General features: G+C 71.7%; 176 protein-coding genes, 8 pseudogenes and 1 riboswitch. Of the genes and pseudogenes, 79 read left to right on the top strand and 105 right to left on the bottom strand.

Translation table 11 applies throughout. The annotated features are described in order from the left end of the window. Nucleotides 1-370: 370 nt before the first annotated feature. The 3 genes from ACFY3C_RS39905 to ACFY3C_RS39895 all read right to left on the bottom strand — a co-directional run bounded on the left by ACFY3C_RS39905 (nt 371) and on the right by ACFY3C_RS39895 (nt 2,107). Nucleotides 371-844: a hypothetical protein gene (locus ACFY3C_RS39905; RefSeq protein ID WP_390774328.1), complete on the bottom strand. Its 474-nt coding sequence runs from the start codon at nt 842-844 to the stop codon at nt 371-373. Between the two features lie 116 nt (nt 845-960). Then, complete coding sequence (locus ACFY3C_RS39900) at nt 961-1,473, bottom strand: DinB family protein (protein ID WP_390774327.1); 513 nt, start codon at nt 1,471-1,473, stop codon at nt 961-963. 43 nt (nt 1,474-1,516) lie between these two features. After that, the gene (locus tag ACFY3C_RS39895) at nt 1,517-2,107 is read right to left on the bottom strand and encodes a TetR/AcrR family transcriptional regulator (RefSeq protein WP_386579710.1); all 591 of its coding nucleotides are present in this window, start codon (nt 2,105-2,107) and stop codon (nt 1,517-1,519) included. A gap of 74 nt (nt 2,108-2,181) precedes the next feature. Between ACFY3C_RS39895 and ACFY3C_RS39890 the strand changes: the two genes are divergently transcribed. After that, nucleotides 2,182-3,357: an FAD-dependent monooxygenase gene (locus ACFY3C_RS39890; protein WP_390774326.1), complete on the top strand. Its 1,176-nt coding sequence runs from the start codon at nt 2,182-2,184 to the stop codon at nt 3,355-3,357. A gap of 10 nt (nt 3,358-3,367) precedes the next feature. Then, nucleotides 3,368-4,279, top strand: a complete 912-nt coding sequence (locus ACFY3C_RS39885) for a Gfo/Idh/MocA family protein (RefSeq protein ID WP_390774325.1) — start codon at nt 3,368-3,370, stop codon at nt 4,277-4,279. Here the strand turns inward: ACFY3C_RS39885 and lnt are convergent. From lnt to ACFY3C_RS39870, 3 genes are all read right to left on the bottom strand, one after another. Then, nucleotides 4,197-5,762, bottom strand: a complete 1,566-nt coding sequence (gene lnt / locus ACFY3C_RS39880; RefSeq protein WP_390774324.1) for an apolipoprotein N-acyltransferase — start codon at nt 5,760-5,762, stop codon at nt 4,197-4,199. The genes ACFY3C_RS39885 and lnt overlap by 83 nt on opposite strands. An 83-nt stretch (nt 5,763-5,845) precedes the next feature. Further along, a complete protein-coding gene (locus ACFY3C_RS39875) occupies nt 5,846-6,328 on the bottom strand; it encodes a nuclear transport factor 2 family protein (protein WP_390774323.1) in 483 nt (160 codons plus the stop codon). 92 nt (nt 6,329-6,420) lie between these two features. Continuing rightward, nucleotides 6,421-7,815: a hypothetical protein gene (locus ACFY3C_RS39870; RefSeq protein WP_390774322.1), complete on the bottom strand. Its 1,395-nt coding sequence runs from the start codon at nt 7,813-7,815 to the stop codon at nt 6,421-6,423. A 465-nt stretch (nt 7,816-8,280) separates the two neighbouring features. Here ACFY3C_RS39870 and ACFY3C_RS39865 point away from each other — a divergent pair, with 465 nt between their 5' ends. Both ACFY3C_RS39865 and ACFY3C_RS39860 read left to right on the top strand, forming a co-directional pair. Beyond that, entirely contained in the window at nt 8,281-8,865 is a 585-nt protein-coding gene (locus ACFY3C_RS39865) for a hypothetical protein (protein WP_390774334.1), read from the top strand. Between the two features lie 80 nt (nt 8,866-8,945). Continuing rightward, nucleotides 8,946-9,569, top strand: coding sequence for a DUF4291 domain-containing protein (locus tag ACFY3C_RS39860; protein WP_390774321.1), 624 nt, complete (start codon nt 8,946-8,948; stop codon nt 9,567-9,569). Between the two features lie 60 nt (nt 9,570-9,629). On the opposite strand, the gene ACFY3C_RS39855 is transcribed toward ACFY3C_RS39860, so the two are convergent. Next, the gene (locus ACFY3C_RS39855; protein ID WP_386579730.1) at nt 9,630-9,809 is read right to left on the bottom strand and encodes a hypothetical protein; all 180 of its coding nucleotides are present in this window, start codon (nt 9,807-9,809) and stop codon (nt 9,630-9,632) included. Between the two features lie 356 nt (nt 9,810-10,165). Beyond that, nucleotides 10,166-10,300, bottom strand: a pseudogene (locus ACFY3C_RS39850) (undecaprenyl-diphosphatase); the annotation flags it as partial. Between ACFY3C_RS39850 and ACFY3C_RS39845 the strand changes: the two are divergent. After that, nucleotides 10,263-10,505, top strand: coding sequence for a hypothetical protein (locus ACFY3C_RS39845; RefSeq protein WP_390774320.1), 243 nt, complete (start codon nt 10,263-10,265; stop codon nt 10,503-10,505). The pseudogene ACFY3C_RS39850 and the gene ACFY3C_RS39845 overlap by 38 nt on opposite strands. 194 nt (nt 10,506-10,699) lie before the next feature. Here the strand turns inward: ACFY3C_RS39845 and ACFY3C_RS39840 are convergent, their stop codons facing one another. The 10 genes from ACFY3C_RS39840 to ACFY3C_RS39795 form a co-directional block, all read right to left on the bottom strand. Next, a complete protein-coding gene (locus ACFY3C_RS39840) occupies nt 10,700-10,909 on the bottom strand; it encodes a hypothetical protein (protein WP_390774319.1) in 210 nt (69 codons plus the stop codon). Nucleotides 10,910-11,241: 332 nt separating this feature from the next. Then, a complete protein-coding gene (locus tag ACFY3C_RS39835; protein ID WP_390774318.1) occupies nt 11,242-11,802 on the bottom strand; it encodes a hypothetical protein in 561 nt (186 codons plus the stop codon). Nucleotides 11,803-11,953: 151 nt separating this feature from the next. Beyond that, nucleotides 11,954-13,159 (bottom strand): methyltransferase, FxLD system, encoded by a 1,206-nt coding sequence (gene fxlM, locus ACFY3C_RS39830; RefSeq protein WP_390774317.1) that lies wholly within the window; start codon nt 13,157-13,159, stop codon nt 11,954-11,956. A 12-nt stretch (nt 13,160-13,171) separates the two neighbouring features. Continuing rightward, nucleotides 13,172-14,314 carry a lanthionine synthetase C family protein gene (locus ACFY3C_RS39825; protein WP_390774316.1) on the bottom strand — a complete coding sequence of 381 codons (1,143 nt, stop codon included), beginning with the start codon at nt 14,312-14,314 and terminating at the stop codon, nt 13,172-13,174. Continuing rightward, on the bottom strand, nt 14,311-17,277 hold the full coding sequence (locus tag ACFY3C_RS39820) for a lantibiotic dehydratase (protein WP_390774315.1): 2,967 nt from the start codon (nt 17,275-17,277) through the stop codon (nt 14,311-14,313). Before ACFY3C_RS39820 ends, ACFY3C_RS39825 begins: the two co-directional genes overlap by 4 nt. Nucleotides 17,278-17,351: 74 nt before the next feature. Then, entirely contained in the window at nt 17,352-17,522 is a 171-nt protein-coding gene (locus tag ACFY3C_RS39815; protein ID WP_390774314.1) for an FxLD family lantipeptide, read from the bottom strand. A 175-nt stretch (nt 17,523-17,697) separates the two neighbouring features. Next, entirely contained in the window at nt 17,698-18,243 is a 546-nt protein-coding gene (locus ACFY3C_RS39810) for a hypothetical protein (RefSeq protein WP_390774313.1), read from the bottom strand. Between the two features lie 195 nt (nt 18,244-18,438). Further along, nucleotides 18,439-18,978 carry a hypothetical protein gene (locus ACFY3C_RS39805; protein WP_390774312.1) on the bottom strand — a complete coding sequence of 180 codons (540 nt, stop codon included), beginning with the start codon at nt 18,976-18,978 and terminating at the stop codon, nt 18,439-18,441. Further along, nucleotides 18,975-19,913 (bottom strand): ATP-binding protein, encoded by a 939-nt coding sequence (locus ACFY3C_RS39800; RefSeq protein WP_390774311.1) that lies wholly within the window; start codon nt 19,911-19,913, stop codon nt 18,975-18,977. Before ACFY3C_RS39800 ends, ACFY3C_RS39805 begins: the two co-directional genes overlap by 4 nt. 103 nt (nt 19,914-20,016) lie before the next feature. Beyond that, nucleotides 20,017-21,207, bottom strand: coding sequence for a helix-turn-helix domain-containing protein (locus ACFY3C_RS39795; protein WP_390774310.1), 1,191 nt, complete (start codon nt 21,205-21,207; stop codon nt 20,017-20,019). 315 nt (nt 21,208-21,522) lie between these two features. Between ACFY3C_RS39795 and ACFY3C_RS39790 the strand changes: the two genes are divergently transcribed. After that, nucleotides 21,523-21,897, top strand: coding sequence for a hypothetical protein (locus ACFY3C_RS39790; RefSeq protein WP_390774309.1), 375 nt, complete (start codon nt 21,523-21,525; stop codon nt 21,895-21,897). 24 nt (nt 21,898-21,921) lie between these two features. Here the strand turns inward: ACFY3C_RS39790 and ACFY3C_RS39785 are convergent, their stop codons facing one another. Both ACFY3C_RS39785 and ACFY3C_RS39780 read right to left on the bottom strand, forming a co-directional pair. Further along, complete coding sequence (locus tag ACFY3C_RS39785) at nt 21,922-23,874, bottom strand: hypothetical protein (protein WP_390774308.1); 1,953 nt, start codon at nt 23,872-23,874, stop codon at nt 21,922-21,924. Continuing rightward, nucleotides 23,871-24,659 carry a hypothetical protein gene (locus ACFY3C_RS39780; protein WP_390774307.1) on the bottom strand — a complete coding sequence of 263 codons (789 nt, stop codon included), beginning with the start codon at nt 24,657-24,659 and terminating at the stop codon, nt 23,871-23,873. Before ACFY3C_RS39780 ends, ACFY3C_RS39785 begins: the two co-directional genes overlap by 4 nt. 218 nt (nt 24,660-24,877) lie before the next feature. Here ACFY3C_RS39780 and ACFY3C_RS39775 point away from each other — a divergent pair, with 218 nt between their 5' ends. From ACFY3C_RS39775 to ACFY3C_RS39760, 4 genes are all read left to right on the top strand, one after another. Continuing rightward, nucleotides 24,878-26,158, top strand: coding sequence for a CHAT domain-containing protein (locus ACFY3C_RS39775; RefSeq protein WP_390774306.1), 1,281 nt, complete (start codon nt 24,878-24,880; stop codon nt 26,156-26,158). A gap of 10 nt (nt 26,159-26,168) precedes the next feature. Next, a complete protein-coding gene (locus tag ACFY3C_RS39770; RefSeq protein WP_390774305.1) occupies nt 26,169-26,528 on the top strand; it encodes a hypothetical protein in 360 nt (119 codons plus the stop codon). A gap of 8 nt (nt 26,529-26,536) precedes the next feature. Beyond that, on the top strand, nt 26,537-27,610 hold the full coding sequence (locus ACFY3C_RS39765; protein WP_390774304.1) for a hypothetical protein: 1,074 nt from the start codon (nt 26,537-26,539) through the stop codon (nt 27,608-27,610). A gap of 196 nt (nt 27,611-27,806) precedes the next feature. Beyond that, complete coding sequence (locus tag ACFY3C_RS39760) at nt 27,807-28,880, top strand: transposase (protein WP_390774303.1); 1,074 nt, start codon at nt 27,807-27,809, stop codon at nt 28,878-28,880. Nucleotides 28,881-29,207: 327 nt separating this feature from the next. Here the strand turns inward: ACFY3C_RS39760 and ACFY3C_RS39755 are convergent. Next, a pseudogene (locus ACFY3C_RS39755) lies at nt 29,208-29,489 on the bottom strand (transposase); the annotation flags it as partial. On the opposite strand from ACFY3C_RS39755, the pseudogene ACFY3C_RS39750 reads away from it, so the two are divergent. After that, a pseudogene (locus ACFY3C_RS39750) lies at nt 29,486-30,237 on the top strand (DDE-type integrase/transposase/recombinase); the annotation flags it as partial. The pseudogenes ACFY3C_RS39755 and ACFY3C_RS39750 overlap by 4 nt on opposite strands. A gap of 7 nt (nt 30,238-30,244) precedes the next feature. On the opposite strand, the pseudogene ACFY3C_RS39745 reads toward ACFY3C_RS39750, so the two are convergent. Beyond that, a pseudogene (locus tag ACFY3C_RS39745) lies at nt 30,245-31,267 on the bottom strand (IS30 family transposase); the annotation flags it as partial. Then, nucleotides 31,170-33,692: an N-6 DNA methylase gene (locus ACFY3C_RS39740; RefSeq protein ID WP_390774333.1), complete on the bottom strand. Its 2,523-nt coding sequence runs from the start codon at nt 33,690-33,692 to the stop codon at nt 31,170-31,172. The pseudogene ACFY3C_RS39745 and the gene ACFY3C_RS39740, both read right to left, overlap by 98 nt. A gap of 749 nt (nt 33,693-34,441) precedes the next feature. On the opposite strand from ACFY3C_RS39740, the gene ACFY3C_RS39735 reads away from it, so the two are divergent. Beyond that, complete coding sequence (locus ACFY3C_RS39735; RefSeq protein WP_390774302.1) at nt 34,442-35,674, top strand: IS110 family transposase; 1,233 nt, start codon at nt 34,442-34,444, stop codon at nt 35,672-35,674. Nucleotides 35,675-36,007: 333 nt separating this feature from the next. Here the strand turns inward: ACFY3C_RS39735 and ACFY3C_RS39730 are convergent, their stop codons facing one another. Further along, on the bottom strand, nt 36,008-36,883 hold the full coding sequence (locus ACFY3C_RS39730; RefSeq protein WP_390774301.1) for an undecaprenyl-diphosphate phosphatase: 876 nt from the start codon (nt 36,881-36,883) through the stop codon (nt 36,008-36,010). 256 nt (nt 36,884-37,139) lie between these two features. Between ACFY3C_RS39730 and ACFY3C_RS39725 the strand changes: the two genes are divergently transcribed. Genes ACFY3C_RS39725 through ACFY3C_RS39715 form a run of 3 tightly spaced genes read left to right on the top strand, consistent with a single transcriptional unit; the run spans nt 37,140 to nt 39,930 of the window. After that, nucleotides 37,140-38,288, top strand: coding sequence for a Gfo/Idh/MocA family protein (locus ACFY3C_RS39725; protein WP_390774300.1), 1,149 nt, complete (start codon nt 37,140-37,142; stop codon nt 38,286-38,288). Continuing rightward, the gene (locus tag ACFY3C_RS39720; RefSeq protein WP_390774299.1) at nt 38,285-39,214 is read left to right on the top strand and encodes a PmoA family protein; all 930 of its coding nucleotides are present in this window, start codon (nt 38,285-38,287) and stop codon (nt 39,212-39,214) included. Before ACFY3C_RS39725 ends, ACFY3C_RS39720 begins: the two co-directional genes overlap by 4 nt. Further along, nucleotides 39,208-39,930, top strand: coding sequence for a cupin domain-containing protein (locus ACFY3C_RS39715; RefSeq protein WP_386579736.1), 723 nt, complete (start codon nt 39,208-39,210; stop codon nt 39,928-39,930). Before ACFY3C_RS39720 ends, ACFY3C_RS39715 begins: the two co-directional genes overlap by 7 nt. A 37-nt stretch (nt 39,931-39,967) precedes the next feature. On the opposite strand, the gene ACFY3C_RS39710 is transcribed toward ACFY3C_RS39715, so the two are convergent. Both ACFY3C_RS39710 and ACFY3C_RS39705 read right to left on the bottom strand, forming a co-directional pair. Further along, a complete protein-coding gene (locus tag ACFY3C_RS39710; RefSeq protein WP_386579737.1) occupies nt 39,968-40,834 on the bottom strand; it encodes a GyrI-like domain-containing protein in 867 nt (288 codons plus the stop codon). A 92-nt stretch (nt 40,835-40,926) separates the two neighbouring features. Then, nucleotides 40,927-41,397 (bottom strand): winged helix-turn-helix transcriptional regulator, encoded by a 471-nt coding sequence (locus tag ACFY3C_RS39705; RefSeq protein WP_386579738.1) that lies wholly within the window; start codon nt 41,395-41,397, stop codon nt 40,927-40,929. A gap of 116 nt (nt 41,398-41,513) precedes the next feature. Between ACFY3C_RS39705 and ACFY3C_RS39700 the strand changes: the two genes are divergently transcribed. After that, complete coding sequence (locus tag ACFY3C_RS39700; protein WP_386579739.1) at nt 41,514-42,683, top strand: thiolase family protein; 1,170 nt, start codon at nt 41,514-41,516, stop codon at nt 42,681-42,683. Nucleotides 42,684-42,709: 26 nt separating this feature from the next. Here the strand turns inward: ACFY3C_RS39700 and ACFY3C_RS39695 are convergent, their stop codons facing one another. After that, nucleotides 42,710-43,486 (bottom strand): TVP38/TMEM64 family protein, encoded by a 777-nt coding sequence (locus tag ACFY3C_RS39695; protein WP_386579741.1) that lies wholly within the window; start codon nt 43,484-43,486, stop codon nt 42,710-42,712. 78 nt (nt 43,487-43,564) lie between these two features. Continuing rightward, nucleotides 43,565-44,029, bottom strand: a complete 465-nt coding sequence (locus tag ACFY3C_RS39690; protein ID WP_390774298.1) for an NUDIX hydrolase — start codon at nt 44,027-44,029, stop codon at nt 43,565-43,567. A gap of 119 nt (nt 44,030-44,148) precedes the next feature. Between ACFY3C_RS39690 and ACFY3C_RS39685 the strand changes: the two genes are divergently transcribed. The 3 genes from ACFY3C_RS39685 (at nt 44,149) to ACFY3C_RS39675 (ending at nt 47,283) form a co-directional block, all read left to right on the top strand. Then, nucleotides 44,149-44,868: a DNA alkylation repair protein gene (locus ACFY3C_RS39685; RefSeq protein ID WP_390774297.1), complete on the top strand. Its 720-nt coding sequence runs from the start codon at nt 44,149-44,151 to the stop codon at nt 44,866-44,868. Nucleotides 44,869-45,164: 296 nt separating this feature from the next. Further along, nucleotides 45,165-46,337 carry an elongation factor Tu gene (tuf, locus tag ACFY3C_RS39680; RefSeq protein WP_390774296.1) on the top strand — a complete coding sequence of 391 codons (1,173 nt, stop codon included), beginning with the start codon at nt 45,165-45,167 and terminating at the stop codon, nt 46,335-46,337. Nucleotides 46,338-46,437: 100 nt separating this feature from the next. After that, on the top strand, nt 46,438-47,283 hold the full coding sequence (locus ACFY3C_RS39675; RefSeq protein WP_390774295.1) for a spermidine synthase: 846 nt from the start codon (nt 46,438-46,440) through the stop codon (nt 47,281-47,283). Here the strand turns inward: ACFY3C_RS39675 and ACFY3C_RS39670 are convergent. The 3 genes from ACFY3C_RS39670 to ACFY3C_RS39660 form a co-directional block, all read right to left on the bottom strand. Beyond that, nucleotides 47,245-48,546 carry an MFS transporter gene (locus tag ACFY3C_RS39670; RefSeq protein WP_390774294.1) on the bottom strand — a complete coding sequence of 434 codons (1,302 nt, stop codon included), beginning with the start codon at nt 48,544-48,546 and terminating at the stop codon, nt 47,245-47,247. The genes ACFY3C_RS39675 and ACFY3C_RS39670 overlap by 39 nt on opposite strands. Before the next feature lie 76 nt (nt 48,547-48,622). Next, a complete protein-coding gene (locus tag ACFY3C_RS39665) occupies nt 48,623-49,654 on the bottom strand; it encodes a hypothetical protein (protein ID WP_390774293.1) in 1,032 nt (343 codons plus the stop codon). Between the two features lie 66 nt (nt 49,655-49,720). After that, a complete protein-coding gene (locus tag ACFY3C_RS39660) occupies nt 49,721-50,662 on the bottom strand; it encodes a hypothetical protein (RefSeq protein ID WP_390774292.1) in 942 nt (313 codons plus the stop codon). An 85-nt stretch (nt 50,663-50,747) separates the two neighbouring features. Between ACFY3C_RS39660 and ACFY3C_RS39655 the strand changes: the two genes are divergently transcribed. Next, nucleotides 50,748-51,191 (top strand): DUF4442 domain-containing protein, encoded by a 444-nt coding sequence (locus ACFY3C_RS39655; protein ID WP_386579857.1) that lies wholly within the window; start codon nt 50,748-50,750, stop codon nt 51,189-51,191. Nucleotides 51,192-51,265: 74 nt separating this feature from the next. On the opposite strand, the gene ACFY3C_RS39650 is transcribed toward ACFY3C_RS39655, so the two are convergent. Further along, nucleotides 51,266-52,129 (bottom strand): UTP--glucose-1-phosphate uridylyltransferase, encoded by an 864-nt coding sequence (locus ACFY3C_RS39650; RefSeq protein WP_390774332.1) that lies wholly within the window; start codon nt 52,127-52,129, stop codon nt 51,266-51,268. A gap of 485 nt (nt 52,130-52,614) precedes the next feature. Between ACFY3C_RS39650 and ACFY3C_RS39645 the strand changes: the two genes are divergently transcribed. The 7 genes from ACFY3C_RS39645 to ACFY3C_RS39615 all read left to right on the top strand — a co-directional run bounded on the left by ACFY3C_RS39645 (nt 52,615) and on the right by ACFY3C_RS39615 (nt 70,433). Next, nucleotides 52,615-54,513: an RICIN domain-containing protein gene (locus tag ACFY3C_RS39645; protein ID WP_390774291.1), complete on the top strand. Its 1,899-nt coding sequence runs from the start codon at nt 52,615-52,617 to the stop codon at nt 54,511-54,513. A 434-nt stretch (nt 54,514-54,947) separates the two neighbouring features. Beyond that, the gene (locus tag ACFY3C_RS39640) at nt 54,948-62,231 is read left to right on the top strand and encodes an SDR family NAD(P)-dependent oxidoreductase (RefSeq protein WP_390774290.1); all 7,284 of its coding nucleotides are present in this window, start codon (nt 54,948-54,950) and stop codon (nt 62,229-62,231) included. 1 nt (nt 62,232) lies between these two features. Further along, the gene (locus tag ACFY3C_RS39635) at nt 62,233-67,038 is read left to right on the top strand and encodes a beta-ketoacyl synthase N-terminal-like domain-containing protein (RefSeq protein ID WP_390774289.1); all 4,806 of its coding nucleotides are present in this window, start codon (nt 62,233-62,235) and stop codon (nt 67,036-67,038) included. Then, on the top strand, nt 67,035-67,355 hold the full coding sequence (locus tag ACFY3C_RS39630; RefSeq protein ID WP_390774288.1) for an acyl carrier protein: 321 nt from the start codon (nt 67,035-67,037) through the stop codon (nt 67,353-67,355). The genes ACFY3C_RS39635 and ACFY3C_RS39630 overlap by 4 nt, the downstream gene beginning before the upstream one ends. A gap of 2 nt (nt 67,356-67,357) precedes the next feature. Then, on the top strand, nt 67,358-68,170 hold the full coding sequence (locus ACFY3C_RS39625; RefSeq protein WP_390774287.1) for an alpha/beta fold hydrolase: 813 nt from the start codon (nt 67,358-67,360) through the stop codon (nt 68,168-68,170). Beyond that, nucleotides 68,167-69,369, top strand: a complete 1,203-nt coding sequence (locus tag ACFY3C_RS39620) for a glycosyltransferase (protein WP_390774286.1) — start codon at nt 68,167-68,169, stop codon at nt 69,367-69,369. The genes ACFY3C_RS39625 and ACFY3C_RS39620 overlap by 4 nt, the downstream gene beginning before the upstream one ends. After that, nucleotides 69,366-70,433, top strand: coding sequence for a class I SAM-dependent methyltransferase (locus tag ACFY3C_RS39615; RefSeq protein WP_390774285.1), 1,068 nt, complete (start codon nt 69,366-69,368; stop codon nt 70,431-70,433). Before ACFY3C_RS39620 ends, ACFY3C_RS39615 begins: the two co-directional genes overlap by 4 nt. 72 nt (nt 70,434-70,505) lie before the next feature. On the opposite strand, the gene ACFY3C_RS39610 is transcribed toward ACFY3C_RS39615, so the two are convergent. Then, nucleotides 70,506-71,615, bottom strand: coding sequence for a YbhN family protein (locus tag ACFY3C_RS39610; RefSeq protein WP_390774284.1), 1,110 nt, complete (start codon nt 71,613-71,615; stop codon nt 70,506-70,508). Between the two features lie 228 nt (nt 71,616-71,843). On the opposite strand from ACFY3C_RS39610, the gene ACFY3C_RS39605 reads away from it, so the two are divergent. Further along, nucleotides 71,844-72,488, top strand: coding sequence for a DedA family protein (locus ACFY3C_RS39605; protein ID WP_390774283.1), 645 nt, complete (start codon nt 71,844-71,846; stop codon nt 72,486-72,488). A gap of 6 nt (nt 72,489-72,494) precedes the next feature. Here ACFY3C_RS39605 and ACFY3C_RS39600 read toward each other — a convergent pair whose 3' ends face one another. Beyond that, on the bottom strand, nt 72,495-73,022 hold the full coding sequence (locus tag ACFY3C_RS39600) for a gamma carbonic anhydrase family protein (protein WP_390774282.1): 528 nt from the start codon (nt 73,020-73,022) through the stop codon (nt 72,495-72,497). A gap of 107 nt (nt 73,023-73,129) precedes the next feature. On the opposite strand from ACFY3C_RS39600, the gene ACFY3C_RS39595 reads away from it, so the two are divergent. After that, the gene (locus ACFY3C_RS39595; protein ID WP_386579770.1) at nt 73,130-73,894 is read left to right on the top strand and encodes an acyltransferase; all 765 of its coding nucleotides are present in this window, start codon (nt 73,130-73,132) and stop codon (nt 73,892-73,894) included. A gap of 1 nt (nt 73,895) precedes the next feature. Here the strand turns inward: ACFY3C_RS39595 and ACFY3C_RS39590 are convergent, their stop codons facing one another. After that, on the bottom strand, nt 73,896-74,753 hold the full coding sequence (locus ACFY3C_RS39590; RefSeq protein ID WP_390774281.1) for an EamA family transporter: 858 nt from the start codon (nt 74,751-74,753) through the stop codon (nt 73,896-73,898). Nucleotides 74,754-74,864: 111 nt separating this feature from the next. On the opposite strand from ACFY3C_RS39590, the gene ACFY3C_RS39585 reads away from it, so the two are divergent. Together ACFY3C_RS39585 and ACFY3C_RS39580 are read left to right on the top strand one after the other, a co-directional pair. After that, nucleotides 74,865-75,437 carry a helix-turn-helix domain-containing protein gene (locus ACFY3C_RS39585; protein ID WP_390774280.1) on the top strand — a complete coding sequence of 191 codons (573 nt, stop codon included), beginning with the start codon at nt 74,865-74,867 and terminating at the stop codon, nt 75,435-75,437. Between the two features lie 43 nt (nt 75,438-75,480). Beyond that, nucleotides 75,481-76,038 (top strand): YbaK/EbsC family protein, encoded by a 558-nt coding sequence (locus tag ACFY3C_RS39580; protein ID WP_390774279.1) that lies wholly within the window; start codon nt 75,481-75,483, stop codon nt 76,036-76,038. Between the two features lie 2 nt (nt 76,039-76,040). Here the strand turns inward: ACFY3C_RS39580 and ACFY3C_RS39575 are convergent, their stop codons facing one another. Beyond that, entirely contained in the window at nt 76,041-77,159 is a 1,119-nt protein-coding gene (locus ACFY3C_RS39575) for a cation diffusion facilitator family transporter (protein WP_386579776.1), read from the bottom strand. A 79-nt stretch (nt 77,160-77,238) separates the two neighbouring features. Between ACFY3C_RS39575 and ACFY3C_RS39570 the strand changes: the two genes are divergently transcribed. Then, nucleotides 77,239-77,640, top strand: a complete 402-nt coding sequence (locus tag ACFY3C_RS39570; RefSeq protein WP_386579777.1) for an ArsR/SmtB family transcription factor — start codon at nt 77,239-77,241, stop codon at nt 77,638-77,640. A gap of 9 nt (nt 77,641-77,649) precedes the next feature. On the opposite strand, the gene ACFY3C_RS39565 is transcribed toward ACFY3C_RS39570, so the two are convergent. The 3 genes from ACFY3C_RS39565 to ACFY3C_RS39555 form a co-directional block, all read right to left on the bottom strand. Next, on the bottom strand, nt 77,650-78,873 hold the full coding sequence (locus ACFY3C_RS39565) for a 4-hydroxybenzoate 3-monooxygenase (RefSeq protein ID WP_390774278.1): 1,224 nt from the start codon (nt 78,871-78,873) through the stop codon (nt 77,650-77,652). 75 nt (nt 78,874-78,948) lie between these two features. Further along, nucleotides 78,949-80,586, bottom strand: a complete 1,638-nt coding sequence (locus tag ACFY3C_RS39560) for an APC family permease (RefSeq protein ID WP_390774277.1) — start codon at nt 80,584-80,586, stop codon at nt 78,949-78,951. Between the two features lie 203 nt (nt 80,587-80,789). Next, nucleotides 80,790-81,197, bottom strand: a complete 408-nt coding sequence (locus tag ACFY3C_RS39555; RefSeq protein ID WP_390774276.1) for a CoA-binding protein — start codon at nt 81,195-81,197, stop codon at nt 80,790-80,792. A 142-nt stretch (nt 81,198-81,339) separates the two neighbouring features. Here ACFY3C_RS39555 and ACFY3C_RS39550 point away from each other — a divergent pair, with 142 nt between their 5' ends. The 3 genes from ACFY3C_RS39550 to ACFY3C_RS39540 all read left to right on the top strand — a co-directional run bounded on the left by ACFY3C_RS39550 (nt 81,340) and on the right by ACFY3C_RS39540 (nt 83,472). After that, entirely contained in the window at nt 81,340-82,239 is a 900-nt protein-coding gene (locus ACFY3C_RS39550; protein ID WP_390774275.1) for a hypothetical protein, read from the top strand. After that, nucleotides 82,236-82,784, top strand: a complete 549-nt coding sequence (locus tag ACFY3C_RS39545; RefSeq protein WP_386579784.1) for a SixA phosphatase family protein — start codon at nt 82,236-82,238, stop codon at nt 82,782-82,784. The genes ACFY3C_RS39550 and ACFY3C_RS39545 overlap by 4 nt, the downstream gene beginning before the upstream one ends. A gap of 61 nt (nt 82,785-82,845) precedes the next feature. Beyond that, on the top strand, nt 82,846-83,472 hold the full coding sequence (locus tag ACFY3C_RS39540; protein ID WP_390774274.1) for a YigZ family protein: 627 nt from the start codon (nt 82,846-82,848) through the stop codon (nt 83,470-83,472). Nucleotides 83,473-83,520: 48 nt separating this feature from the next. Here the strand turns inward: ACFY3C_RS39540 and ACFY3C_RS39535 are convergent, their stop codons facing one another. Both ACFY3C_RS39535 and ACFY3C_RS39530 read right to left on the bottom strand, forming a co-directional pair. After that, nucleotides 83,521-84,855, bottom strand: coding sequence for an MFS transporter (locus tag ACFY3C_RS39535; protein ID WP_390774331.1), 1,335 nt, complete (start codon nt 84,853-84,855; stop codon nt 83,521-83,523). Between the two features lie 142 nt (nt 84,856-84,997). Beyond that, entirely contained in the window at nt 84,998-85,396 is a 399-nt protein-coding gene (locus tag ACFY3C_RS39530; RefSeq protein ID WP_390774273.1) for a DUF3291 domain-containing protein, read from the bottom strand. A 115-nt stretch (nt 85,397-85,511) separates the two neighbouring features. Between ACFY3C_RS39530 and ACFY3C_RS39525 the strand changes: the two genes are divergently transcribed. Next, nucleotides 85,512-86,132, top strand: a complete 621-nt coding sequence (locus tag ACFY3C_RS39525) for a MerR family transcriptional regulator (RefSeq protein ID WP_386579787.1) — start codon at nt 85,512-85,514, stop codon at nt 86,130-86,132. A gap of 6 nt (nt 86,133-86,138) precedes the next feature. Here the strand turns inward: ACFY3C_RS39525 and ACFY3C_RS39520 are convergent, their stop codons facing one another. Continuing rightward, nucleotides 86,139-86,315: a hypothetical protein gene (locus tag ACFY3C_RS39520; protein WP_390774272.1), complete on the bottom strand. Its 177-nt coding sequence runs from the start codon at nt 86,313-86,315 to the stop codon at nt 86,139-86,141. A 113-nt stretch (nt 86,316-86,428) separates the two neighbouring features. Between ACFY3C_RS39520 and ACFY3C_RS39515 the strand changes: the two genes are divergently transcribed. The 3 genes from ACFY3C_RS39515 to ACFY3C_RS39505 all read left to right on the top strand — a co-directional run bounded on the left by ACFY3C_RS39515 (nt 86,429) and on the right by ACFY3C_RS39505 (nt 90,958). Then, a complete protein-coding gene (locus ACFY3C_RS39515) occupies nt 86,429-86,590 on the top strand; it encodes a hypothetical protein (RefSeq protein ID WP_390774271.1) in 162 nt (53 codons plus the stop codon). Nucleotides 86,591-86,807: 217 nt separating this feature from the next. Continuing rightward, on the top strand, nt 86,808-87,971 hold the full coding sequence (locus tag ACFY3C_RS39510) for an exonuclease SbcCD subunit D (protein WP_390774270.1): 1,164 nt from the start codon (nt 86,808-86,810) through the stop codon (nt 87,969-87,971). Continuing rightward, on the top strand, nt 87,968-90,958 hold the full coding sequence (locus ACFY3C_RS39505) for an AAA family ATPase (RefSeq protein ID WP_390774269.1): 2,991 nt from the start codon (nt 87,968-87,970) through the stop codon (nt 90,956-90,958). Before ACFY3C_RS39510 ends, ACFY3C_RS39505 begins: the two co-directional genes overlap by 4 nt. Nucleotides 90,959-90,961: 3 nt before the next feature. Here ACFY3C_RS39505 and ACFY3C_RS39500 read toward each other — a convergent pair whose 3' ends face one another. Continuing rightward, nucleotides 90,962-91,408: an Lrp/AsnC family transcriptional regulator gene (locus ACFY3C_RS39500; RefSeq protein WP_386579793.1), complete on the bottom strand. Its 447-nt coding sequence runs from the start codon at nt 91,406-91,408 to the stop codon at nt 90,962-90,964. Between the two features lie 94 nt (nt 91,409-91,502). On the opposite strand from ACFY3C_RS39500, the gene ACFY3C_RS39495 reads away from it, so the two are divergent. Together ACFY3C_RS39495 and ACFY3C_RS39490 are read left to right on the top strand one after the other, a co-directional pair. Further along, a complete protein-coding gene (locus ACFY3C_RS39495) occupies nt 91,503-91,976 on the top strand; it encodes a rhodanese-like domain-containing protein (protein WP_386579794.1) in 474 nt (157 codons plus the stop codon). Between the two features lie 23 nt (nt 91,977-91,999). Beyond that, the gene (locus ACFY3C_RS39490) at nt 92,000-92,515 is read left to right on the top strand and encodes an immunity 21 family protein (RefSeq protein WP_386579795.1); all 516 of its coding nucleotides are present in this window, start codon (nt 92,000-92,002) and stop codon (nt 92,513-92,515) included. A gap of 18 nt (nt 92,516-92,533) precedes the next feature. On the opposite strand, the gene ACFY3C_RS39485 is transcribed toward ACFY3C_RS39490, so the two are convergent. The 4 genes from ACFY3C_RS39485 to ACFY3C_RS39470 form a co-directional block, all read right to left on the bottom strand. After that, nucleotides 92,534-93,763, bottom strand: a complete 1,230-nt coding sequence (locus ACFY3C_RS39485) for a cytochrome P450 (protein ID WP_390774268.1) — start codon at nt 93,761-93,763, stop codon at nt 92,534-92,536. A 56-nt stretch (nt 93,764-93,819) separates the two neighbouring features. Continuing rightward, nucleotides 93,820-95,208: an NAD(P)/FAD-dependent oxidoreductase gene (locus ACFY3C_RS39480; RefSeq protein ID WP_390774267.1), complete on the bottom strand. Its 1,389-nt coding sequence runs from the start codon at nt 95,206-95,208 to the stop codon at nt 93,820-93,822. Beyond that, on the bottom strand, nt 95,198-95,440 hold the full coding sequence (locus ACFY3C_RS39475; protein WP_390774266.1) for a ferredoxin: 243 nt from the start codon (nt 95,438-95,440) through the stop codon (nt 95,198-95,200). The genes ACFY3C_RS39480 and ACFY3C_RS39475 overlap by 11 nt, the downstream gene beginning before the upstream one ends. Nucleotides 95,441-95,596: 156 nt before the next feature. Next, on the bottom strand, nt 95,597-96,274 hold the full coding sequence (locus tag ACFY3C_RS39470) for a hypothetical protein (protein ID WP_390774265.1): 678 nt from the start codon (nt 96,272-96,274) through the stop codon (nt 95,597-95,599). Between the two features lie 93 nt (nt 96,275-96,367). On the opposite strand from ACFY3C_RS39470, the pseudogene ACFY3C_RS39465 reads away from it, so the two are divergent. Then, nucleotides 96,368-96,553 (top strand): annotated as a pseudogene (locus tag ACFY3C_RS39465) (hypothetical protein); the annotation flags it as partial. A 50-nt stretch (nt 96,554-96,603) separates the two neighbouring features. Here ACFY3C_RS39465 and ACFY3C_RS39460 read toward each other — a convergent pair. Both ACFY3C_RS39460 and ACFY3C_RS39455 read right to left on the bottom strand, forming a co-directional pair. Beyond that, on the bottom strand, nt 96,604-98,295 hold the full coding sequence (locus ACFY3C_RS39460) for a DUF885 domain-containing protein (RefSeq protein WP_390774264.1): 1,692 nt from the start codon (nt 98,293-98,295) through the stop codon (nt 96,604-96,606). A gap of 33 nt (nt 98,296-98,328) precedes the next feature. Further along, on the bottom strand, nt 98,329-98,832 hold the full coding sequence (locus ACFY3C_RS39455) for an Lrp/AsnC family transcriptional regulator (RefSeq protein WP_386579806.1): 504 nt from the start codon (nt 98,830-98,832) through the stop codon (nt 98,329-98,331). Nucleotides 98,833-98,892: 60 nt separating this feature from the next. Between ACFY3C_RS39455 and ACFY3C_RS39450 the strand changes: the two genes are divergently transcribed. Then, the gene (locus ACFY3C_RS39450) at nt 98,893-100,092 is read left to right on the top strand and encodes a trans-sulfuration enzyme family protein (RefSeq protein WP_390774263.1); all 1,200 of its coding nucleotides are present in this window, start codon (nt 98,893-98,895) and stop codon (nt 100,090-100,092) included. Nucleotides 100,093-100,154: 62 nt separating this feature from the next. Here ACFY3C_RS39450 and ACFY3C_RS39445 read toward each other — a convergent pair whose 3' ends face one another. The 5 genes from ACFY3C_RS39445 to ACFY3C_RS39425 form a co-directional block, all read right to left on the bottom strand. Continuing rightward, the gene (locus ACFY3C_RS39445; RefSeq protein ID WP_390774262.1) at nt 100,155-101,597 is read right to left on the bottom strand and encodes a GNAT family N-acetyltransferase; all 1,443 of its coding nucleotides are present in this window, start codon (nt 101,595-101,597) and stop codon (nt 100,155-100,157) included. Between the two features lie 124 nt (nt 101,598-101,721). Beyond that, nucleotides 101,722-104,394 (bottom strand): DUF6493 family protein, encoded by a 2,673-nt coding sequence (locus ACFY3C_RS39440; RefSeq protein ID WP_390774261.1) that lies wholly within the window; start codon nt 104,392-104,394, stop codon nt 101,722-101,724. Next, nucleotides 104,391-105,797 carry an SWIM zinc finger family protein gene (locus tag ACFY3C_RS39435; RefSeq protein ID WP_390774260.1) on the bottom strand — a complete coding sequence of 469 codons (1,407 nt, stop codon included), beginning with the start codon at nt 105,795-105,797 and terminating at the stop codon, nt 104,391-104,393. Before ACFY3C_RS39435 ends, ACFY3C_RS39440 begins: the two co-directional genes overlap by 4 nt. Nucleotides 105,798-105,957: 160 nt before the next feature. Beyond that, nucleotides 105,958-107,544: an alkaline phosphatase D family protein gene (locus ACFY3C_RS39430; RefSeq protein WP_390774259.1), complete on the bottom strand. Its 1,587-nt coding sequence runs from the start codon at nt 107,542-107,544 to the stop codon at nt 105,958-105,960. Between the two features lie 108 nt (nt 107,545-107,652). Further along, the gene (locus tag ACFY3C_RS39425; protein WP_390774258.1) at nt 107,653-109,083 is read right to left on the bottom strand and encodes a PLP-dependent aminotransferase family protein; all 1,431 of its coding nucleotides are present in this window, start codon (nt 109,081-109,083) and stop codon (nt 107,653-107,655) included. Here ACFY3C_RS39425 and ACFY3C_RS39420 point away from each other — a divergent pair. Beyond that, nucleotides 109,074-109,919, top strand: a pseudogene (locus ACFY3C_RS39420) (EamA family transporter); the annotation flags it as partial. The gene ACFY3C_RS39425 and the pseudogene ACFY3C_RS39420 overlap by 10 nt on opposite strands. Nucleotides 109,920-110,048: 129 nt before the next feature. Here ACFY3C_RS39420 and ACFY3C_RS39415 read toward each other — a convergent pair. Both ACFY3C_RS39415 and ACFY3C_RS39410 read right to left on the bottom strand, forming a co-directional pair. Then, nucleotides 110,049-110,879 (bottom strand): alpha/beta fold hydrolase, encoded by an 831-nt coding sequence (locus ACFY3C_RS39415; protein ID WP_390774257.1) that lies wholly within the window; start codon nt 110,877-110,879, stop codon nt 110,049-110,051. Nucleotides 110,880-110,985: 106 nt separating this feature from the next. Then, entirely contained in the window at nt 110,986-111,639 is a 654-nt protein-coding gene (locus tag ACFY3C_RS39410) for an NADPH-dependent F420 reductase (RefSeq protein WP_390774256.1), read from the bottom strand. Nucleotides 111,640-111,775: 136 nt separating this feature from the next. Here ACFY3C_RS39410 and ACFY3C_RS39405 point away from each other — a divergent pair. After that, a pseudogene (locus tag ACFY3C_RS39405) lies at nt 111,776-111,898 on the top strand (RNA polymerase subunit sigma-24); the annotation flags it as partial. A gap of 239 nt (nt 111,899-112,137) precedes the next feature. After that, nucleotides 112,138-112,899, top strand: coding sequence for a GntR family transcriptional regulator (locus ACFY3C_RS39400; RefSeq protein WP_386579822.1), 762 nt, complete (start codon nt 112,138-112,140; stop codon nt 112,897-112,899). A 147-nt stretch (nt 112,900-113,046) separates the two neighbouring features. On the opposite strand, the gene ACFY3C_RS39395 is transcribed toward ACFY3C_RS39400, so the two are convergent. Next, the gene (locus ACFY3C_RS39395) at nt 113,047-114,204 is read right to left on the bottom strand and encodes an ROK family transcriptional regulator (RefSeq protein ID WP_390774255.1); all 1,158 of its coding nucleotides are present in this window, start codon (nt 114,202-114,204) and stop codon (nt 113,047-113,049) included. 165 nt (nt 114,205-114,369) lie between these two features. Here ACFY3C_RS39395 and ACFY3C_RS39390 point away from each other — a divergent pair, with 165 nt between their 5' ends. Further along, the gene (locus tag ACFY3C_RS39390; RefSeq protein WP_390774254.1) at nt 114,370-114,813 is read left to right on the top strand and encodes a hypothetical protein; all 444 of its coding nucleotides are present in this window, start codon (nt 114,370-114,372) and stop codon (nt 114,811-114,813) included. Here ACFY3C_RS39390 and mug read toward each other — a convergent pair. From mug to ACFY3C_RS39345, 9 genes are all read right to left on the bottom strand, one after another. After that, nucleotides 114,774-115,307, bottom strand: a complete 534-nt coding sequence (gene mug / locus ACFY3C_RS39385) for a G/U mismatch-specific DNA glycosylase (RefSeq protein WP_390774253.1) — start codon at nt 115,305-115,307, stop codon at nt 114,774-114,776. The genes ACFY3C_RS39390 and mug overlap by 40 nt on opposite strands. A gap of 89 nt (nt 115,308-115,396) precedes the next feature. Further along, nucleotides 115,397-116,839, bottom strand: a complete 1,443-nt coding sequence (purB, locus tag ACFY3C_RS39380) for an adenylosuccinate lyase (RefSeq protein WP_386579830.1) — start codon at nt 116,837-116,839, stop codon at nt 115,397-115,399. A 170-nt stretch (nt 116,840-117,009) separates the two neighbouring features. Then, nucleotides 117,010-117,798, bottom strand: coding sequence for an SGNH/GDSL hydrolase family protein (locus ACFY3C_RS39375; protein WP_386579831.1), 789 nt, complete (start codon nt 117,796-117,798; stop codon nt 117,010-117,012). A gap of 72 nt (nt 117,799-117,870) precedes the next feature. Beyond that, the gene (locus ACFY3C_RS39370; protein WP_386579833.1) at nt 117,871-118,884 is read right to left on the bottom strand and encodes a hemolysin family protein; all 1,014 of its coding nucleotides are present in this window, start codon (nt 118,882-118,884) and stop codon (nt 117,871-117,873) included. Next, nucleotides 118,881-120,236 carry a hemolysin family protein gene (locus ACFY3C_RS39365; RefSeq protein ID WP_390774252.1) on the bottom strand — a complete coding sequence of 452 codons (1,356 nt, stop codon included), beginning with the start codon at nt 120,234-120,236 and terminating at the stop codon, nt 118,881-118,883. Before ACFY3C_RS39365 ends, ACFY3C_RS39370 begins: the two co-directional genes overlap by 4 nt. Before the next feature lie 144 nt (nt 120,237-120,380). After that, nucleotides 120,381-120,806, bottom strand: coding sequence for a GNAT family N-acetyltransferase (locus tag ACFY3C_RS39360; RefSeq protein ID WP_390774251.1), 426 nt, complete (start codon nt 120,804-120,806; stop codon nt 120,381-120,383). A 45-nt stretch (nt 120,807-120,851) separates the two neighbouring features. Continuing rightward, nucleotides 120,852-121,745 (bottom strand): LLM class F420-dependent oxidoreductase, encoded by an 894-nt coding sequence (locus tag ACFY3C_RS39355; RefSeq protein ID WP_386579838.1) that lies wholly within the window; start codon nt 121,743-121,745, stop codon nt 120,852-120,854. 64 nt (nt 121,746-121,809) lie between these two features. Then, nucleotides 121,810-124,377 (bottom strand): ABC transporter permease, encoded by a 2,568-nt coding sequence (locus ACFY3C_RS39350; RefSeq protein ID WP_390774250.1) that lies wholly within the window; start codon nt 124,375-124,377, stop codon nt 121,810-121,812. Nucleotides 124,378-124,381: 4 nt separating this feature from the next. After that, nucleotides 124,382-125,194 carry an ABC transporter ATP-binding protein gene (locus ACFY3C_RS39345; RefSeq protein ID WP_386579842.1) on the bottom strand — a complete coding sequence of 271 codons (813 nt, stop codon included), beginning with the start codon at nt 125,192-125,194 and terminating at the stop codon, nt 124,382-124,384. 171 nt (nt 125,195-125,365) lie between these two features. On the opposite strand from ACFY3C_RS39345, the gene ACFY3C_RS39340 reads away from it, so the two are divergent. Further along, nucleotides 125,366-125,608: a toxin-antitoxin system HicB family antitoxin gene (locus tag ACFY3C_RS39340; protein WP_386579844.1), complete on the top strand. Its 243-nt coding sequence runs from the start codon at nt 125,366-125,368 to the stop codon at nt 125,606-125,608. A gap of 4 nt (nt 125,609-125,612) precedes the next feature. Next, a complete protein-coding gene (locus ACFY3C_RS39335; RefSeq protein WP_386579846.1) occupies nt 125,613-125,987 on the top strand; it encodes a fic family toxin-antitoxin system, toxin component in 375 nt (124 codons plus the stop codon). Here ACFY3C_RS39335 and ACFY3C_RS39330 read toward each other — a convergent pair whose 3' ends face one another. Beyond that, a complete protein-coding gene (locus ACFY3C_RS39330; RefSeq protein ID WP_386579848.1) occupies nt 125,988-126,680 on the bottom strand; it encodes a class I SAM-dependent methyltransferase in 693 nt (230 codons plus the stop codon). Between the two features lie 80 nt (nt 126,681-126,760). Further along, nucleotides 126,761-127,447 (bottom strand): esterase/lipase family protein, encoded by a 687-nt coding sequence (locus ACFY3C_RS39325; protein WP_390774249.1) that lies wholly within the window; start codon nt 127,445-127,447, stop codon nt 126,761-126,763. A 118-nt stretch (nt 127,448-127,565) separates the two neighbouring features. Here ACFY3C_RS39325 and ACFY3C_RS39320 point away from each other — a divergent pair, with 118 nt between their 5' ends. After that, nucleotides 127,566-129,731, top strand: coding sequence for a LuxR C-terminal-related transcriptional regulator (locus ACFY3C_RS39320; protein WP_390774330.1), 2,166 nt, complete (start codon nt 127,566-127,568; stop codon nt 129,729-129,731). Between the two features lie 253 nt (nt 129,732-129,984). Here the strand turns inward: ACFY3C_RS39320 and bioD are convergent, their stop codons facing one another. Genes bioD through bioB form a run of 3 tightly spaced genes read right to left on the bottom strand, consistent with a single transcriptional unit; the run spans nt 129,985 to nt 133,193 of the window. Further along, nucleotides 129,985-130,701, bottom strand: coding sequence for a dethiobiotin synthase (gene bioD, locus ACFY3C_RS39315; protein ID WP_390774248.1), 717 nt, complete (start codon nt 130,699-130,701; stop codon nt 129,985-129,987). A 1-nt stretch (nt 130,702) separates the two neighbouring features. Continuing rightward, on the bottom strand, nt 130,703-131,992 hold the full coding sequence (locus ACFY3C_RS39310; RefSeq protein WP_386580532.1) for an adenosylmethionine--8-amino-7-oxononanoate transaminase: 1,290 nt from the start codon (nt 131,990-131,992) through the stop codon (nt 130,703-130,705). Continuing rightward, complete coding sequence (gene bioB / locus ACFY3C_RS39305) at nt 131,985-133,193, bottom strand: biotin synthase BioB (protein WP_390774247.1); 1,209 nt, start codon at nt 133,191-133,193, stop codon at nt 131,985-131,987. Before bioB ends, ACFY3C_RS39310 begins: the two co-directional genes overlap by 8 nt. 147 nt (nt 133,194-133,340) lie before the next feature. On the opposite strand from bioB, the gene ACFY3C_RS39300 reads away from it, so the two are divergent. Continuing rightward, nucleotides 133,341-134,468, top strand: coding sequence for an 8-amino-7-oxononanoate synthase (locus ACFY3C_RS39300; RefSeq protein WP_390774246.1), 1,128 nt, complete (start codon nt 133,341-133,343; stop codon nt 134,466-134,468). Nucleotides 134,469-134,549: 81 nt separating this feature from the next. On the opposite strand, the gene ACFY3C_RS39295 is transcribed toward ACFY3C_RS39300, so the two are convergent. Then, nucleotides 134,550-134,774, bottom strand: a complete 225-nt coding sequence (locus tag ACFY3C_RS39295; RefSeq protein WP_389186069.1) for a DUF397 domain-containing protein — start codon at nt 134,772-134,774, stop codon at nt 134,550-134,552. 9 nt (nt 134,775-134,783) lie between these two features. Then, nucleotides 134,784-135,644 (bottom strand): helix-turn-helix domain-containing protein, encoded by an 861-nt coding sequence (locus tag ACFY3C_RS39290; RefSeq protein ID WP_390774245.1) that lies wholly within the window; start codon nt 135,642-135,644, stop codon nt 134,784-134,786. Nucleotides 135,645-135,856: 212 nt separating this feature from the next. On the opposite strand from ACFY3C_RS39290, the gene ACFY3C_RS39285 reads away from it, so the two are divergent. Further along, on the top strand, nt 135,857-136,312 hold the full coding sequence (locus ACFY3C_RS39285; RefSeq protein WP_390774244.1) for an ATP-binding protein: 456 nt from the start codon (nt 135,857-135,859) through the stop codon (nt 136,310-136,312). An 80-nt stretch (nt 136,313-136,392) separates the two neighbouring features. Here ACFY3C_RS39285 and ACFY3C_RS39280 read toward each other — a convergent pair whose 3' ends face one another. Further along, nucleotides 136,393-137,331 carry a LysR family transcriptional regulator gene (locus ACFY3C_RS39280; protein WP_390774243.1) on the bottom strand — a complete coding sequence of 313 codons (939 nt, stop codon included), beginning with the start codon at nt 137,329-137,331 and terminating at the stop codon, nt 136,393-136,395. 83 nt (nt 137,332-137,414) lie between these two features. Between ACFY3C_RS39280 and ACFY3C_RS39275 the strand changes: the two genes are divergently transcribed. Then, nucleotides 137,415-138,038 (top strand): LysE family translocator, encoded by a 624-nt coding sequence (locus tag ACFY3C_RS39275; RefSeq protein ID WP_390774242.1) that lies wholly within the window; start codon nt 137,415-137,417, stop codon nt 138,036-138,038. Between the two features lie 7 nt (nt 138,039-138,045). Here the strand turns inward: ACFY3C_RS39275 and ACFY3C_RS39270 are convergent, their stop codons facing one another. The 3 genes from ACFY3C_RS39270 to ACFY3C_RS39260 form a co-directional block, all read right to left on the bottom strand. Then, on the bottom strand, nt 138,046-138,519 hold the full coding sequence (locus ACFY3C_RS39270) for a C40 family peptidase (RefSeq protein WP_386580548.1): 474 nt from the start codon (nt 138,517-138,519) through the stop codon (nt 138,046-138,048). A 2-nt stretch (nt 138,520-138,521) separates the two neighbouring features. Continuing rightward, nucleotides 138,522-138,670: riboswitch (cyclic di-AMP (ydaO/yuaA leader) on the bottom strand. A gap of 419 nt (nt 138,671-139,089) precedes the next feature. Beyond that, nucleotides 139,090-139,398 carry a hypothetical protein gene (locus ACFY3C_RS39265; protein WP_386580550.1) on the bottom strand — a complete coding sequence of 103 codons (309 nt, stop codon included), beginning with the start codon at nt 139,396-139,398 and terminating at the stop codon, nt 139,090-139,092. Nucleotides 139,399-139,406: 8 nt separating this feature from the next. Continuing rightward, on the bottom strand, nt 139,407-140,042 hold the full coding sequence (locus ACFY3C_RS39260) for an ATP-dependent Clp protease proteolytic subunit (protein WP_386580552.1): 636 nt from the start codon (nt 140,040-140,042) through the stop codon (nt 139,407-139,409). An 87-nt stretch (nt 140,043-140,129) separates the two neighbouring features. On the opposite strand from ACFY3C_RS39260, the gene ACFY3C_RS39255 reads away from it, so the two are divergent. The 8 genes from ACFY3C_RS39255 to ACFY3C_RS39220 all read left to right on the top strand — a co-directional run bounded on the left by ACFY3C_RS39255 (nt 140,130) and on the right by ACFY3C_RS39220 (nt 146,901). Further along, nucleotides 140,130-140,411, top strand: coding sequence for a type II toxin-antitoxin system Phd/YefM family antitoxin (locus ACFY3C_RS39255; RefSeq protein ID WP_386580554.1), 282 nt, complete (start codon nt 140,130-140,132; stop codon nt 140,409-140,411). A 221-nt stretch (nt 140,412-140,632) separates the two neighbouring features. Beyond that, the gene (locus ACFY3C_RS39250; protein ID WP_386580556.1) at nt 140,633-140,935 is read left to right on the top strand and encodes an urease subunit gamma; all 303 of its coding nucleotides are present in this window, start codon (nt 140,633-140,635) and stop codon (nt 140,933-140,935) included. Between the two features lie 9 nt (nt 140,936-140,944). Further along, nucleotides 140,945-141,256: an urease subunit beta gene (locus ACFY3C_RS39245; protein WP_390774241.1), complete on the top strand. Its 312-nt coding sequence runs from the start codon at nt 140,945-140,947 to the stop codon at nt 141,254-141,256. Beyond that, nucleotides 141,249-142,970, top strand: a complete 1,722-nt coding sequence (locus tag ACFY3C_RS39240) for an urease subunit alpha (protein WP_390774240.1) — start codon at nt 141,249-141,251, stop codon at nt 142,968-142,970. The genes ACFY3C_RS39245 and ACFY3C_RS39240 overlap by 8 nt, the downstream gene beginning before the upstream one ends. Continuing rightward, the gene (locus ACFY3C_RS39235; RefSeq protein ID WP_386580562.1) at nt 142,970-143,644 is read left to right on the top strand and encodes an urease accessory protein UreF; all 675 of its coding nucleotides are present in this window, start codon (nt 142,970-142,972) and stop codon (nt 143,642-143,644) included. Before ACFY3C_RS39240 ends, ACFY3C_RS39235 begins: the two co-directional genes overlap by 1 nt. A gap of 82 nt (nt 143,645-143,726) precedes the next feature. After that, entirely contained in the window at nt 143,727-144,404 is a 678-nt protein-coding gene (gene ureG, locus ACFY3C_RS39230; RefSeq protein WP_390774239.1) for an urease accessory protein UreG, read from the top strand. Continuing rightward, nucleotides 144,401-145,159, top strand: coding sequence for an urease accessory protein UreD (locus tag ACFY3C_RS39225; protein WP_390774238.1), 759 nt, complete (start codon nt 144,401-144,403; stop codon nt 145,157-145,159). The genes ureG and ACFY3C_RS39225 overlap by 4 nt, the downstream gene beginning before the upstream one ends. A 146-nt stretch (nt 145,160-145,305) precedes the next feature. Beyond that, entirely contained in the window at nt 145,306-146,901 is a 1,596-nt protein-coding gene (locus ACFY3C_RS39220; protein WP_390774237.1) for an alpha/beta hydrolase, read from the top strand. Between the two features lie 51 nt (nt 146,902-146,952). Here the strand turns inward: ACFY3C_RS39220 and ACFY3C_RS39215 are convergent, their stop codons facing one another. Both ACFY3C_RS39215 and ACFY3C_RS39210 read right to left on the bottom strand, forming a co-directional pair. Continuing rightward, nucleotides 146,953-147,969 (bottom strand): NAD-dependent epimerase/dehydratase family protein, encoded by a 1,017-nt coding sequence (locus tag ACFY3C_RS39215; RefSeq protein WP_386580700.1) that lies wholly within the window; start codon nt 147,967-147,969, stop codon nt 146,953-146,955. 68 nt (nt 147,970-148,037) lie between these two features. Then, nucleotides 148,038-148,757 carry a lysophospholipid acyltransferase family protein gene (locus tag ACFY3C_RS39210; RefSeq protein ID WP_386580568.1) on the bottom strand — a complete coding sequence of 240 codons (720 nt, stop codon included), beginning with the start codon at nt 148,755-148,757 and terminating at the stop codon, nt 148,038-148,040. A 181-nt stretch (nt 148,758-148,938) separates the two neighbouring features. Between ACFY3C_RS39210 and ACFY3C_RS39205 the strand changes: the two genes are divergently transcribed. Further along, nucleotides 148,939-150,432, top strand: coding sequence for an MFS transporter (locus ACFY3C_RS39205; RefSeq protein WP_390774236.1), 1,494 nt, complete (start codon nt 148,939-148,941; stop codon nt 150,430-150,432). Between the two features lie 10 nt (nt 150,433-150,442). Here ACFY3C_RS39205 and ACFY3C_RS39200 read toward each other — a convergent pair whose 3' ends face one another. Beyond that, on the bottom strand, nt 150,443-150,700 hold the full coding sequence (locus ACFY3C_RS39200) for a hypothetical protein (protein WP_390774235.1): 258 nt from the start codon (nt 150,698-150,700) through the stop codon (nt 150,443-150,445). Nucleotides 150,701-150,880: 180 nt separating this feature from the next. Between ACFY3C_RS39200 and ACFY3C_RS39195 the strand changes: the two genes are divergently transcribed. Further along, nucleotides 150,881-151,975 carry a nitrous oxide reductase family maturation protein NosD gene (locus ACFY3C_RS39195; protein WP_390774234.1) on the top strand — a complete coding sequence of 365 codons (1,095 nt, stop codon included), beginning with the start codon at nt 150,881-150,883 and terminating at the stop codon, nt 151,973-151,975. A gap of 137 nt (nt 151,976-152,112) precedes the next feature. Here the strand turns inward: ACFY3C_RS39195 and ACFY3C_RS39190 are convergent, their stop codons facing one another. Continuing rightward, the gene (locus ACFY3C_RS39190; protein ID WP_390774233.1) at nt 152,113-153,126 is read right to left on the bottom strand and encodes an amidohydrolase family protein; all 1,014 of its coding nucleotides are present in this window, start codon (nt 153,124-153,126) and stop codon (nt 152,113-152,115) included. 48 nt (nt 153,127-153,174) lie between these two features. Next, on the bottom strand, nt 153,175-154,803 hold the full coding sequence (locus tag ACFY3C_RS39185) for an FAD-dependent oxidoreductase (RefSeq protein WP_390774329.1): 1,629 nt from the start codon (nt 154,801-154,803) through the stop codon (nt 153,175-153,177). A 296-nt stretch (nt 154,804-155,099) separates the two neighbouring features. On the opposite strand from ACFY3C_RS39185, the gene ACFY3C_RS39180 reads away from it, so the two are divergent. Then, the gene (locus tag ACFY3C_RS39180; protein ID WP_390774232.1) at nt 155,100-156,404 is read left to right on the top strand and encodes a cytochrome P450; all 1,305 of its coding nucleotides are present in this window, start codon (nt 155,100-155,102) and stop codon (nt 156,402-156,404) included. A 97-nt stretch (nt 156,405-156,501) separates the two neighbouring features. On the opposite strand, the gene ACFY3C_RS39175 is transcribed toward ACFY3C_RS39180, so the two are convergent. Further along, nucleotides 156,502-156,858 (bottom strand): carboxymuconolactone decarboxylase family protein, encoded by a 357-nt coding sequence (locus ACFY3C_RS39175; RefSeq protein ID WP_390774231.1) that lies wholly within the window; start codon nt 156,856-156,858, stop codon nt 156,502-156,504. A 204-nt stretch (nt 156,859-157,062) separates the two neighbouring features. Between ACFY3C_RS39175 and ACFY3C_RS39170 the strand changes: the two genes are divergently transcribed. Both ACFY3C_RS39170 and ACFY3C_RS39165 read left to right on the top strand, forming a co-directional pair. Continuing rightward, complete coding sequence (locus tag ACFY3C_RS39170; protein ID WP_390774230.1) at nt 157,063-158,019, top strand: hypothetical protein; 957 nt, start codon at nt 157,063-157,065, stop codon at nt 158,017-158,019. A 5-nt stretch (nt 158,020-158,024) separates the two neighbouring features. Beyond that, nucleotides 158,025-158,546, top strand: coding sequence for an RDD family protein (locus ACFY3C_RS39165; RefSeq protein WP_386580584.1), 522 nt, complete (start codon nt 158,025-158,027; stop codon nt 158,544-158,546). A gap of 17 nt (nt 158,547-158,563) precedes the next feature. Here the strand turns inward: ACFY3C_RS39165 and ACFY3C_RS39160 are convergent, their stop codons facing one another. Beyond that, a complete protein-coding gene (locus tag ACFY3C_RS39160; RefSeq protein WP_390774229.1) occupies nt 158,564-160,135 on the bottom strand; it encodes a cellulose binding domain-containing protein in 1,572 nt (523 codons plus the stop codon). Between the two features lie 219 nt (nt 160,136-160,354). Here ACFY3C_RS39160 and ACFY3C_RS39155 point away from each other — a divergent pair, with 219 nt between their 5' ends. Beyond that, nucleotides 160,355-160,756 carry a DUF6153 family protein gene (locus tag ACFY3C_RS39155; protein WP_390774228.1) on the top strand — a complete coding sequence of 134 codons (402 nt, stop codon included), beginning with the start codon at nt 160,355-160,357 and terminating at the stop codon, nt 160,754-160,756. A 253-nt stretch (nt 160,757-161,009) separates the two neighbouring features. Next, the gene (locus ACFY3C_RS39150) at nt 161,010-161,633 is read left to right on the top strand and encodes a DUF305 domain-containing protein (protein ID WP_390774227.1); all 624 of its coding nucleotides are present in this window, start codon (nt 161,010-161,012) and stop codon (nt 161,631-161,633) included. 47 nt (nt 161,634-161,680) lie between these two features. Here ACFY3C_RS39150 and rocD read toward each other — a convergent pair whose 3' ends face one another. From rocD to ACFY3C_RS39110, 8 genes are all read right to left on the bottom strand, one after another. Continuing rightward, complete coding sequence (gene rocD / locus ACFY3C_RS39145) at nt 161,681-162,910, bottom strand: ornithine--oxo-acid transaminase (RefSeq protein ID WP_390774226.1); 1,230 nt, start codon at nt 162,908-162,910, stop codon at nt 161,681-161,683. Further along, entirely contained in the window at nt 162,910-163,719 is an 810-nt protein-coding gene (gene ddaH / locus ACFY3C_RS39140) for a dimethylargininase (RefSeq protein WP_390774225.1), read from the bottom strand. The genes rocD and ddaH overlap by 1 nt, the downstream gene beginning before the upstream one ends. A 164-nt stretch (nt 163,720-163,883) precedes the next feature. Continuing rightward, nucleotides 163,884-164,369 (bottom strand): Lrp/AsnC family transcriptional regulator, encoded by a 486-nt coding sequence (locus ACFY3C_RS39135; RefSeq protein ID WP_386580595.1) that lies wholly within the window; start codon nt 164,367-164,369, stop codon nt 163,884-163,886. Nucleotides 164,370-164,406: 37 nt separating this feature from the next. Continuing rightward, nucleotides 164,407-164,574, bottom strand: a complete 168-nt coding sequence (locus tag ACFY3C_RS39130) for a hypothetical protein (protein WP_386580597.1) — start codon at nt 164,572-164,574, stop codon at nt 164,407-164,409. A gap of 92 nt (nt 164,575-164,666) precedes the next feature. After that, the gene (locus ACFY3C_RS39125; protein ID WP_390774224.1) at nt 164,667-165,617 is read right to left on the bottom strand and encodes a cytochrome c oxidase assembly protein; all 951 of its coding nucleotides are present in this window, start codon (nt 165,615-165,617) and stop codon (nt 164,667-164,669) included. A gap of 104 nt (nt 165,618-165,721) precedes the next feature. Then, the gene (locus tag ACFY3C_RS39120; RefSeq protein WP_386580600.1) at nt 165,722-166,747 is read right to left on the bottom strand and encodes a 6-phosphofructokinase; all 1,026 of its coding nucleotides are present in this window, start codon (nt 166,745-166,747) and stop codon (nt 165,722-165,724) included. Nucleotides 166,748-166,985: 238 nt separating this feature from the next. Continuing rightward, nucleotides 166,986-167,714: a type 1 glutamine amidotransferase gene (locus ACFY3C_RS39115; RefSeq protein WP_386580602.1), complete on the bottom strand. Its 729-nt coding sequence runs from the start codon at nt 167,712-167,714 to the stop codon at nt 166,986-166,988. A 21-nt stretch (nt 167,715-167,735) separates the two neighbouring features. Beyond that, entirely contained in the window at nt 167,736-168,974 is a 1,239-nt protein-coding gene (locus tag ACFY3C_RS39110) for a MurT ligase domain-containing protein (RefSeq protein WP_386580604.1), read from the bottom strand. A 150-nt stretch (nt 168,975-169,124) separates the two neighbouring features. Between ACFY3C_RS39110 and def the strand changes: the two genes are divergently transcribed. Beyond that, the gene (gene def, locus ACFY3C_RS39105) at nt 169,125-169,679 is read left to right on the top strand and encodes a peptide deformylase (RefSeq protein WP_386580606.1); all 555 of its coding nucleotides are present in this window, start codon (nt 169,125-169,127) and stop codon (nt 169,677-169,679) included. An 83-nt stretch (nt 169,680-169,762) separates the two neighbouring features. Here the strand turns inward: def and ACFY3C_RS39100 are convergent, their stop codons facing one another. Next, the gene (locus tag ACFY3C_RS39100; RefSeq protein WP_390774223.1) at nt 169,763-170,407 is read right to left on the bottom strand and encodes a TetR family transcriptional regulator; all 645 of its coding nucleotides are present in this window, start codon (nt 170,405-170,407) and stop codon (nt 169,763-169,765) included. A gap of 183 nt (nt 170,408-170,590) precedes the next feature. Between ACFY3C_RS39100 and ACFY3C_RS39095 the strand changes: the two genes are divergently transcribed. Continuing rightward, nucleotides 170,591-171,808, top strand: a complete 1,218-nt coding sequence (locus ACFY3C_RS39095) for an acyl-CoA dehydrogenase family protein (protein ID WP_390774222.1) — start codon at nt 170,591-170,593, stop codon at nt 171,806-171,808. A gap of 11 nt (nt 171,809-171,819) precedes the next feature. Here the strand turns inward: ACFY3C_RS39095 and ACFY3C_RS39090 are convergent, their stop codons facing one another. From ACFY3C_RS39090 to ACFY3C_RS39080, 3 genes are read right to left on the bottom strand one after another with little or no spacing between them, the layout of a single operon-like run. After that, nucleotides 171,820-172,341 (bottom strand): cupin domain-containing protein, encoded by a 522-nt coding sequence (locus tag ACFY3C_RS39090; protein ID WP_386580611.1) that lies wholly within the window; start codon nt 172,339-172,341, stop codon nt 171,820-171,822. A gap of 7 nt (nt 172,342-172,348) precedes the next feature. Beyond that, nucleotides 172,349-173,563 (bottom strand): cytochrome P450, encoded by a 1,215-nt coding sequence (locus ACFY3C_RS39085; protein ID WP_390774221.1) that lies wholly within the window; start codon nt 173,561-173,563, stop codon nt 172,349-172,351. Continuing rightward, the gene (locus tag ACFY3C_RS39080) at nt 173,560-174,624 is read right to left on the bottom strand and encodes a type III polyketide synthase (RefSeq protein WP_386580614.1); all 1,065 of its coding nucleotides are present in this window, start codon (nt 174,622-174,624) and stop codon (nt 173,560-173,562) included. The genes ACFY3C_RS39085 and ACFY3C_RS39080 overlap by 4 nt, the downstream gene beginning before the upstream one ends. 163 nt (nt 174,625-174,787) lie before the next feature. On the opposite strand from ACFY3C_RS39080, the gene ACFY3C_RS39075 reads away from it, so the two are divergent. Then, entirely contained in the window at nt 174,788-175,450 is a 663-nt protein-coding gene (locus tag ACFY3C_RS39075; RefSeq protein WP_390774220.1) for a transcriptional regulator, read from the top strand. On the opposite strand, the gene ACFY3C_RS39070 is transcribed toward ACFY3C_RS39075, so the two are convergent. The 5 genes from ACFY3C_RS39070 to ACFY3C_RS39050 all read right to left on the bottom strand — a co-directional run bounded on the left by ACFY3C_RS39070 (nt 175,451) and on the right by ACFY3C_RS39050 (nt 180,187). After that, nucleotides 175,451-175,684 (bottom strand): DUF6213 family protein, encoded by a 234-nt coding sequence (locus ACFY3C_RS39070; RefSeq protein WP_386580618.1) that lies wholly within the window; start codon nt 175,682-175,684, stop codon nt 175,451-175,453. A gap of 25 nt (nt 175,685-175,709) precedes the next feature. Next, nucleotides 175,710-177,095 (bottom strand): NADP-dependent succinic semialdehyde dehydrogenase, encoded by a 1,386-nt coding sequence (locus ACFY3C_RS39065; RefSeq protein ID WP_386580620.1) that lies wholly within the window; start codon nt 177,093-177,095, stop codon nt 175,710-175,712. A 123-nt stretch (nt 177,096-177,218) separates the two neighbouring features. Beyond that, entirely contained in the window at nt 177,219-177,692 is a 474-nt protein-coding gene (locus tag ACFY3C_RS39060) for an NUDIX domain-containing protein (RefSeq protein WP_390774219.1), read from the bottom strand. Then, on the bottom strand, nt 177,689-179,227 hold the full coding sequence (locus ACFY3C_RS39055; RefSeq protein WP_390774218.1) for an ATP-dependent DNA ligase: 1,539 nt from the start codon (nt 179,225-179,227) through the stop codon (nt 177,689-177,691). The genes ACFY3C_RS39060 and ACFY3C_RS39055 overlap by 4 nt, the downstream gene beginning before the upstream one ends. Before the next feature lie 30 nt (nt 179,228-179,257). Beyond that, nucleotides 179,258-180,187 carry an NAD(P)/FAD-dependent oxidoreductase gene (locus ACFY3C_RS39050; protein ID WP_390774217.1) on the bottom strand — a complete coding sequence of 310 codons (930 nt, stop codon included), beginning with the start codon at nt 180,185-180,187 and terminating at the stop codon, nt 179,258-179,260. A 78-nt stretch (nt 180,188-180,265) separates the two neighbouring features. On the opposite strand from ACFY3C_RS39050, the gene ACFY3C_RS39045 reads away from it, so the two are divergent. The 6 genes from ACFY3C_RS39045 (at nt 180,266) to ACFY3C_RS39020 (ending at nt 185,496) form a co-directional block, all read left to right on the top strand. Then, entirely contained in the window at nt 180,266-180,847 is a 582-nt protein-coding gene (locus ACFY3C_RS39045; protein ID WP_386580627.1) for a helix-turn-helix domain-containing protein, read from the top strand. A gap of 86 nt (nt 180,848-180,933) precedes the next feature. Further along, the gene (locus tag ACFY3C_RS39040; RefSeq protein ID WP_386580629.1) at nt 180,934-181,905 is read left to right on the top strand and encodes an NADPH:quinone oxidoreductase family protein; all 972 of its coding nucleotides are present in this window, start codon (nt 180,934-180,936) and stop codon (nt 181,903-181,905) included. Then, a complete protein-coding gene (locus ACFY3C_RS39035) occupies nt 181,902-183,083 on the top strand; it encodes an acyl-CoA dehydrogenase family protein (RefSeq protein WP_386580631.1) in 1,182 nt (393 codons plus the stop codon). Before ACFY3C_RS39040 ends, ACFY3C_RS39035 begins: the two co-directional genes overlap by 4 nt. Then, complete coding sequence (locus ACFY3C_RS39030) at nt 183,080-184,162, top strand: acyl-CoA dehydrogenase family protein (protein ID WP_390774216.1); 1,083 nt, start codon at nt 183,080-183,082, stop codon at nt 184,160-184,162. The genes ACFY3C_RS39035 and ACFY3C_RS39030 overlap by 4 nt, the downstream gene beginning before the upstream one ends. Before the next feature lie 173 nt (nt 184,163-184,335). Then, entirely contained in the window at nt 184,336-185,199 is an 864-nt protein-coding gene (locus ACFY3C_RS39025; RefSeq protein ID WP_390774215.1) for a phosphatidylinositol-specific phospholipase C/glycerophosphodiester phosphodiesterase family protein, read from the top strand. A gap of 102 nt (nt 185,200-185,301) precedes the next feature. Then, nucleotides 185,302-185,496, top strand: coding sequence for a hypothetical protein (locus ACFY3C_RS39020; RefSeq protein WP_386580637.1), 195 nt, complete (start codon nt 185,302-185,304; stop codon nt 185,494-185,496). A 10-nt stretch (nt 185,497-185,506) separates the two neighbouring features. On the opposite strand, the gene ACFY3C_RS39015 is transcribed toward ACFY3C_RS39020, so the two are convergent. The 3 genes from ACFY3C_RS39015 to ACFY3C_RS39005 all read right to left on the bottom strand — a co-directional run bounded on the left by ACFY3C_RS39015 (nt 185,507) and on the right by ACFY3C_RS39005 (nt 188,055). Then, complete coding sequence (locus tag ACFY3C_RS39015) at nt 185,507-186,742, bottom strand: phosphodiester glycosidase family protein (protein ID WP_390774214.1); 1,236 nt, start codon at nt 186,740-186,742, stop codon at nt 185,507-185,509. A 74-nt stretch (nt 186,743-186,816) separates the two neighbouring features. Then, entirely contained in the window at nt 186,817-187,176 is a 360-nt protein-coding gene (locus ACFY3C_RS39010; RefSeq protein ID WP_094221470.1) for a DUF779 domain-containing protein, read from the bottom strand. 93 nt (nt 187,177-187,269) lie between these two features. Then, a complete protein-coding gene (locus tag ACFY3C_RS39005; RefSeq protein ID WP_390774213.1) occupies nt 187,270-188,055 on the bottom strand; it encodes a maleylpyruvate isomerase family mycothiol-dependent enzyme in 786 nt (261 codons plus the stop codon). Between the two features lie 87 nt (nt 188,056-188,142). Between ACFY3C_RS39005 and ACFY3C_RS39000 the strand changes: the two genes are divergently transcribed. Both ACFY3C_RS39000 and ACFY3C_RS38995 read left to right on the top strand, forming a co-directional pair. Next, entirely contained in the window at nt 188,143-188,640 is a 498-nt protein-coding gene (locus ACFY3C_RS39000; RefSeq protein ID WP_390774212.1) for a hypothetical protein, read from the top strand. A 47-nt stretch (nt 188,641-188,687) separates the two neighbouring features. Then, on the top strand, nt 188,688-189,413 hold the full coding sequence (locus ACFY3C_RS38995) for a DUF2625 domain-containing protein (RefSeq protein ID WP_390774211.1): 726 nt from the start codon (nt 188,688-188,690) through the stop codon (nt 189,411-189,413). Between the two features lie 19 nt (nt 189,414-189,432). Here the strand turns inward: ACFY3C_RS38995 and ACFY3C_RS38990 are convergent. Then, nucleotides 189,433-190,567, bottom strand: a pseudogene (locus tag ACFY3C_RS38990) (purine-cytosine permease family protein); the annotation flags it as partial. Between the last annotated feature and the right edge of the window lie 167 nt (nt 190,568-190,734).

The following is a 190,734-nucleotide window of genomic DNA, read 5'->3' as shown; positions in this document are numbered from 1 at the left end:
CCTCCGTGCGGTGAAGATTCGACACCTCCACCACACACGGAGGCCTTCGCCACGATCAAGACCGGCCCGCGTTAACAACGCTCGTGATCAATACACCTAGGGCCTGTCTGACATTTCCCGCCTGCCCCGCGGCGTCTGGCACGCACTCACCCACGCTCGGTTTCGCTCGCGCTGGGACCCCCATGCCGCGTTGCCGAATCGCCCGCGTGTCTCCGCCATGAGGGCGCTCCGGCGCCTTGCGATCGCACGCTCCCCCACGCTTCAACACGCTCGCGCGGGGGCACCCCCTCGCCGCCGCGGGGCCCGCTCTCCGGGCGGACGACGGGAATGGTCAGACAGGCCCTGGCGGCTGTATGCCGGTACAGCCGGGTCAACGGCCGTATGTCTGATCGCAGATCACCGCCTCGGGGCTGTCCCGACGCCAGCCGCCGTACTGCTTGCCGAGGGCGCACACGTCCGGGGCCTTCGAGGCCGGCTGGGACACGTCCGGGACGTCGGTGCGCGGGTCGCGGGGGTGGTCCGGGCGCGGGTTCGTCCGGGGGTGCGCGGGCGGGGCCGGCGGGCGGTGGGTGCCCGGTGGTGCGGTCGGTGCCCGGTGCGGGGTGGCGGTCGACCGGGCGGGGTGCCGGTGCTTGGACGGGCCGACCATCTCCAGAGCCTCCCGCGCCGGTGCCTGCACCACGCGCGGATCGGCTCTGCCGTCCGGCCGGGGCGCGGACGGCTGCGAGGGCGCGGTGTCGGGCGGGGGCGCCGGTGTCGCCGGGCGCGATACCGTCACACAGCCGGAGAGGGCCGAGACGGCCACGGTGACCAGGAGCGCTGCGGTGGTCGTCGTTCGATGCACCCGGGCAACTCTGGTGGGTCGGAGCCCGGATTGGCACCGTACACCGGAGGTTGAGCCCCCCGCACGGGTGATCTCGTGCCCCGTACGGAGGCTCTCGGAGTGCCGAAGGGTGACGTTCAGTCGCCGGTGGCGCCGTCGATCCGCTCGCGGACGAGGTCGGCGTGGCCGTTGTGCCGGGCGTACTCCTCGATCATGTGCGTGTAGATCCACCGGAGGTTGAACGGTTCCTCGGTGAACCGGCTCCTGCCCCAGGAGAGATCGTCGAGCGCGAAGCCGGCCGCGTTGCGCCGGGCCGTCTCGATCTCCGCCTGCCAGGTGCCGTACGCCTCCTCCCAGGTGTCCGCCGCGGTGAGGTGGAACTCGCCGTCCCGGTCCTCCTCGGTGAAGTAGATCGGCCCGGGGTCGTCGCCCACCAGGACCTTGCGGAACCAGCCCCGCTCCACCTCGGCCATGTGCCGCACCAGGCCCATCAGGGACAGCTCGGACGGCGGCACGGACGCGGTCCGCAGCTGCTCGTCGGTCAGGCCCTCGCACTTCCAGGCCAGCGTCTGGCGGTGATAGTCCAACCAGCCTTCCAGCATGGCGCGTTCACCGGCGTTCTGGGCGGGCTCCTGGCGTTCCGTCGTCATGCCCGCATCCTCGCAACACCACGCGGGGTGCCACCAGGGGGTTTCAGGTGCCCAGCATCCCGGTCAGCAGCTCCCGCAGCCCCGTGCGGACCTCCTCCAGGCTCGGCACCTCGGCGCTGAAGGAACCGGCCGCGCACGAGAACATCAGCCCGTCCGCCCAGGCGATCACCGACAGCACATGCCGGCCCGGGTCGGTCGAGCCGACCGCGGTGAGCAGCACCGCCAGCTGCTCCTTGAAGACGGCGCCGGTCGCGTCGTAGTAGGCGCGCAGCTCGGGGCGGCGGGAGGCTTCCAGGGCCAGTTCGTAGCGGGCGATCAGCAGCTCGCGGCCCCCGGTCAGGGAGCGGTGCACCGCCAGGGCCAGTCCCTCGGCCAGCGCGTCGAGCCCGCCCCGCGGGTCCGGCATCTCCTCCAGTGCGAGCACCCGCGCCTCCCGCTCGGCGTGCCGCCGCACCGCGAGTTCCAGCAGTGCCTGCCGGGTGCGCGCCACGTTCGAGGTCGAGCCCTGCGGCAGCCCGGCCGCCTCGTCCACCGCCCGGTGCGTCAGCCCGCGCATCCCGCGCTCGGCGAGCAGGGCGAGGGCGGTGTCGGCCACGAGATCGGCGCGGGACGCGCTCGGGGTGCGTACGGACATGAGCCGACCCTACCCGCCTCACTACGGCTGTAGTAAAGTCGCGCACACTACAGCTGTAGTTCTCAGGAGGAGTCATGGCACAGTCGGCCCGCGCGATCGTCATCGGCGGCGGAATCGGAGGCCTGACCGCGGCCGCGGCCCTGCACCAGCGGGGCTGGGAGGTCACCGTGCTGGAGCGGGCCCGCTCGCTGGAACCGGTGGGCGCGGCCATCTCGCTCGCCCCGAACGCCCTGCGCGCCCTGGACGTCATCGGCATCGGCGACGAGATCCGCGACCTGGCCGCCTGGCAGGGCGACGGAGGCCTGCGCACCCCGGGCGGGCGGTGGCTGTCCCGCTCCAGCGCCGAGGCCGCCGCCGCCCGCTTCGGCGGCCCCCTGGTCCTGCTGCCCCGGACCACCCTCGTCGACAGCCTCGCCGCACTGCTCCCGCCCGGCACGGTCCGCACGGCGGCCGCCGCCACCCTCGCCGACCCGGGGGACACCGCCCGCCCGGCCCGGGTGGCCGTGGCCGGCGAGGAACTGGAGGCCGACCTGGTGGTCGGCGCGGACGGCATCAACTCCCGTGTCCGAAGCGCGCTGTTCCCCGCCCACCCGGGGCCCGTGTACGCGGGGTTCACCACCTGGCGGGTGCTGATCCCGGTGCCCGGCGTCGAGTTCGCCTCGCACGAGACCTGGGGCCGGGGCCGCATCTGGGGCACCCACCCGCTCAAGGACGGCCGGGTCTACGCCTACGCGGCCGCCATGACCCCGCCCGGGGAGCGGGCCCCCGACGACGAGCAGGCCGAACTGCTGCGCCGGTTCGGGAACTGGCACGACCCGATCCCCGCCGTCATCGCCGCCGCCCGCCCCGAGGACGTCCTGCGCCACGACGTCCATCACATCGCCCAGCCCCTACCCGCCCACCACCTGGGCCGGGTCGCCCTCCTCGGCGACGCGGCCCACGCCATGCCGCCGACCCTCGGCCAGGGCGGCAACCAGGCCGTCGAGGACGCCGTCGTCCTCGCCCACCATGCCGACTACCTCGCCGCGTACACCGCCGCCCGGCTGCCGCGTACGGCCGCGATCGCCCGGCAGGCCGTCAAGGTGGCCCGCCTCAACATGGCCGAGAGCCGCGCCGTCGTCGCCGTACGCGACACCGCGATCGCCGCACTGTCGAAGGCCGGTCCCGCCCTGTTCCTGCGGAGCTTCGACGGCATCGCCGACTGGCGGCCGCCGTATGCTTCCGAGGAGGCACACGCAGGCAAGCGGTAGGGGAGCGCACGTGAAGGTCGGCTGCATCGGTCTCGGGGACATCGCACAGAAGGCCTACCTGCCCGTGCTGAGCACCCAGCCGGACGTCGACCTCCACCTGCAGACCCGCACGCCCGACACCCTCACCCGGGTCGCGGACTCGCTCCACCTGCCCGGGGACCGGCGGCACACGACCCTGGACTCCCTGCTGGCGGTGGGCCTCGACGCGGCCTTCGTGCACGCGCCCACCGTCGCCCACCCGGAGATCGTCGCCCGGCTGCTCGAAGCGGGCGTGCCCACGTACGTGGACAAGCCCCTCGCCTACCGACTCGCGGACTCCGAACGGCTGGTGGCCCTCGCCGAAGAACGCGGCGTCTCGCTCTTCGTCGGCTTCAACCGGCGCTACGCCCCCGCGTACGCGCAGTGCCAGGACCACCCGCGTGAACTGATCCTCATGCAGAAGAACCGGATCGGGCTGCCCGAGGAACCGCGCTCGATGATCCTGGACGACTTCATCCACGTCGTCGACACCCTGCGGTTCCTGGTGCCCGGCCCGGTCGACGACGTCACCGTCCGCGCCCGCACCGAGGCCGGGCTGCTCCACCACGTCGTGCTCCAGCTCGCCGGTGACGGCTTCACCGCGCTCGGAGTGATGAACCGGCTCAGCGGCTCGGCCGAGGAGATCCTGGAGGTCTCCGGGCAGGACACCAAGCGGCAGGTGCTCAACCTCGCCGAGGTCGTCGACCACAAGGGACAGCCGACGGTGCGCCGGCGCGGCGACTGGGTGCCGGTGGCCCGCCAGCGCGGCATCGAGCAGGCGGTCCTCGCCTTCCTGGAGGCGGTGCGCGCGGGCAAGGTGCTCAGCGCACGTGACGCACTGGCGACCCATGAGCTGTGCGAGCGGGTCGTACGAGCGGTTCTCGGCCCGTCCGGCGCTGCCTGAGCGCCCGTACCCCCTCGGTGCCGCACAGCGCGGCCAGCACCAGCAGCGCGGCGTGCACCGGCCAGTCGCCGTAGCGGACGTACGGCGTGACGCCGTGCGCCAGCGGCAGCTCGTACACGCGGGCGGTGCTCGCGCCGGTCCCGAGCCACGGGCCGAGGCGCTGCCCGCTCGGGCCGTAGACGGCGGAGACGCCGGTCAGGGTGGCGTGCACCATCGGGCGGCCGGTCTCGGCGGCGCGCAGCGCGGCCAGCGAGGCATGCTGCTCCGGGGCCCAGCTGTGCTGGAAGGTGGAGGTCGCGGACTGGCCGAGGAGGACGTCGGCACCGTCCTGGGCGAGATGCCGGCTCATGTCGGGGAACGCGGTTTCGAAGCAGATCATCGGGCCGATGCGCAGCCCGTGCCCGACGTCCATCACGACCTGTTCGGTGCCGCGCCGCCGGTCCTCGCCCGCCGCCTTGCCGACGGAGGTGGCCCAGCCGAGCAGCGAGCGGGCCGGGACGTACTCCCCGAAGGGGACGAGGCGCATCTTGTCGTACCGGGCACCGGTCGGGCCGTCCGGGCCGATGAGCACCGAACTCTTGTAGATGCCGGGCCGGTCCGCGCGGCGCGCGTCCACGTTGACCAGGATGTCCGCACCGGTCTGCCGGGACAGCGCCGCGACCCGCCGCGCCAGGTCGGGCCGGCGGCTCAGATCGAAGCCGACGCTGCTCTCGCCCCAGACGATCAGGTCGACGTGCTGCCCGGCCAACTGCTGGGTCAGCTGCTCCTCGTGGTCGAAGCGCCGGTCGCCGCCGTTCATGACACCGGGCTGTACGACGGCGATCCGGACGCGTCCGTCGATGTCCGGGCGGGGTGCCCACACCCAGGCCGCCGAGGTGGCTGCGGCAGTGGCGACGAGCGAGGCGAGGGCGGGTATCCGGAACTCGCGCACGGCCACCAGCATGGCGACCGCGACGTTGACCGCCACCACCAGGAAGCTGAGCAGCCACACCCCGCCCACCGAGGCCAGGCGCAGCGCCGGGCCCACCTGCCACTGACTGGAGCCGAGCATGCCCCAGGGCCCGCCGAGGCCCTGCCAGGAGCGGACCAACTCCACCGCCAGCCACGCCGACGGCAGCACCAGCAGCGCGGCCACGCCCCGCCACGGCGACGGCGTCCCGCCCAGGAACCGGCGGACCAGCCAGCCCCAGGGCACCCACAGCAGACTCAGCAGCCCGGCTATCAGGAACAGGAACACGTGCAGGCTCGGCAGCAGCCAGTGGTGCACGGCCAGCATCAACCCGAAGCCGCCGCACCAGCCGTCGTACGCCGCCCGCCGCCCGGTCGGCGCCGAGCGCACCAGCAGGATCCAGGGGACCAGAGCCACGTACGCGAACCACCACAGCGCGGGCGCCGGGAACGCGAACACGGGCAGAGCACCCGCGAGAGCGGCGACGACGGAGCGCCGCCAGGGGGAGGTCAGCCAGCGGTCGAACGTCCTCATACGGAGTCTCCCTACCAAGGCCTGCCTCCAGTGTGCGCGCCGGAAGCGATCTCCGACAGAGGGCGTCGAGGCGGCTCAGCGGCTCACTCGGGCAGGGCCGCCGGGCTGCGCTCGGGCATCCGGCGCCACTTCTCGTGCACGACGACCTCGCGCAGCCGCCAGCCCTCCCGTGTGCGCAACAACCCGAAGTCGTACCGGCCGCCGCACACCAGGTCCGGCGCGCCGGAGTCGCCGTCGCCGGCGAAGCGCATCGGGTTGACGTAGTCGGCCCGCACCCGGGCGGTGTCTCCGGTGTCGTGATCCAGGATCCCGAACCGCAGCCGCCGGTTGACGATCAGATGCTGCCGCATCGCGAACAGGTCCAGGCTCTCCGCGAGCCACCCGGCCACCCGGCCGGCCTCGCCCTCGATCCCGCCGGCGGAACGGTAGTCGGCCCGCCCGTCCGGCGTGAACAGCCCGCGGTACGCCGCCCAGTCACCGTCGTCCACCGCCGCCGCGTACTCGGTCACCAACTCGTCCACGGCCAGCCGGTCCATCACGGTAGCTAGCTCCACACGCTGCGTCATCGGCCAAGTGTTGGACACCGGGGGCCAGGTGCCAAGAGGCGCGCCGAATATTCGGTGGTGCGGGGGAGGCCGGAAGTCCGAACCTGTCCGCGTCAGCGAGGGACGCCTGCATCGTCCAGGTATCGGTGCATGGCTTCCGTGGGAAGGCTCGGGTTGCTGAGTGCGTGGGAGGAGGTCTCTGGATTCCCGCAGCTTTGGAGGATGAGATCGACTGGCAGCGCGGGGTGCGCGGCTGCCATGGCACGTACACGATCGTCCGGGTCGGCAAGCAACCGGACCACAACGTTGACGGGCACTTCGGAGTCGAGCCCCACCAGCCATCTCTTCGCCGGATCCGGATCGTTGGCGAAGCGTCGTCCGCTTCCCGCGCGCGGGAAGTTCGGATGGCGCAGCAGATCACCCTTGGTGATGACCTCGCAGTCCAGATACGTCTGCAGCACCACCTCGCCGTCGACGGTCGGTTGGTTCTCGCACAGCAGGAGTCGAACGGGGTAGTCGTCGTCCTTCGACAGCAGGTCGATGGCGTCGGCAGGCAGGTGTCGGCTGTAGGCGGCGCTGCGCCGTAGGAGGGTGTTGGCCGACTTGGCGCATTGGCGCAGGACGTCGGGATCGGCGCAGAGGCGAACCCATTCCACGGGATAAAGCCGGTCGGACGGCCTGATGGTGACGTCGATGGCGGTACGTTCAGCTTCCGTCAGCTCGGGTCGTACCGATACCGCCAGCCGGACGCCGTGCGCTTCGTCGTTCGCCAGCGTCCTGACGATGTCGATGGGAACGTTGAGGTTGGCCGCCAGCTCCCGCCGGTCTTCTTCTTCGGTGCTCGCTGCGAGTTGTTCGGCGGTCGCCGTGCTCATGGCGCCGTACCGGATCACATCCTGCCTGTCGAAGCGGCCGATTCCTGCGTTGAGAAGAAGGTCCGTGTAGCCGGCGTCATCGCGGCAGGCTTCCATCGCGGCCGCCTGACGTACTTCGTCATCGGCGTCGCGGAGCAGCCGGCTTCGGGTGTCCTCGGAGAGCAAGGCCCACTGGCGGCAGGCTGCATGCCGAAGGTCCGCATCCTGGTGGTCGGCGAGCCCGGCGACCAGGCTTGGAGCTGTGTGGCGGCAGAAGGCCGTGCTTCGGCGGACCCGCGGTTCCGGATCGGTGAGCAGGCGCTGCTGAGTGGACAGCGGCAGCGGCGGCACGGGAATGCGGAACCAGTCGGGTCCGATGGCCAGAACATGGCGGACACGTGGATCGGGATCGTCCACGAGCCGGGCGCGTTGTTCGGCCGGCACCGCGATGTTCTCGGCGAACGCGCTCCGCAGTCTGCGGCCGGCATGCGTGACGATGGCGTCGACCACTTCGTCCGGCAGAGGGCGCCAGGCGATCGAGCCCCAGGCCGCGATGGCTTCCTCGCACAACAGCCTGGTCAATACCTCGGCCGGCGCCGCAGGATTTCGCGCGATCGCAGCAATGGTCTCGCGGTGACCGCGATCTCCAGGCATGGTGCCCCCCCTGTTCGCCGGCGGACGTCGCGGGCCCGCAGATTGTGTGCATGTCGCGTGTACGAGGTCAACGTCGGCGATCATGCTCTGCTGCACATCCGGAGAATGGTGATCGGTCTCCCGGGGTGGCCCGAGATCCGGAAATTGATGCGGCTTTCAACGGCGCTGCGCTGCAGGCGATTTCAGTCGAACGCCACGACCAGGCGGACGCCGTCTGCACCGAAGCGGCCTGCCAGAGCCTGTCCGCGGTAGGCGTGCCACCCGCGGACTTGCACACGGGATGTCCGTACTCACGATGCGGCACTGTAACGGACTCGGAGTCCGCCTCCAGGGTGCACGGCTGAACGCGGAACTGGGGCAAATTCAATGGCCAACTGGCAGGTTGCGGCCCGAAGCGTGGATCATGGAGTGGTGAGGGAGTGGACCAAGGAGGCGGCTCCGGTGGAGCAACAAAGGCGTGAACCGGTGCTTTCCGCGTACCAACAGGCCATGCGGGATCGGCTCCTCGCCGCCCCTGTGGTGCCCGCGCCCAAGCCCTGGCGGCCCGTCTTCGAGTACGAGTACGGCGTCCCGGTCGGGGGACTTCTCGGAATCGGCTTCGCGTCGCACCCCGACAGCGGCCATGACCTGGTGATGGTTGTTTCCGGCGATGGTCACGGCCTCTTCGACGCCGTCACGGGGGAGAAGATTGCCCGGGACCGCGACCCGGACGAGCACACTCCCGATGCATCCCCCGACCTGTCATGCCCTGGGCTGGGTCCGATCGCCGGTAGCAGGGTGCGTATAGCCGGGCTCTTCGGGGGAGGTTTTCATACCGTTACCGCGGACAGTTGGATCCTGAAGGTCGTCACTCCGGCCTGGCCCAATGAGCGTGTCCTGTTGTCCCGGAACGGGGGGTTGCCTCACTCCGGTCCGCATGGAGAGGGGTGGTGGCACATCTTCCACGCCAACTACTCCGAGTTCCGAGCCGCTGGCTTTTCTCCCTCCGGTCAGACTATTGCCGTTGCGACAAGCAGCGATCTGTCTCTGTGGACACGCAGGACGGTCTGAACCCGGCCGAGCTCCACAAATGGACGGCGCTGCCGAATATTCGGTGGTGCGGGGGAGGCCGGACGACCGAACCTGTCCTCGTGAACGATCAGTCAGTCGAACAAGTAGTTGAACCCGAGCCGAAGTTCCGGATCCGGGCCCGCCAGACGGATTCCACGGTCACCGTCTACCAGGCGTACCGCCCGGAGATCGGCGGCCCCGCGGCCCGCACCGGCCGCTTTCCGGCCTCCTGGAAGCGGGACCGGATGACCTGGATCAAGCCGTCCTTCCTGTGGATGATGTACCGCTGCGGCTGGGGCACGAAGGAGGGCCAGGAGACGGTCCTCGCCGTCGAGATCGCCTGCGACGGCTTCGAGTGGGCCCTGCGGAACTCCTGCCTGTCGCACTACGTCTCCGGCCTGCACGAGAACCAGTCGGCCTGGAAGCGGGAGTTGAGGCAGTCACCGGCCCGCGTCCAGTGGGACCCGGAGCGGGACCTGCACCTCAACCCGCTGCCGCACCGCTCGCTGCAGCTCGGCCTCGCGGGCGAGGCGGCCGTCCGGTACGCGGACGAGTGGATCGTCGGCATCGAGGACGTGACACCGCTGGCGACGGAGATCCACGGGCTGGTGCGGGCCGGCGAGCTGGACCGGGCGGCGGAGCTGTTGCCGGAGGAGCGGCCGTATGCGGTGGATGACGAGGTGCTCGCGCATCTGCGCGCATAGCGTCGTCGGTCCGACACCGACACCGACACCGGATTCGGACTCCGGCTCCGGACTCCGGTCTCAGGCCGCCTCGATGATCTCTTCGCGGATGGCCTCCGCCCACTCGACCACCAACAGCTCGTACTCCGCGCGCTCCTGGGCCGACAGGGTGCCGCCCGCACGCAGCCACAGCGCCCGGATCTGCTCGTTCACCTCGGCAGCAGACCGCACGGAACCAGGGGGCAGGGAATCGGGGGACATGCGGACAAGCGTAGGGGCAAGAACTGACACTGCGCTACCGCATGGCTACTCAGAACGTATGGGGTTGGTCACCGGTCATCACGCCCGCGTTCGCAGTCGCGCCAGCCCAGACGGCATATGCCCCGCCGGGCCGCCGAGCGGAAAGAGCCGCGGGTGGTCGTGAACTGCCCCTCCGGATACGTCCGTTCGTCCCCCGCGTGGCCACTGACTCCGCAGGCCATGGCCACTTCGGCGGAGTGGGCGGGCAGGTGGGAGGGGGCCCGTTCAGGTCCGCCCCGTCCTGCGCGCGGGAGATGTCCGAAACGGTGGTGGATGCCGAGGAGTTGCGGTGGGCCGCCGAACCCGCCCCGGGCCCGTCAGCTCGCCGATTCCGCCGCGTGGGGGCTCAGGGCGCCCGTCGTCACCAGCGCGATGATGACGATGCCGAGGGCGATGCGGTACCAGACGAAGGGCATGAAACTCTTGTTGGAGATCCACTTCATGAACCAGGCACTGCAACTGGCGCGTCAGGTGCACAGCCCACTGGATGAGGCACGCGCACTCGAAGGCGCAGCCCGGTGTCAAGCCCGTACCGGTGAACGCATGGCCGCTTTGGCCAACCTCCGTCAGGCCGTAGGCATCTACCAGCGCATTGGCTCCGCCGAAGCCGAGCAGGCCGCCGCATTCTTGACGGCCTTGGAAGCCGAAGACGACTGAGGCAGTTCGGCTGTTCAGGAATCAAATGAGCAAGATCGGTCAACGGTGGCGTGCGGCCGGATCGGCGCCGGATCATGCTCATATGGGGGCGCTCGACGGCGCCCTCAGCTCCGCGCCGCCCCTCGCGCACGGGCCGCGCCACGCCGCACCGGTGTTTTCTTCCCCCGCTGCTGCCCGAGTCTCCTATTCGTCGCTCACGGCCGCCAGAGCAGGTTGCCCAGGTTCTGCGCGCCCCGGGCATCGCCGCGCTCGTCCGCCCGCCGGTAGGCGGCCAGCGCGCCCGCCTCGTCGCCTCGCCGCCCGAGCAGCACCCCCAGATCGTTGGCGGCGCCCGCGTCGCCCCGCTCATCGTCCTCCCTGAACTTGGCCAGCGCTGTCTCCTCGACCCCCGGGCGCTGGAGCATGTTCTCGACGTCCTGCTGGCTCGGGTGAAGAGGAATCGGTGCCGCCCGCCGCGCGCCGAACAGTCGTCTCCACGCGTCCCTGATCCGCCACTCCATGGCGTCGGATTCTAGAACTCCCCGACAACATCCGGGGGCGGCGTCGCGGAGCAGCCGCCATCCGACAGCAGCTCCTCGAACTACCCGCCCCCGTCGTCGCGGACGCTCTCGGCTACCACGACAAGACCACCACCCGACTCCTCACCGAGACCGGCGGGACATGGAGTCGATACGCCCCCGGCGATCACACACGGTCACCAGCAGGCTGGACTCCACGAGGATCCGGCGACAGTTGATTAGGCGAGCTCACCAGTACGGGACCCCTTGGGGCGGGACACCCCGGACACGTAGGCGCCGATGCCGCGCCGGTTGATCGTGCCGCCGAGGATGATCCGCGCGTTCGGGGGCGGGGTGGGGATCTTCCGCTTCGCGCGCTTGCTCTGGTCTCCGCCGATCAAGTGCCGGTTGTCGATCTTCTCGGCGCAGTCCTGGCCCTTGACCTCGTCGTACGGGCGGCGGCAGCCCTTGCAATACACCTCGAGCGCGTCGACGCGCTGCCCCTCGGTCGTCTTGAAGCTGCCCCGGTAGTCGGCGACGCTCGCGATCTTCGGCGTGACCTCGATCTCGGCGGCCACGACCCAGACGTGGGACAGGTCCGGCTTCTCTTCCGGTGTAGGCGGGGCCGAAGGTTCTGCCGGGGCGGACTCTTCGAGCGTCTTCGTCTCAGCCGCACGCGCGGGCACGCGCTCGGCTGTGCGCGGCTTGGGGGCCGGCTCGGGCTCGAGCCAGGCGAACAGGCTCTCCTGCAGGTGGGAGCGGCCGGTCTCGGGCGAGAGGGGAGCTGTCGCGGTCGTCACACCGTTCCTCCGGGTCACTGCGGGGTTGACGTAAAGGCCAACCCCCTTCACTGCCCGAACGTCAACGGCCGTGATCTGTTACACCTCCGCTCGCACCTCATGCAAAGGGCGCCTCCCTTCCCTTCTGGGGGAGGCGCCCTTTGCAGCGGGGTCAGTAGGTCAGCGTGAGTCGACTCTCCGGCTTGCTGATTACGTGACCCGGGCCGACTGTCATGTCGGACTTCGCGGGGGTGATGGTCAGTCGGGGAACCGCGGTGCGGGCGGCGCCCCAGGCCTCGATGTGCGCAATGAAGTCCTGGGCGAGCTTCTCGGCGTGCGGCCCGTACGCGGCCGCTCCGAGCCGGTGGGGCCGCTGCGGGTCCACCCCTTCGCGGCGCACGATCAGGTAGGCGAGAGAGTCCCCGTCGATCAGGACCGGACTGCGAACGGGGAGTGCCGGCCGTAGGACAAGTTCCTGAGTCATCGCATCGGGCGTGACCTGCAGGCGGCACACCCGGTCGTCTGTGGCGGTTGCTCGCAGCCACACGCCGTCGAAGGACTCTTCGCCACCGATACGCTGCTCGGACATGACCTCGATGCCGGTGGTGTTGCTCAGGCTGTTGCCGAGCGTCCCGGCGTCCACGGCCTGGTCCTCGTCGTGGATGACGCGGATCGTGTCGTCCGTGTTGAGGGTCGTTGTCTTCTCGCCGTCCTGCCCGATGATCGGGACGAAGCCGCACAGCTCCATCCCCTCCGAGACGAGGCTGTCGCCGTGGCGGGTCAGGGCCACGGACCGGGTCTGGCCCCGCCATCGCAGCGGGAGGACGAGGCGGCCGCCCTCGCCGAGTTGCTCCCACCATGCGGCGGGCACGTCCCACAGACCCACGGCCGCGAGCATTCGGTCGTAGGGCGCGTTTTCGGGCGCGCCGAGCAGCCCGTCGCGCTCCATCACGTGAACCTGCTGGTACCCGGCACGGTCGAGCATGGTTCGCGCGTGCAGTGCCACATCGGAGTCGATGTCGATGCTCGTGACGTGTCCGTTGTCGCCGGTGAGCTCAGCGAGCAGCGCGGCGTTGTAGCCGGTTCCGGCGCCGATCTCGAGGATGTCGTCTCCTTGACGGACGTCGAGCTGGCTCAGCATCATCCCGACGACAGACGGCACCGAAGCGCACGACAGGGGAAGAGGTCCACCGAGGGGGTTGTCCTTGATGGACACGGCCTGGTCGGCGTACGCCTCCGGAAGGTCGATGCCGGGCAGGAACGCCTCTCGGTGCACCGTGCGCATGACCCGCTCGACATCAGCGGTCAGGCGTACGTCCTGGAGAATCTCGTCGACAAGGCGGTTACGCAGGTCGTCAGCGGTGGGAGTCTGGCCCACTGGTCATCCCTTTCAGTTCAGAAGAAGGCACGTCTCCCACCCCAGGTCAGCGGGGCGAGGAGTGCTGAGGGTGTGCAGCGTGAGCAGAACGCCGGCGTTGCCGGAGAGCAGGCCAGCGTTCTCGGGTATCTCGTGCCGCACCATGTGCGCGCTGAGGTGCGAGCGCAGTACGGGCAATTCGTTGGTGATGGTGGGGGTCATGGCGTCGGTGGCAATGCGGTCGCAGGTCAGCAGCAGCCCGGCCCAGCCGTGGCAGAGCGTGATGTCCTCGAGCTGGGAGAGGCGCCGGTGATCGGTGATGGAGCTGAGCACGACGTGTTCGGCGAACCGGCGCGCTCGCCCGTTGCGGCGGGCGAGCGCGGCGAGCTGCAGGGCACGGCCGATGCCGGGGGTGCCGTAGCACCAGGAAGGACGTCCCGGTTCACCGCCGCTGACAGGTCCGTTCAGGAAGTCCGGTAGTTTCAGGAGTTCGGGCCATCCGATGGTGCCGTCGCTGGACGGCTGCGCCCACGTGGTGAGGAAGGTGATGCCTTCGTCGAGCGCCTGTTCCTGGCCGTCGACCGTGACGCCGGCGCGGCTGGCCAGGGCGAGGAGAGCGAGCGGGCCGGGCATGCCGTGCGCGATGCCGAAGTTGGAGTGTCCTGTTCTGAACGCGCCGTCCTCTGGGAGGCCTCGCGGTCCGTCGGCCGTCCACCAGCCGGGGACCTGGCTGCCGGCCACGGTAAGTGGTTCGGTGAGCAGTCGTACGAGGTAGCGCAGGATGCGCTCGAGCGCGGCCTGTCGTTCGCGCCGCAGCAGGTAGGCGCCGAGCCCGGTCAGTCCGCTGATCAGGTCGTACTCGGCCATGCGGGGTGGGCGCCCGCTGTCCATACGGCGCTGTGCGGCATCCAGGCGGGTGGCAACGATCGCGATGGTCTCGGCGTCCAGATTGGCGAGCGTGCGTGAGGAAGCCGGAGGCTTGGCGAAGTGCAGCGCGTATGCGACGGCGGGAACTCCTCGGTACAAGCTGGCCTCGTCGGGATGCGCGGCCAGTGGCTGGGCTGTGGCGGCTTGCGCGGCGGCGCGGGCAGCGGGCCAGGTGCCGCGGGTGTGGGCGACCACCATCTCGTACAGGGCGGTCCCGGCGAGGCCGCCACCGAGGTCGTCGTGCCTCACGCTTCCCCCTGTGTCAGAGACCGGCAGGCCTGCCGTGCGGCGTGCCGGGATGCGGCCTCGCTGGTTCGGTCGGGTCCGGCCATCCGGTTGTGATGCATGTGCAGCAGCGAGTCGAGGACCTGTCCTTGGTGCTGGTCGTCGACTCGGGCCCGGTATCTGCCCAGGGCCTCCCGGCGCTGCGCCAGGGCCGCGGCCAGACGGGGGGAGGCGGTCAGCAGCGGGCGGGCGCGCACCTGGCTGACGGTGGGGCGGGTGATCTCGGGGCGCCCCTCGCCGATCGGCGCCGCGGTGGCCATCCACGTCCGTCCCTCGCGGGTGCCGAAGAACCCCTCCACCAGGTCGCTCATGCTGAGGGCGCAGAGCACTTCCCGTTCCAGGCGAGGCAGGTCGGTGAGCGCGTAGCGGGTGACGAGACTGTCCGCGACGAACACGGCTTCGGCCAATTCCATCACGGGGCCTATGCCGTAGCGGCCAACTTCGGGCCGATAGCCGTCGACAACGAGATGGGAAGCGAGCCGGTCGACGGTGAGCTGCTTGGTCCATGCGGCCACGGTTTCCAGGGTGGTTCCGCCAGCGGGCACACGGATGCGCAAGTGGTCCGTCTCGTGCAGCGACCGGTAGCGCACGAACCACGCTTCAGAGGTAGCAAGGTCCTCTAGGAGGCCGGGCAGACGGTGCGTGATGATCTGATCCATCGCGGTGGGATGGGTGAACACCTTCGCCTGCAGCCAGCGGCCCGCATCGCCAGGCCGTGTCAGGTCCTGGTTCGTGAGCAGAGGCGCACGCGTCAGGTCCGGGTGGGGCACCTGTGGGCCGGTGGCGGCGAGCGGCACGGTGATCTCGTGCGCGTGCCCGATCCACCCCAAGTCGTCGCCCGCCACAGCCTCGGCGAGGATGGCCGACTGGTGGTGCTGCAGGTACTGGTGGAGCAGCCGGCCGTGAAGCGGTTCGGCCAAGTCGAGGCCCATGGTTCGGTCGTCGTCGTGGAGGTCGAGACGTACCGGGCAACGCCATGTGGCAGCCCAGTCGTTCAGCGCCGCATGCCAGGCTTCCGTATACGGGCCGTGTGGCAGCACCGCAGCGGGAAGTTTCCAGCGCGCGGGGGCGAGAACCGTACGCCGATAGCGGATCCGTGGGAGAAACGGCAAGGCGGCGGCGGCCGGCCCCCAGTCGAACGCGGTCCAAGCGGTGACCGATCCACGATTGAGCATGGCCAGGAACCGAGCCAGGGGTGGCGCCTGCTTCTCCAGCGCGAGCGGGTGGAGCACGAGCGGCTCGACGACGCGCCGCCGGGAGACGCTGACCAGGTGCAGATGCCTGTCGGTGGAGAACACGGCGAGATCGTCCACGCCGACGATGTGGTCGGCTGGCTCGCGGTGTTCACCGACGCTGAGCACGTGGGGCAGCACAGCGGGGATGCGAGCCACGTTCTCCCCGTGCGGAAACGTGGGCGTGAAGGAGAGCTGTGCGGGCACTGCTCCCTCAACCATGGTGGGCAGTGTGGCGTACAGGTCACACAGTCCGGCCCCGAGCAGTGCGGTGAACCGTCCGGAGAGGGCGCCCGCGGTCCAAGCCGGACGCACCTCGAGCAGAAAGTCGCCGTAGTCCAGGGCGCCGGGGCTGGCAGACCGTATCCGCAGCGCCAACTCAACATGCGGCGCTACCGGTCCGGTCTCAGCCCCATCGGTGAGGTCGTCGATGTCCGCGTCCGAGAGCACGATCTCGCGGGTGCCGGTCATGGCCGCATGCATGGCCTTTGAGGCGAGTTTCTCGTCACGGGCCAGCGTCTTGGGCGGAGTCGCCGGCCATAACGACATGGGGTAATCGGCGGGGTAGCCGATGCCGGTTGCCAAGTCGACGGCGTCGCGTACGGGGACGAGGACGCCGGCGCCGTACCGCTCCCAGAAGTGTGTGGCGTAAGCCGTCCATGCGGGGGATTCGCCGCGGGCACGAGTCAGGCGGACTAGCGCGTCCGCCGCGTACTCGGCTTCGTCCAGGACGTGATGGGGGACGCGTACCTGGGCGTCGAGCCGCAGGTCGAGGGAGATGCGGCTGCGGCTGGCCGCGGGGGCGAACTGCATCAGGTCGTCGGCGGTCGCACGGAGCTTGTGGGCAGCGTCGCCCGTGGCCTGGTTGTGCGCGGCGAGGAGCCGTCCGGCCCTATCGAGCTGAGCGAGGATCTCCCGGGTGCCCTGTTCGAACTCCCCGGTGTGAGAGCGAAGGGCGCCCACAATGTGCCCGGCAGGATCGTCCACGGTCATCGGTGCCGTGAGACTGCTGATCAGGTAGCCGTCGGCGAGAGCCTGCTTGATCAGGCGTCGAGCCTGTTCGGGAGTGCCTCCTGCATCGGTGAGCAGGCGCAACAGCTGCCGTCCGCTGGCGGGTTGCTCGACAGCCTGCAGGAGGACGGCCAGCGGGCGGCTGATCTTGGCACTGGCGATGCGTCCGCCTGAGCGGGGTGTGTTGAGGGTGTCGCCACGCCGGAATGCCAGGCTGTTGATCTGGATGGTCAGGTGCGGCAATACATCGGCGCGGCCTTCCAGGTCCTTGCGCACGTGGTCGACCCACAGGGTGTCGGGGCGGGCGACAGCCTGATGAGCTGTGCCCATGGTGGCGGAAGCTGCACCGGTAGCGGCCAGGGTGACCCCGGCGAACAGGCCGAACGGTGTCGGCCGCCCGGTGGCACGCAGCAAGTACCCGGCGATGGAGCATGTGGCCTTGCGGATCCGCTTCGGTTCGATGTCGTCGCCGGCGAGGATCCGTTCCACGTAGTCCACCAGGCGCGGGGATGCTGCGCGTAGTGGGACGGCGAACGTGTCGTCGGCCCATACCTGCTCGAGCCACTGGCGGCAGGCGTCCGTAGAGCCGATGGCGGGCCAGTCGGTGGGGCGGGCCGTAGCGGGCATGGCAGCGGCGCGCAGGACCAGCACGTCCCCGAACCGCCGGTAGATCGGTCGAGTCACAGGTGTCCCTCCCTCCATCAGTGGTGCGCCGGTGCGGGCGGAGAGGTCGCCCGCACCGGCGCGAGGGTGCTGGGTCAGCTCGAGGTGCAGGATGACGCGCAGGTCTTGGCGCACCCGTCGCTGGTGTCGCACATCTCGATGATCGGCGTCGGCGACGTCGTGATGGTGGTGTTCAGGTCCCACTCGTCCCCGGAGAGCGGAACCTCGACCGTCTTCGAGGCGAGTGGCGCAGCGGCTTGCGGCATAGCTGGTGCTCCTTGATGAGTCGGCCGCCCGTGGGACGGGGCGGAGAGGCCCGCAGGACCCCCGTTGTGACCTGCCGTACTGGTCAATGCAGATCACAACGCGGGCACCGCGAAGAGGGCTTTGCGTCTGCCCGATGGCCGCGGTCCTGGCATCATCCGGGCCACTGGGCAGGATCTAGGGGATGGTCGCAGCGAACCGAACCACGGTGGTAGATCGCAGTTCACGGACGGCCTGTCGAGCTATGACGAACGGCAGATCAGGAGAGTCGTAGAGGACCAGGGCGTTCGGCTCAAGCGGAACCTGCTCGCCGGGCCGGGGGTAGAGCGTCCCGCGCACGCCGATCAGCTCGGCTTCCCGCACGCGAAGTACCAGGTGGCCCTCGCGCAGCCTTGGGCAGAGCCTGGGCGCCTCATCGCTGCAGGGCTCGCACATGGGCGGGATAGCGGACAGCACTCCTTCCCAGCGTCCGGCCGGCATGTCGTCGAGGAGAGGGAGGGTCCACAGCATCCCTCTCTCGTCGTGGGCGGCTGTCTCCTTGCAGCACGCACAGAGGAGGTCTTCCATCGCGGCCCGCTGCCGCTCGGGGTGGAGTTCGGCCGCGTACTCGGGCCTGCCGGTCGTCGTACCGCCGCACACAGCCCACAGCACACCGTCCAGGTCACGCGAGATGGCGTCCTGCACCGGGTCGGCGTACGCAACGCCGGATGCCGTGACCACCACGGGGGCGTGGACTGTGCTCTCGCCCGTCCATGGCGTCACGTACGGCGCTACGGGTCTGTCCACTGCTCTCCCCCGAAGGTCGGCTGAAGGAATGTGAGATGAGGTCCTGCGGCCGGGGCGGATCCGGCCCCGGCCGCAGGGGCTTGGCCGTGCTCGTCGGCCTGCGAGGGGAGCAACGCCGACGAGCACGGAGTCTCAAGAGGTGACGCCAAGTTGGGTCGTGAGCGCGGCATGCGGCGTGGGCTCAGGCCGGAACCGCGCCAGGGCGTCCCGGAGTGGCTTTGTGGGAACGAGCCGATCGCTTGCCGACGGCCGGAACCAATACGGGCCCGGCGGAACCATCCGGTTCAGGGATGGGAGCGTGATCGTGTGAGGCGCGCCCAGACACACCGCGTGGGTGTGCCGCTCCCACTGGGCAGAGGATCCGGGCGGAACCAGCCAGTAGAACCACCCGCTATCGGGGTCCTCGATCACCGGCCCGCATCCACCCTGTACCTGGTCCATCAGCGCGACAACAGAGCGTGCCTGTAGGCCTGAGCTGGAGATGACGACGTCGAAGAGGTTGCCTCCGAGGCGTACACGGGTGTCGCGGCGGGCTTCGACGGCCAGGAGGGTGCGGATCACCTCGGCAAGGTCCGCCATATCGGCGGCCGGCTCCCGGGTCGCACCAGCGGACTCGACCAGGTGCTGCATCACCTCCGCACCGGTGAGCAGGCTTGTGGTCGGGGCGGTCACTGGACCACCTGACCCGGGTTCATGGTGGCGCGCACGGTCTTACCCTCAAAGTCGGAGGCCACGAACCAGGAGAGTCGGGCTCCGAGCTGCCGGGCGTTCCACAAGCCGCGGCCTTCGGTGCCATCGACAGCTTCGGGGAAGTTGGGGAATGTCGGGTTCGGGTCCGTGACGTCGATGAGTAGTTCGTGGGCCTCGGTGACGCGCAGGCGGACGCCGAGGCTCTCCCCGGTGTTCCCCGGGGCGAGGCCGTACGCCACGGCGTTGTCGACGAGGCAGTGCAGTACGTCAATCGCGGCGTGCACGTTGCCGGGCCAGTCCAGCACCGTGAGAAGAGTCCGACCCTCGATTCGCGCGGCACTCACCGCAGTTGGGCCGGCGGGGAGTGAGAGCGGCACCTCGCGTAAGACCGGCGCGGTCAGCGCGGCGGGTTCCATGTCGGAGGGTCCTTCGGTCAGGGGGAGGGTGCACCAGGTTGTCGTGCCATCGGGGCTGACGCCCCACTCCGCGGCCAAGGACTCGACGAGGAAGAGGCCGCGGCCGCCTTCATCGGTGGGGTCGGCGTGGCGAAGCTCGGGCCGGATGGGGGATCCGTCGTTCACCTCGATCACGCAGCGGTCGTCCTTGATGTAGACGCGGACGCTGATGTCGGGGCCGCTGCCATGGCGGAGGGCGTTGGTGGCCAGTTCAGTGAGGAGCAGTTCCGCGGTCTCGATCAGGTCGGGACGGCCCCAGTAGGTGAGGCCGGCGCGGACGATGCGGCGGAGGCGCTGGGGCCAGGCGGCATCTGCTTCGGAGAGGTCGCCGCTGTCCGGGTCGGGGCGGCGCTCGATGGACATCTCGAGGGCTGTCCGGGCGTCTCCGTAGCGTCTCGGCTCAGGGGCGGTTCCGGGCGCGCGTCGACGGGTGCGCTCCTGGTCCGCAAGGTTGGTCGTCATGGTCGGCTCCATGTCGAAATGGCCAGTGACGACATGGTGGTGCCACAACTAGGCGCCAACTAGCCTGAGTTGAGGCTAGTTGGGGCCATAGGTTGACGGTGGGTCACACTTGCGAGGTCAGCCAACTCCCGTACGACAGGAAACTGTCGGGGAGTCGACGATGTGCTGCTTCCAAACTGGCGTACGTCTCCCTCACCATCGGGTGGTACTTCGCCTGTTGCGGAGCGGTCTTACGCGCCTTGAGCAGACTGGCGAACGAGGCCTCGAGCTTCCCCGTCCACATCTGCGCGCGGGCCACCTCAGCCCAGTGGTGGCTTGTCCGGGACTTCGGCCAGTCAGCCGGGATAGCGAGACTGTCCGCCTCCTCGACGGCCTTGTCGTACTTGTCGAGTTCAGCGAGGACCGACACCCGGTGCACGCTGACGTTGGTCCCGCCGAACGCCATCCACAGCACCTTCGGGGACTCGCCGGTGCGGGTCGCGATGCGCTCAGCCTCGGCGAGGTGGCCCATGGCCTGTTCCTCGTTGTGCGCCCGGCCGGCCATCACGGAGCCGCCGAGATGGAGCTGCCCGGTTACGACGTCCCGCTCCCGCGAAGCCTCCGCCTGTCCGATGGTCCGCAGGCCCAGGTCGACGAGCCGCTGCCCGGTACGGAACTTACCCTCCCGCAGGTACGTCAGCGCACGGAAATACTGGTATGCGCCTCCGAACACCGCGCTGCTCGCGCGCTGGGCGGCCCAGTCCAGGCGGGCGAGTGAGAGCTGCGCCAGGTCTGCGTATCCCAGCTTCGTCGCCACGTCGTACGAGGTGCGATAGAGCGAGGCGAGGACGAGCCAGCCGTCGCTACTGCCCTGCTCGTGTGCTGCGGTGGTCGTCTCCTCGATCAGGCCGGCGACTTCGCTTGCCGCGGTTTTGATTTGGCCGGCGCGGACGGCTGCGCACAGGCTTTCGGAGTCCTCCCGCAGATTCCGGAGCGGACGGGCCGAGATGTCGGGGTCGGGCCCCAGGTCGTAGACGTCCAGCGCCTCACGGATGGGCGCTATCAACACGTCCAGTTCGTCGGCGCGGAGGTCGGCCTTGTACGGCTGGCCGACGATGGTGGAGACCTCGACGCGCATGGCGCGAGCGAGGCAGGCGACAGCGTGCGGGGTGGCCGAAAGCCTGCCCTGTTCGATCTTGGTCAGCGTGTTGTACGGGACTCCGGACAGGTCGGCCAGGCCCTGTTGGGTGAGGTGGCGTTCCCGGCGGAGTCGAGCGATTCGCACGCCGGTGTGGTCTTGAGGCAGAGCGTGCATACTTATCTCCTGTTCTGCTTCGACACCAGAACGGTACCCCGCGATCGGCTTCGTGGGGCGCGACAGAACCCCGCTCCATGAGATGGAGCGGGGTTCTGTCGTTCCTCAATTCGTTTTCTGCCGCTCAGGATTGTGCACTGGGACCTTGGCAAACGGGTCGAACTCGGCGTCTACGACGGGACGCACATACACCACTTCGGGGATGGGGGAGTCCTCCCGCCACCGTCCCGCCTTGCGGAGGTCGCGGGCGGACACCTTGGCCTCAACCTGTAAATGGCCGTCTCCCCAGCCTCCGAAGCCAAACTCCGCGCCGCCATGACCCGCCTCCTGGCCGGACAGCCCCAGCACACCGACGGCGCCCTGACCAAGGAAAACCTCGCCCGCGAAGCCGGCGTCAGCCACGCCACCGTCCACCGCGCCGCCGGCGTCCTCACCGAATGGAACGCCCACGTCCTCCATCCCGTCCGCCGCACGCCCAGCGAGCGCGCCCGCGGCGACACCATCACCACACTCCGCACCCAGCTGACCCAAGCCCGCGAGCAAGCACGCGAACTCCAAGGCCAGCTCGACGCCCTGGCCACTGTCACGGCGAACCTGTACGCCGAGAATCTCGCCCTGCGCAGACGCCTTCACGGCCGCAATTCGGCCCCAGCCGCTGGCGACGCCAACGTCCTTGCGCGGCCAGGTTGATGAGCTGGTAACCGCCGCGCAAGTTCAGGCCGATCTTCGGCCCGCCAGGCCCGGGCCTGCCTCCCGCGACTCGGCGGTGAGCGCGGAGGAAGGCCCGACGTGGTTCCGGGCGACAGTTGCAGCGGCGAGACGCTCCAGCCTCTCACTCGCTCGCCGATACCGGTCCGGGAGGTCGTCACCGCACCGTCTCGCCAGCTCGGCGAGGTCCACGTCGCGCTGTCCGAGCGCCTCGCTCAGCAGCACTGCGGAAGAGAGCTCCAGTACCAAGACGGCGTCGGCCTCTTGTCCGGCATGGATCATCGCGTACGCGCCCCGTGCGCCTACGCCCTGCAGATCCCGGATCCAGCTCTCCTTGTCCTGACGGGTCCACTGGGTCAAGGACAATCGGCGGCCGATGTCAGTGGTTGCGTGGTAGGCGGCCGCGGCGACCGCCCAGTTTCCGGTGGACGCGGACCAGTCGGCTCGGGCCCGCCAGATTGAAAGCGCAGCCGGGAGTTCGCCACGCGTGCTCGCTTCAGCAGCCCGCCGGTACAGATCATCGATGCGGTCCTTGAGCTCGGCTGCGGGGGCCACGGTGTACCGCTCCCGAAGAGCGTCGGCCAGCATCGCGGCAGTTGCCGGCCACATGGGTGACTCCGCGTTGGCCTGCGCCAAGGAATCCTCGAGTGCTTCGATGGCCCGCGACAGGTCAGTGCGGCTCGGGAATCGCCTATGGCGGTTGAGTAGGGACACCCCAAGGCTGTGCAGGACCAGGGTTCGCGTGGTGACGCGGTGGCAGGTCCGGACAGCCTCCTCCATGTGATGGACCGCCGCGTCGATCGTCGACCGGCGGTGATCGATGCGAAACAGCTCAAGCAGGCCCAAGCCCAAATGGTGTTGTGCCGCCGTGCTCTGTTTCGGTAACTCAATGGCCCGCCTGCACTGGCGAACCGACTCCACCAGATCCGACCGTTCCCGCCTGCGCAGCCACCTGAGCAGCAGGCCGTAGCCCAACTGACTCCGTGCGTCGGCCTCCGCTGCGGCGGAAGCCGACGCGACGGCGCTTTCCCGGAACAGCGTGAGCGCTTCCTCGAGAACGCTGATGTCCCCCGCTCGTTCGTACTCCCGAATCAGGGCCCACCCGGTGGCTTGCTGCGCCGCCGAGAACTGCGACGAACCGGCCGGAACCAGGGACAGGGCCTGCCGGATCAGTCGACGGGCCGATGCCATCACGCTCTGCCGCCCCATCAGCTCGTACAGTTCGGACAACACGTCTCCCGCCAAAATGAGGAGCTCCGGCAGATCCCAATCAGCGACCCCGCTCAGGTCCCACACATCGGGCAACTCCGCCCTGGCGCGAGCAAGGTATTCCTGCTGGCCCGTCAGCCGGTACTGCTCCATGTGCAGGTGCACTCGCAGAGCCCGCAGGCGTTCGCGGTGGCCGCGCTCCGCCGACAGTCGTTCCGCCTGGTCTAATGCCTCCAGGCAAGACTCGTACGAGCCTCCCTCGCCGACGACGAACAGGCTGCACATGACTTGGCAGAGCAGCAGGTAGTAGTTGGCACGCTCAGCTCTGCTGATCGAGGCTTGGCGTACGGCGCGTTCCGTGAGCTCGCGAGATCGGCTAAGGTCATCGGCTGCGCCCCGCAGGTGATAGCGGGAGTACAGCGCGGAGGCGAGGTTGGACAGGATCGGCCCTCGGTTGGGGGACGTGCGCACGACTGCCGCCGCGAGGTCGCCGAGCATGTCGATCGCCGTTTCCAGGTCGGCTATGCGCCCGAACTCCTGGTACCGCGCGTGGAATGCCATCCCTAGATCGTTGCGGGCGCCCGCGTACCGCTCATCCTCGACGGCAAGGCACGCGAGCCCCCGTTGCCAGGCGGTGATCGCTCCATCGAGTGCCTCCGGATTGCGCTGTGCGCGCCATTGATCGAAGCGTTGGCGGCCTTCGTCCAGGCTTGCCGAGGCTATTGTCGGCTGGATGTCGGGTTCGGTCATTTGCGTTGGCGTCGGGCGACGGCCACGATCGCATGATCGACGCCACGCTCGCGAGCCAGGCGTAAGAGTTCGATGAACTGGTCAGCCACCTGGCGGCCCTGTTCGGACGTCTGGATGCCCCGGATGCCGTCCAGTAGCACGGCGGCTTCGTCTCCCAGCAACGCCGGATTGGCCTCGACGGCGGCTCGCAATTTGCCGGCGGTCAGGTCCCCGGACAGGAGGTCGAATAGATCCGCATAGAGGCGTTCGATGTTGGTGGAATTGGTCTCTGGCCGGAGCGTCGGATGTCCGATGTATTGTTCTCGCCCCTGCCGGTCGACGTAGACGTCCACGCCTCCCTCCTCGCGGACCCACTCCAGCTCCTCGTCCATCTGTTCGGGCGTCCTGAATGTCAGTGTCCTCGCCTGCTCTAGCGTCCAGCCCTGGGGCGTGGCCAGGGCCGTTGGCGAAGCCCCGATGAGGGAGGCAACGGCATAACCCTCGGGCCGTACCTCAAACGAGAGCCAGGGGCAGGGCAGGGTCGGGCCGTCGTGTTGGTCGACCACCGCGATATCCACCGACGTGCCCTGTTCCGAGCGGAAGCTGAGCCGAGACATCCGCTCCGTCTGCAGGACGAAAGCCTCAACGTCCTCGGGCACCATGAAACTGATCGCCGTGAGCAGCCCGTCGCATCGCCACGTCGCGTTGGGGCAGTGCGCCTGGTAGCCAGCGAGTCCTCCCGGGTATCCGGCCCCCACGCGAGCTTGCGGGACGACAACCGTCAATGCCTCGATGACGACACTCATCAGATCCCTTATCGGCGTTGTGAGTCGATATCCAGGAGTTCCATCGAGTGTCGCAGAACGCACCGGGTCATGGAACCTGGCGTGCGGGTCGACAGGGCGCGTGAAGGGATCGCGTCATCACCTGATGCGCGGGTTCCTGAGGGCCGCGTTTCTGGGGCAGGATGGCACGAGGCACCGGCACGCCGGGGCGGCAGGCTGGACGGCATCTCGGAGCATGTATGGCCCACGAGACGGACCTCGACGACATTCAGGCGGCCCGCGACGAACTCGATGCTGTCATCGGCGAGATCCGAAACGTCCCTGGGTACCGCGACTTCCTCGCGCCGGCGACGTTCGACGACATCGCCCGGACGGCTGACACGTGCCCGCTGGTCTACCTCACCGCCGCCGGGCCGGGCGGTCTGGCGTTGATCGTCCGCGGTGTCGATGTCGGGCACGTACCGCTGAACCGCCTGACCGCTGCGACCTTGCGGGAACGGACACAACGACACCTCGCCGTATACGCCGAATACCGAGCCGCGCCCAGTGCCGCCCGCACCCGCTGGAATCGATCTCTGGAAGACGTGACGGCATGGCTCTGGGACGACGTCATGGGCCCCGTCATGGCAGAGCTTGGTGACGCCACCGAGGTGGTTCTGATACCCGGCGGGCTGCTCGGCTTGCTGCCCCTGCACGCCGCGTGGACGCCGGACACCGGACGGGCGACCGGCCGCCGCCACGTGCTGGACTCGATGCCGGTGAGTTACGCGCCCAACTCCCGATCGCTGAACGCGGCACGTCGGCTAGCCGCCGAGGTAACGCCAACCCGGCTGCTTGCGATCGCCGAGCCGTGGCCGGTGCCGGCCACGCGGCTGCCAGCGGCACGATACGAGGCAATGGTCGCCGCTGCGGCCTTCCAGAAAGCGCCGACGAGCCTGTCCGGTGGCGAAGCGACGTTCCTATCGCTTGAATGGGGAGCCCGGCGCGCCGACGTGCTTCACCTGGCCTGCCACGGCTCCGTCCGACTCGACAGCCCGCTCGACAGCGGCCTGCTGTTGGCAGGAGGGTGGGTCACCCTGCGCCGGCTGCTGGAGCTGCCGTTGAGGGTTCGGCTGGCCGTGCTGTCGGCGTGCGAGACTGCGATGCCGGGGACCGATCTGCCCGACGAGGTGGTGGCTTTGCCGACCGGGCTGCTGCAGGCAGGGGTCGCCGGAGTGGTCGCGTCACAGTGGGCGGTGCCCGACCAGGCAACGGCCATGCTGATGACGGAGTTCTACCGCTCCTGGCAGTGGGAAGGGATGGCGCCAGCGCACGCCCTGCGAGCCGCACAACGATGGTTGCGGGACACGACCAACGCCGAGAAGATCGACCACTATCGCGCCGCGCTGGACGAGCGGGCCGGCTGGTTGCCGGAGGCACTGGCTGAGACGTTCCTCGACCGACTCGACCTGTTGGTACCGGACAGGCACAGCCACCAAAGGATCCATAGTTGGGGCGGCTTCGCCCACGTCGGCGCCTGATGGAGCGAACATGACCGAAGAAGAGCTGCGCGGGTTGGCCGAGCAGATCCGCGCCGAACTGCCCGCTCTGATACACGACCTGCACGAGCGGACGCGGGTGGAGCGGGATCTGGCTCAAGCCCTGGGGCGACCCTCGGGTACCGCGGCGGAAGCGCTGAAGGCGACGCTGCGCTCGAACGAGGCCATCCAGGAACGGTTAGAGGATGACCACGACCGGATCGTGGTCCAAGCCGGTGATCCCACCGCGGCTCTGATCGGCGTCCTGTACATCTGCCCCAAGCAGGATTATTCGGTGGTGCGTGAGGTGCCGACCGACGAGGTGCAGCTGTGCCCTCACGACGGGTCGGTCCTCGACCGGTACCAGGGCTAGAAGCCGCCATGCTCACTGCGTTCTGGTCCGGCCTCGGCGGAGAGTTCGCCAGACAGTGGGCCGCACGGGTCCTCACTCCGGCGTTCGCGTTCTGGGCCGGCGGTGCGGCCACGATCTGGTGGCAATCGCACCGCGCTGGGGTACACCGCCACGGCTTGGCAGCCGAGTTCACCACCAGTGCCGACGAGTTGCAGCGACTGTCCGGCCTAGCCCAGGTGCTACTGATCACCGGCGCACTGCTGCTCATGGCGGTGTCCGCGATCGTCGCCGAGCGGTTGACGCTGCCGCTGCTGCGCCTGCTTGAGGGCTATTGGTCGCGCCCGCGTTGGTTGCGTGCGCGGATGGTCAGCCATCGCAGGAGCCGGTACGACCACTGGCGGAAGCTGGTTGACGAGTTAAGTATCCGGCAGCTGTTCGGCACCCTGAGCCCGGCGGAGTTCGTCGAGCTCCGAAGGCTCGAGGTGGCACCGCCGTCGGACACGACCCGCCTGCGCGAGCTGCGGCGTCGGCGCGAGGAAGGTTTCGACGCGCGATCGATGGCCGATCTGGCTCGCGGGCGCCGGTTTCTGCACCATTCGCCCGGGCAGGACGCGCTGGGCATGCCGAGCCGGTTGGGTGAGATCCTGCGCGCGGCGGAGCGGCGCCCGTACGACAAGTATGGCCTCGACGGCGTCATCTGCTGGTATTCGCTCTGGCTGCTTCTGCCCGCGGAAACCAAGACCGCGCTCGTGCAGGCTCGGGTGGCCGTCGACAACTCGGTACGGCTGTGGCTGTGGGGCGCGTTGTTCATCGTGTGGACGCCGTGGACATGGTGGGCGGTCGGGTTGGCCGTGGTGGTTCCGACGCTTGCGTACTACGTAGGCATTCTTGGCGCCGCTCGCCTGTTCGGCGACCTGACCGGCTCGGCCTTCGACCTGTACCGCTTTCGGCTCTATAACGCGTTGCATCTGCCTCGGCCGACTTCGCCAGCGGAGGAGCGGCGCACTGCGGGGCCCCGGGTGACAAGTCTGTTGTGGGGCGGGCTGGACGAGCCCGACCTCAGCTACACCGACCCGCCTGATGGCCCAGACGGTGACCAGTGAACCTGCGCCATCTTGAAGTTACTGGTCATTGTGGTGGCGTGATGGTCTTCCGGAGCGCTCGTGCTGGTCGTGGCGGTACTCCATACGGAAGATTGTCTGGCAGGGGGCGCTTCGTGCCTGTAGGGTTCCAGAAGTGACGTATAGTATCTGACCAGGCACTTTGCGACTCCGGGCGATCACGGCAAGCTCGGACCCCATGGCACTGCGCATGCTCTACCTGGTCTTCCTCCGACTCCTCGGACTGCTCCTGCTGCTCTCCCGCTCGCAGCAGACCAAGGACGCCGAGCTGCTCGCGCTGCGCCACGAGAACGCGGTGCTGCGCCGCCAGCTCGGCGTCCGGCCACACCTCACCTGGCCGGACCGCGCCGTGCTCGCCGCCCTCGCCCGGCACCTACCCTCCCGGCTGCGCCGACACCGCCTGTTCACACCCGGCACCCTGCTCACCTGGCACCGGCGACTACTGCGCTGGAAGTGGAAGCAGAAACCCGCACGGACCGGCCGCCCGCCGATCTCCGAGGAACTCACCGCCCTGATCCTGCGCCTGGCCCGCGAGAACCCGACCTGGGGCTCAACCCGTATCCAGGGCGAGCTGCGGCGCCTGGGCCACCGCGTCGGCGCCTCCACCATCCGACGCATCCTGCGCAGCGCCGGCCTCGGCCCCGCACCCAGACGAAGCCGCGGCGCCCCGACCTGGCGCGAGTTCGTACGCGCCCAGGCCTCCGGCCTGCTCGCCGCCGACTTCTTCCACGTGGACACCGCCGCGCTGACCAGGCTGTACGCCTTCGTGGTCATGGAGGTCGGCACCCGCACCGTGCACATCCTCGGCGTCACCGCCCACCCGACCGCAGCCTGGGCCACCCAGCTCTCGAGGAACCTCCTCGCCAACCTCGCAGACCGCGCCGCCCGCTTCCGCTACCTGCTACGCGACCGCGACAGCCGCTACACCCAGGCGTTCGACGCCGTCTTCACCGCCGACGGCATCGAGATCCTGAAGAGCCCGCCACAGACACCGCGGATGAACGCCCACGTGGAGAGGTTCATCCGCAGCGTGCGGGCCGAGTGCACCGACCGGATGCTGATCTACAACGAGCAACACGCACGGAGTGTCCTCGCCGAATACGCCGAGCACTACAACTCCGGAAGGCCGCACCGGGCCCTGCACCTTCGCGCACCAGCCGACGATCCGGACGTCATCCCCTTCCCCGCCCAACACATCCAGCGCCACGACGTCCTCAGCGGACTCATCCACGAGTACCGCGACACAGCCTGACGAAGATCACGACAGTCTGGCGAACGCCCAGCTCAACGCATGTGCGGGACTTTTGGCACCCAACACCCGGGCCAAGTGGTCGGTGCCGTGCGGCCATACGCCGTCATCCCTGAAGGTCTTCAGGACGCCCTCAAGGCGGATGCTGCTGCGGAGGGCCAGCGCTTCGCCGGGCGCCCAGGCACGTACCTTGTTGTGGAATCAGCGCTGGCCGGTGGCATGGATTCTGTTCAGGCGGAGGCGATCCTCAGCGAGCTCGGCAACAGGTGATACCCAGCGGGGGAGCCCGCCTGCAAGCCTCAACGCTACACCGTTACTGACTTCGGCTCGTCAAGGTGACGTTGGGTTGTCGAGGCTCAGGCCGGTGCCGGCTATGAAGCCGTCGAGGGTGTCGGGCCGGTACTGGAGGCGTTTGAGCCGGTTGCGTACGAGTGCTTCGAGCCGGTCGAGGGCGACCACGGCGAGGTTGGCCAGGCTGCGCTTGACGTGCGCCCACACGCCCTCGACGGGGTTCAGGTCCGGCGAGTACGCGGGCAGCAGGAAGACCGTCAGCCATTCACGTTCGGCCATCAGCTCACGCATGGCCTGGGAGACGTGGGTGTTGAGCTGATCTGGGTGTCAACCCGGAGACGCTGCGGAACTGGGTACGGGCTGCGGGGGCAAGCCGGCCCCGGGGACGCCGGGTGGAGATACCCGCCGAGCCGCCCACTCCACTGGAGGCGGAGAACGCGGCCCTGCGCAAGAAGGTCCGCGAACTGGAGGAGGAGCGCGAGATCCTGCGCAAGGCGGCGAAGTATTTCGCCGGGGAGACGCGCTGGTGAACCGCTTCCAGTTCGTCGCCGACCACCAGCGCCGCTTCGGCGTGAAGCGGCTGTGCACCATCCTCAACGTCGCCCGCTCAAGCTTCTACTACTGGCGCAGGTCCGCGGCTGGCCGGGCGGCCCGGCAGACGGCCGACGCGAAGCTCGCCGCCCGGATACGCACGGTTCACCGGGACTCGGACGGCACTTACGGCGTCCCCAGGATCACCGCTGAACTACGTGAGACAGGCGAGTTGGTCAAGCAACCGCACCACGATTTCGGATCCGGCCGCCGCGAAGGCCGCCGACCTCATCGGCCGCGACTTCACTGCCGCGGCGGTGAACACGAAGTACGTCGGCGACATCACTGTTATCTCCGGCTGGCCGGCGGGAAGTTTCTGTATCTGGCCACGGTCATCGACCTCGCCTCTCGGCGCCTGGCCGGCTGGGCGATCGCCGATCATATGCGTGCCGAACTGGTCACCGAGGCCCTGGCCGCCGCCGAACGGTGCCGCGGCGGCCTCGCCGGCGCCGTCATACACACCGATCACGGCGCCCAGCCCGGGCTCAACCGGTCGTCGCAACACCGGTCTCTTGGATCGAGAGTAGTTGCTCGTTGAGGACTTCGGCGGGTGTCTTCCAGCCGAGGGTTTTTCGGGGCCTGTTGTTGAGTGCGAGGGCAACGGCTTCGAGTTCGCTGGCGTCCCATCGCGACAGGTCCGTGCCTTTCGGGAAGTACTGGCGAAGGAGTCCGTTCGTGTTCTCGTTGGTTCCCCGCTGCCATGGGCTGTGGGGGTCGGCGAAGTAGACCTTCAGGCCGGTGTCGATGCGGAGTTGAGCATGCTGGGCCAGCTCCTTGCCGCGGTCCCAGGTCAGTGACCGACGCAGGTGCTCGGGCAGCGTGGTGATCATGTCGGCGATCGCGTCTTTCACGGCCTCGGCGCCGCGGCCGGCCAGTGCCGGGCCGTTCTTCACCCGTGGTTCGAGGCCGTAGCCGTCCATTCGGGGCAGGTGCAGCAGCATCGTGAACCTGGTTGTGCGTTCGACGAGCGTGCCGATCGCCGAACGGTTCAGGCCGATGATTAGGTCGCCTTCCCAGTGTCCTGGGACCGCTCGGTCCTCGGCCTCAGCCGGTCGTTCGCTGATCATCACCTCGGGCGTGACATGACCACCAGGCCCCCGCCGCGTTCGAGCGCGCGGGACGCGCAACGCACGACCGGTGCGCAGGCAGGCGACCAGTTCGCGCTTCAGCGCGCCGCGGCCCTGGACATAGAGGGCCTGGTAGATCGCCTCGTGCGAGATGCGCATGGACTCATCATCGGGGAAGTCGGCCTTGAGCCGGTTCGAGATCTGCTGCGGACTCCACGACGTGGCCCACCGCCGGTCCTGCCGCCGGGGCTTGTTGCGGCCCTTCCACTGGGGCATTGCGGGCCCCGGCACAGGCTTCCCGTCTGCAGCCCGGATCACCCCGGCGAGCCTGTCCTGCACGTATTCAGACAGCCGCTCGTTGCCGGCCAGCTTCGCTGTCTTCGGCCGCTGTGCTCGGCGCTCGGCATGCCACTGCGCGGTGGTCGCCCGATAACCCGGACGGTAGGCGCGCGGCGCGCACGAGAGGAAAGTCCTGCCAGCCTGCGCCGATCAGGTTGCGCAGGGTGTGGATGTGACCGGTCAGGATGTCGAGCTGCTCCTTGAGGGACTCGGCGGTTGTCGTTCCAGAGTGGCCGCTCCAGGCATTGCGCCGTTGGATCACCTCTCCGAACAGGTTCGTGAGGTCGGCGCTGAGGAGGGTGTCCAGGAAATCTGGTGGTGCGTCGGCAAAGGCTGCTCGTGCTCGTGCCTGCTCGTCGGTGTCGGTTCCGGTCAGTGCGGTGCGATATCTCTTGTTGAGCCGTTGCAGGATGATGTGCCAGACACCGAGGGTGGCCCGCTCGGGGGTGAGTCCCACGGAGCGGATTTGCTCGGCGAGTGCGGGAAGTTCCTGCTCAAGCCGTGAACGGTCTTGGAGCAGGGCTGACACGCTGACGGTGGCGTGGAATTGGATGGTGGCTTCCCAGAAGTGGAACATCTGGTCGCGGCGGGCGTGCAGGTTGCTGTCGCCTTTGGACTCGTATGCCCAGAGGGCACTGGCCATGGGGAAGGGCAGGCTGGCCGCCCATTGAGCGAGATCTGCCGACGGGATGAGACTGCTGGCTTCGCGGTAGATGTCGGATCGCTTTTTGGGGTCGTTCCAGAGTTCCCGGTGTGAGTCGACCAGGTGACGGCGGGCTGCGACCAGCGCCCGTTCCGCGCGGGCCATTTCCCGCTGGATGGGGAGGTCCGGCAGGGCGACGAGGAGATCGTCAGCCATGCGCCAGGCCTGGTTGAGGTTGACGGCGCGGGGGCTGACGTAGCTGTCGCCGCCGGAGCCGACGGCTGTCGAGCGCAGGTGCCGACCGAGAGGGGAATTGAGCCACCCCGCCAGGTATTCGGCGTCCGTGTACGCGTGCCTGGGCCGGATCACGAGCACCCGGTTGTCGGGAGCGACTTCGCCAGGGTCCCCGGTCACCGCGTCCAGGTGCGGTTCGATGGGGACGACGAGAGCCTGCTCCCCGGTGACGGCCGACAGCATGGCGGCGCGCTCAGCGGCCTTGGTCGAGGGGATGTAGCAGAGGTGCTCGGTGAGCTCGGTGAGACGGGCGGTCTTCCAGCCGAGCTGGGTGAGCGCTCGCAGCGCACGCGGGGTTCGGTCGGTGGTGAAGACGCGGTCCACGTCGAACCGTGTGAGCGGTGGTTTGGCCACGTCCGTCACGGTCGGTGGCATGGTGGCGTACCGAGTGTCGCGCCAGGCTTCGGTGGTGGAGGTCGCTGGCAGGAGCATGGTCAGGCGCGGGACATCGCCCGGCTCGCGCCTGCTGGTGACCGCGGTGGCGTGGTGGGTGACGCTGACCTGTCGGAAGGACAGATCCTTTACTGCGGCTGTTCGGCTGTAGGCCGTCGGCTTTGAATGCCTCAGGCTGCGGGACAGTTCGTCGAGAGCCGCCTCGCTGATCGTGCGGCGTTCGAGTCGACGGGCGTCCCCGTCCTGATAGAAGCCGCGGAGGTCGATGAACTGCACCTTGCGTCGACGTGCTGCGGGCTTGCGGTTGGAGAAGACCAGGGCGTACAGCCGCATTCCGGTGCTGGTGCTGAGCCCTTCGGGCAGTACGACCACGGCGTCCAGGAGATCCTGGTCGAGCAGCCATGCACGGATAGCGCTGCCGCCCGCGTCGTACAGCGGTCCGGTGGTGGTGAACATGATGCCCCGCCCGCCGCCATCCGCCGGATCCCGAAGCTTGCTGACCAGGATCTGGGCGAACAGGAGCGAGGCGTTGTCGGGCTGTGGAAGCCCGGCGGGGTAGCGGCCTTCCGGTCGGTCGGCCTCGGCTGCGCATTCCTCGTAGCTGTTCCGCCAGGACAGGTTGTACGGAATCTCGGCCACCGTGTAGTCGAATTGGCAGTCGGGGAAGGTGTCCTGTGTGAGCGAGTCAGCCTGGCTGAACCTGGAGTCGGCGCCCAGGAGGAAGGCGTGGGCACGGGCACGCCGGACAGTCGCCGCGTTGATGTCCTGGCCGTTGACGGTGACAGCCGTTCCGGTCTGCTCGGCCAGCGCCTGCGCCGCGTCCAGCGCCAGGGTGGCGGAACCGCACGCCGGATCGTAGAGATGTGCCGCCTCCGTGCGGCTCTCGTGCGCGTACGCGGTCAGGGCGGTTCTGGCAACCTCGACGAGCGAGGCCGACGTGGTGAACTCGCCACGGTGGTCCGAGGGCAGGTAGGGGCGGAGCAGGAGACGGGCGTAGTGACGCAGTTGGGCCGGCGTGTAGCTGTTCAGTGCCCGTTGCTCACCGTCCAGCAATGAGTCCAACTCAGGGGTTCTGCGCTGTGAGTTCCCCGCGGCACGCTGCAGGTCTTCGAGTTCTGGTGCAGGCAGGCCCGTAGTCCGGGTTCGCCATTCGACGGCGTTCCACAGCAGCACGTCGGCTATCTCGCCGGCATCCATGTGTCCCCGAAGGGAGTCCAGGAGATGCCACAGGCGCTGGTCGACCGTCCGTTGCTCGTTCGTCATGTGGAGCCCCCCCGGGGTGGTCGAGTGCGTACCCGGCTGACCGGGGTCTGTCCTCTGACCGTGAACGTCGGCATTCAGCGTGAGGGGATCAACTTACTAGCCATTGCCTTGCGATCTTGAATGGTGTGTCGAACAGCGCGAGTTGGACACTGTCGCCACTCAACAGCTGCGTACGGGGACGCAGTAGTCCGACCGGACATAGGTATGTTGTCTCGGGACGTTGGTGGCCGCCGCCCGCGCCGGTGTCGGCGGACGCCCCACGATCGCCAGTGAGGAAGCTATCCGCGCCACCCCCAGCCTCCTGCCCGACCCAGGCCGCTCCATCACCTCGCTCGCCAAACTCCTCGGCGTTCTGGGGCGGACCGAAGACCATCACGGACGGGCTAGACCAGCTGCTCGGCCTCTGTATGACCTGGCGCGATACGAAGGCCGCACTGGTGCTCTCCCGCTCGAGCCCCACTCTGGCCGTTCTCATCAAGAGGGTCTGCTGCAAGTTCGGGTGACGCCTTGACCTGACCTGTCGCCCGAACTTGCAGCAGACCCGGGCCCGTGGAGTGCGCTGGTGCCACGAACGGCTAGTGAGGTGGCGGCGCATCCGCCTGGCGGTTGATGCCTGGGATTAGGTCGCTCGCGTGGCCCGCATGCGCTCGTGACCAGCGTAAACAGCAGCACATCGGGAGGGAATGGTCTTGATTTACTGCGGAATCGACTGGGCAGAACGGACCCATGATGTCGCCCTGGTCGACGACACCGGCGCCTTGGTGGCCAAGCGGCACATCACTGACGATGCGGCTGGCTACCAGCTGCTTTTGGAGTTGCTCGCCGAGCACGGCGACACAAAAGAGACGCCGATCCCGGTTGCGATCGAAACCTCCCGCGGTCTACTGGTCGCGGTGCTTCGGACCGGGAAGCGGAAGGTGTTCGCGATCAACCCGATGGCCGCTGCCCGCTACCGCGACCGTCACAGCGTCTCGCGCAAGAAGTCAGACCCGGGCGATGCCCTGGTCCTGGCGAACATCTTGCGCACCGACATGCACGTCCACCGCCCGCTGCCTGACGACAGCGACCTTGGCAGGGCTATCGCCGTACTTGCCCGCGCTCAGCAGGACTCTCTCTGGAATCGGCAGCAGCTCGCCAACCAGCTCCGCTCCCTACTGCGCGAGTACTACCCGTCCGCGCTGGAAGCCTTCGCCACCTGGGCCAACGGCCTGTGCCGTCCAGAGGCCCGAGAACTACTCAAGGCCGCCCCGACCTCCAGCCGGGCCGCCAAGCTGACCCGCCCCCAGCTCCAGGCCGCCCTCAAGCGGGCCGGCCGCAAGCGCGGCATCGCAGCCGAGGCCGACCGTCTCCACGACGTCTTCCGCGCAGAGTGGGCCCACCAGCCTCCGCTCATCGAGGACGCACTCGGTAAGCAGATGCTCGCCCTCCTCATCCAGCTGGAGGCTGCCTGCACCGCCGCCGACGACCTGGCCGAGGCGGTGGAAGAGGCGTTCCCTCAGCATCCGGACGCCGAGATTCTGCTGAGCTTCCCCGGGCTCGGCATTCAGCTCGCCGCCCGGGTCCTGGCTGAGATCGGGGACGACCACACTCGCTTCGCCGATGCCCGCGGACTGAAGGCATACGCCGGCTCCTCACCCGTAACCAGGGCCTCCGGCAAGAAGTCGTCCACCACCCGACGATGGGTGAAGAACGACCGTCTCAATCACGTCGGCTACCTGTGGGCTTTCGCCTCGCTCCGCGCCTCCGCCGGAGCCAACGCCCATTACCGGCGACGACGAGAGCACGGAGACTGGCACGCAGCCGCTCAACGCAACCTCTTCAACCGCATGATCGGCCAGCTCTACCACTGCATCCAGCACCACGAACTCTTCAACGAGAACACCGCATTCCCCACCGAACTCGCTGCCGTCGCTTGACCCGTTGGCATCGTGGGGTGTCTTCTACCAACCGCCAACCCCGATTGCCCCTTGACCAAAGTCATAGGGGCACCCCCCCGTGCCGATCTCGTGGCAACTGTTTAACTCGGGCGGGTGAGGCGGCTTGGGGAGACGACGGGCGAGCTGCCTGGCCGCGGGCCCGCACGGCTTGCCGTGCGGGCCCTGCCGTGTCATCCCTTGCTTCGCGGACGCACGCGCCCTAGGAGGGTGCATCCCGCCTCCCAGGTGGGAGACGAGTGGGAGATGATCATGGCGTGGTGATGCAATCAGGCGCTAGAAAATGCTAGATAGCGCTACCTGTGCGGCCTTGGTTCAGCCCCCGGATTCCGCCGCGTGGGGGCTCAGGGCGCCCGTCGTCACCAGCGCGATGATGACGATGCCGAGGGCGATGCGGTACCAGACGAAAGGCATGAAGCTCTTGTTGGAGATCCACTTCATGAACCAGGCGATCACCGCGTAACCCGACGCGAACGCGATCACGGTCGCGAACAGGGTCGGGCCCCAGTCGACATCGCCGCTGCCCACCGAGTCCTTCACCTCGAACAGCCCGGACGCCAGCACCGCCGGGATGGCCAGCAGGAAGGAGTAGCGGGCCGCCGCCTCGCGCTTGTAGCCCATGAACAGGCCGCCGCTGATGGTCGCTCCGGAGCGGGAGACACCGGGGATGAGGGCGCACGCCTGGCAGAGGCCGAAGATCAGGCCGTCCTTGACGCCGAGGTTCTCCAGCGTCTTGCGCTGCTTGGGCGCGCGGTGCCGCCCCCCGGTCTCGTCACGGGCCGCCAGACGGTCCGCGATGCCGATCACCACGCCGACGACGACGAGCATGGTCGCGGTGATCCGCAGATCACGGAACGGACCCTCGATCTGGTCCTTGAGTGTCACACCGAGCACACCGATCGGGATCGAGCCGACGATCACCAGCCAGCCCATCTGGGCGTCGTGGTTGTGCCGCATCGCCTTGTCGAACAGCGACCGGAACCAGGCCGAGATGATCCGCCCGATGTCCTTGCGGAAGTAGATCAGGACCGCCGCCTCCGTACCGATCTGGGTGATCGCCGTGAAGGCCGCCCCGGGGTCCTTCCAACCCGAGAAGGCCGCGGTCAGCCGCAGATGCGCGCTGGAGGAGACGGGCAGGAACTCGGTCAGCCCCTGGACGAGTCCGAGGACGAGGGATTCAAACCAAGACATGAAGGTACGACGTCCAAGCGCTGATGGGATATGTGGTGATCATGTGACTGGGGCAGCGTATCGGGCTCCCCGGACCGCCCGGGAACAGGGGTTCGCCGTCGGCCGGCGGTGAGCGGCGGGACACGAAGGTTCACAGGTGGCACCGGGTGTTGACCGGCCCCGGCGCCTCCGCTTACGTTGCAGCGCAGGAGAAAGCGCTTGCTGCACCCGCCGCACCGCGCCCGCCGCCGTCCCCGGAGGAGTGCTGAACCCGCCCATGCCTCGCTCGACATCCCCCTGCTCCGGCCGGCGCATCCGGGCCGCCGTCATCGGCACCGGCGCCATCGGGCGCGGATCGCATCTGCCCGCGCTCGCCCGACTCGCCGAGGAGGGCGAGACGGAGGTCGTGGCCGCCGTCGACATCGACAAGGACGCCGTGGAGGCGTTCTGCGCCGAGGCCCGCATCCCGCACGCCTATACGGACCTCGACCTGATGCTCACCGAGCAGCGGCCCGACCTGGTCACCATCGGCACCCCGCCCACGCTGCACCGCGCACAGACGGTGGCCGCGCTGCGCGCCGGGGCCTGGGTGTGGTGCGAGAAGCCCCCGGTGCCCTCGCTCGCCGACTTCGACGCGATCGAGGCGGAGGAGGGCACCGACGGCGGGCCGTACGCGTCGATCGTCTTCCAGCACCGCTTCGGCTCCGGATCCCGGCATGTGCGGCAGCTCCTCGCCGAGCGGGCGATGGGGCGCCCGCTGGTGGCCCACTGCCAGACCACCTGGTACCGGGACACCGCCTACTACGCCGTGCCCTGGCGGGGCCGCTGGCACACCGAGGGCGGCGGCCCGGCCATGGGGCACGGCATCCACCAGATGGATCTGCTGCTCGACCTCCTCGGGCCGTGGAGCGAGGTGCGGGCCATGGCCGGCCGGCTGGTGCACGACGTGGAGACCGAGGACGTCTCCACCGCGCTCGTCCGCTTCGAGAACGGCGCGCTGGCGACCGTCGTCAACAGCGTGCTCAGCCCCGACGAGGTCAGCCGCATCCGCATCGACTGCGAACGCGCCACCGTCGAACTGACCCACCTCTACGGGCACGCCAACGACAACTGGCGCATCACCCCGGCCCCCGACGTGCCGTCCGAACAGGTCGCCGCCTGGCGGGACTTCGGGCCCGACGCGCCCAGCTCGCACCTCGCCCAGCTGCGGGAGCTGGTCGCGAGCATGCGCTCGGGGGAGCGGCCGCGCAGCAGCGGGGCGGACGGGCGCACCAGCCTGGAGCTGATCACCGCGCTGTACAGGTCGGCGTTCACCGACACGACCGTACGACGCGGCGAGATCGGGCCCGGCGACCCGTACTACACGGCCCTGCACGGCGACGCGCCCGGCTGGGCACCCGGGGCGACCGAGGAGGTCCCGGCATGAGCGGCCGACTGCGCCTCGTCCACGCCCACGGCGACCGGATCACGGTGACCGAACCGCTCACCGGCGTCGAGCTGTTCGCCTATGTCTACAGCCCGGAGGCGGCCTGGGAGGCGCCGAAGCCGTACCTCCACCCGGTGCGCACCCTGGCGGGCGACATCGTCACCGATTACCGGCCCAACGACCACCGCTGGCACAAGGGCCTGTCCCTGACGGCCTCGCATCTGTCCGGGGCGAACCTGTGGGGCGGTAACACATACGTCCATGGGGAGGGCTATCTCGAACTCCCGGAGCGGGTCGGCTCGATGGCGCACGCCGGCTTCGACGAGATCGCCGCCGACGAGGACCGGGCCGTCATCTCCGAGCGGCTGACCTGGCACCCGCACGGCGGCCGGCTGTGGGCCGAGGAGGTCCGCCGCGTCGAGGTGCACGACGTCGACCCGGCCTGCGGCTCCTGGGCGCTGACCTGGTCGTCCGCGGTGACCAACCGCCGCGAGGAGCCCCTGCGCTTCGGCAGTCCGACCACCGCCGGACGCGAGATGGCCGGCTACACCGGCCTGTTCTGGCGCGGCCCGCGCGCCTTCCGTGGCGGCCGGATCATCGGCCCCGACGGGGAGGGCCCGGAGCTGATGGGCACGCAGGGCCCCTGGCTGGCCCTGTCCGGCGAGCACGACGGCACCGACGGGCACGCCACCGTCGTCTTCGCGCACGCCCCGGAGAACGATCACTCGGGCGCCGGGGGTACCCACCCCGCCCACTGGTTCGTCCGCAACGACCCCTTCGCGGGCATCGCCCCGTCCTGGGCCTTCCACGAGGAGCTGGAGCTGGCCCCCGGCGACACCCTCACCCGCCGCTACCGAGTCGTCGTCGCCGACGGCGCCTGGGGGCGGGAGGAGATCGCCAAGTACCTGGAGGCGCACCCGTGGTGAGCGGGTACGGCGGGCTGCCCGGCGGGGTCGCCGTCTCGCGCCTGTGCGTCTACGACTGGCCCGCCGCCGACGGCCTGCACGGCGGAACCCCCCATCTGCACCTGGCCTGTTCGGAGGGGTACGTGGTCACGGGCGGGACCGGTGCCGTCCAGACGCTGACGGCGTCCGGGTACCGGGTCACGCCCCTGGAGGCGGGCACGGTCGCCTGGTTCACGCCGGGCACCATCCACCGGCTGGTCAACGAGGGCGACCTGCGCATCACCGTCCTGATGCAGAACAGCGGCCTGCCGGAGGCCGGCGACGCGGTGCTCACCCTGCCCCCGCGGTACCTGACCGACCCGGACACGTACGCCGCCGCGACCGTGATCCCGGCCGACGCACCGGAGGAGGAGCGGGAGCGGCTCGCTCGCGCCCGCCGTGACCTCGCCCTGGAGGGCTACCGCACCCTGTGCGAGGCTTCCGGCCCCGAGCCGCTGGCCGCCTTCCACCGGGCCGCCGCAGCCCTCGTACGGCCCCGGCTGGCGCAGTGGCGCGAGCGCTGGCGGCACGGGGCACGCGCGGCCGCCGAGACCACCGGGGACCACCTGGCTCGCCTCGAAGGCGGCGACGTCTCCCACCTCGCCGACGCCGCCGTACGGGCCGAACAGCCTTCGGAGGAAGGGAAGTTCGGGATGTGCGGGCGGCTGGACGTGTACCGGTCGGAGGCGTGGTCGTAGGGGCGGGACGGCATGCGTCCCGCCCCTTGCTCATGGGTCAGACCGCAGTCCGCTCCACGGGCATCCACAGCTCCGCATCCGCCTGAGTGGCGTCCTGCGACAGCTGGGTCCGCAGAATCTCCGGTCCCGGCCGGCTCCGGTACGGATTGGACGGGAACCACTGCGTGAACACGTCCCGCCAGAGGTACTGGAGCGCCTGCGGGAACGGCCCGGAGCTCTGGAAGACGGCCCAGGTCCCGGCCGGCACGGTGAGCGCATCCATGTCCTGGGGCGCGGCGGCGCGGGTCACCACCCCGTGGTAGTAGTCGAGTTCGGTCCCCTCCGCCCGACTAGGGTCGATGTTCTCACTCACCCCGACGATCCCCTGTGGTTCCTGATCGGACAGACTCCGCATGCGCTGCAGCGTCTCCTGCCCGATGCCCCGGATGAAGTCGGCAATGGCAGGGTTCACCCCCTCGTGCACGAGCGGAACGCGTGCCTTCCTGCCGACCACACGGAACTCGTCCTTCTCCACGACCCGGTATCGCATACTGCTACTCCCTTCGACGGTGAGGCGGAAGGACAGCCGTGGCTGGGACTGCAGACTCGCACCGGACCGTCTGGCCTCGCCGGGACCGACGCCGTGCATGACGCGGAACGCACGCGCGAACGCCTCCCCCGACGTGTAGCCGTACCGCACCGCGATCTCCAGCAGCGTCCGATCCCCGGCCAGCACCTCGGCGCCGGCGATCGTGAGCCGCCTGCGCCGGATGTACTCCGACAGCGGGATCCCCGCCAGCGCGGAGAACAGCCGCCGCAAGTGGTACTCCGAAGTCACCACGATCCGCGCGAGGTCGGCCCCCTCGATCCGCTGATCAAGGTGGCACTCGATGTGCTCCATGGCCTGGTTCAGCCGCTCCAGCACCCCGGCCTCCTTCCCTTTCGATCACTCACGTTAGGAAGGACTCACCCTGCCGGACCCGACATCCTGTGCCCGATCCGGTCGGGTACGACGGCCTAGGCGGCCGTCGGGCCGGTGACCGTCCAGCCCGGGGCCTGCGGGTGGGCCGTCAGGTCGTCGTGGTGGACGGGCTCGCCGCAGGCCCGGCAGGTGACCTGGGGGACCAGTTCGTTGCCGCAGCTGTGCTCGATGACCATGGGGAGGTCGGCGCCCTTGCGCAGGTGGCGGTCGCCCCACTCCTTGAGGGTCATCAGGACCGGCTCCAGCTCCAGCCCGGCCGGTGTGGGCCGGTACTCGAAGCGCTGCGGGCGCTCGCTGTAGGCGCGCTTGGTGAGGATTCCCGCGTCCACGAGCCGGCGCAGCCGGGTGGCCAGGATGTCGCGCGGGGCGCCGATGTTGCGCACGAGCTGGTCGAAGCGGCCGTTGCCCAGACACACCTCGCGCAGGACGAGCAGGGAGTACTTCTCGCCGACCAGGGCGAGGGCGTCGGCGATGGAGCAGGGGCGCGGGTCTTTCGTGGCGGCCATGGTGGCCAGTCTAGAGGAGGGTTTGATTTTCCAACCCATGGAGCTATCGTGAGTTTGGATTTCCTACTCACTGGTAGCTCCCTACGGGTAGCCAGGCGGCCAAGGAGGCCCGCACCATGCGAGACGCAGTCATCGTCGAAGCCGTACGCACGCCCATCGGCAAGGGCAAGCCGAACGGCTCCCTCGCCCACGTCCACCCCGTGCAGCTCCTCGCGCACACCCTGCGCACCCTGGTCGAGCGCTCCGGCGTCGACCCGGCGCTGATCGACGACGTCATCGGCGGCACCGTCGACCAGGTCGGCGAGCAGGCCATGAACACCACCCGGTACGCCGTCCTCGCGGCCGGATTCCCGGAGACGGTCCCGGCGACCACCGTGGACCGGCAGTGCGGCTCCTCCCAGCAGGCCGTGCACTTCGCCGCGCAGGGCGTCATCTCGGGCGCCTACGACCTCGTCGTCGCCTGCGGAGTGGAGTCGATGAGCCGGGTGCCGATGTGGTCCAACGTGCCGGCCGGCAAGGACCCCTTCGGTCCGGGCGTGGCCGAGCGCTACCCGGAGGGCCTGCTCCCGCAGGGGATCAGCGCCGAACTCATCGCCGCCAAGTGGTCCCTCACGCGCGCGCGGATGGACGAGTTCGCGGTCTCCTCGCACCACAAGGCCGCCGCCGCGTGGGAGGCCGGCCTGTTCGACGCCGAGGTGGCGCCGCTGGAGGGCGTCACCCGCGACGAGTGCGTACGGCCCGGCAGCACCCCGGAGATCCTCGGCGGCCTCAAGCCCGCCTACTACGACCCCGGCTTCGCCGAGCGCTTCCCGCAGATCGAGTGGAACGTCACCGCGGGCAACGCGAGCCCCGTCAACGACGGCGCCTCCGCCGTGCTGATCACCTCCAGCGAGACTGCGGCCCGCCTCGGCCTGCGCCCGATCGCCCGCCTGCACAGCTTCGCCGTCACCGGCTCCGACCCGCTGCTGATGCTCACCGGTGTCATCCCGGCGACGGAGAAGGTGCTGCGCCGTGCCTCGCTGAGTCTGGCCGACATCGACCTGTTCGAGATCAACGAGGCCTTCTCCAGCGTGGTCCTGTCCTGGCAGCAGGAGACCGGCGCCGACCTCGCCAAGGTCAATGTGCACGGCGGTGCCATCGCCCTCGGCCACCCGCTGGGCGCCAGCGGCACCCGCCTGACCACCACCCTGGTCCACGCCATGCGCGAACGCGGCGCGCGCTACGCCCTGCAGACCATGTGCGAGGCGGGCGGGCTCGCCAACGCGATGATCCTGGAAGGGGTCTGAAGGATCACCGGCTGATCAACAGCTGATCACCGGTCGCGCAGGTGGTGGCGCTTGCGCCAGGCCACCACCGTGCCCGCGAGCGCCGGTACCGCGATGGAGGCCATCGCGATCAGGAAGGCGGGCGACGTCGGCGCCGAGGCGCGGGCGCCGGCGACCGCGTAGGCGGCCGTGTTCGGGATGGAGCCGAGCGCCGTGGCCAGCAGGAACGGCAGCCAGCCCATCCGGGAGACGGCGGCGCAGTAGTTCGCCGCCCAGAACGGCACACCCGGGAAGAGCCGCGCCGCCAGCATCGAACGGAACCCGTGCCGGCTGAGCTGCCCGTCGGCCGCCTTCAGCCAGCGGCCGCGCAGCAACGGCCGCAGCGCGTCCTGCCCCAGCACCCGGCCGAGCCCGAAGGCGACCCCGGCGCCGAGCACCGTGCCGGACAGCGCCGTCGCCAGCCCGAGCTGGGAGCCGAACAGCGCGCCCGCCCCCAGGTTCAGCAGGGGGCGCGGCACGAACGCCACCGTGCACAGCCCGTACGCCACCGCGAACACGACGGCCGCCGTGGCCCCGCCCAGCTGCGGCGGCCAGCCGTGTGTCAGCAGCCGCTGCGGCTCGAACGCGAGCACGCAGGACGCGGCGCCCGCGAGCAGGGCGAGCAGCAGGGACAGCCGTGCGTACGGCGACAGCACCACGCGCGTGCAACGGGCGGCGAACCCCGAGCGAGGCAGGGGCGGGGCGGGAACGGCCGCGGGGACGGCCTGCTCCATGGCGGCCCGGGGAGAGGCCGTGGCGGTGCCAGAGCGGTTGGCATCGAGCATCCGGCGACACTAACCGACGCATACGTGTGATCGCCGTGTGGTCCGTCTCATCACCGTCCTGCTCCTTCTCGACAGGCTTCAGGTCCGCCAGGGGCCCTCCGGTACCAGCGCTTCGAGCACGGTCAGCAGCTGGGGCGGCTCCAGGCGGTCAGGGAGTGAGGCCAGGTCCGGCGCGGCGATCCAGGCGTGGGTGTCGAGGTTGATCTGTTCGTCGGGGAGCAGGCCGGTCCTCACGAGCGTCGGCTGTTCCTCGGTGAAACGGGCCAGGAAGAACTGCTCCGAGCCTGTGTGGCGCTTGCCGTTCCACCACACGTCTCGTTCGACGGGCACGGACCGGTCGGTGACCGCGGCCGGGTCCAGGCCGGTCTCCTCGGCCAGTTCGCGCCGTGCCGCCTCCAGCGCTGTCTCACCGGGGTCCATGCCGCCACCGGGCGGTTCCCACAGCCATGTTCCGTCGAACGGGTCGCGCCAGCGCAGCAGGAGTACGCGCTGGGCGGCGTCCAGGCAGATGACCCGAGCTGCGGGCCGGTGTGTCGTCTCCACCGGCTCAATCTAGCCATGCGGCCAAGGGGTGTTCGAGATCCCTGCGCCGACAGCTATCGCCCAAGGGGCTGCGCAGGTACAGGACGAGGTGACCGGGTGATCGCCGTATCGTTCGTCCCATGACCGTCACAGGTGCGGCCCCGCCGGACGTGCCGCCCAGCGCCCTCGCCGACACCGTGCTGGAGCGGCTGACCGCCACGTACGCCGCCGCGGCCGATCCCGCAAGGGCCGTGGCGATGCGGGCGTACATGAAGGACGTGGCGCCCTTCCTCGGGATCCCGACCCCGGACCGGCGCACCCTGTCCCGCACCGTCCTGGCCGGCACACCCCGGCCGGACGAGGCCGACTGCACCGCGATCGCCCTGCGCTGCTGGCTGCTGCCCGAGCGCGAGTACCACTACTTCGCCGTGGACTACCTGCGCCGCCACGCGGCCCGCTGTACCTCCGCGTTCCTGCCTGTCGCCCGGTACCTCATCACCACTGTCTCCTGGTGGGACACCGTCGATCTGCTCGCCGCGCACGTCGTCGGCGCCCTGGTCGCGGCCGACCCCGGGCTCACGGCCGACATGGACGCCTGGATCACCGACGACGACCTCTGGGTGGCGCGTACGGCCCTGCTGCACCAGCTCCGCTACAAGGAACACACCGACACCGACCGGCTGTTCGCCTACTGCCTGCTCCAGTCCGGCCACCCCGACTTCTTCGTCCGCAAGGCCATCGGCTGGTGCCTGCGCGAGTACGCCAAGACCGATGCCGAGGCCGTACGCGGCTTCCTGGCGCGCGAGCGGAGCCGGTTCGCACCGCTGACCGTGCGCGAGGCGCTGAAGAACATCTCCTGAGGGCCCTCGCTTCCACTGCCTCGGCTCGCGTACCGAGTGACGAGGGCGGCGAAAAACCATTCGACGCAGGACAAACCGTCGGCGATGATCGTCGACATGTTCCGGTACGCCTTCCTCCTCGCAGCATCCGCAGTCGCGGATGCGCCGAAGGCTGCCGTCCCGATCCTCGCGGCCGCTGTCGACGGCGCCCGAAGCTGACCCTCTCCGGATTGTCCGGCGGACCCCGCAGGGGGAGGGTCGGCCACTCCTCGGGGTCCCCGCTCTTCCGCACGCCTGAGAGGCTTCGAGGTACAGCCATGTCCAAAACGGCATACGTGCGCACCAAGCCGCACCTGAACATCGGCACGATGGGCCACGTCGACCACGGCAAGACCACCCTGACCGCCGCCATCACCAAGGTCCTGGCCGAGCGCGGCACCGGCACCTTCGTCCCGTTCGACCGCATCGACCGGGCCCCGGAGGAGGCCGCCCGCGGCATCACCATCAACATCGCGCACGTCGAGTACGAGACCGACACCCGGCACTACGCGCATGTCGACATGCCGGGCCACGCCGACTACGTCAAGAACATGGTCACCGGCGCCGCGCAGCTCGACGGAGCGATCCTCGTCGTCTCCGCGCTCGACGGGATCATGCCGCAGACCGCCGAGCACGTGCTGCTCGCACGGCAGGTGGGCGTCGACCACATCGTCGTCGCGCTCAACAAGGCCGACGCGGGCGACGAGGAGCTGACCGACCTGGTCGAGCTGGAGGTCCGCGACCTGCTCACCGCGCAGGGGTACCCGGGGGACGCCGTGCCCGTCGTACGGGTCTCCGGGCTGAAGGCGCTGGAGGGCGACCCGCGCTGGACGGCGTCGATCGAGGCGCTGCTCGACGCGGTCGACACCTACGTGCCGATGCCCGAGCGGTATCTGGACGCGCCGTTCCTGCTGCCGGTGGAGAACGTGCTCACGATCACCGGGCGGGGCACGGTCGTCACGGGCTCCGTGGAGCGGGGGACGCTCCGCCTGGGGGACCGGGTGTCGGTGCTCGGCGCCGACGTGGAGACCGTCGTCACCGGGCTGGAGACCTTCGGCAAGCCGATGGAGGAGGCGCAGGCCGGGGACAACGTGGCCGTGCTGTTGCGCGGTGTGCCGCGGGACGCCGTGCGGCGGGGGCACGTGGTGGCTGCGCCGGGGAGTGTGGTGCCCAGTCGGAGGTTCTCGGCGCGGGTGTACGTGCTGTCCGGGCGCGAGGGCGGTCGTACGACTCCGGTGTCCACGGGATACCGACCGCAGTTCTACATCCGTACGGCGGATGTGGTCGGGGACGTCGACCTCGGGGAGGTGGCGGTCGCGCGGCCCGGCGAGACGGTGGAGATGACCGTTGAGCTGGGTCGGGAGGTGCCGGTCGAGCCTGGGCTCGGGTTCGCCATCCGGGAGGGTGGCAGGACCGTCGGGGCTGGGACGGTCATCTCCGTGGCTCCGTAGGGGCTGAGGGGCGTGGGGGCTGCGCGGCACATCGATGCAGCCCCACGCCCCTCAGGCACTCACCGCACCGGTGTTCTCCGGTTCCGGAGACAATGGGTTCGTGAGTGAAGCCATACCTGTGACCCGGGCCGTCGATCACGGCACCGCCAAGCTGATGCCGGACGTCGATCGGGAGCGGGCGTGGCTGCTCACCGTCGACGGCGCCCCGCAGTCCTACGTCGATCTGGACGAGCCGACGTATCTGGAGTTCGAGTACGCGCGGCGGCTCGGGTACGTGCTGGACACCGTGGCCGAGGAAGGGCTCGGGCTGGACGTGGTGCACCTGGGCGGGGGAGCGCTCACGCTTCCCCGGTACCTCGCCGCCACCCGGCCCGGCTCCCGGCAGGACGTGGTCGAGGCCGACCGGGGGCTGTTGGAGCTGGTCGTCGAGCATCTGCCGCTTCCGGAGGGTTCGGGCGTCGCGCTGCACACCGCCGACGCCCGGGCCTGGCTCGAGGCCGCCCCGGACGACTCGGCCGACGTGCTGATCGCCGACGTGTTCGGCGGCTCACGTGTCCCGGCCCACCTCACCTCGCTCGCCTACGCCCGTGAGGCCGAGCGCGTGCTGCGACCGGGCGGGGTATATCTGGCCAACCTCGCCGACGCGGCGCCGTTCGGGTTCCTGCGTTCCCAACTGGCCAATCTCGCGGCCGTGTTCGAGGAGCTGGCGCTGATCGCCGAGCCGGGCGTGCTGCGCGGCCGGCGGTTCGGCAACGCGGTTCTCGTCGCCTCGCACCGGCCCGTCGACACGGCTGCCGTGACCCGTCTCACCGCCGCCGACGTCTTCCCGGCCCGTGTCGAACACGGTCCGGCGCTGCGGGACTTCATCGGTGCCGCGCAGCCGGTCGGCGACAGCGACGCCGTACCCTCACCCGAGCCCCCCGACGGGGCTTTCGGTATCGGCTGAGGGGATCGAGGGGGTTGCCGGCCGTGCGGTACGGCGGGTCAGGGTGCGGACGTCCGGGACCAGCAGGACCAGGGCGGTGACCAGGACGACCAGGCCCGCGCAGCCCCACAGGGCGGCCGTGCGGCCGACGGCGGACTCGGTGGGGCCGGCCAGGGCTGTGGCAAGGGGTATGAGCGAGACCGAGCCGAACCAGTCGTAGGCGGAGACCCGGGAGAGCTTGTCCTCGGGGATCTCCTGGTGCAGCGCGGTCATCCAGGAGACGCCGAACACCTCCACCGTCGTCCCCGCGACGAACATGACCACGTAGAGGACGCCCACCGGCACCGGCACGGCGAGGGCGGCCGAGGGCAGGGCCAGCGGGAAGACGCACAGGGTGCCGGCGAGGAGCAGACGGCGGGGTCGCCAGCGGGTCATCAGCAGGGCGCCGGCCACCGTGCCCGCGCCGAACGCGCCCAGCGCCAGCCCCCACGGGCCCGCCCCGCCCAGGCTGTCGCGGGCGACGAGCGGGCCGTACACCGCGTCGGCCGCGCCGACCACCGCGTTGGCGATGGAGAACTGGACGACTATGCCCCATAGCCAGGGGCGGCCGACGAACTCCCGCCAGCCCTCCCGGAGATCGGCCAGCATGCCCTCGCCGGGTGTGCGCGGCGGGATGTGGCTGACGTCGAGCAAGGAGCGCAGGGCTCCCGCGACGGCGAAGGCCGCCGCGTCGAACGCGAGGACCCAGCCGGGGCCGACCGCCGCGACCAGCGCGCCGCCCAGCGCGGCGCCGCCGAGGGCCGCTCCCTGGGTGGCCATGCGGAAGAGGGCGAACGCGCGGCCCGCCTGCTCACCCTCCACCGAGGACATCAGCATGCCCTCGGCCGCCGGGCCGAAGAACGCCTGCCCGGTGCCGCCGAGCGCGGTGAGCAGCATCATCTGCCACAGCCGGGGCTCGCCGGCCAGCACCAGGAGCGCGAAGGTCCCTTGGGAGAGGCAGTTGAGGGCGTTGGCGGCGACCATCACCCGGTGCCGGGGCAGCCGGTCCGCGAGCGCGCCGCCGATGAGCAGGAACACCACCAGCGGCAGAGTGCGGGAGGCGGCCACCAGTCCCACGTCGCCGCCGTCGCCGCCCCCGTCCAGCACGGCGAACGCGGCGGCGATGAGCGATCCGTTCGCGCCGAGGCCGGTCACGACCGCCGCGGCGGTCAGCAACGAGTAGTTGCGGCCCGCCCAGGCGGGTCTGCGGGGACTGGCTGCGGAGGAGTCGGGGGTGGAGGTCACCGGGCGACTATCGTCGCTCGCCGCCCGGCCTGCCAAACGGTTTCCCGGCCCTCCGCCGCCCGTCGGTCAGCTGCTGTCAGCCGCTGTTCGTCGGATCGCCGTGCAGCCGTACCGTGCTGAGGATCTTCATGATCGTCGCGGTGTCGACCTCGTTGTGCACGCCCTTGGCGCCGTAGAAGTCGAACGACACGATGTCGTCGGCCGAGTTCTTGAAGGCGAAGGACAGGGCCTTGCCGTCGCTCGCGCACTTGCCCTTCTGCGGGCTGCCCGCGGAGCGGGCCCAGGCGTAGGCGCCCTGGAGGCCCGACGCGGTCTTGTAGGGCGTGGCCTTCTTGTCGAAGGTGATGCTCTTCTTGTCGGGCTGGGTGTAGCCGCCGTAGACGTACCACGGCACCCGTGTGACCGCGGCGTCGGCCGGGCTCTTCGCGCCGTTCTCGCCCCGGGTGCCGGCGACGGCCAGCGAGGTGTCCTCGCTCCTGCCGTCCTTGTTGCTGTCGGTCGAGCACCACTTCGACTGGTACTCGGCCGGGCCGGACACGGAGGTGATGAGCTTGTCGTTGTCGGCGTGGTCCTCCATGAAGACGGAGGTGTCCGGGGACTCGACCTCCCAGCTCGCCGGGACCTCGAACGCCGTACCGAACTTGGGGTTGACGACGACCTTCCAGCCCGCGACGGTCGGCTTCTCGGTCTCGTTGCCGCGTGGGTCGTCGTCCGTCGGGGACGCGCTCGCCGTGGGATCCGTCTTCGGCGACTGGCTGGTCTTGCCCTTGTCCTTGCCGTTGCCGGCCTCGTCCTTCTTGGAGCCGCCGAGAACCACGAACGCGGTGACACCGGCCGCTACGACGACAGCCGTTGCCGCGACGATCGCGACCAGCTTGGTCCGGTTGCCACCGCCACCGCCACCGCTCTGCGGCGGCTGCGGGCCGCCGACGGGAGCCGGCGCTCCCCACTGCGGCTGCTGCCCATACGCGTTCGGCTGCTGACCCTGCTGCGGGTACTGCTGGTAGCCGGGCTGCTGATACGGATTCGGCTGCTGGTAACCCGGCTGCTGGTACGGGTTGTTCTGCGGGTTCTGCGCGCCCCCGGGCGGCTGCTCTCCTGGCCACATGGCCAGTAACCCTAGTGTGCCCAGGGACACGATTCGGTCACCGGCCCTTGTCAGGGACGTACCGAATCAGGACTGCGACTGCTCGTCGTACAGCCGCACGGTCCGCATGATCTTGCTGACCGTGGCGTCCGGGACCTCCTCCGAGACGCCCTTGGCGCCGAAGAACGACCACGACAGCATGGCGCCGTCCTTGTCCTTGAAGGCGAACGTGGTGGCCTTGCCGTCGGTGTCGCACTTGTGCCGCTTCACGATCCCGGACGACCGGGAGGTGGCGACGCTGCCCGTGATGCCGGACGCGGTGGTGAACGACGTGACCGGGCCGGTCGTGACCTTCTTGCGGTCCGGCTGCGTGTACCAGCCGTAGACCCAGTTCGCCGAGTCATTGCGGGCGACATCGGCGGTGTTCTTGGCGCCCTTGTTCCCGCGCGTACCCACGTTCGCCAGCGAGGAGTAGTCGGTCTTTCCGTCCTTGTCCTCGTCCGTGCCGCACCACTTGGCCTTCAGCACGGCGGGGGCCTTCATGCCGACCAGCACCTTCTCGTCGGAGTCCTCGGTGACGTAGGTGATCCAGTCCTTGGAGCGCACCTGCCAGTCGGCGGGGACGTCGAAGGCGATGCCGGTGACCGGGTTCACCACGACCTTCCAGCCGGCGACCGTCGGCTTCGGGACGTCGTCCGCCGAGCGTGGGTTGTCCGTGGGCGAGGGGCTCGTGGCGGTGGGGGAGGACGTGGTGGGGTCGGGCTGGGCCTTGTCGTCGCTCTTGCCGCCCAGCAGCAGGAACCCGGTGACACCGGCCGTGACGACCACGGCAGCCGCCGCGAGGATCGCCACCAGCTTGGTGCGCCCGCCGCCGCCCGGCTGCGGTGCCGGGGGCTGTCCCCACGGGGCGGGCTGCTGCTGCCCGGCGTACGGATTCGGCTGCTGATACGGGCCGGGCTGCTGGTAGCCGGGCTGCTGGTACGGGTTGTTCTGCTGGCCGCTTCCCGGCGGCTGTTCCCCTGGCCACATGGGCCGCAACGATACAGCGGTGATCACAGGGGTACTGGTCAGGTCTGCTACTCGTGAGTAACATGATGCCATGAGCGCAGACCAGATGTCGATCGGCGACATGCTCGCCGCCACCGTGCCGATGGCCCGGACGCTGAACCTGGAGTTCCTGGAGACTTCTCCGGAGCAGGCCGTGGTGTCCCTGCCGGACCAGGGTGACTACCACAACCACGTGGGTGGGCCGCACGCCGGTGCGATGTTCACGCTCGGGGAGTCGGCCAGCGGAGCCATCGTGCTGGCCGCGTTCGGCGACCAGCTCTCGCGCGCCGTGCCGCTCGCCGTGCGGGCCGAGATCGCCTACAAGAAGCTGGCGATGGGCGCCGTCACCGCGACCGCGAAGCTGGGCCGCCCGGCCGCCGAGGTCGTGGCCGAGCTGGACGCGGGGCAGCGGCCCGAGTTCCCGGTGACGATCGAGATCCGCCGAGCGGACGGAGCGGTCACGGGCGAGATGCAGGTCGTGTGGACGCTGCGCCCCAACAACAAGGACTGACGCGGGACTTGTAGGGCGTGCAGGGTTTGTGTATGGGGGGAGGGGTCCGGGTGGATCCCTCCCCGCGTGTTTTCTCAGGCCGCCCGGGGCCCCTTCCCGATGCCGGCCTCGCCGTCGTCCAGCCCCGCCACGAACTCCCGGAGCCAGCTCCTGAATTCGGGGCCCAGGTCCGGGCGGTCGCAGGCCAGGCGGACCACTGTGCGCAGATAGTCCGCCTTGTCGCCGGTGTCGTAGCGCAGGCCGTCGAAGACGACCCCGTGCACCGTGCCGCCCGCGGCCAGCTCCTGGAGGGCGTCCGTCAGCTGGATCTCGCCGCCGCGGCCCGGCGGGGTGCGTTCCAGGACATCGAAGACGGCGGGGTCGAGGACGTAGCGGCCGATGACCGCGTAGCGGCTCGGCGCCTTCTCGGGTGACGGCTTCTCGACCAGGCCGGTGACGCGTACGACTCCCTCCTCGCCGGTGAGTTCCACCGCCGCGCAGCCGTAGAGATGGATCTGCGCCCGATCGACCTCCATCAGCGCGACCACGGTGCCCGCGTACCGGTCGCGGACGTCCAGCATGCGGCTGAGCAGGGTTTCGCGCGGGTCGATCAGGTCGTCGCCGAGCAGGACGGCGAAGGGCTGGTTCCCGACGTGGTGGCGGGCGCACAGCACGGCGTGGCCGAGGCCGAGCGGGTCGCCCTGACGGATGTGGTGGATGTCGGCCAGCCGCGCGGGATCGCGTACGGCGTCCAGGCGCACGGTGTCGCCCTTGGCCGCCAGGGCCTGCTCCAGCTCGAAGGCGTTGTCGAAGTGGTCCTCGATGGCGCGCTTGTGCCGGCCGGTGACCATCAGGATGTCGTCGAGACCGGCCGCCGCGGCCTCCTCGACGACGTACTGAATGGCCGGCTTGTCGACGACGGGGAGCATCTCCTTCGGCGTCGCCTTCGTCGCGGGCAGGAACCGGGTGCCGAGCCCGGCGGCCGGGACGACCGCCTTGCGTACCGAGCGGGGCGAGGCGGGGGGGCGCTGTGGAGTGGGGGGCGATCATGCGGCCATGCTCGGGCACGCGGATGAGAGCGCGCCGAGAAGAACGTGGGAACCGGCTGTGGGTGTCCGCCGGCGGGGCGGGCGGGAAGTTGGAGATTTCGTGTGCCATCCGGCTTTCCGCGCGCACAAGTTGACCGTCATGCAACCGCGGCCTCGGAGAGGTGTGTTGATACCGTCGGTAACTGTTGTGCATTTCCCGGACTTTGAAACCGAGTCATTCGAACTTCTTGTTTCCTGTGAGGCTCGTGTGCGAAGGTGAGCCTTCCTGTGAGAGGGGCAAAGGCCGCAACCGAACGGCAAGGCCGGGCCCCTCAGGTATGCACCAATCAGGCACTGCTTTCCGACGGGGCGCCATTTCGGATGCCGCCCTGCGGCTGGAAAGGAAATGGTGTTCCGTGCAGTCCCCTTACCCCCCACGCCCGCCGTTCCCGCCCCGCCCCGGTTCGCTGCCGGGGGAGTCCGACCGTGATCTCGTCGCCCTTCTGGGCGGCCCGGGTGGCGGCCGCCATCACGCCGTCGCCCTGCTCCTGGCCCGGCACTGGCGGGCCACCCGCGACTACGCGATCGTCTGCCTGGCCGCCGCCGGGCCCACGGCACAACTGGTGGCCACAGCCGCCTTCCAACAGGTACTCGGCCGGCTCGCGAGCGGGGCGGTCGGCGGCGCCCTGCGCCCGCAGCTGCTGGTGGCCGTCCGTGAGACCGTCCGCACCTGGGCCGCCGACGAGGCCGCCTGTGTGGTCATGCCGGAATTGCGCAAAACCACCGGTGGCCGTGGTCTGCGCGCGACAATGCCCGGCACGCCCGAAAGGCGGCAACTCGCAGAACGCGCATTCCAGGCCCTGCCGGCCGCCTCCCAATGCCTTCTGTGGCATACCGAGGTCGAGGCGGAGCCCATAAACATACCCGCTGGTCTGTCGGGGGTGGACACGGCCACCGCCGCGACCGCCCTGGAGCAGGCCCGCGAGCAATTCCGGGCGGGCTGCGTACGCGCCCACCGTGAACTCGCACCCTCCAGGGAATGCCGCTTCCACAACCGCCTCCTGGACGTCCCCATTCGCCGCGGCGGCTCCCTGCTCCCGGATGTACAGGCGCATCTGGCGGCCTGCCGCCACTGCCGGCACGCCGCCGAACAGCTCAGCCATTTCGAGGGCGGCCTGGAAGTCCTGCTCGCCGAGACCGTGCTCGGCTGGGGCGCCCGCCGCTATCTCGACTCCCGGCCGGGCCGCGGCGCCCTGGAGGAGAAGCCGCCCACGCCGCACGCGGTGGACCCGGCGCCGGGCGGCCGACACCGCACAGTCCCGGACGGCAGACGTCGCGCGCTGCCCGAGGGCAGGCGTCGTACGGCCCTGGCGGTGGGCGTCGGTCTCACCTCGCTCGCCCTGCTGGCCATGGTGCTCGCGGTCAAGGGCTGGTCCGATGACAACGGTGTCCCGGCGCCCGGGGCCACCTGGGGTGCCCCGGTGGGCAGTTCCGCCCGCCCCGGCGCCGACAGCGAGCGGTCCTCCACGGTCTCCTCGTCCGCCGCCTCGGCCGGCGACCCGGTCGAGGTCACCCACGGCAGGCTGCGCAGCCTCGCCTCCGGGCTCTGTCTGGACGCGAGAGGGGGGAACGCCGAGGCGGGTGCGGGTGCGGGTGCCGTGCTGGCGGAGTGTTCTTCCGCCGGGTCGCAGCAGTGGTCGTACCAGGACGACGGACTGTTGCGCAGCGCCGCCGATCCCACGCTCTGCCTGGCCGCCGACCCGGGGACGCGGGGCGTCGTCGTGTCCGGCTGTGTCGTGCACGCCGGACAGGTGTCGTACGACATCACGGTCCGGGGCGAGGTCCTGCTCCGCCGGCCCGGGGGACTCGCCCTCGCCCTCGCCCCGGACTCAGGGGACTCCCCGACCCGGGTGGTGGTCGCGGCCCGCGACGGCTCGAAGGGGCAGCGGTGGGTCCTTGAGGCGGAGGCGGAGGCGAGGAAGGGGGTGGGAGCGGGTGCGCCGCCGGAGGCGCCTGACCTCGGGCGGAGCGAACCCTCGAAGGGGCCCGCCGAACAGCCGCCCGGGCGGCCGGACGAGGACGCCCCGCGTGAGGAGCGTGGGCAGGGGCAGGGGCAGGGGCAGGGGCAGGGGCAGGGGCAGGAGCGCCAGCCGGCCGGGACGGGGTACGAGACCAGGATCGCCCAGGTCGGCGCCCACGAGGATCCCGGCGCGGCGGGATCCGCCTCTCCCGCGGACCCGGTGCGCCGGCTCGTCTCCCCGGTCGCGGGCACCCTCGTCCCCGCGCCGACGGCGGTCGGCTCGCTGCTCGGCTGACATCGGAGGGCCACCCCGGACACGTGGTGGCCCTCGCCGCCGTCCTCCGGCCAACTCGCCGCCCGGCTCGGGTGCGTACCGGGATCGAGCCACCGGGCGGAAGTCATGCGGAATTTACAGAAACCGATCCCGTGTCCTGTGACGTTGCCCCCCGGTGAGTCCACGGTGAATATGCCCGGCGCTTTGACGGGCTTGTAGGGGTGTGTCGAGAGGGTCGGGAAGGCCGTACGGTCAATGGGTGGAAGAGGATTGCTCGGATTTCCGGCGCTTGCGGGGGAATTCGGCGGGCTGGCCGAATCGATGCCACTGCTCGGGAAAAGGACGCGGCGTTATTGACCCGCCAGTAAGCACCTCGCTAGGTTCCGGTGGCCTCGCACCAGAGTGTCCTGCCGCACACCCCCCACCGTGCTGTCTGGCCGATTCTTCGGAGCATCATGACCTCCCCCGTGCGCGCCCAAGACCTGATCCTGTGTCTCACCCCCTTCGGAGAACCCGACGCCGGGCCGGCCGTGGCCGCCTGCGCCGCCGGCGCGCTCGGCATCCTCGACCTCGGCGACGGCGACCGAAGATCCCGCGAGGAGTTGAACCGGCTGAGCAGAGCGGCGCCAGGGCCCTTCGGCGTACGGGTGACCGGACGCTGCGCGCTGGACCCCGGCGAACTCGGCGGTGCCCCCGACACCGTGGTCCTCGCGCGGGACGCGCCCTGGAACCTGGGCGAAGTGGCCGCGCGGTACCGGTTGTTGGCCGAGGTCACCGATCTGGCGCAGGCGCGGGAAGCGGTGCGTGCCGGGGCCCATGGGCTGATCGCGCGAGGCGCCGAGAGCGGTGGCCGGATCGGCGGGCTGAGCACCTTCGTTCTGCTCCAACAGCTGCTGGGTGAGGGCGGGTTGGAGGTTCCGGTCTGGGCCTGTGGCGGCATCGGGCCACGTACGGCCGCGGCCGCGGTGGCCGGCGGGGCGGCCGGTGTCGTCCTCGACAGCCAACTGGCCCTGCTGGCCGAGTCGCGGCTGCCGGAGGCGGTGCGGGCGGCGCTGCGCTCCCTGGACGGTTCCGAGACCGTGGTCGTCGCCGGGCACCGGGTACTGCGCCGACGCGGCCCGGACGCCCCGCCTCCGCCCCCGGACGACGCCGAGGCGGTCGCCCCCCTGCTCGGCGCGCGGGACCTGCGCCGCCAACTCCTGCCGGTGGGCCAGGACGGCTTCCTGGCCGCGCGGTTCGCCGAGCGGTGGGGGGATGTACGGCGGACCGTGCGTGAGGTGAGGGCGGCGATACGGGAGGTCGTCGGGGCGGCGGAGGCTGAGGGCGCGGATGGCCGCGGGCCGAGGCGGGCGGGTGCCGAGCCCGGGAGGTCGGCAGACGGTGGGTCGGCCATGTCGGTCGGCGGTGGCTTGACGGAGTCGGTCGGCGGTGGGTCGGCCGGGTCAGCCGGCGGTGGGTCGGCAGCGGCAGACGGTGGCTCGGCAGCGGCCGGCGGTGGGTCGGCAGCGGCAGACGGTGGCTCGGCAGCGGCCGGCGGTGGGTCGGCAGCGGCAGACGGTGGCTCGGCAGCGGTCGACGGTGGGTCAGCAGTGGCCGGCGGTGCCCCGACGGAGTCGGCCGGCAGTGGTTCGGCCGGCTCAGCCGACCATGGCTCGACAGCGCCCGACGGCGTGTCGGCACTGGCCGGCGGTGGCCCCACCGAGTCATTCGACGGCCGCCCGACCGGATCGCCCAACGCCGACTCGACCCAGCCTGTCGACCACGACCCCGCCAGTGCCCTGCGCCCCGGCTCCCCCATGAGCCGTGCCCTCGGTACCCGGCTCCCTGTCGCGCAGGGCCCCATGACGCGGGTGAGTGATCAGGCGGGCTTCGCCGCCGCCGTTGCCGCGGACGGGGCGCTGCCCTTCCTGGCGCTGGCCCTCGCCGACGGTGAGCGGACCCGGGCGATGCTGACCGAGGCGCGTGCCGTGCTGGACGGGCGGTCCTGGGGTGTGGGTGTGCTCGGCTTCGCGCCCGAGGACATCAGGAACGCCCAGCTGGAAGCCGTACGGGAACTGCGCCCCACGCACGCGATCATCGCGGGCGGACGGCCCGCCCAGGCCGAGGCGCTGGAGCGGGCCGGGATCCGCACCTACCTGCACGTGCCCTCACCGGGGCTTCTGCGGCAGTTCCTGCAGGCCGGGGCGCGCCGGTTCGTGTTCGAGGGCTCCGAGTGCGGCGGGCACGTCGGACCGCGCGCCTCCTTCCCGCTGTGGGAGGCCCAACTCGCCGTACTGGAAGACTTCCTGTGCGACGAAGCCGATGCCGGAACCGCGCGGCAGCTGGAGGTGTTCTTCGCGGGCGGGATCCACGACGAGCGGTCCGCCGCGATGACCGCCGCCCTGGCCGCACCCCTCACCGCCCGGGGCGCCGCCGTCGGCGTCCTCATGGGCACCGCCTACCTGTTCACCGAGGAGGCCGTGGCGCACGGCGCGATCCAGCCGCTCTTCCAACGGCAGGTGCTGACCGCCACCACGACCGCCCTGCTGGAGACCGCACCCGGCCACGCCACCCGCTGCGTCCCCAGCCCCTTCACCACGGACTACCGCGCTCGCGAGGCCAAGCTACGCGCGTCCGGTCGGCCCGACCGGGAGGTGTGGGAGGCGCTGGAGCGGCTCAACGTAGGGCGGTTACGCATCGCGAGCAAGGGCGTCGAGCGCTCGGACCAGGGCGAGTTGACTCGTGTCGAAGAGGAACGGCAGCTCAGCGACGGGATGTTCATGGCCGGCGAGGTCGCCGTCCTGCGCTCGGCGACCACCACCCTCGCGGAGCTGCATCACGCCGTCACCGACGGCGCCGCCGACCTCCTCGCCGCCCGCGCCCCCCGCCCCGCCCGTTCGCGAGCCTGCGAACCCGCGCCCCCCGCCCCGCTCGACGTCGCCGTCGTCGGCATGGCCTGCATGTTCCCTGAGGCCCCCGACCTGGCCACCTTCTGGGCCAACATCGTCGCCGGACACGACGCCGTCACCGAGGTCCCGGCCGACCGGTGGGACCCGGCCGTGCACCACGAGGCCGGCAGCACGGCGTCCAAGTGGGGCGGCTTCCTGCCCCGCATCCCCTTCGACCCGCTGGGCTACGGCATCCCGCCCGCCTCCCTCGGCAGCATCGAGCCGGTCCAACTGCTGTCCCTGGAGGCCGCCCGCAGGGCCCTGGACGACGCCGGATACGGCCACGGGGGTCGGACGTTCGACCGCTCGCGCACCTCCGTCGTCTTCGGCGCGGAGGCGGGCAGCGACCTGTCCAGTGCGGCCACCCTGCGCGCCGTCCTCCCGTCGTACTACGGCAAGGTCCCGGACGGTCTGGAGGATCAGCTGCCCCGGCTGACCGAGGACTCCTTCCCCGGCATGCTCGCCAACGTCATCTCCGGCCGCATAGCGAACCGGCTGGACCTCGGCGGCGCCAACTACACCGTCGACGCGGCCTGCGCCTCCTCCCTCGCAGCGCTCGACGTGGCCTGCAAGGAACTCGTCTCCGGCGGCAGCGACGTCGTGCTGTGCGGCGGGGCCGACCTGCACAACGGCATCAACGACTTCGTCCTGTTCTCCTCGGTGCACGCCCTCTCGCCGACCGGCCGCTCCCGCGCCTTCGACGGCTCCGCCGATGGCATCGCCCTCGGCGAGGGCGTGGCATGCGTGGTCCTCAAGCGGCTGGCGGACGCCGAGCGCGACGGCGACCGTGTCTACGGTGTGATCAAGGGCCTCGGCTCAGCCAGCGACGGCCGCTCCCTCGGCCTGACCGCACCCCGCCCCGAAGGGCAGCGGGCCGCGCTGCTGCGCGCCTACCGCAACGCCGGCGTCTCGCCCGCCGAGGTCGGCCTGGTCGAGGCGCACGGCACCGGCACGGTCGTTGGTGACCGCACCGAACTCACCGTACTCGGCGAGGTGTTCGCCGAGGCCGGCGCCGAAACCGGTACCTGCGCGCTCGGCTCGGTCAAGTCGCAGATCGGGCACACCAAGTGCGCCGCCGGACTCGCGGGCCTGATCAAGACCACCCTCGCCCTCTACACCGGCGTCAAGCCGCCCACCCTCCACCTGGACCGGCCCAACCCGGCCTGGTCGGAGGAGGAGAGCCCCTTCGCCTTCCACACCCGCGCCCAGCCCTGGGCGGCCCCGGCGGCGGAACGGCTCGCCGGAGTCAGCGCGTTCGGCTTCGGCGGAACCAACTTCCATGTGGTGGTGGGGGCTTACGATGGCGCCCTAGCGCCGCAGCAGACCCTGGACGCCTGGCCCGCCGAGCTGTTCCTGTTCCGCGGGAAGAACGCGGCGGCGGCCCACCGGGACGTCGAGGAGATCCTGCGGGCCGCCAAGTCCGACGGCCGCCCCTGGCGCCTGCGCGACCTCGCCCTCGCCGCCGCCCGGCGCGCCGACACCTCCCACGAACCCGTGCGGGCAGCGGTCGTGGCCCGCGATGTCGACGACCTGATCGGGCAGTTGAGACGCGTCCTCGCCGCGGAGCACGGTCCGGCGGCCGGCAGCCCCGTCGAGGCCGAGGGCGAGGGCGAGGCCAAGGTCGCCTTCCTCTTCCCCGGTCAGGGCAGCCAGCGGCCCGGCATGCTCGCCGACCTGCTGGTCGCCCTGCCCGAGCTGCGCCACTACCTGCACCTCGGCCGCGCCCACGCCGACGCCCTGTACCCGCCCGCCGCCTTCGACGAGGCCGCCCGCGAGCGCCGCCGGGCCGATCTCACCGACACCCGGGCGGCGCAGCCCGCGCTCGGCATCACCGGCCTCGCCGCCCACGCCTTCCTCACCGCGGCTGGTGTCCAGCCGGACCTCGCGGCCGGACACAGCTACGGTGAACTGGTCGCGCTGAGCGCCGCCGGAGCCCTCGACCCGGAGACCCTGCTGGAGCTGAGCACCGAGCGTGCGAGCGCGATCCTGGCGGCCGCGGGCGACGAACCCGGCACCATGGCCGCCGTCGGAGCCGGTGCCGAGGACGTCGCACGCGCACTGCGCGCCGCCGGGGCGCCCGAGTCGGTCGTCGTCGCCAATCACAACTCGCCCGATCAGTCGGTGATCTCGGGCCCCACGGCCGAAGTCGAGGCCGCCGTGGGCCTGTTGCGCGAGGCGGGCCTCGGGGTACGTCCCATCCCGGTCGCCTGTGCCTTCCACAGTCCGGTGGTGGCCGCCGCCGGGGAGCGGTTCGCCAAGGTGCTCGCGGACAAGGCCGTACGAGCCCCGGAGTTCCCCGTCTGGGCCAACCGCACCGCAGCCCCGTACCCGCACGACGCCGACGCCGTACGCGGCGAACTCGCCGCACAGATCGGCGCGCCGGTCGCCTTCGCCGCCCAGATCGAGGCGATGTACGAGGCGGGAGCGCGGATCTTCGTGGAGGCGGGCCCCGGCACGGTCCTCACCCGACTCGTCGGCCGGATCCTCGGCGACCGTCCGCATCGCACCGTCGCCTGCGAGCCCCGCGCCGACAGCGGCCTGCCCGGCTGGCTCGACGCCCTCGCCCAACTGGCCCTCGCGGGGCTGCCGGTGCGCACCGCCTGGCTCTTCCGGGGCCGCGACGCCGTCGATGCGCTCCGGACGCCGGCGCCGCGGCGGCCCGGCTGGACGGTCGACGGACACCTCGTCCGCACCGCCGACGGAGCACTCCTCCCCGGTGCCCTCGCACCGGCCCGACGAGTCGTGGAGACGACTGTGACGACGAACCCGCAGTACGGTGCCCCGGCCGGCCAGGACGCGCTGATCTCCGAATTCCTGCGCACCAGCCGGGAGATGATCGCCGCCCAGCGCGATGTGCTGCTCACCTACTTCGGCGCCACGCCCGGAGCGACCCCGCAGGCACCCGCCGCCCCCGCACCGATACCGCAGGCAGTGCTCCCAGAACCAGCCCAACTTCCCGCTGCCGCAGTGCCGTTGCCCGAAGCCGCCGAACCCGCCGAGCCCGAGCGTGACGTCGAGCGCGTGGTCCTGGAGATCATCAGCGAGCGCACCGGTTACCCCGTCGACATGATCGAGCCCGATCTCGACCTGGAGGCGGATCTGAGCATCGACTCGATCAAGCGGGCCGAGATAGCGGGCGAACTCGCCAGACGCCTGGGGATCGCGGGCGGAGCGGAGATCCTGGACGACGCGGAGCTGGAGGAGCTGGCCAAGGCGCGTACGGCGGCGTCGGTGACGGCCTGGCTGATGGCGCGGGTCGGCGGGGGCGCCGGGGTTGATCTGGAGCCCACCGCAGCGGTCGACCAGGGACCGGCGGCCCCGCAGGAGCAGACGGCCCTCGGCGAAGCACCGAAGCGCTGCGAGCTGCGCCCGGTGTCTCTTCCGCACCCCGCGGCCGACCCCGCCGCCACCCTCTCAGGCACCCGGTTCGTGCTCCTCGGCGACGGCGGGGGAGCGGCGGCCGAGGTCGCGGCACGGCTCCGGGCGCACGGCGCCGACACGGTGACCGTCGACCAGGCCCACCTCCTCGGCGAGGCCGACGGCAGGGTCGACGGCGTCCTGTACCTGGGCGCGCTCCCCGGCCCTGAGCTTCCGGTGCTGCCCGAGGCCTTCCCCGTGCTGCAGGCGGCCCTGGCCCGCGCACCGCGCAGCCTGCTGGCCGTGCAGCCGGCCGACGGCGAGGCGGCGACCCGGTCGGCCGGTCTCCACGGCCTCTTCCGCACCGTCGCCCGGGAGTACCCCGACACCCTCGCCCGGATCGTCACCGTCCCCGACACAGCACCCGCGGCCGTCGCCGACGCCCTGCTCGCCGAGATGCTCGCGCCGGAGCCGGCCCCCGTCGTCCTGCGTACGGCCACCGGGCAGCGGCACGGCCTCGAACTGATGCCCGCGCCCCTGGGCCCGCTCGGCAGCACCGGCGCGGGACCCGCCGGGGACGGCGCTGCTGAGGCCGCCGCGCTCGGCCTGGACCGGGACTCCGTGGTGCTGATGGTCGGCGGGGCCCGGGGCATCACGGCGAGGTTCGCCGTCGCGCTGGCCGCAGCGAGCCGCTGTCGGGTCGAGCTGGTCGGCCGCACGCCCGCGCCCACCGCGCCCGAGACCCCGGAGATCGCCGCCGCCCGCACCGCCGTCGAACTGCGCGCCGCTCTCGCCGCGAACGGCTCGCTCAGACCGGCGGAGGTCAACCGGGCGGCCGAACTCGTCCTCGCCCAGCGGGAGATCGCCGCCACCCTCGCGGAACTCGCCGCGCTCGGCAGCGAGGCCCGCTACCGCTCGGTCGACTTCCGCGAGCGGGACGCCGCGCTGCAGGCCGTCAAGGAGATCCACGCCGAGCACGGCCGGCTCGACGGAGTCGTCTTCGCCGCCGGGGTGATCGAGGACCGGCTGATCGCCGAGAAGAGCCCCGACTCCTTCCGGCGCGTGTACGGCACGAAGACGGCCGGGGCCGCCGCCCTGCTCAGCGCACTGGAGGACCTGCCGGGCGGACCGGGGTTCACGGTGCTGTTCGGCAGCATCGCCGCCGTCCTCGGCAACCGCGGCCAGGCCGACTACGCCGCCGCCAACGACGCCCTGGAACGCCTCGGCGCCGACTGGGCCGAGCGCACCGGCCATCGCGCACTCACCGTCCACTGGGGTCCCTGGGCGCCCTCCGGCATCCACAGCGGCATGGTCGGTGAGGAACTGGGCCGTGAGTACGCCCGCCGCGGGGTGCGGCTGATCGACCCCGACGAGGGCACCGCGGCCCTGCTCCGGGAACTCGCCTGGGGCGACCGCCCGGCCCGCGCCGTCGTCTACACCGCCTCGGGCTGGTGAGATGACGGAGCCTCAGACTCCCGTCGCCATGGTCGGGATGGCGGTGCTGCTGCCCGGTGCCGCAGGGCTCGACGCCTACTGGCGCAACCTGCGCGACGGCGTGGACGCCATCGGCGACGTTCCCGAGGGCCGCTGGGACGCCGGCTACTACCGCCCCGGCTCGGCCGCGGAACCCGCCGTCGCCGACCGGATCTACTGCCGGCGCGGCGGATTCGTGGACGGACTGGCCGAGGTGGAGGTGACCCGGTACGGCCTCATGCCCGCCTCCGTACCGGGCACCGAGCCCGACCAGCTGATCGCCCTCGACGTGGCCGCCGCCGCGCTCGCCGACGCGGGCGGCACGGACCGGCTGCCGGAGCGGGACCGGATCGGCGTGGCCCTGGGGCGCGGCGGCTACCTCACCCCGGGCCTGGTCCGGCTCGACCAGCGCGTGCGTACCGCCGGGCAACTCGTCCGCACACTGGGCGAGTTACTGCCCGACCTGTCGTCCGCCCAGCTGGACCGGGTGCGGCAGGCGTTCACCGAACGACTCGGCCCGGACAGCCCCGAGTCCGCGATCGGCCTGGTCCCCAACCTCGCCGCCTCCCGCATCGCCAACCGGCTCGACCTGCGCGGCCCCGCCTACACCGTCGACGCGGCCTGCGCCTCCTCGCTGGTCGCCGTCGACCAGGCGGTCACCGAACTCACCACCGGCCGCTGCGACATGATGCTGGCCGGGGGAGTGCACCACTGCCACGACATCACCCTCTGGAGCGTCTTCTCCCAGCTCCGCGCCCTGTCCCCGAGCCAGCGCATCCGCCCTTTCCACCGCGAGGCCGACGGCATCCTCATCGGCGAGGGCACCGGCGTCGTCGTACTCAAACGGCTCGCGGACGCCGAACGTGACGGTGACCGCGTGTACGCGGTGATCCGCGGGACGGGCGTGGCCAGCGACGGCCGTACCGCCGGGCTCGTCACGCCCGACCCCGGCGGCCAGACCCGAGCCGTGCGCCAGGCCTGGCACGCGGCCGGACTCGACCCCGCCGCACCCCACTCCGTCGGCCTGCTGGAGGCGCACGGCACCGCCACCCCCGCCGGTGACGCCGCCGAACTCGCCACACTGGCCGAGGTGTTCGGGCCGGGCGCGGCCCATGGCGACGAGCGGCCCGTGCTCGGCTCGGTGAAGTCGATGATCGGCCACACCATGCCGGCCGCCGGTGTGGCCGGCCTGGTCAAGGCCGCCCTCGCCCTGCACCACGGCACCCTGCTGCCCACCCTCCACTGCGACGACCCCCACCCCGCCCTCGCGGCCACCCGCTTCCGCACCCTGGAGCGGGCACGCCCCTGGGAGACCGGCCCGGAACAACCGGTCCGGCGGGCTGCCGTGAACGCCTTCGGGTTCGGCGGGATCAACGCCCACGTGGTGCTGGAGGAGGCGCCGGGCGGGCGAGCGAGGTCCCGGCACGCCCTGACCTCGGTCTCCGAGCCGGAGCGCGTTCTGCTGCTCGCCGCCGACACCCCGGACGACCTCGCCGCCCTCCTGGCCGCCGACGATCCGGCAGTCCTCGCCTCCGGCCTCGACCCCGCGCGGCCGCACCCCGACGCCGGCCCCGTACGCCTCGGCATCGTCGACCCCACCGCCAAACGGCTGGCCCTGGCCCGTCGCGTGGTCGGCAAGGGCCGCGCCTGGCAGGGCCGCAGCGACGTCTGGTTCCGGCCCGCCCCGCTGCTCGGGCCCGGCAAGCTGGCCTTCGTCTTCCCCGGCCTCGAAGGCGACTTCGCGCCCCGCGCCGACGACGTCGCAGCCCACTTCGGCCTGCCCCCGCTCGCGGCCACCGGCACGGACGTACGCGTCGACGACGTCGGACGGCACGGTTTCGGGGTCGTGGGCGTGGGCCGGCTCCTGGACACCGCGCTGCGCCGCATGGGGGTCGTACCGGACGCGGTCTCCGGGCACAGCGTCGGCGAATGGACGGCCATGGCGGCGGCCGGACTGTACTCGAACGCCCAAGTGGACGCCTTCATGGCCGGGTTCGACCCGGACACGGTGACCGTGCCGGGGCTGGCCTTCGCCGCCGTGGGAGCCTCGGCGGACCGCGTCCGGACGGCTCTCGCCCAGGCCTGGTCCGGCTCCGGGATCGTGCTCTCCCACGACAACGCGCCCCGCCAGTCGATGGTCTGCGGTCCGGACGCGGCGGTCCAGGAGTTCGTACGGTCCTTCCGCGCCCAGGGCGTCCTGTGCCAGGTGCTGCCGTTCCGCTCCGGCTTCCACACGCCGATGCTCGAACCGTATCTCGCCCCCATCAAGGAGGCCGCCGACCGCTTCCGGCTCCATCCGCCGACCGTACCGGTCTGGTCCGGGACCACCGCTGAACCCTTCCCGCAGGACGAGGCGGCGGTGCGTGAGCTGTTCGTACGACACCTGCTGGAGCCCGTCCGCTTCCGCGAGCTGATCGAGTCCCTGTACGCGGCAGGCCACCGCACCTTCGTGCAGACCGGCCCCGGCCAACTGGCCTCCCTCATCGACGACACCCTCGCCGACCGTGATCACCTGGCCGTCGCCGCCAACTCCCCGCACCGCTCCGGAATGACCCAACTGCGATGCGTGGCAACTGCGTTGTGGACGGCAGGGGCCCGGGTGGCTCCCGCGCTGCCGCCTGCTCCGCCACCCGGGGCGGCGGGCCGCGTCGAAGCGCCCGAGCAGGCGCCCCGCGCGCAGGCATCCGTGACCGCACTCCGCACCCACGCGTCCGCGACGGCACCCGCGCGCCCCGCCGTCCGCCTCGATCTGGACGGTGCCCTGGTGTCCCTGGCCGGGCCGGACCTGGACGTGCTGCGGTCGCAGCTGCGGCCGAGCCGACAGGCAGCGCACCCCTCGCAGCCGCCCCGCCCCGGCACGCCCTCCCTCGACGACCTCGCCACCCACTTCCCGGCCGCCGCCGAGCTGACCGCCCTGCTGCGGGACACCGCGGACACCGCGGCGGGGCTGATCGCGGCGCATGGCCACCGAAGCGGCCGAAGCGACCGAAGCGACGGCGGACCGGGACCACTCACGGCCCACGCCCACGCCACCGCCGCCGCAACGCCCCCCGCTTCCGCGTCCCGCACCGTCGCCCCGGCCCCGGCCCCGGCCCCGGCCCCGGCCCCGGCAGGCCCGGCCGGCACACCCCATACCCCCGTGCCCACCCCGGCCCCCGTCACCACCACCGTCCACGTCTCCCCCCACTCCATGCCCCACCTCCTCGACCACTGCTTCTTCCCCCAGCGCCCCAACTGGCCGGATGCGGAGGACCGTTGGCCGGTGGTCCCCGCCACCACGATCGTCCGGCACATGATGGACGTGGCGCAGGACGCGGCTCCCGGCCTGCGCGCCGTCGCCGTGCACGGTGCCCGCTTCGACCGTTGGCTCACCGCCACACCCCCCGTCGACGTGCCCGTCACCGTCACCCCCGACCCCGGCCACCCGGACCGGGTCGCCGTCGCCTTCGGCCCCACGGCCCGTGCCGTGGTCGAACTCGCCCCGCACCACCCCGCACCGCCCCCGCCGAGCCCACGCCCGGACGTCCCCGAACGCCTCCCCGAGCACACCGCCGCGCAGATCTACCGCGACCGCTGGATGTTCCACGGCCCGGCCTTCCAGGGCCTCACCGAACTGACCGCGGTCGGCGCGCGGCACATCCGCGGAGTGATCACGGCGCCCGCAGCGCCCGGCGCCCTGCTCGACAACGTCGGCCAGCTGCTGGGCTACTGGATCATGGCGACGCGCACCGAGCGGACCGTCGTGTTCCCGGTGCAGATGCGCGAGATGCGCTTCCACGGGCCCCAGCCTGTCCCCGGGACGAAGGTCGACTGCCTGCTGCGGATCACCTCGCTCACCGACACCCTCCTGGAGGCGGACGCGGAACTGACCATCGACGGGCAGGTGTGGGCCGTGCTCAGCGGCTGGCAGGACCGCCGCTTCGACAACGACCCGCAGACCCGCCCCGTGGAACGCTTCCCCGAGCGCCACACCCTCTCCGAGGCCCGGCCCGGCGGCTGGGCGCTCGTGCACGAGCGGTGGCCCGACCTCGCCTCACGCGAGCTGATCATGCGCAACTCGCTCGGCGGTGCGGAGCGCGCGGAGTACGCCGAGCGCCCGCCGCGCGGCCGCAGACAGTGGCTGCTGGGCCGGATCGCGGTCAAGGACGCCGTACGGCAGTGGCTGTGGCAGCACGGCGAAGGGCCCGTCTTCCCGGCGGAGATCCGCGTGCACAACGACGAACTCGGCCGACCGTACGTCACCGGCGTGCACGGCCGCACCCTGCCCCCGCTGGACGTCTCGCTCGCCCACCGGGCCGAGGCGGGCGTGGCGATCGTACGGCCGCACACCCCGCAGCCCGGCCCCGGCATCGACATCGAGGAGGTCACCGCGCGCGACCCCGCGACGCTCGCCACCGCCCTCGGCGCGGACGAACTGCGGCTCCTGCGCAGGCTCTGCGCGGCCGGCTCCGACGGCGAGGACCTGTGGTTCACCCGCTTCTGGGCCGCCAAGGAGGCCGTGGCGAAGGCCGAGGGGGTCGGATTCGGGGGCCGCCCCAGGGACTTCGCCGTGCGCGGGGCCGCCCCGGACGGCAGCCGGCTGGAGGTCTCCGGGCGGCTGGAGCGCGCCTACACCGTGCACTGCGCACCGGCGGGCAATCCGCCCGCCCTGCCCCGACGCGCCTACGTGGTGGCCTGGACGACGGGACCCGAGTCCGGTGCCGGACAAGGTGACGGACCGGGCGATGGACCGGGCGATGGATCAGGCGTTGGACAAGCAGACGAAGCAGCCGAGGAGTACCCGCGATGAACCCCATCCAGCCGGTGCCGGCGCAGCCCACCACCGACACCGTGCTCGCCGACATCACCGGCATGCTCCGCACCCTCCTCGCGGAGTACGGCGAGGACGACGTGGTGATCGGCATGTCCACCACCTTCAACCGTGACCTGGAACTGGAGAGCATCGACCTCGTCACCCTGGCGGGACTGCTGGAGGAGCGGTACGGCCGGCGGGTCAACCTCGCCGAGTTCCTGGCCGGCATGGAGTTCGACGAGATCATCGAGCTGACCGTGGGCCGGCTCGTCGAGTACGTGGTGTGGAGCCTGAAGACCACGGAGGCGGGCTGACCATGGCGATGATCGACGCCGGCGGAATCCGCCTGCACGTCCAGCGGATGGGGCCCGCGGACGGCCGTACCCCGCGCGCCACGGTCGTCCTCGTGCACGGGCTGCTCACCGACAGCCTGGCCAGCTACTACTTCACCGTGGCCCCCGCCTTCGCGGCGGCCGGCCTCGACGTCGTCATGTACGACCTGCGCGGACACGGCCGCAGTGAGCGCCCGGCGGACGGCTACACCCTCGACCACAACATCGACGACCTGGAGACCCTCCTCGACCGGCTCGGGATCACCGGGCCGGTGCACCTCGCAGGCAACTCCTACGGCGGCACCATCGCCTTCGGCCACGCGGCCCGCCACCCCGGCCGCACGGCCAGCCTCACCCTGATCGAGTCCGAACCCGCCACCGCCGCCTGGGCGGTGAAACTGGACGGCATCCTGCGCCGGGTGCTGAGCGAACTCGCGCACAACGAGCCCGACGCCCTCGCCTGGGTCGCCGCCCACCACGGCCCCAACACCGCCCGCCTGGCCAAGGGCGCGGCCCGGCTCGCCCGCGAGACCACCCTCGGCCGGGACATCCCGGCGAGCAGGGTGCTGACCGAGGAGCAGATCAGGGCCGTACGCTGCCCGGTCCTCGGCGTCTACGGCGGCGACTCGGACCTGGTGGACCTGGTGCCGCTGAAGGAGGCGCTGCTCACCGACTTCCGGCCGGTCGTGCTGCCCGGACACGAGCACTCGGTGCTGGTCGAGGCGGCCCCGGCCGTCGGCCGGCACATCCTGGACCTGATCCTGTCCGTCGGGGACGTGCGGGCGGGGGTCCGGTGAGCGGGTTCCTGTTCGTCGTCCCGCCCCTGGTCGGACACATCAACCCGGCCGTCGGCGTCGCCGCCCGGCTCACCGCGCGCGGACACCGGGTGGCCTGGGCGTGCGCCGACCCGGCGCTGGTCCGCCGGCTCGCGGGCGAGGACGCGGAGGTGTTCGCCTGCGCGGGCCCGGTGCCGGGCGCCGAGGGCGCCGTACGACCGCCCGACCTGCGGGGCGCGGAGGCGCTGAAGTTCCTGTGGGAGGGGTATCTGGTGCCGCTCGCCGACGCGATGGCGGCAGGCGTCCGCGCGGCCGCCGAGCAGTTCCGCCCCGACGTGGTCGTCGCCGACCAGCAGGCCTTCGCCGGTGCCCTGGTGGCCGAACGCCTCGGCCTGCCCTGGGCGACCTCCGCCACCACCTCGGCCGAGTTCACCGGCGCCTACGACGGCATGCCCAAGGTCGCCGAGTGGCTGCGGCAGCGACTGGCCGGGCTGCGCACCCGGATCGGCGACCCGGCCGGCACCGCCGACCCGCGCTACTCGCCCCACCTGCTGCTCGTCTTCAGCACACCTGAACTGATCGGCCCGCAGGCGCCGTTGGGGCAGCGGATCCACTACGTCGGCCCCTCGCTCGCCGACCGCCCCGCCGGGCCCGGCTTCCCCTGGGACTGGCTGGACGCCGGCCGGGCGAAGGTCCTGGTGACCCTCGGCACCGCCAACGCCGACGCCGGGGGCCGCTTCCTCGCCGAGTGCCGCACCGCGCTGCGCGAACGCGCCGGCCGGGTGCAGGCGGTGCTCGTGGACCCGGGCGCCACCCAGCCCGCCGACCTCTCCGACAAGGACGTGCTGATCCTGCCGTCCGTGCCCCAACTCCCGCTGCTGGAACGGATGGACGTGGTCGTCTGCCACGCCGGGCACAACACCGTGTGCGAGGCGCTCTGGCACGGTGTCCCGCTCGTCGTGGCGCCCATCCGTGACGACCAGCCCGTGGTGGCCGCCCAGGTCGTGGACGCGGGCGCCGGCGTCCGGGTCCGCTTCGGCCGGGTCACCGCACCCCGGCTGGGCGCTGCCCTCGACACCATCCTGCACGAGCGCGCCCACCGGGCCGCCGCCATGCGCGTCCGCGCGGCGTTCCGCGCCGCGGGCGGCGCCCGCGCGGCCGCCGACCACCTCGAACGACTGGCAGCACCAAGCAGCGGAGGGACGACGGAGAACCGATGAGCGACCACAGGGACAAGAACGAGCGCATCGCCGCCCTGCGCCCCGCCTACCAGGCCGACCTCGCCGACGGCACGGAACGCTTCTTCGCACCCCGCCGCACCACCTGCCCCTGGTGCACGTCGAGCAGGCTGACGACCCGCCTGCACACCACCGACCTGCTCCAGCACAAGCCCGGCCGGTTCACCCTCGACCGCTGCACGGACTGCGGACACACCTTCCAGAACCCCCAACTGACCGAAGAGGGCCTGGAGTTCTACTATCGCGACTTCTACGACGGCCTGGGTGAACAGCGCATGAGCGGCACCTTCGGCGGCCGCACCGCGATGTACCGGGACCGCGCGCAGGCGATGGCACCGCACGACCCCACCCCGAAGAACTGGCTCGACGTCGGCACCGGCCACGGTCACTTCTGCGAGGCCGCCCGCACCGTCCTGCCCGGCACCTCCTTCGACGGTCTCGACTTCACCGACGGCGTCGAACTCGCCGCCCGCGAGGGCCGTGTGGAGCACGCCTACCGCGGCGCCTTCCCCGACCTCGCACCCGAACTCACCGCCCGCTACGACGTGGTGAGCATGTTCCACTACCTGGAGCACAGCACCAGTCCCGACCGTGAACTCCGCGCCGCCCACGAGGTCGTACGCCCCGGTGGCCACCTGCTCATCGAGGTGCCGGATCCGGAGAGCCGCTACGCCCGGCTCCTCGGCCGCTGGTGGCTGCCCTGGCTCCAGCCGCAGCACCTGCACTTCATGCCGGTCGCGAACCTGCGCCGGCGGCTGACCGAACTCGGCTTCACGGTGGTCGCCGAGCAGCACGCCGAGCCGCACGACCCGATCGATCTGCTCGCCGCCGTCTGGCTGGCCCTCGACCACACCGCCCCGCGCGACGACGCACCCTGGCTGCCCGAACCTCCCGGCGCCCTCCGCCGCGCCCTGCGCACCGCACTCCTTCTGGCAGGCGTCCCCGCCCTGCTCACGGCCACCGTGCTCGACCGCTTCGCGGTACGACCCCTCTCCCACCGCCTCGGCCTGTCCAACGCCTACCGCCTGGTGGCCCGCCGCGAGTGACCGGGCTCAGCACACCATGGCGCTCACACCCCGGGTGCTCGCCACACCTCGGCGCTCACAACACGTTGGCGCTCACAACACGTTGGCGCGGATCAGCGCCGACAGCACCAGCGCGCCCGGCAGCAGCGGCAACCAGTCGGTCAGCACCCGGTACCCGATCACGGCCGCGGTGGCCGCCGCCGGCTCGGCGCCGAAGGCGACCAGCGTCCACACCAGCGCCGCGTCCACCGCGAGCCCACCGGGCGACGGGACGGCCCCGACGGCGGTACCGGCCGCCAGAAAGGCGAGGACCACCTGTTCCCAGGGCAGCCCGAGGCCGAGCGCCGACCCCGCACAGACCAGCGCACTTCCCTGCAGCAGCGGCATCGCGGCCGCCCCGCCCCACAGGGCCAGCACCCGGCAGGGCCGGCCGTGCACCTCCCGCGCATCGGCGAGGGCGGAGCGCACCAGCCCCGTCACCGGGCGCCGCAACGGCCGTACGACCGTCAGCAGCACCCCCACCACGGCGAGCACCCCGCCCGCGACAGCGGCGAGCGGCACCAGCAGTCGCCCGTCCGGGAGCAGGTCCCCGAGCCGCCGCCAGGCGGGCGAGGCGGCCAGGAACACCAGCAGCACCAGGGTCTTCGCACTGGACTTGGCCAGCGAGTACAGGCCGATCGAGGCGGTCGCCCGAGGCAGCGGCACGCCCCGGGTGCGCAGGAACCGCACCGTGACGGCGTGCGCGCCGAGGCCGCCGGGCAGCACGTGGTTCGCGGCACCGGCGGCGAACTGGGAGGCCAGCAGCAGCCCCGGCGGCACCCGGTCCGGCAGCGCGCCCTGGCGGGCACAGGAGGCCGCCACCCAGTTCAGACAGGTGAACGCGATCCCGGCCAGCAGCCACCAGGGGTCGGCCGCGAGCAGCCGCGTCACACCGTCGCACGCCACGGGCCGGTTGGCCAGCGCCCAGCCCCCGGCGAGCAGCAGGGGAGCCAGACAGAGGCCGAGCCGGACCGGCCGCGCGGCCATGAGCGAGCCCCGTCGCACCGGAGCCTCGGACTCCGGACACGTTGCCGAGACAGGCGGTACAGGCGAGAGGGATGAGGCAGGGGAGACAGGGGCGACAGGTGAAACAGGCCGTGGTGCGGGTGGGGAGAGCGGGGAGAGCGGGGACAGTGAGGACACGGGGACGTCGTCCTTCCGCATCGGGCCCCGGCGGGGGACCTGGGGGGAAGCGGGGCGGCGAAACCGCCGAGAGCCTTCCCCTCCCGCATGACAGCTGGATGTCCGAAAGCCGAAGGAGGGAGGGCGGGACGGTGCCGCCAGGTGTCCGCGGGAGCCGTCGTTCACCGCCGACCAGGTAGCCTTCCCATGGGGCGCGCTGTGCAAGCCACGCCCAGACAGGCAAGCAAGGCGACACGGGAGGACCCGGCGGTGCACGTCCAGGAATGGCTCGACACGGTGCCCCCGGCCGCCGTCTACGCGGTGGTGGCCCTGGTGATCGGCCTGGAGAGCCTGGGCATCCCGCTGCCGGGCGAGATCGTCCTGGTCTCGGCGGCCCTCATGTCCTCCCAACACGCCGGCATCAACCCGATCGTCCTCGGCGCGTGCGCGACCGCCGGTGCCGTCGTAGGCGACTCCATCGGCTACGCGATCGGCCGCAAGGGCGGACGCCCCATGCTGGCCTGGCTGGGGAAGAAGTTCCCCAGACACTTCAGCGAGGGCCACGTCGCCACCGCGGAGCGTTCCTTCGAGAAGTGGGGCATGTGGGCCGTCTTCTTCGGCCGCTTCGTCGCCCTCCTGCGCATCTTCGCCGGGCCCCTCGCGGGCGTCCTCCACATGCCGTACTGGAAGTTCCTGACGGCCAACGTCCTCGGCGGCATCTGCTGGGCGGGCGGCACCACGGCGGTCATCTACTACGTGGGCGTGGTCGCCGAGGACTGGCTGAAGCGCTTCTCGTACCTGGGCCTGGCAGCAGCGGTCCTGATCGGCCTGACGTCGATGCTGATCATCAAGCGCAGGGCGAAGAAGGTCCAGACGGAACAGCGAGAAGCACAGCCTGTAAGCGCCGGCGACTGAATCTCCCTACCGGTGCACATCCTGATGCGCCTTGGCCAACTCCGCATACATGGTCCCGTTGAGGGTGACTCCCTGCCGCTCCTCCTCGGACAACTCACGCCGAACCTTCGCCGGCACCCCCGCCACCAGCGACCCCGGCGGCACAACCATCCCCTGCGGCACCAACGCCTGAGCGGCAACGAGCGACCCCGCCCCGATCACGGCCCCGTTCAGGACGGTCGCCCCCATCCCGATGAGACAGTCGTCCTCCACGGTCGCGCCGTGCACCACCGCGTTGTGCCCGATGGAAACCCGCTCCCCGACGCTCACCGGAAACCCGGGATCCGCATGCAGCGTGACGTTGTCCTGCACATTCGCGTCGGCCCCCACGTTGATCGTCTCGACATCACCTCGTACCACCGCCCCGTACCAGACACTGGCCCCCGCATGCAGCGTCACGTCCCCGATCACAGAGGCCGTAGGCGCCACGAACGCCCCCGGATCGACCTGCGGCTCCTTGCCCCCGATACCCACGATCAGCGCTTGCTGCGTCATCACCGTCTCCTCATGTCCTGGTACGACGCACGGTACGACATGGAGTAGGGCAAAGATCACAGCAGCCCGCCCTCTCGCCGATGGCAACCGCTGAGTAACGTGACCCCGTGCCGAAGCGCAAGAACACGTTCTCATCCTGGCGAGCCCGCGCAGCGCAACGCGTCGTCCACGCGGGCTGGGCGTGGGTCCAGCGCACCGGATCGGTGACCGCCGAGAACCCCGGCCGTCTCCGCTTCGGCTCGATCGGCGAAGCCACCCGGCTGGCCTTCCCGCTCGGCACGGTCTTCGGTGACCCCTGGATCCACCTCGGATCCCACTGCATCATCGGCGAGCAGGTCACCCTCACCGCCGGTCTGATGCCGGACCTGGACCTCGGCCCTGACCCGATCCTGCGCATCGGCGACGGAGTCGTCCTCGGCCGGGGCAGCCATGTCATCGCCGACACCACGGTCACGATCGGCCGCGACTGCTACTTCGGGCCGTACGTCTACGTCACCTCCACCAACCACTCCTACGACGACCCGCACGAGCCCATCGGCAGGCAGTGGCCGCGGATGGAGCCGGTGGAGATCGGACCGGGCTGCTGGATCGGCACCGGCGCGGTGATCCTGCCGGGAGCCCGGATCGGCCGGAACGTGGTCGTGGCGGCCGGCGCCGTGGTGCGCGGGACCGTGCCCGACCATGCCGTGGTGGCGGGGGCGCCCGCCCGGGTCGTACGGCGCTGGACACCCGAGGACGGCTGGCAGCCGCCCCTGAGGACCCCCGCGCCGGTGCCGCTCCCGGAGGGGGTCACACCGGAGCAGCTGCGCGCGCTGGCCGACCTCGACGAGGAGGGCGTGGAACGGCTGGCCCGTCTGGAGGCCGACGGCTGAGTCAGCCGGTCGCCAGCAGCAGCGTCCCCAGCAGGGCGAGGCCCGCGCCCGCGGCCTGGATCGCGCGCAGCCGCTCGCTGAGGAACCCGCGTGCGGCCAGCGCGGTGACCACGGGGTAGAGGGAGGCGAGCACCGCCGCCACGGTGACCGGGCCGTGCTGGGCGGCGACCGCGTAGGTGCCGTTGGCCGCCACGTCCGCGAGGCCGACGAAGGCCAGCGCCGGCAGCGAGGCGCCGGGCAGGCCGCCCTCCGGCAGGGCGGGGTCGCCCCGCCGGACCGATGCGTACAGGGCCGCGCCGCCCGCGGCGACGCTCGTCACGCGCTGCACGAAGAGGGAGAGGAAGAGGCCGGTGACGTTGGTCGAGGCTTCCGTGATCAGGGCGAACACCGTGCCGAAGCCCAGCGCCGCGACCAGCGTGAGCAGGATCGTCAGCCGCTGCACGGGCGCTCCGCGCAGCTGGGGGCCGCCCGCGAGGACCACGCCGGTGACGGCGACCGCGATGCCCGCGACCTGGAGGGCCCCCGGGCGTTCGCCGAGGATCAGGCCCACCCCGACCGGGACGGCCACACTGAGCGTGGCCAGCGGGGAGACCACGCCCATCGGGCCCAGGGCGAGCGCCTTGTAGAAGGCGAACACGGCCAAAGGCCCGGCCAGGCCGGCCGCGACCGCGAACCACAGCCGTGGACCGGCCTCGGTCCAGCCGCCGGTCGCGACCACGATCGCGCCCAGCACCACCGCCGCGATCGCCTGGGAGGCGACCACCACCGTCAGCGCGGGCATGCGTCGTGTCAGCAGCCCGCCGCCGAAGTCGGCCAGGCCCCACAGGAGGCTGGTGGTCAGGGCGAAGAACGCTGTCACTGATGCCTCGCAGTACAGTTTGGTGAACGAGCGGGTGCATCCCACCGTAGTGCGGCTCAGTGAACCCTGTCATCCAAAATATTGAACCCATAGTGACCCTTTGGACGGAACGTGTCGGACCTCGAACTCCTGACCCAGTCCCTGGCGCGCAACGTCAAGCACTGGCGCGCGGTGCGCGGCTTCACCCTGGACGTGCTCGCCGCCCGGGCCGGTGTCAGTCGCGGCATGCTCATCCAGATCGAGCAGGCCCGCACCAACCCGAGCATCGGCACCGTCGTCAAGATCGGCGACGCGCTCGGCGTCAGCATCACCACCCTCCTCGACTACGAGCAGGGCCCGAAGGTCCGCATCGTCCCCGCCGAGCGGGCCGTACGGCTGTGGCACACCGACGCCGGCAGCTACAACCGGCTCCTCGCCGGCACCGAGGCGCCCGGACCGCTGGAGATGTGGGACTGGCGGCTGATGCCGGGCGAGCGCAGCCCCTCCGAACCGCACCCCGGCGGCACGGTCGAACTGGTCCATGTCACCGCGGGTGAGCTGACGCTCACCGTGGACGGCGAGGAGTACCGCGTCCCGACCGGCGCGAGCGCCTCCTTCGAGGCCAACCTCCCGCATGTGTACGGCAACACCGGCGACGTGCCGATGGAGATGGTCATGGCGGTCTCGGTGCCGCCCGTGCACTGAGATGCCGGTAGGACGGGCGGACGGGCCTTGCTAGCGTGCGGCCATGCGCGCACCCATCGGAGACTTCGACACCGCCACCCCCGCCCCCGACTGCCTGGACGAACTGACCGCCCCCGTCGCCGACGCCGTACGCCACTGGCAGGGCAGCGTCCCCGCCGACCGGATCCTCTACGTCGAGACCGACCCGCGCTGGGCCGACACGGCCGTCTTCGTCGAGCACTACGGCCGCGACCTGCTGGAGCGGTCGGCGAACTGCGTGGTGGTCGCGGGCAAGCGGGGCGGCGAGACCACCCTCGCGGCGTGTCTGGTCCTCTCCACCACCCGGGTCGACGTGAACGGCGTGGTGCGCCGCCAACTCGGCGCCCGCAAGGCGTCGTTCGCCGCGATGGACACCGCGACCGGCAAGACCGGCATGGAGTACGGCGGCATCACCCCGGTCGGACTGCCCGCCGACTGGCCGGTGTTGGTGGACGCCGCCGTCGTCGACCTGCCCTACGTCCTGGTCGGCAGCGGACGCCGCCGGGGCAAGCTGCTGGTCCCGGGCAAGGCGCTCGCCGAGCTGCCCGGCGCCGTGGTGCTCGAAGGGCTCGGGGTCGCCTGAGGTCAGGCCGTCAGGTGATGGGCCAGGGCCAGATGCGGGTCCGTCTCGCCCGGCACCGGTGCCGGGTCGGCGTGCACCAGGGCGGCCGTGAGCCTCGGTACGGCGTGCAGCAGGGCGTGTTCGGCCTCGACGGCGATCGCGTGCGCCTGGCGGACCGACACCTCGCCGTCCACCACGACCGCCAGCTCGGCCCGCAGCCGGTGCCCGATCCACCGCAGCCGCAGCTCGCCCACCTCGCGCACGCCCGGCACCGCACGCACCGCCCGCTCGGCCCGGTCCACCAGCGCCGGGTCGACGGCGTCCATCACCCGCCGGAACACCTCCCGCGCCGCGTCCCGCAGCACCAGCGCGATCGCAGCGGTGATCGCCAGCCCCACGATCGGGTCGGCCAGGTGCCAGCCGAGGGCCGACCCGCCGGCGCCGAACAGCACGGCAAGTGAGGTGAATCCGTCCGTCCGCGCGTGCAGCCCGTCGGCCACCAGCGCGGCCGAGCCGATCTCCCGGCCCACCCGGATCCGGTACCGGGCCACCCACTCGTTGCCCACGAACCCGACCAGCGCGGCCACCGCGACAGCCGGCAGATGCGCCACCGGGCGCGGGTCGAGCAGCCGCCCGACGGCCGCCCAGGCCGTGAACGCGGCGGAGGCGGCGATGGTCAGCACGATCGCGAGCCCCGCGAGATCCTCGGCGCGCCCGTAGCCGTAGGTGAACCGCCGGGTCGCCGCCCGCCGCCCCAGCACGAAGGCGATGCCCAGCGGTACGGCCGTCAGCGCGTCTGCCGCGTTGTGCACGGTGTCCCCGAGCAGCGCCACCGAACCGGAGAGGGCCACCACCACGGCCTGCGCCAGCGCGGTCGTCCCGAGCACGCCCAGCGACACCCACAGCGCGCGCATGCCCCGCGCCGAGGACTCCAGGGCGGGATCGAGCTTGTCGGCGGTCTCGTGCGAGTGCGGGGTGAGGAGATGGGCGAGGCGGTGGCGCAGGCCGGGGGAGGGATGGGGGTGAGCGTGGCCGTGACCACGGTCGTGGTGATGGCCACGCTCGTCGTGATGCCCATGGTCGTGGGGTTGGCCATGGGGCTGCTGACCGTGCCCGTGCTCGTGCGTGTGCCGGTCGCTCACGTGGATCCCCTTCCGGTGGGTGGGAACGGACGCGCGGCTGGGAATGGACGCGCGCAGCCCATGGAGCCATTATGTGCGTATGAGCGCACGCATGCACCTATCACCTGCGCACCATGCGCAGCCGCGCACCCCGGGCGACGAGCAGTTCGCGGTGGCCGCCGAACTCCTCGCCCTGCTCGGTGACCGCACCCGCCTCACCCTGCTGCACGCCCTGACGGCCGGCGAGGCCGACGTCACGACCCTCACCGAGGCATGCGGCGCCGCCCGCCCCGCCGTCAGCCAGCACTTGGCCCGGCTGCGCCTCGCGGGCCTGGTGGGGACCCGCAAGGAGGGCCGCCGCGTGGTCTACGCGCTGCGCGACGGCCATCTGCGCCGCTTGGTCGACGAGGCGCTGAAGGTGGCCGACCACCGCCTCGCCGAACGGGTCACCGCCACGGAGCCGAGCGGCTCACCACAACAGGGCGCCGAGCCGCTCGGGTAGAGCCCCCGCTCAGAACACTGCGGCCGAGCCCAGGTACTGCTCGGCGAAGGCCGCCGCGGCGGCAGGCGAGGTGAACAGGCGGCGCAGCCGGGCGATCGTGGTGCCGGCCCGGAAGGGATCGCCCGAGGCGACCCCGTGGTAGATGTCCGACAGCCACTGCGAGAACTCCTGGTAGTCCCACACCCGCCGCAAGGACGCCTCCGAGTAGCCGTCCAGGCCGCTCCCGTCGCCCCGGGTGAGGTGCCCGACGAGCGCGTCGCCGAGCAGGAACGCGTCGTGCAGGGCGAGGTTCATGCCCTTGGCCGCGATCGGCGCCGTGAGATGACCGGCGTCTCCGGCCAGCAACAGCCGTCCGTGGACGAGGGGTTCGACGACGTAGTGGTGCATGTCCAGCACGCGTTTCTCGATCAGCCGCCCCTCGGTCAGCGGCGGCGCGCCGGCCGCGCCGAGCCGGGTGCGCAGCTCGGCCCAGACCCGCTCGTGCGGCCAGTTCCCGGGATCGTCGCCGGGCGGGCACTGCAGGTAGTAGCGGGTGACCTCGGGGCTGCGGGCCATGTGCCCGGCGAAGCCGTTCGGGTGGACGCCGAACAGGACGCAGTCGGAGGAGGGCGGGGCCTCGGCCAGCAGTGCCAGCCAGCCGATGCCGTCGTCCTGCCGGGCGATCCGTGTCCCCTCCGGGGGCATCGCGTCCCGGGTCACCCCGCGCGCGCCGTCGCAGCCCGCGACGAACTCGCAGCGCAGCAGCCGCCGTTCACCGGTCTCCGGGTCCCGGTACGACACCGCGGGCCGGTCCGAGTCCAGGTCGTGCAGTTGAACGTCGCGCACACCGAAGCGGATGTCGCCGCCGCGTACGTCGGCGTACTCCCGCACCAGGTCCGTCACCAGCAACGGCTGCGGGTAGACGTAGTGGTGGTGGCCCGTGAGGTCGCCGTAGGAGAGCCGGAACCGTTCGCCGCCGAAGCGGAACTCGCAGGTGTCGTGCGTCTGGGCCCGCTCCAGCAGGTTCGCCGCCAGGCCGCGCCGCGCGAGTTCACGCACCGCCCATTCCTCGATCACGCCGGCTCTCGGCCGGGTCTCGATGAACTGCCTGCTCTCGGTCTCCAGGACCACACAGTCGACGGAGGCGTCCCGCAGGATCGTGCCGACGGTGAGCCCGGCGGGCCCGGCGCCCACGACGACGACCGTACGGCGTTCCTCGGGCGTGGAGTCGGGGTGGGGGGAGGGGTGCGTCACCCCGGCATTATGACGGTGTCCCGTCAGCCACGGCGGAGTTGCCGCGGCTGACGGGACACCGGGTGAGGTGCGGGGTCAGTGCGCCGGAGCGTCGGTGACCACGACCTCCTCGATGCTGCGCTCGATCGCCTCCGGCTTCGAGGCGGTGGCCTTGGCCCAGTAGTAGATGGCCAGGGAGAACACCGCGACCACCGCGATGTCCCAGTACAGCGGGATGGTGCCGTTGCCGCCGAAGGTGCTCAGGTAGGAGATCACACCGAGGCCGGCCAGGTAGCCGGGCAGCCACTGCGCGGCCTTGAAGTCCAGCCGGGGCGCGTCGGGCAGGTTCTTGCGGATCGCGTACCAGGCGTAGGAACCGAGCAGCACGTAGCCGATCAGGATCGCGCAGCCGAGCCGCCACAGGGTGTCCCAGCCGGACCAGAAGATGATCAGGTTGGCGACCACGAACGACAGCGGCGAGACGAACTTGCCGAAGGGCAGCCGGTACGGGCGCTCGTGGTGCGGCAGGCGGTCGGCGAAGACGCCGTACGCCAGCGGTGCGCCCGCGTACATCAGGACGCTCGCCGAGGTGATGAAGCTGACCAGCTCCTGCCAGCTGGGGAACGGCAGGAAGCAGATCACACCGGTCACGAACGAGATCACCAGGCCGAACCACGGCACACCGCGCTTGTCCGTCTTGGCGAACGCCTTCGGCGCGTAACCGTTCTTGGCCAGGCCGTAGGAGATGCGGGAGGTGGCGGTGGTGTAGATCAGGCCGGTGCCGCCGGGGGAGATGATCGCGTCTGCGTACAGGACGAAGCTCAGCCAGCCGAGGCCCACCAGCGTGGCCAGACCCGCCCAGGGGCCGCTGATGCCGGGGAAGTCGAGCTTCGCCCAGCCGTGCGCGAAGGAGCTGTGCGGCAGCGCGACGATGAACACGACCTGGAGCAGGATGTAGATCACCGAGCCGATCGCGACCGAACCGAGGGTCGCGCGGGGCAGGTCACGCTTCGGGTTGCGGCTCTCGCCGGCCAGCTGGATCGCCTGCTCGAAGCCGAGCAGCGCGAAGATGATGCCGCTGGAGCTGATCGCACCGAGGACGCCCTTGGCGCCGAAGGGCGCGAAGCCCTCGGAGGTGAAGTTGCCCGGGTGGAAGTTGCCGATGGCGATGACGAAGATCGCGGCGAGCGGGACGGCGATCTTCCACCAGGTGGCGGCGCTGTTGGTGTGGGCGAGGACACGGACACCGAGGAAGTTGACCGCGACGAAGACCGCCATGAGGACGACGGCGGTGACGATGCCGCTCGCGGTGAGCGTTCCGTCCGCGCGCTGCAGCCCGTCGGCCCAGCTCCAGTGCTTGGCGTAGCCGATCATGGCCTCGACCTCGATCGGTGCCACGGTGGCCGCCTGGAGCCAGGCGAACCAGCCGAACGACATGCCGGCCAGGCCGCCGAAGGCGTAGTGCGGGTAGCGGGCCGTGCCACCGGCCACCGGGAACATGCCGCCGAGCTCGGCGTGCACCAGGGCCAGCAGCCCGATGGCCACCGCGCCGATCACCCACGAGATGATCGCCGCAGGGCCGGCGACCACGACCGCCTTCTCGGCGCCGAACAGCCAGCCGGAGCCGATGATGGAGCCCACGGAGGCCCACATCAGACCGATCAGGCCGACGTCACGGCGTAGACCGCCCTGGTCCTTCGTGGTTATGGGCGCTGCATGGTCGACTTTCACCATGTCAAGTGGCCTCTCAGATCGTTTAACACAGGCTTAACGAACAACAGCGCCACACAGTAGGGAGCCTTTCCGTGCTGACAAAAGGCTCTTGGTGAAGTCTTGACCTCGGATCTTGCCCCTCTTGGTCTCGGCATTCACACAGGTCAGAGGGTGACTCGAATGTCAATATTCAGTGGTGAATTGTGAGAAGAAGGTGAGACAGGTCAGCTCAGAAGGGGAATTTCGATCGCCGGGCAGCGGTCCATGACCATGTCAAGTCCGGCCGCCCGGGCCCGCCCGTGGGCGGCCTCGTCCACCACTCCGAGCTGGAACCAGACCGCCTTCGCGCCCTTGGCGACGGCCTCGTCGGCGACCGCTCCGGCCAGTTCGCTGTTGACGAAGACATCGACGACGTCGACCTCGAAGGGGATGTCCGCGAGGGAGGCGTAGCCCTGCTCGCCGTGCACCGTCTCCGCCTTCGGGTGCACCGGCACGATCCGCTTGCCATAGCGCTGCAGCACCTGCGCCACGCCGTACGCGGCCCGCCGCCGGTTGGCGGACAGGCCGACCACCGCCCAGGTGTCGCCCAGCTCGGTCAGAATCCTGCGGATCGTCGCTTCGTCGCCGTACACGGCCGCCTCCTCGGGCTTCGGTGACTGTCGTCGGGGCAAAACAGCGCCCATCAGGTGCTGATTCCCCCCGGAACCCCGCCACGGTGACCGGAATCGGCGCAAGGTGCCTGCGTACGGCCCTCCGCACGCCTACGCTCGGGCCGTGCTGCGCATCCTCGACGCCCGAACCGGTGAGCCCGTCGCCGCCGCGCCCGCCCGGCGTGGCCTGACCCGTATCGAGGCCTATGCCTCCGGCCTCGATCTGACGGCCCTGCGGGTACTGCTCACCGCCGACGTCCTGGTCCGCGCCCTGGAACTCGGCGGTACCCCCGTCTGGACGATCCTCACCGCACCCCACCGGCACGCCGAACTCCGCACGGCCGCGACGCACCTCGCCATCCGCCCCTTCGAGGACGGCCGCGACCTCGCGTCCGGGCTGGGAGAGGCGCAGGTGATCCACGTGGTGGCCGAGGACACCGCGACCATGCCGAGTGAGGGCCCCCTGCTGACGGTCGCCCCGGCCGTATGGACGGCGGCGGAACCGGGGGACGACGAGCGGCTCGGCCGGTCGGGCGGATCGCCGCGCGGTGGCGCGGGTACGGGCGGACACGGCTCGGACACCGCTTCGGACGCGCCACCCGACACCGCCACCACGGCCGGGGAGGCCCCCGCGCCCCGCTCGTCAGGTGACCAGCCCCCTCTCGGCCTCCCGGCCCTCCTCTCCGATCCCACTGCCCTGCGTCTCGCCCTCCTCTCCGTCCCCCGGAACACGGCGGCACGGCTGGACGCCGACGGACTCGGAGCGGCGGCGCAGAGCCTCGCCCGCTGGCGGCGGGCCGTCGCCGGCTGGGCGCGGCAGCCCTCGCGGCCAGTACCTGATGCGGTGCGGGTGCGGCTGCGGGCCGCGTGGGAGGACGATCTGGACCTGCCCGGGGTGCTGGCAGTGCTGCGGGACGTGGAGAGCGCGTCGGAGCTGTCCGACGGTGCCCGGTTCGAGACGTATGTGTACGCGGACCGCCTGCTCGCCCTCGACCTCGCCCGTGACCTCGGGAGCTTCGCGTGATCGAGCGTGCGGGCGCGGGCCCGCTGCGCCGGCTGGTCGTCCTGCGGCACGCCAAGTCCGCCTGGCCAGAGGGTGTCGAGGACCACCGGCGTCCGCTCGCCCCGCGCGGCCTGCGGGACGCCCCGGCCGCCGGGCGCGCCCTCGCCGAGGCCGACTGCCTGCCCGACCTCGCCCTGTGCTCCACCGCCGTACGCGCCCGCCGCACCTGGGAACTGGCCTCCGCCCAGTGGGGCACGCCGCCCCCGGTGCGCTACGACCGCAGGCTGTACGGGGCGGACGTACCGGAACTGCTGGAGGTCGCGCGCGAGGCGCCGCGCGAGGTGGAGACGCTGCTGCTGGTCGGGCACAACCCCGGGTTGGAGGAGCTGGTCCTGGAGCTGGCCGGGGACGGACTGGAGGACACGCTCGAACAGGTGCGGGTGAAGTTTCCGACCTCCGCGATCGCCGTACTGACCTGGCGCGCCACGGGCTGGCCGGCCCTGGCCCCGGGCACCGCCCTGCTGACCTCGTTCATCGTGCCGCGGGGCAGGAAGGAGAAGGAGTAGCCGGACCCGGCGGACGCGCACCGCGATCAAGGGCGGCCCGGCGCTCGCATAGGCTGACGGAATGCAGGACGAGTACCGCACCGTAGCCCGCGCCGGCGTGCACGAGACCGAGATCAACCGTTCCCGTTTCCTGTGCGCCCTCGCCCCGGCGGCCACCGAGCAGGAGGCCCAGGAGTTCGTCGCGGCCGTCCGCAAGGAGCACGCCGACGCCACCCACAACTGCTGGGCGTACGTCATCGGCGCCGACGCGTCCGTGCAGAAGGCCAGCGACGACGGCGAACCGGGCGGCACCGCCGGCGTCCCCATGCTGCAGATGCTGCTGCGCCGCGAGATGCGGTACGTCGTCGCCGTCGTCACCCGGTACTACGGCGGTGTGAAGCTCGGCGCGGGCGGGCTCATCCGGGCCTACGGCGGAGCGGTCGGCGAGGCCCTGGACGAGGTCGGCACGCTCACCCGGCGCCGCTTCCGGCTGGCCACGGTGACCGTCGACCACCAGCGCGCCGGCAAGATCCAGAACGACCTGCGCGCCACCGGGCGGGAGGTCCGGGACGTCCACTACGGCGAGGCCGTCACCATCGAGATCGGCCTGCCGGACGCCGACGTGGACGCCTTCCGCGCCTGGCTGGCCGATGCGACGGCGGGCTCGGCCGGGTTCGAACTGGGCGGCGAGGCCTACGGAGACGCGTGAGGTCCGGCGCCCGTAAGGGGTCGGCCGGACCGCACGCCTCTCAGACGTTCACGCCTCCTCGGAGACCGTGCACCGCGGGCGGGGAATGCCCAGCGCGCACAGGGCGCCGACCAGGACCACGGCGACGCCGACCCACACCGCGGGGTGCAGGCCGTCGACGAACTCCTGGGGGCTGCGGGTGCTGCCGTGCGCCACGAACACCGTGCTGAGGACGGCGATGCCGAGCGCCCCGCCGATCTCCCGGACGGTGGTGTTCGCGCCGGAGGCCTTGCCCGCGTGCTCCTTGGCGACCGAGGCGAGCACCACCGCCGCCGTGGGCGCGAAGACGAAGCCCATGCCGATGCCCGCGACGATCATCGGGCCGACCATGGCCGAGTAAGCGGTGTCGGTGTCCGCGACCAGGTTGATCCAGCCGAGGCCCACCCCCTGCAGGAACAGGCCGAGCGCCATCAACCGGCCGCCGCCGACCTTGTTCGTGAGCACACCGGCGACGGGCGCGACGAACATCGGCATCAGCGTCCAGGCCAGGGTGCGCACACCGGCCTCCAGCGGGGTCCGCGGGGGCACGATCTGCAGGTACTGGGCGAGCAGGAACAGCGAGCCGAAGACACCGAAGTACATCGCCGCGGAGACGATGTTGGTGAGCGTGAAGGCCCGTATCCGGTAGAAGGACAGGGGCAGCATCGGCTGCGCGGCCCGGGCCTCCCAGAGCACGAACACGGCGAGCAGCACCGCACCCCCGGCGAAGGCGCCCAGCACCTTCGCCGAACGCCAGCCGTCCGTGTCGCCGTGCACGATGCCCCACACCACCGCGCACAGTCCGGCAGCGGCCAGCAGCATGCCGACCAGGTCGAGGCGGATCCCCGGCAGCGAGCTCTCGCGCAGCGTCAGCAGGATGAGGGGGACGGCGACGACGCCCACCGGCACGTTGATCCAGAAGATCCACCGCCAGTCCAGCCCGTCGACCACCGCACCGCCGACCACCGGGCCCATCGCGACGGCCAGGCCGCTGATCCCCGACCACAGGCCCAGCGCCAGCCCGCGCATCCGGTCCGGCACGGCCTGGGACAGCAGGGTCAGCGACAGCGGCATCACGGCCGCCGCGCCGAAGCCCTGGATCGTACGGAAGGTGATCAGCTGGGCGCTGGTGTCGGCCAGGCCGCAGCCCGCGGAGGCCAGCGTGAACACGATGATGCCGAGCACGAACACCTGCCGGCGGCCGAACCGGTCACCGAGCGCGGCCCCCGTCATCAGCAGGCACGCGAAGCTGAGGACGTAGGCGTTGACGAACCACTGGAGTTCCTGGGTGTCGGCCTTCAGGTCGACGGCCAGGGTGTGCAGGGCCGTGGACACGACGAGGTTGTCGAGCGCGACCATGAACATCGGCACGCTGCAGGCGACGATCGCGAGCCAGAGCGGAGCGCGCCGACCCGTGCGCTCCGGGTCGGCGACGACCGGATCGTCGAGGACCGGGTTTTCTTCGGACAGCGTCATGACGGGGGTCTCCTGATGAGGGTGAGCGGGGTCAGGCGTTCGTGTTCTGCTCGGCCAGCCGCCGCTTGGCGTCCGACCAGTCGATGGGCAGCTCCGCCGCCGGGACCTCCCAGAACGTGAAGACCGACTGCTTCATCGTGGGCCGCAGACCGGTCATGATCGACTTGTGCGGCTCGGTCCGTGCGTACGTGTACAGCGCGTCTTTGTCCTGCCAGGCGGACAGCGTCCAGAACGTGCGCTTGAAGGGTTCGGCGATCAGCGAGGCGCCGTAGGCGCCGGGCGCGCCGGAGACCTGCCGCCAGGCGATCAGGGACTTGAGGAAGAAGCGCGGTACGTCCTTGAGGGAGCGGACCTCCAGACGGGACGCCATGACGAACGCCTCGGCATCCGGCGCGGGCTTGTTGACGGTGGTCCAGGGCAGGGTCGGCATGGCTGCGGCCTTCTCGGGTCAGAGGCAGGGCGAGGGGAGGGATCCAAAATTGGATACCTCTACTATCCATGTTAGACAGTAGAGGTATCCAGTTTTCAAGAGTGGAGCCGATCCGATGCGCATGTCCGAGCTGAGCCGCCGCAGCGGCGTCTCCGTCACGACGATCAAGTACTACCTCCGTGAGGGCCTGCTCCCGGCCGGCCGGCAGACCGCCGCGACCCAGGCCGAGTACGACGAGCAGCACCTGCGCCGGCTCCGTCTGATCCGCGCGCTGACCGGTGTGCGCGGGCTGTCCGTCAGCACCACCCGGGACCTCCTCGAAGCCCTGGACCAGCACACCGGCGACACGCACCTCACCCTCGGCCTCGCCCTCGGCGCGATCCGGCTGGCCGAGGAGCCCGCCGAGCAGGCTCCCGAGGCGGCCGAAGTCGACGCACTGGTCAAGGAGTTGGGCTGGGACGTGCACGAGTCGGCGCCCGCCCGTGCCGCGCTCGCCGAGACCCTGGCCTCCCTGCGCTCGCTGGGCATCCCGCGGGACTGGCACACCCTGCTGCCCTACGCCCGGCTCGCCGAGCGGACCGCGGTCCTCGACCTCGACCAACTGAACGGCATCGAGGACCCGTTGGAGCTGGCCGAGCACGCGCTGCTGCTGACCGTCCTCCTGGAGCCCGCGCTGCTGGCGCTCAGGCGCATGGCCCAGGAGAACGAGTCGGCACGGCGGCACACCGGGCACTGAGACGCGTCAGGACAGCTCGCGCAGGATCTCGGCCGCGGCCTGGGACCCCGCCGAGAACGCGGCCTCGTGGGACCCGATCAGGTCCGGGCCCAGCTGCTTGGAGTGGAAGTACGACCCGCCCGGCTTGACCTGGCCGCCCTCGTTGGCGTCGTAGATCACGGACTGCCGGGCGCGCAGCGCCATGTCGATGACCGGGTGGGTGTAGTCGAACTCGCGGATGACCGTCCCCGGGTCGACCGGGCGGGGCGGGTCGAGGGTGACGAAGTAGTCCCGCTCGGCCTCGAAGCGCCGTTCCGGTGCGCGACAGCCGTGGCGCCGTCGTCGCCGCCGTCGGAGCGGTCGGGCGCGTCGACCTCATCCAGCCGGTCCGCCTGCTGCCCCACGTCCGCGCCGCCGCCGAGGCCGTCACCCGGAGCACCCGCCCGAACGGCTGGCGGGACGCCGAGGTCGGCACGTGACGCGCACGACAACCGTCTGGTCGTGCAGCGGCCGACTTTTGTTCACATCAAGGTGATTTACCGGCATACCAGGCACGGTTGCCGGTCGTGCATCGAGGTCCGTGGTGGATCAGGTGTGCCGAGGCATTAGCGTGGTGGGTGCTGTGCGCGAGCCTGTCCGGGTTCGTGTGGGTCCTTGAGGTGTGGATGGGGTAGTCGTGCGGGCCGGAGCGGTTTCGTGAGAGTGCTGCACACGTCCGACTGGCATCTCGGCCGGGCCTTCCACCGGGTGAGCATGCTCGGAGCCCAGGCCGACTTCATCGGCCACCTCGTCACCACCGTGCGCGAGCACGCGGTGGACGCGGTGGTCGTGTCCGGGGACGTGTACGACCGCGCGGTACCCCCGCTCGCCGCGGTCGAGCTGTTCGACGACGCCCTGCACCGCCTCGCCGCCCTCGGCGTGCCCACGGTGATGATCTCCGGCAACCACGACTCGGCGCGCCGCCTCGGTGTCGGCGCCGGACTCATCGACCGCGCCGGCATCCATCTGCGCACCGAGCCGTCCGCCGTCGGCACCCCGGTCGTGCTGGCCGACGCCCACGGCGACGTGGCCTTCTACGGGCTGCCGTACCTCGAACCGGCGCTGGTGAAGGACGAGTTCGCGGTGGACAGGGCCGGCCACGAGACCGTGCTCGGCGCCGCCATGGACCGCGTCCGAGCCGACCTCGCCGGCCGCCCGCCGGGCACCCGCTCCGTCGTCCTCGCCCACGCCTTCGTCACCGGCGGCCAGGTCAGCGACAGCGAGCGGGACATCACCGTCGGCGGAGTGGCCGCCGTGCCCGCCGGGGTCTTCGACGGCGTCGACTACGTGGCGCTCGGCCATCTGCACGGCTGCCAGACGATCACCGAGCGGGTGCGCTACTCCGGCTCCCCGCTCGCGTACTCCTTCTCCGAGGCCGACCACCGCAAGAGCATGTGGCTCGTCGACCTGGACGCCACCGGCGCGGTCACCGCCGAGCGGCTCGACTGCCCGGTGCCGCGCCCGCTGGCCCGCGTCCGGGGCGCCCTGGACGACCTCCTCGCCGACCCCGCTCTCGCCCGCCACGAGCACGCCTGGGTCGAGGCCACCCTCACCGACCCGGTCCGCCCCGCCGAGCCCATGGCCCGGCTCACCGAGCGCTTCCCGCACACCCTCAGCCTGGTCTTCGACCCGGAACGGGCCCCGGACGACCCCGAGGTGTCGTACGCCCGGCGCCTGGCCGGCCGCAGCGACCAGCAGATCGCCCAGGACTTCGTGGCCCATGTGCGCGGCGCCGGGCCCGACGAACAGGAGGCGGCCGTGCTCGGCGAGGCCTTCGACGCGGTGCGCGCCGACGACGCGGTCCGGGAGGTGGCCCGGTGAGGCTGCACCGGCTCGACATTACCGCCTTCGGCCCCTTCGGCGGCTCCCAGAGCGTCGACTTCGACGCGCTGTCCGCCGCCGGGCTCTTCCTGCTGCACGGCCCCACCGGCGCGGGCAAGACCTCCGTCCTGGACGCCGTCTGCTACGCGCTCTACGGCTCCGTGCCCGGCGCCCGGCAGAGCGGCCAGGGCATGCACCTGCGCAGCGACCACGCCGAGCCCGGCACCCGCACCGAGGTACGCCTCGAACTCACCGTCGCCGGACGCCGGTTGGAGATCACCCGGCAGCCGCCCTGGGAGCGCAAGAAGCTGCGCGGCACGGGCACCACCGTCGACAAGGCCCAGACCTGGCTGCGCGAGTACGACGCCACAGCCCGCGCCTGGAAGGACCTCAGCCGCTCCCACCAGGAGATCGGCGAGGAGATCACCCAGCTGCTCGGGATGAGCCGCGAGCAGTTCTGCCAGGTCGTCCTGCTGCCCCAGGGCGACTTCGCCCGCTTCCTGCGCGCCGACGCCGAGGCCCGCGGCCGCCTCCTCGGCCGTCTCTTCGACACCCAGCGCTTCGCCGACGTCGAGAAGCGGCTCGCGGAGCGCCGGCGCACGACCGAGGCCCGGGTACGGGAGGGCGACGCCGCGCTCCTCGCCGACGCGCACCGCATGCAGCAGGAGGCGGGCGACGCGATGGAGCTGCCCGAGCTGAGCCCCGGCGAGCCCGGCCTGGCCGAGGCCGTCCTCGGTGCCGCGGCCGTGGCCCGCAGCACCGTGCGGGAGCGCCTCACCGTCGCCCACAGCCGGCTGGCCGCCGCCGAGTCCGGCCGGGCCGCGGCGCAGCGCACCCTGGACGACGTACGCGAACTCGCCCGGCTGCAGGGCCGGTTCGCCGAGGCCCGGCAGCGGGCCGAACGCCTTCAGGACCGGGCCGGCGCCCACCGGGAGGCCCAGGAGCGCATGGCGCGCGCCCGTAAGGCGGAGGCGGTGGCGCCCGCGCTGGAGCTGCGGGAGGCCGCCGAGACCCAGCACGGCGCGGCCGCCGAGGTCGAGGCACGAGCACGCCGTACGCTTCCCGGCTCCTATGCCGACGCAGGCCCCGCGGGCCTCGCGGCCGCAGCCCGCCGCGCCGCCGAGGAGCTGGGCGGTCTCGAGTCGGCCCGGCGCGCCGAACGGCGGCTCGCCGAACTGGTAGAGGAACGGGCCGGGTTGGACCGGCAGGAGCGTGCCGACGAGGACGTGCTGCGCGAGGCCGACGCCTGGCTCGCCGAGTGGGACGCCACGCGCGCGGCCCTGCAGTCCCGCACCGAGTCCGCGCAGGAGGCGGCCACCCGCGCCGAACAGCTCGCCGTCCAGCGCGAACCCGCACGACGGCGCCTGCACGCCGCACGGACCCGGGACGAGCTGGCCGCCGACCTGGAGGAGGCACAGCGCCGGGCCCTCGCCTCCGGACAACGCGCCCTGGACGCCCGCACCCACTGGCTGGACCTCAAGGAACAGCGCCTGACCGGCATCGCCGCCGAACTGGCCGCACACCTCACCGACGGCGAACCCTGCGCCGTCTGCGGAGCCACCGCACACCCCGCCCCGGCCCGCAAGGTCGCCGGACACGTCGACCGCGAGACCGAGGAACGCGCCCAGGCCGCCCACCGGCGCGCCGAGGAACAGCACACCGAGGACGAACGGCGCCTCGGCGTCGTACGCGAGGCCCTGGCCGCCGCCACCGCCGAGGCCGGTGACACCCCCACCGCGCGGCTCGCCGCCGAGGCCGACCGGCTGGAGCAGGACTACGCGCGCGCACGCCGCGACGCCTCCGCCCTGCACGCCGCCCAGGAGGAGCTGCGCAAGGCCGAGCGCGAGCGCGAGCAGCGCCTTCAGGCCCGCCAGGAGGCCGCCGTACGGGCCGCCTCCCGGCTCACCCGGCGCGAGACCCTGGAACGTGAACACGCCCACCTGGAGCAGGAGTTGACGCAGGCGCGCGGAGCCGCGACCAGCGTGGCCGACCGCGCCGCACAGCTGGAGCGGCAGGCGACGCTGCTCACCGACGCCGCCCACGCCGCGAGCGCCGCACAGGACGCCGCGCAGCGGCTCAAGGACGCCGACGCCCGCCTCGCCGACGCCGCCTACCGCGCCGGCTTCGACACCCCGCAGGCCGCGGCCGCCGCCCTGCTGGACGACGTGGCCCACCGCGACCTCCAACACCGCCTGGACGCCTGGCAGTCGGAGGAGGCGGCCGTACGCGCCGTGCTGGCCGAGGCCGACACCGCGGCCGCCGCGCAGCAGCCGCCCGCCGACCTCGCCGAGGCGGAGCGGACGGCGGCCGAGACGGAACGCCGGCTGCGGGCGGCCGCCTCCGCACGGGACGCGGCCGCCCGCTGCTGCACCGAGCTGGACCGCCTCTCCGCCCGTGCCGCCGCGGGAGTACGCGCACTCGCCCCGCTGCGCGCCGAGTACGACCGGGTGGCCCGCCTGGCCGCGCTCACGGCGGGCACCTCCGCGGACAACGAACGCAAGATGCGCCTGGAGTCGTACGTCCTGGCGGCCCGCCTGGAGCAGGTCGCCGCCGCCGCGACCGCACGGCTGCAGCACATGTCGTCCGGCCGCTACACCCTCGTCCACTCCGACGACCGCACCGGACGTGGCCGCAGCGGCCTCGGGCTGCACGTCGTGGACGCCTGGACCGGCCGCGAGCGGGACACCGCCACCCTGTCCGGCGGCGAGACCTTCTTCGCCTCCCTCGCCCTCGCCCTGGGCCTCGCCGACGTCGTCACCGACGAGGCCGGAGGCGTCCGCCTGGACACCCTCTTCATCGACGAGGGCTTCGGCAGCCTCGACGACCAGACCCTGGACGAGGTCCTGGACGTCCTCGACTCGCTGCGCGAACGCGACCGCAGCGTCGGCATCGTCAGCCATGTCGCCGACCTGCGCCGCCGGATCCACGCCCAGCTGGAGGTCGTCAAGGACAGGTCGGGGTCGTCGCTGCGGCAGCGGGGCGGGTGACGGTCAGCGGCCGAGCGGACGCCGGGGCAGGGGCGAGGAGTACACCACGCTCGTGGTCACCGAACCCAGCGCGCCGATCCGGCCGGAGATCTCCTCCAGATGCGGCATCGACCGCGCGGCGACCTTGATGACGAAGCAGTCGTCACCGGTCACGTGGTGGGCCTCGAGGATCTCCGGAGTCGCCGCCACCAGGTCGTGGAAGGGCTTGTAATTGCCGTTCGGGTAGCGGAGCCGGACGAACGCGAGGATCGGCAGGCCGAGCCGCTCGGGGTCCACGACCGCCGCGTACCCCTGGATGACACCGGCCTCCTCCAGTCGGCGCACCCGTTCGGTGACCGCGCTCGGCGACATCGAGACGGCGCGCGCCAGTTCGGCGTAGCTGGCCCGGCCCTCCCGCTGGAGGACCTCGAGGATGCGCCAGTCGGTGGCGTCCGGGGAATACACGGTCATCCCGGATGGATAGCAGGGAAATTCCCGGCCGATCAAGGGGAACCCCGGGGATCCCCGCTTCAGGGACCCGGCCGAGCGCCATAGATTTCTGGCCATGATCACCAACTCCGTGAACCCCGTCCTGCGGGTCGCGCCCGCCGCCCCCGCCGAGGCAGCCGCCCACTTCCGGGCCAGTCTCGCCTTCCACGCCGACGTCTCGGACGTGGCCGCCGCGCTCGCGGCCGACGGCGACCCCGGCTTCGTCGTACTCGACTCCCGCTCGACCGAGTCCTGGGACCAGGGGCACGTCCCCGGCGCGGTCCACCTGCCCACCGCGCTCATCCCCGAGCAGGCCGAGCAACTCCTCGACAAGTCCGTACCCGTGGTGACGTACTGCTGGGGCCCCGGCTGCAACGGCGCCACCCGCGCCGCGCTCGCCCTGGCCGAACTCGGCTACCAGGTCAAGGAGATGCTCGGCGGCTTCGAGTACTGGGCACGGGAGGGCTTCGCCTACGAGACCTGGCAGGGACCGGCACGCCGGGACGCCGACCCGCTGACCGCACCCGTGGACGGCGAGTGCGGCTGCTGACGCCCGCCGTGTAGGTTCTGCGCATGGCTCGATACGCGGATCCAGGCGCACTGGAGTGGGTGGAGTCGGGCGGTGGCCCGCTGATAGCCGTACCGGAGACGGTGCTGCCGTTCTGGGCGGGCGCCGACAGCGAGGAGCTCGCCACGGACTACGACCGCGCGTGCGAGGTCGACGGCTACGTCGGCCTGCTCCCGGTCGGCGACAGCACCGCCCTCGTCTTCGGCGACGAACCCGCCTCCACCTCGTACCTGCCCGACCACGGCACCTTCGTGCGCTGGTCCGCCGCGAACTCCGAGAGCGAGCTGCTGGCCCAGATCCCCGGCGCGCTCCACGCGGCCGTGTGGGAACACGAGATCCGCTGGAACGTGCCCGGCCCGGTGGTGCTGTTCGACTCGGCCTGGCCGGGCGGCGCGGCGGAGGGCGAGGAGCACCTGCGCGTGCCGCTGCAACCGGGCCCGTACGCGGTGCGCGCGGCCTACGCCCAGCCCGGCCCCGAGACCTGGGTCGGGCTGGTCCAGCTCAGACGGCTCGCGGACTGAGCCGGGGCGCGCCCGCCGTCAACGCAGGCCGTCGAAGGTGATGTTGAGGTGGCGCGGGCCGCGCAGCACGGCGTTCGGGCGGTAGGGCGGCGGGTCCTCGACCAGCTGGGGGTTGTCGAGCCGCCGGGCCAGTTCGGCCAGCGCGATCTGGGCCTCCAGCCGAGCCAGCGGAGCGCCGAAGCAGCTGTGGATGCCGCTGCCGAACCCGAGGTGCTGGATGTCCCCGCGGTCCGGGTCGAACCGGTCGGGATCGGGGAAGCGCTCCGGGTCCCGGTTGCCCGCGGCCAGGACCAGCCAGATCCGCGAGCCCTTGGGGATGGTGACGCCGCGCACCTCGATGTCGGTGATGCAGGTGCGCTGCGGCACGAGCTGCACCGGCGGTTCGTAGCGCAGGAGTTCCTCGACGATCTTCACGGACAGGCCCGGGTCGTCACGCAGCCGCTGGAGGTGCTGCGGGTACCGCAGCAGCGTGAGCATGCCGTTGGTGATCAGGTTGACGGTCGTCTCGTGACCGGCGATGAGCAGCAGCACCGCCGTGCTCAGCACCTCCATCGCGGTCATCGCGCCGTCCGGACCGTGGCTGTTCACCAGGTCGGACAGCATGTCGTCCTGCGGTTCCCTGGCGCGCTTCTCCACCAGCCCGTTCAGGTACATACCGAGCTGCAGCCGGGCCTCCTGCGCGGTCTTCATGGCCTCGGCGCTCGCGCGGGTGTCGGGGTCCAGGCCGGCGACGATCGGGTCCACCCAGGAACGGAAGCGGGGTTCGTCCTCGCGCGGCACGCCCAGCAGCCGGCAGATCACGGTCACCGGGAAGGGGTACGCGAACTGGTCGACCACGTCGATCTGCCGTGCGTCCCCGAACCCGTCGATCAGGCCGGTGACGATCTGGGCGAGTTCGCCGCGCATCGAGTCGATCCGGGTGGGCCGGTGCGGCGGACCGAAGGAGCTGTTGGCGATCCGCCGCAGCCGGTCGTGCTCCGGCGGGTCGAGCCGGATGAAGCTCGGCGGCAGCCCCGTCGCCTCCGCCCCCGACAGCTCGTCGTCGCCCGGGGCGGTGACGTTGGCCGCGTCGGAGCTGATCCGCGGGTCGTGGAGCAGGTTCTTGATGTCCCAGTACGAGCTGATGACGTACGGACCGTCCTCCTCCTCGTGCAGCACCGGGGTCTTGCGCAGCTCCTCGTACAGCGGATACGGGTTGGCGCGGTTCGCGAAGTCGGTGATCTGACTCAGGAGCGAGGCGTGCGTCATGCGGAGTCCTTGGGGCGTGAAGGTCCGTGGCGGGGGAGCGGGGTCCGGGCGCCGGGTCAGTGGGCCGGGGTGAAGACGAGCTGCCGGTCGGTCGGTGAGTAGCCGCTGAGGGTCACGCCCGGGCCGTGGGTCGGCAGCGACGGGTCGGGGAACTCGGCCGGGACCGGCTGGCGGCCCTCGGGGCGGCGGTCGACCGTCGGGTACTCCACCGGGAACGGCGCACCTCGCTCGATCTCCCGCTGGTAGAACTCCAGCCACCGGGTGTTGTCGAAGCTCACGGCGGCGATCACACGGTCCTGGTAGCCGTACACGCCGACGAACCGGCGATCCGCCAGGGAGCCCTGCGTGATCATGATCTGCTCGCCCATGGGCGGGACGCCCACGGACTTGATGTTCACGCCGAACTGCGACGACCAGAAGGCGGGCACCCACAGGTGCGGGCGGCGGTCGCTGCTGGGGCTGATCATGTTGTGCGCGGCGATCTCGGCCTGCGCGACGGCGTTGCCCCAGTGCTCCAGGGAGAGGAACTGGTAGCCGAACAGCGCGTGCGGGGACCGGGCGACGTCGCCCGCGACGAAGATGTCGTCGGTGACGATGCCCCGGAAGTCGAAGGCGCGGCAGCCCGCGTCACAGGCGATGCCCCGGGGACCCGCGCCGAGCCCCGACCCGGTCAGCCACTCGGTGTTGCGCGTCGAGCCGAGCGAGACGACCACGAGGTCCGTCTCGACGACGCTCTCGTCGGACAGATGGGCGGCCTTCACCCGGCCCACCGAGTCGCCCTCCAGGCCGGTGACCATGACACCGGTGCGCAGGTCGACACCGTTCTCGTGGTACAGCTCGGCGGACACCGCGCCGATCACCCCGCCGAGGGCTCCCGCCAGCGGCGCGCCCGCGCGTTCCGCCACGGTGACCGCGAGGCCCATCTCCCGGCAGGCCGAGGCGATCTCCGACCCGGAGAACCCGGCGCCGATGATGAGGACCCGGCGCGGACCGGCCTTCAGCCGCCGGTACAGGGCGGCCGCGTCGTTCCGGGTCCGCAGCAGGAGGACGCCGTCCAGCTGCGCCTCCGACTCCTTCGGCCAGGGCCGGGCCCGCACACCGGTCGCGATCAGCAGGCGGTCGTACTCGACCTCGTCCCCGTCGGCCAGCCGCACCCGTTTCGCGGTCATGTCGAGCCCCGCCGCCGGGACGCCGAGGCGCCACTTCGCGTCGATCTCGCGGCGCCGGGGCAGCTCGGTATGGAGCGGGTCCGCCTTGCCCAGCAGGACGCTCTTGGACAGCGGCGGCCGGTCGTAGGGATCGTACGGCTCGTCACCGATCAGGGTGAGTTCACCGGCGAAGCCCTCGGCACGCAGCGTCTCGGCGGCCCGCAGGCCGGCCAGCGAGGCGCCCACGATCACGATCCGGCCCTCGCGCCTGAGCCGGCCCACGTAATCAGTGACCATCGGACGCCTCCCGGCCGGACGCGGCGTCGTCACCCGTGCCGTCAAGACCGTCGGCCGTGATCGCCTGCACCGGGCAGGCGGCGACGGCACGGGCCAGTCGCTCGCGCTGTTCCTCCTGCGCCCGCGGGTTGTAGATCAGCGCCTCCTCGCCGTGCATGGCGAAGACGTCGGGCGCGAGGAACGCGCACTGCGCGTACCCCTGACACTTGTTGAGATCGACGACGAGCCTCATCGACGCTCCGTCCTTCAGGTGGCCAGGTCCGGTGCGCGCCACCACGTTCCGCGCGGGCGCCTTCGGACGGCGGTCATGTCCCGCTCGCCAGCATGCGAGCGACGAGGGAGGCCTCGCGCGCTCAGGCACGCCGTTCGAGTGAACGGCTCCGCGGGGTCACGCGGACGCCGTGAGACGCGCCCTGGTGCGACCGCTCGCCACGATGATGTAGACGCTGAGCACCAGCGACCAGGCGGGGAAGACCAGCTCCGCCCAGGGGACGTTCGACGAGACGAGGAGCAGGGTCAGGGCGGTGAGGTAGCCCAGCACCGAGAGCCAGCGCGGGAGCACGCCGAGGCGGTGCCCGATCACCGACATGGAGCACACGAACACGGCCGCCATCCGCATCGCGTACCCCGTGATCAGCGTGTACGCGAGGTGGCGGCCGAAGTCCCAGGTGACCGCCCCGGAGCCGGCTCCCGGGGGGTGCGCGAGGCCCAGCACGGCCGCGCCCGCCGCGGCGGCGGCGAACATCGTGGCGGTGAAGACCAGTCCGCTGCCGAGGAGGACGGTCGCGAGGAACCTGTCCTCGACGGCCCCGACGTGGGCCCGGACGGCGCCGACGAACCACAGGAAGAAGATGCCGGCGAACGGTACGAGCGCGAGTGCGGTCCGCACCGCGTTGCGCTGCGCGGAGTCCGTGAACGCCGGGGCGTCGACCGCGTCGGCCCCCTCGGGAATGCCCAGCCGCAGCAGCACGATCGCCGCCGCCAGCAGCAGCGCGAACAGCACTCCGGCCAGTCCGGCGGCCCGCGGGGTCTCCATCGCCTCCTGACCCGGCCCCTTTCCCTGCATACCCGGCCCGCCTCCTCCGACTCGCCCCTCGCCACCAGCAAGCCGCCCCACCACCGGCTCCGCCACCGGAGGGCGGCCGTACGGCCGAACGGGGTGCGGTCCACTGCCCGGGACCGGGTCGCCCTGCGCAGCAACCCCCTGCCCCTGCGCGGCCGCACCGCGCTCGTCACCGGAGCCGGTAGGCGTGCCGGAATCGGGCACGCGGTGGCGAGGCGGCCGGCCGCGTACGGCGCGAGTGTCCAACTGCATCACCCTGTGCCGCACGACACCGCGATGCCCTGCATACCCGGCCCGCCTTGAACACGGTCAACCCCGGGTCACCGGCGAGGTCAGAGCTGGGACAGCTCGTCCAGCAGGTCGTCCAGGCCCAGCGAACCCTGCGAGAGGGCCGCCATGTGCCAGGCCTTCAGGTCGAAGGCGTCGCCGTGCCGCTCGCGGGCCTTCTCGCGGCCCAGCAGCCATGCCCGCTCACCGAGCTTGTAGCCGATCGCCTGGCCCGGAATGGTCAGGTACCGGGTCAGCTCGCTCTCCACGAAGTCCGCGGGCCGGCTGCTGTGCGCGCCGAAGAACTCCTGGGCCAGCTCCGGCGTCCACCGCTCACCGGGGTGGAACGGGGAGTCCGCCGGGATCTCCAGCTCCAGGTGCATGCCGATGTCGACGATCACGCGGGACGCCCGCATCATCTGCGCGTCCAGGTAGCCGAGCCGCTGCTCCGGGTCGGTGAGGTAGCCCAGTTCGTCCATCAGCCGCTCCGCGTACAGCGCCCAGCCCTCCGCGTTGGCGCTGACCCCGCCGACCGTGGCCTGGTAGCGGGACAGGTCCTTGGCGACGTGGGCCCACTGCGCGAGCTGGAGGTGATGCCCGGGCACGCCCTCGTGGTACCAGGTCGACACCAGGTCGTACACCGGGAACCGGGTCAACCCCATGGTCGGCAGCCAGGTGCGGCCGGGACGCGAGAAGTCCTCCGACGGGGGCGTGTAGTACGGGGCCGCGGCACCGCCGGGCGGGGCGATGCACGACTCCACCTTGCGCACCCGCTCGGCGAGGTCGAAGTGCGTGCCGTCCAGATCCTCGATGGCCTTGTCCATCAGGCCCTGCAGCCACTCCCGGACCTCGTCGACACCCTCGATGTGGCGGCCGTGCTCGTCCAGGTGCGCGAGCGCCACCCACGGGGTCTTGGCGCCGGGCAGGATCTTCTCCGCCTCCTGCTGCATCTCGCCGAGGATGCGGTGGAACTCCGACCAGCCGTACGCGTACGCCTCGTCCAGATCCAGGTCGGTGCCGTTGAAGTAGCGGGACCAGCGCGCGTAGCGCTCGCGGCCCACCGTGTTCGGGGCACCCTCGATGGCCGGCGCGTACACGTCCCGCATCCAGTCCCGCAGCTCCACCACGGCGGCGCTCGCCGCGCGGGCGGCCTCGTCCAGCTCCGCGCGCAGCGCGTCCGGGCCGGCGGCGGCGAAGTCCTCGAACCAGCAGAGGCCCTTTCCGTCGGTGTCCGACCACTCGGTGAGCTGCTCGACGAAGGTCGCGGTCGGCCGCGGCGCCGCGTACAGCTTGCGCTCCAGACCGAGCGCCAGGGACTCCTGGTAGCCCGCGAGCGCCCCCGGCACCGCACGCAGCCGCTCGGCGACGGCCGCCCAGTCCTCCTCCGTCTGCGTCGGCGTGACCGTGAAGACCTCACGCACCGAGTGACCGGGCGTGCTCAGGTTGCCGACCTCGCGCAGGTGCTCGTCGGCCTCGTGCACGGCCAGCTCGGCGGTCAGCCGCTCCCGCAGCAGCCGCCCGCAGCGGCGCTCGACGTCACTGTCCGCGCCGGGCTGCCGCTCCGCCTCGTCGAGCCGGGCGAGGGTGGTCCGCGCCAGCTCCGCGAGGGCCTCCCGGCCCCGCGGCGAGTAGTCGGGCAGCCTGCTCGAACTCTCCTTCACACCGAGGTAGGTGCCGGTGACCGGGTCGAGGGCGATGAGGTCGTCCACATAGGTGTCGGCGACCTGGCGGGGCAGCGGGCTCTGGATCTCAGACATGCCGCCCATCCTCGTACGGGGACTATGCCTGCGTCACCCAGGTATTCGTGATTCCGCTCTGGGCGTGGCCGGAGGCAGCAGCGGCCCGCAGTCCCACTGCTGGAAGATCAACCGGGTCTCCACCCGGGCCACTTCCCGGTGCGCGGTGAACTCGTCCAGCACCAGCCGCTGCAGATCGGCCATGTCCGCCACGGCCACATGCACCAGATAGTCGTCGGGCCCGGTCAGATGGAACACCGTCCGTGACTCCGGCAGCACCCGGATCCGCTCCACGAACGGCCCGACCAGCTCCCGCCGATGCGGCCGGACCTGAACCGACAGCAGGGCCTCCAGACCGCGCCCCAGCTTCGCCGGATCCAGCCGCAGCTGGTGGCCGAGGATCACGCCCGCGCGGCGCAGCCGGGTCACCCGGTCCAGACAGGTCGACGGCGCCACGCCCACCTGCGCGGCGAGATCGCGGTAGGTGGTCCGGGCGTCGTTCTGCAGCAGCCTCAGCAGGTGAAGATCCACCGGATCCAGTACGACAGATTCAGCCATTGGCCGAACGTAGCACGGTGTTCGATTCCGGTGACCCGTCCTGTGTTCAACCTTCCGCCCATGGACACAGCGAGCACGGGTGCCTACGACGCCGTACGCACCGCATCGAGAGCACTGGCCACCGAGGCCGTGCACGCCGGCCGCGACGACCTCGCCCGGCAGGGCCTGCACGCCCCGCCCATCGACCTGTCCACCACCTACCCCTCGTACGACAGCCGGGGCGAGGCGGCTCGCATCGACGCCTTCGCCACCGACGGCGCCGACCCGGTGGGCCCGCCGATCTACGGCCGCCTCGGCAACCCGACCGTCGCCCGCTTCGAGACCGCCCTGGCCCGGCTGGAGGGCACCGAGTCCGCCGTCGCCTTCGCCAGCGGCATGGCGGCGCTCAGCGCGGTCCTGCTCGCCCGCTCCGCCATGGGCCTGCGCCATGTGGTCGCGGTACGGCCCCTGTACGGCTGCAGCGACCATCTGCTGACCGCCGGGCTCCTCGGCACGGAGGTGACCTGGACCGACCCGGCCGGCATCACCGACGCGCTGCGCGCCGACACCGGTCTCGTGATGGTCGAGTCCCCGGCCAACCCCACGCTCGCCGAACTCGATCTGTGGGCGATCGCCCACGCCTGCGGCTCGGTCCCGCTGCTCGCCGACAACACCTTCGCCACCCCCGTTCTGCAGCGCCCCGTCGAACAGGGCGCGCGGCTGGTGCTGCACAGCGCCACCAAGTACCTCGGTGGCCACGGCGATGTGCTGGCCGGTGTGGTGGCCTGCGACGAGGAGTTCGCCGGACAGCTTCGGCAGATACGTTTCGCCACGGGCGGTGTCCTGCATCCGCTGGCCGGCTATCTGCTGCTCCGGGGCCTGTCCACGCTGCCGGTGCGGGTCCGGGCCGCCTCCGCGAACGCCGCCGAGCTGGCCGCTCGGCTCGCCGCCGACCCGCGGGTGGCCCGTGTCCACTATCCGCGCCTCGGCGGCGCGATGGTCGCCTTCGAGGTCCACGGCGACCCGCACGAGGTGATCTCCCAGGTCCGGCTGATCACCCCGGCGGTCAGCCTGGGCAGCGTGGACACGCTCATCCAGCACCCCGCCTCCATCAGCCACCGCATCGTCGACGCCGACGACCGGCGCGGCGCCGGGGTGAGCGACCGGCTGCTGCGGATGTCGGTGGGCCTGGAGGACGTCGACGACCTGTGGGCCGACCTGGACCAGGCCCTGGGGGAGCGGGCCGCCACGCCGGTACCGCTCCAGGAAGCCGTGCGCTGACGGGGGTGCGCACGACAACGGCCCGGCGGGAAACCGCCGGGCCGTCCGTCATCGAGCCGGGCTCAGTCGCGGCGGGCCGCCCCGCCGAGCCGCTCCTCACCGCCGCCGAACGGCGTGCGCGCGGCGACCGGGGCGGCGTCCAGGCGGGCCGTGATGACCAGGGTGCCCTCCTCGATCTGGTAGTCCAGGGGCAGCCCGAGACCGCGCATCGCGGCGACCATCCCGGTGTTGGAGGCCTGCGTCACGGCGTAGACGCTCTCGCAGCCCGCCTCCACCGCCATCGCCACCAGGCGGCCGAGGAGTTCGGCGCCGACGCCGCGCCGCTGCCAGTCGTCCTCGATCAGCAGCGCGACCTCGGTCTCGTCGCCGTCCCACAGCAGATGCCCGAGGCCGACGATCCGGCCCGAGGGGGTCTGGGCTGCCAACGTCCGTCCGAACCGGGGGCTGAGCAGGTGGTTCAGATAGCGGTCGGCGTCCCCGACGGGCCCGTGGTACCGCATGCCGAGGGTGCGCTTCGAGCACCGCTCGTGCATCGCCCGGGCCGCCGCCAGGTCACCGGTGTCCGCCCGGCGCACGGCGATGTCGTTGCCCTCGGGCAGCGTCAGCACGTCCTGGCCGCGCGGGATGCGCGGACCCAGTCGGCTGTCCAGCTCCACCAGAGCCCTGGCCCGCGCGAACTCGGTCGGCGTGAACGGCAGATACGGCCGCTCCACGGTGAGCACACCGCCCTCCGGCGCCCGCAGCCGCATCACGGTGTCCTCCAGGACCCCCTCGACCGGCACGGGCTCCGGGCCGCGCCCCCCGCCGACCGGCGTGCCGGGCAGCGAACGGATCGTGCACCGGCCCAGCAACTGCCGGAGCGCCAGCGGCAGTTCCGCGGCGTCCAGCGCGGTGCGCGCCGCGAGGCCGAGGACCCGGGTGGGAACGTCCACCAGGTCGTGGGCGTCGGCCCGCTCGATCCAGGTGGACGCACCACCGGCCAGCGCGACCGCCCGGGTGATCTCGGCCCCCGCCAGCGCCTCGGGCGACCGCAGCAGGAACTCGTCGACCGTGCCGTCGGCCAGCGGATGCGTCTGCAGGCTCAGGATGTCGACCCGCCGCCCGGCCAGCGCCGTGCACAGCGCGGCCAGCGAACCGGGCTCGTCCTTCACCGTCGTCCGCATCCGCCACAGTGTGCCGGTCCCGGCCACGTCCTGCGCGTCCGTTTTCCGTACGGGCCCGGCCGACCGCGCATCGGCGGCCGGCCGGGCACCGGTATCCTCGGCCGGCGGTGCGTGGCCGTGGCGCCGAGCCCACCACGTGTGGAAGCCCGCCGTCGCGGCCAGCACGATCGCCGAGATCATCAGCAGCGCCGGACCGTCGGGCCCGTGCCCGATCAGGTTCGCCACTCCGTCGGCCACGGCAACGGCCGTGAACAGGGCGGCGAGTTCGACGAGGTCCCGCCGCCAGTGGTGCACGGGCCGTCCGTGCTTCGTCCGGGTCACTTGAGACATGTCTGGAGTCATGCACTCACTGTGAAGGAACGGTGTTGCGTGATCACGAACGGTTTGTGACCGATGGGTAAAGCATGCTTCCGCCCTTTTTATTGCGCTTTCTATAGTTGCGGTGGGGCGGGCTTGCCGGTCCGGCTCAGGCGGCCACCTCCTCGGCCAGCGCATCCCGCAGCCGCCGCGCCTGGACGACCAGACGGGAGGAGCCGCCACGCGCGGCGGCCTCCGCCAGGTGCGGCACCTCTCCGCGCGCGCCGGACCGCTCGGCGCACTCCGCCGCCACGGCCATCAGGTCCCCGAGGCCCCGGGCCGCGACGGCCGCCGCCTCCGGGCGGGCGGTCGCCAGACCGGCCAGCGGAACGGGCAGGGCGTGCCGGAGCAGCTCCCATATCGTCGCATTGGCTCCCGTGGCCGCCGCCGTCCGTACCGACTCGGCCAGCCGCTGCGGCTTCACCGCACCGCCCCCCACCAGCTCGCCCAGATCCGCGCCCAGCCGCGCCGCGTCGAGCTGCCCCCGCGCGGCGAGCACCAGCAGGGCGTCCACGGCCGCGAGTCGGTCCTCCTGGTGCCGCGCACCGAGCCCGTACGCCACGCACAGGTGCACGGCCTCGCCCGCCACGCCGCCGGATTCGGCGAGCAGCGGAAGGACGCCGGTACCGCGCTCGTCGTCCACGGCCGTGTCGGCCAGATCCTGCAGCATCCGGGCCGCGACCAGCTCCCGCCGCTCCGGGAGCACGGCGAGCCAGTGCCGGCGCGTGGCGGGGTCCCAGTGTCTGCACTGCCAGCCGCAGGAGATGGGGGACAGCGGTCGGCCGAGCCGGTGGAACTCCTGCGGGAAACCGTCCTGCAACTCGGGGAGCTCGGCCAGCTCCAGAAGGATGCGCTCGCCGTCGGTATGCCGCGTGGCCTCGGGGAGGGCGGCGTTGGTGCCGCCCAGCCAGCGGGCCAGCCGCGCCCCCTCCGCAGTGCCGAGCGCCCTGGCCCGCCCCGCCGCCTCCTCGGCCGCCGCACGGTCGTCCCTGCGCACCCGCAGCAGGGCCTGGGCGAAGTCGGTCGCACAGACCCGGGCGTCCAGACGCCGGTACTCCGCCAGGCGGGCCACCAGCTCCGCCGGCTCCAGCAGGCCCGTGCTCCAGGTGGGCGTGGCGAGCAGCAGCGGCATCGGTTCCGTGCGCAGGCGGTACGCCACCTCGCGCAGCCGCGCGTCGAAGACCCGGGCGAGGCCGCTGTGCGGGCACTCGTGTTCCTGCGGCCCCTTGCGCACCGCGGCGTGGAGCGTCGCCGTGCTCACCTTGCCGTGCAGGGTCGCGAGGAGCAGTTCGAGGCCTTGCTGGGCGCTGAAGAGGCCGTAGCGGGAGTTGCTGAACATGTCGTCGGTCCGCGGCCACTGCCGGTCCTCGTCCGTGGCCCACCAGCTGTTCGCGACCACCGGCACGAGTGCCCGGCGCAGTGCCTCCGGATCTTCGTACGCGTGCCGCACCAGACCGTCCAGCGCCCGCTCGAACGCGGCCACGTCACCCTCGGAGGCCAGCAGCGCCCCCATCTCCTCGGCCACCTCCTCGGCCGTCAGCGGCGCGGGCCCCAGCCGGAACGGCTCCGGGGCGGGCGGCAGCACCTCCTCGTACACCTCCTCGAACTCGCTCTGCGCGACGCCCAGCGCGGCGGCCGCCCGGGCGCGCAGTGCCGGGGACAACTGCTGTGCGGCATGGGCGAGTTCCTCGCGGACCTCGTCGGCGTCGAGCTTCTTCAGGTGCCGTTCGACGAGCTTGAGCGCCCGCTCCTGCACCTGGGTGTCCTCGTTTCCGAACGCCTGGGCCACGACCGGCAGCAGCTCCGCCGCCGTGCCGGGGTCGCGGGAGAGCACCTTGCCGAGCAGGACGAGCTGGGCCCGCACGAGCTTCTTCTCGCTGCGGAACAGCAGCCCTTCGGAGGCCTCGGCCAGCTGCCGGGAGGTCAGATCACCCTCCAGCGCCAGGCCGGTGAGCACCGCCTGTGCGTGCGAGGCGACGGGGGAGACCGCGTCGCGGGACAGCGCCGTCCAGTCCGGGATCCGCGCCCGCTCCTCCTCCCGGGTGAGCGCGAGTCCCGTCAGCATCGGCAGGAAGATCCGGTGGTCGGTGGGGCCGCCGCCGCGCAGCAGCCGGGCGACACAGGCGTCGACCAGGAACTCACGGTCCAGGGAGCCCTCCTGGGCGAGTGCCGCGAGTGCGCTCTGCCAGGAGCCCGGTCCCTCGCCGAGCAGCCAGCGGACCTCGGAGAGATCCGAGAGCGTGAACAGCCCGCCGATCAGCGTGGCCAGGTTCGGCTCACGGCGCAGCACGTCGGCGACGCCCTCCCGGCGCCAGCTGCCGTCGCCGACGCTGACGTGCCGGATCCAGCCGGCCACATAGGCGTCCGTCACCGGGACCTCGCAGCCCGACCGGCTCACCAGCCCCGCCATCAGGGCGTACGGCACCCGCGCGGACACCGGCCGCTGGGCCAGCCGGTGCGCCACATCGGCCAGCCAGCCCGTGTCCCGGCCCTCCAGCACCCGCAGGAGTGACTCCGCGGACGCCTGCCGCCACCGCAGGTCGCTGGCCGCGAGCCAGGCCGCGGCCGCCGCGGCTCCCGTGTGGCAGGCTGCCCCCGCCAGGTGCAGCGCCGGGCGGATCTTCTCGGACCGGCCCTCCCACGGCGGTGCGGCCCGCAACTCCTTGCGCAGCTCCTTCAGATCCGGCAGCGACGCGCGCCGTTCGGCCGCCGTCATGCCCTGCACCAGCCGCAGCGTCTCCGCCGTGCGCCCGGCCCGCACCGCCTCCATCAGCTCACTCATCGCACGCCCCCGTCGATCGCCACCATGTCCAGTGCCACCGCGGCGCCCCGCCGCACCATCCGCACCGCCAGCGCGTGCTTGCACGGCCCGCGTCCGCCCCGGTACTTCGCCCACCACAGACAGCTGCAGGTGAGCACCCCCGCCTCGTCCCGCACCCGGTGCACATGGCCGTCCTCGGCGGTCACCGTGGCCAGGGCGCCGTCGAGGGTCACCGCGTCCGCCGCCACCAGGGCTCTGGCCGAGCGCAGCCGCGGATTGTGCTTCTCCACGCGCTCGGCGTCGTAGGGCAGCTCACGGTGGAAGTAGGCCGCCTCCGCCGTGTCGTATCCGACGCGGCCCGAGGTGCCGAGGCGGACCAGGGCGGCGCGCACCCGCTCGGGCGTCAGGCCCGAGGCGGCCGCGAGGTCGGCCACGTCGACGCGGGGTTCCCACGCCAGCAGCACGGCTATCAGCTCGGCGTCCCCGGCGGCCTCGTCGGTGGCGAGCGCGTCCAGGACGCCGCCCTCGCCGGAGAAGCCGCGCGAGGCGTCCGGCGACAGAGTGAGCGTGAGCCGCATGCCGGGCAGGACGACCTCCCAGGCGGCGGCCGTACTAGCCGCACCGCCGACCGCGGGGCCGTACACCCGCAGGGCCGTCGCATGCCGCAGCACCCGCTGCAGCGCGGCCAGCCGCTCCGGACCCGGCAGGCACACCGCACCCGGCACCGGTCGCGTCGTCGGCCGCAGTCCGCGGCCCACCGGGACCACCCAGCGCGGTCCGCCCGAGGCCCGCCGCGCACCGCCCGCCCTCGGCAGCCCGCGCAGGAACCGCACCGCCTCGTCCGCCGGCAGCTCGGCCCGCAGGTCGAACCCGGCCGCGATCACCTGGGCCTCGGCGAAGCCGCGCAGCCACCGGTCGGGCAGCGGGACCTTCTTCTCCACCACCGGGCCGTCCAACGTGGTGACCGCCAACTCGTCCGGGCCGACCCGCAGATGGAGCGGATCGTCCGTGCCGACCCGGGACAGAGCCTCGCGCAGCGGGTTGTTGACGTCGACGTTCGTCGTGCCGTGCCCCACCTCGCCGCCGTCGAGACCCGGAGTGAGGACGTCCAGCCGGGCGTACACCCCGCCGCAGCCGGAAAAGGACTCGAAGCGCAGCCGGTCGCCGTTGCCGGTCACCACCGGGTCGAGCGAGGCGCGCAGCTGCGGCTGGTAGTAACGCGCGGCCGCCACGTCGGCCACCGCAAGCAGCGCCGCCGCAGCGACCTGAGGCGCGGTCAGAAAGCCCGCGAAGAACCGCGGATGGTCCTGCACACCCGTGGGTGTCGCACCCCGGGACGTTTCCAGCCCGAGGCGGCGCCCGTCCGCCGCGGACTCGAGCGCGGAGGGTCGGCGATAGGCCACGGCCTGCAGTGATCGCGTCATGGGAAAAACCGTAGAGGCGACCACTGACAATCGGCCTGACCTGCGAAAAAACCCGCCCGACGGTGGAGTTGCCGGGCGGCAGACCGTGCCGCGCTCCGGGGGATGACGCCGGTGCGCGGCACGGCTTCGAGCGTACGGGACCCGGCGGCCCCGCGATCTCCTACTGGCCGACCCGGCCCGGCTGCAGCGTCTGCGTGAACAGCACCGTGCCGTCCTGCTCGCGCAGCCGTACCGTCAGTTCGCCGCTGTCGCCGTCGATGTCGACCTCGCCGAAGAACTGGTAGCCGCCGGCGGGCGAGATGTTCGCCGCGGTCGGCGCCTTCACGAACACCCGCTCCGGACCGAACGTGTTGTCCAGCGCGTTGGCCGGGAACGCGCCGGCGTTCAGCGGCCCGGAGACGAACTCCCAGAACGGCTCGAAGTCCGTGAACGCGGCCCGCGCCGGCTGGTAGTGCTGGGCCGAGGTGTAGTGCACGTCCGCCGTCAGCCACAGCGTGCCGGTGATCCGCCGGTGCTTGATGAAGCGCAGCAGCTCGGCGATCTGCAGCTCACGGCCCAGCGGCGCGCCCGGGTCGCCCTGCGCCACCGCCTCGAGGTTCGGCTTGCCCTCCATCGGGTCGGGCACCACGAGGCCGAGCGGCATGTCGGCGGCGATCACCTTCCACACCGTACGCGAGCGGGACAGCTCCCGCTTGAGCCACTCCAGCTGCTCCCGGCCGAGGATGCCCTGCGGGGCCACGGTCTGGTTGTCGGGCGAGTTGGCGTTGCGGTAGGTGCGCATGTCCAGCACGAACACGTCCAGCAGCGGGCCCTGGTGCAGCACGCGGTAGACGCGGCCCTCCTTCGCGCCCGGCCGCAGCGTGGAGATCGGGAAGTACTCGCTGAACGCCCGCCGGGCGCGCGCCGCCAGCACGTCGATGCTCTTCTCGGTGTACCGGGTGTCGGTGGAGGCGATCACCTCGCCCGGGTACCAGTTGTTGCGCACCTCGTGGTCGTCCCACTGGATGACGGACGGCACCCGGGCGTTGAACCGCTTCAGGTTCTCGTCGAGCAGGTTGTAGCGGAAGTTTCCCCGGTACTCGGCGAGGGTCTCGGCGACCTTCGCCTTCTCCTCGGTGGTGACGTTCCGCCAGGTGGAGCCGTCCGGCAGGGCCTGGGTGGCGCTGATCGGGCCGTCGGCGTAGATGTTGTCGCCGCTGCACAGGAAGAAGTCCGGGTCCAGCTCGGCCATCGCGTTGTAGATCCGGTAGCCGCCGAGGTCGGGGTTGATGCCCCAGCCCTGCCCGGCCAGGTCGCCCGACCACAGGAAGCGCACGCCGTCGCGGCGGTGCCGGGAGGCGGTGCGGAAGGTGCCGGTCACGGGCTCGCCGGTGCGGCGCGGGTCGTCCGGGTCGGCGAGCAGCACGCGGTAGTGGACCTGCTCGCCGGAGTGCAGGCCGTGCAGCCGGGTGGTGCCGGTGAAGTCCGTGTCGGCGCCCAGCAGCGGGCCGTGCCATCTGCGCGGGTTGCGGAACGACTCGGTGGCCGAGGTCTCCACGATCATCCGGGCCGGCCGGTCCGAACGCACCCACACCAGGCCCGAGTCGGCGGTCACGTCACCCGTCTGCACGCCCCAGCCCGCCTCGGGGCGGCCGGAGAGGGCGAACGCCGGTGCCGCGCCGAGGCCCGCGGGCAGGGTCAGGGCCGCCGACGCGGCGAGGGAGCCGCGCAGAACGCTGCGGCGGCCGGGGAAGGGACTGTGGGACATGGCTGTGCCTCCAGGAACGGGATCCGGCCAGTGTGCAGAGCCACACCTACTGGGGCGCTGCGGCGCCCACGCAAACCGCAAGTGAACAACCGGGCGCCCGGCCGAGGGTCACCCGCCGAGCGCCTCGGCCATCAGGCGTACCCCGGCCCGGATCCGGGCCGGAGGCAGATGCGCGTACCCGAGCACCAGGCGCACACCGCCGTCACCGGTACGCGCGTGCGTGCAGGCGCTGAGCGGCCGTACGGCGATGCCGGCGTCGGCGACCCGCTTCAGGAAGTCCTCCTGCGGGCCGAACCGTTCGGGGAGTTCGGCGATGGCGTGCAGGCCCGCGGCGATCCCGGACACCCGCGTCTCGGGGAAGTGCTCGGCCAGGGCGGCGACCAGGGCGTCGCGCCGCTCCCGGTAGGCGCGCTGGCAGCGGCGCAGCTGCCGGTCGTAGTCGCCGCGCTCCAGGAAGTGCGCGAACAGCGCCTGGTCGAGCGAGGGATGGCCGAGGTCCATGGTCCGTTTGCGCTCGACGATCTCCTCCGTCAGGGCCGCGGGAACCAGCAGCCAGCCCAGTCGCAGCCCGGGGGCGAGGGACTTGCTGACCGAGCCCATGTAGGCGACACGTTCCGGATCGAGGCCCTGGAGGGCGCCCACCGGTGCGCGGTCGTAGCGGAAGTCGCCGTCGTAGTCGTCCTCCAGCACCAGGCCGTCCACCGACCGTGCCCAGCCGAGCAGTTCGGCACGCCGCCGCGCCGAGTACGCGATCCCGGTGGGGTACTGGTGGGCCGGCGTGGACACCACGGCCCGTACACCGGACGCGCGCAGCGGGCCGAGCGCCAGGCCGTCCTCGTCCAGCGGCAGCGGTACGGCGCCCAGGCCGGCCGCCGCGTACAGGCCGTCGTGCTGCGGACTGCCCGGGTCCTCGACCCCGATCGAGCGCATCCCGCGCGCGTGGAGCACGGATCCGACCAGGGCGCTCGCCTGGGCGACCCCGGAGACCACCACGATCCGCTCCGGGTCGGCCACCACGCCCCGGCGGCGGGCCAGCAGTCCGGCGAGCGCGGTGCGCAGCCGGGGCAGCCCGCGCGGGTCCGGGTAGCCGAGGTCGTGGTGCGGCAGCTCGGCCAGCACGGCACGCTGTGCGGCGGCCCAGGCGGCCCGCGGGAACAGCGAGAGGTCCGGCGTGCCCGGGACGAAGTCGGCCCGGGTGCCGGGGGAGCGGGGCGCGAGGTCCCGCGCGCCGGGCCGGGCCGCCCGTACCGCGTCGCCCACCCACGTTCCCGCGCCCCGGCCGCTGCGCAGATACCCCTCGGCCGTCAGCTGCTCGTACGCCTCCGTGACCAACCCCCGTGACACGCCGAGGTCGGCGGCGAGGTCCCGGCTGGACGGCAGACGGGTGCCGGGCGTGAGCCGGCCCGAGCGGATCGCCTCGCGCAGCGCCGCCTGGAGGGCACGACCACGCGCGCGCGTTGGTGCCGAGGCCGCGGGCAACAGCAGCTCCCACGCGGCGGAGCCCATGAGACCGGCCGTATTGGTCCCCGATGACGTCATGGAAGTGGACCTTAAACCGGACCACGCCGCTTCCTAGCGTCGCGGTCATGAAAGCCACCACCACCCGCGGCGCCCTCCTCGCCGCCCTCGCCTGTGTGCTCGTCGGCGGGTCCTTCACCGCCAACAGCGTCCTGGGCCACTACCCGTACGCCGGCGGCCAGTTCCTGCGCTACGCGCTCGCCTGCCTGCTGCTCGCCCCGCTCGTCGGACGGGACGCCGGTCCGCGGCTGCGCGCGCTCGGCCTTCGCCGGTGGCTCCGCCTCGGGCTGCTGGCGGCCGTCGGCATGGTCGGCTTCAACCTGGCCGTCATCGCCGCCGAACGCAGCGCGGAACCCGCGGTGCCGGGTGTCTTCGTCGGCTGCGCACCGGTCGTGGTGGCCGTCGTCGTCCCGCTCCTCGACGGGCGCCGCCCGCAGCGCGCGGTGCTCCACGGCGCCCTGCTCGTCGCCGCCGGCGCGTTCACCGTGCAGGGCTGGGGCCGTACGGACGGGCCGGGAATCGCGTTCTCGGCGTGCGCGCTGGGCGGCGAGGTGGGGTTCGCGGTCCTCGCCGTGCCGGTGCTGCGGCCGCTCGGGCCGCGGCTGCTGTCCGCGACGGTGAGCGCCGTCGCCGCCGTCGAGGCCGCGCTCGCCGGTGCGGTCCTGGACGGCGGCGCGTGGCTGCGCCGTCCCGGCGCCGCGGAGACCGCCGCGCTGCTGTGGCAGGCGGCGGTCGTCACCGTCGTCGGCTTCGTGTGCTGGTACATGGGCATGCAGCGGCTCGGAGCGGAGCGGGCCACGCTCTTCTCCGGGCTTATCCCGGTGGCCGCCGCCTGCACCGCCCCGCTGGTCGGCACCGGCTCCTACGGCCCCGTGCAGGCCGTGGGCAGCGCCCTGGTCGGTGCCGGGGTCGCCCTCGGCTCCGGCGCGCCGGGCCCCCTCGGCGAACGCCTGCCTGTCGCGCGGCGTCCCGTACGCCGGCGCCGGTCAGCGGCTGCCGTCGAGGATCACCCGGGCGACCAGCGCCGGATCGTCGCTCATCGGGCAGTGCCCGCAGCCGGGCAGCCGCACCAGCCGGGCGTGCGGGATGATCGTCTTGGCGCGGACGCCCTGGCGGCGCACGAGGAGCCGGTCCCGGGTGCCCCAGGCCACGGTGACCGGCAGGCCCGGCAGATCGTCGGTGAACTGGACGGTGGTGCCCGCCCGCAGGGTCGCGTCGAAACCGGTGGCCCCCACGAGCGCGAGCGTCTCGGCCACCACGGCCTCGGGTGAACGGCGTGCGGGACGGCCGTAGATGGTGCTCGTCAGCGCGGTGCGTCCGGCCGCCGTGCGCGACAGCCGCTCAACCAGGGGCAGCGGGAGCCGCTGGGCTATGCCCCGCATCGTGAGCAGCAGCGCGAAGGCGTAGCGCCGCTCGGGCTGCGTCCAGAAACCGGCCGGGGAGAGCGCCGTGACGGACCGTACCCGCTTCTCGCGACCCAGCTCCAGGGCCAGCAGGCCGCCCAGCGAGTTGCCGGCCACGTGCGGGCGGTCCAGCTCCAGCGCCTCGAACAGGGCGCCGAGCACGGAGTTGGTCGTGGGCAGGTCGTAGTCCAGGCCGGCCGGCAGGCCGGGGGACGCGCCGAAGCCCGGCAGGTCCACCGCGATCACCTCGCGCTCGGTGGCGAGGATGTCCACCACCGGGTCCCAGGCCTGCCGGTGATGGCCGATACCGTGCAGCAGGACCAGCGGTTCACCGCGTCCCACGCGCGCGTAGGAGACGGTCACGTCCTTCGGGCCGTGCGGAGTGGGGACCGTGAAGGAGACGGTGGCGGACATGGGGGTGCTCCTCGTCTGGGCTGCTGACGGACGCCGTAGACAGCTTGTCAGCAATTACTACCGACGGGTAGCCCCCCGGTGTGGCGCCGCCGCGCCCGCACCGGCCTCAATGCCCCCGGCGCACCTCGAAGTTGAAGTCCGCGTGCCCGAACTTCTGGAAGAGGTCGAACCACAGGGGCAGCAGCATCTCCACGGACCGTGCCGACCGGATGCCGCCCAGGTCCAGCACCCGGTCCGCCGGCCAGCCGAACTCCACGAGCAGTTCCGTCGCCTGCTGCTTGGCGGAGTCGTCGTCACCGCACACGAACAGATTGTGGTCGCCCGGCACCCGCGCCGGAGCCACCATCACCTGGCAGTTGACCGTGTTCAGCGTCTTCACCACGCGCGCGTGCGGGAAGGCCCGCTGGATCTGCTCGGCCACGCTGTCCGACTCCACCGGGTCGAGCCGCAGCCGTCCGTCCTCGAACGCCAGCGGATTGCAGACGTCCAGCAGGACCTTGCCGTGCAGGTGCTTCGCCCCCGCCGCGCGCAGCGCGTCGAGCGCCACCCGGCCGCCCACCGCATTGATGGCGACGTCGGCCGCCGCGGCCGCGTCCGCGAACGAGCCCGCGTGCGCCCGCCCGCCCGCGGCCGTCGCCCACTCCACCGCGATCGGATTGTCCTTCGTCCGGGACCCGAGGGTCACCTCGTACCCCAGCTCCACCAGCCTGCCCGCCAGCGTGCGGCCCACCTCTCCCGTGCCCAGCACCGCGTAGCGCATCGGTCACCTCCCGGACCCCGGCCGCCGGCCACCGACGGTCCGCGGACATTGTGGTCCGGACCGGTGCGGAACGGGTCGATTCCGCCTGGACGCCGAGGGGCGTGTCGGATGGGATGGGGCGGGCGTACGGCAGCTCGTGCTCACTCTTTCGGGGGACAAGCCCGACACCGTCTTCCAGGTGGACGTCGCCGACGGTCGCATCAGCACCGTGTACCTCATCCGCAACCCGGACAAGCTGCGGTCCCTGGCCGGCCGCTGAGCCGTACCGGCACGAAAGCCCAGGTCGTACGACACGGGCTTTGCCGCGATGTCACCCATGCGGCCGCGTACGAACGCCTCGTGAACGCTCCACGGCGCCGCCCCCGTGTGTTGCCTCAGGGATCGAGGATTGGTCTTGACCAAGGGTTTCGGCCGCCCTATGGTCGCAGATAAGTGCAACAACCTTTAATAAACAAGGGCGCTAAAAACCGCCGGACCACGGCTCTTGCGGAGGACAGGGTGGGGACCCAGCAGCTGGAATCGGTGCCGGAACCGAAGTACTGGCATCTCAAGACCGTGCTCAGTGAGGCACTCGACTCCGAGTTCTCGGTCGGCGAGATCCTGCCCAACGAGCGCGACCTCGCCGCCCGCTTCGGCGTGGCCCGTGCAACGCTCCGCCAGGCCTTGGAGCAGCTGGAGCTGGAAGGCCGGCTGCAGCGTCGCCGCGGTGTCGGCACGACCGTCGCGCCCCCGCGCGTGGGCGTGGCCGTCGGCAGCGAGCAGCACGCCTGGCCGGGGGCCGCGGACGACGCCTGGCAGCCGGTCGACTGCGTCCAGTCCGCGCCGCCGGTGGCCGTGGCCGCCGCCCTGGAGGCCGACTCCGGCGAGCCCGTGCACATCGTGCGCCGCTCCCGGATGTCCCACGGCCAGCTCGTCGCCACCGAACTGCTCTACGTCCCGGCCGCCTCGGTGCCCGACCTCACCGCGATCGACGCCCCGTCCGGCCCGGCACGCGCGCGTGCGGTGCTGCGCGAGCTGCAGCGCCAGGAGCTGGAGGGCCAGGACCGCGCCGTCGAGCTGGGCTCGGCCCGCGCGGACGACGCCAAGGACCTCGACCGGCTGCCCGGCGCACCCGTCCTGGTCGTCACCACCCGCTTCTTCGCGGGCGGCCGCACCGTGGCCCTCTCCGTGGCGACCTACCGCGCCGACACCTGCCGCCTCACCTTCGGCGACTCGCCCGACGTGGAGATACACCACGACCCCGAGCAGCGGGCCTCCTGAGCCTCAGCCGACCCCACCGCGCCCCGGAACCCCTCCGGGGCGCGCGGTGTCCCGCCCGTCCGCCGTGCAGCTCCAGGCACCAGGCCCCGCCCACCCGTGCTGATCAGGCAGCGCTGCCTCCCCGCGACGCGATCCGCCGGACAGGCCCTATCGCCGCGCCGTGACCGTGCCCTCCACCGCGAACAGCTGTTCCTCGACATGGTCGAGGGCGAGGCGGAGGGCGCCTGTGGCCACGGCTGCCTCGCCCAGGAGGGACAGCGTCACCCGGGGTGGGCGCAGGCAGTAGCGGGCGAGTTCGCGCCGCAGGGGATCGAGTACGCCGTCCAGGCCGGCCGCCCAGCCGCCGATCACGACCAGCTCCGGGTCGAGGGCCAGCACCAGCGCGGCCACGTCGTGGACCAGGCGCTGGATGAAGCGTTCGACGGCCGCCCGAGCCCGCTGGTCGCCCTCGCGGGCGAGTGCGAACACCTCTGCGACGGCCTGTTCGTCCAGCGGGTGCAGCGGCTCGTCGGTGGTGGACAGCAGCGTCTCCGGGGTCACCTCCCGGCCCAGCAGATGGAGCGCGCCGATCTCACCGGCCGCCCCGCCGTACCCGCGGTGCAGCCGTCCGCCGATCAGTGAACCCGCGCCCGGGCTGAGCCCGGCCAGCACGAACACCACGTCGTCCGTCTCCGTCGCCGCACCCTTCCAGTGCTCGGCGACGGCCGCCGCGTTGGCGTCGTTCTCCACCAGCACCGGGCACTTGAAGGAGCGGCTGAGCCGCTCGCCGAGCTTCAGGCCCGTCCACTGCGGCAGGGCCGTGCCCAGCCGTACCGTGCCGTCGGCCTCCACGATGCCCGGAGTGCCCACGCCCACCGCCCGCAGCGAACTGCGCGCGACCCCGGTCCGGCGCAGCAGCTCGGCGACGGCGCCGCGCAGTCGCTCCAGGCGTTCGTCCGCCGGGGCCGTCTCGTCCACCTCTTTGGCCTGCGCGCCCAGCACCCGTCCGTCCAGGTCCGAGAGGAGCGCGGCGACGCGGTGGGCGCCGATCTCCAGGCCCAGCAGATGCCCGGCCTCGGCGCGGAACCGGAATCGGCGAGCCGGTCGCCCCTGACGGCGTGCGGTGCCCTCCTCGGCCGCCTTCTCGACCACGAGCCCCGCTTCGATGAGCCCTTCGACGACTCCCTCGACGGTCGGCCGGGACAACCCCGTGACCCGGGTGATCTCGGTGAGCGTCGCGCAGTCCGTGGCACGCAGCGCGTGCAGCACCACCGCGGAATTGATCCTTCGCAGCAGCGAGGGATCGCCGCCGGTCAGCTGGCCCACCGTCGGTCCTCCCAGCTCGCGGGCGTGTTGGGCGGATCGTACTCGGCCGGGCCCACCCCGGCGAGTGCCGGGCTCCGGCGGCCCGGCACGAGGCGGCCTGGCGGCCCGGCACCGGCTTGCCTGACGGCCCGCCAATTGTCAGTGGGGCCCGCTTTACTGGATCACATGGACATCGCGAAGTGTCTGACCCTCATCGACCTGCTGTGCGCCGGGGAGTTCCCCACGGCGCACGGCAGGACGGAGCACGGCGCGAGCGGGCCCGGCTATCACCTGGTCGCCTTACAGACCAGCGGCGAGTTCTGGGAGGACGACGGCACCGAACGGGAGGAGACGGCGGCGCAGTACGAGGCCGACCGGGACGGCCTCGTGGAGCGGCTCACCGACCGGTGGGGGCCACCGCAGCACTTCAGCCTGCGCAGCGTCTTCGGTCGGACGACGGAGGGCGAGGACATACCCGAGCCGTGGGCCGGACTCAGTGGGCACGTGCCGGACGTCCACCTGTGGGAGGCGGCCGGGACGGGCCGATGGGTCGCCCTCGGCGTCTCCCAGTGGGACAAGGAGCTGCCCTTTCAACTCCTCGGCGTCGTGACCGAAACGGATCCCCCCTGATCCGACGCGCCGCCCGCGGCCTCCCGCAGCAGCGCGAACTCCTCCGCCATCGTCGCCGCCGTCCAATGCGCGTTCAGCCCGCTGGGATTGGGCAGCACCCACACCCGCGTGTCCCCGATCATCCGATCCTGCGGCCCCACTTGAGCCTTGCGGTCCCCGAAAGCCGCCCGGTACGCGGTCACCCCGACCACGGCCAGCCACTTCGGCCGCCGTCGCGTCACCTTGGCCGTCAGCAGCCGCCCGCCCTCGACGTACTCCTCGGCGCTCAACTCGTCGGCCCGCGCGGTCGCCCGGGCCACCACGTTCGTGATGCCGAGCCCGTACGACAGCAGCTCCTGCTGCTCCGCGGGCTTCAGCAGCCTCGGGGTGAACCCGGACAGGTGCAGCACCGGCCAGAAGCGGTTGCCCGGGCGGGCGAAGTGATGGCCCGTGGCCGCCGTCATCAGCCCCGGGTTGATGCCGCAGAACAGCACCTGGAGACCGTCCGCGACCACGTCGGGGACGAGACGGTCGCGGGCGGCCTCCAGTTCCGCCTGGGCAAGGGGGCTCCCTGCTCGAGCGGAGCCGAGAGCTTGGGGGAGGGTCAGAGGATCGCTCCGGGCGTGTAGCCGGCGGCCTCCGGGCGCTGCTTGACGATCTCCTCGATCCGGCCGACGACCACGCCGACCTGGTCGGCGGCCGCGCCGGTGAAGGACAGCTTGTCGGCCATCAGTGCCGCCAGCTGCTCCCGGTCGAGCGGCAGCCGCTCGTCGGCGGCGAGCTTGTCGAGCAGGTCGTTGCGCTCGGCGCCCTGCTCGCGCATGGCGAGCGCGGTGGCGACGGCGTTCTCCTTGATCGCCTCGTGCGCGACCTCGCGGCCGACCCCGGAGCGCACGGCGCCCATGAGCACCTTGGTGGTGGCGAGGAACGGCAGGTAGCGGTCCAGCTCACGGGCGACCACGGCGGGGAAGGCGCCGAACTCGTCGAGCACCGTCAGGAAGGTCTCCAGCAGGCCGTCAAGGGCGAAGAACGCGTCCGGCAGCGCGACGCGGCGCACCACCGAGCAGGAGACGTCGCCCTCGTTCCACTGGTCGCCCGCCAGCTCACCGGTCATCGAGGCGTAGCCGCGCAGGATCACCATCAGGCCGTTGACGCGCTCGCAGGAGCGGGTGTTCATCTTGTGCGGCATCGCCGAGGAGCCGACCTGGCCCGGCTTGAAGCCCTCGGTGACCAGCTCGTGCCCGGCCATCAGCCGGATCGTCTTGGCCAGCGAGGACGGCGCCGCCGCCAGCTGCACCAGCGCGGTCACGACCTCGTAGTCCAGCGAGCGAGGGTAGACCTGGCCGACCGAGGTGAACGCCTGCGAGAAGCCCAGGTGCCGCGCGATCCGGTCCTCCAGGTCGGCGAGCTTCGAGGCGTCACCGCCCAGCAGGTCCAGCATGTCCTGCGCGGTGCCGACCGGGCCCTTGATGCCACGCAGCGGGTAGCGGCCCAGCAGCTCCTCGACCCGGCCGTGGGCCACGAGCAGCTCGTCGGCGGCGGTCGCGAAGCGCTTGCCGAGGGTCGTGGCCTGCGCGGCCACGTTGTGCGAGCGGCCGGCCATGACCAGCTCGGCGTACTCGCCGGCCAGCTTGCCCAGCCGCGCCAGCACGGCCACCGTGCGGTCGCGCATCAGCTCCAGCGACAGCCGGATCTGCAGCTGCTCGACGTTCTCCGTCAGGTCACGGGAGGTCATGCCCTTGTGCACGTGCTCGTGCCCGGCGAGGTCGTTGAACTCCTCGATCCGCGCCTTCACGTCGTGCCGGGTGACCTTCTCGCGCTCGGCGATCGAGGCCAGGTCCACGGTGTCGAGGACGCGCTCGTAGTCGGCGATCGCCTCGTCCGGCACCTCGATGCCGAGATCCTTCTGGGCCCGCAGCACGGCGAGCCAGAGCTGCCGCTCCAGCTTCACCTTCTGCTCGGGGGACCAGAGCGTGGCGAGCTCGGTGGAGGCGTAGCGTCCGGCGAGGACGTTCGGGATGCGGGGCTTGGCGGGCGCAGAAGTCACGTGTCCAGATTCTACTGGCGGTTTGTGCAGGCCACCGCCAGGGCCCTCTTCAGCGGAAGCTACGAGACCTGCGTCACGACGGACTCGAATCGGCGAGCTGTGCCGGCATGTCGGCACGGTAAGGCGGGTGCCCGGGCCAGGCCCTGGCCTCCCCAAAGCTCACGAGTACGCTACGCCGGCCCCTCGTACGGCAGCAGCTCCGGCCGCTTCGCCGGGCGGCCGTCGCCGGAGGAGCGGCCGGTCAGGCGGCGGCCGATCCACGGCAGCAGGTGCTGCTTGGCGAACCGGGCGTCCGCGGCCCGCCGCGAGACCCACCCGGGCGGCTCGGTGGCCGGCATCGGCGTACGCCACTCGGCGTCCTCCGTCGGGTAGCCGAGCGTCTGCCACACCGCCTCGGCGACCCGGCGGTGCCCCTCGGCCGTCAGATGCAGCCGGTCCACGTCCCACAGCCGCGGGTCGGCCAGCGACGGCGCCCCGTACAGGTCGACGACCAGGGCGCCGTGCCGCTCGGCCAGCTCGTCGACGCAGCCGAACAGCTCCTCCATGCGCGGCCGGAACCGCTCCAGCACCGGGCCCTGCCGGCCGGGGCTGCGCATCAGCACGAGCTGCCGGCAGCTGGGGGCCAGCCGCTCGACGGCCTCCGTCAGCAGCCCCCGTACCCGGCCCATGTCGCACTTGGGCCGCAGCGTGTCGTTGAGCCCGCCGACGAGCGTGATCACGTCGGGGTTCATCGCGGCCGCCACGTCGACCTGCTCGTCCACGATCTGCCCGATGAGCTTGCCGCGCACCGCGAGGTTGGCGTACCGGAACCCGGGGGTGCGGGCGGCCATCCGCGTGGCGAGCAGGTCGGCCCAGCCCCGGTAGGAGCCGTCGGGCAGCAGGTCCGACATGCCCTCGGTGAAGGAGTCGCCGACCGCGACCAGGCTGGTGTGCGTGGGAGGTATGGGATTCGTCTGCATGGCGACAGCGATGGTATCCCGGCTCCATACCCAGCGGTCGGTCACCCCGGACGATCCGGGACGCGACGCCCCTCAAGCCGGCTGCGCGAACAGCTCCCGCAGCACGTCCTCCATGGTCACCAGACCGGCCAGCCGCCCGTCGTCGCCGAGCACGCCGGCCACGTGCGTACGGCTGCCCCGCATCGCGGTGAGGACGTCGTCCAGCGGGGTGCTCTCGCGCACCCGCGCGATGGGCCGCATGTCGCGCAGCCGGAACGGCGTGTCCCGGGGCAGGGCGTCCAGCGCGTCCTTGACGTGCAGATACCCGACGATCCGGCGGCCCTCGTCGACCACCGGGAACCGGGAGAAGCCCGAATCGGCCGACAGCCGCTCCAGCTGCTCCGCCGTGACGCCCACGCGGGCGTACACCACCCGCTCCAGGGGCACGACCACGTCCCGCACCGGCCGTCTGCCCAGCTCCAGGGCGTCGTGCAGCCGCTCCTGCGCCCGGTCGTCGATCAGTCCCGCCGCGCTGGCGTCCTTGACGATGTCGGCGAGTTCGGTGTCCGTGAAGGTCGCCGCGACCTCGCCCTTGGCCTCCACCCTGAGCAGCTTCAGCAGCCCGTTGGCGAAGGTGTTGATCGCGAAGATCACCGGGCGCAGCGCCCGGGACAGCGCGACCAGGGGAGGGCCGAGCAGCAGCGCGCTGTGCACGGGCTCGGCCAGCGCGATGTTCTTGGGCACCATCTCGCCCAGCAGCATGTGCAGATAGGTGGCCAGGGTCAGCGCGATCACGAAGGACACGGCGTGGCCCGCGCTCTTGGACACGCCGACCGCGTGGAACACCGGCTCCAGCAGATGCGCGATCGCCGGCTCGGCGACCACACCCAGGACCAGCGTGCACAGCGTGATGCCCAGCTGGGCGGCGGCCAGCAGCGCGGAGACGTGCTCCAGACCCCACAGCACGCTCTTCGCGCGCCGGTCGCCCTCCTGGGCGAGCGGTTCGATCTGGGAGCGGCGCACGGAGATCAGCGCGAACTCGGCCCCCACGAAGAAGGCGTTGACGACCAGCGTCGTCAGACCGATCAGCAGCTGTACGACGGTCATCGCGCCCCCTCCGTCTTCCCGTCGCTCCGCTCGGTGCCCTTCGCGTCGTCCAGCGGCGCGTGCAGCAGCACGCGGGCCGACCGGTGCCCCGAGGCGTCCACCACGTCCAGTCGCCAGCCGGCCACCTCGACTCTGTCGCCGACCTCGGGTATGCGGCCCAGCTCGGTGGCGACCAGGCCGGCCAGGGTCTCGTACGGCCCTTCGGGCACGCGCAGACCCACGCGCGCGAGCTGGTCGGTGCGGGCGGCGCCGTCCGCGGAGTACAGGGCCCGGCCCGTCTCGTCGGCGCCGGCGGGGGCGAGGTCGGGCGTCTCGTGCGGGTCGTGTTCGTCCCGTACCTCGCCGACGACCTCCTCGACGATGTCCTCCAGCGTCGCCACGCCGGCCGTGCCGCCGTACTCGTCGATGACGACGGCCATGGTGCGCTTGCCGGAGAGCCGGTCCAGCAGCCGGTCGACGGTGAGGGACTCGGGCACCAGCAGGGGCTCGCGCACCACCTGGGTGACCGAGCGGCGGGGCCGCTCCTCGGCGGGCAGGGCCAGGACGTCCTTGATGTGGGCGACGCCGACGACCGAGTCGAGGCTGCCGCGGTAGACCGGGAACCGGGACAGGCCCGTCGCCCGGGTCGCGTTCGCCACGTCCTCGCAGGTCGCAAGGGTGTCGAGGGCCACGACCTGGACGCGCGGGGTCATCACGTTCTCCGCGGTGAGGCCGGCCAGGTTCAGCGTCCGGACGAACAGTTCTGCGGTGTCCGCCTCCAGCGCGCCCGCCTTGGCGGAGTGCCGGGCGAGGGCTGCCAGCTCCTGGGGACCGCGCGCCGCGGCCAGCTCTTCGGTGGGCTCCACGCCGAGTCGGCGCACCACACGGTTGGCCATGTTGTTGAGGTGCGTGATGAAGGGGCGGAAGGTGGCGCTGAACCAGCGCTGTGGGTTGCCCACCCGCTTGGCCATGGCCAGCGGCGAGGAGATCGCCCAGTTCTTCGGCACCAGCTCGCCGACGACCATCAGGAACACCGTCGACAGGGCCGTGCCCAGCACCAGCGCGGCCGTGCCCGCCGTGGCGGACGAGAGCCCCATCGCCTCGAACGGCCCGGCGAGCAGCTTGGCGATCGACGGTTCGGCGAGCATGCCGACCACCAGGTTGGTGACCGTGATGCCGAGCTGTGCGCCGGAGAGCTGGAAGGTCAGGTTCCGTACGGCCTTCAGGGCGCCGGCCGCGCCGCGCTCGCCGCGCTCGACGGCCCGCTCCAGCTCGCCGCGCTCGACCGTGGTCAGCGAGAACTCGGCGGCCACGAAGGCGCCGCAGGCGAGCGAGAGCAGGATCGCCACCAGAAGGAGCAGCACTTCGGTCATCGGGTCACCCCAGTCCCATGATCGGGCAGGGCGGGGCGGAACGCGCGGTGTCGCGTACTGGGGGGATCGCCCATGGGCGGACGCTCACAACCTTTCATCGAGGACCGAGTGCTCCCCCCGATGGTAAAGGACGGGCAAAGTCGCCTAGTCGGTGAGCGGCTTCGTCCAGCGCCGCCACTGCTCCTGCGGCGCGTACCCGGCCGCCCGCCAGGCGTGGTGCGCCCTCTCGTTGCGGACCAGCACCATCGCGTCCCCGCGCCGCCCGCCGAGCTGTACGAACCGCTCCTCGGCGGCGGCCAGCAGCGCAGAGCCGATGCCCTGCCGCCGCCGCTCCGGATGCACCGCGAGCCGGTACAGATGGCAGCGCCAGCCGTCGAAGCCCGCGATCACCGTGCCGACCAGCTCACCCTCGTGCTCCGCGAGGATCAGCGCCTCGGGGTCGCGGGTGACCAGCCGCTCCACCCCCGCGCGGTCGTCGCTGATGCTGGTGCCCTCGGCGGCCGTCTTCCAGAAGGCGAGGACGGCGTCCAGGTCGGCGGGCCGGACGGCACGTATGCGCAATTCGATCATGGACTCAGCCCAGCACACCGGGCTGCTCCCGCCCGGGGAATTCCATCATGCGGACTCCTCCCCCAACCGGGCGATCACCGGAGCGAACGCCTCCATGTACGGCTCCAGGACGGTCAGGTACGAGAAACCGAACCGCTCCCGCTGCGCCCGCACCCGCGCCACGACCTCCTCCAGCGGGCCGGCCAGCACGATGGGCAGCGCCAGCGCGCGCTCCAGGGTCAGCCCGGGCTGCCGCTCCAGCAGCGGCTTCAGCACGGGCTCCGGGTCGTCGGTGACGGCCACCAGCTGGAGCAGCAGGTTCAGCTCGGCGGGTTCGGCCCGGCCCGCCGCCAGCTCCCGGTAGCGGGCCACCCGCTCGTCCACCGCCTCCGCGTCGACGGGCTCCAGCTTCCCCGTCGTGGTGCCCGGCACCAGCCGTGCCCCGGTGAAGCCGACGACGTCCGCGTGTTCCGCGGCCAGGCGCAGCATCCGCTCGCCGTTGCCGCCGAGCAGCAGCGGCACCCGGCTCTGGGTCGGGCGGGGCAGGTGATCCGCGGCGCCGAGCAGCCGGTCAAGCTCCTCGACCGTGCGCCGCAGATGGTCCACCCGCTCGCGCGGGGAGCCGTACGGCAGCCCGGCCGCCTCGTGCTCGGACTGGACGTAGCCGGTCCCCAGGCCGAGTTCGAGCCGGCCGCCGGTCAGCGCGTCCGTGGTCGCGACCTCGCGGGCCAGCAGGGTGGGGTTCCAGAGGCCCGCGTTCAGTACGAACGTGCCGAGCCGGGGTCGCTCGGTGGCCTCCGCGGCCGCGACCAGCGCGGGGAACGGCGCGACCATCCCGAGGTGGTCGGGGACCAGGATCACGTCGTACCCCAGCTCCTCGGCGCGGCGGCACTTGGCCCGCCACTCGGCGGCGGGCGACGGCGTGAGCAGACTGACCCCGAAACGGAACGCGCGCGGCATGAACTCTCCTCAACATCAGGTGACTTGAGTCTGTGACCGTGATTCCATCACGTCCGGGACACGCTCACTCGTGCGCGATCGCCGCCAGAACGTTCATCCGGGACGCCCGCAGCGCGGGCAGCAGGGCCGCCACGATGCCCACCACGGCCGAGCCGATCACCACCCCGACGATCGTGCCCCAGGGGATGGCGAGCGCGCTCATGCCCTGCAGGGCCAGCACCTGCTGGGTGCACACGCCCCACACGAGCCCGAGCCCCAGCCCGAGGACCGCGCCGAACACGGCGATCACCACCGACTCCAGCCGGATCATCCGCCTGAGCTGCCGCCGGCCGAGACCGATCGCGCGCAGCAGTCCGATCTCCCGGGTGCGCTCCACCACCGACAGGGCGAGGGTGTTGACCACGCCGAGCACGGCGATGACGATCGCGAGCCCGAGCAGCGCGTACACGAGGTAGAGCAGCACGGCGATCTGGTCGTGGACGAGTTTCTTGTAGTCGGCCTGGTCGCGCACCTGGACCTGCGGGTAGGGCTTCAGCGTTCGCTCCAGCCGGGAGCGCAGCTGGTCCGCGCCGGTGCCGGCGGCCTTGTCGACGTAGAGCGCGGCGTCCTGGCCGCCGGGCAGGTACTTCTCCACGGTGGCGATGCCGAAGAACAGCCCGCCCTGCATGCCGAATCCGCCGCTGCCGTCCTGGTCGGTGAGGGCGCCGACCCTCATCTCGGTGGTGCGGCCGCCGGGGAACTCGACAGGAAGGGTGCTGCCCAGGCGCACGTGGTGATTCCTGGCGAAGGTGACGTCCATGCCGAGGGCGCCGTCCGCGAGGGCCGCTGCGCTGTTCCCGGCCGCGTAGGTGACATGGGCGACCTCGTCCACCTGAGGGTCGTAACCGGCGGCGGTCGTCTCCACCCGTTTGCCGTCGGGCAGGCGTACGGCCACGGGCGCGAATCGCTGCCGTACGACGAGCCGTACGCCCTCGGTGCCGCGGACCTTGTCGGTGATCTCCTGGGTGAACGGCAGGAAGTTGGTGTTCTGGACGGTGAAGTCGGCGCCCAGCGTCTTGTCGATCTGCCGGTCGAACGACGCGGACATGGAGGCGCTCGCCACCGACATCCCCCCGACCAGCGCGAGGCCCACCATCAGCGCGGCCGCGGTGGCGCCGGTACGGCGCGGATTGCGCAGGGCGTTGCGCTGGCTCATCCGGCCGACCGAGCCGAACAGTGCGGGGAAGGCCCCGCCCAGGACCCGGATCACCGGGCGCACCAGCAGCGGTCCCGCGATGACGGTCGCGATCAGCGTCAGCACCACGCCGAGGCCCAGCAGGGAGGCCGCCGAGGCGGTCTTCGTGGCCGCCGCGCACCCGGCCAGCGCGGCCGCGCCGGCCGCCCCGACCACGGATCCGACGATCGCCCGCACCTTCAACGGCTTGCCCACACCGGCGACTTCCGCGTCCGCGAGGGCCGCCATCGGCGAGACGGCCGCGGCGCGCCGCGCGGGCAGGTACGCGGCGACGAAGGTGACGCCGACGCCGACGACGTACGCCGCGACGGGCGTCGCCCAGCCGATGACCATCTCCGTGGCCTTCAGGTTCATCCCGAACGCGCTCATCAGCCGGATCAGCCCGAACGCCAGGCCGATTCCGGCCGCGAGGCCCAGCGTGGAGCCGACCACACCGAGCAGCACCGCCTCGGTGAGCACCGACCGCCGCACCTGCCGCCGGTCGGCGCCCAGGGCCCGCAGCAGGCCCAGTTCACGGGTGCGCTGGGCGATCAGCATGGAGAAGGTGTTGACGATCAGGAAGATGCCCACGAGCACGGCGATGCCGGCGAATCCCAGCATCACGTACTTGATGACGTCCAGGAAGCCGCCGAGGTCGGCCGCGGCCGACTTGGCCTGCTCGTCGGCGGTCTTCAGGTCGTAGGTGCCGGTGCCGATGGCCGCGCCGACACGGCGCTTGAGTTCCGGGTCGCTCACGCCCTTGGCCGCGTCCACCGAGATGCTGGTGGCCCGGTCGGCGGAGCCGAGCAGTTCGCGGGCGGCCACCGCGGGGTCCAGGAAGACCAGGGCTGCGCCCGGGTTGGTGGTGGTGAACGTGGCGATGCCGACGACCCGGACCCGGAAGGTGCCCGGCTGCGCCTGGACGGTCAGCGTGTCGCCGATCCGTACGTGCTTCTTGTCGGCGGTGTCCGCGTCCAGCAGCGCCTCGCCCGCACCGTTCGGCGCATGACCGGAGGTCAGCTTCACCGGGCTGCGATGGGTGACGTACCAGGAGGTGGCGATCGTCGGGGCACCGGTGGTCGGGCCCACCGACTTGTTGGCGCTGTCGACCACCACCACGTTCTGCACCGACACGTCCGCGTGCGCCGCCGCGACCCCGTCGACCTTCGCCACCTGCGCCTTCAGGGCCGCGGGCACGGTCTGCACCGCGCCGCTGGGCACCGGGGACTTCAGGTCCTGCTTCGGCTCGACGGTCACATCGGCGGAGGTCGAGGCGAACAGCCGGTCGAAGGTCCGGGTGACGGTGTCGGAGAAGATAAGGCTGCCCGCGACGAACGCGACGGACAGCACGACCGCCAGCGCGGACAGCGCCAGCCGGCCCTTGTGCGCGAGGAAGCTCCTCAAGGTCGCCTTGAGCACCGCGTCAGTCCTCCAGGGCGGGGCTGTCGTCGCCGAGCCGTCCGCGCACCACGTCGAACGCCTTCATCCGCTCCAGTACGGCATCCGCGGTCGGCCGCTCCATCCGGTCCACGATCCGTCCGTCGGCGAGAAAGAGCACGAGGTCGGAGTGGGCGGCGGCGCCCGGGTCGTGGGTGACCATGACGACGGTCTGCCCCAGGTCGTCCACGGCGCTGCGCAGGAATCCCAGCACCTCCAGCCCGGCCCGCGAGTCCAGGTTGCCGGTCGGCTCGTCGGCGAAGATCAGCTCGGGCCGGGAGGCCAGCGCCCGCGCGCAGGCGACCCGTTGCTGCTGACCGCCCGAGAGCTGCGCCGGGCGATGGGTCAGCCGCCCGCGCAGCCCGAGGGTGTCTATGACCTGGTCCAGCCACTTCTCGTCGGGCTTGCGGCCCGCGATGTTCATGGGCAGCGTGATGTTCTCGGCCGCGTTCAGCGTCGGGATGAGGTTGAACGACTGGAACATGAACCCGATCCGGTCCCGGCGCAGCCGGGTCAACTCACGGTCCTTCAGGCCGGTGATCTCCGTGTCGCCGATCCAGACCTGACCGGCCGAGGCGTCGTCCAGTCCGGCCAGACAGTGCATCAGCGTGGACTTCCCCGAGCCCGAGGGACCCATCACGGCGGTGAACCGGCCGCGTGCGATGTCCACGTCGACCGAGTCCAGGGCGAGCACGGCCGTCTCGCCCGAGCCGTACGCCTTGGTCAGCCCGCGGGCGCGGGCGGCGATCCCGCCGTCCGGCGCCAGGCCCGGCGCGTACTCCGCAGCAGGTGTGGACAAGACCGCCTCCCGGTCGCCTGGACGTCCCGACTCCTGGTCGGGGCCGAGCCTAGTGTGACCCGTCGCACAGCCGGAATCCCCCCTGGGGCCGAGGAATCGGAGACCGTGTAAGGGGCACCTTCCGCCCGGCGGCTCTTGCCGTTGCTAGCATCTCGGCGCTAGCTTCGAAGCATGGCGAAGACCCAGCTGAACGTGCGCGTGGACGAGGACACCGCCCGCGCGGCCCGCGAGCGCGCCCTGGCCCGCGGCATGAGCGTCAACCGCTACATCGAAGAGCTGGTCAGACAGGACACCGGGGAGGCCGGCCGCACCTTCGTGGACGCCGCGGCCGACTTCATGAAGCAGTACGAGTCCGTGTTCGCCGAGGAGTTCACCGAGACGCGCGGCACCGACTCCGGCGCGGGTCGCAGCTGATCCCTTGAGCGATCTCAGCATCGACCTCGCCTGGCTGCTCATGCTCGCCGAACAGAGGACGCCCGGGGATCCGCAGGTCACGGACTGGGGCGCGCTGGTCGCCGCCGTCGCCCGGCACCGGGCCGAGATATTCGGCGTGCCCGTCTACGACACGCCGCACGCCCGCGCCGCGGCCCTGCTCCAGCTGCTCATCCACGTGCCCGCGCTGGAGCGCTCCAACGCGCTGTTCGCCTCGGCCGTCGCCTACGCCTATCTGGTCGCCGGCGGCCTGAAGGTCGTCACGACACCCGAGCAGGTCCGCGACCTCGCACGACTGGTCAAGAACGGCGAGGCGAGCATCGACGACATCGCCCGGGAACTGCGCCGCTGGAGTCTGTGATCAGCGCCGGTCCGGCTCCTCGGGCCGCCAGGCGGTCCCCAGCACGCAGTACGAGGCGGGCAGCTTCGGACCCTTCTCCGGCACCAGCATCCGGCGCAGCGGGCCGAGTTCGAACCCGGCCTCGCGCAGCGCGGCCACCGGCTCCCGGGACAGGTGGCAGCCGCCGTTCAGCGCCGGCCACAGCCTCCGGTCCAGGGTGCGCTGGGTCAGCGTCATCATCCGGCCGCCGCCCCGGCCGTGCTCGAAGAACCGCACCTCGCCGCCGGGCCTGAGCACCCGGCGTGCCTCGGCCAGCGCCCGCGGCACGTCCCGCACGCTGCACAGCACCAGCGACAGCACGACCGCGTCGAAGGCCTCGCTCTTGACGGGCAGCGCCTCCGCCGCCCCGGGCACCACGTCGACCGGCACCTGGGCGTGCCGCGCGGACTGCAGCGCCAACTGTCTCAGCAGCGGCTCCGGTTCGATCGCCACGACCTCCGCGACCGCCGCCGGGTAGTGGGAGAAGTTCAGCCCGTTGCCCGCACCGATCTCGATCACCCGCCCGGACAGCCCCGCGAGCAGCCGCTCACGCACCCCGGCCAGCCCGAGCCGGGACTCCGCGGCCACACTGAACCGGGCGTAGCAACGGGCGAACAGCGGGTGGTGGACGGGACTCTGCGCCACCTTGCCGGAACCGGCCGACGACAGCCGCATGGCAACCTCCCGGAGGACGGGCCTACTGGAGATTGTCCCCCCGTACGTCCCCGTCGCACCCCCGCCGAACGAGTCACGGCTCACGAGAGGAAGTCGTGCACCTGTTCGTAGACGCCGTGGTCGTTGTTCATGTCGGTGTGCGAGACGCAGCCGACGTCGACGTTGGTCGCCCCGCTCAGCTCGGCCGAGGTGTCGGGGTCGATCGCCTCGTCGCAGTCCGACCAGTAGGCGGCGTACGCCACACTGCCCGGCGTCTCGTCACCGGAGTTCAGCGCGGTCAGGAACGCGCTGCCCGTCTGCATCTCCTTGCACGAGGTGTACAGCCACCCGCACAGGGAGGCGACGGAGGTGCCGTGGTTCACCCCGGCCACCGACACGAAGTGGTCGACGTACGACGTCCCGCCGAGGTTCTTCAGGTAGTAGCGGCCGCCCAGCGCGCCCATGGAGTGGACGACGATGTCGACCTTCGAGGCGCCGGTCTGCGCCAGCACGCTCTTGACCTCGGCGGCCAACTGCTGGGCGGTGGTGGCGTTGGACTTCGTCCAGTCGTACGACCAGGCGAACAGCTCCGAGGAGCTGTATCCGTCGGCCTCGAAGTCCGCGACCCAGTCGTCCCAGCTGCTCGCCGAGCTGCTGATGCCGTGCACGAACACGATCGGATCGTGGCTTGCCGCGTGCGCGGGGGCGGCGGTGAGGGGGAGTGCCAGAAGGAGCGATGCGGTCGTCGCCGACAGTGCTGTGACGATGCGACGCTTGTGGCGCTGCATGATGCCTCCTGAAAGGGGTGGGGATGCCAGGAGTGTCGGGACGGGTCTACGCGCGCCGCATCGGTGAAGTCGCCAGTCTTTACTAATCAACTAACCCGCCAGTAACGTCGATCGTGTGGTGACTCCGGTCAACCCCCCACCCCAGCACCGCACTTCTTCACCGCCACCCTCGGAAGCCGTCCACGCCCGGCTCCTGCGCCTCGTGCACGACGATCCGCGCGCCGCCGCCGAGGCCGTACCGCGTCTGACCCCACGTCAGCGGGCCGGCCTGGACCCACTGCCCACCGAACCCGCCCTTCTGGCCCCGGAGTTGCTGCGCGCGCTGCGCCGGGAGATCAACGCCCTGCCGGACGACACCCGGCGCCTGCTCCTCCTCGCCGCCGCCGACCAGCATCCGGTGGCCGCCCACGCCTACCTGCGAGCGGTGGCGGCGGCCCGCCTGGACACCCGCCCGTTGGAAGCCGCCGAGGCGGCGGGGGTCGCCCAGGCCACGGCCGCGGGCGTCGTGTTCCGCGACGACTGGACGAGGATCGCCGCCTACGAGACCGCCTCCCCGGCCGACCGGCGCGAGGCCCACCGGCTGCTCGCCCGGGTGCTCGGCGGCGGCAGCGAGAGCGTCCGGCGGTCCTGGCACCGGGCGGCCGGGGCCCTGGGCCCCAGCAGACGGCTCGCGGCCGAACTGCGGACCTCGGCGGACCGCGCCCGCGCGAACGGTCAGCCGGCCCTGGCCGGGGCCCTCACCGAACGCGCCGCCACCCTCTGCCCCGACCCGCGCGAACAGGCCCGCCTCCTGACCCGCGCGGCCACCGACGCCTGGCACGCGGGCCGGCCCGACCGGGCGCACCGCCTCGCCTCCCGCACCGACACCCCCGCCCTCGACGGCGTCCTCGCCCTGCGGGCGGGCAACGCGGCGGAAGCCTTCGACACCCTGCTCGCGGCGGCAGCCGGCAGCAAACGCCCCGCCGAATCCGCCGAGTCACTGACCCTTGCAACCGAAGCCGCCATCTACACAGGCGACTTGAGACGGACCCACGAAGCCCGCACCCTCGCCCACCGCCTGGCCGTCCCACCCCCCGGCATCCTGCCCGGCCTCACCGCAGCGTCCGAGGGCGACTACGAGACCGCCCGCGATCTGCTCAGGGAAACGGCGGGGCACGGTGGGCTCGGCGGCGAGCCTGCCACCGGCAGCACCCCCACCCTCCTCCTCCACGCCGGCATCGCCGCCCTCATGCTCGGCGATCACACCCGCGCCGCCACCGCCACCTTGCGTGCCGCCGCCGCGGCCCGCGCCGGGGGCACGCCCGTGATCGAGGCCCAGGCGCTGGAGTTCCGTGTGTACGCCGACTTCTGGACCGGGCGCACCCGCGCCGCCGAGGCCGCCGCGCGGGAGGCCCTGCGCCAGGCGTACGCCACTGGGCAGGACAACGGGGCCTGCCATCTGCGGGCCGCCCTCGCCATGTTCGCGGCGGTCACCGGGGACGAGGAAGGCTGCCGGGCGCACGCGGCGGCCGCGCGTTCGCACGCCCTCGCCCGCGGTCTGGGTCTGCCCGCCGCGCTCGCCCAGTGGGCGCTGGCCTTCCTCGACCTCACCACCGGCCGTTTCCCCGCCGCGGCGGCCCGGCTGCGCGCCCTCGCCGGATCCGGCCCCGGACACGGCCACCGCGCCATCCGGCACCTGGCCACCCCGCACTACGTGGAGGCCGCCGTCCGCACCGGCGACACCCGCGTGGCCCGTGCCGCCCATGCCGACTACGAGCGCTGGGCCAGAGCCGTGGGCAGCCCCGACGACCTCGCCCTCAGCGCCCGCTGCCGGGCCCTGCTCGCACCCGGCACCGAGGCCGTGGAGCACTACCGGACCGCCCTCGACCTGCACGCCCGGGGCACCCGTGACCTCGAACGCGCCCGCACCGAGCTGCTGTGCGCGAGCACCCTGCGCAGGCTGCGCCGCCGAGCCGAGGCCCGCGACCGGCTGCACAGCGCCCTGGAGGCCTTCGAGTCCTTCGGCGCACCGCACTGCGCGGCCCGGGCCCGGGCCGAACTCCGCGCCCTCGGCACCCCGGTGTCCGCACCCGCGGCGACGGACCCGGCCGCCCTGCTCACCGCCCAGCAGCTGACGGTGGCCCGCATGGCCGCGGAGGGCGCCACCAATCGCGAGATCGCCGACCGGCTCGCCCTCAGTCCCCGCACCATCGACCACCACCTGCGCGGAGTCTTCGCCCGCCTGGGCATCCGCTCACGGATCGAACTGGTACGCCTCCTCGACGCCTCCACGGGCACCGACTAGGGGCGGTCAGGGGGACCGGGCCGTCTGCTCCAGCCGACGGCGTCACATCGGTACGACCGGGCGCGGTCGCGGGGCGCCCCCGCGCGAGCGGATCCGAGCGGGCCGGGCCCCGCGACTCCGGCCTGATCCGCACTCCGGCCTGATCCGCACTCCGGCCTGATCCGCACTCCGGCCTGATCCGCCGGACACACCCTGGGGCGCCTCCCGCATCCGAGCCTGCGGCCGCCAGAACGCCTCCGTCAGAACGCCGCCCTCAGGGCGCCTCCCGGATCCGGAACGCCTCCGCGTCCCACGTCCCGTACAGGCGCGGGGCCAGCCACTCCGGTGCCGCCGTGCGGAAGTCGGCGGGCTGGAGTGCGCCGGCCCCTGCGGGCAGTGCGCCGAGCAGCGGGGCGGCGGCCACCTCCGGCAGGTCCATGACGTTGCAGCGGGAGGCGAGGTCGGGGGCGTCGGGCCAGCTGCCGATCACCACGCCGGCCGGCTCCAGCCCGCGCGCGCCCAGTTCACGGGCCGTCAGCTCCGTGGTGTTCAGCGTGCCGAGCCCGGCGGAGGCCACGACCAGCACCGGCGCGTTGAGCAGCCGGGCCGCGTCCGCCAGCGTCCCGCCCGCCGCGTCGAACCGTACGAGCAGCCCGCCCGCACCCTCGACCAGCACCAGATCGTGCTCGGTGGCCAGCTTGGCCGCGGCCTCGGCCACCTCGTACGGATGCACCGGGGCCATCCCGGCCCGCCGGGCCGCCGTACCCGGGGCCAACGGCTCGGGGTAGCGCGCGAGTTCGACGGCCGTGACGGCCCCGACGAGCCGGGCGACCTCGTCCGCGTCGCCGCGCTCGTCCGGCCGTACCCCCGTCTGCGCGGCCTTCAGCACGGCGACCGACTGCCCGGCCGCGAGCGCCGCGGCGGCGACGGCCGCGGTCGTGACCGTCTTGCCGACCTCCGTACCCGTCCCCGTGATCACCAGTACCGGCATCTCATCCCTCCCGCGCCGCGGCGCACACCGCGCGTGCGATCCGTGCCACGTCCGCGTCGTCCGTGACGTACGGCGGCATCGTGTAGACCAGGTCGCGGAACGGGCGCAGCCACACGCCCTCCCGCACCGCGGCCCGGGTTGCCGCGGCCATGTCCACCTCGTGGTCGAGCTGGACCACCCCGATGGCGCCGAGGACGCGGACGTCCTTGACGCCGGGAAGGTCCGCGGCCGGAGCGAGCCCCGCGCGCAGGCCCGCCTCGATCCGCCCGACCGCCGACCGCCAGTCCTGCCCGAGCAGCAGCTCGATGGAGGCGCAGGCCACGGCCGCCGCCAGCGGATTGCCCATGAAGGTCGGCCCGTGGGCGAGCACCGGCACCTCACCGCGCGAGATGCCGTCCGCGACCCGGGCGGTGCACAGCGTCGCCGCCATCGTCAGATAGCCGCCGGTCAGCGCCTTGCCCACGCACATCACATCCGGGGTGACACCCGCGTGCTCCGCCGCGAACAGCGCACCCGTGCGCCCGAACCCGGTGGCGATCTCGTCGAACACCAGCAGCACGTCGTGCGCGTCGCACGCCTCGCGCAGCACCCGCAGATACGCGGGGGAGTGGAACCGCATCCCACCCGCGCCCTGCACCACCGGCTCCACGATCACCGCTGCCAGCTCGTCGGCGTGTCGCCCGATCGCCGAGCGCAACTCCTCGGCGTACGACTCCTCGTACTCGGCCGGAGGCGGGCCCACGAACACCTGGCGCTGGAGCACGCCGGTCCACAGCTCGTGCATCCCTCCCTCGGGGTCGCACACCGACATCGGCTGCCAGGTGTCGCCGTGGTATCCGCCCCGCCAGGTCAGCAGCCGCTGCTTGCCGGGGCGGCCGAGCGAGCGCCAGTACTGCAGGCACATCTTCACGGCGACCTCGACCGACACCGACCCGGAGTCGGCCAGGAACACATGCTCCAGGCCGTCCGGTGACATGTCGACAAGGAGCTTCGCCAGCCGTACGGCGGGCTCGTGCGTGAGCCCGCCGAACATCACATGGCTCATCCGTCCCAGCTGCTCGCGCGCCGCCTCGTTGAGAACCGGGTGGTTGTAGCCGTGGATCGCCGACCACCACGACGACATGCCGTCGACGAGTTCGCCCGAGCCGTCCGCGAGCCGCAGCCGGACCCCGCTCGCCGACTCCACGACGAGCGGTTCGACACGCCCGGGCATCGGACCGTACGGATGCCACACGTGCCGGCGGTCCAGCTCCAGCAGTTCGGGCACGCTCGGACCGGACGGGTCAGGCATTGGGCGCGAGGTCCGTTCCGGCACCCCGGCGGCGGACGGCGACCAGGTCGGTGCGCGCCTCGTTCGTGGCCGGCCCGGACGCCGTACCGCACACGTCCCCTCCTTCGTGCGAACCGCAGACGGATCCGCACCCGGCCTCGCCGTGCGACCCGCAGCCCGCGTCGGCGTGCGACCCGCAGCCGCCCCCGACCGCCGTCGCCCGGTGCTCCGGCAGCGTCACCTCGCCGGCGCCCTCCACCTCGAACCCGGCGTCCGCGATCATCTCCAGGTCGGCCTTGCCGGCCTGGCCCTCGCTGGTCAGGTAGTCGCCCAGGAAGATGGAGTTGGCCAGGTTCAGCGCGAGCGGCTGCATCGTGCGCAGGTGGACCTCGCGGCCGCCCGCGATGCGCACCTCGACGTCGGGGCAGACGAAGCGGACCATCGCGAGGATGCGCAGGCAGCGCTGCGGGGTGAGGTTCCACTCCGCGGAGAGCGGGGTGCCCTCCATCGGGATGAGGAAGTTCACCGGAACGGAGTCCGGGTCCAGCTCGCGCAGCGACAGGACCACGTCCACCAGGTCCTCGTCGGTCTCGCCCATGCCGGCGATGAGCCCCGAGCAGGCGGACAGACCGGCGGCGTGCGCCTTCTGCACCGTGTCCACCCGGTCGGCGTACGTGTGGGTGGTGGTGATGTCCCCGTACGTGGCCTCGGAGGTGTTCAGGTTGTGGTTGTAGGCGTCCGCGCCCGCCTCGCGCAGCCGTTCGGCCTGACCGTCGGAGAGCAGACCGAGGCAGGCGCACACCTCGACGTCCTCGTTCTGGCCCTTGATGGCCTTGATGGTCTCGGAGACCCGGTCCACGTCCCGGTCCGTCGGGCCGCGCCCGCTGGCCACCAGGCAGACGCGCTTGGCGCCCCCGGCCACGCCCGCCGCGGCGGCCTGGGAGGCCTGGTCGGGCTTGAGCCAGGTGTACTTGAGGATGTCGGCCTTGGAGCCGAGCCGCTGGGAGCAGTAGGAGCAGTCCTCCGGGCACAGCCCGGACTTCAGGTTGACCAGGTAGTTGAGTTTCACGCGCCGGCCGAACCAGTGCCGGCGCACCTTGCCGGCCGCGGCCACCACATCGAGCAGGTCGTCGTCGGAGGTGGCGAGCACGGCGAGTGCTTCCTCACGGGTCGGCAGCTCGCGCCGCAGCCCCTTGTCCACCAGCGTGTTCAGCAGGTCCATGAGGCCCGATCCTGTCCTACGGGACCGCTTCCGGCCAAGGAGAGTCTGCACAACGGATGCGGATCACCGTGTGGGTATTGCCACACCCTGGGTGGTCGGGCGTGCCGCTAGGGTCTGTCCGCTACCTACAAAAGCCCCGGAGGACCCATGGCGTTCGGCTGGATCGACGAGCAGGCCGAGGCGCGCCGCCGCGCCGGACTCGTACGGACCCTGCGCCCGCGCCCCGCCGACTCGCCGCTGCTGGACCTGGCGAGCAACGACTATCTGGGCCTCGCCCACCACCCCGAGGTCGTCGAAGCGGCGGCCCGGGCCGCGCGGACCTGGGGCGGCGGCTCCACCGGCTCCCGGCTGGTCACCGGCACCACCGAGCTGCACACCGAGCTGGATCGCGAACTGGCCGACTTCTGCGGGTTCGAGGCGGCTCTCGTGTTTTCGTCCGGTTATGCCGCGAACCTGGCCGCGGTCACCGCACTGGGCCCGCACGGCTCCCTGATCCTGTCCGACGCGGGCAACCACGCCTCGCTCATCGACGGCTGCCGGCTCGCCCGGGGCACCACGCAGGTGGTCGGGCACGCCGACCCGGAGGCCGTGGACAAGGCGCTGCGCACGCACGGGGGAGAGGCGATCGTCGTCTCCGACACCGTGTTCTCCGTCGACGGGGACGCGGCCCCGCTGGCCGCGCTGGCCGAGGCGTGCCGGGAGCACGGCGCGGGGCTGGTCGTGGACGACGCCCACGGGCTCGGTGTGCTGGGCGACGGCGGCCGGGGCGCCCCGCACGCGGCCGGTCTCGCGGGCGCGGCGGACGTGGTCGTCACGGCCACGCTGTCCAAGTCGCTGGGCAGCCAGGGCGGGGTGGTGCTGGGTTCGGCTCGGGTGATCGACCATCTGGTCAACGCGGCCCGGACGTTCATCTTCGACACGGGGCTGGCCCCCGCGGCCGCGGGCGCGGCGCTCGCGGCGCTGCGGCTGCTGCGGCGCGAACCGGCGCGGGCGGACCGGGCCCGCGCGGTCGCCGCCGAACTGCACGCAGGCCTGACCGCCGCGGGTCTGGACGCGGTGCGTCCGGACGCCGCGGTGGTCTCGGTGCGGGCTCCGTCCCCGGAGCAGGCCGTGCGCTGGGCGGCCGACTGCCGTACGGCAGGTCTGGCCGTGGGCTGCTTCCGTCCTCCTTCCGTGCCCGACGGCATCTCACGGCTGAGGCTGACCGCCCGCGCGGACCTCTCCGGGGCCGAGATCGAACGCGCTGTACGTGTGATCGGCGAAACGCGACCATGAGTCGGCGTGACACGGCCGGGCATCGCACGAAAGTGATCGGATCTGATCAGTAGGGGTCGGTCGGGTCAGGCGAGAACGGGATCATCGGAGCGCGGTCACGAAGCCCGCCCAGCTCCCGGGGGAGAAGAGCAGCGCGGGTCCGGCCGGCTTCTTGGAGTCGCGCACGGCGAGCAGCCCGGCCCAGCGGCCGGAGTGCGGCCGGGCCGTCTCCACGCAGTTGTTGGCTCCCGTGCTGTAGCTGCTGCGCAGCCAGCGCACGTCGTGCAGATCGGTACTGGCAGGGACGTTCCGAGGCAGTGCTGACATGGTGCCTCCTTACGCGCCGTCACCTATCCCGGCGATGTAATCCAACGAGTCCTCGGTTGAAAGGGCGTGGATCTGGAGGGTGTTGAAGGCCTCCAGGTAAGCCTTGAGGTCTTCTTTCCGTTCCAGGTAGAGGCTACTCGTCAACTGGTCGAGAACAACCACATCCAGATCAGAAGTGCTCTGAAATGAGAAAATAACGAAAGGCCCGGTGAGGCCGACATGCGCACCGGCGGCGAACGGGAGCACCTGGAGGCGCACTTGGGGCAGGCGGGCGCACTCGACCAGCCGGGCCAGCTGCCGCGCCATGACCTCCGGCCCGCCGATCTCGCGCCTGAGCACCGCCTCGTCCAGTACCGCGCTCAGCTCCAGCGGTGGATCGGAGCGCAGCACGTCCTGCCTGGCCAGCCGCACCTCCACCAGCGCGTCCAGCCGCTCCTCGTCCACCCCGTCCAGGGCCGCACGGGTGACCGCCTGAGCGTATTCGGGCGTCTGCAGAAGGCCGGGAACCACCGTGGTCTCCAGCGTGCGCATCCCGGTCGCCTGTGACTCCAGGCTGATGAAATCACGGTAGGTGGGCGGCAGGATGCCGCGGTAGGCGTGCCACCAGCGGCTGCGGCCGCCCGCCTCCTCCGACCCCGCCAACATCAGCAGCAACTCACGCAGTTGGCCGTCCCGTTCCCCGTAGGCGTCGAGGAGTAACCGCACGTCGGCCGGTTTCACCCCGCTGGCGCCGGTCTCGATGCGGCTCACCTTCGACTGGTGCCAGCCCACGAGACGGGCAGCCTCACCGCTGGTGAGCCCCGCCCCGGTGCGCAGTGCACGCAGCTCGGCGCCCAATTTGCGACGCCGCACCGCGGGACCGTTCTGCATGGGTTACTCCTTACTCCTTACGGGCCACCCAAATACGGTCTCGCGTCGCAGAGTTCACCGCTTTGAGCGACAGATATATGCATATCTTGGTGGATCGCTCCCCGGACCGGCCCGGTGATGGCAGTCTGGCGAACAAGCACCAGTCCGGGACCGTACTCGAACCATCCGCTCCTCGTCGGACTGCGGTCCCGTGGGAAAGGGACGACGTCGCCATGGCAGACCATCTGGAAGCATCCGTCACTCTGCCGAGCGATCCCGCCTCGGTCTCCGCGGCCCGCTCCTACGTGGTGGGAACCCTCGAGGAGTGGGGGCTGCCGTCGGACACCGAAGCGGCCGACACCGTGCGGCTCATCGTCTCCGAGCTGGCCACCAACGCCGTACAGCACACCTTCGGACAGTCACCCACCTTCACGGTCGACATCGCTCTGGACCGTGACGAACATCTGCGCATCGGCGTCACGGACAGTCATCCGCGCTTTCCGAAGAGACTGCCCGCCGCCGTCCAGCAGGACAACGGGCGCGGCATGGTCATCATCCGCTGGCTCACCGCCGAGTGGGGCGGCAAGCTCCGCGTCCGCCCCACCCACGAGGGCGGCAAGACGGTCTCCATCGAACTCCCCTGGACCATCCCGGCCGAGCCGGTCACGGCAGGACAGCCGGAGCTCTAGGGCCTGTCCGACAATTCCCGTCCGCCCCTGCTGAACCGCTTCGGCACCATGCGGCCAACCCCACTCGGCCGGGCGACGCTTCACCGGGACGGCCGCTGACCCACCGGCGTCTGCCGGGCGCGGCCGAACGCCCCGTGCAGCAGGGCCCGGAACGCCTCCGCCGCCGGAGCGACCTCGTCGGGCCGGAAGGCGACCGAGATCGTACGGCGCAGCCGTCCCGCCTCCAGCGGCCGCACCCCGACCGGAGTCACCGCGGTCCGCGCCACCATCTCCGGTACGACGGCCACCCCGAGCCCCGCGCTGACCAGCGCGCACACCACGGCGTACCCGGGGGTCGGCACCAGCAGCGCGGGAGTGGCGCCCGCCTCGGCGAGCAGGGCCTCCACCTCCCGCCGGGCCGGATGGTGCGGGGCCATGCTGATCAGCGGTTGCCCGGCCAGCTGCTCCAGCGGCAGCCGCGACGAGGCGCTGCTCAGCGCATGACCCGGCGCCGTCACCAAGACCAGCTCCTCCACCAGGACCGGCTCCAGACCGACCGAGGCCGGCACCGCAGCGGCCTCGCCCGGGTGGTAGGCGTGGGTCAGCGCCAGATCCACCTCGCCGGCCGCCACTGCGGCGACCCCGGCCGGCGGGTCGTAGTCGGCGACCGACAGCTCGACGTCCGGGTGCGCCCGGCGGAACGCGCTCAGCGCCGGCGGCAGCAGATGGACGCCCGCGGTCGGGAAGGTGCCGAGCCGCAGCACCCCGCCCGACAGACCGGTCAGCCGGGCCAGTTCGTGCCGGGCCTGCTCCAGCTCGTCCAGCACCCGCCGGGCCCGCGCCACCAGCACCTCGCCCGCCTCGGTCAGCCGGGCCCCGCGGTGATGCCGCACCAGCAGCGCAGTGCCCGCCTCCCGTTCCAGCTTGGCCAGCTGCTGGGAGAGCGCGGGCGGCGTATAGCCGAGCCGGTCGGCGGCCCGTGTGATGGAGCCCGCCTCCGCGACGGCGACCAGCGCGGCCAGCCGCGTGGGATCGTACATGGCACAAGCCTAAAGCACTGCTTAAGGCAGACCCTGCTCATTCGAAATACCTGCTGAAGGCTCGCTCCGTGCACGCTGGCGGTATGGACGGACAGCTCATCGCCTTCACCGGGATCGCCGCAGGACTCGTCGCCATGCCGGGCGCCGACTTCACGGTGGTCGTACGCAACGCCCTGGTCTCCCGCCGCGCCGGTGCGGTCTGCGGGCTCGGCATCGCGGGCGGCCTCCTGGTGCACACCACGCTGGCGGTGGCCGGAGTCGCCGCCGTGCTGGTCGCCGTCCCCGCACTCTTCCGCGCGCTGCAGTTGCTGGGCGGCGCCTATGTGCTGCAGCTCGGCGTGCGGACCCTGTGGTCGCTGCGGCGGCCTGCCACCGCCACCGCCTCCGTCGAGGCGGCACCGCCCGTTGCGCACCCGCTGCGGCAGGGCTTCGTCACCAACGTCCTCAACCCGAAGGCCTCGCTGACCTTCCTCAGCCTGCTGCCCCAGTTCGTGCCGTCGGGTGACTCCGCGCTGCCCAGGACGCTGCTGCTCGCGCTGATCGTCTGCACGCTGGCGCTGGCGTGGTTCCAGGTGGTGGCCCTGCTGGTGGACCGGCTCGGCAGGTGGCTGCGCCGGCCCCGGGCCGCCCGCATGCTGCAGGCGGGCACCGGGGCGGTGTTGACGGTGCTGGGAGCGGCTCTGCTGCTGGAGCCGCTCCTGCCCTGAGCCCGGGTCAGCTGACCCGGCCGTACCAGACGCTCCTGCTCCAGATCTTCTCCAGCCGCACCACGGACCCGGTCTTGGGGGCGTGCCAGATCTTGCCCTTCCCGGCGTAGATGCCGACGTGGTAGACGCTCGAACCCGAGTGGAAGAACACCAGGTCGCCGGCCTTGCGGCTCCGGGCCGAGATGTGGTGCGTCTTGTTGTACTGCTGGGCGGCCGTGCGTGGCAGCTTCTTGCCCGCCTTCTTGAACGAGTAGAGCGTCAGCCCCGAGCAGTCGAAGCGGCGCGGCCCGGTGGCCCCCCATGCGTACGGGGCACCCTTCTTGGAGGCCGCGACCTGGAGTGCCTTCGCCGCCGTGCCGGCGGCCGAGGCGTCGGTGGCGAGGCCCGGGACCACGATCGAGCCGCCGACGGCGGCGAGGGTGAGAGCCGAGGCCGTACCGGCACGGGCCATGAGCGACGGGACACGATTGAGCGCAGTCATGCGCAACCCTTCGTCAGCCGCCTGTGAAGGATGACCTGTCGGATTCGGGCTGGCGAAGTTGCCCGGCCGTGTTGCCACGGCTTCACCCCAAGGGCTGCTCGGTGCGACCGCCCGTCTGTGCGACGAACGTCCGTTCCGGCGACCCGTCTTGCTCGGGTCCTCCACTCCTGCCGATCCACTCCTGTCGACCGGTCATCCGGGGCGGCGGCAGGACTCGGCGTCCGCCCGGATCGCCCCGCCGTGGTGGCGGGGGCTTGTCGTCAGACACGGATCTTCACTCACAGGAGTCGGAAAATCCCAATGGAATCGGGGATTTGTGGTGTTACTCACCACTCACCCGTTCGGGTGGACGCTGCTGTGTTCGAGGCACCGTCAGATCCCGCACGTAGCCCCGGACCTGGGACGAAGCACTTTCTCGCCGACCTTGAACCGGCGTACTGCGCAAGCCGGGAGACCCGGAAAAAGTTCTGGAGATACGCCGGCCGGGGGTACGTCGTTCGGGCCGTTTCGAGTCCGGCTCCGGCGGGTCCGTCGACGCGTTGGGCCCGTCGGGCCGGACGAGCGTCCGGATCAGCCCACGCGGTCCGGCGGGAGCACGACGCGAGCGGTGCGGCGCTCGCCGTCGAGCACCCTCAAGGCCCGTGCCAGCGTGTCCCCATGCAGCTCCGTCTCGCCGCGCTGGTGCATGAGGGCGAGCGCGTCGCGCAGCTCGGACGCCTTGCGCACCAGGGCCTGCGCCGCGCGCAGCCCGCGGTAGGTGTCCCCGGACTGCGCCGGGTTGATCCGGCCCAGCAGGTCGACCGCCTCCAGATAACGGTCGATCAACTCGCCCTCGGCGCACGTCAGGGCGGGCAGCGGCGGAAGCTCCGGTGGCAGCATCGGCCGGCTCACCCCGCGTGCTGTGCGCCGGGGGTGCTCCTGCGGCTCGGGACGACGCCGTCCACCAGGCCGTACGCCAGTGCGCCCGGCGCGTCCAGCACCAGCTCCCGCTCCAGGTCCTGGTGGACCTGTTCCGGGGTGCGCCCGGTGTGCAGGACCAGCATCTCCTCCATGAGCGTGCGCGTCCGGGCCAACTCGTCGGCCTGGATGACGAGGTCGCTCGGCTGTCCCTTGGCCGGTTCGGGCAGCGCGGGCTGTTCGAGCACCACGCGCGCGTTCGGCAGCGTGAACCGCTTTCCCTCGGTCCCGGCCGCGAGCAGGATCGCGGCGGCCGAGGCGGCCTGGCCCAGGCAGTAGGTCTCCACGTCGCAGGTGACGTACCGCATCGTGTCGTAGACCGCCGTCAGCGCGCTGAACGAGCCGCCCGGGCAGTTGATGTACAGCGTGATGTCCCGGTCCGGGGCCGCGTGTTCGAGGTGCATGAACTGTGTGATCACGTCGGTCGCCGCCGTGTCGTCGAGCGGTGTCCCGAGGAAGACGACTCGGTTCTCGAACAGCTTCGAGTAGGGATCGAGCGTGCGGTGGCCCGTGCTCGTGCGCTCGGTGAACTCGGGCAGGACGTGACGGGCGGACAGTCGGGTCATGGGCATACCCCTTCCTCGCGACAGGGCCTGTGGCGGCCTCGCTTCTGTACAGAATGTACAGGACGTACGTGACGTTAGAATGAGGGCATGGCCTACGAGATTCCGGTGACGCAAGCCAGGGCTGAGCTCGCCGACCTGATCAACCGGGTGGTGTACGGCGGTGAGCGCGTCGTCGTGACACGGCACGGCAAGCCGTTGGTCGCGCTGGTCTCGGCCGCCGACCTGGAGCGGCTCGAAGCCCTCGACGAGCCGGCCGAGGAGCAGCCGGTGGTCACCTCGGTGTCCCGCGTGCGCGAGGTCGAGCCCGCGGCCCGGGAGCGGCAGCGCTTCGGGATCGCGGCCGAGCACCGGGGGCCCGGCGTCTCGTAGCCGGGTATGTGCGAGCCCACCGCGCAGTCATGTGTTGATCAAGGTCTGGTTAACGTCGCTGAAACTCCGGCGAACTAGCCTGCCGATCCACGCCACCAGGGGTTTTTCTGCCCGCGTTGATCACGTTCGGGCAAATTTGTCTGTGTGTTACACCTATCCCGTCGTGGTGGCTGCGGCAACCGGACCCCGCACGGTCCGGAGCAAGGACTGTGAGGTGGGACGTGCAACTGACCCCGCACGAACAAGAGAGGCTGCTGATCCATGTGGCGGCCGACGTGGCCGAGAAGCGCAGGGCTCGTGGGCTCAGGCTCAACCACCCGGAAGCGGTCGCCCTCATCACGTCGCACATCCTTGAGGGCGCGCGTGACGGCCGTACCGTCGCCGAGCTGATGTCCTCCGGCCGCAAGCTCCTCACCAGGGAAGACGTCATGGACGGCATCCCCGAGATGATCCACGACGTACAGGTCGAGGCCACCTTCCCGGACGGCACCAAGCTCGTCACCGTCCACGAGCCGATCATCTGAGGGGCCGCGATGATTCCCGGAGAGGTGCTTTTCGCGGACGGCCCCGTCGTCTACAACGAGGGCCGCGAGGTCACCCGGCTGACCGTGCTCAACGCCGCCGACCGGCCCGTCCAGGTCGGCTCCCACTACCATTTCGCCGAGGCCAACCCCGGCCTGGAGTTCGACCGGACCGCCGCCCACGGCAAGCGGCTGAACGTCGCCGCCGGCACCGCCGTACGCTTCGAGCCGGGCATCCCCGTCGCCGTCGAACTCGTGCCCCTCACCGGCGCCCGGATCGTGCCCGGACTGCGCGGCGAGACCGGAGGTGCCCTCGATGCCTGAGATCTCCCGCGCCGCCTACGCCGACCTGTTCGGCCCCACCACCGGCGACCGCATCCGGCTCGCCGACACCGACCTGCTGATCGAGATCGAGGAGGACCGCTGCGGCGGCCCCGGACTCGCCGGTGACGAGGCGGTCTTCGGCGGCGGCAAGGTCATCCGCGAGTCCATGGGGCAGTCGCGTGCCACGCGCGCGGAGGGCACCCCCGACACCGTCATCACCGGTGTCGTCATCGTCGACCACTGGGGGATCGTCAAGGCCGACGTCGGCATCCGCGACGGCCGGATCACCGGCATCGGCAAGGCGGGCAACCCCGACACCATGGACGGCGTGCACCCCGACCTGGTGATCGGCCCCGAGACCGAGGTCATCGCCGGCAACGGACGGATCCTCACGGCCGGCGCCATCGACGCGCACGTCCACTTCATCTGTCCGCAGATCGCCGACGAGGCGCTGGCCTCCGGCATCACCACCCTGGTCGGCGGCGGCACCGGACCGGCCGAGGGCTCCAAGGCGACCACCGTGACGCCCGGAGCCTGGCACCTGGCCCGGATGCTGGAGGCGATGGAGCAGTACCCGCTGAACATCGGCTTCCTCGGCAAGGGCAACACCGTCTCGCACGAGGCGATGCTCTCCCAGATCCGCGGCGGCGCCCTGGGCCTCAAGCTGCACGAGGACTGGGGGTCCACCCCGGCCGTCATCGACGCGGCCCTGACCGTCGCCGAGCGCACCGGCATCCAGGTCGCCATCCACACCGACACCCTCAACGAGGCCGGTTTCGTAGGCGACACCCTCGCCGCGATCGCCGGCCGGGGCATCCACGCGTACCACACCGAGGGCGCCGGCGGCGGGCACGCGCCGGACATCATGACGGTGGTCTCCGAGCCGCACGTGCTGCCCAGCTCGACCAATCCGACCCGGCCGTTCACCATCAACACCGCCGAGGAACACCTCGACATGCTGATGGTGTGCCACCACCTCAACCCGGCGGTCCCGGAGGACCTGGCCTTCGCCGAGTCCCGGATCCGGCCGTCCACCATCGGCGCGGAGGACATACTCCACGACCTCGGCGCGATCTCGATCATCTCCTCCGACTCCCAGGCCATGGGCCGGGTCGGCGAGGTCGTCCTGCGCACCTGGCAGACCGCGCACGTCATGAAGCGGCGGCGGGGCGCGCTGCCCGGCGACGGGCGGGCGGACAACCGGCGGGTACGGCGCTACGTCGCCAAGTACACGATCAACCCGGCGCTCGCCCAGGGCCTGGCCCGCGAGATCGGCTCCGTCGAGACCGGCAAGCTCGCCGACCTGGTGCTGTGGGAGCCCGCGTTCTTCGGGGTCAAGCCGCACCTCGTCATCAAGGGCGGCCAGATCGCGTACGCACAGATGGGTGATGCCAACGCCTCCATCCCGACGCCGCAGCCGATCCTGCCCCGGCCCATGTACGGGGCGATCGGACGGGCACCGGCCGCCAACTCGTTCAACTTCGTGGCCCCGGCGGCCATCGAGGACGGGCTGCCGGAGCGGCTTCAGCTGGGCAAGCGCTTCGTCGCCATCGATTCGACGCGCGGGGTGACCAAGGCGGACATGCGGGAGAACGACGCGCGTCCCCAGGTGCGGATCGACCCCGACAGCTTCGCCGTGCACATCGACGGCGAGCTGGTCGAGGCGGCTCCGGCGGCCGAACTGCCCATGGCCCAGCGCTACTTCCTCTTCTGATGTCCAGAGCGGCACTGCTCGTCCTGGCCGACGGCCGCTTCCCCGCCGGAGGGCACGCGCACTCCGGCGGGGCGGAGGCCGCCGTCAAGGCGGGACGGATCACCTCCGCGGCGAGCCTGGAGGACTTCTGCCGGGGCCGACTGCACACCGCCGGGCTGGTCGCGGGCGCGCTGGCGGCCGCCGCCGTCCTGGGCGTCGAGCCCCGGGAGCTGGACGCGGCCGCGGACGCCCGCACCCCCTCGCCGGCGCTGCGGCTCGCCGCGCGCAGGCTCGGCCGGCAGCTGATGCGAGCCGCGCGCGCGAGCTGGCCGTCGGCCGAACTCGACGCGCTGGCAGGGGAGTTCCCCAAAGGCGCCCATCAGCCCGTCGTGCTCGGAGTCGCGGCGAGGGCGGCAGGACTCGGCCCCTTGGACGCCGCGTACTGCGCGACGTACGAGAGCGTGAGCGGGCCGGCGACGGCCACGGTCCGTCTGCTGAGCCTCGACCCGTTCGACGCGACGGGAGTTCTGGCCCGGCTGGCTCCGGAGCTGGACCGCGTCGCGGACGCGGCGGTGGAGGCGGCGCGGAGGGCGGCCGACGAGGGAGTCGACGCGCTGCCCGCCGCGTCGGGGCCCTTGCTGGAGGTCGGCGCGGAGTGGCATGCGAGCTGGCCCGTGCGCCTGTTCGCCTCATAGATCTCCGCACCCCACCCGCCCGACTCGGTCGGGCAGCGAGTGGCCGACCCCACACGAAGCCTCTCAACCATTGGAGCCGTACATGCACCTCGACCACACCCACCCCGGCCCCGCCGCCGTAAGTGCCGACGCCCACCGACCCGACGGCTCCCGCCGCGCGCTGCGCATCGGGCTCGGCGGACCCGTCGGCTCCGGGAAGACCGCCACCGTCGCCGCGCTGTGCCGGGCGCTGCGCGACCAGCTGTCCCTGGCCGTCGTCACCAATGACATCTACACCCGTGAGGACGCCGAGTTCCTGCTCCGGGAGGCCGTGCTGCCGCCCGAGCGGATCACGGCCGTGGAGACCGGGGCCTGCCCGCACACCGCGATCCGCGACGACATCTCCGCCAACCTCGAGGCCGTGGAGGACCTGGAGGACGAGGTCGGTCCGCTGGACCTGATCCTCGTCGAGTCCGGCGGGGACAACCTCACCGCCACCTTCTCCAAGGGGCTCGTGGACGCGCAGATCTTTGTGATCGACGTGGCGGGCGGCGACGACATCCCGCGCAAGGGCGGCCCCGGCGTCACCACCGCCGACCTGCTCGTCGTCAACAAGACCGACCTCGCGCCGTACGTCGGCTCCGACCTCGCCCGGATGGCTGCCGACGCCAAGGCGCAGCGGGCCGAACTCCCGGTCGTCTTCCAGTCGTTGCGCGAGGAGGCCGGCGTCGCGGACGTGGCCGCGTGGGTGCGGGAGCGGCTCGCCGCGTGGGCGGCATGACGGTGACCGGCGTCCGGGCGAACGCCCGGATCGTCGCCCGCGCCGACGGACGCGGCGGTACGGCGCTGCCCGTGCTGGACGGTGAGGGCCCGCTGGCGCTGCGCCGCACCCGGGCGAGTGGCGGCGAGGCGCGGGTGATGGTCGTCGGTGCGATGAGCGGCCCGCTCGGCGGGGACCGCTTCTCGCTGGAGGCGCGGGTGGAGGAGGGCGCCCGCCTGCACGTCGGCTCGGCCGCCGCCACCATCGCGCTCCCGGGTCAGGGCAAGGGCGAGGCCCGCTACGACGTGCGGCTGGACGTGGCCGACGGCGGCGAGCTGCGCTGGCTGCCCGAGCAGCTGATCTCGGCCGGTGGCAGCGACCTGTACGTCACCACGCGGGCCGAACTCGCCGCCGGGGCGGGGCTCGTGCTGCGCGAGGAGCAGGTGCTCGGTCGGGTGGGCGAGGCACCGGGGCGGCTCACCAGCCGGCTCACGGTGCGCGTCGCCGGCCGGACCGTGCTGGACCAGGAGCTGTCCTGCGGGCCCGGCGCGCCGGGTGGCTGGGACGGGCCCGCCGTGCTCGCCGGACACCGGTCCGTGGGCCAACTGGTGGTCGTACGGCCCGAGTTCGCAAAGCAGCCGGTTGCGGCGCGGATGCTGGGGGAGTGTGCCGCGCTGGTACCGCTCGTGGGACCCGCCGTACTCGTCAGCGCCGTGGCCCCCGACGCGCTCGGGCTGCGGCTGCTGCTGGACGAGGCGCTGACCCTGCTGGCCTGAAAAGACGCACGTTCCGCTCAGCGGGACGTGATCATCCGTTTATCGGATTGGTAAAGAAACGTCTGTGCCCCCTGTTCTCAGACGGCTCACAGCGGAGAGGATCCCCGCCTGACCACTCGTAGAACTTTGTTGGGGGAGGGGCCCACTTGAGGGAGAACAGACCGAAGAGCCGCCTGCTGGCGTTCGGTTCGGCCGGAGCACTCGTCACCGCAACCCTGATAGCCGGCGCGGTGTCGGCTCCCGCGGCCAGCGCCGACAGCCGCCACGGGCAGGACCGCGAGGCCAGGGGCGCCCAGATCGCGGCCGCCCGCGCCGCCAAGGCCGGCATCGACTGGAAGGACTGCCCCGCCGACTGGGGCCTGGAGAAGCCCATCCAGTGCGGCTGGGTCTCCGTGCCGCTCGACTACGCCAAGCCGTACGGCAAGCAGATCAAGCTCGCCGTCGACCGCATCGGCAACACGGGGACCCCAAAGGAGCGCCAGGGCGCCCTCGTCTACAACCCGGGCGGTCCCGGTGGCTCCGGTCTGCGCTTCCCGCGCCGGGTCGTCACCAAGAACGCCGTCTGGGCGAACGTCGCGAAGGCCTACGACTTCGTGGGCTTCGACCCGCGCGGTGTCGGCCACTCGGCGCCCATCTCCTGCGTCGACCCGCAGGAGTTCGTCAAGGCGCCCAAGGCCGACCCGGTCCCGGACACCGAGGCCGACAAGAGCGCGCAGCGCAAGCTGGCCCGCGAGTACGCGCAGGGCTGCGCCGAGCGCAGCGGCGCCATGCTGCCCCACATGACCACGCCGAACACCGCCCGCGACCTGGACGTCATCCGCGCCGCGCTGGGCGAGAAGAAGCTCAACTACCTCGGCGTCTCCTACGGCACCTACCTCGGCGCCGTCTACGGCACCCTCTTCCCGGGCCACCTGCGCCGCATGGTCGTGGACAGCGTGGTCGACCCGGCGCGCGAGAACATCTGGTACGAGGCCAACCTGAACCAGGACATCGCCTTCGAGGGCCGCTGGAAGGACTGGGAGGACTGGGTCGCCGCGAACGACGCCGCCTTCCACCTCGGCACCACCCGCGCCGCCGTTCAGGCCAAGTGGCTCGAGCTGCGCGCCACCGCCAAGAAGAACCCCATCGGCGGGGTCGTCGGCCCGGCCGAGCTGATCTCCTTCTTCCAGAGCGCCCCGTACTACGACTCGTCGTGGGTGCCGGTCGCCTCGGTGTTCAGTAAGTACGCCGCCGGTGACACCAAGGCGCTCGTCGACGCGGCCGCCCCCGACCTGTCGGACACGGCCGGCAACATCAGCGCCGAGAACGGCAACGCCGTCTACACCGCCGTCGAGTGCGCCGACGCCAAGTGGCCCACCAGTTGGCGCAAGTGGGACCGGGACAACACCCGGCTCAACAAGGACTACCCGTTCATGACCTGGGCCAACGCCTGGATGAACCTGCCCTGCGCCACCTGGCCGACCAAGCAGCAGACCCCGGTGGACGTCAAGACGCACCGTGGCCTGCCGCCGGTGATGATCGTGCAGTCCACGCGTGACGCGGCGACCCCGTACCCGGGCGCCGTCTCACTGCACCAGCGCTTCAAGGGCTCCCGCCTGATCACCGAGGAGGGCGCGGGCTCCCACGGTGTGACCAGCCTGGTCAACCCCTGCATCAACGAGCGGGTCGACAGCTACCTGATCGGCGGCAAGCTGGACACCGCCGACGTGACCTGCGCGCCGCACGCGACGCCCAAGCCGTAACCCCTCCGGTACGGCGACGAGGGGCGGCCGGACTCTCCGGCCGCCCCTTCGTCATGTCCCGGCCGACCATGCGTCCTCGGCCGCGTAGTCGAAGAGGTCGGGATAAGCCCGCGCCAGCAGCGGAAAACACTCCCGCCAGTCTCCCTCTGCGAGCCGCTGCCGCAGCCACTCCACCGTCTCCGGCAGGCTCTCCTCGTACGACACCGCCGGCCGGTAGCCCAGCTCCCGCTCGGCGGCGGACATGTCGAGGACGACCGGCAGTGGCCCCGACCAGGGAGTGCGGCCCACGGATCCGGCGGGTGGCGGGCCGTCCACCAGCGTGGTCTCCGACTCCGTGCCCATGACCGCGTCGATCGCCGCCGCGATCCCGGCGACCGTCGGCGCCTGCGGATCACCGGCGTTGAGCACCCGGGACCCGGGGCGGGCCGCGGCCAGCCGGACCAGTTCGGCGATGTTCCGGGCGCTCGCCGGATGGAACCGGCTCTCCCCGCCGTACGCGAGCACCCGTCTGCCCCGCCCGTCCAGGTGCCGCTTCACGAAGTACAGCTCGCGGGGGAGCGGACTGTACGGCCCGTGCACCGCGCCCGCCCGCAGCACGGTCGTCGGCAACTCCTCGCCCTTCGCGAGCAGTTCACGCTCCAGGGCCGCCTTGCGGGTGCTGTAGGTCGTTTCGCCCGGCGCCACCGTCGGCTGCGTCTCCGTGACCGGCACCGGGTACGCCGGGAAGCCGTCGGGCTCCTCCAGGGTGTCGAAGCCCCGCCCCTTGGCGTCCTCGTACACCGACACGCTGGAGATCACGACCGCTGAGCCGATCCGGCCCGCGAGGTCCGTCAGCTGCCGGGCGTGCCCGGCGTCGTACGCGACCACGTCGACCACCAGATCGAAGCCGTCGCCCACCACGGCCGCGAGCGCCCCGTCGCCCGTACGGTCCAGCCGGACCGCCCGCACCCCCGCGCCCCACGACCCGTCCCGGCCACCGCCCCGCGAGGCGGCCGTCACGTCCCAGCCGTCCCGTTCCAGTGCCGCCACCGCCGGACGGCCGATCTGTCCGCTCGCCCCGATCACCACAGCGCGTTTCATGCGGCGAGCCTAGGCATGCGGCACGCTCGTGGCGGAGCCGTTCTGCCGACGGCAGATCAGCTGAGCGGCGCCCGCGGGAACTTGCGCTCCTTCTTCTCGGCCGCCTGCTCCGCCTTCACGACGGCCGCGTACCGGTCGACGTACTCCTGCTCGGACAGCGTGAGGATGGCGTACATGATTTCGTCGGTGACGGCCCGCAGGATGGCCTTCTCGTGCTCCATACCGGCGTAGCGGGAGAAGTCGAGCGGCTTGCCGAAACGGATGACCACGGGGTGGATGTTCGGAATGACCTTGCCGGGCGGCTGCGCCTCGAAGGTGCCGATCATCGCACAGGGCACCACCGGCACCCCCGCCTTGAGCGCCATGACCGCGACCCCCACCTTGCCCTTGTACAGCCGGCCGTCGTGCGAGCGGGTGCCCTCCGGGTAGATGCCCAGCAGCTCGCCCTTGCTCAGCACCCCGAGCCCCTCGCGGATCGCGGCCTGTCCCGCGTCCTTGCCGGAACGGTCCACCGGGATCTGCCCGGCGCTGCGGAAGAAGAACGCGGTGAGACGGCCCTTGATGCCGGGCCCGGTGAAGTACTCCGCCTTGGCGAGGAAGGTGATGCGCCGCTTCAGCATCGCCGGCATCAGGAAGTGGTCGGAGAAGGACAGATGGTTCCCCGCGACGATCGCCGGCCCCGACGCGGGCACGTTCTCCAGCCCCTCGATCCGCGGGCGGAAGACCAGTCTGAGCAGGGGGCCCAGCAGCACGTACTTGAGCAGGTAGTAGAACACGGTTCGTCCCTCACTTTGCTCATGTGCGCCTGTGGTCGTCTGTACCTATGCTCAGCCGGTCTCACGCTGACACTTTACTGAGTTCACTGACAGATGGTCAGGCGTGATGGCCGCCCCGTATCGTCGCCCCGGCGCCCGTTCCCCGCTGGTGCGACCAGTCGCGCATGCATAGCGTGATCACATGACCACAGAAACGAACCGGCCCGCCCTCGACGACCGGCGGTGGAAAGCGCTCGGGGTCTGTCTGGCCGCGGGCTTCATCTCGCTGCTCGACGTCTCGATCGTGAACGTGGCTCTGCCTTCCATGGAGCGCGGGCTCGATGCCTCCGAAGCCACCCAGTCCTGGGTGGTGTCCGGGTACGCCCTCGCCTTCGGGCTCGCGCTGGCGCCGGCGGGGCGACTGGGTGACCTGCGTGGGCGCCGCCAGGCGCTGTTGTTCGGCCTCGGCATGTTCACGGCCGCGTCGGTGGGGTGCGGCCTCGCTGCCGACCCCACCTGGTTGGTGGTGTTCCGGCTGATCCAGGGTGCGGCCGCCGGTGTGGTCGCACCGCAGACCTCCGGGCTGATCCAGCAGATGTTCCAGGGCGCCGAGCGGGCTCGGGCTTTCGGTTTCCACGGCAGCGTCGTCGCCGTGTCCACCGCGGTGGGCCCGCTCGCGGGCGGAGTGCTGATCCAGGCGTTCGGCACGGACGACGGCTGGCGCTGGGTGTTCTTCGTCAACGTGCCCATCGGGGTGGCCGCCCTCATCGCGGGGCACCGGCTGCTGCCCCGCCTCCCGGTGCCGCGCGACAGACGGGAGACGTTCGATCCATTGGGCGTACTGCTCCTCGGCACGGGCGTGCTCGCGTTGCTGCTGCCCCTGGTCCAGGAACAGCAGTGGCAGGGGCGGGCGAAGTGGGTACTGCTCCCGGTGGGCGTACTGCTGCTGGGGGCTTTCTGGGCGTGGGAGAGGATCCAAGGCAGCCGGGGCAAGGCGCCGCTGGTCGACCTCGGGCTCTTCTCCCTGCGCTCCTTCACGCTCGGCACCCTGATCAGCCTCACGTTCTTCGCCGGGCTCACCACCATCTTCTTCGTCCTGTCACTGTTCCTGCAGAACTCCGTGGCATACAGCGCCCTTGCCGCCGGCGTGACGATCCTGCCGTTCGCGGCCGCCTCGGCGGTCGGCGCGGTCTTCGGGGGACGGCTGGTGATGCGTTACGGCCGCAGCCTGGTCGTCATCGGCCTGAGCGCGGTGGTTCTCGGGCTGCTCGGCGTCGTGTCGGCCGTTCAGCTGGTGCCCGGCGAGGGCGTGGGCTGGGCCATGGCGCTGCCGCTGGTCATCGCTGGGATCGGGTCCGGTCTCACGGTCTCACCCAACACGACCCTCACCCTTGTGCCCGTGCCGGTACGACGGGCCGGTGCGGCCGGCGGGGTGATGCAGACCGGCCAGCGCATCGGCTCGGCCGTGGGTATCGCCGTGGTCGGCGCCGTGTATTTCGCGCACCTCGCCAACCACGGCCGTGCCACGACGGCCCTTCAGCTCGGGCTGCTCACCGCCATGGCCATCATCCTCGTCGCCCTCGTCCTGGCCGTGGCCGATCTGCGGGAGCGCCGCGCGCATCCGGGCCGCGACGACCTCACAGCGACGCAGCGGCGAGGCGTGGAGGGCGGTCCTCAGCCATCGGAACAGAGATGACCGCCGTGCGTCAGTCCTTCGAGGCGCAAGGCAGCCGACGCGCTGCGAAAAGAACCATCGAAATCTTCACCGCGGTCGAAATGGTCAAGGCCTGCAGGAAGGGCATTCCCGTGAGCCACAGTGCCATCATCATGGCCGTGAGGACCAGGAAAACCGGGAGCAGGTTGGTCTGTTTGACCGCGGAACGCAGAACACCCGTGAGTGTTCGAGGCTGAGCCACCCTGTCGATCGCGCCAATGCGGATCTCTTCTTTGTCGACTTGCGGCATTCTTTTTCCTCCCGTGGGCTCGTTTCCGCTAGCGAGCCTAGGTACAGCCCGATGGGGCTGCCACCGCTGCTACTCCGACGTCGTCCGTACGCGGCCGGTGACGTGAACCTTTACGCCCGTTGGGAGGCATGCGGGCGAGTGTCGCGCGGGCATCCGCACATTCGGTCCTACGTTCCGGACATGAAACGGAACCATGTGCGGTACGCCGCGTTCGTCGCCGTACTTCTCGGTGCGGGCCCAGGCGCTTTCCCGGCCTCGGCGGTCTCCCTCCCGTCCGCGCGGACCTTGACGGTGCACCCGGGTGAGTCGATCCAGAAGGCGGTGGACGCCGCCCGTGCCGGTGACACGGTCCTGGTGCAGGCCGGCACCTACCACGAGAGTGTCACGGTCAAAACCTCCGGACTGACCCTCCGCGGAGTCGGTCCGCGCACCGTGATCGTGCCTCCTCCCGCGAAGAAGGCCGCCCCCAGCCCCAAGGCAGCGGTCGGCTGCGTGGAGGGCGGCAAGGGCATCTGCGTGATCGGGCTCAGGGACAAGCCCGTCGCGGACGTGACCGTCTCCGACCTGAAGCTGACGGGCTTCTCCCGGGTCGGTCTGTGGTCCATGGCCACCGACCACCTGACCGTGCAGCGGGTGAGGGCCGAGAAGAACGGCCAGTGGGGCATCTCGCAGGAGCACTCCACGCGCGGCGTGTTCAAGAACAACGTCGCCCGCGACAACGGTGACGCCGGCCTGTACCTCGCCAACACGACGATGTCGGAGAAGGGGGCCACGGACAGCCGGGGCCTGGTCGTGGACGGGAACACCCTGGAGGGCAACCGGAACGGCCTGACGGTCCTGCGCCTGCGAAACCTCACGGTCCAGCGGAACTACATGACCGGGAACTGCACCGGGATGATCGTGATCGGAGACGAGAACAAGCCCCGGGCCGGCGCGCTCACCGTCAGCGAGAACTATGTGCTGCGCAACAACAAGTACTGCGCCAAGACGGCCCGGCTGCCGTTCGTGCAGGGCTCCGGGATCGTACTGTCCGGTGCGGAGAGCGTTCTGCTGACGCACAACATGGTCGCGGGCAACAGCGGCCGGTCGCCGCTGTCGGGCGGGGTCGTGCTGCTCAAGGGCAACGTCGGCGCGGTCAACGACAAGAACCGGGTCGACAAGAACATGTTCACCGGCAACGCCCCGGCCGACCTGGTCAATCAGAACGCCTCGAAGGGCAGCAACCTCTTCCGCGGCAACCTCTGCCGGGTCTCGATCCCGGCCGGACTGTGCTGAGCTGAGCCGGCCCGTCGGCCGTGCGGCTCCATGAACCGGGCAGTGTCCCTTCGCGTCGCTCCCCCGCGAGCGGTCCGAAGGGACACTGCCGTTGCACCGGTTGGTGAGAGTGGCCCGCGTGACGGTCCCGGGCGCGCTCAGGCAGGAGCGAGTGCGGGCAGCAGACGCAGGGCGTTCCCGCGGTTGATGTGGCCGCGTTCCCGGTCGCCGAGGGCGGGATCCCCGTCCAGAGCGGGGGTGGTCACCTCGGTGACCACACGCGTGGGGGTGGGGGGCCAGTCGCTTCCGTAGAGGATCCGGGAGGAACCCGCGGCCGCCAGCAGAGTGGGGGTGGCCGACGGGGACATGGGCGCGGCCGTGTCGTAGTAGAAGCGGTGCAGGTAGTCGCGGACGCGCCCGGGGTCGACGGCGGGGACGAGCTGGCGGCCGAAGACCTCGATCCGGCTCGCGATGTAGGGGAGGTACCCGCCGCCGTGCGGGAGGATGAAGGTGAGCCGCGGGAAACGGTCCAGCGTGCCGTTCATGATCAGGCTCAGGGCGGCGCGGGTGGTGTCCATGAGGAAGTCGCACACGAACGGCGGTACGCCCTGGGGGGCGCCGGAGGTGCTCACCTGCATGGGGTGCGTGCTGATCACGGCGGCGCGTTCGTCCAGTTCCGCCATGATCGGGTCGAGTGCGGGGTCGCCCAGGTACGTGTCGCCCGTGCTGGTGCGCGCACTGACGCCTACGGCCCCGAGCTGGTCCATTCCGTGGGAGACGGACCAGCGGGAGAGTTCGGCGTCGTCGAGGAAGATCGGTGTGAAGAAGGCGAAGCGGCCGGAGTGCCTGGTGGCCAGGGCGCCGGCCGCGTCGAGGGCGACACGCGTGCTCTCCTTGCGTGCCGCCGCCTCCTTGAAGCGTCCCAGCATGGCGACGGTGAGGACGCTGGTCCGCGTGCCGGTCCGATCCATCAGGTCCAGGGCGGCGGTTTCGTCCCACCGGGTCCACGGCGGCAGGCTGCCACGGTCCGCGAACCCGTTCTTCTCGGCCCACCGCAGCCATTCGGGGGCGGTGTAGTGGTGGTGGACGTCTATTCGTTCGTGTCGGGCGTCGTCGTCGCCCAGTGCGGTGCGGTGGCCTATGTCGCCCGGAACTTGCAGGTCGGTCGGCATGGAAGGGCTCCCTACGGTGGAAGGGTCCGGGGGCGTCGGAGAGCGGGATCAGCGGCTGAGGAGGCCTTCGAGGACATGCGTCAGCTCGGCCGCGGGGTTCGCGGGCAGGTCTGCGGAGCGCCAGGCGACGATTCCGTCGGGCCGGACGAGCACCGCGCCCTGACGGGTGACGCCGTGGACGGCGGCCCAGTCCGCGCCACCGCCATCGGTGCCGTGGGCGGCCGTGGTGTCCAGGTCGAAGTCCGGGCCGTCGCCGATGCGGTAGGACACCAGGGGGACGTCGAGCTTGGCCGCCGCGGCCTGGGCGGCTGACGGCCACGGGCCGTCCGAAAGGCCCGAGAGCAGGACGAAGCACCGCTCGTACAGATCGACGGTCGACTTGGTGTCCCCGTGGTGCACGACGGTCATGTGCGGGGCCCGGGTACCGGGGTCCGCCTGCAGGCGGAGTGTCTCCGGGATGGTCGGCGCTCCGGTGTCCGCGCCGGACACGGCCGTGGAGAGGTAGCGGTAACCGAGGGCCACGGTCATCAGGTCCGTGCTCTGGCCCGGGCCCTGCGCGGCGGCGTAGCCGGGGTGCTCCTCGCGTGCCGCTTGCTCGATGGCCCGGGCGATCGTGGCCAGGGCGACCGGGCGCCGTTCGTTCTCGTAGGTGTCCAGCAGGCCCTCTCCCGCCCAGCCGCGCAGTACCGCGGTGATCTTCCAGGCCAGGTTGTGAGCGTCCTGGATGCCTGTGTTGGATCCGAACGCGCCGGTGGGGGGCATCTCGTGGGCCGAGTCACCGATGAGGAAGACGCGTCCCTGCCGGTAGCGGTCGGCGACCCGGTCCGCCGCGTGCCACGGGGCACGCCCGGTGACCTCGACGTCCAGGTCCCGTACGCCGGCGGCGGCCCTGACGTGGTCCGCGATGCGCGTGTCGGTGAAGTGGTCGAGCGTCTGGCCGCGCTCGGGGAACCACGGGATGTGGAAGACCCACTTCTCCTCGTTGTCGACGGGCAGCAGGACCCCGTCGCCCTCGGTCCCGTTCAGGTAGCAGACCAGGAAGCGCTGATCGCCCACCACCTCGCGGAGGAGCTTGCTGCGGAAGGTGACGCTGACGTTGTGGAACAGGTCGCCCCCTCCGCTCTGTCCGATGCCCAGGCGCTCGCGCACGGGGCTGCGCGGCCCGTCGGCCGCCAGGAGGTAGGCCGTGCGCATCGTGTACGTCCGGCCGCTCTCCCGTTCGCGCAGTTCGCACGTCACGCCGTCCGGACCCTCGGCGAAGGAGACCAGCTCCGTACCGAAGCGCACGTCCCCGCCCAGTTGACGGGCGTGGTCCAGCAGGACCGGCTCCAGGTCGTTCTGGCTGCAGGCGCACCGCAGGGTGGAGCACACGTCCTTCTCGGGGGGCTTCCCGCCGGTGAGCCGGGCCGAGAGCCATCTGCTCTCACCGCCCGACAGTTTGTCCGTCTGCATGATGCCGTGATTGCCGGACAGGTTGGCCGCGGCCTTTCTGATGTCCGGTTCCAGGCCGGCGGTGCGGAACAACTCCATGGTCCGCATGTTGTTCCCCCGGCCCCGGGGGTGTTCGGAAGTGGCGGCCCGGCGTTCGGCGACCACATGGCTGACGCCCAGTCTTCCCAGAAACACCGACGCGGACAGTCCGACAAGCGAACCGCCCACGATCAATACCGGCACCATTTCTTCTTCGTCGCGCCTGTCCAAGGCCCGTCCTCCTCCAGTGACCCAGCGGTGGTTCGGGCAGCAACTCGAACTCATGGCGGCCCTGGTTTCGAACCTGTCATACGGACCCCGGGTCGGCAATCGAGCCTTCCCTCGGACGGCGCACTCGTCGTTTCCGCGACCGCGCCGTGCCGACGATGTCGGTCGGCGTCAGGGTGAATCGCGTTTTCCCGTTGCGCGTGGCGTCAATGCATTCCTGCGTTCCGGCGTTCAGCCGAATCGTGCCACTGCGGGAAAGAGAAGAAGGGCCGTCGATGACTCAGATGCAAGAGCAGGAGACCGCGGACGAGACAGCCCGGGCAGTGGATGCGGCATCCCGCGGTTGCCCCGAATACCGGTCCAACCCGCACCCTCTCTATCGGCATCTGCGGGAGAACGCGCCCGTGTGCCGTCTCACCCCGCCGCACGGTGTGGACTCGTACCTCATCACGGGGTTCGAGGACGCGAAGGCAGCTCTGGCCGACCCGCGGATCAGCAAGGACATGTACGCGGCCATCGATGCCTACCGTTCCATCTTCGGCGACTCCTCCATCGCCCTGGACGACAACATGCTGTTCGCCGACCCGCCGAAGCACACGAGGCTGCGCCGGATCGTCAACCGTGCCTTCGTCCCCCGCCGTATCGAGGCCCTGCGACCCCGGATCCAGGAGATCACCGACGGGCTGCTCGACAAGTGCTCCACCCTGCAGTCCGTCGATCTCCTGTCGGCCTTCGCCTTCCCGCTGCCCCTCCAGGTGATCTGCGAGCTGATCGGCGTCCCCGAGGAGGAGAGGGAGGAGGTCCAGCAGTGGTGCAGCGTCGTCGCGCGGACCGGTTTCAGCAAGAAGGACAAGGACCGGCTGGCCGAGGCCGAGACCGCGCTCCGGGAGTACTTCGAGGTCCTGATCGCCCGTAAGCGGAAGGCCCCCGAGGACGACCTGCTGAGCGTCCTCATCCAGACGCGGGACGAGCAGGAGTCGCTGACGGACGGCGAGTTGCTGTCCACGCTGTGGGTGCTGCTGTTCGCCGGCCACAAGACGACCGCCTACCTCATCGGCAACGCCGTCTTCACACTGCTCACGCATCCCGAGCAGCTCCAGCAGGTGATCGACTCGCCCGAACTCCTCCCGAACGCCATTGAGGAGATCATCCGCTTCGAGGGCTCGGTCGAGAACGCGACCTTCCGTCACGCGCTCGAGGACATCACCATCGCGGGGACGCTCATTCCCAAGGGCTCGCTGGTGCAGATCGCCGTCACCTCGGCCAACCGGGACGCCGCCGCGTTCGAGAGCCCCGACACCTTCGACATCGCCCGGCCGGGCGTGCAGAGCAACCATCTGGGATTCGGTACGGGCCCGCACTACTGCCTCGGCGCACCGCTGGCCAGGATGGAGATGCAGATCGCCCTGGCCTCGCTCTTCCGCCGCTTCCCGAAGCTCTCCCTGGCCCTGCCGGCCGACGAGGCCAAGTGGCTGACCGTGCCCTTCCCCGCGTTCCGCGGCCTGACCGAGCTGCCCGTCGCGCTGGACCCCTCCAGGGTTCTGGACGACTGGGCATCCGGGATGCCCGACATCGCGTGAGACTCAGGTAGAGCAACGGCTCGTCCCTCGGTCCGTCAGGTCGGCTTCGAACTGACGTCACCACACAGGCACAGGGACGAGCCGTTGTTGCCCGGGTTCAGGCGCTGTCCCGGCTCCGGGCCCCGGCCTCGGCGATGGACTGGGCCTCTGCATCGGCCAGGGCGATGGCCACGCCGAAGGCCTGGGCGATGTGGCCCGCGGCCGACATCACGCGCGCGGTGCCCACGACAGGGGCGATCGCCACGAGGACGTCCTGCAGCTGCTCCACGGTCAGTTCGGCCTTGACCGCCGGGTCGACGTGGGCGAGGTAGGAGATCGCCGGTGCGTCCATGGCCACCAGCGCGGCGATGCGGGTCAGGATGAGGGTGCGGGCGTCCATGCCGCAGCGTTCTATCGAGTCGATCGTCATGGCGGCCAGCGTGTCGAGAACGGGAGCGTCTGATGTGGTGGGCATGGGGGATCGCCTTCCGGAGTCTGCCGTCTGGGGCCCTTTCACCGTAGGCGGCCGCCCGGCGCCCTTTGCTCACCCGACGCGGGTGAGGCTGTCGGACGGCGGTGACCGTGATCCGGCCGGCGTGCACGCGCCGTCCGGTCGGCCGGGGCAGGTCACCCCTGGTGGGTGAGGGCGGGCCGCGGCCCGCGATGGTCCGATACCGGCATGAGCAGGTCCGTGGGCGACTCGCCCGCCTCCGCGCAGACGGGTGGGAGCGGCGACGACGGCCTCGTGGGCCCCGTACCACCGGGGGTGACGCGGCTGGTCCTGGGGCTGGCCGACCTGGCGTCGCAGGCCGTGTCCGCGGCTCGTTCCGGGACTCCGCGTCCGGTGGGTGCGCCGGCGCCCCTGGGCGACGCCCTGCTCGGATTCGCCCTGGAGGTGGAGCGGCGGTCGGTGTCCAGGGTCGTGGGCACGGCCGACCGGGCCGGGCGCTGGGCCGGCGCCGCGACCCGGCTGCTCGTGCCGTCGGCGGTGCGGGGTGCGGCGGACCGCCGCATCGCGTACTGGAGCGCGCGGGGAGCGGCGGAGCGGGAGCGGTCGCGGAACCAGGCCGGGGACCTGGCGCGGGCGCTCGTCCGGGCGGTGACGGCGGCCGTCGTGGCCGAGCTGGACCTCGACGCCGTGGCCGACCGTCTCGACGTGGACCGCGTGGCCCGGCGCGTCGACCTCGACGCCCTGCTGGCCCGGGTCGACCTCGACGCGGTCCTCGCCCGCGTGGACCTGGACGCCGTGCTGGCCCGGGTCGACGTGGACGCCCTGCTGTCCCGGATCGACCTCGACGCCGCCATCGACCGGATCGACGTGGACGCGGTGGCGGAGCGGCTGGACGTCGACCGGGTGGCCCGGCGCATCGACCTCGACGCGGTGCTGGCCCGGGTGGACCTGGCGGCGTACACCGAGCAGGTGCTGGAGGAGCTGGACGTCGGGCGGATCGTCCGGGACACCGGGGGCAGCATGACGGCGGAGACGCTGGACGCGTTCCGTGAGCAGAACGCCCGCGCCGACCGGTTCGTGGACCGGTTCACCGACCGGCTGCTGCATCGCGCCGGATCCCCTCCGGAGTCGGCCGACGGTGAGCCGCCGTCCGCCGGGGGACGCGAGGGACCGGAGGTGCCGTGACCTCGATGGCCCGTGCGCCCGGTCCGGCGGTCGCCCAGGGACTGCCGGCCGGGATCGTCACGCGTACCGTGGCCGCCGTCGTGGACGTCCTCGTCGTGCTCGGCGCGGTCGCGGTCGTTCAGTTCGGTTATGCGGCGCTGCGGTATCTGCTGCTGGGGCCCCCGTTCTCGGCGCCGCATCTCGGCCTGTGGGGCGCGACGGGATTCGGCTCCGCGCTCGCGGCCGTCTATCTCGCGGGCAGCTGGTGCACGGTCGGGCGCACCGTCGGTGACCAGATGATGGGCCTGCGGGTGACCGGCCGGTCCGGTGCCCGCCTCACTCTCGTCCCCGCCGTGCTGCGGGCCGTCCTGTACCTCCTCTTCCCGCTGGGACTGCTGTGGATCCCGGCCAGCAGGCGCCGGGCCTCCGTCCAGGACCTGCTGGTGGGCAGTGCCGTGGTGCACGACTGGTACGGCCACGCGCGGCCCCACCCCGGTCCGGCCGGCTCGCCCGGTCCACCGGGTCATGGCGCGGGCGAGCGGCCGTAGGCGGCACCGAGGACAGGTCAGCCGGTGTACGCCGCGAAGATCTTCGCGAACTCGTAGGGGGACTGCGGGACGTTCGTGCACTGGTACAGGGCCCCGGTGCAGGCGTTGCGGTCCCGGGTCGCCTCCCAGAAGGCCAGCTCCCCGAGGTGCTTGTCCTGCGCGAAGGAGACCAGTCGGCGGGCGTCGCTCTGGTCGTAGACGTGGCCGTCGTCGTTCTGACCGAGCATCGGAGTCACGCCGGTCATCGCCCACAGCTGGACGTCCGACCTGCCGGGGTAGAGCGACCGCAGCTGGGTGAAGGTGGACTGCGCGGCCTGGAGGGCGGCGTCGCCGTAGTCGACGCTCCGGTAGTAGTCCATGGCCATGAGGTTCACGAGGTCGAGGTCGACCCCGGCGTCCCGCGCCGCCTTGACCACGTTCAGGCCGTCCGAGGTCAGGCCCTCCGGGAGCACGGGGAGCGTGAGGGAGATCCGCAGCCCGGGGTGGGCCTGCTGCAGACGGGCCAGGGCCTGGGAACGGCGGCTGATCGAGGCCGGGTCGGCGACGGCCGCACCCTCGATGTCGAAGTCGACATAGGTCAGGTCGTACGCGTTCACGACCGCGTTGTACTCGGTGTAGAGGGAGTCCACCGAGTCGCAGGCCTGGGCCAGTTCGATGCCGGACGCGCCGCCGAAGGAGACCTTCACGTCACCGCCTTTCGCCCGGATCGCGTCGATCTGGTCCTTGGCCCAGCCGCCTCGCGGGTCATAGGCGTTGAACCACATGGCCTTGCAGCCGGAGGCGGTGACGAACGCCATGGTGTAGCTCTTGAGCCCGCTCGCGGAGGCCATGTCGGGCATGCTCGGGGTGGGCCACGCGCCCATGTCGATGTACGGAGCGGTGTGCACGCCGCCGCCCGGCTGGGTGCCCCCGGAGGCGGTCGTACCGCTGACCGCCGCGCTGTAGGCGGAGACGTTGCCCGCGGCGTCCCGGGCCCGCACGCGGAACGAGTAACTCGTGTTCGCCTGCAGCCCGGTGGCCGTGTACGAGGTTCCGGTCACCGTGACGGGTGTGCCGCCGTCGCGCGCGATGTCGTAGCCCGCGACGGATCCGGAGTCGTCCGTGGCGGCCGTCCACCGCAGGGTCAGCGACGAGCTGGACGCGGAGCCCACGGTCACCCCGCCGGGCACGCCTGGCGGGGCCGTGTCGCCCCCGCCCGAACCACCCGTGCAGGGCGCGCCGTTGAGCTGGCAGCCGGCCGGTGTGCCGGTGCCGCTCGACACCCACCCGAAGGTGGTGCTCGCGCCCGGCGCCAACGAGCCGTTGTACTCACGGTTCTTGAAGGTGTAGTGACTGCCGCTCCGGGTGAGCAGCGCGTCCCAGTACGAGCCGACCGTGGTGCCGGAGGGCAGGTCGAACTCGACGGTCCAGGCGGACACGGTCGTACTGCCGCCGTTGGTGAGGGTGTAGGCGCCCTGGTAACCGCCGTCCCAGGTCGAGGTCTTGGCGAACGACGCCGTGGCCGAGCCCGCGGCGAGTGCGGGCGGTGGGGTGAGGAGCAGGAGCAGTGCGCCGAGGAACAGGGCGACGAGTGCCGATGGTCTTCGCATCGCTGCCTCCACTGGGGGGTCGGGCGCCGGGTCGACGCGCGAGGCCGCACAGGATTGGGCCATGGATTGGTCCATACCAAGTGATGGCATGTACATATCGATTGGCTGGAACCGCGTCAAGGGCTCTGCGCCGTCCAGGACCTGACGGACCATGCCCGCGCGCTCGGACCGGCGGGGCCCCGGGCTCGTCCACCGACCGCGACCCATACGATGTCCCCGATGCACAGCACCGGACAGCACACCCGGCAACCGCCCCCGCGGCGGCTGCGCGCGCTGTTCGTGCTGGCGGTGCTGGCCGGGCTGCTGGGCATGCACGCCCTCGCGCCCGGCGGCGACGCGGGGCACGCGGAGCATTCCCGGGCCGCGCACACGAAGGCCGCGGTCATCGCCCAGGGCGACTGTCCCCAGGGCGCCGGACACTGTGGCGGCCATCGGATGCACCACGCCGATCCCACCTGCGCGTCCGGTGCCGTGAACGGCGGTCCGCAGCTGCCCGCGCTCGTACCCGACCCCGTGACCGCCCTCGCACCGACGACCGACCTGCGCTCGTGCGCGCTCACGGCGCCGGACGAGGCCCGTGCACCACCCTCCCTGGCGGAACTCCAACTCCTGTGGATCTAGGGCCTGTCTGACAATTCCCGCCTGCCCCGCGGCGTCTGGCACGCACGCTCGCCGCGTTGCCGAACCCCCCACGTGGCTCCGCCACGAGGGCGCTCCGGCGCCTTGCGATCGCACGCACCAGACGCCGCGGGGCCCGCCCTCCGGGCGGACGACGGGAATTGTCAGACAGGCCCTAGGCCGCGACGACCGCCTGCGCCGCGGTCGTCCCTCCACGCGCGCCCGAAGACAGCTTTCGAACAGCAGGAGTTCCCGTATGACCACCCGTACCCTGACGCGCCGCGCCGCCCTCGTCGCGGTGACCGGCGTCGCCTCCGTCGTCCTCGCGGCCTGTGACGGTGGCGGCGGCGACCACGCGGGCCACGGCACCCCGGCGAGCACGAGCGCCACCGCCACCGCCGCGGCGCACAACGCCCAGGACGTCGCCTTCGCGCAGGGCATGATCCCGCACCACCAGCAGGCCCTGGAGATGGCGCGGCTCGCCGACGGCCGGGCCTCCTCGGCCCAGGTGTTGGACCTCGCCACCCGCATCGAGAAGGCGCAGGACCCGGAGATCCGCACCATGACCGGCTGGCTGAAGACCTGGGGCGAGCAGATGCCGATGGCCGGCATGGACCACTCGGGTCACGCCGGCATGTCCGGAATGATGAGCGACGACGACATGGCCGCCCTCAAGAAGGCCACCGGCACGGACTTCGACACGAAGTTCCTGTCCCTGATGGTCGAGCACCACCAGGGCGCCGTCGAGATGGCCGAAGCGGAGAAGGGCAAGGGCCAGTACGGCCCCGCCGAGGGCATGGCCGACGACATCGTCAGCGCCCAGAACGCCGAGATCGAGGAGATGAAGCAGCTCCTCGGCAAGAGCGAGAGCAAGAGCTGACCGAGTGAGCAGGGGGCCGGCGGTACCCGTCCGGCCCCCTGCCCCCGTCACCGGCCGGCCGCGCCGAGCACCTTCTCCAGCGAGCCCAGCGCCGAGTGCAGCTCCTCGGCCGTGATGGTCAGCGGGGGCGCCAGCCGGATGGTGGAGCCGTGCGTGTCCTTGACGAGGACACCCTCCCGCATGAGGCGCTCGCTGATCTCACGGCCGGTGCCGATGGCCGGGTCGATGTCGACGCCCGCCCACAGCCCACGCGCGCGGAAGCCGGTCACGCCCCGGCCGACCAGCTCGGCCAGGCCGCTGTGCAGGACCTGACCCAGGTCGGTCGCCCGGCGCTGGAACTCGCCGGTCTCCAGCAGCTCGACCACCGCCGTGCCGACGGCCGCCGCCAGCGGGTTGCCGCCGAACGTGGAGCCGTGCTCGCCCGGGTGCAGCACACCCAGCACCTCGCGCCGCGCCACCACCGCCGACACCGGCACGATGCCGCCGCCGAGCGCCTTGCCGAGCAGCAGCACGTCCGGGACGACGCCCTCGTGCTCGACGGCGAGGGTACGGCCGGTGCGGCCGAGGCCGGACTGGATCTCGTCCGCGATGAACAGGCAGCCCTTGCGGCGCGTCAGCTCACGCACGCCGGCCAGGTAGCCGTCGTCCGGGATGACGACCCCGGCCTCGCCCTGGATGGGCTCGAGCAGCACCGCCGCCGTCGTCTCGTCGACCGCCTCCTCCAGCGCGGCCAGGTCGTTGTACGGCACGACCCGGAAGCCGGGCGTGAAGGGGCCGAAGCCGGCGCGGGCCGTCTCGTCCGTGGAGAAGCTGACGATCGTCGTCGTACGGCCGTGGAAGTTCTCCGCCGCGACCACGATCGTGGCCTGGTCGGCGGGGACGCCCTTCACGTCGTACGCCCACTTGCGGGCCACCTTGATGCCGCTCTCCACCGCCTCCGCGCCGGTGTTCATCGGCAGCACCATGTCCAGGCCGGTCAGCGCCGCGAGCCGCTCGGCGAACTCGGCGAGCCGGTCGTTGTGGAAGGCGCGGGAGGTGAGGGTCAGCCGGTCGAGCTGGCGGTGCGCGGCCTCGATCAGCGCCGGGTGCCGGTGGCCGAAGTTGAGGGCCGAGTAACCGGCCAGCATGTCGAGGTAGCGGCGGCCCTCGACGTCCTCCACCCAGGTGCCCTCGGCCCGGGCGACGACCACGGGCAGGGGGTGGTAGTTGTGTGCGAGGACCGGCTCCTCCGCCTTGATCAGGTCGTCGGACGTGCGCTCGTGCGCGGGTGCGGTCATCAGCGGATCTCCTGGGTGCAGCACTTGATGCCACCGCCGGCCTTGTGGAACTCCGACAGGTCGACGGGGACGGGGACGTAACCGTGGTCGGTCAGGCGCTCGGCCAGCGCCTCGGCCTTGGGAGCGATGAAGACGTGCCGGCCGTCGGACACGGAGTTCAGGCCGAACGCCATCGCGTCGTCGCGGGTGGCGAGCACCGCGTCCGGGTACAGGCGCTTGAGCACCTCCCGGCTCCCCGGCGAGAAGGCCTCCGGGTAGTAGACGATGTTGTCCTCGTCGAGGACGAACAGCGCCGTGTCCAGGTGGTAGAAGTACGGGTCCACCAGGGTCAGGCCGATCACCGGGTGGCCGAGGAACTCCTGCGCCTCGCGGTGGGCCTCACGGGTGGTGCGGAACCCGGTGCCGGCCAGCACGTACCGGCCGGTCCACACCAGGTCACCCTCGCCCTCGGTCACCGCCTCGGGCCGGTAGACGTCGTAGCCGGCCGACTTGAACCAGGTGTCGTAGTGGACCGACTCGGGGCGTCGCTCCGCGGCGTGGAACAGGGAGCCGAAGACCCGGCCGCCGACCACGAACGCCGCGTTGGCGGCGAACACCATGTCGGGCAGGCCCGGGACCGGGTCGACCGCCTCGACGGTGTGGCCGTGGGAGCGGTAGGTGCGGATCAGCTCCTGCCACTGCTCCTGGGCCAGATCCACGTCGACGGGCGTGTCGGGATGCATCCAGGGATTGATCGCGTACTGCACGGCGAAATGTCTGGGTTCGCAGACAAGGAAGCGCCGAGGGCGCGGCACACGGCTTTCGAGCACAGAGGGTTTCCTCCGCTTTCCTGCGCGTCACTGAGGGTTGGCACAACGGTAGGAAGGGACGGAGGCGGACGACAAGCGACGAAAGCTGCGTGCATGCGCAGCATCGCTGCGTTCTCATCAGGGAGAACGCACGAGAACTGCGCGCTTCGGGGTTTACTTCGCGATCATTCGGGTGCGGCGTGGGTCGCGCCCGCTTCCGGGCTTTCCGGGAGGAGGTGGGACAGCACCATCACACTGATCGTCTTCCGGATGAACGGTTCGGCACGGATCCGCTCCAGCACCTCCTCGAAGTGCTCCACGTCCCGCGCCCGCACGTGCAGCAGCGCGTCCGCGCCGCCGGTCACCGTCATGGCCGCCGTGATCTCCGGGTGGTTGCGCACCACCTCCGCCAGGCGCCGCGGCGGGGCCGCGCCCTCGCAGTACACCTCGACGTACGCCTCCGTGCGCCAGCCGAGCGCGGCGGGCTTCACGGTCGCCGTGAACCCGGTGACCACACCGGTCTCCCGCAGCCGGTCCACGCGCCGTTTGACCGCGGTGGACGACAGCCCGATCGCCGCGCCGATCTCGGCGAAGCTGGTCCTGGCGTTCGCCATCAGCGCGGTGATGATCTTCCGGTCGAGGTCGTCGAAGGAGGCAGCCCTGCTGTTCATGCGGGCACTGTAATCAGCCACGCCCGCGTCGAGCGTCCTACGACTGGGTGACGACCATGGCGAGCGTCAGCAGCATGAGCACCACCCATCCGAACCACAGCCAGCCGTTGCTGCCGAGTGCGACCGTGTAGGCCGTCACGACGACGAGCCCGCCGACGGTCATCGCCCCCATCGCCTTGGTGGAACCGTTCGTGGAACCGGGCATCGCGACACCCTCCTCATGGTCCGTCCTCGACCATGGTGCCCCGAATACCGCGCGAACGGCATACCGCGGAGTCGGCTCTCGATACCGCGGACTCAGCTCTGGCGCGCGTTGAGCGAGGCCAGGTAGGCGTTGTACGCCTCCAGCTCCTTGTCGCCGTCCCGGTCGGCGGCCCGGTCCTTGCGCTTGGCCTGCCGCTGCTCGGAGCCGTACCACTGGAACAGCAGCGCGATCAGCACCAGCACGGACGGGATCTCACTGAACGCCCAGGCGATGCCGCCGGCCGCGTTCTGGTCGGAGAGCGCCTCGATGCCGAGCGAGGCGGGCGGGTGCTTGAACGTCTCGACCATCGGCTCCGACCCCATCATCAGCGCGATGCCGAAGAAGGCGTGGAACGGCATGCCCGCGAACAGCTCCAGCATCCGCATCAGGTGACCCGGCCGGTGGGGCCCCGGGTCCACGCCGATGATCGGCCAGAAGAAGGACACGCCCACGGCGAGGAAGTGCACCATCATCGCGATGTGCCCGGCCCTCGACCCCATCAGGAAGTCGAAGAGCGGGGTGAAGTACAGCGCGTACAGGCTCGCGATGAACATCGGGATCGTGAAGGCCGGGTGGGTGATGATCCGCATGTACCGGCTGTGCAGCAGCGCCAGCAGCAGCTCACGCGGCCCCTTGCGGCCCCTGCCGGCCACCGGCAGCGCGCGCAGCGCCAGCGTGACCGGCGCGCCCAGCAGGATCAGGATCGGCGACAGCATGCTGATGACCATGTGCTGCACCATGTGCACGCTGAACATGACCATGCCGTAGTCGTTCAGCCCGGTGCACATCACCAGCCCGATGGTCAGCACACCGACGACGTACGACACCGTACGGGCCACGGACCACGTGTCCCCGCGCCGCCGCAGCCGCACCACGCCCCAGCCGTACAGGGCCAGCCCGGCCAGACAGGCGACGAGAAAGAAGGGGTCCGCCGACCACTGGAGCCCCCGCCCCAGCGTGAACGGCGGCAAGTCCATCATCGTGCCGTGCCCGCTGTGATCCATCCGGCGGCTCCTGATTCGTGGGGGTTGTGCGCGTCTGTCCGCCCCCAAGAGTAGAACCGCCCCCGGTCACGGCTGTGACCGGGGGCGGGTTGTCCTCGGCTGAACTACAGGACGCACTCCGCCTCGTCGTACCGCTCGGCGGGAACCGTCTTCAGCGTCTCCACGGCCTCGGCGAGCGACACCATGACGATGTCGGTGCCGCGCAGCGCGGTCATCATGCCGAACTCCCCGCGGTGCACGGCCTCCACCGCGTGCCAGCCGAACCGCGTGGCCAGCACCCGGTCGTACGCCGTGGGCGTCCCGCCCCGCTGCACATGCCCGAGGATCACCGGCCGCGCCTCCTTGCCGAGCCGCTGCTCCAGCTCGATCGACAGCTGCCGGGCGATCCCCGCGAAGCGCTCGTGGCCGTAGACGTCCTTGCCGCCCTCGTCGAACTCCATGGAGCCGGGCCGCGGCTTGGCGCCCTCGGCGGCGACCACGATGGCGAACCGCTTGCCCGCCTCGAACCGCTCACCGACGCGCGCGGCCAACTCCTCGATGTCGAAGGGCCGTTCCGGCACGACGATGGCGTGGGCGCCGGCCGCCATGCCGGAGTGCAGCGCGATCCAGCCGGTGTGCCGGCCCATGACCTCCACGACCAGCACACGCTGGTGGGACTCGGCGGTGGTCTTCAGCCGGTCCAGGGCCTCGGTGGCGACACCGACCGCCGTGTCGAAACCGAAGGTGACGTCCGTGACGGCGATGTCGTTGTCGATGGTCTTCGGGACGCCGACGACGGGCAGGCCGTTGTCCGACATCAGCCGGGCCGCCTTCAGCGTGCCTTCGCCGCCGATCGGGATGATCGCGTCGAGGCCCAGTTCCGCGACATGGCCCTTGGCCCGCTCCACACCGTCGCGCAGGTGCGAGGGCTGGACCCGGGAGGAGCCGAGGATGGTGCCGCCGCGGGCCAGGATGCCGCCCACGGCGTCGAGGTCGAGCTTCATGTAGTCGCATTCCAGGAGGCCCTTCCAGCCGTCCCGGAAACCGATGACCTCGTCGCCGTGGTCGGCGACGGCACGGTGCACGACGGACCGGATGACGGCGTTCAGGCCGGGGCAGTCGCCGCCGGACGTGAGGACACCAATGCGCATAGCCCGAAATACCTTCTCAACGTGGGCCGGAAAACCGGACCACGTCGTCCGGCGGATTCCCGGCCACCCTACCGGCGGGAGGGGGTGGTTCCGTAGCGGGCGTCCGCCTGCTGGACGCGCCCGCACATGTGAGCGGACGGCCCGTCAGGCGGGCCCACTACGAGCCTGCCGGGAACCGCTGAGACGGCGCTGAGACGGTGCTGAAGCGACGTTTACGCAGGCTGCTGCGCTGCTGTGTTCACGCAGGCTGCTGCGCAGCCGCGATGCGCTCGTTGCGGAGCGCGTCGTACCAGCGGTCGTCGATCGGAGGCAGCGCGTTGACGTCGAGCGCCAGCTTCAGCAGCAGGTCGGCGATCAGCGGGTTACGGGCCAGCACGGGGCCGTGCATGTACGTGCCGAAGACCGTCCCGTTGTACGCGCCCTCGGTGCCGTCCCCGGTGCCGTTGCCCTTGCCGATCTTCACCCGGGCGAAGGGGCGGGCCGTGGCCCCGAGGTGGGTGACGCCCTGGTGGTTCTCGAACCCGGTCAGCTCGGGGAGGCCGAGCTGCGGGTCGATGTCCCCGAGGACGTCGCCGACGCACCGCTCGCCCTCGCCGCGCACCGAGACCACGTCCAGCAGGCCGAGGCCCGGCTCGCGCTGGCCGAGGTCGTTGATGAACTCGTGGCCGAGGATCTGGTAGCCGGCGCACACGGAGAAGACGATCGCGCCGTTCTCCACCGCGCGCTGCAGATGGCCGTCGCGGCGCAGCCGCTCGGCCGCGAGCCGCTGCGGCCGGTCCTCGCCGCCGCCGATCAGGTAGATGTCACCGGAGGTCGGGATCGGCTGGTCGCTGCGCACGTCCAGCCGGGCCACGTCCAGGCCGCGCTGCCGGGCCCGCCGCTCCACGACGAGGGCGTTGCCCTGGTCGCCGTAGGTGCTCAGCAGGTCGGGGTAGATCCACACCAGCCGCAGTTGGTTGTCGCTCATGAGGTGATCGCCCTTCGAAGATCAGTTGCCGACGCGGCGGCGCAGGTCCTGGAACGCGGTGTAGTTCGCGATGACCTCGATCCGGCCCGGCGGGCACATCTGCACGGCCTGATCGAGGTTCTCGCAGACCTGGAAGTGCTGGTTCGCGACCTCCAGACGGACGGCGAGGTCCAGCTTCCGGTCGCCGATGACGAAGATCGGGTGGCCGGTCAGCCGCGTGTAGTCGACGTCCCACAGCCAGGAGGTGTCGGTGCCGTCGGCGCCGCGGGCGTTCACGGAGAGGATCACCGGGGCGGGCGGCGGGTCGATCAGGGAGAACGTCTCCAGCCAGCCGGCCGGGTTCTTCGCCAGCAGCAGCCGCAGGTCACGGCCCTCGAACTGGACGACGTCGTAGCGTCCCGCGACGGCCTGCACCTGGTACATGCGCTCCAGGGCGACCTGGGGCGGCACCCCGAAGACGGCGGCGACGGCCGCGGAGCTGGCCGCGTTCGCCTTGTTGGCGCGACCCGGCAGCTGCAGGTGGATCGGCCAGGCGGACCCGTGCGGATCCAGCACATGGTCCCCGGACAGCGCCCAGGTGGGCGTCGGCCGGCGGAAGCCGCACTCGCCGCAGAACCAGTCGTCACCGGGGCGCTGCATCACGCCACCGCAGGACGGGCAGGACCAGGCGTCGTCCTTCCACATCTGCCCGGCTGCGACCCAGATCACATTCGGGGACGAGGAGGCGGCCCAGACCACCAGCGGGTCGTCGCAGTTGGCGACGACGACGGCCTTGGTCCCGGCGAGGCCCTCGCGCCAGTTCTCGGCGAGCATCCGGGTCTCGGCCGCGCGGTCCAGCTGGTCGCGCGAGAGGTTGAGCAGCGCGATGCACTTCGGGTCGGTGTCCCGGGCGACGCCGGCCAGGTACTTCTCGTCGACCTCGATGACGGCGAACTTGGCGTCCGAGCCCCCGGCCAGTGCCGACGTGATGCCGGCCGGCATGTTCGCGCCGAGCGCGTTCGAGACGACCTCGCCCGCGGCCCGCAGGGCCTCCGCGATCAGCCGCGTGGTCGTGGTCTTGCCGTTGGTCGCCGAGACCAGGACGACGTCCAGGTTCTGGGCGAGCCGGGCGAGGAGGTCGGGGTCGAGTTTGAGTGCGACCCGGCCGCCGATCACCGATCCGCTGCCGCGTCCCGCGGCGCGGGACGCCGCTGCGACCGCCTTGCCCGCGGTCACGGCCAGCTTGGCCCGCGGCGTGAGCGGGTCCGAGTTGCCTGCCATCAGTTCTCGATCCTCCTTGCGTACGCGCCGCGCCTGGGGCCATCCGGCTACGTGGTGTGGGCCTCAGCCTATCGAGATCCATTCGCACACCCGAATCCCGGCCCATGCCTGGCGGCGGGCATGAACTGAACGAACCGTACCCTTGCCGCCATGCGACACGGCTCGATCCCGGGCGCCCACGGGCGCGTCCGGCCTCTTTCCCTGCTCCACGACCCCGTCCTGCACGGGCCCTGCCGGGCCGTCACGGACTTCGGCCCCGAACTGGCGGCGCTCGTGGAGGACTTGTTCGCGACCATGTACGCGGCCCAGGGGGTGGGCCTGGCCGCGAACCAGATCGGCGTGCCGCTGCGGGTGTTCGTCTACGACTGCCCCGACGACGAGGACGTCCGACATCTCGGACATGTCGTGAACCCGCGCCTGGTGGAGGCGGACGGCGTGGTGATCCGCGGCCCGGAGGGCTGTCTGTCCCTGCCGGGCCTGGAAGCGGGCACGGAACGCTACGACCACGCGGTCGTCGAGGGCCTCACCGCGACCGGAGAGCCGATCACCGTGCACGGCACGGGTTTCTTCGCCAGGTGCCTGCAGCACGAGTCGGACCACTTGGAGGGCACGGTGTACGCCGACCACATCAAGGGCTGGCGCCGCCGCAGACTGATGAGACAAATCTCGCGATCTTCGTGGCACCGGGAAACCGGTCCCGCCTGAAGGGGCGCGGGGCTGTGTTCAACCTGCGGCTCCGCCGCGCGGGCGCGACCGGCCCCCACGCACCCGCACCCGAATCGTGACCGTCAGAACCCCGGACCGCCCATTTTGTCCCCGGCTGCCGCAAGGCGACCCCACAGCAGATCGGCGAGAGACCTCACCAACTCGGCCCGGGAGCACGGCCGCTCGCCGAGCCACCAGTCCCCGGCCGCATGCATCATTCCGACGATCCCGTGCCCCCAGACCCGGGCGAGCTGCTGACTCCCGGGCCCGAGGTCCAACCGCTCCTCGATGACCTGAGCCAGCTCCTCGCCCATCCGCCGAAGCAGCGGGGCCGAGTGCTTGCCGACGTCGAAGCCCGGTTCGCCTCCCTGGCTTCCCTCCGCCGGATGCATGAGGAAGCGATACACCTGAGGTCGTGCCTCGATCGCCGCGAGGTAGGTGTCCAGCGTGGACTCGACGCGCTCCCGCCGCTCGGCCGGGGCGTCCAGTGCCGCCCGCAGCGAGTCGAGCAGGGCGTCCGTGTGCCGCTTGGCCAAGGCCGCGTACAGCCCGCCCTTGTCGCCGAAGTGGCGGTAGAGGATCGGCTTGGTGATGCCGGCCTCCGCGGCGATGGCGTTCATCGAGGCCTGCGGACCTTCACGCAGAACGACTCGGTCCGCCGCCTCCAGCAGCTCGCGCCGTCGGCGGTCGGCGGACCGCTGTTGATCGGTCCGCTGCGTGGTGTCCATGTGCTCTCCCCACCCGTGCTGATTCGGTGACGCCTGCGCAAACTAACACTGTCCACGCCCCTGACATCGAACGGGATGCCGAGGAGTCATCGGGAGTTGACTTTTCCTACCGGTCGGTAACACACTCGTGTTACCGCCAGTAACACCACTGGTAACACCGTATGCGCCGCCGCTGGAGGGGACATGGCCGAGTTCACCATGGAGCTCAACGACGAACAGAAGGAGGTCCGGGACTGGCTGCACGGTTTCGCCGCCGACGTCATCCGCCCCGCGGCCGCCGAATGGGACGAGCGTGAGGAGACTCCCTGGCCGGTCATCCAGGAGGCCGCGAAGGTAGGCATCTACTCCCTCGACTTCTACGCGCAGCAGTACTTCGACCCCACCGGCCTCGGCATTCCGATGGCCATGGAGGAGCTGTTCTGGGGCGACGCGGGCATCGCCCTCTCCATTGTGGGCACCGGCCTGGCCGCCGTGGGCGTTCTCGCCAACGGAACCGAGGAGCAGATCGGTACCTGGATCCCCCAGATGTACGGCGACGCGAACGACGTCAAGGTCGCCGCGTTCTGTTCCTCCGAGCCCGACGCCGGCTCCGACGTCGCCTCGATGCGCACGCGTGCCGTGTACGACGAGGCCAAGGACGAGTGGGTGATCAACGGCACGAAGACCTGGGCGACCAACGGCGGCATCGCGGGCGTTCACGTCGTCGTCGCGGTCGTCGACCCGGAGCTGGGCTCCAAGGGTCACGCCTCCTTCATCGTCCCGCCGGGCACGCCGGGGCTGTCCCAGGGGCAGAAGTTCAAGAAGCACGGCATCCGTGCCTCGCACACCGCCGAGGTCGTCCTGGAGAACGTCCGCGTTCCCGGCTCCTGCCTGCTCGGCGGCAAGGAAAAGCTGGACGAGCGGCTCGCCCGGGCGAAGGCCTCCGGCGGTGAGCGGGTCAGGAACGCGGCGATGGCGACGTTCGAAGCGAGCCGGCCTGCTGTCGGCGCGATGGCTGTCGGCACCGCTCGGGCTGCCTATGAAGTCGCCCTTGATTACGCCCGGACGCGGGAGCAGTTCGGGCGGCCGATCATCGACAACCAGGGTGTCGCCTTCCAGCTCGCGGACATGCGCACGCAGATCGACGCCGCGCGGCTGCTCGTGTGGCGCGCCTCCTGGATGGCGGTCAACGGCAGGCCGTTCACCGCGGCCGAGGGCTCCATGTCCAAGCTGTTCGCCAGCGAGACCGCGAAGAGGGTGACCGCGCAGGCGATCCAGATTCTGGGCGGCAACGGGTACACCAGGGAGTACCCGGTGGAGCGGATGCACCGGGACAGCGCGATCTACACGATCTTCGAGGGTACGAGTGAGATTCAGCGGCTGGTGATCGCGCGGACCTTGTCGGGGATGCCGATTCGGTAGCGCTCACGGAATCACCTGTGCCTGAGCGGAGTCAGCTGCTGGATGTCGTACTTGGCGCGTAGTTCCTCTATCGCCTCCTGATCCGGCGGCCCCCCGCTCCCCAGGATCTCCAGCAGCTCCTCGAAGTAGCGCTCGTGATCGGGCGGCGGACTCGCCTGGAAGAACATCTTCGCCGGTGTGTCCGTCGGGTTCGCGAACGCGTGGGGGCATCCCGGTGGTACGACGATCACCGTGCCCGGGGTTGCCCGTACCACTCGGCTGCCCGAACTCGACTCCCACTTCTGCCAGTTGTCGGGGGTGCGGACGCGCGGCTCGAAGGCGAGCACGTCCAGCTCGCCGTCGAGGACGTAGAACAACTCCTCGCTGCGCGTGTGCACATGGGCACCGACGTCGAAGCCCGGCGGGACCTCCACCTCGAAGGTGGAGGCCATCCGCGAATGGGTGCCGGTGACCTTGAACGTCACGCGCTGGGCGGACGTCGCGACGACGCGGCCATGGCCCGGAGGCACGAGCAGTCCCTCGGTCGTCGTCATCGGTCGCTCACCACGTCACGGGCAGGGCCTCGGGCCCGCGGATCAACGCGCCCTTCCGGAAAGCCACCTGTCCGGGCGGTACGGCGAGCCGCAGGCCCGGCAGCCGGTCCAGCAGGGCGTCCACCAGGAGTTCCGCTTCCAGCCGCGCCAGCATGCCGCCGGGGCAGTAGTGCGGGCCGAAGCCGAACGCCACGTGCGGGTTGGGGCTGCGGGAGAAGTCGATGGTCTCCGGGTCGGTGAAGACGTCCGGGTCGCGGTTGGCGGCCAGGTAGGAGACGTAGACCGCGTCGCCCGCGCGGATGCGTACGCCCCTGATCTCCACGTCCTCCAGGGCGATCCGGGAGAGGCCGACGGCGTTGCGGTGCGGGATGTAGCGCAGCAGCTCGTCGATCGCCTTCGGGCGGATCCCCGGATCGGAGCGCAGCCGTTCGACCAGGTCGGGGCGGGTCAGCAGCAGGTAGAACAACTGCCCGCTGTTGTTGGTGACCGCCTCGCCGCCGATCTGGAGGAGGCCGGCGAGGCCGACGGCCTCCTCCGGGGTGACCTCGCCCCGGCCCACGGCGGCGCCGAGCAGCGAGGTGACGTCCTCGGCCGTGCTGCCCTCGCGCAGCCCGATGAGGTCGGAGAAGTAGGCACTCATCTCGCGCTTGGCCTTCTCGCTGGCCTCCTTTCCGTGCGCGGAGGATAGGATCAGCTGGGTCCAGGTGTGCATGTCGTGCCGGTCGCCCGCCGGGACGCCCATCAGCTCGCAGATCACCGCGATCGGGAAGGGGCTGAGGATCGTCGCCGTCAGGTCGGCGGGCGGGCCGTCCTGGAGGAGTTCGTCGACCAGCTCGTCCAGCAGGTCGCGCGCCTGCTCGCGGATCCGCTCCACGCCCTTCGCGGTGAACGCGGCGGCGACCGAGCGGCGCAGCCGGGTGTGGTCGGGCGGGTCCAGGAAGCCGACCGCGCCCCGGTCCGGGACGTAGTGCGGGGCGAGCCGGGTCACCTGCCTGCCCATGACCGCCTCGCGGCCGAAGCGGGGGTCGTTGGCCACCATGCGCACGTCGTCGTACCGGGTGACCAGCCACGCCCAGCCCTCGCCGTTGGCCAGCTGGACGCGGGTGACCGGGCCCTCGCGCATCAGGTCGGCCAGCACCGGGTCGAAGTCCGTCCCGGTCAGATCGACGGCCGGCCAGTGCCGGATCGGGGGCAGGATCCCGGTGAGGGTCTCCTCGCTCATCGCGCCATCCCGCCGTCCTTGACCCAGCGGCCCACGGTCATCTCGGCGGTGATGCCGGGACCGAACCCGGCGAGCAGCCCGCGCGCCCGGTGCTCGGCACCGCCCTCGTCGAACAGCCGGCGCAGCGCGTCCAGGACGACGGCGCTGGCGATGTTGCCGTACTCGGTGAGCGTGGCCCGGCTGAACCGGAAGGCGTGCGGGTCGACCTGGAGGAACTTGCTGAGGTCGTCGAGTATTCGGGGACCGCCCGCGTGGATGATGTAGAAGTCCAGGTCGGCGGCGTCCCAGCCGTGCGTGCCCGCGAGGTCCTGGAGCGCCGGAGCGAGCGGCTCCATGGTGGTCGGCACCCGCTTGTCCAGCAGGAAGTGGAAGCCGGTGGCCCGGACGTCGTACGCGATCCAGTCCTCGGTCTTGGGGATCAGGTACGAGCCGTTGCGCTCCAGATGGACGCCCGTGCCGCCCCGGCCCCGCACCACGGCCGCGGCGATGCCGTCGCCGAACAGGCCGTTGGACAGCAGCGAGCCGACGCCGAGGTCGGTGGGCTGGTAGCACAGCGAGCAGAACTCGCAGGCCACGATGAGGACGTTGCCCTCCGGGTAGGCCGAGCAGAAGTCGTGGGCCCGGTTGATGGCCGCGCCGCCGGCCGCACAGCCCAACTGGGCTATGGGGAGCTGGCGGGTGTTGGACGGGAAGTCCATCTCGTTGATCAGCCACGCGGTCAGCGAGGGCATCATGAAGCCCGTGCACGACACGTAGATGATGACATCGATGTCGGAGGTCAGGATCTCCGCGTCGTCGAGCGCGCGCTGGATCACCGCGGGGACACGGGCCTTCGCCTCCGCCTCGTAGAGCTTGTTGCGCTCCTCGAACCCGGGGTGTTTCAGGGTCTCCTCGATGGGCTGCACGATGTGCCGGGTGCGGACGCCCGTGTTCTCGATCAGCCGGAGGGCCAGCGGCAGCTGGGGGTGGTCCGCGTGGTGCGTACGTGCCAGCTCCAGCGTCTCCTCCATCGTGATCACGTGTTCGGGTACGGACACCGAGGGTCTGCACAAAGTCGCCATGAGCCGTCCCTGCTTTCGCCGTCCGGCGGACTCGCGCCCGCCGGTCAGAAGGTGGTCCACCCAGGTTCACCCGAGGGGGCGACGATCTCTCGTCGGGTTACTCCGAATCGGGGACAAGGGGTAGGGATCGGACCTCAAGCCCGTACCACCCTCGGAGGCCCCGATGACGTCCAAGGCCGCAGAACTACTGGCCACCACGACCGCCCAACTCGCCCCGAACCCGCGGACCAACCCCCTCGTCCCGCTGATCGCCGTGGGCGAGGTGAGCCGCGAGACCCTCGCCGCCCTGGCCCTGGAACAGCGGTGGGTGATCGCCGCGGACCAGCGCGCCTTCGTACACCTGGCCGAGCGCGCGGCCGACTCCCGCACCGCGGCCGCCTTCTTCACCGCGCTCGCCGAGGGCGAGACGCTCGCGGGGGAGCATCTGACCGCGTTCGCGGGGGCATCCGGCGTGACCGAGGAGCAGACGCACACATACGTTCCCCGCCCCGGCTGCCAGGCCTACCCCGCCTACGTCTCCTGGCTCGCCCTCAACGCCTCCCCGGCCGACGCGATCCTGGCTCTCACCGCCAACTTCTCGGCGTGGGGCGGCTATTGCGCCCGTATCGCCGAAGGCCTGCGCCACCACTACGGCTTCTCGGACGAGGCCTGCGCCTTCTTCGACTTCTTCGCGCAGCCGTCCCCCGACCTGGACGCACAGGCGACGGCGGCGGTGGCGGCGGCACTGGAATCCGGCCACCTGAACACAGACCTCGCGCACACCTACGGACGCCTGCTCCAGTCCTACGAGGCGATGTTCTGGAACTCGCTGAGGGAAACTCCCTAGCTACGGCGCCCCGCTGCTGTGCGCGATACAAGCCACGTCGATACGATCCGCAAGCTTCGCCAGCTCAATGGTCAACGCGGCGACCGTATCCTCGTCGAGCCCCTGCTCCCCGGCCTCGACAAGATGCAGCCACCGCCCACCCACGGTCCGCAACAACTTACTCACGTCGGCCGCCGCCACCTGCAGGGCACCGCGGTCGTCGACGATCAGAGGCAGGGTCACTTCGCGGTTCACAAACGGGATGGTAGCCGCGCAGTCCTCACGCACCCTGCCAAACCGTGGTGATGTTGCAGAACTCCCGGATTCCGTGCCCGGACAGCTCACGCCCGTACCCGGAACGCTTCACACCACCGAACGGGAACGCCGGATGGGAGGCGGTCATCCCGTTGACGAACACGCCACCCGCCTCCAGATCCCGGGCGAACCGCTCCACCTCGTTCTCGTCCCGCGTCCACACGTTCGAACTCAGCCCGAAGAAGGAGTCGTTCGCGATCAGGATCGCCTCGTCCAGGTCGCCGGCCCGGTACAGCGTGGCGACCGGCCCGAACGCCTCCTCACGGTGGATGCGCATCTCCCGGGTGATGCCCGCCAGGACGGTCGGCGGGTAGTACCAGCCCGGCCAGTTCGGGCGTTCCCCGCCGCACAGCACCTGGGCGCCGCTGCGCTTCGCGTCGTCGACCAGCTCCTCCAGGTCGGCCCGCCCCTGCTCGGTGGAGAGCGGCCCGATCTCGGTGCTCTCCTCCAGCGGGTCACCGATCTTGAGCGCCTTCATGCCCGCGACGAACTTCTCGGCGAACGCGTCGTACGCGTCGGTGTGCACGATGAACCGCTTGGCCGCGATGCAGGACTGTCCGTTGTTCTGCACCCGCGCGGTCACGGCGACCTGCGCCGCGCGGTCGAGGTCGGCGGAGGGCATGACGACGAACGGGTCGCTGCCGCCCAGCTCCAGCACCGTCTTCTTGATCATCTCGCCGGAGGTGGCGGCGACGGCCCGCCCGGCCGGCTCGCTGCCCGTGAGCGTCGCGGCCTTCACCCGCTCGTCGCGCAGGATGCCGTCGACCGCTCCCGAGCCGACCAGCAGCGTCTGGAAACAGCCCTCCTTGAAGCCCGCCCGGTGGAACAGGTCCTCCAGGTACAGGGCCGTCTGGGGGACGTTCGAGGCGTGCTTGAGCAGGCCCACGTTGCCCGCCATCAGCGCGGGCGCGGCGAAGCGGATCACCTGCCACAGGGGGAAGTTCCACGGCATCACCGCGAGGACGGGCCCGAGCGGCCGGTAGCGGACCCGGACCCGCGAGGCGCCGGAGTCCCGCACGTCCGCCTCGGCCGGTTCCTCTTCGGTGAGCAGTCCCTCGGCGCGTTCGGCGTACCAGCGCATCGCCTTGGCGCACTTCGCGGCCTCCGCGCGGGCCTGCTTGACCGGCTTGCCCATCTCGGTGGTCATGACCCGGCCGATCTCCTGCTGGTCCTCGTCCAGCAGGTCGGCGGCCTTGTTCAGCAGTCGGGCGCGTTCGGCGAACGTGGTCGTCCGGTACGTGCGGAATGTCGCCTCGGCGAGCTGGAGCCGGCGTTCGAGCTCCTCCTCACCCATGGACTCGTACGTCTTGAGCGTCTCGCCGTTCGCCGGGTTCACCGTCGCGATGGGCATGGCTGACCTCCCTGGGAGCGGGCTTGCTTCGACCTTCGCGCGCGGCGGTGCCGCACGCAACGCGTAGCCCGCTGTATTGATTGTGTTCGCCCTCCGCGGCGCTCCAGCCCCTACGGCTCACGGTCAGCCTGAGTGCTCCGCCAGTCGGTCGAGAAACGCGGCCTGAGCCGTGATGATCAGCGCCCGGGCCCGGTCCAGAGCGAACCACGCCACCCGGTCCAGTTCCGGGAACTCCTGCGTCCGCCCGGACCTCGGCGGCCACTCCATGGTGAAGGTGCCGGGGTCGATCGCCTCCGGGTCCAGGTCGGCCTCGATCGCCCACACGGTCACGATCTTGCCGTTGGCCTGCGCGACCTCGCCCAGAGGTACGGCCTGCCCGTCGGGCGGCGCCAGCCCCAGCTCCTCCCGGAACTCGCGCCGGGCCGCCTCCCGGGCGGGCTCGTCGGGCTCGTACTCGCCCTTGGGCACGGTCCACGCTCCCGCGTCCTTCTTCGCGAAGAAGGGACCGCCCATATGGCCGAGCAACACCTCCAGCCCGTCGTCGGTGTGCCGGAACAGCAGCAGTCCCGCGCTGCGCTTCGTCGTCCGCACCGTCACGGCTTGACCTCCGGGTGGGCCGCCAGCAGGGCCTCCACCGTATCGACCTGCGCCGCCCTCTTGTCCTCGCGGTAGCGGACCACGCGGGCGAAGCGCAGGGTGACGCCGGCCGGGTAGCGGGAGGAGCGCTGCAGGCCGTCGTAGGCGATCTCCACGACGAGTTCCGGGCGGACGGTGACCACCCAGCCGTCGTCCTCGACGGCGAGCCCCCGCAGCCGCTCGGTCTGCCAGGCGAGCATCGCGTCGGTCATGCCCTTGAAGGTCTTGCCGAGCATCGCGAAGGTGCCGTCCGGGTTGCGGGCGCCGAGGTGGAGGTTGGAGAGCTTGCCGGTGCGGCGGCCGTGGCCCCACTCGGCGGCCAGGACCACCAGGTCGAGCGTGTGCACGGGCTTGACCTTCAGCCAGGACGCACCGCGCCGGCCCGCGCTGTAGGGGGCGTCCAGCGCCTTGACGACCACGCCCTCGTGGCCGCGGGCGAGGGTGTCGGCGAGGAAGCGTTCCGCCTCGGGGATGTGCTGTGGCCCCGACGCCACGGTCCGGCGGACCCGCAGCGGCGCGGGCACCAGATCGGTCAGCAGCGCGTGCCGTTCGGAGAACGGCAGGTCGAGCACGTCCTGCCCGCCGACCACCAGCACGTCGAAGAAGACGGGGCAGACGGGCACCTGAACGGCGGCCTTCGCCACGTCGGTCCGGGAGCCCACCCGGCCGGCGGTCTCCTGGAAGGAGCGGGGTCGGCCGTCCGCGCCGAAGGAGATGACCTCGCCGTCGAGGATGAACCGGTCGCTCGCCAACCCCAGGGCCGCCCGGGTCACTTCGGGCAGCCGGTCGGTGATGTCGTCCAGCGTCCGGGTGTGGATCCGTACCGCGCTGCCCTCCCGGTGGACCTGGACCCGGATGCCGTCCAGCTTCTCCTCCACCGCGCACGCGCCCAGCTTCTCGACCGCCTCGGCCACCGAGGAGGCGCTCTGCGCCAGCATCGGCAGCACCGGGCGGCCGACCGTGAGCCGGAACCGGTCCAGTGCCCCGGGCCCCTCGGCGAGCAGGGCCTGCGCCACCGTCTGCAGCGACCCGGCGAGCATCACCGCCCGCCGGACGTCCGCCGGATCCGCGCCGGTCGCCCGGGCCAGACCCTCGACGGCGACCGCGTCCAGCGCGCCCTGCCGCACCTCGCCGGTGAGCAGGCCGCGCAGGAAGTGCTGCTCCGCCTCGGTGGCCGCGCCCATCAGCTCGCCGACGATGCGGGCCCGCTCCGCCTGGGAGCCGGCCCCGGACACCTTGCCCAGCTCGCTGAGCCGGGCGTCGACCTCCCGCACGGTCAGCGAGGGCTCGGCGGCCGGCGGGACCGGGCGACTCAGCACCTTCCAGCCGACGCCGAGCCGCCCCTGGGGGAGCCGTCCGGCCAGGTAGGGGATGACGATCGGCACGTCGTCCGCCTCCGCGTCCCGGAACAGCTCCGCGAGCAGCGCGGTCTTACGGGACCGGGCGGCCGTCGCGGCGATCGCCCGGGACACCTCGGCGAGCCGGGACAGCAGCATGCAGTCATGGTTGCACCGCGGGTGCGGGGTCTACACCCGTACGGCCGCGTCGAGGTCGGCGAAGAGCAGCTCGCCGTTGATCGCCGCCCCGGCCCGGTAGCCACGGCTCGCCGCGTTCACCACCTGCTCGGCGAAGCCGCTGGCGTTGCCCGCCGCCCACAGACCCGGCACGGTCGTCAGGCCCCGCTCGTCGATCACCGGGAAGCTGCCGAAGGGCGTCTCGCGCAGTTCCGCGCCCAGCCGCACGAGCAGGTCGTTCTGCGGAACGGCACGTGGCGCGACGTACAGCACCTCGCGGTCGTGGACCGTGCCGTCCGCCAGCCGGACGCCGGTGAGCCGGTCCTCCCCGGCGAGCACCTCCGCGACCGCACCGGGTACGACGGTGACCCCGGCGGCGGCCAGCCTGCGCCGGTCCTCGTCCGTCAGCTCCGTCTCCCGCACCTCGTGCAGGAAGAACCGCACGTCCTTCGACCACTGCGTCACCATCAGCGCCTGGTGCACGCTCATCGGGCTGCTCGCCAGCACGCCGGTCGCCCGGTCGCGGGCCTCCCAGCCGTGGCAGTACGGGCAGTGGATCACGTCCCGGCCGAACCGCTCGGCGATCCCCGGGACCGGCGGCAGCTTGTCCTTCAGGCCGGTGGCGACGACCAGCTGCCGCGCCGATACGGTCCGGCCGCTCGCGAGCACCACGGTGAAGTCCTCGTCTCCGGTCGCGTCCACCACCCGGTCCCGGACCAGTTCCACGCCGTACCGCGCGATCTCCTCGCGCCCTACGGCCAGGAACTCGGCGGGCGACATGCCGTCCCGGGACAGATAGCCCTGCATGTGCGCGGACGGCGCGTTGCGCGGCTCGCCCGCGTCGACCACCAGCGTGCGCCGCCGGGCCCGGCCCAGCACCAGCGCGGCGGACAGGCCGGCCGCGCCGCCCCCGACCACCACCACTTCATATGTCTCGGTCACGGTGACCACCTCCGCGCCCGACGTTCGCCCACCCGCTGCCGCGTTGACAAACTTCTTTGCCGAAACTGCAATACGGGTATGAGCACCGAGAACACCGACGACGTTCTGGCGGGCGTCGGCCCGAGGCTCCGGCGGATCCGAAAGGAGCGGGAGGTCACCCTGGCCGCGCTGTCCGAGGCGACCGGCATCTCCGTCAGCACCCTGTCCCGGCTGGAGTCCGGCCTGCGCAAACCCAGCCTGGAGCTGCTGCTGCCCATCGCCCAGGCCCACCAGGTACCGCTGGACGAGCTGGTCGGCGCCCCGCCGGTCGGCGACCCCAGGGTGCGGGCGAAGCCGCTCGAACGGCACGGCCGGACCTTCTGGCCGCTGACCCGCCAGCCCGGCGGCCTCCAGGCCTTCAAGGTCCGCGAACCCCAGCGCAGGCAGGAGCCGGATCCGCGCACCCACGAGGGCTACGAGTGGCTGTACGTGCTCTCGGGCAGGCTCCGGCTGGTGCTCGGCGAACACGACGTGGTGCTGGCGGCGGGGGAGGCGGCGGAGTTCGACACGCGGGTGCCGCACTGGTTCGGGTCGACGGGGGAAGGGCCGGTGGAGTTCCTCAGCCTGTTCGGGGCACAGGGGGAGCGGATGCACGTACGGGCGCGGCCGGCTCGTAAGTGACGTGGCCGACTGTTCCCTGATGGGCAAGCGACCGCTTAGTATGCGGTCGGACCCGGTCAGACGAAGCAGTCCCGTGGAGGCCCCGCATGCAGGCATGGCAAGTGCACGAGAACGGCGAGCCGAGCGAGGTGATGCGCTTGGCGGAGGTGGAGCGGCCCACGCCCGGTGAGGGCCAGGTACTGCTGCGCGTGCGGGCCGCCAACATCAACTTCCCGGACGCCCTGATGTGCCGGGGGCAGTACCAGGTGCGGCCGCCGATGCCCTTCACGCCCGGTGTGGAGATCTGCGCCGAGACCGAGGACGGCCGCCGGGTGATCGCCAACCCCGCGCTGCCGTACGGCGGCTTCGCCGAGTACGCGCTCGCCGACGCCCGCGCCCTGCTGCCCGCGCCCGAGTCCCTGGACGATGCCGAGGCCGCCGCGCTGCACATCGGCTACCAGACGGGCTGGTTCGGCCTGCACCGCCGCGCCCACCTGGAAGCGGGGGAGACCCTGCTCGTGCACGCCGCTGCCGGCGGGGTCGGCAGCGCGGCCGTGCAGCTCGGCAAGGCGGCCGGGGCCACCGTGATCGGCGTGGTCGGCGGTGCCGACAAGGCCGCCGTCGCCCGGGAGCTGGGCTGCGACGTGGTCGTCGACCGCCGCACCGAGGACGTGGTCGCCGCCGTGAAGGAGGCCACCGGTGGCCGGGGCGCCGACGTGATCTACGACCCCGTCGGCGGCGCGGCCTACGCCCAGTCCGCCAAGGTCGTCGCCTTCGAGGGCCGGATCGTCGTGGTCGGCTTCGCCAGCGGCACCATCCCGAGCCCCGCGCTCAACCACGCCCTGGTGAAGAACTACTCGATCCTCGGCCTCCACTGGGGCCTGTACAACACCAAGAACCCGAAGCTGGTCCTGCACTGCCACGAGCAGCTCACCGAGCTGGCCGCGCGGGGCGCGATCAAGCCGCTGGTGAGCGAGCGGGTGCCGCTCGCCGACGCCGCCGCGGCCGTGCAGCGGGTCGCCGACGGGGTGACCACCGGCCGGGTCGCCGTAATGATGGAGAACGGAGCCGCCGCATGACCGACGCCGACGAACTGCGCCGCCTCGCAAGGGAGTTGCTCGCCGCGCATCCGCCCGCCACGACCGACCGCCTGGAGTTCCTCCGGGCCCGCTTCGACGCCGGGCTGGCCTGGGTGCACTACCCGGAGGGCCTCGGCGGACTCGGTGTCCCGCGCTCCCTCCAGGTCGTGGTGGACGCCGAGCTGGAAGCCGCGGGCGCCCCCGACAACGACTCGCGCCGCAACGGCATCGGGCTCGGCATGGCTGCGCCGACGATCCTCAAGTACGGCACGGAGGAGCAGAAGCGGCGCTATCTGCGGCCGCTGTGGGTGGGGGAGGAGGTCTGGTGCCAGCTGTTCAGCGAACCCGGTGCCGGCTCCGACCTGGCCGCGCTCGGCACCCGGGCCGTCCGTGAGGGCGACGAGTGGGTGGTCAACGGGCAGAAGGTGTGGACGTCCGGCGCGCACAACTCCCGCTGGGCCATCCTCATCGCCCGCACCGACCCGGACGTGCCCAAGCACGCGGGCATCACCTACTTCATCTGCGACATGACCGACCCGGGCGTCGAGGTGCGGCCGCTGCGCCAGATCACCGGCGAGGCCGAGTTCAACGAGGTCTTCCTCACCGACGTCCGCATCCCCGACTCCCGCCGCCTCGGCGAGGTCGGCGACGGCTGGCGGGTCGCCCAGACCACGCTCAACAACGAACGCGTCGCCATCGGCGGCATGCGACTGCCCCGCGAGGGCGGCATGATCGGCCCGGTCTCGAAGACCTGGCGGGAACGCCCCGAACTGCGCACCCACGACCTGCACCAGCGGCTGCTGAAGCTCTGGGTCGACTCCGAGGTCGCCCGGTTCACCGCCGAGCGGCTGCGCCAACAGCTCGTCGCGGGCCAACCCGGCCCCGAGGGCGCCGGCATGAAGCTCGCCTTCGCCCGCCTCAACCAGGAGATCAGCGGCCTGGAGGTCGAACTCCGGGGTGAGGAGGGGCTTCTGTACGACGACTGGACGATGAGGCGCCCCGAACTGGTGGACTTCGTCGGCCGCGACGCCGGCTACCGCTACCTGCGCTCCAAGGGCAACAGCATCGAGGGCGGGACCACCGAGGTCCTGCTGAACATCGTCGCCGAGCGCGTCCTGGGCCTGCCCGCCGAGCCGCGCACCGACAAGGACGTCGCATGGAAGGACCTGGCCCGATGAGCACACAGCCGGATCTGCTCTACTCCGAGGAGGAAGAGGCGCTGCGCGCCGCGGTCCGCGACCTGCTCACGGACCACTGCGACGCGGCCGGCGTGATCACCCGCACCGAGTCGGACACTCCGCACGACCTCGCCCTGTGGAAGTCCCTCGCCGACGGCATGGGCCTCGCCGGGCTGCTCGTGCCCGAGGCGCAGGGCGGCCAGGGGGCCACTCACCGTGAAGTCGCCGTCGTTCTGGAGGAGCTGGGCCGGGCGGTCGCGCCCGTCCCGTACCTCACCAGCGCGGTCGTGGCCACCGAGGCCCTGCTGGCCTGCGGGGACGAGGAACTGCTGGGCCGCCTGGCCTCCGGGCGCACCATCGGCGCCCTCGCGGTCGGGCTGCACTCGGCCCCGGGCGCCGCCTTCAAGGCCGTACGGCTGGAGAACGGCACCCTGCACGGGGAGTTGACGGGCATCGCGGACGCGGCCGCCGCCGACGTCCTGCTCGTCCCGGCCGACGACGGCGGGCTGTACGCGGTCGCCGCCGACGCCGTGACCGTCACCCCGCAGACCTCCCTGGACCTGACCCGCCCGCTCGCCACCGTCACCCTCGACGGCGCGCCCGGCCGCCGCATCGGCGACACGGAAGTGGCCGTACGACGGGCCCTGCGCAGCGCCGCCGGACTGCTCGCCGCCGAGCAACTCGGCGTCGCCGACTGGGCGCTGACCGAGACGGTCCGGTACCTGAAGGAGCGCAAGCAGTTCAACCGGCCGGTCGGCGGGTTCCAGGCGCTCAAGCACCGGCTCGCCCAGTTGTGGCTGGAGGTCGTCAACCTCCGGGCCGCCGCCCGCGCCGCCGCCGACGCGCTCGCCTCCGGCGAGGACACCGACCTCACGGTCGCCGTCGCCCAGGCGTACGCGGCGCCGGTCGCCGTCCACGCGGCCGAGGAGGCCCTGCAGTTGCACGCCGGCATCGGCATGACCTGGGAGCACCCGATCCACCTGTACCTGAAGCGGGCCAAGGCCGACTCGATCGCCTACGGCACCGCGGGTGCCCACCGGGAGGCCCTGGCCGAACTGGTCGACCTCCAGGCGCCCTGACGCACGGCGTGTGAAGCCCGCCCCACCTGGGGCGGGCTTCTTCGTGGGCGCACCCGTCACCAAGTGAACAGAGGGCAGCAGTCCGGCCAACTCCCTGTAGAACAGGGCTATTTGGCTGGAGGGCGCACGCATACTCTCCCCGGTCCCATCCGGTCCCTCAAGGGAGGCAGCGCATGGCCCTCACCACCCGTCGCAGAGCCCTCACCACCCTCGGCGCCGCCCTCGCGGGCGCGGTCGCCCTGCCCGTCGGCCAGGCCTGGGCGGGCGGCGGCCACCGCGGCCCGCGCCCGCTGTGGCACGCGCACGCCCACAACGACTACGAGCACCCGCGGCCCCTGTTCGACGCCCTCGGCCACCGCTTCGGCAGCGTCGAGGCCGACATCTTCCTCGTCGGCGACCAGCTGCTCATCGGCCACGACAGCTCCGAACTGGACCCGACCCGCACCCTGGAGTCCCTCTACCTCGACCCCCTGGCCGCTCGCGTCAAGGCCAACCGTGGCTCCGTGTACCGGGGTTGGCGACAGCCGATGCAGCTCCTCATCGACATCAAGACCGAGGGCTCCACGACGTACCTCGAACTCGACCGGCACCTGCGGCGCTACCCGCAGCTGTTCACCCGCTACGCGCACGGCCGCCTCCACCCCGGTCCGGTCACCGCCGTCATCTCCGGCGACCGCGCGGCCCGTCTCCCCATGGAGGCCCAGACCGAGCGCCGCGCCTTCTACGACGGTCGGCTCGCCGACCTCGGCACCGCGGCCCCCGCCTCCTTCGCCCCGCTGATCAGCGACAACTGGACGCTGAACTTCACCTGGCTGGGCGCGGGCCCGTTCCCGGACGCCGAGCGGCAGAAGCTGCGCGACATCACCTGTGCCGCCCACGCGTGCGGGCAGCAGATCAGGTTCTGGGCGACCCCGGACACGGCGGGTGCGGCCCGGGACGCCCTGTGGACGGAACTGCTCGCCGGCGGCGTCGACTACCTCAACACCGACGACCTCGCCGGCCTGGAGGCCTTCCTGGACGCACACCCGTCCGGGTAAGACCACACGATCGGAGGACATGTCAGCCGCCCGGACGAACCCCCCGCTACGCCACACTTGCGGCCGAACGCCGCTCATGGGGCGTGGCGGAGGAGGTTCCCGATGGCCGTTTCCATCTCTGTGGTGCTGCTGCTCCTGATCATTGTCGTGATCTTCATGCGCAACGGCGCCCTGAAGATCTCGCACGGCCTGGTCTGCATGCTGCTCGGCTTCTACCTGGCCAGCACCAGCATGGCGCCCACCATCCACAGCGGGCTCACCGCGACCGCCGACCTGGTGAGCAGCCTGCGGCCGTAGGCCGTCGCGGTCACGACGAGAAGACCCCGATGCCGTTCGGGACCGGGCGCTCGGATCCGCCGCTCGGGTGGTTGCGAACCGTCACGCTGCCCGCGCCCGTGTCCCGGGTGACCATCTCGGACGAGCCTCCGCCGTCGAGGTTGAACGCGTCGGACGCGCCCAAGCCGTCCATGAGGTCGGCCTCTTCGGCGATGGTCATGCCCGTCCGGTAGGCCGCGGCCCCGTCCAGCGCGAGCAGCAGCATCCTGTGCCCGTCGTCCGCGAAGCCCACGACGGTACGCACGGCCGAGGTGTTGTCGTCCAGGCCGGACAGCGGCCTGCCGCCACGCAGGACCGGGTAGCCGCCGATCGCGAACCTGTACGGCACCTTGGCCGTGGCCGCCACCAGGTCGTGCGTGACGGTCACCTCGTCGCCCGCGGACAGCTGCCGCAGCTGCTGCGCGCCCTGCTCGCGGCCCACCAGGACCGTGGTGTCCGCGGGGATCGAGCCGCTGCCCGGGGTGTCGGAGGCGGAGACCACCTCACCGCCGCGCACCTTCACCTCATAGGTGTCCTCGCTGCACGCCCCCGCCCGGTCGGTGTCCGTGCCGCAGGTGGCACGCTCCCGCGAGACGCTGCCCCACCGCGAGGTGAAGGCGCCGACGGAGTTCTGCGGCAATGCGTACTGGTTGAGGCCCTTGAGCGGGAACTCCCCCTCCGGCGTGCCGACGGAGCCGCTGAGGGTGAGGCGGTCCAGCCGGGCCCGCCCGTCGGTGCCCACGCCGAGGACGTCCGTCGTGGTCGTACCGGGCGGTAGCGACGGCCCGAACCGCTGGGCCTTCGGCACCGCCGCCTTGAGCACCTGTCCGCCGGCGATCGCCGGTCCCACGGTCGCGCCCGTCGCCTCCACGCCCGGGTGCTGGGTCTCGCTGATGTTGAAGAAGTCGCCGTTGACCCCGGCGACCGCGCCGGCCGAGTCGGCCAGGTTCGAGACGGTCGCGCGGGCCGCCACCGACCCGGGGTACAGCAGGTCCAGCCGGACATGAGGATTGTTCAGATCGACGGTGAGCAGGTGGGCGTGTGCCCTGCCCGCCGCCTCCTCGATGTCGAACTGCCGGTAGGTGACACCCGGCGCGACCCGCCTGCCCAGCGGTACGGCACCGGCCGGCGCCGCCCCCGCCAGGGCCGCACCGGCCAGTACACCGAACGCCGTGAGAACCGTGAGAACCGATCTGCCTGCCGTCGTCTGCCGCCGATCACGCGCCACTGCGCCCCCTGAAGTCTCGTCAACTGTCCCAGGACTCAGGGAAGTGCAGCAGACGGCGGTGGCGCGCGGGGGAGCTAGGCGTCGACTACGCGAGAACGAGTGAGAAAACGCACCCCCTCGGGTGCCTCCAGCGAGAATCCGCTTCCTCGTCCGGGTACCACGTCGACGATCAGCCGGGTGTGGCTCCACACCTCGTACTGGCTCCTCGACATCCAGAAGGTCACGGGCTCCTCGACGCCCTCCACCGCCAGTTCCGCCAGCAGCACGTCGGAGCCGCCGGTCCGGAACTCGCCGTCCGGGTAGCACATGGGCGCGCTGCCGTCGCAGCAGCCGCCCGACTGGTGGAACATCAGCGGACCGTGCTCGGCCCGCAGCCTGCGCACCAACTCGGCGGCTTGCGGGGTGAGTTCGACGCGGGGAACTTCCACTTCCATGGTCACCGTCCTGGAGAGCCGGGGCGTCGCAGGTGCCCCAGTCTCACGGCTCGTCAGCTGTGCGTCCAGCACGCGTCCTACGGCGACCGTGGGTCAGCCGTGGCCGAGGACGTCGTCGGTCCGGCCCCACCCGGGCGTCGGCGGCTGCGGCCACCTCGGGGGAGGGGGCAGGGTCTCGGCCGGACCGTCGGACACCAGGCCCGTGGCCGGAGTCCGCCCGCTGAGCCACCCCAGCAGGAGGTGTCCGGGCCCGGCGACCGAGGGGCCCTCGGGAGACAGGGCCCAGCGGCGGCCCAGGTCGACCGCCTCGACGCGGGAGAGGGGATGCCCCTGGGTCTGCAGAGTGGCGAGGGTCTCGTCGAGCGCCCAGGACACGTACGACGTCGGCCAGTCGGAGGCGCCGTACTCCAGGCCGAGGTCGGCATGGTGGTGCTCCAGTTCCCGCTGACACCGCAGCAGGGTGTACCAGGCGGGGTGCCGCCAGCCCGCGAGCGCCGCCACCAGGGTGTCCCACCTTGCCGCGGGCATCCCCCGGGCCTCCGCCACGACCAGGTCCAGGGCCCGCCGTGTCCGGTCGGCCAGTGCGTCGGCGGGCAGGGCGGCGGTCCGCTCGGCCGCCTCGGCCAGGGCGGCCGCATCCTGCCGGGGCCCCGGCGCGGAGCCCGTACGCGCCAGCCGCAGCAGCCAGACGTAGGCGTCCGCGCCGCCCGCGATGTGCGCGAGCACCTGGCCCCGGGTCCACGGAGCGAGTCCGGAGGGCGCCCGGCACTCGGCGTCGGACAGAGCGTCCATCGTCTGCGCGAGCCGGTCCACGGAGCGGACGACGTCATCGATCAGGGCGTCGACATCGGCCGCGCCCCTCGCGGGGGAAACGTTCATGCACACTCCCGGGCCTCGACATGCACCAAGAGCATCCCAGAGATAAGGAGATGACGGAGGGGCGGGTGCCTGGGAGAGGATGCCCTCATGCGCTACCACTCGCCCTTCGACCGGCCCGAACCGCGCCTCGTGCCGGCCGGCGAACACCCCCTCTGGGACGAGGCCTTGGCAGCGGTCAACCGCGACCTGGCGGTGACCCTGCCCGAGCAGCGGCCCCTGTGCCTCTTCGCGGTGCCCTGGGAGGAGGGCGAACCGGACCAGGTCTACGTCGCCCTCGCCAACGGCGAGTGGCACGGCAACCCTCTGTGGGCCGACCCGGACACCTCCGCCGACGCCCTGGAGGCCGTTGCCGAGGCCGCCCAGGACACGGTCTCGGAGCGCCTGTGGCAGGCATGGCCGGTCTGCGCCGTGCACGACCTGGGGATGCACCTGCGCAAGGAGTCCGGCCGGCCGTCGTGGTGGTGCGCCGGTACGACGGATCCGAAGGACCCGCCGCACATCCGCGCGGCCGTGGGCGAGTTGGAGACCCTCCGGCGCCCGCACCGGCCGAACCGGAAGTGCAGGAGGAACAGCGCGCGGGGCTGACCGGGGGCGGCCGGGGCCCGGCGCGGCGGGCGTGCCATGATCCTCGGATGCGCGAGATCGACGAACTGGCCCAGGTGGACGATCCGGCCTGGCCGCAGCTCCAGGAGCTGCTCGCGGCCAGTGCCGTGCCGGTCCGTGTGCTGCCGGTCGACCCCGGCGAAGGCCGCCGGTGCCTGCTGCAGATGCAGGTCACCGCGCGCTCCACGCTCGGCGCGCTCGCGCTGAACTGCGGCGGGCTCGTCCTGGACGACGGGTGGCTGCGGGTGTACGGCGGCGGTTCGGCGGCGACCGGCGGTCTGCCCGGTCTGGGCCGGGTCAACGGCTTCCCGGAGGAGTTCGATCCCGCCTGGCATCCCGCCTCGGGTCTGGTCGTCGGGCACGACGTGCTCGGTGGGGTGTTCGCACTCAACGGCCACGACCCGGCCGGAGCGGGCCGCCCGGGCGATCCCGGGCAGATGACGTACTTCGCTCCCGACACCCTGGAGTGGGAGGCCCTGGACATGGGCCACTCCACCTGGGTGTGGTGGCTCCTGTCGGGCCGGCTGGAGACGTTCTACGACGGGCTGCGCCCGCCCGGCTGGCGCGAGGAGGCCGCCGCCCTGGACCTCTCGCAGGGCATCACCGTCTACCCGTTCCTGTGGTCCAAGGAGGCGCAGGACGACCTCGCGGCCACGACCCGGCGGGCCGTGGCGATGCGCGAAGTCCTGGGTGTGGCGGCGGACTTCGCCCGGCAGCTGGGTCCGGCCGACCCGGGTTTCCTCGGCGAGGTCTGAGGCACCGCCGCCCGGCTGCTCACCCCTGCCGGCGAACGGCACGCATCGACACCGCGTACACCCCGGAAGCGACCAACAGCCCCACGGTCAGGGCGAGATCGACCGCCCAGGGCGGCGGCCACCGGCCCGGTGTACACCGTGTCGACGCACGCGGCGGAGGCGGCGACACCCGCCGCGAGGGCCAGCGCGCCGGACCAGTTGACCCCGCCGGTGTACCAGAAGGGGCTGCCCGGGGTCTCGTCGGCGGGGGCGAGGCCGTCGTAGCGGTTGCGGCGCAGCAGGATGTCGGTGGCGTAGACGGCCATGCTCGGGCCGAGCAGGACCACGGTCAGCTGCAGGACGTTCCCGACCGTGTCCAGGAAGTCGGACACGAGCAGCGCGTAGAAGGTCAGCGAGACGGAGACGGCTCCGTCGACGAGGACGCTGAGCGAACGCCGGACGCGGATGCCGACGGCCTGCAGGGCGAGACCGGCGCTGTAGGCGGTCAGGACGTTGAGGGCGACGGTGCCGAGGACCAGCGCGAGCAGGAACAGCGGGCGGAACCAGCCGGGCAGCAGCCCCTCCAGCGCGCCCTGCGGATCGCTCATGTCGACCGCGGTCGCCACGAACGCGCCGAGACAGCAGACCAGGGTGCCGGGCAGGAACCCGCCGAACGCCGTCCAGCCCGCCACCGACCTCGCGGACGTGCTGCGAGGCAGATAGCGGGAGAAGTCGGCGCTGGTTGTGTACGACAGCGGGCCCGACGCGATCAGCCCCACCCCGGCCAGCGCGGTCGCCCACAGCGCGCTGCCGGTCAGCTTGCGGTCCGGGACGTAGCCGAAGTCGGTGTGCCGCAGCACGGCGAAGGCCAGCACGGCGAAGACGGCGGTGAGGGCGAGGGTGATCGGGACGTAGAGCCGGATGATCGCGGCATGGCCGTAGACGCTGATGGCGAGGGTGACCGCGGCGATCAGTACGACGACGAGCGCCTTCACCGCGTTGTTCACCGGCAGGCCGGTCCGCGCGACCAGGGAGAAGGCGGCGGTCGCCGCAGCGGCGAGGTTCAGCGCGAAGTAGCAGACGGAGATCATCCAGCCGGTCACGCCGTTGTTCACCCGGTTCCCGCGGATGCCGTACATGGCGCGGGTGACGACCTCGCTGGGCGCGCCCGCGGCAGCCCACCAGGGCGAGGGCTGACGGCTCCCGCCGAGCAGCACCAGGGCACGAAGGCGATTGGCTCATATCACTGAGCGTTTTCAGCACGGCCACTGATCGGGTGACGCCGACGGGGTGCGCAACGCACGAGGCTCCCGTGCCGTTGGGGGAGGTGTTCGAAGTCTCA

It is taken from the genome of Streptomyces sp. NPDC001410 (assembly GCF_042895235.1).
Classification (GTDB): Bacteria; Actinomycetota; Actinomycetes; order Streptomycetales; family Streptomycetaceae; genus Streptomyces.
The sequence above is the reverse complement of the archived record's forward strand: the minus strand, read 5'-3'. Positions and strand labels throughout refer to the sequence as shown.

What these genes read in the sequence shown, in the direction of transcription:
- ACFY3C_RS39900 (WP_390774327.1), bottom strand. Translation starts at nt 1,473, where the DNA reads ATGACGACGGAACGCCAGGAGCCCGCCCAGAACGCCGGTGAACGCGCC.
- ACFY3C_RS39895 (WP_386579710.1), bottom strand. Translation starts at nt 2,107, where the DNA reads ATGTCCGTACGCACCCCGAGCGCGTCCCGCGCCGATCTCGTGGCCGAC.
- ACFY3C_RS39890 (WP_390774326.1), top strand. Translation starts at nt 2,182, where the DNA reads ATGGCACAGTCGGCCCGCGCGATCGTCATCGGCGGCGGAATCGGAGGC.
- lnt (WP_390774324.1), bottom strand. Translation starts at nt 5,762, where the DNA reads ATGAGGACGTTCGACCGCTGGCTGACCTCCCCCTGGCGGCGCTCCGTC.
- ACFY3C_RS39875 (WP_390774323.1), bottom strand. Translation starts at nt 6,328, where the DNA reads ATGACGCAGCGTGTGGAGCTAGCTACCGTGATGGACCGGCTGGCCGTG.
- ACFY3C_RS39870 (WP_390774322.1), bottom strand. Translation starts at nt 7,815, where the DNA reads ATGCCTGGAGATCGCGGTCACCGCGAGACCATTGCTGCGATCGCGCGA.
- ACFY3C_RS39855 (WP_386579730.1), bottom strand. Translation starts at nt 9,809, where the DNA reads ATGTCCCCCGATTCCCTGCCCCCTGGTTCCGTGCGGTCTGCTGCCGAG.
- ACFY3C_RS39845 (WP_390774320.1), top strand. Translation starts at nt 10,263, where the DNA reads ATGAAACTCTTGTTGGAGATCCACTTCATGAACCAGGCACTGCAACTG.
- ACFY3C_RS39840 (WP_390774319.1), bottom strand. Translation starts at nt 10,909, where the DNA reads ATGCTCCAGCGCCCGGGGGTCGAGGAGACAGCGCTGGCCAAGTTCAGG.
- ACFY3C_RS39815 (WP_390774314.1), bottom strand. Translation starts at nt 17,522, where the DNA reads ATGCCGCAAGCCGCTGCGCCACTCGCCTCGAAGACGGTCGAGGTTCCG.
- ACFY3C_RS39800 (WP_390774311.1), bottom strand. Translation starts at nt 19,913, where the DNA reads ATGACGACCAACCTTGCGGACCAGGAGCGCACCCGTCGACGCGCGCCC.
- ACFY3C_RS39795 (WP_390774310.1), bottom strand. Translation starts at nt 21,207, where the DNA reads ATGCACGCTCTGCCTCAAGACCACACCGGCGTGCGAATCGCTCGACTC.
- ACFY3C_RS39790 (WP_390774309.1), top strand. Translation starts at nt 21,523, where the DNA reads ATGACCCGCCTCCTGGCCGGACAGCCCCAGCACACCGACGGCGCCCTG.
- ACFY3C_RS39785 (WP_390774308.1), bottom strand. Translation starts at nt 23,874, where the DNA reads ATGACCGAACCCGACATCCAGCCGACAATAGCCTCGGCAAGCCTGGAC.
- ACFY3C_RS39780 (WP_390774307.1), bottom strand. Translation starts at nt 24,659, where the DNA reads ATGAGTGTCGTCATCGAGGCATTGACGGTTGTCGTCCCGCAAGCTCGC.
- ACFY3C_RS39775 (WP_390774306.1), top strand. Translation starts at nt 24,878, where the DNA reads ATGGCCCACGAGACGGACCTCGACGACATTCAGGCGGCCCGCGACGAA.
- ACFY3C_RS39770 (WP_390774305.1), top strand. Translation starts at nt 26,169, where the DNA reads ATGACCGAAGAAGAGCTGCGCGGGTTGGCCGAGCAGATCCGCGCCGAA.
- ACFY3C_RS39765 (WP_390774304.1), top strand. Translation starts at nt 26,537, where the DNA reads ATGCTCACTGCGTTCTGGTCCGGCCTCGGCGGAGAGTTCGCCAGACAG.
- ACFY3C_RS39760 (WP_390774303.1), top strand. Translation starts at nt 27,807, where the DNA reads ATGGCACTGCGCATGCTCTACCTGGTCTTCCTCCGACTCCTCGGACTG.
- ACFY3C_RS39740 (WP_390774333.1), bottom strand. Translation starts at nt 33,692, where the DNA reads ATGGATGCCGGCGAGATAGCCGACGTGCTGCTGTGGAACGCCGTCGAA.
- ACFY3C_RS39735 (WP_390774302.1), top strand. Translation starts at nt 34,442, where the DNA reads ATGGTCTTGATTTACTGCGGAATCGACTGGGCAGAACGGACCCATGAT.
- ACFY3C_RS39730 (WP_390774301.1), bottom strand. Translation starts at nt 36,883, where the DNA reads ATGTCTTGGTTTGAATCCCTCGTCCTCGGACTCGTCCAGGGGCTGACC.
- ACFY3C_RS39725 (WP_390774300.1), top strand. Translation starts at nt 37,140, where the DNA reads ATGCCTCGCTCGACATCCCCCTGCTCCGGCCGGCGCATCCGGGCCGCC.
- ACFY3C_RS39720 (WP_390774299.1), top strand. Translation starts at nt 38,285, where the DNA reads ATGAGCGGCCGACTGCGCCTCGTCCACGCCCACGGCGACCGGATCACG.
- ACFY3C_RS39705 (WP_386579738.1), bottom strand. Translation starts at nt 41,397, where the DNA reads ATGGCCGCCACGAAAGACCCGCGCCCCTGCTCCATCGCCGACGCCCTC.
- ACFY3C_RS39700 (WP_386579739.1), top strand. Translation starts at nt 41,514, where the DNA reads ATGCGAGACGCAGTCATCGTCGAAGCCGTACGCACGCCCATCGGCAAG.
- ACFY3C_RS39695 (WP_386579741.1), bottom strand. Translation starts at nt 43,486, where the DNA reads ATGCTCGATGCCAACCGCTCTGGCACCGCCACGGCCTCTCCCCGGGCC.
- ACFY3C_RS39685 (WP_390774297.1), top strand. Translation starts at nt 44,149, where the DNA reads ATGACCGTCACAGGTGCGGCCCCGCCGGACGTGCCGCCCAGCGCCCTC.
- tuf (WP_390774296.1), top strand. Translation starts at nt 45,165, where the DNA reads ATGTCCAAAACGGCATACGTGCGCACCAAGCCGCACCTGAACATCGGC.
- ACFY3C_RS39665 (WP_390774293.1), bottom strand. Translation starts at nt 49,654, where the DNA reads ATGTGGCCAGGAGAGCAGCCGCCCGGGGGCGCGCAGAACCCGCAGAAC.
- ACFY3C_RS39660 (WP_390774292.1), bottom strand. Translation starts at nt 50,662, where the DNA reads ATGTGGCCAGGGGAACAGCCGCCGGGAAGCGGCCAGCAGAACAACCCG.
- ACFY3C_RS39655 (WP_386579857.1), top strand. Translation starts at nt 50,748, where the DNA reads ATGTCGATCGGCGACATGCTCGCCGCCACCGTGCCGATGGCCCGGACG.
- ACFY3C_RS39640 (WP_390774290.1), top strand. Translation starts at nt 54,948, where the DNA reads ATGACCTCCCCCGTGCGCGCCCAAGACCTGATCCTGTGTCTCACCCCC.
- ACFY3C_RS39635 (WP_390774289.1), top strand. Translation starts at nt 62,233, where the DNA reads ATGACGGAGCCTCAGACTCCCGTCGCCATGGTCGGGATGGCGGTGCTG.
- ACFY3C_RS39630 (WP_390774288.1), top strand. Translation starts at nt 67,035, where the DNA reads ATGAACCCCATCCAGCCGGTGCCGGCGCAGCCCACCACCGACACCGTG.
- ACFY3C_RS39625 (WP_390774287.1), top strand. Translation starts at nt 67,358, where the DNA reads ATGGCGATGATCGACGCCGGCGGAATCCGCCTGCACGTCCAGCGGATG.
- ACFY3C_RS39615 (WP_390774285.1), top strand. Translation starts at nt 69,366, where the DNA reads ATGAGCGACCACAGGGACAAGAACGAGCGCATCGCCGCCCTGCGCCCC.
- ACFY3C_RS39610 (WP_390774284.1), bottom strand. Translation starts at nt 71,615, where the DNA reads ATGCGGAAGGACGACGTCCCCGTGTCCTCACTGTCCCCGCTCTCCCCG.
- ACFY3C_RS39600 (WP_390774282.1), bottom strand. Translation starts at nt 73,022, where the DNA reads ATGACGCAGCAAGCGCTGATCGTGGGTATCGGGGGCAAGGAGCCGCAG.
- ACFY3C_RS39580 (WP_390774279.1), top strand. Translation starts at nt 75,481, where the DNA reads ATGCGCGCACCCATCGGAGACTTCGACACCGCCACCCCCGCCCCCGAC.
- ACFY3C_RS39570 (WP_386579777.1), top strand. Translation starts at nt 77,239, where the DNA reads ATGAGCGCACGCATGCACCTATCACCTGCGCACCATGCGCAGCCGCGC.
- ACFY3C_RS39560 (WP_390774277.1), bottom strand. Translation starts at nt 80,586, where the DNA reads ATGGTGAAAGTCGACCATGCAGCGCCCATAACCACGAAGGACCAGGGC.
- ACFY3C_RS39540 (WP_390774274.1), top strand. Translation starts at nt 82,846, where the DNA reads ATGCAGGACGAGTACCGCACCGTAGCCCGCGCCGGCGTGCACGAGACC.
- ACFY3C_RS39535 (WP_390774331.1), bottom strand. Translation starts at nt 84,855, where the DNA reads ATGTTCATGGTCGCGCTCGACAACCTCGTCGTGTCCACGGCCCTGCAC.
- ACFY3C_RS39530 (WP_390774273.1), bottom strand. Translation starts at nt 85,396, where the DNA reads ATGCCGACCCTGCCCTGGACCACCGTCAACAAGCCCGCGCCGGATGCC.
- ACFY3C_RS39525 (WP_386579787.1), top strand. Translation starts at nt 85,512, where the DNA reads ATGCGCATGTCCGAGCTGAGCCGCCGCAGCGGCGTCTCCGTCACGACG.
- ACFY3C_RS39520 (WP_390774272.1), bottom strand. Translation starts at nt 86,315, where the DNA reads ATGGCGCTGCGCGCCCGGCAGTCCGTGATCTACGACGCCAACGAGGGC.
- ACFY3C_RS39500 (WP_386579793.1), bottom strand. Translation starts at nt 91,408, where the DNA reads ATGACCGTGTATTCCCCGGACGCCACCGACTGGCGCATCCTCGAGGTC.
- ACFY3C_RS39495 (WP_386579794.1), top strand. Translation starts at nt 91,503, where the DNA reads ATGATCACCAACTCCGTGAACCCCGTCCTGCGGGTCGCGCCCGCCGCC.
- ACFY3C_RS39490 (WP_386579795.1), top strand. Translation starts at nt 92,000, where the DNA reads ATGGCTCGATACGCGGATCCAGGCGCACTGGAGTGGGTGGAGTCGGGC.
- ACFY3C_RS39485 (WP_390774268.1), bottom strand. Translation starts at nt 93,763, where the DNA reads ATGACGCACGCCTCGCTCCTGAGTCAGATCACCGACTTCGCGAACCGC.
- ACFY3C_RS39480 (WP_390774267.1), bottom strand. Translation starts at nt 95,208, where the DNA reads ATGGTCACTGATTACGTGGGCCGGCTCAGGCGCGAGGGCCGGATCGTG.
- ACFY3C_RS39475 (WP_390774266.1), bottom strand. Translation starts at nt 95,440, where the DNA reads ATGAGGCTCGTCGTCGATCTCAACAAGTGTCAGGGGTACGCGCAGTGC.
- ACFY3C_RS39470 (WP_390774265.1), bottom strand. Translation starts at nt 96,274, where the DNA reads ATGCAGGGAAAGGGGCCGGGTCAGGAGGCGATGGAGACCCCGCGGGCC.
- ACFY3C_RS39460 (WP_390774264.1), bottom strand. Translation starts at nt 98,295, where the DNA reads ATGTCTGAGATCCAGAGCCCGCTGCCCCGCCAGGTCGCCGACACCTAT.
- ACFY3C_RS39455 (WP_386579806.1), bottom strand. Translation starts at nt 98,832, where the DNA reads ATGGCTGAATCTGTCGTACTGGATCCGGTGGATCTTCACCTGCTGAGG.
- ACFY3C_RS39450 (WP_390774263.1), top strand. Translation starts at nt 98,893, where the DNA reads ATGGACACAGCGAGCACGGGTGCCTACGACGCCGTACGCACCGCATCG.
- ACFY3C_RS39445 (WP_390774262.1), bottom strand. Translation starts at nt 101,597, where the DNA reads ATGACTCCAGACATGTCTCAAGTGACCCGGACGAAGCACGGACGGCCC.
- ACFY3C_RS39440 (WP_390774261.1), bottom strand. Translation starts at nt 104,394, where the DNA reads ATGAGTGAGCTGATGGAGGCGGTGCGGGCCGGGCGCACGGCGGAGACG.
- ACFY3C_RS39435 (WP_390774260.1), bottom strand. Translation starts at nt 105,797, where the DNA reads ATGACGCGATCACTGCAGGCCGTGGCCTATCGCCGACCCTCCGCGCTC.
- ACFY3C_RS39430 (WP_390774259.1), bottom strand. Translation starts at nt 107,544, where the DNA reads ATGTCCCACAGTCCCTTCCCCGGCCGCCGCAGCGTTCTGCGCGGCTCC.
- ACFY3C_RS39425 (WP_390774258.1), bottom strand. Translation starts at nt 109,083, where the DNA reads ATGACGTCATCGGGGACCAATACGGCCGGTCTCATGGGCTCCGCCGCG.
- ACFY3C_RS39415 (WP_390774257.1), bottom strand. Translation starts at nt 110,879, where the DNA reads ATGTCCGCCACCGTCTCCTTCACGGTCCCCACTCCGCACGGCCCGAAG.
- ACFY3C_RS39410 (WP_390774256.1), bottom strand. Translation starts at nt 111,639, where the DNA reads ATGCGCTACGCGGTGCTGGGCACGGGAGAGGTGGGCCGCACGCTGGCG.
- ACFY3C_RS39390 (WP_390774254.1), top strand. Translation starts at nt 114,370, where the DNA reads ATGGACATCGCGAAGTGTCTGACCCTCATCGACCTGCTGTGCGCCGGG.
- ACFY3C_RS39375 (WP_386579831.1), bottom strand. Translation starts at nt 117,798, where the DNA reads ATGCAGACGAATCCCATACCTCCCACGCACACCAGCCTGGTCGCGGTC.
- ACFY3C_RS39370 (WP_386579833.1), bottom strand. Translation starts at nt 118,884, where the DNA reads ATGACCGTCGTACAGCTGCTGATCGGTCTGACGACGCTGGTCGTCAAC.
- ACFY3C_RS39365 (WP_390774252.1), bottom strand. Translation starts at nt 120,236, where the DNA reads ATGACCGAAGTGCTGCTCCTTCTGGTGGCGATCCTGCTCTCGCTCGCC.
- ACFY3C_RS39360 (WP_390774251.1), bottom strand. Translation starts at nt 120,806, where the DNA reads ATGATCGAATTGCGCATACGTGCCGTCCGGCCCGCCGACCTGGACGCC.
- ACFY3C_RS39355 (WP_386579838.1), bottom strand. Translation starts at nt 121,745, where the DNA reads ATGCCGCGCGCGTTCCGTTTCGGGGTCAGTCTGCTCACGCCGTCGCCC.
- ACFY3C_RS39340 (WP_386579844.1), top strand. Translation starts at nt 125,366, where the DNA reads ATGGCGAAGACCCAGCTGAACGTGCGCGTGGACGAGGACACCGCCCGC.
- ACFY3C_RS39330 (WP_386579848.1), bottom strand. Translation starts at nt 126,680, where the DNA reads ATGCGGCTGTCGTCGGCCGGTTCCGGCAAGGTGGCGCAGAGTCCCGTC.
- ACFY3C_RS39325 (WP_390774249.1), bottom strand. Translation starts at nt 127,447, where the DNA reads ATGCAGCGCCACAAGCGTCGCATCGTCACAGCACTGTCGGCGACGACC.
- bioD (WP_390774248.1), bottom strand. Translation starts at nt 130,701, where the DNA reads ATGCCGGTACTGGTGATCACGGGGACGGGTACGGAGGTCGGCAAGACG.
- ACFY3C_RS39310 (WP_386580532.1), bottom strand. Translation starts at nt 131,992, where the DNA reads ATGCCTGACCCGTCCGGTCCGAGCGTGCCCGAACTGCTGGAGCTGGAC.
- bioB (WP_390774247.1), bottom strand. Translation starts at nt 133,193, where the DNA reads ATGGACCTGCTGAACACGCTGGTGGACAAGGGGCTGCGGCGCGAGCTG.
- ACFY3C_RS39300 (WP_390774246.1), top strand. Translation starts at nt 133,341, where the DNA reads ATGGCGTTCGGCTGGATCGACGAGCAGGCCGAGGCGCGCCGCCGCGCC.
- ACFY3C_RS39295 (WP_389186069.1), bottom strand. Translation starts at nt 134,774, where the DNA reads ATGTCAGCACTGCCTCGGAACGTCCCTGCCAGTACCGATCTGCACGAC.
- ACFY3C_RS39290 (WP_390774245.1), bottom strand. Translation starts at nt 135,644, where the DNA reads ATGCAGAACGGTCCCGCGGTGCGGCGTCGCAAATTGGGCGCCGAGCTG.
- ACFY3C_RS39285 (WP_390774244.1), top strand. Translation starts at nt 135,857, where the DNA reads ATGGCAGACCATCTGGAAGCATCCGTCACTCTGCCGAGCGATCCCGCC.
- ACFY3C_RS39280 (WP_390774243.1), bottom strand. Translation starts at nt 137,331, where the DNA reads ATGTACGATCCCACGCGGCTGGCCGCGCTGGTCGCCGTCGCGGAGGCG.
- ACFY3C_RS39275 (WP_390774242.1), top strand. Translation starts at nt 137,415, where the DNA reads ATGGACGGACAGCTCATCGCCTTCACCGGGATCGCCGCAGGACTCGTC.
- ACFY3C_RS39270 (WP_386580548.1), bottom strand. Translation starts at nt 138,519, where the DNA reads ATGACTGCGCTCAATCGTGTCCCGTCGCTCATGGCCCGTGCCGGTACG.
- ACFY3C_RS39265 (WP_386580550.1), bottom strand. Translation starts at nt 139,398, where the DNA reads ATGCTGCCACCGGAGCTTCCGCCGCTGCCCGCCCTGACGTGCGCCGAG.
- ACFY3C_RS39260 (WP_386580552.1), bottom strand. Translation starts at nt 140,042, where the DNA reads ATGACCCGACTGTCCGCCCGTCACGTCCTGCCCGAGTTCACCGAGCGC.
- ACFY3C_RS39255 (WP_386580554.1), top strand. Translation starts at nt 140,130, where the DNA reads ATGGCCTACGAGATTCCGGTGACGCAAGCCAGGGCTGAGCTCGCCGAC.
- ACFY3C_RS39245 (WP_390774241.1), top strand. Translation starts at nt 140,945, where the DNA reads ATGATTCCCGGAGAGGTGCTTTTCGCGGACGGCCCCGTCGTCTACAAC.
- ACFY3C_RS39240 (WP_390774240.1), top strand. Translation starts at nt 141,249, where the DNA reads ATGCCTGAGATCTCCCGCGCCGCCTACGCCGACCTGTTCGGCCCCACC.
- ACFY3C_RS39235 (WP_386580562.1), top strand. Translation starts at nt 142,970, where the DNA reads ATGTCCAGAGCGGCACTGCTCGTCCTGGCCGACGGCCGCTTCCCCGCC.
- ureG (WP_390774239.1), top strand. Translation starts at nt 143,727, where the DNA reads ATGCACCTCGACCACACCCACCCCGGCCCCGCCGCCGTAAGTGCCGAC.
- ACFY3C_RS39225 (WP_390774238.1), top strand. Translation starts at nt 144,401, where the DNA reads ATGACGGTGACCGGCGTCCGGGCGAACGCCCGGATCGTCGCCCGCGCC.
- ACFY3C_RS39205 (WP_390774236.1), top strand. Translation starts at nt 148,939, where the DNA reads ATGACCACAGAAACGAACCGGCCCGCCCTCGACGACCGGCGGTGGAAA.
- ACFY3C_RS39200 (WP_390774235.1), bottom strand. Translation starts at nt 150,700, where the DNA reads ATGCCGCAAGTCGACAAAGAAGAGATCCGCATTGGCGCGATCGACAGG.
- ACFY3C_RS39195 (WP_390774234.1), top strand. Translation starts at nt 150,881, where the DNA reads ATGAAACGGAACCATGTGCGGTACGCCGCGTTCGTCGCCGTACTTCTC.
- ACFY3C_RS39190 (WP_390774233.1), bottom strand. Translation starts at nt 153,126, where the DNA reads ATGCCGACCGACCTGCAAGTTCCGGGCGACATAGGCCACCGCACCGCA.
- ACFY3C_RS39185 (WP_390774329.1), bottom strand. Translation starts at nt 154,803, where the DNA reads ATGGTGCCGGTATTGATCGTGGGCGGTTCGCTTGTCGGACTGTCCGCG.
- ACFY3C_RS39180 (WP_390774232.1), top strand. Translation starts at nt 155,100, where the DNA reads ATGACTCAGATGCAAGAGCAGGAGACCGCGGACGAGACAGCCCGGGCA.
- ACFY3C_RS39175 (WP_390774231.1), bottom strand. Translation starts at nt 156,858, where the DNA reads ATGCCCACCACATCAGACGCTCCCGTTCTCGACACGCTGGCCGCCATG.
- ACFY3C_RS39170 (WP_390774230.1), top strand. Translation starts at nt 157,063, where the DNA reads ATGAGCAGGTCCGTGGGCGACTCGCCCGCCTCCGCGCAGACGGGTGGG.
- ACFY3C_RS39165 (WP_386580584.1), top strand. Translation starts at nt 158,025, where the DNA reads ATGGCCCGTGCGCCCGGTCCGGCGGTCGCCCAGGGACTGCCGGCCGGG.
- ACFY3C_RS39160 (WP_390774229.1), bottom strand. Translation starts at nt 160,135, where the DNA reads ATGCGAAGACCATCGGCACTCGTCGCCCTGTTCCTCGGCGCACTGCTC.
- ACFY3C_RS39155 (WP_390774228.1), top strand. Translation starts at nt 160,355, where the DNA reads ATGCACAGCACCGGACAGCACACCCGGCAACCGCCCCCGCGGCGGCTG.
- ACFY3C_RS39150 (WP_390774227.1), top strand. Translation starts at nt 161,010, where the DNA reads ATGACCACCCGTACCCTGACGCGCCGCGCCGCCCTCGTCGCGGTGACC.
- rocD (WP_390774226.1), bottom strand. Translation starts at nt 162,910, where the DNA reads ATGACCGCACCCGCGCACGAGCGCACGTCCGACGACCTGATCAAGGCG.
- ACFY3C_RS39135 (WP_386580595.1), bottom strand. Translation starts at nt 164,369, where the DNA reads ATGAACAGCAGGGCTGCCTCCTTCGACGACCTCGACCGGAAGATCATC.
- ACFY3C_RS39130 (WP_386580597.1), bottom strand. Translation starts at nt 164,574, where the DNA reads ATGCCCGGTTCCACGAACGGTTCCACCAAGGCGATGGGGGCGATGACC.
- ACFY3C_RS39125 (WP_390774224.1), bottom strand. Translation starts at nt 165,617, where the DNA reads ATGGATCACAGCGGGCACGGCACGATGATGGACTTGCCGCCGTTCACG.
- ACFY3C_RS39120 (WP_386580600.1), bottom strand. Translation starts at nt 166,747, where the DNA reads ATGCGCATTGGTGTCCTCACGTCCGGCGGCGACTGCCCCGGCCTGAAC.
- ACFY3C_RS39115 (WP_386580602.1), bottom strand. Translation starts at nt 167,714, where the DNA reads ATGAGCGACAACCAACTGCGGCTGGTGTGGATCTACCCCGACCTGCTG.
- ACFY3C_RS39110 (WP_386580604.1), bottom strand. Translation starts at nt 168,974, where the DNA reads ATGGCAGGCAACTCGGACCCGCTCACGCCGCGGGCCAAGCTGGCCGTG.
- def (WP_386580606.1), top strand. Translation starts at nt 169,125, where the DNA reads ATGCGACACGGCTCGATCCCGGGCGCCCACGGGCGCGTCCGGCCTCTT.
- ACFY3C_RS39100 (WP_390774223.1), bottom strand. Translation starts at nt 170,407, where the DNA reads ATGGACACCACGCAGCGGACCGATCAACAGCGGTCCGCCGACCGCCGA.
- ACFY3C_RS39095 (WP_390774222.1), top strand. Translation starts at nt 170,591, where the DNA reads ATGGCCGAGTTCACCATGGAGCTCAACGACGAACAGAAGGAGGTCCGG.
- ACFY3C_RS39090 (WP_386580611.1), bottom strand. Translation starts at nt 172,341, where the DNA reads ATGACGACGACCGAGGGACTGCTCGTGCCTCCGGGCCATGGCCGCGTC.
- ACFY3C_RS39085 (WP_390774221.1), bottom strand. Translation starts at nt 173,563, where the DNA reads ATGAGCGAGGAGACCCTCACCGGGATCCTGCCCCCGATCCGGCACTGG.
- ACFY3C_RS39080 (WP_386580614.1), bottom strand. Translation starts at nt 174,624, where the DNA reads ATGGCGACTTTGTGCAGACCCTCGGTGTCCGTACCCGAACACGTGATC.
- ACFY3C_RS39075 (WP_390774220.1), top strand. Translation starts at nt 174,788, where the DNA reads ATGACGTCCAAGGCCGCAGAACTACTGGCCACCACGACCGCCCAACTC.
- ACFY3C_RS39065 (WP_386580620.1), bottom strand. Translation starts at nt 177,095, where the DNA reads ATGCCCATCGCGACGGTGAACCCGGCGAACGGCGAGACGCTCAAGACG.
- ACFY3C_RS39055 (WP_390774218.1), bottom strand. Translation starts at nt 179,227, where the DNA reads ATGCTGCTGTCCCGGCTCGCCGAGGTGTCCCGGGCGATCGCCGCGACG.
- ACFY3C_RS39045 (WP_386580627.1), top strand. Translation starts at nt 180,266, where the DNA reads ATGAGCACCGAGAACACCGACGACGTTCTGGCGGGCGTCGGCCCGAGG.
- ACFY3C_RS39040 (WP_386580629.1), top strand. Translation starts at nt 180,934, where the DNA reads ATGCAGGCATGGCAAGTGCACGAGAACGGCGAGCCGAGCGAGGTGATG.
- ACFY3C_RS39035 (WP_386580631.1), top strand. Translation starts at nt 181,902, where the DNA reads ATGACCGACGCCGACGAACTGCGCCGCCTCGCAAGGGAGTTGCTCGCC.
- ACFY3C_RS39030 (WP_390774216.1), top strand. Translation starts at nt 183,080, where the DNA reads ATGAGCACACAGCCGGATCTGCTCTACTCCGAGGAGGAAGAGGCGCTG.
- ACFY3C_RS39025 (WP_390774215.1), top strand. Translation starts at nt 184,336, where the DNA reads ATGGCCCTCACCACCCGTCGCAGAGCCCTCACCACCCTCGGCGCCGCC.
- ACFY3C_RS39020 (WP_386580637.1), top strand. Translation starts at nt 185,302, where the DNA reads ATGGCCGTTTCCATCTCTGTGGTGCTGCTGCTCCTGATCATTGTCGTG.
- ACFY3C_RS39010 (WP_094221470.1), bottom strand. Translation starts at nt 187,176, where the DNA reads ATGGAAGTGGAAGTTCCCCGCGTCGAACTCACCCCGCAAGCCGCCGAG.
- ACFY3C_RS39005 (WP_390774213.1), bottom strand. Translation starts at nt 188,055, where the DNA reads ATGAACGTTTCCCCCGCGAGGGGCGCGGCCGATGTCGACGCCCTGATC.
- ACFY3C_RS39000 (WP_390774212.1), top strand. Translation starts at nt 188,143, where the DNA reads ATGCGCTACCACTCGCCCTTCGACCGGCCCGAACCGCGCCTCGTGCCG.
- ACFY3C_RS38995 (WP_390774211.1), top strand. Translation starts at nt 188,688, where the DNA reads ATGCGCGAGATCGACGAACTGGCCCAGGTGGACGATCCGGCCTGGCCG.